Raw genomic sequence first — 224,041 nt, forward strand, 5'->3', positions numbered from 1 at the left:
GTGTGATTCGCCACTGGGCAAGCGCCCGGCCCTGCTCGGCGCCGTGCTGTTCGTGCTGATCATCGCCGCCGCCTATGGCTTCAGCCAGATCTTCAGCGGCCGCGCTGCGTACATCCATGTCGGCGCCATCATCGGCACCATCATGGTCGGCAACGTGTTCTTCACCATCATGCCGGCCCAGCGCGCGCTGGTTAAGGCGATCGAAGACAACACCACGCCCGATCCGACCCTGCCGGCCAAGGGCCTGCTGCGCTCGCGCCACAACAACTACTTCACCCTGCCGGTGCTGTTCATCATGATCAGCAACCACTTCCCGAGCACCTACGGCAGCCAGTACAACTGGCTGATCCTGGCCGGTATCGCGATCCTGGCCGTGCTGGTGCGTCACTACTTCAACACCCGCCACGACAGCAGCAAGTACGTCTGGACCCTGCCGGCCGCGGCACTGGGCATGATCTGCCTGGCCTACGTCACCGCCCCGGTACGTCAGGCGCCGACCGCCGCACCGGTGGCCGTGGTCGAACAGGCCGCCAGCGAAACCCTGGCCAAGGTCGAGGAAGTGAGCGAAGCCGCCCCCGCAGCGCCCGCCGCCAGCGAAAGCGCCGCAGCCGCCGCAACCGCCAGCACTGACAGCGCCGACTTCGCCAAGGTCGAGAGCGTGATCCACGAGCGCTGCACCGTCTGCCACTCGGCCACCCCGAGCAGCCCGATGTTCAGCACCGCGCCGGCCGGCTTCATGCTCGACACCCCCGAGCAGATGAAGGCGCAGGCGGCCAAGATCCATGCGCAGACCGTGGCCACGCAGATCATGCCGCTGGGCAACATCACCCAGATGACCCAGGACGAGCGCGATTTGATCGGCAGCTGGATCGCCCAGGGCGCCCAGACCAACTGATTGCCACACATGCCGCGCCCGTGACTGGGCGCGGCATTTTTTTAGGCGATGTCCCTGTTAGGTGTGGCTAGCCAGGGCAGGCTCGGGGGCCTTGTAGGGCGGGCCGGGCGGCGATCCGCTTTAGCCCACGCTGACCACCGTTGGTGGGCTAAAGCCCACCCTACGCCCCCGCTTCGTGCGGGAGCGACTCAACCGCCAACCCGACACCCCGCCGAACCGCCGGCAGCGCAAGCTGACCGGCGGTTCAGTTTTTGTGCACAATCCATAAATAAATTGTTTTTAACCATGTCCACAAGTTGTATAGTCGGCACATTCTGACCGATTGGACAGCTTTCCTTCGAGCAGAGCAGAGGTGCCGTGAAGCCTCGTGTAAGCCCATGACCATATAAAAACAACTGGCAGGCTATGACATGACCACAGACCGCAACACCCAAGCCCCAGCTGCGCCTTCCGGCAACAGCGACCTGATCTACCAGCTGGACGACACCCCAGCCTTCGCCCCTGCCATCTTCGCGGCGCTGCAGCATGTGCTGGCCAGCTTCGTCGGCATCATCACCCCCACTCTGATCGTCGGCAGCGCCCTCGGCCTCGGTGCCCACGTGCCCTACCTGGTGAGCATGGCGCTGTTCGTCTCCGGCCTCGGCACCTTCGTCCAGGCCAAGCGCATCGGCCCGATCGGCTCCGGCCTGCTGTGCCTGCAGGGCACCAGCTTCGGCTTTCTCAGCGTGGTGCTCAGCGCCGGCTTCATCGTCAAGGGCCGCGGCGCCAGCGAGGAGGAGATACTCGCCACGCTGTTCGGCATCTGCTTCTGCGCCGCCTTCGTCGAGATCGCCTTCAGCCAGTTCATCAACAAGCTGCGCAAGGTGATCACCCCGGTGGTCACCGGCACCATCATCTGCCTGATGGGCCTGTCGCTGATCAAGGTGGGCATGACCGACCTGGCCGGCGGCTACGGCGCGCCGGACCTCGGCGCCCTGCATCACCTGGCCCTCGGCGGCCTGGTGCTGGGTACCATCGTCCTGCTCAACCGCGCCTCCTCGCAGGTGCTGCGCCTGTCGGCGGTGATCATCGGCCTGGCCCTGGGCTTCGCGGTGGCCTGGTTCACCGGCCGGGTGGATTTCGCCAACATGGCCGAGGTGCCGCTGATCAGCGTGCCGCAGCCGTTCAAGTACGGCTTCGGCTTCGACTGGATCGCCTTCGTGCCGATCGCGGTGATCTTCCTGATCACCCCGCTGGAGACCGCCGGCGACCTGACCGCCAACTCGATCATCTCCAAGCAGCCGGTCAAGGGCCCGCTGTACATGCGCCGGATCAAGTCCGGGGTGCTGGCCGACGGCTGCAACTCGGCGGTCGCCGCCATGTTCAACAGCCTGCCGATGACCACCTTCAGCCAGAACAACGGGGTGATCCAGCTCACCGGCGTGGCCAGCCGCCACGTGGGCTTCTACATCGCCGGCATCCTGGTGCTGCTCGGCCTGTTCCCGGTGGTCGGCGCGGTGCTGCAGCTGATGCCCAAGCCGGTGCTCGGTGGCGCCACCCTGATCATGTTCGGCACCGTCGCCGTGGCCGGCATCAAGATCCTCAGCGAAGCCGGCCTGCACCGCCGCAACGTGCTGATCGTGGCCATCTCCCTGGGCCTGGGCCTGGGCGTGGCCGGCGTGCCGGACGTGCTGTCGCACATGCCGGACGTGCTGAAGAACATCTTCGGCTCGCCGATCACCATCGGCGCCTTCAGCGCCATCGTGCTGAACATCTTCCTGCCCGACGAGACCCACGAGGTCGAGGAAGACGACTACGACCCCGAGGCACACCTGCACACCGTGCTGCAGAACCGCCAGGACGACGAGGCCGTCGACGACGGCAGCCTCAAGACCCTCAGCCGCGACCTTACCCCGGACGCGCGACCGAGCTGACCGCCAACCTCGCTTCCCCCTCCCGGCGGCGCGCCGCCGGGAGCTACCTGCTTGCACTCCAACAATAAGGAAAATCCATGAAACTCAAGCATCTGCCCCACTGCCTCGCCCTCTCCGCCGGACTGTTCTCCGGCCAGCAGGCGCTCGCCGGCGACCTGCTCTACTGGCAGGACAACAGCCTGTCCTACCTGTACGGCGAAAATTTCCAGCGCATGAACTTCAATGGCGAGGAGCAGCGCACCCAGACCACCTTCACCTTCGAGCACGCCAGCGGCTGGGCCTGGGGCGACGTGTTCTACTTCCTCGACTACATCCGCGCCGACAACGTGCAGTCGCGCGGCAGCTTCGACAACGGCACCTTCCGCCAGCACGACAAGGATTCCTTCTACTACATGGAGTTCTCCCCGCGCGTCAGCCTGAGCTGGCTGACCGGGCAGAAGCTGGCCGCCGGCCCGATCAAGGACGTCTACGCCGCCTTCACCTACGAGAAAGGCGAAGGCGGCCCCGGCCCGGAGAACTACCTGTACGGCGTCGGCCTGGACTGGGACGTGCCCGGTTTCGCCTTCTTCAAGACCAACCTGTACCGGGTGAAGATCAACAACCACACCTTCTTCGCCGACAGCGACAGCAACGGCTACGCCACCCAGCTGACCGTCTCCGCCGCCTACCCCTTCAGCGTCGGCCAGCAGGACTTTTTGGTCGACGGCTTCGTCGATTGGCGCTCACCATCCAGCGACGCCGGCACCCAGACCTCGGTGGGTTCCTCGATCCAGGTCAAGTGGGACGCCGGCAAGGCCCTGTTCGGCAAGGAGCGCCAGCTCTACGTCGGCACCGAAGTGAACATGTGGCACAACAAGTACGGCGTGAAGCCGGTGGACGGTTCCACCGACGGCTTCGACCAGACCGCCGTGCAGGCACTGGTCAAGTACCACTTCTGACCGCTGCCACACCGCACTTGGCCGACGTCGGGTAGGGACGACGGCCGGGTAAAAAGGGGGATGGGCCTTGCGCCCTTCCCCCTTTTTCTTTGCGCCGAGCGCAAGGGGCGCACGGAGCAGCGCCTTTACCAAACCGGCTTCACCCCCGCACCAACCGAGCGCTCATGAACCAGGCCCAGCACCGCATCGGTGCAGGATCGAGCCGCCCTATCCGGCTTCTCCATCAATGCTTTGCAAGCATACAACTGACCAGAAGGTCAAGTTTTTGCACACAATAAATATGTTTTTTGTGTGCAATTTGTCAGAAAGCCATATTCAGGGGCGCGTTTTATGTGTACAAGGCAATCAGGTTCCTACCGAAATTCTGCCGAAACGGCTGTATACACAAGATCGGCCGAACGGCGTCTACAAAAACGGAACGGAACCTGCAGACAAATCTCCTCATACGCCGCCAAGGCGCAAGAACAAAACTGGGAGCTGTCCATGTCCAACGCCGAAGAATTCCGCATCAAGCACATCGATACCTCGCTGCACAACGAGGACCTCGCCCCGCTCGCCCCGGAGAAACGCAAATGGGGCTGGTTCGAGATCTTCAACGTCTGGTCCAACGACATCCAGAGCCTGTTCGGCTACACCCTGGCCGCCACCCTGTTCATCTCCTACGGGCTCAACGGCTGGGCGGTGCTGGCCGGCATCGTCCTCGCCGGTTTCATCGTCATGGGCCTGGTGCAGCTGACCGGCAAGCCGAGCGTGAAGTACGGCATTCCCTTCCCGGTGTTCGCCCGTGCCAGCATGGGCGTGCGCGGCGCCAACTTCCCGGCCCTGGTCCGCGGCATAGTCGCGATCTTCTGGTACGGCGTGCAGACCTACTTCGCCTCCACCGCGGTGGCGCTGCTGCTCAACTCGCTGCTGCAGCCCGAGGCGCCGGCCACCTTCCTCGGCATGACCGCCATCGGCTGGCTGTCCTACCTGATCGTCTGCGTGTTCCAGGTGGCGCTGTTCATCCGCGGCATCGACTGGATCACCAAGTTCCTCAACTGGGCCGGGCCGCTGGTCTACGTGGTGATGATCGCGCTGATGGCGATGATCTGGTACCAGGCCGGCCCCAGCCTGCTCGGCGAGCTGGGCAATATCTTCGACGGCAGCGGCGAGTATGCTGCCGGCCCGGTAGCCGCCTTCTTCGCCGTGGTCGGCACCATGGTCGCCTACTTCGCCGCGGTGGTGATCAACTACGGCGACTTCGCCCGCTTCGTCAAAAGCGAAAAGCAGATGACCGTCGGCAACTTCCTCGGCCTGCCAGTGAGCCTGGCGTTCTTCTCGCTGATCGCCCTGGTGATCACCGCCGGCACCGTGGTGGTGTTCGGCGAGACGCTGACCAACCCCACCGACATCGTCGCGCGGGTGGACAACCTGAGCCTGACCATCATCGCCGCGCTGACCTTCTTCGCCGCGACCGTGGGCATCAACCTGGTGGCCAACTTCATCCCGCCGGCCTACGACCTAGCCAACCTGGCGCCGGCGCATATCAGCGCGCGCACCGGCGGCTTCATCACCGCGGCCATCGCCTTCTTCATCGGCGCGCTGTGGGTGGCCTTCATCAGCAACGTCGGCATCGCCGCCTTCGTCGACACCTTGGGCGCGGTGCTGGCGCCGCTGTACGGCATCATCGTCGCCGACTACTACCTGGTGCGCCGCGGCAAGCTCGACCTGCAGCAGCTGTTCAGCGCCGAGGTCGGCTCGGCCTACTACTTCGACGGCGGCTGGAACCGCAAGGCGCTGATCGCCTTCGCCGTCGCCTCGGTGTTCTCCGTCGCCTCGGTGTGGACCCCGGGCCTGAGCCAGCTGTCGGGCTACGCCTGGATCTTCGGCGCGCTGCTCGGTGCAGCCCTGCACTACGGGCTGATGCGTGGCCAGGCCCAGGCGGTGAAGCGCGCCAGCGCTGTCGTCTGAAGCCTCACGGGGTGGACGAAGCCGGCGCCCGTGCGCCGGCTTTGGCTTTCTGGCGTTCGAGAAAGTCCACCTTCCACTGCTCCAGGCCGATGTACTCGCTGTCCAGATTGGCCTCGACCCGGTGCTTGTCCTTCAGCGCCGCGACCTGCGCCGCGCGCTCGCCGAGAAAACGGTCGAAGCGCGCGATCAGCTCGGGCTGGCGAGCGCTCGACAGATGGAAGCTGCCGCGGGTGTGCGGCAGCTTGGGGTCGAACACCAGGGCGCCGGGGCGGGCGCGGATGTTATCGAGGTAATGGGTCGCCACCACCACGTTGAAGTAGGCGCCGTCGGTATCCTGCTTCAGCGCCTGGCGAATCATCTGGCGCAGGTCGTCGCTGTAGCTCAGGCGAATCTGCCCGCTGTCGATGCGCTGCTCGTAACCGCGCGGCGTCCAGCCCTGCACCATAGCCAGGCGAGCGATGCCCTCCAGCGCCTGGCCCTGGCGCTGCGGCGCCACCAGCACGCCGTCGACGTAATCGACCACCGCCTGGCTGTAGTGCAGGGTCATGCCGGCCTTCTGCGTCTGCGCCCAGTGCGGGCTGTCCGGGTACTTGAAATCGATCTCGCCGCGCTGCAGCGCCGGCAACAGCTGCTCCACCGGCAGCGCCTTGTAACTCAGGCTGATACCGCTGTCGGCGGCGAAGGCATCCAGCACCTCGCGGGCGAAACCGCGGTAGTCGCCCTGGGCGTCGAGGCTGTAGTGCGGGGCGAACGGCAGATCCTCGACGCCGACCACATAGCTTTGCGCCAGGGCAGTGGGCGTCAGCAGAACGGCAGACAGCAGACACAGTGATACGGGCTTCATTGCAAGCCTCCTTATTGTTGTTCTGGGAATCCGGTCAGGCGGCTCAGCCGCCGGTCATGCTCATAAAGCGCACCACCTGCACCTGCTCGTCGCTGGCGAAGTGGTGCCGCTCGGGTTTCAGGCGCAGCGCCTCGATCAGTGCCTGGCGCAGGCGCGCGCCGTCGCCGGGGTGGGCGCGCAGCAGGCGCTTGAGGTCCAGCGCGTTGTCGTGGCCGAGGCAGAGCACCAGCTTGCCTTCGGCGGTGACCCGCACGCGGTTGCAGTCGCCGCAGAAGTTGTGGCTGTGCGGGGAGATAAAACCGACCCGCGTCTCGCTGCCGACCACCTGCCAGTAGCGCGACGGCCCGCCGGTGACCTGGCTGCTGCGCACCAGCGCATGGCGCTGCTCGATGCGCGCGCGCACCTCGTCGCTGGAGCAGAAGGTCTGCTCGCGGCTGTGACTGACCACGCTGCCCAGCGGCATTTCCTCGATAAAGCTGATGTCCAGGCCGCGGGCGATGGCGAACTCGACCAGATCGAGTACCTCGTCGTCGTTGCGCCCGCGCTGCACCACGCTGTTGAGCTTGATCCGCTCGAAACCGGCGGCGCGCGCCGCGTCGATGCCGGCCAGTACCTGGTCGAGCTTGTCGCGCCGGGTGAAGGCGGCGAAACGCTCGCGCTTGAGCGAATCCAGGCTGACGTTCAGGCGGCGCACGCCGGCCGCGCGCAGCTGCGGCGCCAGCTCGGCCAGCTGCGTGCCGTTGGTGGTGATCGCCAGGTCGTCCAGCTCCGCGCGCGCGCCCAGGCGCTGCAGCAGGCTCAGCAGGTTCTTGCGCACCAGCGGTTCGCCGCCGGTGATGCGCACGCGCCGCACCCCGAGACCGATAAAGACGTCGGCCACGGCGTAGAGTTCTTCCAGGCTGAGAATCTGCTGGCGCGGGGCGAAGACCATGTCCTCGCTCATGCAGTAGGTGCAGCGAAAGTCGCAGCGGTCGGTGACCGACAGCCGCAGGTAGGTGATGCGCCGCCCGAAGGGATCGACGAGCTGATGGGTATTCACGGTGGGTCTCCTGCAGCGTCGCGCGCCGAGACTTTTTGTTATGGATATCGCTGACAGGGATAGAAACAGAAAAGCGATTTTTTGTATACAGGAATTTGACCCAAGGGTCAGATAGCCGCTGTGCGGCCCGTGGCCGCTGGCTTGAGCCCCGCGCAAGGCCGGTGCTACCATGCCCGACCGCCGCCCGGCGGCTGAGCAGATCACAGGGCCTTATGACCAGCATTCGCGAACGAAACAAAGAGCTGATCCTGCGCGCGGCCAGCGAAGAGTTCGCCGACAAGGGCTTCGCCGCCACCAAGACCAGCGACATTGCGGCCAAGGCAGGCCTGCCCAAGCCCAACGTCTACTACTACTTCAAGTCCAAGGAAAACCTCTACCGCGAGGTGCTGGAAAGCATTATCGAGCCGCTGCTGGCCGCCTCCGCGCCGTTCAACCAGGCGGGCCACCCGAGCGAGGTGCTGACCGCCTACATCCGCTCGAAGATCCGCATCTCCCGCGAGCTGCCTTACGCCTCCAAGGTATTCGCCAGCGAGATCATGCACGGCGCGCCGCACCTGTCGCCGGAGCAGACCGAGCAGCTCAATGCCCAGGCCAAGCACAACATCGCCTGCATCCAGCGCTGGGTCGACCAGGGCCTGATGGCGCAGGTCGACCCGCACCACCTGCTGTTCAGCATCTGGGCCGCGACCCAGACCTATGCCGACTTCGACTGGCAGATCTCCACCGTCACCGGCAAGGCCAGCCTGGACGACGCCGACTACGAAGCCGCGGCGCAGACCATCATCCGCCTGGTGCTCAAGGGGTGCGAAGTGGCACCGGCGCCGTCCACGGCTTCCGAGCTGGTGAGCAGCGTCTAAGCGGCTGACCGCAGCAGGGTGCGCCGTGCGTACCGAGTTAAAGAGATGTTCGGCAGTCTGCAGGACGGATCGCGCCTTACCGATCCACCGCTCCGGTGGATGTAAAAAGCGACATCCACCCTACGCAACGTGGGCGACGCTTTAGCGGCGACGCCTCCAAGCCGCAGTCGCGGCCAATCCCCCCACAGTCGTAGCCCGAATTCAATCCGGGCGTAACGCGCACCGGCGGTAAAGCCGGTGCGCCCGGCTCACCCTACGCCCCGGCATCCGCCTTCAGCCCCAGCGACTCCAGCGCGCTGACCGCACACTGCTCGTCGATATCCGAGGTGTCGCCGGTGATGCCGACGGCGCCGATCACTTCGCCGCGCTCGTCGCGGATCAGCACGCCGCCCGGCGCCGGCACCAGGCTACCCTGGGCCAGGTTGTTCACCGCCCCGATAAAGGCCGGGCGCTGCTGCGCGTCGGCGGCGATCAGGCGCGAGCCCTTGCCCAGGGCCAGCGCGCCCCAGGCCTTGCCGATAGCGATCTGCGGGCGCAGCAGGCTGGCGCCGTCCTCGCGCTGCAGGCAGATCAGATGCCCGCCGGCATCCAGTACGGCGACGGTCAGCGGCGCCGCCTTTATCTCGCGGCCCACGGCCAGCGCGCGGTTACCGATGGCGTTGGCGGTTTGCAGGTTCAAGTTGCTCATGCGGATGACTCCTGAAGTGACGAAGGGAACGAAACGCCCGGAGCGAGGCCGGCACTGCGCATGCCGACGGCCCCAGGCAATCCAAAGCTCGCCCTCACTATCCCACCAGAAACAAAAAATTCAACCACTACATACAATATTATTTTTTATTGTATACAGTTAGCGCGACACACCTCTTCGCCTGCACTGCCAACCCCGTCAAACGGGCGTTTCAAAAGAATTTGGCCAGGCGACAGGCTGCACCGGAAAAATTGTTGACCGCGAAGTCATGGCCTGCATAGAATCCGAGCCAGGTGTTTTGTATACAATCTGATAACAAAAGAGGCACAAGATTATGGCCAGAATGAGAGCAATCGAGGCAGCCGTACTGGTGATGCGCCGCGAAGGCGTCGATACCGCGTTCGGCGTCCCCGGCGCTGCCATCAACCCCCTGTATGCCGCACTGAAGAAACTCGGTGGCATCGATCACGTCCTGGCCCGTCACGTCGAAGGCGCTTCGCACATGGCCGAGGGTTACACCCGCACCAATGCCGGCAACATCGGCGTGTGCATCGGCACCTCCGGCCCGGCCGGCACCGACATGGTCACCGGCCTGTACTCGGCGTCGGCCGACTCCATCCCGATTCTGTGCATCACCGGCCAGGCGCCGCGTGCGCGCATGCACAAGGAAGATTTCCAGGCGGTCGACATCACCAGCATCGTCGGCCCAGTAACCAAGTGGGCGACCACCGTGATGGAGCCCGGCCAGGTGCCGCGCGCCTTCCAGCGCGCCTTCCAGGAAATGCGCAGCGGCCGTCCCGGCCCGGTGCTGATCGACCTGCCGTTCGACGTGCAGATGGCCGAGATCGAATTCGACATCGACGCCTACGAGCCGCTGCCGGTGGCCAAGCCGACCACCAGCCGCATCCAGGCCGAGAAAGCCATCGCCCTGCTCAACGAGGCCGAGCGCCCGCTGCTGGTCGCCGGTGGCGGCATCTTCAATGCCGACGCGGCGGACAAGCTGGTGGAATTTGCCGAGCTGACCGGCGTACCGGTGGTGCCGACCCTGATGGGCTGGGGCGCAATCCCCGACGACCACAAGCTGATGGTCGGCATGGTCGGCCTGCAGACTTCGCACCGCTACGGCAACGCCACCCTGCTCGCCTCCGACCTGGTGTTCGGCATCGGCAACCGCTGGGCCAACCGTCACACCGGCTCGGTGGAGGTCTACACCGAGGGCCGCAAGTTCATCCACGTCGACATCGAACCGACCCAGATCGGCCGCGTGTTCAACCCGGATCTGGGCATCGTCTCCGACGCCGGCGCCGCGCTGGACGCCTTCCTCGAAGTGGCCCGCGAGTGGCAGGCCGCCGGCAAGCTGAAGGACCGCAGCGCCTGGGTCGAAGCCTGCCGCGAGCGCAAGCGCACCCTGCAGCGCAAGACCCACTTCGACAACGTGCCGGCCAAGCCGCAGCGCGTCTACGAAGAGATGAACGAAGCCTTCGGCAAGGACACCTGCTACGTCAGCACCATCGGTCTGTCGCAGATCGCCGGCGCGCAGTTCCTCCACGTGTACAAGCCGCGCCACTGGATCAACTGCGGTCAGGCCGGCCCGCTGGGCTGGACCATTCCGGCGGCCCTCGGCGTGGTCAAGGCCGACCCGAACCGCAACGTGGTGGCGCTGTCCGGCGACTACGACTTCCAGTTCATGATCGAGGAGCTGGCCGTCGGCGCGCAGTTCAACCTGCCGTACATCCACGTGCTGGTGAACAACTCCTACCTGGGCCTGATCCGTCAGGCGCAGCGCGGCTTCGACATCGACTACTGCGTGCAGCTGGCGTTCGAGAACATCAACGCGCCGGAGCTCAACGGTTACGGCGTCGACCACGTCGCCGTGGTCGAGGGCCTGGGCTGCAAGGCGATCCGCGTGTTCGATCCGAACGAGCTGCAGAACGCCTTCGCCGAAGCCAAGCGCCTAATGGCCGAGCACCGCGTGCCGGTGGTGGTGGAGATCATCCTGGAGCGCGTCACCAACATCTCCATGGGCACCGAGATCAACGCCATCAACGAGTTCGAGGAACTGGCCGAGCGCGGCGTCGACGCGCCGACCGCCATCTCGCTGCTGGATTGATCCGTACGCCGGGTGTGCCACGCGCACCCGGCCACCACGACGTAGCCCGGATGCAATCCGGGAAGACCGCAACACCGCCCCGGATTGCATCCGGGCTACGACAAGGAGCACACCATGCCCCGTTTTGCTGCCAACCTGTCCATGCTGTTCACCGAAGTGGACTTCCTGGACCGTTTCGCCGCCGCCGCCGAAGCCGGTTTCAGCGGCGTGGAATACCTCTTCCCCTATGACTTCCCGGTGGAAGAGATCAAGGCCCGCCTGGACGCCAACCAGCTCGAGCAGGTGCTGTTCAACCTGCCGGCCGGCGACTGGGGCAAGGGCGAGCGCGGCATCGCCTGCCACCCGGATCGCGTCGAGGAGTTCCGCGCCGGCGTCGACCAGGCCATCGCCTACGCCAAGGTGCTGGGCAACAAGCAGATCAACTGCCTGGCCGGCATCCGCCCGCAGGGCCTGGACTGCGCGACCGTGGAAAAGACTTTCGTCGACAACCTGCGCTACGCGGCCGACAAGCTGGCCGGCGCCGGTATCCGCCTGGTCATGGAAGCCATCAACACCCGCGACATCCCCGGCTTCTACCTGAACAACACCAAGCAGGCGCTGGACATCCGCGACAAGGTCGGCAGCACCAACCTGTACCTGCAGTACGACATCTACCACATGCAGATCATGGAAGGTGACCTGGCCCGCACGGTTGAGAGCAACCTGGCCGCCATCAACCACGTGCAGCTGGCCGACAACCCGGGCCGCAACGAGCCGGGCACCGGCGAGATCAACTACCGCTTCCTCTTCGAGCACCTGGACCGCATCGGCTACCAGGGCTGGATCGGCTGTGAATACAAGCCGGCAACCACCACCGCTGCCGGCCTCGGCTGGATGAAAGCGCACAACGCAATCTGAGGAGACTCTACGCATGGCTAAAATCGGATTTATCGGCACCGGCATCATGGGCAAGCCCATGGCGCAGAACCTGCAGAAGGCCGGCCACACCCTGTTCTTCTCCGAGCACTTCGACAAGGCGCCGGCCGACCTGCTGGGCGACAACGGCATCGCCCTGGCCAACCCGAAGGAAGTGGCCCAGGAAGCCGAATTCATCATCGTCATGGTCCCGGACACCCCGCAGGTCGAAGACGTGCTGTTCCGCGACAACGGCATCGCCCAGGGCGTCGGCGCCGGCAAGGTGGTGATCGACATGAGCTCGATCTCCCCCACCGCCACCAAGGCCTTCGCCGAGAAGATCAAGGCCACCGGCGCCGCCTACCTGGACGCCCCGGTGTCCGGCGGCGAAGTCGGCGCCAAGGCCGCCACCCTGTCGATCATGGTCGGTGGCTGCCCGAACGCCTTCGAACGCGCCCTGCCGCTGTTCCAGGCCATGGGCAAGAACATCACCCGCGTCGGCGGCAATGGCGACGGCCAGACCGCCAAGGTGGCCAACCAGATCATCGTCGCGCTGAACATCCAGGCAGTCGCCGAAGCCCTGCTGTTCGCCGCTAAGAACGGCGCCGACCCGGCCAAGGTGCGTGAAGCGCTGATGGGCGGCTTCGCCGGCTCGAAGATCCTCGAAGTGCACGGCGAGCGCATGATCAAGGGCACCTTCGATCCGGGCTTCCGCATCAGCCTGCACCAGAAGGACCTCAACCTGGCGCTGTCCGGCGCCCGCGAGCTGGGCCTGAACCTGCCCAACACCGCCAACGCCCAGCAGGTGTTCAGCACCTGCGCGGCCCTCGGCGGCAGCGGCTGGGACCACTCCGCTCTGATCAAGGGTCTGGAGCATATGGCCAACTTCAATATCCGCGGCGAGTAAATCGCCGCACACGGCGCACGGTAGGGTGCGCCGTGCGCACCGATTGGCCGGGCGAGCCCCGGCACCCTTTCGACCTTCCTGGCAGGAGGTGTCACGGCCCGATTGCCAGGTCGGTCGATTCCACTCCCCAGGCGCTGCCATGCGGCGCCTGCGGACTGGAATCGATCCAGCGTCACCCCAGAACAAGAGAAAGCCGCCATGACCTTCGATCCGCAACGCCTGCTGCGCGACCTGTTCGCCACCGCCATCGCTGCCGCGCATCCGCGCCAGGTGCTGGCCGACCACCTGCCCGCCGACCGCAGCGGCCGCGTCATCGTCATCGGCGCAGGCAAGGCCGCCGCGGCCATGGCCGAGGTGATCGAGCAGGAGTGGCAAGGCGAGGTCAGCGGCCTGGTGGTGACCCGCTACGAGCACGGCGCCGACTGCAAGAAGATCGAGGTGGTGGAAGCCGCTCACCCGGTACCGGACGACGCCGGCGAGCGCGTCGCCCGCCGTGTACTGGAGCTGGTGTCGAACCTTGGCGAAGACGACCGGGTGATCTTCCTCCTCTCCGGCGGCGGCTCCTCGCTGCTGGCGCTGCCGGCAGAGGGCATTAGCCTTAAGGACAAGCAGGCGATCAACAAGGCGCTGCTCAAATCCGGCGCCACCATCGGCGAGATGAACTGCGTGCGCAAGCACCTCTCGGCGATCAAGGGCGGCCGCCTGGCCAAGGCCTGCTGGCCGGCCACCGTCTACACCTACGCCATCTCCGACGTACCCGGCGACGAGGCCACGGTGATCGCCTCCGGCCCCACCGTAGGCGACCCCACCACCTCGGCCGAAGCCCTGGCGATTCTCGCCCGCTACGCCATCGACATCCCGGCCAACGTACGCGCCTGGCTGCAGGACCCGCGCTCGGAAACGGTCAAGCCGGGCGACCCGGTGCTCGCCCGCAGCCACTTCCAGCTGATCGCCACGCCGCAGCAATCGCTCGACGCCGCTGCTGCCAAGGCCCAGGAGGCCGGGCTGCCGGTGCTGATTCTCGGCGACCTGGAAGGCGAGTCGCGCGACGTGGCCAAGGTGCACGCCGGCATCGCCCGTCAGGTGCAGCTGCATGGCCAGCCGATCAAACCGCCGTGCGTGATTCTTTCCGGCGGCGAAACCACCGTCACCGTACGCGGCAACGGCCGCGGCGGGCGCAACGCCGAATTCCTCCTCAGCCTCACCGACAGCCTCAAGGGCCTGCCCGGCGTCTACGCGCTGGCCGGCGACACCGACGGCATCGACGGCTCCGAAGACAACGCCGGCGCCATCATGACGCCCTACAGCCATGCCCGTGCCGGCATCAAGGGCCTGAGCGCCCGCGACGAACTGGACAACAACAACGGCTATGGCTACTTCGCCGCCCTCGACGAGCTGATCGTCACCGGGCCGACCCGTACCAACGTCAACGATTTCCGCGCCATTCTGATCCTTGAGAGCCCTGCCCAATGAACGCCGACAAGAAAGTGAAGATCCTCGCCACCCTCGGGCCGGCGATCCGCGACGCCGCGCATATCCGCCAGCTGGTGGAAGCCGGGGTCAACCTGTTCCGCCTCAACTTCAGCCACGGCGAGCACGCCGATCACGCCCAGCGCTACCAGTGGGTGCGCCAGGTGGAGCACGAGCTGGGCCAGCCCATCGGCATCCTCATGGACCTGCAGGGGCCGAAGCTGCGTGTCGGCCGCTTTGCCGACGGCAAGGTGCAACTGGTCAACGGCCAGAGCCTGCGCCTGGACCTGGACGCCACGCCCGGCGACGCCAGCCGGGTCAATCTGCCCCACCCGGAAATCATCGAAGCCCTGCAGCCGGGCATGAGCCTGCTGCTGGACGACGGCCGCCTGCGCCTGAAAGTGACCGCCAAGCATAATGACGCCGTGATCACCGAGGTGATCGCCGGTGGCGAGCTGTCCGACCGCAAGGGCGTCAACGTGCCCGAGGCCGTGCTGCAACTGTCGCCGCTGACCGAGAAGGATCGCCGCGACCTGGCCTTCGGCCTGGAGCTGGGCGTGGACTGGGTGGCGCTGTCGTTCGTGCAGCGCCCCGAGGACATAGTCGAGGCCCGTGAACTGATCCAGGGCAAGGCCTTCCTCATGGCCAAGATCGAGAAGCCCTCGGCGGTGCAGCATCTCGAAGAAATCGCCAAGCTGTGCGACGCCATCATGGTGGCGCGCGGTGACCTGGGCGTGGAAGTGCCGGCCGAGAACGTGCCGCGCATTCAGAAGGACATCGTGCGCACCTGCCGCCAACTGGGCCGCCCGGTGGTCGTCGCCACGCAGATGCTCGAATCCATGCGCTTCTCCCCGGCACCGACCCGCGCCGAAGTCACCGACGTGGCCAACGCCGTCGCCGAAGGCGCCGATGCAGTGATGCTGTCGGCCGAGACCGCCTCCGGCGACTACCCGCTGGAAACCGTACAGATGATGAGCAAGATCATCCGCCAGGTGGAGAACGGCCCGGACTACCAGAGCCAGCTCGACGTCGGCCGCCCGCAGGCCGAGGCCACCGCCAGCGACGCCATCAGCTGCGCCATTCGCCGTATCAGCTCGATCCTGCCGGTGGCGGCATTGGTCAACTACACCGAATCCGGCAGCTCCAGCCTGCGCGCCTCGCGCGAGCGGCCCAAGGCGCCGATCCTCAGCCTGACCCCGAGCCTGACCACCGCGCGCCGCCTGACCGTGGCCTGGGGCATCTACTCGGTAGTCAACGAGCGCCTGCACAAGGTCGAGGAGGTCACCAGCACTGCACTGGAGATCGCCCAGGCCCAGGGCATGGCCCAGCGCGGCGACACCGTGGTGATCACCGCCGGCGAACCCTTCGGCCAGCCCGGCAGCACCAACAGCCTGAGGATCGAAACCCTGCACTGAGCCGGCGGCGCTCAACGCAATACAGCACCGTAGCCCGGATGAAATCCGGGGAAATCCCCTGCTTCCCCGGCTTCATCCGCACTACACGCGGCCTTGTGGGAGCGGCTTCAGCCGCGAATGAATCCAGGAAGAACGCGCTCCCCAAGCCCCGCGCGGGCATAACCAGTTTGCAGGCGCCCATCGGGCGCCTCTTTTTGTTTCGAGTCCAGCATGTCGCCTCTCTCTTCCCAGCACGCCCTGCAAGGCCTGCGCGCCCTGCTTTGCGGCTTCGCCCAGATCTTCCTGCAGCAGCACCCCGGTTGCGGCCTGCTGGTGCTGCTGGCGATTGTGCTCGGCGCACCCGACCTGCTCGGCGGCGCGCTGCTCGGCGGCCTGGCCTCGATGCTGGTGGCGCAGCGCCGCGGCTACCCGCAGGCGGACATCGCCATCGGCCTGTACGGCTACAACGGCATCCTGCTCGGCCTGCTGCTCAGCCTGAAACTGGCCTGGACACCGCTGCTGCCGCTGCTGATCGTCGCCAGCGCCGGGCTCTCCAGCCTGCTGCTGGCCCCCTGGATGCGGCGCATGCGCCAGCATGGCTGGCTGCCGGCTTTCACCTTCCCGTTCGTCATGCTGGGCTGGGCGCTGCTGGCCCTGGCCGCCCCGCTGGGCCTGCCGCCGGCAGCGCCAGCGCCGGCGCCCGCCACGCCCGAGCTGGCCGGCGTGGAGCTGCTGCTGGCGGTGCTGCGCGGCCTGGGCCAGGTGATCTTCCTCGACGCGCCGCTGGCCGGCCTCGCCCTGCTGCTCGGCCTGCTGCTGGCCGACCGCCGCGCCGCGCTGTGGGCCGTGCTGGGCTCGAGCGCCGGCTTCGCCCTCGCCCTGCTGCAGGGCTGGCCCAGCGACGGCGCCCTGGCCGGACTCTACGGCTACAACGCCAGCCTCGCCGCCATCGCCTTGGCCCAGGTGCAGCGCAACCCCATCGCGCCGCTGTGCGGCCTGCTGCTGGCCCTACTGCTGCAACCGGGTTTCGCCGCTCTCGAAATACCGGCGCTGACCATGCCCTTTATCCTCGCCTGCTGGCTGGTCAAGGCTAGCGCGCAACGCTGGCGTCAGGCGGTGAAGGACAGTGCGCCGCGGCGCCAACCCTGAACAGTCTCGACCGGGCCGATCCCCAGTACGCAAAACGGCGCCCTGGGGCGCCGTGTGTCGAGCGGACAGACTTCAGCGACTCTGATAATGCCGGTAGAGCCCCGGCGGGATGCCGCTGCTGTCGGTGGCGCGCCAGGGCCCGCCGGGCTGCGGCGACCAGCTCCAGCCGCTGGCCCAGCGATAGAAGATGCGCTCGCGGTAGTAGAGGTCGCGCGCGCCCTCGACCACGTAGACGCCCAGCGCCGGGTTCCAGTGGCTGGCCACGCCCGGCGGCGGCGCGTAGCGCGGGTGCGACGGCTGCTGCACCGGCGGCAGCGAGCCGAGCGGCGCACTGGGCTGCACGGCGCAACCGACCAGGCTCAGGCTGAGCGCGCCGAGCAGCGCCAGGCGCTTCATTGCGCCTGACCGTCGCGGCTGTCAATCAGCAGCGCCTGGGTGTCGCGCGCGGTGTTCGACACCGGCCCGCGCTGGCCGATCCACTCGCCGCGGGTGGCATTGCCCTCGCGCGATACCCGCGCCACCAGCTGCACCTGGGCAAAGCCGGACAGCTTGAGCTCGGGCATCATCGCATCGACATCCGACAGGCTGACCTGCGCCGGCAGGTCGGAAACCTTCAGGCGCTTGACCGCCAGCGGCATGGGCGGGCCGCTCAAGGCGCGGGCGAAGACGAACACGCTGTCGTCCGGCTGTACCTGCGCCTGCACCTCGGGCGACAGCGCCACGCTGACTTCCAGGGCATGCACCTTGGCGCCCGGCGCGGCAGCGGCCGGCGGCTGCTCGCCTTCGCCGATCTGCTGACGGGCGCGCTCGATGCCGCCGGCAATCGCCGCGCGCGACGGGTCCTGTTCCGGCAGCACCGCCACCAGACGCTCCCAGTAGCGCACCGCATCGGCGTAACGCTGGCTCTCGTAGGCGGCGATGCCGAGCAGGCCGAGGCTGGTCACCTCTTGCGGGTCGGTCTTCAGCGCTTCGTCGGTCAGCGCCTGCAGCTCGTCGCTCCACTGCTTGCCGCCGGCGAAGTACAGCGCCTGCGCCCACTGGCCGAGCAACTCCGGCGCGCGGCCGGCCCGCTTCACCGCCTGCTCGAAGGCCTTGGCCGCATCACCGGCGCGCTCCTGGGCCATATAGGTGCGACCGAGGAAGTACCAGGCCTCGGCCGACTCCGGGTTGTCCTTGAGCGACTGTTCCAGGCGCGCGGTCATCTCTTCGATGCTCTGCGGCTGCTGCGCGGCCAGCTGGCGGGTCTGCTCGACCTGAGCCAGGGCGCCCCAGTGCAGGTACAGGCCGACGCCCAGCAGCGGCACCAGGATGGCGGCGAGCAGCGGGATCTTGCCGCCGAGCACGCCGCTGCGGCGCTGCACGCCTTCGGTATCGGCCAGCAGTTCGCGCGCGGCCTCGGCGCGGCCGGCCTCGAGCTGGGCGTCGTCGAGCACGCCGGCCTGGCGCTGGGTTTCCAGCTCCTGCAGGCGCTCCTGGTAGAGGGTGACGTTGAGGGCGGTGCGGTCTTCCTCGGCCTGCAGCTTGCGAATGCGCAGCACCGGGATCAGCAGAAACGCCAGGGCGGTCAGCAGCAGCAACCCGGCGGGCAACCAGAAATCGATCATTGGTCTTTCTTGTCCTGAGAGTTTTGCTCGAGCAGCGCGGCGAGGCGCTGCTGCTCATCGGCGGAGAGGCCGGCGGCCGGGCGCGTCTTCTGCTGCTTGCGGCGGCGCAGGACGATGGTCCCGAGCACGCCGAAGCCGATCAGCAGCAGGCCGGCCGGGCCGTACCAGAGCAGCAGGGTGCGCCCGGTGACGGGCGGGTTGTAGAGCACGAAGTCGCCGTAGCGCGAGACCAGGAAGTCGATGATCTGCTCGTTGCTCTTGCCCTCCTCCAGCATGCGGAAGATCTCGCTGCGCAGGTCCATGGCGATCGGCGCGTCGGAGTCGGCGATGTTCTGGTTCTGGCACTTGGGGCAGCGCAGTTCTTCGATCAGGTTGCGGTAGCGCTGGCGCTCCGCCTCGCTGGCGAACTCGAAGGTGTCGATGGCGGCCTGGGCGCCGGCCAGCAGGCCCAGGCTGAGGCCGCAACTGAGCAGCAGGCGCTTCATGGCTGCACCTCGTCGGCCAGTTGCTGGTAGATCGGCGCCAGCTTCTCGCGCCAGACGCGCTCGTCGATGGTGCCGACGAACTTGTGGCGGATGATGCCCTGGGCATCGACGAAGAAGGTTTCCGGCGCGCCGTACACGCCCAGGTCCAGGCCGAGGCTGCCCTTGGCGTCCTCGATGTTGAGCTGGTAGGGGTTGTGCAGGTCGCGCAGCCATTGCTGCGCCGGCGCGCGTTCATCCTTGTAGTTGACCCCGTGGATCACCACGCCGGCCTCGGCCAGCTTGTTCAGCACCGGGTGCTCGTGACGGCAGGCCGGGCACCAGGTGGCCCAGACGTTGACCAGCGCCGGTTTGCCCTTGAGGTCCTCCTGAGTCAGGGTGCGCGCCGGATCGTCCAGCGACGGCAGGCTGAAGGCCGGGAAGGGCTTGCCGATCAGCGCCGAGGGCAGCTCCGAGGGGTCGAGGAACAGCCCGCGGTAGAGAAACACGGTGATGCCGAGAAAGGCCAGCAGCGGCAGCAGCAGCAACAGTCGTTTCATGCCTTGGCCTCCGCCATGCCGAGGGCCTCGCGCACGCGGGTGCGCACCTTGATCCGGTAACGCGAATCGCTGGCGGCGAGGAAACCGCCGAGGCCCATCAGCAGTGCGCCCAGCCAGATCCAGCGGACGAACGGCTTGATGTGCACGCGCACCGCCCAGGCGCCCTGCTCCAGCGGCTCGCCGAGGGCGACGAAGAGGTCGCGGGTGAAGCCGGCGTCGATGCCCGCCTCGGTCATCGTTGCCTGCTGCACGGTGTACAGACGCTTCTCCGGGTGCAGCACCTTGATCTGCCGCTCGCCGTCGAACACCCGCACCGTGCCCTTGTCGGAGATGAAGTTGGGCCCCTCATGGTGCACCGCGCCGTCGAACTGGAAGCGATAACCGCCGAGTTCCACCGAATCGCCCGGCGCCATGCGCAGGTCGCGCTCGTAGCTGCCCAGGCTGGTCAGCACCACGCCGAGGGCGCATACCGCGAAACCGAAATGTGCCATCTGCATGCCCCAGTAGCTGCGACCGAGGCTCGGCAGGCCCTTGAGCAGGCCCTTGTGACGGGTCTTGTCGAGGATGTCGCGGGCACCGGCCAGCACCACCCAGGCCGCCAGCAGGCACACGGCGAGCACCGCCCAGTGGAAGTCGCCGTGGACGAAGGTGGCGACCAGCGCCAGCACCACGCTGGCCACCAACACCGGCGCCAGCATGCGCCCGAGCCAGTGCAGCGGGGTGTCCTTCCAGCGCACCAGCACGCCGACGCTGATCACTGCCATCAGCAGCGCCATCAGCGGCACGAACAGCGCGTTGAAGTAAGGCGGGCCGACCGACAGCTTGGCCCCGGTCAGGGCGTCGAGCACCAGCGGGTAGAGGGTGCCGAGCAGGATCATCGCCGCGGCCACCACCAGCACGATGTTGTTGACCAGCAGCAGGGTCTCGCGCGACCACAGGCCGAAGCCGACCTGGCTGCGCACCACCGGCGCGCGCAGGGCGAACAGCGCCAGCGAGCCGCCCACCACCAGCAGCAGGAAGGCGAGGATGAACACGCCGCGCTCGGGGTCGGTGGCGAAGGCATGCACCGAGGTCAGCACCCCGGAACGCACCAGGAAGGTACCGAGCAGGCTGAGGGAGAAGGCGGCGATGGCCAGCAGCACGGTCCAGCTCTTGAACACCCCGCGCTTCTCGGTGACCGCCAGCGAGTGAATCAAAGCCGTCCCCACCAGCCAGGGCATAAAGGAGGCGTTCTCCACCGGGTCCCAGAACCACCAGCCGCCCCAGCCCAGCTCGTAGTAGGCCCACCAGGAGCCCAGGGCGATGCCGATGCCGAGGAAGGCCCAGGCGACTATGGTCCAGGGCCGCGACCAGCGCGCCCAGGCGGCGTCCAGCTTGCCGCCGAGCAGCGCGGCGATGGCGAAGGCGAAGGCCACCGAGAAGCCGACGTAGCCCATGTACAGCATCGGCGGGTGGACGATCAGGCCGAAGTCCTGCAGCAGCGGGTTGAGGTCGCGGCCGTCCATCGGCGCATTCGGCAGCAGGCGCTCGAAGGGGTTGGAGGTGACGATCAGAAACAGCAGGAAGCCGATGCTGATCATGCCCATCACCGCCAGCACGCGGGCCAGCATCTCTTCCGGCAGGTGGCGGGAGAAGATCGCCACGGCGAAGGTCCAGCCGGCCAGGATCAGCGCCCACAGCAGCAGCGAGCCCTCGTGGGCGCCCCATACGGCGCTGAACTTGTAGTACCAAGGCAGCGCGCTGTTGGAGTTGTTGGCCACGTAGGCGACGGAGAAGTCGTCGACCATGAAGGCGTAGGTCAGGCAGAGGAAGGAAAACAGCAGGAAGGCGAACTGGCCCCAGGCGGCCGGCTGCGCCAGGCTCATCCACTGGTGGTCGCCGCGCCAGGCGCCGATCAGCGGCAGCGTGGCCTGCACCAGGCACAGGCACAGCGCCAGGATCATCGCCAGATGGCCGAGTTCGGGAATCATTGCGCACTCTCCTGCTGGTAGGCCTGTTTGCCGGCAGTGGCGGCGTCGTGCTGCTGCTTCATGCCGCTCTTTTCCAGCGCCTGCATCACTTCCGGCGGCATGTAGTTCTCGTCGTGCTTGGCCAGCACTTCGTCGGCCACCAGCACGCCCTGCTCGTTGACCTTGCCCAGGGCGACGATGCCCTGACCCTCGCGGAACAGGTCGGGGAGGATGCCCTGGTAGCGGATGGTGATGCCCTTGGCGCCGTCGGTGACCACGAAGTCCACCTCCAGGCTGTCCGGCGAGCGCTTCACCGAGCCCTCCTCCACCAGCCCGCCGGCGCGGATGCGGGTATCGAGCGGCGCCTCGCCGTCGGCGATCTGGGTCGGGGTGTAGAACAGGTTGATGTTTTCCTGCAGCGCGGTCAGCGCCAGGGCCACGGCGATGCTGACGCCGCAGAGGATGGCTAGAACGATGTACAGACGTTTCTTGCGGACCGGATTCACTTCGACTTCTCCCGGCGCAAACGGCGCGCCTCGTCTTGCAGGTAACGGCGGCGCGCCAGGATCGGCCACGCCACATTCAACGCCAGCACCGCCAGGCTGATGCCGTAGGCGCTCCACACGTAGGCGCCATGGCTGCCCATGGCGAGAAACTCGGCGAAGGAGGAAAAACTCATGCCTTGCCCTCCACCAGGGATTCGACCTCGGCTTTCACCCAACTGCTGCGTGCCTCGCGCTTGAGCACCTCGGTGCGCATGCGGTAGAGCAGCACGGCGCCGAAGAAGCAGTAGAAGCCGAGCACGGCGAGCAGCAGCGGCAGCCACATTTCCACCGGCATGGCCGGCTTCTCGGTGATCTTGAAGGTGGCGGTCTGGTGCAGCGAGTTCCACCACTCCACCGAGTACTTGATGATCGGGATATTGACCACCCCGACTATGGCCAGCACCGCGCAGGCCTTGGCCGCGCTGTCGCGGTTGCTGATGGCGTTGCCCAGGGCGATCACGCCGAAGTAGAGGAACAGCAGGATCAGCATCGAGGTCAGGCGCGCGTCCCACACCCAATAGGTGCCCCAGGTCGGCTTGCCCCAGATGGCGCCGGTGAGCAGGGCGATGGCGGTCATCCAGGCGCCGATGGGCGCGGCCTGCTGCAGGGCGACGTCGGCCAGCTTCATCTTCCACACCAGACCGACCAGGCCGGCGACCGCCAGCATCACGTAGATCGACTGGGCGAGGAAGGCCGCCGGCACGTGGATGTAGATGATCCGGAAGCTGTTGCCCTGCTGGTAGTCCGGCGGCGCGAAGGCCAGGCCCCAGACCAGCCCGGCGGCGATCAGCAGCCCGGCGGCGATGCTCAGCCAGGGCAGCCAGCGGCCGCTGATCTCATAGAACCACTTGGGCGAACCCCACTTGTGAAACCACGTCCAGTTCATCGCTCGACTCATCACTCAAACGTGGCCCGGATGCAATCCGGGGAAGCGCGGGCCACGGTTCACGGTTCGTTATTATTCGCCGACGCTGATGGTCAGGCCGGCGGCAATTGCAAAAGGTGTCAGGGTCACCGCCAGGGCGGTGAGGCTGGCCAGCCACAACAGGTGGCCGGTCGCCGGCAATCCTTGCAGGGCCGCCTGCAGCGCCCCGCTGCCGAGAATCAGCACCGGGATGTACAGCGGCAGAATCAGCAGCGCCAGCAGCAGGCCGCCGCGCTTGAGACCGACGGTGAGCGCCGCGCCCACCGCGCCGAGCAGGCTCAGCACCGGGGTGCCGAGCAGCAGCGACAGCAGCAGCACCGGCAGGCAGCGCCCGGGCAGGCCGAGCATCAGCGCCAGCAGGGGCGCCAGCAGCACCAGCGCCAGACCGCTGAACAGCCAGTGTGCCAGCACCTTGGCCAACACCAGAAGAGGCAGGGGGTGCGACGAAAGGACCCACTGTTCCAGCGAGCCGTCCTCGAAATCGCTGCGGAAAAGCCCGTCCAGCGAGAGCAGCACGGCCAGTAGCGCCGCCACCCACACCAGTCCCGGCGAAAGGGTTTGCAACAATTGCGTCTCCGGCCCCACCGCCAGCGGGAACAGCGCGACCACTATGGCGAAGAACACCAGCGGGTTGGCCAGTTCGGCCGGACGCCGCGCCAGCAAGCGCATTTCACGGGCGAGCAGCAGGCTGAAGACGTTGCTCATGCGGCGTGCTGCCCCAGGTCCAGTTCGCGGTAGGTGGCCGGCTTGTGCTGCAGGCTGTGGTGGGTGGTCAGCACCACCACCCCGCCGCGCTCGCAGTGCGCCGCCAGGTGCTGCTCCAGCTGCGCCACCCCTTGTTTGTCCAGCGCGGTGAAAGGCTCGTCGAGCACCCACAGCGGCGGCGCATCGGCCAGGTACAGGCGCGCCAGGGCGACGCGGCGCTGCTGGCCGGCGGACAGAGTGTGGCTGGGCACGTCCTCGAAGCCGCGCAGGCCGACGGCGGCCAGCGCCTGCCAGATCGCCTCGCGGCCGACCGGGGTGTGCAGCGCGCAGAGCCAGGCCAGGTTTTCCTCGGCGCTCAGCAGGCCCTTGATGCCGGCGGCGTGGCCGATCCACAAGAGATTGCGCGCCAGTTCGCCGCGCTGTTCGGCCAGCGGCCTACCCTGCAGGCGGATGCTGCCGGCGGTGGGCTGCATCAGCCCGGCCAGCAGGCGCAGCAGGCTGGTCTTGCCGCTGCCGTTGGGGCCGCTGATCTGCAGCATGTCGCCGGCCTGCAGATGAAAATGCAGGTGTTCGAAAAGCATGCGCCAATCCCGCTCACAGCTGAGCGCCACGGCTTCGAGAAGGGGGGCGGGAGGTGTCATCGCTACCTGGCAGGGTTAAAGTCGGCGGTGCCCCGGCCGCTATACTGACGCGAGCCGGAAGTGCGGTGCGGAACGGGGCGGCATTATACATGTCGCATCACTGTCCCCGCAGTCAGCATTTTCGACAGGGTGTTAATAGACTTTCGGCCTACCGAGCGCTCATGAGCGAAATCAGCAGTCCCCGTCCGCTTCCCGCCACGCCGCCGGCGGTGCGCCCCGCCGTCAGCGCCGCCGACCTGGCCGTGCGCCTGCTGCAGCCGCTGGACGGCCTGCTGGCGGCCGGCGAAAGCGCCAAGGCCGAGGTGATCGCCCTCAAGGAACAGGCGCAGAGTTTCCAACTGCTGCTCAAGCTGACCCTGGCGGGCGGACGCCAGGCCACCCTGCAGGCCGAGAGCCCGCGCCCGCTGGCCCAGGGCAGCGCGCTGCTGGTCACCGCGCTGTCCGACACCCGCCTGGCCCTGGCGCTGCAGGCCGGCGGCGACAAGCCGCTGACCAGCCTCGACCTGCAACAACTGCCGCCCGGCACCCTGGTGCAGGGCAAGGTGACCAGCCGCGAACCGTTGCCGCCGCAGGGTGCGCAGGCGGTCTACCGGCTGCTGGTCAACCTGCTCAACACCCCGCTGGCCGGCCGCCAGCTGGCCCTCGACAGCCCGCTGGCGCTGCCTCTGGGCAGCCTGCTCAGCGCCCAAGTACAGGGCAGCCAGAGCCTGAATTTCCTGCCGCTCAGCGGCCGCCTCGATCAACTGGTGCTGGGCCAGCAACTGGCCGCCCAGCACAATCGCCAGGCCTCGCTGGAGGGCCTGCTCAAGGGGCTGCAGGGCCTGGCCGGCAAGGCCGAACTGAGCGGCGAGCTGCGCAGCGGCATCGAGCGCCTGCTCGGTGCTCTGCCCGACAGCACCCAACTGAGCACGGCCAAGGGCCTGGCCCAGGCCCTGGAAGGCAGCGGCGTGCTGCTGGAAGCCAAGCTGCTGCAGGGCCAGACCGCCGCCCTGCCCCAGGACCTGAAAGCCAACCTGCTGCGCCTGATCGCCCAGTTGTTGCCACAACTGCCCGGCGGCGCCGCCACCCTCGCCGGCCTGCAGGGCGCCATGGGCCAGGCGCTGCCGGCGCTGGCCCGGCAGATGCTCGGCGGTCTCAGCCCCGCCGGCGCCGCGCGCCAACAGGCCCTGGGCTTTCCCCTGCCGTCGCGGCTGCTGCAGAACCTGGATGGCGAGGCCGACCTGGAAACCCTGCTCAAACTCGCCGCCGCGGCCGTCTCGCGCCTGCAGACCCACCAGCTGTCGAGCCTGGCGCAGACCCAGGTAGATGCCAACGGCAACCTGCTGACCACCTGGCAGCTGGAGCTGCCCATGCGCCACCAGCAGGAGCTGATCCCGCTGCAGATCAAGCTGCAGCGCGAGGACAGCGGCAAGGCGGACAAGCCGGAGCATAAGGAAACCCTCTGGCGCGTCGAGCTGGCCTTCGACCTCGACCACCTCGGCCCGCTGCAGGTGCGCGCCCAGCTGCTGCGCGGCAGCCTGTCCAGCCAGCTGTGGGCCGAGCGCGCCGATACCGCCAATCTGATCGGCGCCGAACTCGGCAACCTGCGCGAACGCCTGCAGGCCGCCGGCCTCGAGGTCGGCGAACTGGCCTGCAGCCAGGGCCTGCCGCCGCAGGGGCCGAAAACCACGCTGGAACAACGCTGGGTGGACGAAACCGCATGAGCCGCAAGAGCAAGGCCGAGCCGCGCCAGGCCATCGCCCTCAACTACGACGGGCACAACGCCCCCGTGCTCAGCGCCAAGGGCGACGACGAGCTGGCCGAGGCCATCCTCGCCATCGCCCGCGAATACGAGGTGCCGATCTACGAGAATGCCGAACTGGTGCGCCTGCTGGCCCGCCTGGAGCTGGGCGACGCCATCCCCGAGGCGCTGTACCGCTGCATCGCCGAGATCATCGCCTTCGCCTGGTACCTGCAGGGCAAGACCCCGCCCGGCTTCGCGGCCGACGCCGAGCGCGACGTCAGCCCGCCGCTGCCGCGGCTCATGGGACCGGCAGGCTGACCGCCAGCGCCTCGCCGGCCGCGCCCTTGCCGCTGGGGAAGTCGAACAGCTGCCAGGCGAAGTAGCCGCCGCGGAAATAGAACACCCGACTGAAGCCCCAGGCCACCGCCTGCTGCACCGCCTGCGCGCTTTGCGGGCAGACCTCGCTGTCGCAGTAGATCACCAGCGGCAGCTCGCGCGGCCAGTGCCCCTGCTGCAGCCCGGCGAAGCGCCCGGCCAGGTCCATATGCAGGGCACCGTGGACATGGCCCCAGCCCCATTCGCGCGACGGACGCACGTCGATGAACAGCGCGCCGTGGTCGTAGAGGTGCTTGGCCTGCAGCACGTTGACCGTGATCGCGCCGCGTACCTCCAGCGGCGCGTCCTGGGCGGCGAGCGGCAGGCACAGCAGCCAGCCGACCAACAGCAGAATCAGGCGATGCATGACGAACACCCCGCAGCGATGCCTACAGCATCAGCTTAGGCGTGGCCAGGGGGCGTACTAGGATTGATTGGCGAAGATCGGACGAGCTTTTAAGAACGCCGACGACTATGCGTCGATTATTGCGCCTTGGACTGGTGCAGGCGGCTGATCAATTCGGCCTCGGCCTGGCTCAGGCCGCAGGACTGGGTCAGATCCTCGACGCTGGCGCCCATGCCGACCAGGCGCGCGGCCTGGGTGAAGGACAGGCTGCTGGGGTCGCGCTGCTCGATCTGGCTGAGTTTGTCCGGCAGCGGCGCCACCACCCGGCGCAGCTCGTGCAACTCCTCGCCCATGCGGATGCTGCCGGTCAGGTAGGCATCCAGGCGTTTGCCCAGTTCCTTGATCCGCGCGTCGCGCACGGCATCGCACTTGGCCTGCTCCGCCAGCATGCGCTGCTGGTTGCGATACAGGCCATGGCAGGCGATGCCCAGCGCCACGCAGAGCAGCGCCAGGGCGATCAGGGCGGCTTCGAGCACTAGATACTCTCCAGCTCCGACCACTCTTCCTCGGTCATCATCTTGTCCAGCTCGACCAGGATCAGCAGTTCGCCGTTCTTGTTGCACACGCCCTGGATGAACTTGGCCGACTCGTCGTTGCCCACGTTCGGCGCGGTCTCGATCTCCGACTGGCGCAGGTAGACCACCTCGGCCACGCTGTCGACCAGGATGCCCACCACCTGCTTGTCCGCCTCGATGATGACGATGCGGGTGTTGTCGGTGACCGGCGCCGAGCCCAGGCCGAAGCGCTGGCGGGTGTCGATCACGGTGACCACATTGCCGCGCAGGTTGATGATGCCCAGCACGTAGCTCGGCGCCCCCGGCACCGGGGCGATCTCGGTGTAGCGCAGCACTTCCTGCACCTGCATCACGTTGATGCCATAGGTCTCGTTGTCCAGGCGAAAGGTCACCCACTGCAGAATCGGATCTTCGGCACCCTGTGCAGAACTTTTCTTCATGTCCCTAGCCTCGTCAAAAACCGCTCGCTGCGGCATGCGCGGGTCGACCCGCTTGTCATCAACTTTAGAGCCCGGCGCATGCGCGGGCCCGCCAATTCTCAGTGCAGCTTGCCGGCGGCGAGGCGCTTGGCGCCGCCGCTGGCGATCAATTCGGCGAGTGCCGCCACGTCGAGCAACGCGCACATGTGCTCGATCACCGTACCGGCCAGCCAGGGCCGCTGGGTGCGCTGGCTGCGCCACTTGACCTCGGCCGGGTCGAGACGGATCGAGCGGCTGACCTGATGCACCGCCAGCCCCCATTCATAGCCCTGCACCGAGATCACGTACTGCAGGCCCTCGCGGAAATCCTCGCGGTAGCGATCGGGCATCACCCAGCGTGCGGTGTCCAGCACCTTGAGGTTGCCCGCCTGGCTCGGCAGGATGCCGAGAAACCAGTCCGGCTGGCCGAACAGCGGCGTCAGCTCCTGGCCCTCCAGCGGATAGATCGAGCCCAGGCAGATCAGCGGCACGGCCAGGGTCAGGCCGGCGACATCGAACAGCAGGCACTCGAACGGCTCCTCGGCCCAGCTCGGCCGCCCCTCCAGCTGCAGCGCGGCCGGCTGCGCCGGCGGCGTTTCGAGCGGCGCGGCAAGCGGCGGCGCCTGCACCTGCACCTCCACCTCCGGCGCGACCACCAGGGCCACCGGCGCGCGCGGCGCGACGACAGGTGCGGGAGCGACCGGCGCAGGCGCCGTCAGACGCGCATCGCGCACCTGCTCCTCGAGCACCGCGCTCTCGAATTCCTCGAGGCTGACGGACATCTCCAGCTCGGCCGCGGCCTCCTGCAACAGACCGTCGAGGTAGGACTGCAGGGCCAGCTGGGAACGCGTGGCGGTGGCGAGGGTACGACTCATGACTGAAACCCGTGATGGAGACCTGTACAGCCTATCGGCCGCAGCCCGGCCCGACTTGAGTGCGCCAGTTCAACACAGACGGGCATGTCAGGCCACCTGCGCTGCCGGTTGATGGCTCAGCAGGTGCTTGAGCAACGCCCGATAGGCGATCACCCCGCGACTGCCGGCATCGAACTGCGAGGGCGTGCGCCCGGCCCGGCTGGCATCGCGCAGACGGGTATCGACCGGGATATAGGCCTGCCAGAGGTGCTCGGGATAGCTGTTGCGCAGCACCCGCAGGGTGCTCATCGAGGCCTGGGTACGGCGGTCGAACAGGGTCGGCACTATGGTGTAGGGCAGCGCCTGCTTGCGCGAGCGGTTGATCATGGCCAGGGTGCTGACCATGCGCTCCAGGCCCTTGACCGCGAGAAACTCGGTCTGCACCGGGATCACCAGCTGCTGGCTGGCGGCCAGGGCATTGACCATCAGCACGCCGAGCAGCGGCGGGCTGTCGATGATGGCGTGGTCGAAATCCTCCCACAGCTGCGCCAGGCTCTTGGCGATCACCAGGCCCAGGCCGCTCTGCCCCGGCGACTGGCGCTCCAGGGTGGCCAGCGCGGTGCTCGACGGCAGCAGGGAGATGCGTTCGTGGCTGGTGCCGTGCAGCAGCTGCCTGGGCAGGCCCTGGGGCACGCCGCCCTGGTGCAGGAACAGGTCGAAGCAGCTGTGCTCCAGCGCATCGGGATCATGGCCGAAATAACTGGTCATCGACCCGTGCGGGTCGAGGTCGACCACCACCACCCGCTTGCCGGCATCGGCCAGCAGGCCGGCCAGGGCGATGGAGGTGGTGGTCTTGCCGACACCACCCTTCTGATTGGCTACTGCCCAGACTTTCATCTTCTTTCATCCTCCCGGCATGAGGCGTTCAGGCCGAGAATGGCTGTCGCCGGCACGCAGCAGGCGACTGGGATTTGACGGCTCACGATTGCGGAACCTCCGACACAGGCGCCGGTGCAGGTTGCGTGCCAGCGCCGGACTGCTGCGCCGCGGTGCTGCCGGCGCTGCGCCGGGTGTCGAGGTTGCGCGAAATCACCAGCACCACGCGGCGGTTGCGCCCCCGCCCTTCGGCCGTGGCGTTGTCCGCCACCGGCTGGAACTCGCCGTAGCCGACCGCCGCCAACCGCGCCGGATCGACGCCGTCCATGGCCAGCATACGCACGATGCTCGCCGCCCGCGCCGAAGACAGCTCCCAGTTGGTCGGAAACTGGCTGGTCTGGATCGGCAGGTTGTCGGTGAAACCTTCCACCTTCACCGGATTCTGATAAGGCGCCAGAATCTTGGCGACCTTCTCGATGATGTCGAACGCCTGGTTGTTCGGCAGCGCGTCGCCGCTGGGGAACAGCAGGCTGGAACTCAGCTCGATCTCGATCCACATCTCGTTGCCGCGCACGGTCAGCTGCTCGTTCTGGATCAGCTCGCCGAAAGCCTGGCGCACGCTGGCGGCGATGTCCTGCAGGGAGTCGTCCGGGGTCTCGCTGTTGGCCTCGTCCAGCGAGGCGCGCTCGGGCTCGCCGGTGCGCGGCCGCTCCTCGCCCACCGGGATCGGCTTGATCGAGCGATCCGGCTGGTTGAACACGCCGGTCAGGGTCTCGGAGAGAATCTTGTACTTGCCCTCGTTGAGCGAGGAGATCGAGTACATCACCACGAAGAAGGCGAACAGCAGGGTGATGAAGTCCGCGTAGGACACCAGCCAGCGCTCGTGATTCTCGTGTTCTTCATGCTGCCGCCGACGCGCCATGACAGCCCTCCATCAGTCCATGAAGCCTTGCAGCTTCAGCTCGATGGACCGCGGGTTCTCACCCTCGGCGATGGACAGGATGCCCTCCAGCAGCATCTCGCGGTAACGCGACTGGCGCATGGCGATGGCCTTGAGCTTGTTGCCGGCCGGCAGCAGCAGCAGGTTGGCGAAGCCGACGCCGTAGATGGTGGCGACGAAGGCCACGGCGATGCCGCTGCCGAGCATGCTCGGGTCGGCCAGGTTGCCCATCACATGGATCAGGCCCATCACCGCGCCGATGATGCCGATGGTCGGCGCGTAGCCGCCCATGCTCTCGAACACCTTGGCCGCCTGGATATCGCGCGCCTCCTGGGTGTACAGATCGACCTCGAGGATGCTGCGGATGGATTCCGGTTCGGCGCCGTCGACCAGCAGCTGCAGGCCCTTGCGCGCATAGGGGTCGGGCTCGGCGTCGGCCACCGCCTCGAGACCGAGCAGGCCTTCCTTGCGCGCCACCATGCTCCAGCCGACCACGCGGTTGATACCGCCGATCAGGTCGATGCGCGGTGGGAAGAAGATCCAGCGCTGGATGGCCATGGCGCGCTTGAACACGCTGACCGGCGCCTGCAGGAAGGCCGCGCCGAGGGTGCCGCCGATCACAATCAGCGCCGCCGGGCCGTTGAGCAGCGCGCCGGCGTGGCCGCCCTCCAGGTAGTTGCCGCCGAGAATCGCGACGAACGCCAGAATGACGCCGATCAGGCTCAGTACATCCATGCGCACGCGCCCGTGTGAGGGTTCATTACAGGCAGGCCTCGGTCAGGTGCCGGCCGATCTCGTCGAGGCCGTAGACCGCGTCGGCCAGGTTGGCCTTGACCACCGCCATGGGCATGCCGTAGATCACGCAGCTGGCCTCGTCCTGCGCCCATACCTGGCTGCCGCCCTGCTTGAGCAGGCGCGCGCCTTCGCGACCGTCGGCGCCCATGCCGGTGAGCACCACGGCCAGCACCTTGTCGCCATAGGACTTGGCCGCCGAGCCGAAGGTGATATCGACGCAGGGCTTGTAGTTCAGGCGCTCGTCGCCGGGCAGGATCTTCACCGCGCCACGGGCGTCGACCATCATCTGCTTGCCGCCGGGGGCCAGCAGGGCCAGGCCGGGGCGCAGCAGGTCGCCGTCCTCGGCTTCCTTGACCTGGATGCGGCAGAGCTTGTCCAGACGCTCGGCGAACGCCTTGGTGAAGGCTGCCGGCATGTGCTGGACGAGCACCAGCGGCGCCGGGAAATTGGCCGGCAGCTGGGTCAGCACCCGCTGCAGGGCCACCGGGCCGCCGGTGGAGGTACCGATGGCCACCAGCTTGTAGGCCTTGCGCTTGGGCGCCGCGGAACTGGCACCGACTGCGCCGCCAGGCGCCGCAGCCGGGCTCGCCGGGCGCGGCTGCAGGCCGGCCGGGCGGGCCGTGGTTGCCGCCGGCCGGCTGCCCGGCGCGGACACAGGGCTGGCCGTAGCCGGCGCCGGAGCGACCGCGGCCGAACTAAAACGGCGGTTGCTGCGCGCGATGCTGTGCACCTTCTCGCACAGCAGCTGCTTGACCTTCTCCGGGTTGCGCGAGATGTCCTCGAAATTCTTCGGCAAAAAATCCACCGCGCCGGCGTCCAGAGCGTCGAGGGTGACGCGAGCGCCTTCGTGGGTCAGCGAGGAAAACATCAGCACCGGCGTCGGACAGCGCTGCATGATGTTCCGCACCGCGGTGATGCCGTCCATCATCGGCATCTCGTAGTCCATGGTGATCACGTCAGGCTTGAGTGACTGCGCCTGCTCGATGGCCTCTCGGCCGTTGGTGGCAGTGCCGATGACCTGGATATCCGGGTCGGCTGAGAGAATTTCCGAAACACGCCGGCGAAAGAAGCCGGAGTCGTCCACCACCAAAACCTTAACAGCCATAAACACTCCTAAACGGCACGCATGCAGACCGTGCCGCTGATCAATCAGATACGCCGGGCGTAGCGCTTGAGCATGCTGGGCACGTCAAGAATCAGGGCAATGCGACCGTCGCCGGTAATAGTGGCCCCGGACATGCCCGGGGTGCCCTGCAGCATTTTGCCCAGTGGCTTAATTACCACTTCTTCCTGCCCGACCAATTGATCGACGACAAAGCCAATGCGCTGGCTGCCCACGGTGAGGATCACCACATGGCCCTCGCGCTGGCCCTCGTGGAAGGCCTGCGGCACCAGCCAGCGCTTGAGGTAGAACAGCGGCAGCGCCTTGTCGCGGACGATCACCACCTCCTGGCCGTCGACCACGTTGGTGCGCGACAGGTCGAGGTGGAAGATCTCGTTGACGTTGACCAGCGGGAAGGCGAAGGCCTGGTTTTCCAGCATCACCATCAAGGTCGGCATGATCGCCAGGGTCAGCGGCACCTTGATGATGATCTTCGAGCCCGCCCCCTTCTGCGAGAACACGTTGACCGTGCCGTTGAGCTGGGAAATCTTGGTCTTGACCACGTCCATGCCGACGCCGCGGCCGGACACGTCGGAAATCTCGGTCTTGGTCGAGAAACCCGGGGCGAAGATCAGGTTGTAGCACTCGAACTCGTTCAGGCGGTCGGCTGCATCCTTGTCCAGCAGGCCCTTCTCCACCGCCTTGGCGCGCAGCACGTCGGCGTCCATGCCCTTGCCGTCGTCGGTGATCGACAAGAGGATGTGGTCGCCCTCCTGCTCGGCGGACAGCACCACCCGCCCGCCGCGCGGCTTGCCGGCCTTCTCGCGTTCTTCCGGGGTCTCCACGCCGTGATCGACGGCGTTGCGCACCAGGTGCACCAGCGGGTCGGCCAGGGCCTCGACCAGGTTCTTGTCGAGGTCGGTTTCCTCGCCCACCAGCTCGAGGTTGATTTCCTTCTTCAGGTTGCGCGCCAGGTCGCGTACCAGGCGCGGGAAGCGACCGAAGACCTTCTTGATCGGCTGCATGCGGGTCTTCATCACCGCGGTCTGCAGGTCGGCGGTGACCACGTCGAGGTTGGACACCGCCTTGGACATGGCCTCGTCGCCGCTGTTGAGGCCCAGGCGCACCAGGCGGTTACGCACCAGCACCAGCTCGCCAACCATGTTCATGATCTCGTCCAGGCGCGCGGTATCGACCCGCACCGTGGTTTCCGCCTCGCTGGCCGCCGGCGCCTTGTCCGCCGCAGGCGCCGGAGCTGCAGGCGGGCGGGGTGCAGCCGGTTCGGCCTTGGCCGCCGGTTTCGCCGCAGTCGGCTTGGTTGGGGCAACCGGGGCAGCCGGCTTGGCCACCGGCGCGGCCGGCGCTTCGCTGGGCGGGACGAACTTGCCCTTGCCGTGCAACTGGTCGAGCAGGGATTCGAATTCGTCGTCGGTGATCTCGTCGCTGCTCGCCGCCGCCACCGGGGCGGCCGGCGCTGGCGCTTCGACCGCGCCGGCGAACTGGCCCTTGCCGTGCAACTGGTCGAGCAGCGCCTCGAATTCGTCGTCGGTGATTTCGTCGCCGGCCGGCGCCGCGACGGCGGCGACCGCCACGGCCGCGCCGCCGGAGCTCTCAGCGGCCGCGGAGAACTGGCCCTTGCCGTGCAGCTGGTCGAGCAGGGATTCGAATTCGTCGTCGGTGATCTCGTCGCTGGCCGCCACGCTGTCGCCGGCCGGCGCTTCACCGAGGGCATCGAGCAGCTGCTCGAACTCGCTGTCGGTGATGTCGCCGGAGGCGACGGCTTCGGGCTCGGACTTCGGCGCGGCAGCCGGCGCCACGGCGGCGGGCTCGGCACCAGCCGGCTCGGCCAGCCGCGACAGCGCCGCCAGCAGCTCGGCCGACGCCGGGGTCGGCTCGCTGCGCTCGCGCACCTGGCCGAACATGCCGTTGACCGCATCCAGGGCTTCGAGCACCACGTCCATCAGCTCGGCGTCGACGCGTCGCTCACCCTTGCGCAGGATGTCGAAGACGTTCTCGGCGATATGACAGCACTCCACCAGCTCGTTGAGCTGGAGGAATCCCGCCCCGCCCTTGACGGTATGGAAACCGCGGAAAATGGCGTTGAGCAGGTTCATGTCGTCCGGGCGGCTTTCCAGCTCGACCAACTGTTCGGACAACTGTTCGAGGATCTCGCCGGCCTCTACCAGGAAGTCCTGGAGGATTTCTTCATCGGCGCCGAAGCTCATAGGGGGGAACTCCTTAGAATCCTAGACTGGACAGCAGGTCATCGACATCGTCCTGGCTGGCAGCGACGTCATCACGCTTATCGGCATGAATCTGCGGACCTTCACCCCGAGATGGCTCTTTTAATTTTTCCTGTTCGGCGCGCAGCTGCTCATGGTCGTGCTGAATGCCGGCAAAACGGTCGACCTGGCTGGCCATCAGCACCAGTTTGAGCAGGTTGCTTTCCACCTCGGTGACCAGCTGGGTGACGCGCTTGATCACCTGCCCGGTGAGGTCCTGGTAGTCCTGCGCCAGCAGAATGTCGTTGAGGTGGCCGGACAGTTTGCTGCTGTCGCGCTCGCTGCGGGCGAGGAACAACTCGATACGCTTGGCCAGCTCACGAAAGCCCTCGGCACCCATCTCGCGGCGCATGAAGCGGCCCCATTCGGCGCTCAGGCTCTGCGCTTCGTCGCTGAGGTCGTTGACCAGCGGTGCGCTCTGCTCGACCAGGTCCATGGTGCGATTGGCCGCCTTCTCGGTCATGGTGACCACGTAATTCAGGCGTTCGGTGGCATCGGCGATCTGCGACAGCTCCTGGGCATGCGGCATGCGCGGATCGAGCTGGAAGTTGACGATGGCGTTGTGCAGCTCGCGGGTCAGCTTGCCGACCTCGTGGTACAGGCCGCGGTCGCGGACCTTGTTGAGCTCGTTGATCAGTTGTACCGCGGCGCCGAAGTTGCCTTTTTCCAGGCTGTCGACCAACTCGCGGGCGTTGCTTTTCAGGGTCGACTCGAGGTCGCCCAAGATGGAGTCATCGTGTTCCATAGCACCCTCGCGGCCGACATCAGCCGTTGACCCGCTCGAAGATCTTCTCGATCTTTTCCTTCAGCACCTGGGCGGTGAAGGGTTTGACCACATAGCCGTTCACGCCGGCCTGGGCCGCTTCGATGATCTGATCGCGCTTGGCCTCGGCGGTGACCATCAGCACCGGCAGGTGCTTGAGGCGCTCGTCGGCGCGCACCGCACGCAGCAGGTCGATGCCGGTCATGCCGGGCATGTTCCAGTCGGTCACCAGGAAGTCGAAACTGCCGCTCTGCAGCATGGGCAGCGCCGAGGTGCCATCGTCGGCCTCTGCGGTGTTGGTGAAACCCAAATCACGCAAGAGGTTCTTGATGATCCGTCGCATCGTCGAGAAATCGTCAACGATGAGGATTTTCATGTTCTTGTCCAAGTCGACCTCCGTACAGTCCCAAACGTATTGCACACGCAATGACGTCCTTTAATCGTGAAACCGACTCAGCTGGCGCGCCACTCGCCCAGGCGCGCACGCAGACGCGCGGCGCACTGGCTGTGCAACTGGCTGACGCGCGACTCGCTGACCCCCAGCACTTCGCCGATTTCCTTCAAGTTCAGTTCTTCATCGTAATACAGCGCCAGCACCAGGCGTTCGCGCTCCGGCAGACCGGCGATGGCCTCGGCCAATGCCGCCTGGAAGCGTTCGTCTTCGAGGTCCCGCGAAGGTTCGAGGTGGGTGTGCCCGGCGTCCTCGTGCAGCCCGCCGTGCTCGCCGTCCTGCAACAGGTCGTCGAAACTGAACAGGCGGCTGCCCAAAGTGTCGCCAAGGATGCCGTAGTAATCTTCCAGACTCAATTGGAGTTCGGCCGCAACCTCCTGATCTTTAGCGTCGCGCCCGGTTCTCGCTTCCACGACGCGGATCGCGTCGCTGACCATGCGGCTGTTGCGGTGCACCGAACGCGGCGCCCAGTCGCCCTTGCGCACTTCGTCGAGCATGGCGCCGCGGATGCGGATGCCGGCGAAGGTTTCGAAGCTGGCACCCTTGCTGGAGTCGTATTTACGCGAGGCCTCGAGCAGGCCGATCATGCCGGCCTGGATCAGGTCGTCGACCTGCACGCTGGCCGGCAGACGGGCCAGCAGGTGATAGGCGATACGTTTGACCAGAGGCGCATAGCGCTCGATCAACTGGTGCTGCGAATCCTGCGCCTGCGCCTTGTTGTACATACGAAGTCCAGAAGCTGCTGTCATACGGCGCTGTCTGCCGTCGGTTGCTGCACCAGACGTTCGACGAAAAACTCCAGATGGCCGCGGGGGTTGGCCGGCAGCGGCCAGGTATCGACCTTCTGGGCTATCGCCTTGAACGCCAGGGCGCACTTGGATCGTGGGAAGGCTTCGTAGACGGCGCGCTGCTTCTGCACGGCCTTGCGCACGCACTCGTCGTAGGGCACGGCGCCGACGTACTGCAGGGCGACGTCGAGGAAGCGATCGGTCACCTTGGTCAGCTTAGCAAAGAGGTTGCGCCCCTCCTGCGGGCTGTGCGCCATGTTGGCCAGCACGCGGAAGCGGCTGATGCCGTGGTCGCGGTTGAGCAGCTTGATCAGCGCGTAGGCATCGGTGATCGAGGTCGGCTCGTCGCACACCACCACCAGGATCTCCTGGGCGGCGCGGACGAAGCTGACCACCGCATCGCCGATGCCGGCGGCGGTGTCGATCACCAGCACGTCGAGATTCTCGCTGATCTCGCTGAACGCCTGGATCAGCCCGGCGTGCTGCATCGGCGAGAGGTTGACCATGCTCTGCGTGCCGGACGCCGCCGGCACGATGCGGATGCCGCCCGGCCCCTGCAGCAGCACGTCGCGCAGGTCGCACTCGCCGCTGATCACATCGGCCAGGGTGCGCTTGGGCGCCAGCCCCAGCAGAACGTCGACGTTGGCCAGGCCGAGGTCGGCGTCCATCAGCATCACCCGCCGACCGAGATCGGCCAGGGCCATGGACAGATTCACCGACACATTGGTCTTGCCGACGCCACCCTTGCCGCCGGTCACCGCGATCACCTGTACGGGATGCATACCCATGTTTTCTACACACCTTGTCTAACTTCGACTTGGCCATCCGGCCGTTCACTCCGGCGACGGCGTCGCCCGAGGGTGCAACATTCTCTTCTCGCTGCCTCAGCCGGCGCGTCGCGCCGGGCTCTGGTAGAGCCCGGCGAACAGCTGCGCCATGGCGTCCTCGCTCGGCTCCTCGGCGGCCTGCAGGCCCACCGCGCGGCTGACCAGTTGGTGGCTGCGCGGCACCTGCAGATCGTCCGGAATCCGCGGGCCGTCGGCGACATAGGCTACCGGCAGATGCTGGCTTATAGCCAGACCTAAAGCCTCGCCCAGGCTGGCGGCTTCGTCCAGCTTGGTCAGTATGCAGCCTGCCAGGCCGCAGCGCTTGTAACTATGGTAGGCGGCCTTGAGCACTTGGCTCTGGCTGGTGGCCGCCAGGACCAGGTAATTCTTCGCCTGCAGGCCGCGCGCCGCCAGGCTCTCCAGCTGCAGGCGCAGCGCCGGGTCGTTGCCTGGCAGACCTGCGGTGTCGATCAGTACCACGCGTTTCTTCGCCAGCGGCGCCAAGGCTTGCAGCAGCGACTGGCCGGGGTCGACCTGGGTCACCGACACGCCGAGGATGCGGCCCAGGGTCTTGAGCTGCTCCTGCGCGCCGATGCGATAGCTGTCCATGCTGACCAGGGCGACCTGCTGCGCGCCGTGCTTAAGCACGTAACGGGCCGCCAGCTTGGCCAGGGTGGTGGTCTTGCCCATGCCGGCGGGGCCGACCAGGGCGATCACCCCACCCTCTTCCAGCGGCTCGATTTTCGGCGTCTTGATCGCGTGAGCCAGGTAGGCCAGCAGCATGCGCCAAGCCTGGCGCGGCTCGGCGACGTCGGCGACCTTGTTCAGCAGCGCCTGCGACAGCTCGGCAGACAGGCCCATGCGCTGCAGCCGGCGCCAGAGGTTGGCCTGTTGCGGGCGGCGGGTCTGCAGCTGGCCCCAGGCGATGGAGCCGAGCTGCATTTCGATCAGTTCGCGCAGGCCGTGCAGTTCGAAGCGCATGGCGTCCAGCGCGCGCGGATCGACCGCAGGCTGCACCGGTGCAGGCTCGGCCGGGCGCTGCGGCTTGACTGGGGTGGCCGGCAATTCCGGCGCCACCAGCGACTCGTTGGCGAACAGCTGGCGATCCTTGCCGGCGTCCTGCTCGGCACGGGTGGCCAGTTCGGCCTGGGCGCTGGCGATGCGCGCCTGGGTCTTGCGCAGCTCGGCTTCCAGGGCCGGGTTCGGCCGTACCGGCGACGGCGTCACCTGGTAATCCAGCGCGGCGGTCAGCTCGACGCCGCCGGCCACCCGGCGATTGCCGATGATCGCGGCATCGGCGCCCAGCTCGTCTCGCACCAGTTTCATGGCGGCCCGCATATCGGCGGCGAAGAAGCGTTTGACCTGCATGACCCTTTACCTCAGTTCTGGCCCACAGTGGCGACTATGGTGACCTGCTTGTTGTCCGGAATTTCCTGGTAGGCCAGCACGTGCATGCTGGAGACCGCCAACCGCGCGAAGCGCGACAACATCGCCCGAATCGGCCCGGCCACCAGCAGGATCACCGGCTTGCCGAGCATTTCCTGGCGCTGCGCTGCTTCCACCAGGGAACGCTGCAGCTTCTCGGCCATGCCCGGTTCGAGGAGGATGCCATCCTCGCTGCCCTGACCGGCCTTCTGCAGGCTATTGAGCAATATCTGTTCCAACCTGGGCTCGAGGGTGATCACAGGCAGCTCCGGCTCTAGTCCCACGATGCTTTGCACGATGGCGCGGGCCAGCGACACACGAACGGCGGCGACCATCGCGGCGGGATCTTGACTCTTCGGCGCGACGTTGGCGATCGCCTCGGCGATGGTGCGGATGTCGCGCACCGGCACCTGCTCCTGCAGCAGCGCCTGCAGCACCTTGAGCAGGGTCGACAGCGACACCAGCCCCGGCACCAGTTCCTCGGCCAGCTTCGGCGAGCTCTTGGCCAGCAGCTGCATGAGCTGCTGCACTTCCTCGTGCCCCAGCAGCTCGTGGGCGTGCTTGTGCAGGATCTGGTTGAGGTGGGTGGCGACCACGGTGCTGGCGTCGACCACGGTATAGCCCAGCGACTGCGCCTGGTCGCGCTGGCTGGGGTCGATCCACACCGCCTCCAGGCCGAACGCCGGATCCTTGGCGGCGATGCCGTTGAGCGGGCCGAACACCTGGCCGGGGTTGATCGCCAGCTCGCGGTCCGGGTAGACCTCGGCCTCGGCCACGCTGACGCCCATCAGGGTCAAGCGGTAGGCGTTGGGCGCCAGGTCGAGGTTGTCGCGGATATGCACCGAGGGCATGAGAAAGCCCATCTCCTGCGACAGCTTCTTGCGCACCCCCTTGATCCGCGCCAGCAGCTGCCCCCCCTGGTTGCGATCGACCAGCGGAATCAGCCGGTAACCCACCTCCAGGCCGACCATGTCCACCGGGGTGACGTCGTCCCAGCCCAGTTCCTTGACCTCCTGCGCCTTCTGCGCCGGCAGCAGCTCCTGCTGGCGCTGCACTTCCCTGACTTCCTCTTCCTTGGTCTTGCGCTGCTTGTTGGCGATCCAGTAGGCGGCGCCGGCGGCCACCAGGCCCAGGCTGATAAAGGAGAAATGCGGCATGCCGGGCACCAGGCCCATGGTGATCATGATCGCCGCCGCCACCGCCAGCGCGCGCGGCGAAGCGAACATCTGCCGGTTGACCTGGGCGCCCATGTCCTCGGAGGTGGACACCCGGGTCACCATCACCGCGGCGGCGGTGGACAGCAGCAGGGAGGGAATCTGCGCCACCAGGCCGTCGCCGATGGTCAGCAGGGTGTAGACCTTGCCCGCCTCGGCGAACGGCAGGCCGTGCTGCAGCACGCCGATGGCGATACCGCCGATCAGGTTGATGAACAGAATCAGCAGGCCGGCGATGGCGTCGCCGCGGACGAACTTGCTGGCACCGTCCATCGAGCCGTAGAAATCGGCCTCCTGGGCCACCTCGCTGCGGCGCTTCTTGGCCTCGGCCTGATCGATCAGGCCGGCGTTGAGGTCGGCGTCGATGGCCATCTGCTTGCCGGGCATGGCGTCCAGGGTGAAACGCGCGCTGACCTCGGAGATGCGCCCGGCGCCCTTGGTGACCACCACGAAGTTGATGATCATAAGGATGGCGAACACCACGATACCGACCACGTAGTTGCCGCCGATCACCACCTCGCCGAAGGCCTGGATCACCTGCCCCGCCGCGCCGTGGCCCTCGTGGCCGTTGAGCAGCACCACGCGGGTCGAGGCGACGTTCAGCGCCAGACGCAGCAGGGTGGCCGCCAGCAGGATGGTGGGGAAGACGGCGAAATCCAGCGGCCGCAGGGCGTAGATGCTGACCAGCAAGACGACGATGGACAGGGCGATGCTGAAGGTGAACAAGACGTCGAGCAGAAAGGGCGGGATCGGCAGCATGACCATGCCGAGCATGACCAGCAGCAGCAGCGGGATACCCAGGTTGCCGTGGCGCAGACCCGCCAGGTTGCTGCGTACCTCTCCAATGATTTGTGCGCGATCTACTGCCACGTCCCTACCCCAGCCGATTCAATCTTTTGACGCGAAACTGCGCCCTGCTGGGGTAATGGCAAGAAGCGTTCCAGAAAGGTAGCGGCAAGCTACAAGCACGTAACACGTAGGTTGGGTTGAGGAGCGTAGCGACGAAGCCCAACGCGCCCCGACCGCCAACTCCGCTCCGGTTGGGCTTCGCTGCGCTCGGCCCAACCAGGGTTCCACCCGCTTTATTCGTCGCGGCGCAGGTCCGGCGGGATCGGCAGGTCGGGCAACGGCCCCGGGCGCTTGCCCTTGCCGGCCTGGTACTGGCGCAGCTGGTAGACGTAGGCCAGCACCTGAGCCACCGCCAGGTACAGGCCGGCGGGAATTTCCTGCTCCAGCTCGGTGGAGTAGTACACCGCCCGCGCCAGCGCCGGCGACTCCAGCACCATCACCCGATGCTCCTGGGCGATCTCGCGGATCTTCAGCGCCAGGAAGTCGCCGCCCTTGGCCAGCAGCACCGGCGCGCCACCCTTGTCCGGGTCGTATTTCAGCGCCACGGCGAAGTGGGTCGGGTTGGTGATCACCACGTCGGCCTGCGGCACCGCCTGCATCATGCGCCGCTCGGCCATCTCGCGCTGCAGCTGGCGGATGCGCCCCTTGACCTCGGGCTTGCCCTCGGTGTCCTTGTACTCGTCGCGCACCTCCTGCTTGGTCATCTTCAGCTTCTGCTTGTGACTCCACAGCTGGAACGGCACATCCACCGCGGCGATCAGGATCAGCCCGCAGGACAGCCACAGCGCGCTCCAGCCGACGACCTTGAGGCTGTGCAGGATGGCCGGCTCGAGCGGCTCGTTGGCGATGGCCAGCAGGTCGTCCTGATCCACCGCCAGCACCACCAGCGCCACCGCCAGGATCACCAGGAACTTGGCCAGCGCCTTGACCAGCTCCACCAGCGCCTGCACCGAGAACATCCGCTTGAGCCCGGCCAGCGGGTTCATCCGGCTGGCCTTGGGCTGCAACGCCTCGGCGGAGAACAGCCAGCCGCCGAGGGCGATGGGGCCGATCACCGAGGCGATCAGCAGGGCGATGAAGAACGGCTGCAAGGCCAGCAGCGCATGCTTGCCGGAGGCCAGCAGGTACTGCGCCATGCTGCCTTCGCTCATCAGCACCTCGCGCGGCAGGCTGAAGTTGCCGCGCATCAGGTCGAGCATCACGTTGCCCATGTAGGCGCCGAAGACGATCAGCGCCACGGTGCCGGTGAGGGTCACCGCCAGGGTGTTGAGCTCCTTGGAGCGGGCGATCTGGCCCTTCTTGCGCGACTCTTCGAGCCGCTTACTGGTGGGTTCCTCGCTTTTGTCGGCGCCGCTTTCGCTCTCGGCCATGGCCTCTCCTCAACGCACCTGGGCGAATTCGCCCAGCTGCTGCAGGGCCTCGCTGGCCAGCGCCTGGAACAGGCTGCCGAAATCGGACAGGCCGACCCAGAAGATCACCAGGCCCAGGGCCAGGGTCAGCGGAAAGCCGATGGAAAAGATGTTCAGCTGCGGCGCGGCGCGGGTCATCACGCCGAAGGCCAGGTTGATGATCAACAGCGCGGTGACCACCGGCAGGGTCAGCAGCAGGCCGGCGCCGATCACCCAGCCCAGCTTGCCGGCCAGCTCCCAGTAGTGATTGACCATCAAGCCCTGCCCCGACGGCAGGGTGACGAAACTTTCCGCCAGGATCTCCAGCACCACCAGGTGGCCGTTGATCGCCAGAAACAGCAGGGTCACCAGCATCAGCATGAACTGGCCGAGCACCGGCACCGAGACGCCGTTGGTCGGGTCGACCATGGAGGCGAAGCCCAGGCCCATCTGCATGGCGATGATCTGCCCGGCTACGGCGAACAGGTGGAAGAACAGCTGCAGGACGAAGCCAAACATGGCGCCGATCAGCACCTGCTCGGCGATCAGCAGCAGGCTGCGCAGGCTCAGCGCATCGACCTGCGGCAGCGGCGGCAGGGTCGGCACCAGCAGCACGCTGACCGCCAGGGCCAGGTACAGGCGCACGCGCATCGGCACCAGCTGGGTACCGATGATCGGCATGACCATGAACATGGCGGCGATGCGAAACAGCGGCAGGAGGAACTGGCCGACCCAGCCGCCGATCTGTTCGTTGCTCAGCTCCAGCATTCGCGCCTCAGAGCTCGTGCAGAAAACGTCGCGAGCGAAGGCAGGTCGCGTTTCGCCTGCGCGCAGCAAGCGCAGTGTATTGAAATACATGAGCATTGCGAGCACAGCCGAAGCGCGAGATGCCGAGCGCAGTAGATTTACTCATGAGCTCTCAACCGATCAGGTAGGGAATGTTCTGAATCAGGGTCTGGGTGTACTCCATCAGCTGGCGTACCAGCCAGGGCCCGGCCCAGATCAGGGTCAGCAGCATCACGATCAGACGCGGCAGGAAGCTCAGGGTCTGTTCGTTGATCTGCGTGGCGGCCTGGAACATCGCCACGATCAGGCCGACCACCAGGCTCGGCACCACCGCCAGGCCGACGATCAGCACGATCAGCCAGAGCGCTTCGCGAAACAGGTCTACCGCGATCTCGGGAGTCATCGGAGCCTCGCTACAGGGTGCCGAAACTGGCCGCCAGGGTGCCCATGATCAGTGCCCAGCCGTCGACCAGGACGAACAGCATGATCTTGAACGGCAGCGAGATGATCAAAGGCGACAGCATCATCATGCCCATGGCCATGAGGATACTGGCCACCACCATGTCGATGATCAAAAACGGGATGAAGATCATGAAGCCGATCTGGAATGCGGTCTTCAGCTCGGAAGTGACGAAGGCCGGCACCAGGATGGTCAGCGGCACGTCCTCGACGCCATTGAGGTCGGTACGCTTGGACAGGCGCACGAACAGCTCCAGGTCGCTCTCGCGGGTCTGCGCCAGCATGAAGTCGCGGATCGGCCCCTCGGCCCGGGTCAGCGCCTCCTGGGCGACGATCTCCTCGTTGAGGTAGGGCTGCAGCGCGTCGCGGTTAATCCGATCGAATACCGGCGCCATGATGAACAGGGTGAGAAACAGCGCCAGGCCGACCAGGATCTGGTTCGACGGCGTCTGCTGCAGACCCAGCGCCTGGCGCAGGATGGAGAACACGATGATGATGCGGGTGAAGCTGGTCATCAGCATGACGAACGCCGGGATGAAGCTCAGCGCGGTCATGATCAGCAGGATCTGCAGGCTGACCGAATACTCCTGCTGGCCCTCGGCGTCGGTGGACAGGGTGATGGCCGGGATCGACAGCGGGTTGCCGCCCTGCTGGATCAGCGAACTGCCGAGCGGCGGATCTTCGGCGTAGGCCAACGAGGCGCCCAGGCTCAGCAGCAGCACCAGCAACAAACGCAACATCAGGATTTGTCCTTCTGATCCTTGCCCAGCAGCTCCATCAGGCGCTGGGCGAACTCCGGCGTGGCCGGCTCGGCGTCGGCCAGGTGCACCGGCTCCTTGAGCACGTGCAACGGGGTGATGCGCCCGGCGGACAGGCCGAGCAGGATCTGCTCGTTGCCCACCTGCACCAGCACCAGGCGGTCGCGCGGACCGAGCGACTGGCTGGCCAGCAGCTTGATCACCTGGCCGCCGCGCGGCGCCAGTTGCTGCACCCGGCGCAGCAGCCAGGCGAGCAGGAAGATCAGGCCGATCACCAGCAGCAGGCCGAGCAGCAACTGGCCGAGCTGGCCGGCCATATCGCTGCCGGCCAGCGGCGTCGTCGCCTGGCCGGCGGGCTCGGCGGCCAGGGCAGCCATGGGCAGGGCCAACGGCAGGACGAGGAATCGATTCATGGTCAGCGCAGCTTCTTGATGCGTTCGCTGGGGCTGATCACGTCGGTCAGGCGGATGCCGAACTTCTCGTTGACCACCACCACCTCGCCATGGGCGATCAGGGTGCCGTTGACCAGCACGTCGAGCGGCTCGCCGGCCAGGCGGTCGAGTTCGATCACCGAGCCCTGATTGAGCTGCAGCAGATTGCGGATGGTGATGTCGGTATTGCCCACTTCCATGGAGATCGACACCGGAATATCCAGGATCACGTCCAGGTTGGGCCCTTCCAGACCGACCGGCAGATTGCTGGAGGGCGGCGCGCTGCCGAACTCCTCCATCGGCGCGCGCGGCGCCGCAGGCTGGGCGGCGCCCTGCGCCGCCAGCATGGCGTCGATGTCGTCCTGACCGGCATCGCCGGCCTCGGCCAGCGCCGCGGCCCACTCGTCGGCCAGCGCCTGCTCCTCGGGGCTGGTGTTCTCTTCAGTTGCCATCGTCTTTCCTCGCCTGGCTCAATGGGGTTGCCAGCGCCGTCAGCGCTGACGCTCGATCGGCTCGAGCACCTGCAGGGCCAGATTGCCCTTGTGTGCGCCGAGCTTGACCTTGAAAGTCGGCACGCCGTTGGCGCGCATGATCACGTTGTCCGGCAGCTCCACCGGGATCACGTCGCCCGGCTGCATGTGCAGGATGTCGCGCAGCTTGAGCTGGCGCCGCGCCACGGTGGCGGCCAGCGGCACGCTGACGTCGAGGATGTCCTCGCGCAGGGCCTTGATCCAGCGCTCGTCCTGGTCGTCGACGTCGGACTGGAAGCCGGCGTCGAGCATCTCGCGGATCGGCTCGATCATCGAATAGGGCATGGTGATGTGCAGGTCGCCGCCGCCGCCGTCCAGCTCGATATGGAAGGTGGACACCACGATGACTTCACTCGGGCTGACGATATTGGCCAGCGCCGGGTTGACCTCCGAGTTGACGTACTCGAAGTTGATGTCCATCACCGCGTGCCAGGCCTCGCGCAGGTCGACGAAGGCCTGGTCGAGCACCATGCGCACCACACGCAGCTCGGTGGGGGTGAACTCGCGGCCCTCGATCTTGGCGTGACGGCCGTCGCCGCCGAAGAAGTTGTCCACCAGTTTGAACACCAGCTTGGCGTCGAGGATGAACAGGCCGGTGCCGCGCAGTGGCTTCATCTTCACCAGGTTGAGGCTGGTGGGCACGTACAGCGAATGCACGTACTCGCCGAACTTCATCACCTGCACGCCACCGACCGCCACGTCCGCCGAGCGGCGCAGCAGGTTGAACATGCTGATGCGGGTGTAGCGGGCGAAGCGTTCGTTGATCATCTCCAGGGTCGGCATGCGTCCGCGGACGATGCGATCCTGGCTGGTCAGGTCGTATTGCTTGACGCTGCCCGGTTCGGCGGCGTCCTCGGTATCGACCAGGCCGTCGTCGACGCCGTGCAGCAGCGCGTCGATCTCGTCCTGGGACAGCAAGTCTTGCACGGCCATGTTCGCTCCCGGCTACTGCAATACGAAGTTGGTGAACAGCACCTGCTCGACCACGGTGCCGCCGGTTTCCTGCTGGGCCAGTTCCTGCACGCTGGCCAGCGCCTGCTGCAACAACATCTCCTTGCCCAGTGCGCTCTGCAGGGCGGCGAAATCCTGGCCGGCGAGCAGCATCACCAGGCGGTTGCGCAGCACCGGCATGTGCACCTTGAGCTTGTCCAGGCCGGCGGCGTCGCGGCTCATCAGGGCCATGCTGACCTGCAGGTAGCGGGTACGTCCCTGGTAGTTGAAATTGACCACGAAGGCCGGCATCAGCTCCTGGTACAGCGCCGCCTGGCGCACCGGCGCCGCGCTGGCGGACGCCGCCGCGGGTTCGGCATCCGCGGCCTTGTCGCCCTTGCTGAGGACGAACCAGGTGCCGCCGATGGACAGGCCAACGGCCAGCAACAGGGCCAGCACTATCAATACGATGAGCTTCAGCTTGCCCTTGCCGGCCCCCTGGTCGTCGCCGGTCGCCGTGTCTTTCTTAGCCATGCCAATAATCCGTCACTGTCGGAGTTCTTTCCGCTTTCAGGGGGTTGAGAGCAAGTGTTATGCCAGCCTAGCGGCTCGCTTGTCTAACTCTGGGCTGCGGATTTAACAGCGGTGCGCGCCGGCTGTCATCCAAAATGCATTCGCCCGGGAGGCCGGCAGGCCGCCCGGGCGAATGCGAGGCTGGCGAAACAGGCCCGGCGACCGGGCTCAGGCGTAGTAATCCACCAGGCCCAGGCCTGCGCTCGAACGCTCGCTGCGCAGCTCCTGCGCAGCGCTCGGCAACGACTCGTCCGAGGCCAGCCGGCCATCGCCGCCGCTGGCGCCGCCACGCCCGCCCTCACCCTGACCCTGCCAGCCGCGGCTGAGCGACTGATCGGAGACGTTGGCATCGGCCAGGTTCATGCCCTGCTGGGCGAACAGTTCACGCAGGCGCTGCATCTGCCCTTCCAGGGCTTCGCGCACCCCGGCGTTAGGGCTGGCGAAAGTCACCTGCGCCTGGTCCTGGGACAGGTTCACCCGCACCTCCAGACGGCCCAGTTCGGCCGGATCGAGCTGGATCTCGGCCGACTTGAGGTTCTGGCTGGACAGCCACATGACCCGATCCACCACCGCCTCGCTCCAGCCGCCCTGCTGCATCGCCACCGGCTGCCCGGGCACCAGCGGCAGACGCGGCGCCGCCCCGGTCTGCTGGTTGAGCGCCTGGGTCAGGGCGTTGAGCTTGCTGACGAACTGATCCGGGCGGTTGGGCTGCACGCTGTCCTTGAGGCTGTCCAGGGCATCCTTGGCGAGATCGTCCAGCGGCAGCTCCAACCCCGCCTCCTCGCCGGGCTTGGCCTTCTCCTCGCCCTTGCCCATCGCCGCCATGGCCGCGGCGAAATCGCTGCCGGTGGCGAGTCGCGTGCCCTTGCCCGCCGCCTCCTTGCCCAGCTCGACCTGGCCCTCCTCCTCCGGCGCCTGCTGCAGCAGGGCCAGCGGATCGAGCGCCTCCGTCTCCAGCGCCGGCTCGCCGCCCTCGCCATCGGCCTGGGCGTCGGCCATGCCGGCAACCGCCAGGGCGGATGCCGGCAGCGCCTCGCCCGTCGGCGCAGCCTGCGCGGCCTGCGCCTGGATGCCGCCCAGGGCCATGGCCAGCAGCGGATCGAGTTCCGCGGGCGTCTCGCCCTCGGCCGGCAAGGAATTGCCGTCCGCGGCAACGTCCGGCTGCTCGGCGGCAGCCTCGGCGCTGGCCGCCGGCTCGCCGCTGGCGCCGGCCGGGCGCTCCTCGCCAGGCGTGGCCGCGCCGCCGGCACGCTCGCCGGGCTTGGCCTGGCGCTCCTTGGCGTACACCTCGGCGAAGCTGGAGGCCTCGTTCTTGCTGGGCTCCGGCGCTTTCGCCGGCGGCTTCGCTTTGCTCTTTACCTCAGGCGTGGCCTGCAGGCGTAGATCGGGCATCGCGGACATGGACGCTCTCCGTCTGATGGGTCGTGACGGTGTCAGAGCAAAGGCTGGGCCAAGTCGGGGAAAAATCTGCAGATGCAGGGCGGTCGCGCGCGACTCAGACGCGATAACGCTGGCGCTCGGACTTGAACAGGATGCGCACTATGGCGAACTCGCGCTCGATCTGCTCGATCAGCGCCGGCGCCAGCTCCAGCGCCTCGCGGCGACCGGCGTCCTCGAGCTGCTTGCACAGCCCGGCCAGCAGCACCGCCCCCATGTTGCTGCAGCTGCCCTTGAAGCTGTGCGCGGCCAGGCGCAGCCCCTGGGCATCGGCCTCGCGCTCGGCCTGGCGCAGCAGGCGCAGGCGCTCCTCGGAGTCGGCGACAAAGGTATCGAGCAGAATCGGGTACTCGTCTTCCATGACGTCCTGCAGGGCAGCCAGGACGGCATCGTCGAGGTGGATATCGGACACCGGGTCACTCCCTGAACAACAAGGCTGGGATTATGCCCCAGCGGACCAGCAAAACTCCACGCTGACGCCCTGGCCGTCGGCGCTGCAGACAAAGCCATCGCTCAACTCGCGCACCAGCGCCAGACCGCGCCCGCACAGGGCCTCGTCCTGCAGCGCGGCCACGGCGGCCGGATCGAAGCCCGGCCCGCTGTCCTCGACCCGCACGATCAGCCGCCCGCCGCCGGCCTGCGGCAGCAACTGCAGGTGAAAGCGCACGTAGCCGTCGCTCAGTGCCGCCAGGCGCAGGCGCCGCTGCCGGTAGTACTCGGCGAAGCCGCGGGCATCCTGCTTGAGCGCCGAGTCCAGGCCCATCACACCGTGTTCCAGGGCGTTGGAATAGAGCTCGGCGAGCACGGTGTACAGCTCGCCGCCGCGCGGCCGCAGCGCCTGCACGTCGAGCAGCAGCTGCAGCAGGAAGGGCAAGGGATTGAAGTGGCGCAGGCTCTGCGCGCGAAACTCGAAGCTGGCCGACCAGTCCAGCGGGCTGCTCTGCCCGCTGTCGGCGAAGGCCAGCGGGCGTGGCCGGGCGGCGTCCTCGGCGAGGCCGACCTGGAGCATGCTGACGTCGTCCTGGACCTCGCCGCGGAATTCCAGCAGCGCCTGCTGGATTTCCTCGAACAGTGCCTGCGGCTGGCGGTTGGCGTCGAGCAGCGCCAGCAGACGCGCCTCGCCGAACAGCTGACCCTGCTGGTCGCAGGCCTCCAGCACGCCGTCGGTGAGCAGGAAGATGCGGTCGCCCGGGGCCAGCGGGTAGACCTCGCAGCGGTCGCTGAAGGCCGCCGGTTCGAGAATGCCCAGCGGCAGATGACGCGATACCAGGGGCTGGCGCGAGCGGCCATCGCCGTGCAGCAGATGGCCGTCCGGCAGGCCGCCGTTCCACACCTCGAGCAGGCCGCGCTGGCTGCTGATGTTGAGCAGGGTGGCGCAGCAGAACACGCCCACCGGCAGGATGCGTTTTAGCTTGGCGTTGATCTCGCGGAGGATCTCGGCCAGGGCATGGCCCTTGGCGGTCATGCCGTAGAACACCTCGGCCAGCGGCATGGCGCCGATGGCCGCCGGCAGGCCGTGGCCGGTGAAGTCGCCGAGCATCACGTGCATGCCGCCGGAGGGCTTGTAGGCCGCCAGCAGCAGGTCGCCGTTGAACAGCGCGTAGGGCGACTGCAGGTAGCGGATGTTCGGCGCATCCAGGCAGCCGGAGTGCGCCACCTTGTCGAACACCGCCTTGGCCACCCGCTGCTCGCGCAGCAGGTGCTCGTTGTGCCGGGCGATCAGGTCGCGCTGCTGCAGCACGGTGTCCTGCAGGCGGCGCAGGCGATCCATGGCGCCGATCTTGGCCGCGAGTATCACCCGGTTGTAGGGCTTGGCGAGAAAGTCGTCGCCGCCGGCCTCCAGGCAGCGCACCAGCGCTTCGCCTTCGGTCAGCGAGGTGAGGAAGATGATCGGCACCAGCGCCTCGCCGGCCTGCTGCTTGATCCGCCGCGCCGCCTCGAAACCGTCCATCACCGGCATCAGCGCATCCATCAGCACCAGCTGCGGGCGCTCCTGCTCGAACAGCGCGACCGCCTCCAGGCCGTTGCTGGCGGTGAGCACCCGGTGGCCCTGGCGACTGACGATGGTCGACAGCAGCATGCGATCGGCCGCGTTGTCCTCGGCGATCAGGATCGACAGGCGCTCGGCCATGGTCAGTTGATCTGAAACAGCTGCTCGAAGTTGGAGATCGCCAGGATCTTGCGCACATCGCTGCTGCAGTTGAGCAGGCGGATCTGCGCTGTGTCGCCGCCGGCGTGATCGCGCAGCAGCAGGAGCATGCCCAGCGCCGAGCTGTCCAGGTAGCTGGTGCCCTGCAAGTCGACCAGGTAGCGCCTGGGGGTGATGTTGACGCGCTCGTAGGCGTCGCGAAATTCCTGGTGGGAGGCGAAGTCGAAACGTCCTCGAATCGCGATGGTCAGCTCTTGCCCGTCGGCCGACGGCTGCGAGGTGATGGCCATGTCCTGCTCCTTTGTCGAGACCTTGCCTGATTGGCGGCATACGCACCCAAGGTGTAGCACCTGCCCTGCCCCACGACAACCCGTCTTCAGGGCTCGCCGCGGTCGATCAGGCGCTGCGCCAGCTCGTCGAGCAGCTTCTGCTCGCGCTTGTCCTCGGCCAGCCGCGCCTCGTCGATATAGCGCTGCACCAGCTTGCGCAGCCCCTCCAGGCGCGCGTAGCGTTGCTGCCAGACGGCGCGCACCTTCTCCAGGTTGGCGCGGTGCCAGTCGAGGCTCTGGTGCTGCTGGCCGATGGCCGTTTCCAGTTGTGAAAGAAAGCGCTGGTAGTTCATCAGCCATTGCCCGGAGACGCCCTTGCTGCCCTCGCTGATCCACTGCTGCTGGTAGTCGCCGCGAAAGCGCTCCAGCTCGCCCAGCTTGGCCTCGGCCTGGCTCACCAGCCCCTGGCAATGGCCGAGCTGGCGCGCCGCCTCGCGCTCGGCCTTCTCGGCCATGTCCACCACCGGCGCCAGGCGCGCCGCTCGACTCGCCGCCATGGCTTAGGCCTTGTTCGCCGCCGGGTTGAAGATGGCCGCCAGCTGCCGGCTGCTGCCCTCCAGCGGTTCGCTGTCGTGCAGGCCCTGGCGCAGGTACTGGGCCATCTGCGGCTGGCGGGCGATGGCCAGGTCGGTGTCGGCGTCGCCGCCCGGCACGTAGGCGCCGACGCTGATCAGGTCGCGGCTCTGCTGGTAGCGCGACCACAGCTGCTTGAAGCGCTGCGCCTGCTTGAGATGCTCGGGCGACACCACCTGCGGCATCACCCGGCTGATCGAGGCTTCGATGTCGATGGCCGGATAATGGCCCTCCTCGGCCAGCCGTCGCGACAGCACCAAATGGCCGTCGAGCACGCCGCGGGCGGCGTCGGCGATCGGGTCCTGCTGGTCGTCGCCCTCGGAGAGCACGGTGTAGAAGGCGGTGATCGAACCGCCGCCGGCCTCGGCGTTGCCGGCACGCTCCACCAGCTTGGGCAGCTTGGCGAACACCGACGGCGGGTAGCCCTTGGTCGCCGGCGGCTCGCCTATGGCCAGGGCGATCTCGCGCTGGGCCTGGGCGAAACGGGTCAGCGAATCCATCAGCAGCAGGACGTTCTTGCCCTTGTCGCGGAAGTATTCGGCGATGCGCGTGCAGTACATGGCCGCGCGCAGGCGCATCAGCGGCGCGTCGTCGGCCGGCGAGGCGACCACCACCGAGCGCTTGAGGCCCTCCTCGCCGAGGATCTCGTCGATGAACTCCTTGACCTCGCGACCGCGCTCGCCGATCAGCCCGACCACGATGATCTCCGCCTCGGTGAAGCGGGTCATCATGCCCAGCAGCACCGACTTGCCGACGCCGGTGCCGGCGAACAGGCCCAGGCGCTGGCCGCGGCCGACGGTGAGCAGGCCGTTGATCGAGCGGATGCCGACGTCCAGCGGCTCGCTGATCGGGTGACGCTTGAGCGGGTTGATGGTCGGCCCGTCCAGCGGCACCCAGTCCTCGGCCTTCATCCCGCCCTTGCCGTCCAGGGCGCGACCGGCGCCGTCGAGCACCCGGCCGAGCATGGAACGGCCCATGGGCAGACGCCCGGCGTCGGGCAGCGGCACCACCCGCGCGCCGGGGGCGATGCCGGCCAGGCTGCCGACCGGCATCAGGTAGATCTTGTTGCCGGAAAAGCCCATCACCTCGGCCTCGACCTGCACCGGGTGATAGCTGTCGCCGTTGACCACCAGGCAGCGGCTGCCAATGGCGGCGCGCAGGCCCTCGGCCTCCAGGGTCAGGCCGACCATGCGCAGCAGACGGCCTTCGAGTATGGGTTGGCTGGGCAGGTGGATGGCCTCGGCGTAGCCGCCCAGGCGCCTGGCGAAACTCACCCGATCAAGGCGCATCGCCGCCATCCAGATCCAGGCTGATATCCGCTTCCGGCGGTTGGGTGATCTGCGCGCGCTGCTGCTCGAACAGCTGCTTGAGCGCCTGGGCCAGGCGGGTCTCGACGCTGGCGTCGATCTGACTGTGCTCCGACTCGATGCGGCAACCGCCGGGCAGCAGGCTGTCGTCCTCGAGGATGCGCCAGCTTTCCTCGTGACGCTCGCGCAGCGCCTTGATGGTCTCGAAATCCTGCGGGTTGACCTGGATGCGCACGTTGTCGGCGCCCATCGGCAGCAATTTGAGCGCCTCGCGCAGCACCTGACGGATCTGGCTGGAGTCGCTGGCCAGCTCGCGCTGGATCACCTCGCGCACCATATGGCTGACCAGGCGCACCAGGGCCACTTCCAGCTGCTGGTCCTGCTCGGCAATGGGCTCGAACAACTGCGCCATCACCTGCTCCAGGCGGCCCAGCTTGAGCGCCAGGGCGGCCTCGGCCTCCTGCTTGGCCTTGAGCTGGCCGGCGTGGAAGCCGTCCTTCTCCCCGGTGGCGAAGCCCTCGTTGTAGGCGTCCTGGCGGATGGCCTCGAGCTCGTCGAGGGTCAGCGGCTTGACGTCCTCTAGCGCCACCTCCTCACTCTGCCCGACGTCCTGCGCCTCGACTTCGGCCTCTGCCGCCACGTCCACCGCCGGTTCGACTTCGGTCGGCGCCTCGCCTGGCGCGTCGAAGCTGGGCAGCGCCCAGCGGTCGAAGGCGCCCAGGTCCTTGGCGCGAATCAGCTCGCTTTCCGACTCCTTGCCCGCCGCCATGACTTAGACCATCTCCTCGCCGCCCTTGCCGCCGAGCACGATCTCGCCGGCCTCGGCCATGCGCCGGGCGATGGTGAGGATTTCCTTCTGCGCCGCCTCGACGTCGCTGACGCGCACCGGGCCCTTGGCTTCCAGGTCGTCACGCAGCAACTCGGCGGCACGTTTGGACATGTTCTTGAACACCTTGTCCTTGATCGCCTCGTCGGCGCCCTTGAGCGCCAGCACCAGCACCTCGGAGGACACCTCGCGCAGCAGCGCCTGGATGCCGCGGTCGTCGACGTCGGCGAGGTTGTCGAAGACGAACATCAGGTCCTCGATCTGCGTCGACAGGTCTTCGTCCACCTCGCGGATCGAGTCCATCAGCTGACCTTCCACCGAGCTGTCGAGGAAGTTCATGATGTCCGCCGCGCGCTTGACCCCGCCCATGGTGGCGCGGGTGGTGTTGGCGCTGCCGGAGAACTGCTTCTCGAGGATCTGGTTGAGTTCCTTGAGCGCCGAGGGCTGCACGGTATTGAGCGAGGACACGCGCAGAATGATGTCCAGGCGCACCTTGTGGTCGAAGTGGCTGAGCACCTCGCCGGCCTGGTCCGGGTCGAGGTAGGCGACAACTATGGCCTGGATCTGCGGGTGTTCGTAGCGGATCACGTCGGCCACCGCGCGCGGTTCCATCCATTTGAGGCTGTCCAGGCCGCTGGTGCTGCCGCCGAGCAGGATGCGGTCGATCAGGTTGCCGGCCTTGTCCTCGCCGAGGGCCGCGGTGAGCATCTTGCGGATGTAGCCGTCGGCACCGACGCCCAGGCTGGTCTGGTCGCCGACTATCTCGACGAACTCGCCCATCACCTGCTCGACCTGCTCGCGATGGATATTGCGCATGCCGGCCATGGCCACGCCGACCCGCTGCACTTCCTTCGGCCCGAGGTGCCGCAGCACCTGGGCGGCGTCGGTCTCGCCGAGCGACAGCAGGAGAATGGCGGCCTTGTCGACCTTGCTCAGCTTGGCGGGGGTACGGTTGTCACTCATCGGCGTTGATCCACTCTTTCACGACCTGGGCGACGCGGCCAGGGTCTTCCGCCACCAGGCTCTTGATCGCGTTCAGTTGCGCATCATACCCCTCGCTGGGACTGGGCAGCAGTATGCTCTGCGGCCCGCCGAGGCTGACCCGATCGTCTGCCAGCTCGCCATCGAGGCCGGCCATCTCGCCCAGTTCGACGTCGCCGCCGGCCAGCGCCTTGCCCTTGCCGCCACCGGTGATGTTGTTGAGCACCGGACGCAGCACCCCGAACACCAGGAGCAGGATGAACAACACGCCGAGCACCTGCTTGACGATGTCCCAGAACCAGGGCTGGGTGTAGAACGGAATGTCCGGAATTTCCTCGCCCAGCGAGGTGGTGAAGGCGGTGTTGATCACGCTGACGCTGTCGCCGCGGCTGGCGTCGAAGCCCACCGAGTCCTGCACCAGGCGGGTGAAGCGCGCCAGATCGTCGGCACTCCAGGGTACCCGGCTGGTTTCGCCGGTGGCCGGGTCGACGCGCACCTGATCGTCCACCACCACCGCCACCGACAGGCGGCGCAGGCGGCCCTGCTGCTGCTTGGTGTAGCTGATCGAGCGGTCCAGTTCGAAGTTGCGGGTGGACTGCTCGCGCTTGTCCGCCGGGTACGGCGCCAGCATCGGCTGACCGGTGGCCGGGTCCATGATCTGCTGGCCGTTGGCATCCACCAGCGGCTGGCCGGCCGCCACCGGACCGGCGGGCGCCGCGGCGGCGGTCGCCTGCTCGGGAGCCGCGGCCGGGCCGGGCGGCTGATTGGACAGCGCGCCGGGCACGCCCTGCGGCGGCAGGCTGCTCTGCCGCTGTTCGTTGACCTGCTGCTCGCTGCGCAGCGCCGGCTGGTCCGGGTTGAACATCTCGGAGGTGGACTCCACCGCGCTGAAATCGACGTCGGCGGCCACCTCGGCCTTGTAGCGGCCGGTGCCCAGCACCGGCTGCAGGATGTTGTGCACGCGCTGGGTCAGCAGGCTTTCCATGCGCCGGCTGTAGTCGAACTGCTTGCCGGCCATGGTCAGCTCGGACAGCTCCTGCTGATCGGAGAGCAGGTTGCCCTTCTGGTCGACGACGGTGACCTGGCCCTTGTCCAGTTCCGGCACGCTGGTGGCGACCAGGTTGACGATGGCCATCACCTGGCTCGGCTCCAGGGCGCGGCCCGGATACAGTTCCACCAGCACCGAGGCCGACGGCTTGCGCTCGTCGCGGACGAACACCGAGGCCTTGGGCATGGCCAGGTGCACGCGCGCCGCCTTGACGTTGTTGAGGCTGGAGACCGTGCGCGCCAGCTCGCCTTCCAGGCCGCGGCGGTAGCGGGTGGCTTCCATGAACTGGCTGGTGCCCAGGCCCTGCTCGCGGTCGAGAATCTCGAAGCCGACGCTGTTGTCGGTCGGTGCCACGCCGGCGGCGGCCAGGCGCATGCGCGCCCGTGCCAGGTCGTCGGCCTTGACCAGCAGCGCGCCGGAGGTGGGCTCCACGGTGTAATCGATGCCCGAGGCGCTGAGGGTTTCCACCACCTGGGTCGCGTCCATGCCGTTGAGGCTGCCGTAGAGCGGACGGTAATCCGGCTGCTGCGACCAGAGCACCACGGCGAAGCCGATGGCCACGCTGGCAGCCAGGCCGACCAGCAGGCCGAGCTGGCGCAGCACCGACATGTCCGCGAGGTTTTCCAGGAAGCTAAGACCCAGCAGCGGGCCCTTGACCTGCGCCGCGTCCGCCTTGGCCGGTACGTTTGCTACTGCTGCTTCAGCCATCAATCAACCCTCAAACCGGCATCTGCATGATGTCTTGATAAGCCTGGACCAGCTTGTTGCGCACCTGGGTCATGGCCTGGAAGGACACGCTGGCCTTCTGCGAGGCGATCATCACGTCGGTGAGGTCCACCCCGCTCTGCCCCATCTCGAAGGCGGTAGCCAGCTTGTTGGAGGCCTGCTGGGTCTCGTTGACCTTGGTCACCGCCTGGCCGAGCATCTCCGAGAAACTCGGCGCGCCCTGCACCGGCTCGCTGACGGCCGGCTTCTGCCGCGCCATCGCCTCGGACTGCATGGCGCGCATTTCCAGCATCAAGCGATTGAATTCAACACCCTGGCTCATGACTTCCTCCACTGCCCGCTTTTTGACACTTGCGGTGCGTTGCAGGGGTAACTGCAACAAGGGTGCCAAAGGAGCCAGCTACAGGCTGCAAGCCTTAAGCCGCGAGAAGAAGCCCACTCCGGACAGAGCGTAGGGTGGGTTAGCCGCATGCGCTGATTACCAGACATCACGCCACAAGGGCAGCGGCGTAACCCACCATCGGCGCAACGCGGTCGATCGCTTGGTGGGTTACGCGCCGCGCCACTATCGCATCCGGTTTATCGACCGGTGTACCGCGCCGCTAACCCAACCTACGAAGCTGTTACTTGCCGCTTGTAGCTTACGGCTTGCAACTTTCAGCGCTAGCTGGCGTAGAGATAAGCCTCGACGTCCATACCGGCATCGCGCATCTGCGCCAGCTTGTAACGCAGGGTGCGCGGGCTGATGCCCAGGCGTTCGGCGGCCTCCTTGCGGCGGCCGCGCTCGGCACGCAGGGTATCGATGATCACCTGGAACTCGCGGCGGCGCAGGTCCTCGCCCAACGCGCCGGCATCCACCGCACCCGGCGCCTCGACCGCCTGCGGCGAGGCCGCCGGCGCACTGGGCACCACCGCCAGACGCGGCGCCGGGGCCTGCACCGCCTGGCCGATGGGCGCATGCAGGCACAGGTCCTGCGGCTGGATCACGCCGCCCTGCTGGAGGATCAAGGCGCGCTGGATGGCGTTGTCCAGCTCGCGCACGTTGCCCGGCCACTGGTGATGCAGCAGGCTCTGCGCGGCGGCCTCGGACAGGCGTACGGGGGACTGATTCATTTTTTTGACGTGCTTGGCCAGCAATCGCTCGGCCAACGGCAGGATATCGGCGGGCCGCTCGCGCAGCGGTCGCCAGGCCAGGGGGAATACCGACAGGCGATAGTAGAGGTCCTCGCGGAAGCGCCCGGCCGCGACCTCGCCGGCCAGGTCGCGGTTGCTGGTGGCCAGCACGCGAATATCCAGGCTGATCGGTTTACGCGCGCCGACCCGCTCCACTTCACGTTCCTGCAACACGCGCAGCAGCTTGGCCTGCAGGCCCAGGGGCATCTCGGAAATCTCGTCGAGCAGGATGGTGCCGCCGTCGGCCAGCTCGAACTTGCCCGGCTGCGCCGTCACCGCGCCGGTGAAGGCGCCCTTCTCGTGACCAAAGAGCGTGGCCTCGAGCATGTTGTCGGGAATCGCCGCGCAGTTGATGGCGATGAACGGGCCACCGGCACGCGGCGACTGCTGGTGGATATAGCGCGCCAGCACCTCCTTGCCGGTGCCGGACTCGCCGGTGATCATCACCGTCGAATCGCTCTGCGCCACCCGCGCAGCCAGCTCCAGCAGCTGCAGACTGGCCGGCTCCAGCGCCACCGGGCCGTCGCGGTCGCCCGCGCTCAAGCAGCCCAGGGCGTGACGCGCCACCAGCTCCAGCAGGGTACGCGGCTCGAACGGCTTGACCAGGTAATCGGCGGCGCCCTGGCGGATCGCATCCACCGCCCGCTCCACCGCGCCGAAGGCGGTCATCAGCAGCACCGGCAACTGCGGGTAGCGGCCGCGGATCTGCGCCAGCAACTGGTGACCGTCCATGCCCGGCATATTGACGTCGCTGACCACCAGGCCGAACGGCTCCTCGCCCAGGGCGACCAGCGCCGCCTCGGCGCAATCCACCGCGCGGTAGTCATGCCCCCCGAGACACAGGGTATCGGCCAGGGCTTCGCGCAGGGCGCGGTCGTCTTCGACCAACAGAACTTTGGCAGCCATGGGGATCACTCCTGATTCATTCTGGGCGCCACATCGAGCAGCGGCAGGGAAAGGATGGCGCAGGTGCCGCGAGCGACCCGCGATTGCAGCAGCAGCTGACCCTGGTGGGCGCGCGCCACGGCCTTGACCACCGCCAGGCCGAGGCCGGTGCCGGTGGTCTTGGTGGTAAAGAAGGGTTCGCCCAGGCGCGCCAGGGTGGCGGCATCCATGCCCGGGCCGTTGTCGCTGATGCACAGGCGCAGCTGATTGTCGCGGCGATACAGGTGGACCTTCAGCCGCGCCTCGCGCCCGCCCGCCTGGATGGCGTTGTCGATCAGGTTGAGCAGGGTGCCGACCAGAGTGTCGCGGTTGCACAGCAGCTCGCCGGCGCGAACGTCGCACTGCCAACGCACCGTCATGCCGGTCACATGGGGTTCGGCGGCGGCACGCAGGGCGGCGAACAGCGCCTGCGGGCCGAGGCGATCCGGCAACGGTAGCTCGCCACGGGCGAAGATCAGCATGTCGCGCACCTGGTTCTCCAGCTCGTGCAGGCGCTCCTTGAGACGCCCGGCGAAGCGCTGCTGCTGCTCGGCCGGCAGCACCTGCTCGTTGAGGTGGCTGGCGTAGAGCAAAGCGGCGGACAGCGGCGTGCGAATCTGATGGGCCAGGGAAGCGACCATGCGCCCCAGGGCGGAGAGGCGTTCGTGGCGCGACAGCTGATCCTGCAGGCGACGGGTTTCCGTCAGGTCGGTGAGCAGCACCAGCTGCCCCGGCTCGCCATGCAGCGAGCGGGTGGCAATGGACAGGCGACGGCCGTCCTTCATGGAGATCTCATGGCCGTCGTCCTCGCGCGGGGCGAAGTTGCGCGCGATCACCTGGCGCCAGAGCATGCCGACCAGGGGCTGGCCGAGCAACGCGCGCGCCACCGGATTGGCCTCGCGCACCACACCCTGGCCGTCGATCACTATGACGCCGCCCGGCAGCAGGTCCAGCAGGCTCTGCAGGCGATGGGCCAGACGCTCCTTCTCCGCCAGCTCCTGCATGCGCTGGGCGCTGACCAGCGCCAACTGCCCCTTCAGTTCACTGACGCGAGCCTCGAGCAGGCTGTAGGACTCGCTGAGCTGATTGGACATCTGGTTGAACAGGGCGAAAGCCTGCTCCAGACCGGCACGACTGGCTTGCTCGAGCGGCGCCGAAGGGCTCGGCTCGACTGGCTCGGAGGGGCGAACGCTTGCTTTCATCTTCTTCTCTCGCACAACGCACCGTCAGAAGACGGTCAGGTGAGAGAGGTTTAGCAATCCCCGTGCCTACTTTTTTAGCTTTATTTTTCAATCACTTGAAAAATAAAGCCGGAGGCTGCGTCAAAGCTCCGGCTTTATCGATCGAGTATCCGCCAGTGGCGGACGGATCAGTGGCGAGTCAATCCTCGTCCTGACCCTCCTCTTCACGACGGCTCATGCCGTACTTGCGCATCTTCTCCACCAGGGTGGTGCGGCGGATACGCAGACGCTCGGCAGCACGCGCCACCACGCCGCCGGCGTCGTCCAGCGCCTGCTGGATCAGGCCCTGCTCCAGATTGCCCAGGTAGTCCTTCAGGTCCAGGCCCTCGGGCGGCAGCATGGCCGGGGTGTCCAGGCCCGGCAGACCGGCCATGATCGCCGCACGCTCCTCCAACTCGTCGCGCAGGCTGGCGGCCAGCTGCTCGTCCTCGTCGTCGACGTGACGGAACTTCTTCGGCAGCTCGCCGACGCCGATCACCCCGTAGGGATGCATGATCGCCATGCGCTCGACCAGGTTGGCCAGCTCGCGTACGTTGCCCGCCCAGTCGTGGCGGCACAGCGACATGATGGCCGCCGAGTTGAAACGGATCGAGCCACGTTTCTCGTGCTCCATGCGCGAGATCAGCTCGTTCATCAACAGCGGGATGTCCTCGATACGCTCGCGCAGCGGCGCCATCTCGATGGGGAAAACGTTGAGGCGGTAGTACAGATCCTCGCGGAAGCTGCCGTCCTCGATCATCTTCTCCAGGTTCTTGTGGGTGGCGGCGATGATGCGCACGTCGGCGGTCTGCGTCTTGTTGCTGCCGACCCGCTCGAAGGTGCGTTCCTGCAGTACGCGCAGCAGCTTGACCTGCATCGGCAGCGGCATGTCGCCGATCTCGTCGAGGAACAGGGTGCCGCCATTGGCCAGCTCGAAGCGCCCTGCCCGGCTGGTGATGGCGCCGGTGAAGGCACCCTTCTCGTGACCGAACAGCTCGCTCTCCAGCAACTCGGCGGGAATCGCACCGCAGTTGACCGGCACGAAGGGCGCTTCGCGGCGCTTGGAGTGATAGTGCAGGTTGCGCGCCACCACCTCCTTGCCGGTGCCGGACTCGCCGAGGATCAGCACGCTGGCCTCGGTGTCGGCCACCTGTTGCATCATCTGCCGCACCTGCTGAATCGCGCGACTGGTGCCGACCAGGCTGCGGAACAGGTTGGGCTCGCGCTGCCGACCGCGGTCGCGGGCCTGGTCGTACATTTCGCGATAGACTTGGGCGCGGTGCAGCGAATCGAGCAGCTTGTTGTAGCTCAGCGGGGTTTCCAGGCTGGCCAGCACGCGCCGACGAAGGTCCTCCGGCCAGTCGCCAGCCGCGGTCTCACCGATCGTCAGCAGCGGCAGGAACTCGTCCCACCCGACTATCTGCTTGGTCAGCTCGAGCGCACCGCCCTTGGACTCGACCTCGCCCAGCAACACGCTGAGCACGTCGCGACTGGAGCTCAGCTCGGCGACCGCGTCCTGCCAGTTCTGACTGCTACAGGCGAGGTGCTCTTCCCCGAGGAAATTCAGAATGATCGCCAGCTCGTGGCGGCGCGCGGCATTGTCGTCAATCAGCAGGATTTTGGTTTCACGCCACATCTTGTGTTTATCTGACTCGAGGAGTGAAGGAAATTGCGCGCCAGATCCTCGGCGCACACCGGCAATTGGCCACTAGTAAAGTCAATATTTTGGATACAGTCAATTTTATGGCGTAATTTTTTTGCTCGCCTATGACCATAGCTAAGCAGCTGTTCGCACAGTCGGGTAGTGGCAACCGATAAAAAGAAGCAGAAAGGAGAAAACTGAAAGAGGGAAACCGAGCCAAACCTGGCGGCTAAGCTCGGGAAAATGCGGCCAAATCAGCCGAACAGCTGGTAAACCTTGGCGCCCTGGCGAGACTGATTGAGCTGCACCAACTCGCCGGCCAAGCGCTGCTGCTCGGCCTGACAAACGGTCACCAGCTCACGGTAGAGCGCCAGCAGGTTCTCCATGCTGCCGCGCAGCTGCTCTTCATCGCGACTCTCGACCATGGCCGCATCGACCGCCATACGGCATTGCAGGTCCAGCTCGCCGATGGCCGCCCAGTCCTGCTTGGTCAGGGCGTCGCGCAAGGCCATGCCGGTTTCCTGCAAATGCTGGACAGTATTGATCATAGGCCCCCCCCTCTAACTCAAGCCGCTTAGGGCGCAATTCCATCCCAGCCAGACTTGATAGTACGCATCAGCCCAGAAATTTCGTCGATGATGGTTACATCAGCCTTGGAGTTGGCTTCAACCAAACGATTCCCCATGTACTCATAAAGTCGATCCAGATTGATGGCAACTTCACCGCCGCGCTCCATATCGAGCGCCCCACGCAGCCCCCCAATAATGGATATTGCTTTGCCTAACAGCTCCCCTTTAACGGCCAGTTGACCGTGTTCAAGCGCCCCTCGCGCCTGCGCTAAACGGGAAAGTTCACCATCCATCAACATCTGGATCAACCGATGTGGGCTGGCATCGGACACCAAAATATCCGTTTTTACAGCTTGGTACTGACGAAGAGCGGAAGCGGCGTTCATCATTTTGACTCTCGGAGGTGGCTATCTACCTATTAAGATAATCGACCGGAAAACCAAGATCTTTAGTCCCTAGCAGGAATTTCTACAGCGCTTCGCCAGATCACGATTTAGATCGCGCCGAAAGCGCCTCCAGGCTAGCCAACAGCGAGTTTCCAGTGCTAGTGAGTTGCCCCACAAGATTGTCCATCGCGTTGTATTGCGCATAGAGACGAGCCTCTAGCGCCGTCATGGCACGAGTATGGGCATCACGCTGTTTGCTGACGCTTGTGAGGGTACCTTGCAGCGAGTCGGAGCGTTCTTTCAGAATCCCTCCTGTCTGGGTATAAACCTTGATCTGATCGTCCAGCCGCTTGAACAAACCATCCGCGCCCGCGAAGAAGGTGCCAATGGTCTCGGGACTGTCCTGAATCACCTTATCCAGCTTAGTCTGATCTATAGTCAGAGTGCCGTCCTGCTGACTCTTGATCCCCAAGTCGGCCAGAATCTTGATGGAGTCATTACCCGTATCACTAGCGGTGGTGAGTTCCTTGCGCATCAAGCCCATCAATTGACGGACGGTAGAGTCGCCCACAAGTGCACCGCTCGTGGTGGTCGTGCCATCGCTCCCCTGGGTCACCTTGGTAAGGGAGCTAGTCACCTTGACGACCTGATTGTAGGCATCGACAAACTTTTGAACCGACTCCTTGAGACCGCTTTTGTTCGGTCCTACCGTCAAGATAGTGGTTTTACCCACACTGTCAGCCAGCAACTCAAAGGTCATACCACTAACTGCACCTTCGACCTTGTTGGTCGCGCTGGACAGCACAAGTCCATCGACCTCGAACTCAGCGTTCTGCGCCTTGGTGATGTGTCCCGCTGCGCCATTTGCCTGCTGCTGAGTGCCGTCCACGGCAAGGAGGGACAGGGATGCATTGGAGCCACTAACGGAAATATCCTTGCCCATACCGGTGGTGGTGGAACTCAGGATCAGACGGGCCCCTGCCTCGGTATTGGCCGGGTCGCTAACCACGTTGGCGGTAATTCCACTGTCCTTGAGCTTGGCGTTGATCGCATCGCGAACCTCCACTAGAGAGGCGCCCTCAGCAACATCCACGGTAAACGGCTCATCGGTCCCAAGGCTTATGCTGAGCGAGCCTGCCGAGAAGACTGTGTCGGAAACGACATTAGCGGTCACAACCTTGGAGGATGTAGCCAGCTGGTTGACTTTCACCTGATAACTACCGGCAACGGCACTGCCGGAAGCGCTGACCGTAATTTGCTCGGCATTCGAAGAAGAAGCAGCCAAAGCGGAAAAGGCGCTACCAGAGCTCAAGTCCTTCATCGCCTTCTGGAAGGCCTCCAAAGCACTCTTGAATTGCCCTACAGCAGAAATCTTGGCGTCGGCCTGACTCTTGAGACGATCGAGCTGGGCAGTTTTAGGGGCAGCCTGGGCATCAACAAGCGACTTTACAATCGAATTGATGTCAAGCCCGGAGCCAAGGCCGGTGCCAGTAATAGTTGCCATGCTTCACCTCTCGACAGTCTTCTGACGCCAACCACGTCACTGCAAAACCTGCAGGATCTAGGCCAGGACGCTCATGCTGTTGTATTGACCATCAGGCTCCGAGCCTCCTCCAGATGCTTCAACAGCTGCAGAGCCTCTTCAGACGGAATCTGCCGGATGACCTCTCCTGATGACTGATCCCGAACCTCGACCACAACCCGCCCGCTGGAATCATCCACTCGAAAGGAAAGATCGCGCTGGATGGATTGTGCAAACTCTTGGAGAGAGACCACCGCATCATTGATAACTCCAATGACTCCGGCGCCATCCGCGAGAGAAGTTGCATTGATGTTCCTGACGGAGACAGACTCCCGCTCATCGAAATCAGCACCTGCCAGATCGGGACGCTGCGTCTTCCGCTCTGCGGCCGGCTTAATATCAACTGCGCCAGCACTCCTGACGCCTTGAACATTGATATCCATAACCGCCTCCTCGAAAAGGCAAAAACAGGGGTAGGCGTCCTGCGACCCCTCCCCTGTTTATCAGGTTCGACCTTACTGCAGCAGACTGAGCACAGCGGAGGGGAGCTGATTAGCCTGTGCCAGGATAGCGGTACTGGCCTGCTGCAGCACCTGATTCTTGGTCAGGTTAGCAGTTTCAGCCGCGAAGTCGGTGTCCTTGATACGGCCACGGGACGCGGATACGTTTTCAGCGATGTTCTGCAGGTTGGCGATAGTGTTGGTAAAGCGGTTCTGCACAGCACCCAACTCGGCGCGACGACTGTCGATCGTCGCCATCGCTGCGTCAATGGCAGAAACAGCAGCTTGAGCGCCAGAAGCAGTGGTGATATCCACATCGCCAGACGCCACGCCCAAACCGGAAGCATTGAAGGCTGCAGAACCCATGGTCACGTTGATAGTTTCATTCGCATCGGCACCAACCTGGAACGCCACATCACCGGAGAAGGCACTGCCGTCCAAAAGGTAAAGTTTGTTAGAGCCACTACCAAAGCTTGTGGTGTCGGAAATACGATCCAACTCGCTCTGCAGCGCAACCACTTCCTGATTCAACGATTCGCGATCGACGCTGCTGTTGCTGCCGTTGGCTGCCTGCAGAGCCAGCTCGCGCATGCGCTGCAGGATGTCGGTGGACTGCTGCAGAGCGCCTTCCGCAACCTGAGCAATGGAGATACCGTCGTTGGCATTGCGAATTGCCACGTTCAGACCATTGATCTGGCTGGTCAGGCGGTTGGAAATCTGCAAACCGGCGGCATCGTCCTTGGCACTGTTGATACGCGAGCCAGTCGAGAGGCGCTGCATCGACACGCTCAGCGAGTCGGATGCCTTGTTCAGGTTGCGCTGAGTGTTGAGAGAAGCAACGTTGGTGTTTACGGTCAATGCCATGATTTTGTCCTCCGAAGGACTGGGCCTATTTGCCTGAGCTTGCGACTCCGAGCCAGCTCATGCGGCCGTTGAGTTCGCGTTCACTTAGCGTATCGTCGCCTGAAAAAAAACCTTTAGCCCCAATACGCGTTTTTTTTACCTAACTCGAGCAACCTGGGGAAAGCACGCCGCTCAAGCCTTATCCCATTCATCGGCGAGGCGACGGAAAGCTTTAGGGGAGCGCTCGAAAAACTGGGGCATGCCCGGTCGAATGCCTACGTGGATGTGTATAGGCTCAATCAGGCAGCCATGCCTTGCGCCATTCCAACAGTGCCTCGCCTTGTAGCATCCAGTCCCGGTGTATCGCCGCACGCAGGGCATCGCCCTTCCTGGCAGTCTCGTCAAGGTCAGCAAGATGCACACGAATCGCCTCGATCCAGTCTTCGGTGCGATTTTCCACCAGGGTGACCGGCAAGCCGCAACGGTAGGTCACGATGTCCGTGCAGATCACCGGGAAACCGCAAGCGCCGTACTCCAAAAGGCGCAGGTTACTCTTGCACTCGTTGAATAGATTCATTTCCAGCGGCGCCAAAGCAAGATCCAGGTTCAGTGATGCCAGGCGCTCTGGATACCTCTCGATCGAAATCCCAGTGTAGAACTCATGGATATATGGTCTAAGCATTTCAGGGCACATTCCGAAGAAAACCCACTCGACCTCGTTCGCCAAGGCTCGCACCACGTCGAATATCAGCTCCAAATCCCCGGTGTGACTGGTGCCTCCAGCCCAACCGACGCGAGGTTTACGGCCGACTCGTCGCTGACTCCGAAGCCCCCCCCACCACTCCACCGGCAGGCGGTTCTGCACAACCCGGATGTCGGGGTGGAGCCCTCTGAAGGCCTCTGCCAGCGGCTCGGTGGAAACTACAAAGCGATCCACTAGGCTCAGCGACTTGTTGATGTATGCCATTACGTTCTTAGGAATTTGGTTGTAATGAATGCTTTTTTCCGGCACTCCGGGGATGAAATCGTCCATATCCATCACGCGGAAGACCCCCTTGTAGATGCTCGATTCCTCTCGCAAAAGCAGGCTATGAGGCGTGAACTGGCGTTGATAAATGATGCTATTTGGAGCAAACCGTTCAAGTTCCACCGGCGCCAATAACGACCCACTGGAAATCCCTTCGATAAGTGCCTCTCGCTCCATGGCTATGAACGGCTGGTAAATTCGATAATGCCCGCATCCGCCACCATCCGATGGATGGCACAAGATGCGAGGAAGCAGGGGCTGCCCGATCGGCTGCCATTCCCGAGTCTTGGAATAATCGGGAGTAAAACCCAGACCACTAATGGTCAGGTTCTGGTTGTAGGCCGGATCCCGGGCAAGCACGGGTAACCATCTGTCGTACATAGCGATCCGGGCCTTTTGCTGCTCTTGCGACTCGAAAGACGCCTCTACGCCCTCCACCGGCGACTCACCGGCCTGACGAACCACGGCATTAGCGGCCCATAGAATCAAATAGCCGGCCTGGCCGAGCCTCAGGCAGAAGTCGACGTCGGCATATTCTTCGCGAATATCATCACAGCCCATACCACCCACTTCATCGAAAGCTGACTTACGTACCAGCATGCAGGCACGACTCACGGCGCTATAGCTCTGATCGACCAGCAAACGACTCATGTAACCAGGGGCATTTCCCGCCTCACCAATGAATGCACCACCTGCAGGCCCACGCAGCCCAAGGATGATCCCGGCGTGTTTGACCGGACCGAAACGATAGAGAACCTTGGCCCCCACAACGGCCACTTCCGGACGAAGAGCGTGATTCAGCATTTCCTCCAACCATTCCGGCTGGCTCTGCCATGTGTTGCTGGCAAGCAGAAGCAGGTATTCGCCGCACGCGGCAGTTGCTCCCAGATTGCACATCGCGGACAGGTCGAAACGACCATCGTAGTGCGCAACCCTGATTCGTCCGGCCCCCATCCCTGCAAGCGTGTCCAGCCATTCGCGCACGGGCGACGAGTCGTCCATGCTGCCGACCAGCACCACCTCATAGTTCTGGTAGCGTGTAACTTCCAGGATGCTTTCGACGCACCGCTCAAGTTTTGCTAGATCGTCTTCGATTGGGATGATGATGCTAACCAGAGGCTGGTCTTTGTGCGCGTAACGTATGCGATAGCGTCCTGGCAACACGGGCACAACCGAGGCCCCCTCATAGCCACGTACCCTCAGGTGCCGACTAATCGCACGGAGCTCATCCGCCTTGTCCGCAGGCGCTTTTCTCGCGACGACCACTAGGGGTTCATCGACATGAGCAAGCCCCGAGAAACCACCGTGCTCTACCATCCGCAGGATGAAGTCCAACTCAAACGCATCGGTGAACTCGGGATTGAAGCCATCGAGGGCAATTAAGGTTTGCTTGTGGAACAACCAGTGAGAAGCCATCGCACCGGGAAATGCAAGCAAGTAATCAAGATTGAACCCAGACCTCAACAACGGCGCGCGGGTGCCCTCATCGTCGACCTCCAACTCGTCCCCGTAGACCGCTCGGCACCCCGGCGCCGCCAGCAACTCGATCGCCAAGGTCTGCAATCCGGCGGCAGTGAACTCGGTCCCTGCCTCCACCAGCATCAGCCATTCGAAGTCGATTCCGACGGCGACCTGATTCAGCGTATCCACCAGATTCTGCTTGGTGATTCGGACAAAACGGAGTCCTTCCGACGAATTCTCCCTGGGGATATCGAGCGACGTAAGCACCGTGATTTTCACATTTCTGTAAAAGCAGCGATCGTTGTCCAAGCTCTTGATGGTCGCAATTACCCGCTGCAGGTCACCGACTAGATCCTTGATCACCACATTCACTAGCGGCGCGACCGGATTACTTTCAAGGCTGGAATTAATCAATCGCACATGGGTTTCCGCCGGCACTCTGGCATTCATCCAACGATCCAGCCAGAAGCGTTGGCTGGCAGCTTCTCTGCTCGCCTGCGCCTGCGTCTTCCGGGTAAACACGACCAGCTGCTCCCAGAAGCACTCCTCCAACTCACTGTGCCAGGAGCGAATTTCCGGCAGGCTCTCCACCGCATCGCGCAAGGCCCGCTCCGAATCGTCCGACGCCACACCGCTATGACGGTAAAAACGGAACGTCTCCTCAGTGAACGCCAAATGCTCATAGCCAGCGGCCTGCAGGGCAACGACCGGACATCCGCAAAGCATGGCTTTTGTGCAGGTGGATGACGTCTCGAATGAATAGAGCACAGCGGCGGACTTGAACTTCTCCGCCAGTTGGGCGAGGGGCAACGGATCTGCCATCGACAGGACTTCTAGATCTGGGGGCAGGGTGGAGAAATCCACCGCGTCCCGCGGCACCCGATTCAAATAGAGGAGGCTTCCCGCACGCTGGCGCGAAGGATCGGGGGCAAACATCTCCATATCCGTGCCGGGCAGTGTGAGCAAATCGACTACTCTCCCCGACTCTACGAACTCCTCGCGAAAATAGAAAAAAAGGTCCGTATCGCTGGCGCCAAGCTGGTTGCCGCGAATCAGTCCTTCCTTGTTGAGAATGTAGCGAACTACCACCGGCGCCATCATCGGATTGCCAGAAGCGGTTTCCGGATAGACCGCAATAGGTACTTTTTTAGCCTGCTGGTGATTTCTCTTGATCGTATCGGTCAGCAACGGTGTCTTGAGGTCCGGATTGACCCGCTTGGCGCCCACTATATAGGCTTCTAACCCCTCCAGATTTAAGGCATGACACAGGTAATGGAGTACACATATGCCAGAGGACGACTCGCGGTAATCAGGAGCAGCGATGTAGTACGGATGTCCAGGTTTGAAGTGCAGCCTGCTTTTCATGCGAACTCCTTATTCCATGGCACCGAGAGAACTCATGATGAAAATCGGGCGGTTGAGGAACTCGCCTAGAGAGTCGTCCCGTTGAATGCTTCGCTCGTTTACGTCTCGATAGGAAATTTCGTCTCCCTGGCGTACCGCGACACCTATAGCGTCGATATTCCAGTAGCCCGAGGTTCCTTCACGGATGAAGTCGATCATTTCGGCCTTGGTGCCGTGGAGGAATAGGCAGTGATCCGGATCACCACGCCAGTTGAATCCCAACTGGAACACCAATCGGCCGGAGATCCGGCTCATTCGATTGAGTTGCCGGAGGATGGTGGCCCTGGCTTGGTCTATACCTATGGCAGGATCGCCATAGTCATCGCCGACGTGATGCAGAACGTTCAACAGCAGTGCGACGTCGAACCGCCCAGGCATTGATTCAAAATCGAAGTAATGCGGCCGAACTTCCAAGACATTTTCCATGTTTAGTAACGAAGCGGCTTCCTGGACGAAGGCTGCATGCTCGACACTGCCCTCATAGCCCATGGCCCGGGTGGCACCTGCCCGCAGCGATTCGAACAGGAAGAACCCGGTGTTGCAGCCGATATCAAGTACTTTGCAGTTGAAAAACCCTACCTTCGCCTTTATATAGGCCAGGCGCTCAACTTCGTTCTTATGGCGTATTTCCACATCGACGTCGCCCAACAGTTCCGCTACTGGCTCCGACAACAATTGATAAGCGGAATGTTTGCGTGTGCGAGCAGTATTGGCGAATAGGCGTTTGAGCTCTTCAAGCTTTTCGGCTGATACGGGCATCTGGCCCCCCTCAAGAATGAATGATTTTCAGGCGAACATTTGTTCCCTTCGATATACGGAAAAGCTCGCAACTATTCTCTGACGCAAGAGTCTGAATCGAGCTTGTCATCTGAAGTACGCCGGCTTGAGGACATGACTGAACGTGAAGCCCTGTCCATTTCCCCGAGTTGGAAATGAACTCTCGCTCTTGCAAGATGATGCTCACAGGTTCGTCTCCGACAGTCTGCTCCTGACCTGATGGATCGTCAGGCCTAGTGCGCTTTTCAACTCGTGCCCTAGCAAACGCAACGTATCCATTCGTAGATAGATATCCGCGCCGAGCAGAGCGGAGGGACGAGATACCAGCTTGCGCAGGTACTGCGGGTAGCGACGAGGCCGTCCGCCCGCGAACAGAGAGAGGGCCAAGCCACTCGTCCATAAATAGAGCGCACGCTTGCTGCCGCGCTCATGGCCCGCTGCCCCTGCGATGGCCTCCGGTCGGAGGCCTGCCTTGATGGCCAACTCGAACGGTCCCCACAACCTGGGATTGGCTTCGATAAGATGGAAAACGCCGTTCGCCTCGATCAGCTCAACCATGACGAAACCGAAGAATCCCACCGACTGGAAACCGCGAATCAGGCACTGCTCGCTCCAGGGATCCGGACACTCGCACAGGCGGGCCGCCAGCATCGATTTGCCGTTGGGCTGCTGCAACAGGTTCTCCTGATAACGCACCGTCGGCTCGCCGGAGCGTGGGAAGAAGGCCAGAAAGTAGTAACTGCGCCCGTCCAGGTAACGCTGGAAGAAATAGTCCTCGCCTCCCCTCCCGGCGAGAAAGGCCTCAAGCGCCTGTTCGGTGAAGATAAGCTCCGGATAGAGCTTGCGGCCGCTACGCGGCGACACTTCATGGAAGGGCTTGGCGACCATCGGAAGATCGCTGGCGACCACCCTGTCGATGCGCGGCGGAAGGCTCATGCCGACCCCGGCCATGAGTTCCAGAAAGCTGGCCTTATCAGAAACCCTCTCGTAGAGCGACTTGTCCACCAGGGGTACTTCCAGCCCGGCCGCCTCGAACGCCTCACGCTTATCAAGCACAAGTCGAATGATCGACTCCGCGGTGGGTAAGAAGATCAGCCGCTCTCCTGCATGACGTGCCTTGATCTGCGTAAATGCCGCCAACATATCGTCGGCTTCTAGCCGATCCACGCCACGGACCGCTTCGATCCAACCGACGAAGCTGGTCTTGCGCAAAGGATCCTGTCCTGGTCTGGCGATTAGGGAACAGGCGATCCCGCTCCGGCGGAAGTGACGGCATATAGCAACCACGGCGCGCTCGTTGGCGCCGGTAAAAATAACGTAGCGAACGCAATCGACCACCGACTCAGACGAGCGCGGTATCGAGGATGATTGCGATGACCTCATCCTGCTCCTGCTCCTGCATATGTGGGAAAATCGGCAGGCAAATCACCTGGCGGGATATGCCGAAAGCGTTGCCGAGCCGCTGGGGCTGAGCGCTGTCGAGCCCACGGTACATGGGAAACTCCGAAATCAGCGGATAGAAGTAACGGCGGGCAAGAATTTCCGCGTCGCGCAAGCGCCGAAACAGAACATCGCGGGAAACCGAAAAGTGCTGATCGTCCACGAACAGGGGGCAATAGGAATAGTTCCAGTCCAGCCCCGGCGAGGGCGAAACCAGACGCAACCCCGGAACATCTCGGAAAGCTTCGCGATAACGCTCAAACAACTGCCGGCGAGCCGTTAGCGCGCCGTCCAGATGCTTGAGCTGGAGAAGCCCAAAGGCTGCCTGCACCTCATTCATCTTGCCGTTGATGCCTGGAGCGACCACCGTCACCTCGTCAGCGAAGCCGAAGTTCTTCAGGTAATCGATACGCTTCTTGATTTTTGCATCCGGACAGATGATGGCGCCGCCCTCGAAAGTATTGAACACTTTCGTCGCGTGAAAGCTCAGGACCGACAAATCCCCGCTTCGCAGGATGCTGACACCATCCTGACGCACACCGAATGCGTGGGCCGAGTCGTAGATGACCTTGAGACCGTAAGTGTCGGCCACTCGCTGAATCCCATCCACATCGCAGGGAATTCCGTAGCAGTGCACCGGCATGATCGCGGAGGTGGCCGGCGTGATGGCCTCCTCGACTCGTGCGGGGTCCAGATTGCAAGTAACCGGATCGACGTCGACAAACACGGGCTTGAGGCCGTTCCACACCACCGAATGCGCGGTCGCAACGAAGGAATACGGGGTGGTGATTACCTCGCCGGAGATCCGCAGCGCTTGGAGGGCCGCCACCAAGGCGAGCGTACCGTTGGCGAACAAGCAGATGTGCTCGACCCCCAGATAATCGGCCAGTTGCTGCTCGAGACGCTCATGCATGGGACCGCCGTTCGTCAAACGACGGCTTTCCCACACCTCTTCCAGATATGGCAGAAATTCTTCGAGGGGCGGCAGCAACGGGCTGGTGACTGGGATTGGTTTGGTCATATTCGCACCGTATATCGGATGAATCCGCATCCTACGTCTACCGTTTCCTGCCTCGCAGGGTGTCAGTTTTGCGACGTAAAGTTTTTATGATTAAAACGAATGCAAGAAATCCGCCAAGCAAGACCATGCCAAAGAAACGTAATTATTACGAACGCCACTCATAACTTGCTGAAAAGATTCAATTGCGTAATCGCGACATAGCTCTTCTGCGACGCATCCAGGATCAACTGCTGAAATGACAAGCGCGATAGCGCTTCCGCATAGTCCAATTCTCGCAATTCAGCCTGCACCGCCTTATTGACCAAGGTGACATCCTCATTGTCGGTCTGACTGGAATCCACGACATTCAGCCGGGCCCCTATTTGGCCCTGCGCCATGTCCACAGCGGCCATACCGCTGGAAATGTTGGAGAGCCCCAGAGCAACGGCATCACGTACTTCTCGACCATCGGTACTGGTTTCAAGGACCTGGCGCAGCTGCGAAATAGCATCAAGGATCCCCGTTTTGATCGACGGATCGGTACCTACTGCGGAGGCTGCCGGCCCGGGCCCCTCCAGCGCGAAGCTGGAGGACGGCGGCGGCGTGCCGTTGACATAAAAGCTAATGCCGCCGTAAGCGACTAACGTGTCGCCCATATCGGAAAGGCGACCAGTCGTCGCCGTGCCCGAGGGTAACGGGGTAATGGTGTAGTTTTTTGGATCGACGGCATCAAAGTCGATTTGCACACCGCCAGTTGGAAAGTTAGCAAACGCCACCTCATCCGTCACCAGCGCGCCACTGATCATGCCAGCGGGCGCCGCTGGACTGGAATTGTCGGTAACCGTTAGCCGGCCCGCATTGAGGGCGCTCTGAAAAACCTGCTTGCCATTGTCGCTAATGGGTACTTCCAAGGAGCTGGCGATCTGCAGCTTACGCTGCCCTTCGTCCCCCATGTACAGATAGCTGCCATCAGCCTGACGGACGAACGGCTGCGATTTACCCTGGAACCCGGAGAAAAGATATTCGCCACGGGCATTACGGGTATTCATCAGCGCCAACAGTTCGTCTTCGCGCTCGGCGAGTTCTGCCGCGATAGATTTACGATCATCCAACCCTAGGGCGCCATTGCCAGCCTGTACGACTAGCTCTCGAACCCGCTGAAGAACAGTCGTCACCGACTGAAGCGTAACCTCCTCCTGAGTCAGGCTGTTCTTCGCCGCCGTCAGGTTGGACTGGTACTGGCCCAGCACCGACTGCTGCTGCTCCAGCTGCAGCAGGCGCACCGAAGCCACCGGGTCGTCCGCCGGGGTGAGAATGCGGTTGCCGGTACTGATCTGCTCCTGGGTACGGATGGCATTGGCGTAGTTGCGCTGCAGGCCGGAAACCCCATTGTTGAATGCCTGGATGGTAGAGATGCGCATGCTTGAGCCTCTTGATGCGACCGTCGAGCATTGACGGAGTCGTAGGGTGCGCCTTGCGCACCTACGGATTATCTAAATGAACTGATCAGGGTATCGAACAAAGAGCGGGCAACTTGAATGATTTGCGCCGAGGCGTTGTAGTACTGCTCGAACTTGATCAGGTTGGCCGCTTCTTCGTCCAGGTTGACCCCCGACAGCGAATCGCGGTTGTCGGTGGCCTGCTTGAGAATCGCCGTGGTCGCCTCGCCATCCAGACGCGCCTGAGCGGTCAGGGTGCCAACCCGTTCGACCAGATCGCCGTAGCCATCGGCGAAACTCACACCGGTACTTCCTGGCGCGGCGGGGTCGACGCCGATGGTCGCCTTCGATTGCAGATCGGCCAGTTTCAGCGCGTTGCGGTTGTCGGATACGCCATTGGCATTGAAGGCAACGGCGAAGGTGTCGCCCTGCTGCGGCCGGCCGCTGAGGGTCAGGCGCAGGGTGCTGCCATCGGCCAGCTGCAGTTCGTAGCTATTGGTCTGCCCGGGCTGAAAGGTGGCCGGTGCGGCCGGCGTACCATCGGCGTTGATACGGGTCAGGGTGGCGCCAGCCGGCACGGTGAAATCACCGGCGGCCTCGTCGTAGGTCAGGGTTACCGGCAGAGCGCCGGTCAGGCTGCCCAGATTCAGCACGGACTGCAGGTCAGGCTGGCTAATGGCGCCGGTGCCGCGGTTTTGCAGGTTGGACTCGGCCCGCACCGGCGCGGCAAAGGCCAACTGGTCGGGCTGATCGAGCACGACAGCAATGTCGCCGGCGCCGCGACGGGTCGGCTGCAGCAGGAAGATGTCACCTGCCACCGGCGCCGGCGTGCCGACGTCGATGGTGAAGCCCTGGTCGCGACCATTGCTGTCGCTGAAGCTGAGCGTGCCGGGAGGATTCTCGGTCACGCTCATCATCGCGTTATCGCTAAGGCGGCGCGCCGTGTAGTTGGTGCCGTCGAACTCCAGGCGGTAGTCGCTGGCAGTCAGCAGGCTGGTGTCGCCTATGTTGAGCAAGGGCTGGGCATTGCTGCTGTTGCTACTGAAAACGCGTACGCGCAGTGCTGCCAACGCCGGATCGTTGAAGTCGCCGAACAGCGCGCTCCCCACCTGCCCCTTGAGGTCGAGGCCCTGGCCAAGCTGACTGTTGACCTGATCGCTGACGGCCAGGGCCAGACGGCCGAGACTGTTGAAGGTGGAGTCCAGTACCTCCTGGCGATAGCGGATCAAGCCGCCCAGCTCGCCGCCGCTGAGCTGGGTGGTAATGGTCTGGCGCGAGTTGCCGCTGACGAACTGAACCTCGAAGCGCGTGGGATCGCCCTTCCCCGGCCCGACCTCCAGGCGGCTGGCGGTGGCGCCCACCACCAGCGGCTGGCCGCTGCCGATAAACAGGTTGTAGCTGCTGTCGTCCTGCGGCACCACGGTGACGCCGACGTAGGTGGACAGCTGGCGCACCGCCTCGTCGCGGGCATCGAGCAGGTCGTTGGGCTGCTGGCCGTTGGCCGCCGCGACGGCGATGGCGTTGTTCAGGCTGGCGACGCTGGTGGCCAGGCGGTTGACCTGATCGCTGACCGCCACCATCTGCTTGTTGAGAAAGTTGTTCTGCTCATTGAGCCGTTCGTAAACGGTATTGAAGCGCCGCGAGAGGCCCTCGGCCTCGGACAGCACCAGTTGCCGCGCCGGGATATTGGCCGGATCTTCCGCCGCGGTCTGCAACGCGGCGAAGAAGGATTGCAGCGAGGGGGTGATGCCGGTGGTGGAGCCGGCCAGCAAGGAGTCGAGCTGATCGATTTGGCTCTTGTAGGCCGCCACGTCGCTGGCCAGCGCCGTGCTGGAGCGCAACTGGCTGGTAAGAAACTCGCTGTAGCTGCGGCGGATGTCCACCAGGCTGGTACCCGAGCCGATATAGCCGGCGCCGCTGAACTGCGGAATGCGCGTGGCCTGCACCGCATCCTGACGGGTATAGCCCGGTGTATTGATATTGGTGATGTTATGACCGGTGACGCTGAGCTGGGTCTTGCTGGCGGCAAGCCCGGACAGGCCAATACTGAGTAGGTCAGCCATGGTTCAGCCTCAAGTCCTTGTGGTGGCGCTATCGGCAGCCGCCACGGCCTGGTAGGTCTGCATCTTGCGGGCGATCTGGGCGATCTTGCGCGCATAGTTGGGGTCGGTGGCGTAGCCGGCCTGCTGCAGTTCCTTGACGAAACGCTCCGGATTCTCGGTGGCGTTCAGCGCTTTTTCGTAGCGCCCGTTGCTCTGCAGGAAGCTGACGTAGTCGTCGAAGCTCTGCGCGTAGGAGTCGTAGGCGCGGAAGCTGGCCGCTTCCCTGACCGCCTTGCCGCCCTTGTACTCGGTGGTCAGCACCCGCGCCGACTCGCCGTCCCAGCTGTTGTGGCTCTTGATGCCGAACAGGTTGTGGCTGCTCTCGCCGTCGCGGGTGCGAATGATCGACTTGCCCCAGCCGGTCTCCAGCGCGGCCTGGGCCACCAGGTAGCGCGGGTCGACGCCGATCTTCTCGGCCGCCGCCTCGGCCATCGGCAGCATGGTGGCGACGAACTCCTGCGGCGAGGCGAACGCGGCCTTGCCCGGCGCCAGCGGCGGCTGGGCGATGCGCCGGCCGCTGATGGCATCGCTGTTGTTCAGGCTCAGGCCATCGGCCTTGGGCGCGGCGAAGCTTTGTGCGGGAATCCAGTCGCCACCGGCCAGGGCCTTGCCCTCGCCTTCCCCGGCAGACGGCACGATACCGGCCAGCAGGCGATCGGCCAGTTTGCCCGGCACCGCCAGACGGCGGCGGTTGAGCAGCGCCACCTCGTCGCGGAAGCCTTCGCTGCTGGCCACTTTTTCGCTCTCGGCTGCGCTCGCCTTGCTCAGCGGTTGCTCGATCTGGGCGAAGGGATTGGGCCGGCTGGAGGGCTGCTTGAGCTTGGACATCTGCCGCACCAGCACATCGGCCAGGCCGATGCCGCGCCCTTCCTTGGCCAGGGTCACCGACAGCTGCTGGTCGTGCATGTCCTGGTAGGTCTTGCTCTCGTTGCTGTTGAGGAAATTGCCCTCGCCGAACGCCTCGCCGGCCGAACGCATGGCCTTGAGCATCTCGTTCATGAACAGCGACTCGAATTCCTGGGCGACCTTGCGGATGTTCTGTTCGCTGTCGCCGCCCACCTTGAACTGGTTGAGGCGGTTCAGGTCGGTGAAGGCGCCGCTGTCGGTGGGGCTCTTACCGTTGCCGAGCAGGCCTGCAGAGAGTCTGGAATCCATGGCGCTGTCCTCAGATCACGATCAGGTCGGCCTGGAGAGCGCCGGCTTGCTTGAGCGCCTCGAGGATGGCCATCAGGTCGGAGGGCGCCGCGCCCACCTGGTTCACCGCACGCACGATCTCGTCGAGGCTGGTGCCGGGGCCGAACTTGAACATTGGCTTGGCCTCCTGCTCGGCGTCCACCCGCGAACGCGGCACCACGGCGGTCTGGCCGCCGGAGAAGGCCTCGGGCTGGCTGACGATGGGGTCCTCGGTGATGGTCACGGTCAGGCTGCCGTGGGTCACCGCCGCCGGCTGCACGCGCACGTTCTGGCCGATGACGATGGTGCCGGTGCGCGAGTTGATGATGACCTTGGCCACCGCCTGGCCGGCCTGCACTTCGAGGTTCTCCAGGATCGACAGGTAGTCGACGCGCTGGTTGGGGTCGAGCGGCGCGCTGACGCGGATCGAGCCGCCGTCGATGGCCTGAGCCACGCCCGGGCCGAGCAGGTCATTGATCTGGTCGACGATGTTCTTCGCCGTGGTGAAGTCCGGGCGGTTGAGATTGAGGGTCAGGCTGTTGCCCTGATCGAAACCGCTGGGCACCGGCCGCTCCACCGTGGCGCCGCCGGGAATGCGCCCGGCCGAAGGCACGTTGACGGTGATCCGTGAACCGTCGCCGCCCTCGGCGTCGAAGCCGCCGACCACCAGGTTGCCCTGGGCGATGGCGTAGACGTTGCCGTCGATGCCCTTGAGCGGGGTCATCAGCAGGCTGCCGCCGCGCAGGCTCTTGGCGTTGCCGATGGAGGAAATGGTGATGTCGATGGTCTGCCCCGGCTTGGCGAACGCCGGCAAATCGGCATGCACCGACACCGCGGCGACGTTCTTCAGCTGCACGTTGCCGCCCGGCGGCACCTTGATGCCGAACTGCGCCAGCATGTTGTTGAAGGTCTGCACGGTGAAGGGGGTCTGGGTGGTCTGGTCGCCGCTGCCGTTGAGACCCACCACCAGGCCGTAGCCGATCAGCTGGTTGCTGCGCACGCCCTGGATCGAGGCCAGGTCCTTGAGCCGTTCGGCCTGGGTCGGCAGGCTCAGCAGCAGGCACGCCAGCATGGTCGCCAGCAGCAGCCAGTCGTTGGCGCCACGGCGGCGATAGCCGCGATGGGCGGCGGCGAATTGCCGGCGGCAGGAGCTTGCCTGCAGCGGCCGCGCCTGGGTCGCGGGAAGCAGAGCGCGCAGCGGCGAGCTCGACTCGCGCGCCGGAGCGACGTTGAACGCCTGACGAGCGGAGCTCGCGGCTAGGGGGTTCAGCCAGGATTTCATGGATACAGCCTCGCTCAGAACGGCCACATCGGGCTGAGGAAGAAGCGGCTCAACCAGCCCGGCTGGCTGGCGTCGGCGAAGGCGCCGGTGCCGGAATAGGTGATACGCGCATCGGCCACCCGGGTCGAAGCCACGGTGTTGTCGGTGGCGATGTCGTCGGCGCGGACCAGCCCGGAGATGCGCACCAGCTCGTCGCCGGTATTGAGGGTCATCCACTTCTCGCCACGCACGGCGAGGATGCCATTGGGCAGTACCTCGGCGACGGTGACGGTGATCGAGCCGGACAGGCTATTGCTCTGCCCCGCCTGACTGGCCCCACTGGCGTCACGCGAACCGGAGAACTCGGTGTCCAGGGTCATGCGGCCACCGGTGAGCGGGTTGGTCGCCGACACGCCACCGCCGAACAGGGCGCCCATGCTCATGTTGGCGCTGCTGTCCTTCTCTATGTCGCTGTTGGCGTTCTTGCTGGCCTGGGTACGCTCGTTGAGGGTGATGGTGATGATGTCGCCAACGCGGAACGCCTTGCGGTCGTCGTACAGGCCGTTCTCGAAGCCGGCCTGGTAGATCGAGCCGTTGTTCTGCGCCGCCGGCAGCGGCGTGCGCGGCAACACCGGGGCGTAATAGGGATCGTCCGGCTTGGCTGTCGGCGCCACGCAGCCGCTGCCGAGCAGCAGGCCAGCCAACAGGGGGAAACAGAGTATTTGCCGGTTCATAACCACTACCTCGCGGCGTTCACAACTAAATCAAGAAAGGATCAGAGGTTCTGCGTCACGAAGGACAGCATCTGATCGGCGGTGGAAATCACCTTGGAGTTCATTTCGTAGGCGCGCTGGGTGGTGATCATGTTCACCAGCTCCTCCACCACGCTGACGTTGGAGTTCTCCAGGGTGTTCTGCAGGGTGGTGCCGAGGCCGTTGAGGCCCGGGTTGCCGACCTGCGGCGCGCCGCTGGAGCCGGTCTCCAGGAACAGGTTGTTGCCAATGGCTTCGAGGCCGGCCGGGTTGACGAAGTCGGCCAGCTGGATGTTGCCGATGATCTGCGGCTGGGCGTTGCCGGCGGTGGTCACCGACACGGTGCCGTCCTCGCCGACGGTGAAGGTGCGCACCTCGCCCGGCAGGACGATGGCCGGCTCCAGGGCGAAGCCGCTGGAGGTGACGATCTGGCCGTCGGAATCGAGGTGGAAGCTGCCGTCGCGGGTGTAGGAGACGGTGCCGTCGGGCTGCAGGACCTGGAAGAAGCCGCGGCCGTTGATCGCCAGGTCCAGCGGCTGCTCGGTGGTCTGCAGGCTGCCGGCGGTGAAGATCTTCTGCGTGCCGACCACGCGCACCCCGGTGCCCAGCTGCAGGCCGGAGGGCAGTTCGCTGTCCTGGCTGGACTGGCCGCCCGGCTGGCGACGGATCTGGTACAGCAAGTCCTCGAACTCGGCGCGATCGCGCTTGAAGCCGGTGGTGGAGACGTTGGCCAGGTTGTTGGAAATGGTGGTCAGGTTCATGTCCTGGGCGGACAAACCGGTCTTGCTGACCCACAGTGCCGGAAGCATATCGACTCTCCTCGGACGCCAGATTCATGGCGCCGCGTGCTGATAATTAGCTAATTTGCAAAACCCGCGCCATGGACGAGGCGTTGTCCTCGGCGGTGCGCATCATCTTCACTTGCAGCTCGAACTGGCGTGACAGCGAGAGGATCGCGGTCATCTCCTCGACGGCGTTGACGTTGCTCGACTCGAGAAAGCCGGAGGTCACCTGCACCAGGGCATCGGCCGGCGCCGCGGCCTGGCCCTTGACCCGGATCAGGCCGTCGCTGCCCTTCTCCAGCGACTTGGGATCGGGGTTGACCAGCTTGATGCGGTCGACCTCGGCCAGCACATTGGGGTCCTCGCCGAGGGCGCGAATGCTGATGGTGCCGTCCTGGCCGATCTCCACCTTCTGCTCCGGCGGCACGGCAATCGGCCCGGCATTGCCGATCACCGGCAAACCGTTGCCGGTGCGCAGCATGCCGAGGGCGTCGATGTTCAGGCTGGCGGTGCGCACGTAGGCCTCGCTGCCGTCGGGCGCCTGCACGGCGATCCAGCCCTTACCGCCGACCGCCACGTCCAGGTCGCGGCCGGTTTCCTGCAGCGAGCCGGGACGAAAGTCGGTGGCCGGGCGCTCGCTCATGGCGTAGACGCGCGCCGGGTAGCTGTCGCCGAACAGCGGCATGGAGCGCGCCTGCTCGAAGTCGCGACGGAAACCCGAAGTGGAGACGTTGGCCAGGTTGTTGGCGTGCGCGCGCTGCGCCAGGGTGTTGTTGTGCGCGCCGGTCATGGAGACGTACAGCAGCTTGTCCATGGTGATTCTCCGAGAGGGCCTGTTGCCCGTGGCTCTTTGCAAGCTATTCAGCAAGCGCCGTGCCAGATTCGAAAAGATCACTCAAGCAGCTGATTTAAAAGGCTTTATCAAAACAGAACGGCAATCCGGAGAACGCCGGCGGCGAGAGTTTGCCGGCGCCGGAACGGCAAAGCGGCAAGCCAGGCTTGCCGCTTTGCCGGAGCAGGTTTCATCAACGCAGGTTGATGATGGTCTGGGTGATGGCGCTTTCGGTCTCGATGGTCTTGGCGTTGGCCTGGTAGTTGCGCTGGGCGACGATCAGGTTGACCAGCTGATCGGACAGCTCGACGTTGGAGTCCTCCAGGGCGCCGGACTGCAGCGCGCCCAGAGTGCCGGCGCGCGGCGTACCGACCACCGGCTCGCCGGACTCGAAGGACTGCACCCAGGCGGTCTTGCCCACCGGCGTCAGGCCCTGCACGTTGGCGAAGTTGGCCAGTACCACCTGTCCCTGCACCTTGGACTGGCCGTTGGTGTAACGGGCGAAAATCACCCCGGTGTCGTCGATTTCCAGGCCGGCCAGCTGGCCGGTGGTATAGCCGTCCTGGCTGACGCTGTTGACCGCGAAGGAACTGGCGAACTGGGTCGCCTGGCGCAGATCGATATTGACCCCCGTCGCGTTGGCCGTCGCCCCGTTCGGCCCCCACACCGGCGGCACCGAGTTGTCCGGCGCGGCCGGCACCCAGCTGGTCAGGTCGATGGTGCCGTCGGCGGCCACGGTGAAGCCGGTCGGCGTCGAGGCGATCAGCGTGGCCACGTCGAGCTGGCCGGCGGTGGTGAACTGCAGATCGACGCTGGACGGCGTGGTCAGGGTCGGATCGTCCGGATTGCGCCCGTCGATCAGCACGTTCATGGTCCAGCTGTTGGCTCCGGTCTTGACGAAGTACTGGGTGAAGACGTGGGCGTTGCCCTGGGTATCGTAGATGTTGGTCGAGGTGGACGAGTTGTAGCTGGTCGGATCGGTCGGGTCGAACGGCACGGTGCTCGGCACGGTGTTGTTCGAGTTGAGGTTGAAGGTCTGATCCAGGTTGGCGGTGGCGCGCGGCTCCTGGTTGGCGGTCTGGATCTGGATATCGTTGACGATGCCGTTTTGCAGGTTGCCGTTGGCATCGACCGAGTAGCCCTGCAGGCGATAGCCGAAGTTGTTCACCATGAAACCGTCGCGGTCGGTGCCGAAGTAACCGGCGCGGGTGTAGCTGATCTCGCCGTTGTTGCTGGTGACGAAGAAGCCGTTGCCGTTGATCGCCAGGTCCAGGGCGTTCTGCGTGTAATTGATGTTGCCCTGGTTGAACTGCTGCGAGATGTCGCCGAGCAGCACCCCGCTGCCCTGCGGGTTGGAGCCGGACCCCAGCACCGAGGCGGCATAGACATCGGCGAATTCGGCGCGCGACTGCTTGAAGCCGGCGGTGCCTGCGTTGGCGATGTTATTGCCGGTGACATTGAGATCCTTGGTCGCGGCGCGCAGGCCGCTGAGACCAATATTGAACGACATGGAGGACTCCTTTGCCGGAACTGCCGGCGGCAATAGTTATTGGCCGATGACTTGCACTTGGGAAATCGGAACGCTGCCGAGGCCGGCGAGGTTGAGCATCAGCTCGCTGCCGCCCAGGGTGACGCTGTCGACGTTGGCCGGCAGCAGGGTGTACAGGCCCTTGGTCTCGTCGCCGTAGGTGGCCTGCGCCTCGAACTTGTAGGTGCCGGGCGGCATCAGCTTGCCGCTGGAATCCTTGCCGTCCCAGATGAAGCTGACGTTGCCGGCAGCCTGCTCGCCCAGGTTGATGCGCGCGACCACCGAGCCGGCGCTGTCGTAGACGTTGACGTAGACGTTGCTGCTGCTGACCGGCAGCACCGTGCTGGCCTTGAAGCTCTCGCTGGTGTCGACCACCGCCTTCTCGCTCGGCACTATGACCTTGCGCCCGACCAGCGACGAGGCCTGCAGCGCCTGCGACGATTGATAGCCGGAGAGCAGCGACTCCATGCTGGTATTGAGCTTCTCGATGCCCTCGACCTGGCTGAACTGCGCCAGCTGGGCGATGAACTCGCCGTTGCCTTGCGGCTCCAGCGGATTCTGGTTGTTCAACTGGGCCACCAGCAGGTTGAGGAACTCGTTCTTGCCGAGTTCCTTGTTCTGCGTGGTGTCCTGCTTGATCTGGTACTGATCCAGTACCGAACTGGTGCCGCTGACTGTGCTCATGCCTGACTCCCTTTCGCTGACTTACTGACCCAGGGTCAGCACGCGCTGCAGCATCTGTTTGGCGGTATTCATCATTTCCACGTTGGTCTGGAAGGCGCGACTGGCGGAAATCATGTCGGCCATCTCCTCGACCACGTTGACGTTGGGGTAGTACACGTAGCCGCCGGCGTCCGCCGCCGGATGATCCGGCTCGTAGCGTGGCATCAGGCTGCTCTGGTCCTCGACCACGCCGAGCACCTGCACGCCACGGCCGGCCTCGTCCTGCTCGGCGAACAGCGAACCCCGGTCGCCGCCCTGCGCCTGCTGGAACACGGTGGCGAACACCGGATGGCGGGCGCGGTAGGTCTGGTCGATGCTTGAGGACACCGTTTCGGCGTTGGCGATGTTGCTGGAGATGGTATTGAGGCGCGTGCTCTGCGCGCTCATGCCGGTTCCGGCGATATTGAAGACACTGGCAAGGGACATGGTCGCGCTCCTTATTCGCCGCGCAGGGCGCTGGTCAGCCCTTTGAACTTGCTGTTGAGGAAGGTGAAGCTGGCCTGAAAATGCACCGAGTTCTCGGCGTAGTTCGACTGCTCCATCTGCAGGTCGACGGTGTTCTGGTCCAGCGAGGCATGCAGCGGCGTGCGATAGGCCAGCTCGGCCTGGCCGGTGGCGATGCCCTCGGCGCCGATATGGCGGCCGTCGGTGCGCGCCAGGGCGACGTTGCCGCGCTGCTGCTTGGCGCTCTGCGCGGCCAGCACGCTGGCGAAGTCGAGGTCGCGCGCCTTGTAGTTGGGGGTATCGGCGTTGGCGATGTTGTTGGCCAACACCTCGGCACGCTGGGCGCGGAAGCCGAGTGCCTGTTCGTGGATACCGAGGGCCTTGCCGAAATTGATGCTCATGCTCTGCAACCTTTGCCGCTGGGGCAGTCTGGTCTTTCCTGCCAGACATTCAGCAAAGCTTGTGCCAACTAATAAATCACTTATAAATCAGTTACTTAAACAAATAACGAGACGACGCAAGCGGCAAAGCGGCAAGCCCTTACCGCCCGTAGGCAAGCGAGCGGCAAAGGCCGTTCGACTGTTTGCCGCCCGGCGGTGATGCCGGGGAGCGGCCTCGATCACCAATGGACAGATCGAATGGCGCCCGCGAAAACTGAGTAGCCCGGATGCGATTGCCGGCCAGGGAAGCCCCACCGGGTTGCCTTCGGGCCACGGAAGGTTCAGGAGAGTGGAAGTCGCCGCTGACGCGCCTCCCACGGGGTGCCGCCTCGGCGCAACGGGGTCCGGACAGCGGGCAGGCGAGATCCCCAGGCCAGGAAACGCAAACGGGAGGCCTAGGCCTCCCGTTCTGCTCCACTGAGGGCGATCGCGCCACTACTTGGCCTTATAGATGATGCCCGGACTGCACTGCACCATCTGGTACTTCTCGGGCAGGCCGTTGAGCGCCTCGGACGCGCCGAGGAACAGGTAGCCGCCCGGCTTGAGGGTGGCATGGATGCGCGTGAGGATGTCCTTCTTCACCTCGGCGGAGAAGTAGATCAGCACGTTGCGACAGAACACGATGTCGAACTTGCCCAGCGCCGCGTAGCTGTCCAGCAGGTTGAGCGGGCGAAACTCGACGCGGTTCTTGATCGGCGCCTTGACCTGCCAGCGGCCCGGCCCCTTGGGGTCGAAATAACGCTGCAGGCGCTCCTGGGCCAGGCCGCGGCCCATGGCCAGGCTGTCGTACTCGCCGGACTTGCAGTTGGCCAGCATCGACGGCGACAGGTCAGTGGCGACGATCTGCACCCCGCCCTTGAGCTGGCCGATATTGGTCCGCTCGAACTCGTCGATCGACATCGACAGCGAATAGGGCTCCTGCCCGGACGAACAGGCCGCCGACCAGATGCGCAGGCGCTGCGCCGGATAGGCCTTGATCAACTCCGGCAGCACCCGATTCTTCAGCACCTCGAAGGGGTAGGTGTCGCGAAACCACAGGGTTTCGTTGGTGGTCATGGCATCAACCACCTGCTCGCGCAGGCCGCTGCGCGGCTGGTTCTGCATGCGCTGCACCAGCTCGCCCAGGGTCTTGATGCCGTTCTGTTCCATCAGCTTGTTCAGACGGCTGGAGACCAGGTACTGCTTGTTGCTGCCCAGCAGAATACCGCAGGCCTTTTCCAGGAAAGTCCGGAACTGCTCGAAATCCAAATTACCTGAAGACACTAGTGCCGCCTCACCGACCATAACATTCGCCGAAGGTCACCCCTCAGCCCCCATCCGCCACGCGAATCCGCTCGACCACCCTAGAGGCCAGGTCGTCCGGCTTGAACTTGGCGAGGAAATCGTCCGCGCCGACCTTCTTCACCATCGCCTGGTTGAATACCCCGGACAGCGAAGTATGCAGGAGGATATGCAGCTTCTGCATGCGCGGATCGCTGCGAATCTCGGTGGTCAGGGTATAGCCGTCCATCTCCGGCATCTCGATGTCGGAAATCAGCATCAGCAACTCCTCGTCGGGGCGCTGGCCCTCGTCAGCCATCTGCTTGAGGTAATTGAGCGCCTCGCGGCCGTCGTTCAGCGCGGTGACCTCCACGCCCACGGTCTGCAGGCAGCGCGACACCTGTTTGCGCGCCACCGAGGAGTCGTCGACGATCAGCACGTGCTTGGTTACCGCACTGCTCTGCACCTGCTCGTCGATCACCCCGGCGGAGATTACCTCGGAGGTGGGCGCCACCTCGGCGAGAATCTTCTCCACGTCGATGATCTCCACCAGCTGCTGGTCGAGGCGGGTCACCGCGGTCAGGTAGTGGTCGCGCCCGGCGCCCTTGGGTGGCGGATGGATCTCCTCCCAGTTCATGTTGACGATGCGTTCCACCGAGCGCACCAGGAAGCCCTGCACCTTGGTGTTGTACTCGGTGATGATCACGAAGCTGGTCTTGAGGTCTTCAAGGGCCGCCCGCCCGGTGGCGATGGACAGGTCGAGAATCGGGATGGTGCCGCCGCGGATATTGGCCACCCCGCGCACCACCGGGCTGGACTTGGGCATGATGGTGAGGTTGGGGCACTGCAGCACCTCCTTAACCTTGAACACGTTGATGCCATACAACTGCGGGCCCTCCAGGCGGAACAGCAGCAACTCCAAGCGGTTCTGCCCTACCAGTTGGGTGCGCTGGTTAACCGAATCCATCAACCCGGCCATGCCCGGACTCCTTCTCGTCTAGTAACGCCAACCCCTTGCAGCCTAGCAGGCGGCACGGGGCTTGCTTTGCATTGGTCATGAAGCCAAGAACGTCATCATTCCGTCAGCTGCTGGCAAAGTGCCTGGACGCCCTGCCCGTTTTACTCGCTTTGCCAGTGATCGGCTACAGCGGCAGCGCTGCGGCGGCCTTCACCAGTACCGACCAGCTTATCGGCGCCACCGAGGCCTTTCTTGAGCAGGCCGTGGTCGACCATTTACAGCGTAGCGAAATCCAGGGCCGCCATGAGATCCAGGTCAGTAGACTCGACCCGCGGCTGCGCCTGCCTCTGTGCGACCAGCCTTTGACTACGCAGCTCGAAAGCCCGGCACAACCCATTGGGCGCGTCACCACGCGGGTACGCTGCGAAGGCAGCGCGCCCTGGACTGTGTTCGTGCCGGCCGAGGTGCGCCTGTTTCGCCAGGTGGCGGTGCTGACCCGCCCGCTCAAACGCATGAGCGTGGTCGGCGCCGCCGACCTGAGCATGGTCGAGCGCGACGTCGGCCAGCTCCGTCAGGGCTACCTGACCGATCCGGCCCAGGCGATCGGCAAGAAATTGACGCGCCAGCTGGGCAGCAACCAGGTCCTGGCGCCGAACCACCTGCAGGTGGCCGAGGCGATCCGTCGCGGCGACCAGGTGGTGATCAGCGCCAGCAGCGGCACGATCAACGTACGCATGCCCGGCGAAGCGCTCAGCGACGGCGCTCCCGGCCAGCAGATCAACGTGCGCAACCTGCGTTCGCAACGGGTGGTGCGCGCCCGCGTGATCGGGCCCGGACAAGTGCAAGTGGCCATGTAGGCATGTTTCTTGTAGCGCAACAGCCAGGCGATTTCCTACACTGTTTAACGACGCAGCGAAAATAGCCCTAAAGTTTTACCGGCAGCGGCCGAAAGCTTGGCAAGCGTCCACCATATCGTCCGAGGTTCTGCATCATGGTCATCGACTTCAACCGGCTGAACAATGCCAATACGCCCGCCAACGCGGGGCGTACCGGCGCGACTCAGGCTGGCAATCGCAACGAGCCGGCAACGCCGACTCAGGCGCCGGTCGCCGGCGGCGATGAGCAGAACACCGCCAAGACCGGCGAGCCGGTACAGCTGAGCCGCGAGGCGCAGCAGCTGCAGAAGATCGGCGAGAAGCTGCGCGATCAGCCGATCGTCAACAAGGAGCGCGTGGCCCAGCTGAAACAGGCGATTGCCGACGGCAGCTACCAGGTCGACAGTCAGCGCGTCGCCGAAAAACTGCTCAACTTCGAATCCCAGCGCTAGTCCCAGGGCTGCGCTGGGGGTGTTGGACGCCCGACCCCCAAGAGCCCGCCATGCACGACACTGCCCTGCTTGACCTGTTCACCACCGATATCGGCACCGCCGAGCAACTGCTTGAGCTGATCGATGCCGAATTCCAGGCCCTGACCGAGCGCGACCTGCCGCGCCTGGACAGCCTGCTCAGCGACAAACAACCCCTGCTCGCCCTGCTCCAGCAGCACGGCGGCGAGCGCAGTCGCCTGCTGCTGGCCGCCGGCCTGAGCGCCGACCGCGACGGCCTCGGCGCACTGGCGGCAGGCTCCGCGCTGGGCGAACAGTTGCTGGCACGCAGCGAAGCGCTGTCCGCCCTGCTGCAACGGTGCCAGGAGGCCAACCTGCGCAACGGCCGACTGATCCGCGCCAACCAGGCCTCGGTCGGCAGCATCCTCGGCATCCTCCGCGGCGGTGAGACGCCGGGGCTCTATGACAGCCGTGGCAGTGCGGCTAGAATCGCCCAGCAAAGGCCACTCAGCCAGGCCTGAGCCACCACAAGAAAAAGCACAGGGACACGCAGGCACTCTGCCAGTATTCTAGTGCCGTTGTAGTCGATGACTCGGAGAGTTCCGAACTGTGTCCAGCGCGTTCAACGAGGAAAATGGTCCTCAGCCACCCAAGGTGCTCAAGGCACCCGTGGAAATCATTGCCACCCTGCGCCAACTGCAACAGAACCACGACCCGCTGGTGATCCAGTTCAAGGATCGCAGCCAGCGATTCCAGAGCTACCTGGTGGAAATCGACCGCGAGCGCAACCGCGTGGCGCTGGACGAAATCATTCCCAACGATGGCGAGCGCTTCCTCAAGCAGGGCGAAGCCTTCAGCGTCGAGGCCTACCGTGAGGGCGTGCGCGTGGCCTGGAGCTGCGAGCACGACGTGCAACTGGGCGAGTTCGAGGGGGCGCCCTGCTACTGGGCGCCGCTGCCGCAGGAGGTGATCTATCACCAGCGCCGCAGCGCCTACCGCGCGCCGCTCAAGCAGAGCGACCTGATCAAGGTGGTGCTGGCCGGCGACAAGCTGCGCGAACCGCTCCCCGGCCAGTTGCTGGACATCTCCGCCACCGGCTGCAAACTGCGCTTTGCCGGCGACCTCAGCCAGCAATTGCACAACGGCCAGGTGCACGAGCGCCTCACCGCCCAACTGCCGTTCGGCGCCATGACCTGTGCGGTGGAGCTGCGCCACGTGCAGTACGAGGAGAAGGTCGACATGACCTTCGTCGGCACCCGCTTCTACCGCATGAGCGGTCTGGAGCAGCGCCAGGTCGAGCGCTTCGTCTACCAGCTGCAGCGCGAAGCGCGGCGCAGCGAGAGCGACGGCCTGTTCTAAGGTCAGTGCACCAGGTTGCGCCAGCGCTGATCCAGCTCCGCCAGGCGCGCCAGATCCTGCGGCCGGTCCACATCCCATAGCGTCGGCAACAACAGATGCGGCCAGGCCAGGCGCTGCAGGCACTCGCGGGTGCGCGCCAGCACCTGCTCGCCGCCCCAGGGCATGTTCTCGAACAGGCTGTGATCGAGGCTGCGCAGGCCCAGCAGCACGTAGCCGCCGTCCTCCGCCGGGCCGAGCACCGCACGGTGCTCGTCCAGTGCCGCACAGGCCTGCTGCAGGTAGGCGCCGTCGAGCGCCGGACAATCGTTGCCGATCAGCACCACGCCGTCGTGCTCGGCCAGGCCGAGCGCCGCGATACGCCGCATGCGCTCGCCGAGGTCGCCGGCCGGCTGCTCCACCAGCACCCAGTCCTGGCGCTCGGCCAACTGCTGCAAGGGGCGGTCGGCATCGCCATCCAGCCACAGGAAACGCTGCTCGAAGGCCAGCGGCGGCAGGGCCAGGGTCTGTTCCAGCAGCGCCCGCTGCAGGCGGCTGGCGCCCTCCTCGCCCAATGTCGGAATCAGGCGCGTCTTCACCCGTCCGGGGACGGGTGCGCGCGCCAGCAGGTGGAGTGACAGCGTGGTCATCGTCGTGCTCCTCCTCGGTAACGGCCAGCCAGCAGCTCCGGGCTGACCCCGCGGTAGTAGGCCAGGCGCAGACGCCACATCAACCAGACCGTGCGCCAGGTTCCATGTTGCTCCCAACGCCGGCTCGACGTCGAGAGCGGCGGGCGCAGACAACGTGGCCGGGCCACGCGCCTGAGCCGCCGGCACAGCTCGAGGTCTTCCATCAGCGGGATGTCGGCATAGCCGCCGAGCGACTCGAACAGCTCGCGGCGCACGAAGATGCCCTGATCGCCGCTGGCGATGCCGGTCAGGCGCGAACGCAGGTTGATCATCTGGCCGATCAACCATAGCGATGGGCCAGCGCCCGACAGGCGTAGATCGAAACGCCCCCAGCCCGGCTCATCGACCAGCGCCTGCTGCAGCGCGGCCAGGCAAGCCGGGCTCAGCCGGGTGTCGGCATGCAGGAACCACAGGTAGTCGCCGCCGGCCTGCGCCGCGCCGGCGTTCATCTGCCGCGCCCGACCGGGCGGGCTGTGCAGCAGGCGGTCGACCCGCGCGGCCGCCAATTGTGGCGTGCCGTCGCGGCTGCCGCCGTCGACCAGGATCAATTCGGCGCCGGCACTGCGCAGCGTGCGCAGATCTTCGAGCAACGCCGGCAGCGCCGCGGCCTCGTCCAGCGCCGGGATGACGACGCTGAGGCGGCTCATGGCGTCGCCCGTGGCGCCTCCGCCGGCTCCTCTGGCGCCGCGACGGGGTCCTGCATCTGCTCCTGCACGGTCTGCTCGTCGACCCGCGGATCGAGCGCTGCCATCAGTGGCGAGCCGGCCACATTGGCCGGGCTGCCCAGGTGATGCAACGGCGCGTCCTCGACCTGATGCAGGTGGGTGACCGACTCGGGACGGATGCGCCAGACCAGGATCAGCGTGCAGCAGCAGACGAACACGTAGAGCATGTGGGCGCCATAGAGGCGCATCAGCACCCCCGCCAACAGCGGGCCGATACAGGCGCCGACACCGAAGGTCACCAGCAGCATGGCGGTCAGCGACACCCGCCGCTCCGGCTCGACGTGGTCGTTGGCCAGCGCCACCCCCAGCGGGTAAAGACTGAACAGCATCAGGCTGACCACGAAGCCGATACCGATCAGCGGCAGCAGCGTCACCTGCTGCAGCAGCGCCAGCGGCAACGCGGCGAGCAGCAGCAATGCGGCGCAACCGCGGATCAGCAGTACCCGGTCGCGTCGGTCCGACAGCCAGCCCAGCGGCCACTGCACCAGCAGGCCGGCGAGGATGCAGCTGCCCATGAACAGGCCGACCTGCTCGGTGCTCAGGCCCATGCGCGTGGCATAGAGCGGCGCCAGGCCATAGAAGGCCCCGATCAGCAGCCCGGCCACGGCCACGGTGGTCAGCGACAGCGGCACCCGGCTGAGGAAGAAGCGCAGCTCCAGCGGCGCCGGGTGCAGCGGCGCCGGGTGCAGGCGCCGGGTCAGCGCCACCGGCACCAGACACAGGGCGAAGCACAGGGCCACCAGCATCAGCAGTTCCGGGCCCAGGGTCGGGTGCACCACCAGCACCAGCTGGCCGAGGATCAGCCCCAGGTAGCAGGCCGCCATGTAGCCGCTGAACACCAGGCCGCGCTGGCTGGCCTCGGCCTGCTCGTTGAGCCAGCTCTCGATCACCATGTACTGGCACATCATGCCCAGGCCCACCAGCATGCGCAGCAGCAGCCAGAACGGCAGCCACTCCACCAGGCCATGGCCGAGCACCGCGGCGGTGACCACCCCGGCGCAGGCGACGTAGGCGCGGATATGCCCGACCCGGGCGATCAGCCGATGGCCCTGCTTGCCGCCGAGCACCAGGCCGAAATAGTTGGCCGCCATCAGCGCGCCGACCCACAGGCCGTCCACCGTGTCGGCCAGGCGCAGGGCCAGGTAGGTGCTGAGCAGGCCGGAGCCGAGCAGCATCAGCAAGGTGGCGAAGTACAGCGAACGGAAGGACTTCCAGATCGGGCGCATGAACGGCTACGGCTCCTTGTGCGGGGCGCGCCCGGCAGGGCGCGCGGTACTGCGCGAATACATAGGGAGCGGCGGCCGGTCAGGCCTGCGCGGCCAGCACGCGGCGCTCCCAGGGGGTGATTTCATCGTAGAAGCTGGTCAGCTCCAGGGTCTTGCTGGCGATGTAACCTTCGATGAATTCCGCACCGAACAGTTCGACCGCCAACTCGCTGCGTTTCAGACGCTCGATGGCGGCGTGCATGGTACAGGGTAGCGCCAATTCGTCGGGCACCTCGAACTCGCCCTGGATCGGCGCACTCGGCTGCAGCTCGCGCTCCAGACCGTGCAACCCGGCGGCCAGGCTGGCGGCCAGGGCCAGATAGGGGTTGGCATCGGCGCCCGGCAGGCGGTTCTCCACCCGCCGCGCCACCGGCGCACTGGCCGGGATGCGCAGGCCGGCGGCGCGGTTGTCCGCCGACCAGCAGGCATTGTTCGGCGAGGCATAGGGATGGCACAGGCGCTGATAGGAATTCACATGGGGGGCGAACAGCAGGGTGAAATCGGCCAGCGCTGCCTGCTGACCGCCGATGAAGTGATAAAAGGCCGCCGTCGCCTCGCCGTCGTCGGCGCTGAGGATATTGCGCCCGCTGCCCCGCTCCACCACGCTCTGGTGGATATGCATGGAACTGCCCGGGGTATGCGCCAGCGGCTTGGCCATGCACACCACGCTGAGACCGTGCTTGAGCCCGACCTCCTTGAGCAGGTGCTTGAACAGCAGGGTCTGGTCGGCCAGTTGCAACGCATCGCCGTGCAGCAGGTTGATCTCGAACTGGCTGACGCCCATCTCGTGCATGGAGGTGTCGCGCGGCAGGCCGAGCGCCGCCATGCAGCGGTAGACCTCGGCGAAGAAGGGGCGCAGGCCGTTGCCGGAGCTGACGCTGAACGCCGCACCGCCATCCTCGCGGCGGCCGTCCAGACCGACCGGCGGCTGGAACGGCTGCAGCGGATCGGCATTCGCCGCGAACACGAAAAACTCCAGCTCGGTGGCCACCACCGGCTGCCAGCCATGCTCGGCGTAACGCGCCAGCACGCGCTTGAGCAGGCCGCGGGTGGACAGGCCACTGCTGCGCCCGTCCAGCTCGTCGGCGTCGCAGATGGCCAGCGCGCGCTGCGGCTCGCTCCAGGGCAGGCGGTGGATCTGCGTCGGCACGGCGTTGAGCGCCAGGTCGCCGTCGTCGCCGCCGTAGAAACGCGCCGGCGGGTAGCCGCCCATGATGCACTGCAGCAGCACGCCGCGGGCCAGTTGCAGCCGCCGCCCTTCGAGGAAGCCGGCGGCGGTCATCACCTTGCCGCGCGGCACGCCGTTGAGGTCCGGGGTCACGCACTCGATTTCGTCGATGCCGCGCAGGAGGGTTTCCAGTGCAGGGCGGCTGGCAGTGCTCATCTGTGGTTGTCCTTGTGTGCTCGAATACCGTCGGCCGACGGCGAGATGGACAAAATACGCAGCGGATGTTCGATATTTCAAGCACTCGCCGCTTGCCGAGATGCGACACCGGCTTGCACCCTGTCGCCCTGATCGCCCCGGCGCGGTCGACGCCCGCCGCGACTGTGCTAGAGTCGCGCGCTATTTTTTCCGCCGAGCCTCTCGCGCCCGGCCGGAAGCCCTGTCGCCCGGGGCCCAACGCCACTTGTGCGCGCGGCCCAGCAACCAGAGACTCCCGCGATGTCCGAAGCCATTCACCCTGCCCTGCAGCTGCTCAACCGCACCAGCCTGGTGATGCAGATTTTCATCGGCCTGCTGGCCGGTATCGTCCTCGCCCTGATCGCCCCGCAGGCGGCGCTGTCCGTCGGCTTCGTCGGCAACGTGTTCGTCTCGGCGCTGAAAGCGGTGGCGCCGGTACTGGTGTTCATTCTGGTGATGTCGTCCATCGCCAACCACCAGCACGGCCAGCAGACCCATATCCGCCCGATCCTGCTGATGTACCTGATCGGCACCTTCAGCGCCGCGCTGGTGGCGGTGGTGGCCAGCTTCGCCTTCCCCTCGGCGCTGGTGCTGAGCAGCCAGGCCGCCGAACTGACGCCCCCCGGCGGCATCGGCGAGGTGCTCAAGACCCTGCTGCTGAATATCGTCGACAATCCGGTGAATGCGGTGCTCAAAGGCAACTTCATCGGCATCCTGGCCTGGGCCATCGGTCTGGGCTTCGCCTTCCGCCATGCCAGCACCGGCAGCAAGCAGCTGCTGGGCGATCTCTCCGATGGTGTCACCGCCATCGTCAAGCTGGTGATCCGCCTGGCGCCGCTGGGCATCTTCGGCCTGGTCGCCGCGACCCTGGCCGAATCCGGCTTCGATGCCCTGCTCGGCTACCTGCACCTGCTGGTGGTGCTGGTCGGCTGCATGCTGCTGGTGGCGCTGCTGGTCAACCCGGCGCTGGTGTACTGGAAGATCCGCCGCAACCCCTACCCGCTGGTGTTCACCTGCCTGCGCGAGAGCGGCCTGACCGCCTTCTTCACCCGCAGCTCGGCGGCCAACATTCCGGTCAACCTGCAGCTGAGCCAGCGCCTGGGCCTGCACGAGGAAACCTACTCGGTGTCGATCCCGCTGGGCGCCACCATCAACATGGCCGGCGCGGCGATTACCATCACCATCCTGACCATGGCCGCGGTGCATACCCTGGGCATCGCCGTCGACCTGCCGACCGCCCTGCTGCTCAGCGTGCTGGCCTCGATCAGCGCCTGCGGCGCCTCGGGCGTGGCCGGCGGCTCGCTGCTGCTGATCCCGCTGGCCTGCAGCCTGTTCGGCATCCCCAACGAGGTGGCGATGCAGGTGGTAGCCATCGGCTTCATCATCGGCATCGTCCAGGACTCGGCGGAAACCGCGCTGAACTCCTCCACCGACGTGCTGTTCACCGCCGCCGCATGCATGGCGCAGGAGCGCAGCGACGGCTGATCGCCGACGCGTATCACGGCAAGAGGCCACCCAGCGTGGGCCTCTTGCTTACCAATGAAACACATTCCTAATTGCTAATTTGTATCATTAGCAATGTCCTGCTAGATTCCCTGCCATCGCCCCGAACCATTCGCGAAGCTGCAGGGTTTCACCTTCATGTCCGATGCCTCTGGCGACCTCGCCGCGCTGCTTACCACCCTGCGCGCCACTGTCCCTGCCCTGCACGGCCGTATCGGCACGCCAAGCCCCGATCAGCTGCAGTGCGCCAGCCCAGGCAACCCGCAACGGATCGCCGCGTTGCACGCGCACTGGCAACGCGCCCACCCCGGCGCCGGCCACCACTACTGGACCACCCGCAGTTGGGCCCTGCTGATCTGGCAACCGATCTACCTCAGCCTGCTGGCCGTGCACCTGCAGCACCGCGCACCCTGCCTGGGACAATTGGGGCAATCGGTCTGCGACGGCTTCGTCGGTGGCTTCAGCCTGCCGTCGCATAGCCCGCAGCGCGGCGAGCAGCAAGAGTTGATCGCCCTCGCCGCCGGGCAGATTGGCGATTTCGTCGAACGGCAACTGGACGAGTTCGACCGCGTCGCCAGCATCCCTCCCAAGCTCGCCAGACTGTTCGCCGTCGATTGCACGCGAGCCGCGCTGCTACTGGTGCAGCGCCGGCTGGGCCTGCCCAACTCGGCGTTGCGCGAACTGGAGGCCTGCTGGCTGCGAGCGCTAGCCATGCCGCGCAGCAGCGCACTGCTCGAGGTTCGCCTGGACGACGGCCGCGAGTGCCTGGCGCTGGGCCGCAACGCCTGCTGCCAGCATTTTCGCCGCGAGGACGGCGAATTCTGCAGCACCTGCCCGAAGCTCAAGCCGGCGGAACGCCAGCGCCGTCTGCGCGAGGAACTGGCAAAGGTGGACTGAAGCAGCCGCCGGCCAGGCGCCGGCGGCGCTGCACAGCCTTGCTCAGTACGTCCAGCTCAGACTCAGGGTCGCATTGCGCGACGGCGCGTAATAGGACTGCGCCCAGTACAGGCTGGTCAGGTTCTTGCGGTCGAACAGGTTGTTGACGTTGAGCGAGACATTGAAGTGCGGGTCGAGGTCGTAGCGGGCCAGCGCATTGACCACGGCGTAGGAGCCCCGACCGCTGACGATGGTCGCGCTGCTAGTGGACGTGCCCTGCTCGCGGAAGATCTCACTCTGCCAGTTGACGCTGCCGCCCAGCTTCAGGCCCTGCACCTGCGGCACCCGATAGGTGGTGGCGAGATACAGGCTGTTCTGCGGAATGAAGGTGCGCGTGCGGCTGCCATTGCCATCGCGAATCGAGAACAGACGAGTCAGGCCACCACTGGCCAGGCCTGTGGCGCCAGACACAGGGCCATGGCCAGTATGCCGGGGCTGCAGCTGGCGCGCAGGTGCGCCGGGTGTCGTGAGTGATACATCGCGTTTATGGGGGCAGACACTTTTTCTTGGTTGAGTGGGATAAGGCGTTGGCACAGCGCAAGGGGACTTCAGTTCATCGCGGCAACCTCCATGTCGGGCCGATACCCGCGCCTCAGCGGCGCTCGGCTGCCAGGGCCTGGCCCATCACCTGGCGATACCAGCCGTGGAAATGCTGCATGCCCTCCTCCAGCGGTATCTGGTACGGGCCGCTGTCATCGATGCCGCGCTGGTAGAGCGCACGCCGGCCGGCATCGGTTCGCTCAGCGATCTCGTCGTCCTCAATGGCGGTTTCCATGTAGGCGGCGCGGTGCGCCTCGACCAGCTCGCGGTTGCCCTCGCATAGCGCCTGCGGGTAGTAGAACTCGACGACGTTGAGGCACTCGTGCACGCCCTTGGGATACACGGTGGAAAGCACCAGGGCGTGGGGGAACACCTCGATCATGTGAGTCGGGTAGTAGCTGGCCCAGATGGCGCCGAAATCCGGCGCGGCATCGCCATGCACGGCCATCAGGCCTTCATGCCAGGCGCGGTAGGTATCGGTGCCGGCACGCGCCAGGTTGGGGTTCACGTTGATGCGCTGCAGGCTGTACCAGTCGCCGTAGTCCCACTGCAGCCCCTCGCTGCGCACGTAGCGGCGCAGGCCGGGATGGAAGGAGGCGATGTGGTAGTCGTCGTTGTAGATCTCGATGAAGGTTTTCCAGTTGCACTTGCACGGGTGCATCTCGACGTGGTCGAGCTGGTAGTCGGAGAAATCCATGTCCGGGCGGCGGAACAGCGCGCCGATGTCGGCGACTGGATCGCGCGGTCCCTCGAAGAGAAAGCCGGCGACGTTGTGCAGGGGGTAACGCGGCAGGTTGCGGCAGGGCTTCTGCGCAAACTTCGGCGCACCGACGATCAGCCCGCTGCTGTCGTAGGTCCAGGCGTGCAGCGGGCACAGGATGCGGTTGCCGGTGGCGCGCAGATTGCCGCGGCGCACCGCACTGGCATCGCTGCCCGGGCTGAAATCGCCGAGCATCAGCGCCTGACGGTGACGGCAGACGTTGGACAGCAGCTCCACGCCATGCTCGTTGCGCACCAGGATGCGGCTGTGCTCCTCATGCGGCAGCGCGTACCAGTCGCCCAGCTCGGGCACCATCTTCTCGTGGCCGATGTAGTTGGCGCAGTGGCGGAAGATCAGCTCCTGCTCGCATTCGTAGATCGCCGGGTCGCAGTAACTGCGAATCGGCAACTGCGGCTCGGTGGGGCGAAAATCGTAGGGCGTGGCGGCAAACTGAGCGGTGCGACTGGGGTTGTACATGCTTGGCTCCTTGCAGCGAGTGCGAGGCGGACGGGCACCGGCCAGCGGAAATCGGCCTGCACCGATCCCGCCCGCGTCGGCGCAGCAACGCCTCAGGCTCTGGGCTATGACCCAATCCGGGCCATGGAAGTCGTTGCCCCGCCAGGCGCCGCCTGACGGGGCGGGCAGCTAGCGCTGCAGCTCGGCGCTACGCCGTGGCACCGGCTCGTGCTCGCTGCGCGGCGCGAACGGGGCGACCGGGTTGGCCAGCGGCTCGGCCATGATCAGGCTGCCCGCCGGGTTGGCCAGGTCGACCATCTGCAGGTTGTTCTTCAGCTGCAGGCGGTTCAGGCACGAATGCAGGAAGCTCGGCGCGAAGAAGTCGTAGCGCGCGAAGCGCTCGGCCAGCTCCGGGTGCGCGCGCTGATAGTCGATCACCGACTCGGCGACACCACGCCAGAACTCGGCCTCGCTCATGCACTGGTTCTCTTCGAGGATCTGGCTCATATGGCGGAACACGCCGTCGAACACGTCGATGAAGATGCCGAGAATCTTGTAGTCCTCCGGCACGTCCACGGCCAACCGCTCCAGCCCCGGCGGCATCTGCGCGTCCTTGTCGAGAATCGCCGACTCCTCGGCGATGTCCTTCATGATCGCGCGCACCGGTACATGGCCGTCGAGCACCAGAATCAGGTTCTCGCCATGCGGCATGAACACCAGGTGGTGCGCATAGAAGCAGTGCATCAGTGGTCGCAGGAAGGCATCCAGGTAACGGCGCATCCAGGCCCGCGGGGTCAGCCCGGAGCGGCGGATCAGCTCGGGCAGCAGCGCCTGGCCCTGTGGGTCGACGTGCAACAGCGCGGCCATGGTCATCAGCCGTTCGCCGCTTTTCAGGCGGCTACCGGGGCTCTCCCGCCACAGCGCTGACAGCATCTTCTTGTACGGGCTGTCGGTCTCCAGCGCCGCCTCGTAGTAGCGGTTGCGATAACCCACCGAGGCGACTTCGCGCAGGATGCTGAAACCGTATTCACGCAGCACCGGGTCGCTGCCGATCAACTGGTCGAGGTAGGCGTTGATCGCCGGCGTACCGGCCATGTAGTAAGGCGACAGGCCGCGCATGAAGCCCATGTTGAGGATCGACAGCGAGGTCTTCACGTAGCAGCGTTGCGGCTGCGACAGGTTGTAGTAGGTGCGCAGCGACTGCTGGGCCACATACTCGTCGCTGCTGCGCCCCAGCGGCACGATTTTGCGCTGGGCGATGTCGGCGGCGAACATCAGGCTCAGCTTGCTGAACCACTGCCAGGGATGGGTCGGCATCAGCAGGTAGTCATCGGCATTCAGCCCCTGCTCCTGCAATTGCTGGCGGTAGGCCTGCAGTTGCGCCTCGCCCAGTTCCTCACGCAGCAGTTGCTCGTGGTCCAGCCCGGGCACGGCGGCGAAGTGCGCGTTGTCGCGGTGCACAGCAAGCCAAATGATAGCGAAGCGCGAGCCGGTTTCCGGTGCGTAGGCGTGGTAGTCGAAAGCGTTGAAGCCCAGGCGGCCGTTGTTGGCGACGAAGCCTGGGTGGCCCTCGATCATCGCCGCCTCGATGGTCTGGTAGTCGGCGTCGGCCAGCTCGGCGCTGCTCAGCGCGCGCTCGCCGTGCTTGAAGGCGGCGCCGTAGAGCGTGCTGCTGATTTCATCCAGGTACACCGGCAGCTTGTCCGCCGGAATACCCAGCGTACGCTTGAGGTCGATGACGAAGGTCAGCGCATCGAGCGCCTGCGGCTGGCCATCGAGCAGGCGTTCGATGCTGGCCGGCTCGATATGCCAATGACGCAAGGCCATGGTGCGCGCTTCGAAGCGGTACACGCAGCCCTCGGTGTCGGCTGCCAGCTCGTAGCGCTGCCAGCCTGCGCGCTCGGCCGCGCCCAGCGGCTGCGGGTCGAACAGCTGCTCGTGGGCGTATTCGGCGATGGCCTTGCGCACCAGCAAGCGATTGACCTTGCGCCACAGCTCCGGGGTGAGGTGGGCGACGGCAGCGACAGGATGATCCAGACGAGGAGAAGTCATAGCGGGCTTGATCCTTCAAGTGATTGGAAAAAATCGGCGGGCGTGCAGAACGCCAGCAGTGCAGTCTTGGCAGGCAGCTCCACGGGCCCTTGCTCGACGAAACCGACCAGGCGGTTGAGGCGGTGTACCTTGTGATTGCGAATGTCCGGCTCCACCACCACCCGGCGGGCAGCGAGTTCGTCGAAGAGAAAGGCCATCACCGCGCGCAGCACGTCACGGGTGAAGTGGCGAATCGGCTGGGTGCTCGGGCCGACGAAAAAGTGCATGCCGAGATCGCCGGGCCGCACCGCATAGAGCTTGCCCAGCGGGTCGTGCCGGGGGTCGTAGCACTCCATGACGAAGGCCGGCGCGCCACGGTAGAAACCCATGAACGCGCGCATATGGCCACTGCCCATGGCGTCGGCGTAGAAGTCGCGGGTCGCCTCCAGGGTCATGTCTTGCATGTTCCAGTAGTGGGCGTAATCCATCTGGTACCAGGGGTGGATCACCGCGACATCCTCGTCGAGGCGCAGCGGCCGCAAGGTGAAATGCGGATCGAGCAACGCCCGCGGACGGCTCAGCGCAATGGCTTCAGTTGGCATGGCAGAGTTCTCCCGGAGCGGCATGCCGGCGGTCGACGCCGAACCAGCCGCGGTCGATGATCGCCGTCAGCAGCAGGCCTGCCGCAGCGATGACGAAGGTCAGCGGAATACCGACCAGGTTGACCAGGAACCCGGCGCCGAACGAAGACAGCAGCACGCCGAGATTCTGGAAGAAGTTGGTCACGCCGAAGTCGCGGGCATAGGCATCCGGCGTGCTGACCTTGAACAGGGTGACCTCGAGCTTGACGATCACCTGATACAGCGCCCATCCATACAGGCAGCGGCCGACGATGATCAGCTCCAGCGAGTCGCTGGCCTGCAGCGCCAGGCCCAGCGCACCGAGCAACAGGTTGAACAGGGTGTGATCGACCCAGCGCGGTTGCTGCGCGACCAGGTGCTTGAACAGCAATGCGAGCAAGGCGACGATGCCGGGGATGGCGAACACCAGCCCCGTCAGCAGCGGCTCGTGCAGCCCCGTGCGCGCCTCCCAGTACAGGGTGAAGAACGGCCGCACCAGGTAGGCGCTGAAGTCGAAGAGAAACATCAGCAGGCACAGCTTGAGCAGCGCCGACAGCGCCTGCGGGCTGCGCCGCGGTACCGGCGCCTGGCCGCTCTGCTCCTCGCGGCTGAGTACCTTGACCACCCGTCCCGTGCGGATCAGGTAGAGACACAGTGCCATCTGCGCCAGATCCCCGGCGGCCATCAGGGCAATGCAGAAACTCGGCCCGTGATGCTCCAGCGCCATGCCACCGACGGCAGCGCCGAAGATCGCGCCGATATGGATGACCACCGACAGCAGGCCGATCACCAGGCTGTGGTTCTGCGGCTCCTCCAGGCGCATCAGGTAGGGGAACATCAGCAGGTAGCTGGCCTTGGTCATGAACATCATCAGGCTCAGCCCCCAGTAGCTCTCGACGCTCGGCGCCCAGATCGAGGCCAGGCAGAACAGCGCTGCCGCCCCCTGGGTGTAGAGCAGCAGGTGCATGGTCTCGATGCGCCTGGCGACCCGTGCCCAGACCGGCAGCATGCACATCACCGCAATCGAGATGGCGGCGATATAGGCCCCCACGTGCACCGGGCTGGTCACGCCGTAACGGGTTTCGAAGAACTGCGGGTAGAAGGCGATCAGAATCGAATCGCTGATCACGCCGAAGCCCGACATGATCAGAATGGTGGTGCGCAGGTTCATGCAGAAACGCCCCCCTGCCCGAGCGCGACGAAGCCGCTGTCGGCCGGCGGCTGGAAGTCCTGGTAGGCGGTGCGCGCCTCGCAAGGGTAGGCATCGTGCCCGGTCAGCTGGTTGAGCAGGCGCCCGTTGCGCCAGCAGGCCAGGCCGAGATCGGGGTTGGTCAGGCCATGGCTGTGCAAGCCGACGTTCTGCACGAAGATCTCGCGGTCCCGATGATCCACCGCCCAGTTCGGCGAGGGTGCGTAACGCCCCTGGGCATCCCAGCGAATCCGCTCGCGAATGCCTTCGATGAAGCTCGGCAGCTGGTAGCGATAGCCGGTGGCGAACACCAGGCCGTCGGTGGCGTGGCCATAGCGCGCGCCCGTCTGGGCGTGCTGAAACTCCAGCTGCCACTGCCCGCTGGCAGCGTCCCGCCGGCATTGCTGCAACGCCAGGTTGGGCAGCAGCCGGACACCGGCAAGGCCCTGCTGCTGACGCTCGTCGAGGGTCTGGTAGATGCGCTCGATCAGCGCTTGATTGATGCCGTTGTAGATACTGCGCTGGTCATCGAGTATCTGCTGCTTGACCCCGTCGGCGAGGCCGTAGAAATAGCGGCCGTAGTCGGGGGTGATCAACTCGAGGGTGAGCTTGGCGTTCTCCATCTGGAAGAAGCGCGGCGCACGGGTCACCCAGTTCAGCTGGTAGCCATGCTGCGGCGCCTGCTCCAGCAGGTCCTGAAAGACCTCGGCGCCACTCTGCCCGCTGCCGATCACGGTGATGCTGCGGCACCGCTGCAGCGCCTGCCTGCTCCCCAGGTAAGCCGAGGTATGCAGCGCCTGGCGGACGTCGCCTGGGCTGCAGCAGGCGGGAACGTGCGGCACGCCGCCGATGCCGATCACCAGCTTGCGGCAGCTGTACTGAAAGCCTTCGCCGGTATCGCCACGCACCCCTGCCAGGACATAACCGGGCAGCGCGGCGTCGTACCAGATCTCCTGCACCTCATGCTGGTAACGCAGGTTGTCCAGCTGCGCCGCCGCCCACTTGCAATAGCGGTCGAACTCCTGGCGCGACAGGTACCAGTTTTCACGGATGTAGTAGTTGTACAAGCGGCCCTGCTGCTTGCAGTAGTTGAGGTAGCTGAAACGGCTGGTGGGATCGGCCATCGAGACCAGATCGGCAAGGAAGGGATTCTGTAGCGTGGTGCCGTCCAGCAGCATGCCGGGGTGCCAGCTGAATTCGGCCTTTCGGTCGAGAAACAGGCTGCGGGTCCCCAGAGGCTCCGCCAGGCATGCCAGCCCGAGATTGAAAGGCCCCAGGCCTATGGCTATGAAGTCGTAGGGCAATTCCGTGGTCATGTCGCGCCTCATCAGTCCGGATGAAAGTGGGCGGATACTAGACCTTGTTGATAATGATTTGCAACAGCATATAAGAATAAATGCTGATATAGAGACGTACGTCTTAGCACGGCCTTTCAAAGGCGAGTCGGGACGGAGACCAGGGGAACAGAAGCCGCGGTTTAGAGGTCCCGCGGGCTTTCAAAGGGGGTCAAGCGAGGCATTCACAAGCGCCATGTCAGGCACCTGAAACGCGGCCGATAGCGGAGAGCGGTCGTTCTGAATCAGAGGAAAGTGCGGAGAACCGCGGCGGATCGGAGAGGATGAAGGTGGCGTCCCCTGCTGGAATCGAACCAGCATCTAGCCCTTAGGAGGGGCTTATTCTATCCGTTGAACTAAGGGGACAAGGCCGCGCGCAAGGGATCGCGAAGGCCGGGCGGCATCTTAGCGGCGTCGCACGGATTTGTCATGCCACCGCCACGCACAGCGCGCCATACTCCTTCGACCCACCGCCCGGGAGCCACGCCATGCCGAGCCTCACCGATACCCTGCCCGACTCGCCCTTCGCCGCTTACGTCATCCGCGCCGCCTGCAGCGCCGACGCCAAGCCGCTGGCCGCCCTGCTGCAGCAACTGGGCGAAGACGAACCGCCGCCCGACGCCGCCCTGCTCGCCCTGCGCCTCGCCGAGCCGGCGAAGGATCGCCTGGTGCTGGTGGCCGAACGCGACGGCAAACTGCTCGGCACCTGCACCCTGATCCTGATCGAACACCTGGCGCACAACTTCGCCCGCTCGGCGATCCTCGAAGACGTGGTGGTCGACGGCGAGGCGCGCGGCCTGGGTATCGGCCAGGCGCTGATGCAGCGCGCAGCGGAGCAGGCCCGCGCCTGGGGCTGCTACAAGCTGGCGCTGTCGAGCAGCCAGAGCCGCGAGGCCGCGCACCGTTTCTATGAGGGCTTGGGCTTCCGGCCCCATGGCGTCAGCTTGGCATTGGCGCTGGATTGAGGCCTTTGGTGGATAAGCTGCGCGTTATCCACCCTACCCGACCTAGGGTGGATGACGCCTTATCCATCCGCCTTCCAGCGGTTGTCAGAACAACCCGAGGCTATGCAGGAACACCACTAGGATGCCCAGCGGGGTGACCACCCGCAGCACCTGCCACCACAGCGCGAATAGACCGGGCTGCTCGATGCCGATGGCCTCCTGCACGGTCTTGCGGCTCAGCGCCCAGCCGGCGAACAGCACGGTGGCCAGACCGCCCAGCGGCATCAGCAGGTTGGTGGTCAGGTAATCCAGGCTGTCGAAGAAGGTCTTGCCCAGCAGGGTCACCTCGCTCCAGGCATTGAACGACAGCACAGTGCCCAGACTCAGCAGCCACAGGGCGATACCGCTGAGCGCTACCGCCCTGAAGCGGCTGATGCCGAACTTCTCGGTCAGCCAGGCGATGGTCGGCTCGCTCAGGGAGATCGCCGAGGTCAGCGCGGCGATCGCCAGCATGATGAAGAACAGCCCGCCGACCAGCTGGCCCAGGGGCATCTGGCCGAAGGCGATCGGCAGGGTGACGAAGATCAGCCCCGGCCCCGCGCCCGGCTCCAGGCCGTTGGCGAACACCAGCGGGAAGATCGCCAGGCCGGCCAGCAGCGCCACCCCGGTATCGGCCAGGGCCACCATCAGCGCGGTCTTGGCGATCGAGGTGCCGGCCGGCAGGTAGGAGCCGTAGGCCATCATCGCGCCGCTGGCCAGGCTGAGGGTGAAGAAGGCATGCCCCAGCGCCACCAGCACGCCCTGGGCGCTGAGCTTGCTGAAGTCGGCGTCGAAGAGAAAATGCACCGCCTGCATGAAATGCCCAGTGGTGGCGGCATAGCCCACCAGCACCAGCAGCAGGATGAACAGCCCCGGCATGAGGAAACGCAGCGAGCGCTCCAGGCCGCCGCGCACGCCGAAGGCGACGATGCCCAGGGTCAGCGCCAGCACCAGGGTGCCGTAGCCGGCCAGCTGCCAAGGGTCGGCCAACATGGCGCCGAACAACGCGCCGCTGCTCTCACCGTTCAACCCGGCGAAGCTGCCGCTCATGGCCGCCGGGGTGTAGGCCACGGCCCAGCCGGCGATCACCGTGTAGAAGCTGAGAATGAGAAAGCCGGTCAGCACCGCCAGGGTACCCAGCCAGCGCCAGTGCCGACTGGCCCGCGCCTCCTTGGCCAGGGCGGCGAAGGCGCCTTCGGGGTTGGCGCGGCCGCGGCGGCCGATCATCACCTCGGCCATCAGCAGCGGGATGCCGATGGCCAGGATGCACGCCAGGTAGACCAGGACGAAGGCGCCGCCGCCGTTCTGCCCGGTGATATAGGGGAACTTCCAGATATTGCCCAGGCCCACGGCCGAGCCGGTGGCGGCGAGGAAGAACACCCAGCGCGACGACCACAGGCCTCGGCCGGCGCTGCTGGAGGCACCGGCGAAGGCGCCGGCGGCGATGCTGTCTTGACTCATTGGGACTTGCCCTCTTGTTGTTGTGAAAGTCAGGAGCCTGGGGTGGTCGAGCCACCCCGGGTTCGGTGCGCGCGGCTCAGAGGCCGCCCTGCAGGCGCTCGCGGGCCATGCGGTCGGCGATCGCGGTGGTGGTCGCGCCCTCGCGCTCGGCGCGCTGGAAGATCTCCGTCAGGGTCGGGCCGATGCCTTCGATATGCGCCCTGAGCTGAGCGGCGCTGCCGCCGGTGCGCTCGTAGCAGACATCGATGATGCCGCCGGCGTTGATCGCGTAATCCGGCGCGTACAGGCATTCGCGACGACGCAGGGTCTCGGCCAGGCTGGCGTCGGCCAGCTGGTTGTTGGCGGCGCCGGCGATGATCGGCGCGCGCAGCGCCTCCAGGGTCTGCGGATTGACGATGGCGCCGAGGGCGCAGGGGGCGAAGACGTCCACATCGAGGCCGTAGATATCGTGCTGGCCGACCGCGGTGGCGCCGAGCTGGGCGACCGCGCGCTGTACGTTGGCGGCCTGGATATCGGTCACCCACAGCTGGGCGCCGGCGTCCTTGAGCAGCTTGGCCAGGCCGAAGCCGACCTGGCCGACGCCCTGGATGGCCACGCGGATGCCGGAAAGATCCTGGCGACCGAGACGATGGGCTACCGCCGCCTGGATGCCGATGAACACGCCGTAGGCGGTGGACGGCGACGGATCGCCATCGCGGCTGCCGCCACCGAAGGCTTCGCGCTGGCCGGCGCCAGCCACGTGGCGGGTGCGTTCGGCCATGATCTGCATCTCGGCCACGCCGGTGCCGGAGTCCGCCGCGGTGATGTAGCGCCCGCCGAGGCTGTCGACGAAATCGCCCATGGCCTGGAACAGCGCCGCGCTCTTGCCGGTGTGCGGATCGCCGATGATCACCGCCTTGCCGCCACCCAGCGGCAGGCGCGCCAGGGCCGACTTGTAGGTCATGCCGCGCGACAGGCGCAGCACGTCGCGCAGCGCCTCCTCGTCCGAGGCGTAGTTCCACATGCGGCAGCCGCCCAGGGCCGGGCCGAGGGTGCTGTCGTGGATGGCGATGATGGCTTTCAGGCCGCTGGCCTTGTCGTGGCCGTAGACCACCTGTTCGTGCTGATCGAAGTCGACGTGGGTGAAGACGGACATCGGGTTACCTCGGGTATCGGATTGTAAAAGGCCGCCCCGCTCCCAGACGGGAGGGGGTGGCAAGGGGTGACGGGGGAAGGATCAGGCGGCCGGTTCGAACAGCTGCACCGCGGCGATCTCGCTGACGGCCATGCGCGCCTTGAGCTGCGCGGCCTGCTCACGTGCCTTGGCCAGCGCCGCTTCCTTGACGTGGCCGTAGCCGCGGATCTGCTCGGGAATCTCGGCCAGGGCCACCGCCGTGCGGTAGTTGCCGGCATCGAGCTCGGCGAGCAGATAGGCGACGGTCGCCTCGTACTCTTCGATCAGCTCGCGTTCGAGTTTGCGCTCGGCACTGTGGCCAAACGGATCGAGCACCGTGCCGCGCAGGAACTTGAAGCGCGCCAGCACGCCGAAGGCCTTGAGCATCCAGGGACCGAAGGCGCGCTTGCGCGGCTGACCGGTGACCGGATCGGGCTTGCTCAGCCAGCTCGGCGCCAGGTGGAACTGCAGCTGGTAGTCGCCCTCGAACTGGGCCTCGAGCTGCTTGCGGAAGGCGGCGTCGCTGTAAAGGCGCGCCACCTCGTACTCGTCCTTGTAGGCCAGGAGCTTGAAGTAATAGCGTGCCACCGCCTTGCTCAGGCGCTGCTCGGCGTCAGTGTCGGCCTGGCGCACGCGCTCGACCAGCTCGCGGTAGCGCGCGGCGTAGGCGGCGTTCTGGTAAGCACTCAGACGCTGCGCACGATCCTCGACGATCTCCTCCAGACTCTGGCAACGCGGCGCCTCGACCACCTTGGGCGCGGCCAGCTTCTCCACCGCGGCGAGGTCGTGGGCGGCGCGACGGCCCCAGAGGAAGGCCTGCTGATTGAGCTGCACGGCCACGCCGTTGAGTTCGATGGCCTTGTTGATGGCTTCGGCCGATACCGGCACCAGACCCTTCTGATAGGCGTAGCCGAGCATGAACAGGTTGGTGGCGATGCTGTCGCCAAGCAGGCGGGTAGCCAGACGGGTGGCATCGACGAACTGGGTCTTGGCCGCGCCGACCGCCTCGACGATGGCCTCGCGCATGGCGGCGCCGGGCACCTGGGCATCGGGGTTGCGGGTGAACTCGGCGGTGGCCGCCTCGTGGCTGTTGACCAGCGCATGGGCGATCTTGTCGTTGAGCTTGGCCAGGGCCTCTTCGCTGGCGGAAACCACCAGGTCGCAACCGAGCAGCAGATCGGTCTCGCCGGCGGCGATGCGCACCGCGTAGATAGCCTCCTGTTTGGCGGCGATGCGGATATGGGTGACCACCGGGCCGAACTTCTGCGCCAGGCCGGCCTGATCCAGCACCGTGCAGCCCTTGCCTTCGAGATGCGCGGCCATGCCCAGCAGCGCGCCGACCGTGGTCACGCCGCTGCCGCCGACGCCGGGCAGGAGGATGTTCCACGGACGCTCCAGCGCAGGCTGGCGCGGCTCCGGCAGGGCGATGAAGAGCGCGCCCAGGCCAACCGCCTCGGGCTTGCGCAGACTACCGCCATGCACGGTGACGAAGCTCGGACAGAAGCCTTCCAGGCAGCTGAAATCCTTGTTGCAGGCGTTCTGGTCGATCTCGCGCTTGCGCCCCAGCTCGGTCTCCAGCGGCAGCACCGACAGGCAGTTGGACTTGACGCTGCAGTCGCCGCAGCCCTCGCACACCGCCGGGTTGATAAAGGCGCGTTTCTGCGGATCCACAAGCTTGCCGCGCTTGCGCCGGCGGCGCTTCTCGGTGGCGCAGGTCTGATCGTAGAGGATCACCGACACGCCCTTGAACTCGCGCAGCTCACGCTGCACGGCGTCCAGCTCGCGGCGATGGTGGAAGGTGACGATTGGCGCGAAGGTGGCGCGGGTCGGGTACTTGTCCGGCTCGTCGCTGACCAGGGCGATGCGCTTGACCCCCTCGGCATAGACCTGCTGGCTGAGCTGGTCGATGCGCAGCTCGCCGTCGATGGGCTGGCCGCCGGTCATGGCTACCGCGTCGTTGTAGAGAATCTTGTAGGTGATATTGACCCCGGCGGCGACCGAGGCGCGCAGGGCCAGCTGGCCGGAATGGAAGTAGGTGCCGTCGCCGAGGTTCTGGAACACGTGCGGGGTGTCGGTGAACGGCGCCTGGCCGATCCAGGTGGCGCCCTCGCCGCCCATCTGGGTGAAGGTGTCGGTGTTGCGGTCCATCCACTGGGTCATGTAGTGGCAACCGATGCCGCCCAGGGCGCGGCTGCCTTCCGGCAGCTTGGTCGAGCTGTTGTGCGGGCAGCCGGAGCAGAAATGCGGGGTGCGCGCGGTGTGGTGCTTGGGCGCAGCCAGCGCCGCCTCCTTGGCGGCGAGGAAGGCCAGGCGTTCCTCGATCACCGGGCTGGAATAGATCGGTGCCAGGCGCTTGGCGATCACCCGGGCGATCATCGCCGGGGTCAGCTCGGAGAGGTTCGGCAGCAGCGAATTGCCGTCCTCATCGAACTCACCGACCACTCGCGGGCGCTTGCCCACCGGCCAGTTGTAGAGCTGACCGGTCAGCTGGTCCTCGATGATGCTGCGCTTTTCCTCCACCACCAGAATCTCGTCCAGGCCCTCGGCGAACTCGTGCACCGACACCGGCTCCAGCGGCCAGCTCATGCCGACCTTGAGCACGCGCAGGCCGACCTGGGCGCAGAGCGCCTCGTCCAGACCGAGGTCGTTGAGCGCCTGGCGCACGTCCAAATAGGATTTTCCCGTGGTGATAATGCCCAGGCGCGGGTTGGGCGAATCGAGCTTGATCTGATTGAGGTTGTTGGCCAGGGCGAAGGCACGCGCAGCGTAGATCTTGTAGGTGTTGAGGCGCTTTTCCTGGACCAGGGGCGGGTCCGGCCAGCGGATATGCACACCGTCTTCCGGCAGCTTGAAGTCGGTGGGAATCTTCACCTCGACCCGCAGCGGATCGACATCCACCACGGCCGAGGAATCGACGTTCTCGGCGATGGTCTTCAGCGCCACCCAGCAACCGCTGTAGCGCGACAGTTCCCAGCCGATGATGCCGTAGTCGAGGATTTCCTGAACGTTGGCCGGGTTCAACACCGGAATCGAGGCGGCGATAAAGGCGTGCTCGCTCTGGTGGGCGATGCTCGAAGACTTGCAGCCATGGTCGTCGCCTGCCAGCAGCAGCACGCCGCCATGGGGGGAGACGCCGGCCGAGTTGCCGTGCTTGAACACGTCGCCGCAGCGATCCACACCCGGGCCCTTGCCGTACCACATGGCGAACACGCCGTCGTAGCGCGCGCCGGGGAACAGGCTGGTCTGCTGGCTGCCCCAGCAGGCGGTGGCGGCCAGCTCTTCGTTGACCCCGGGCTGGAAGTGGATGTGGTTGTCCTTGAGGTACTGCTTGGCGTCCCACAGGCTCTTGTCCAGGTTGCCCAGGGGCGAGCCGCGGTAACCGGAAATGAAGCAGGCGGTGTTCAGACCATGGGCGGCGTCACGCTGCTTCTGCAGCATGGGCAGGCGGGTCAGCGCCTGGGTGCCGGTCAGGTAGAGGTGACCGGTGGCGAGACGGTACTTGTCATCCAGGCGGATCTCGGCCAGTGACATGGGGTGCTCCTCTTATTCTTATGGAGAGCGGGGATGGCAACGGTAGGTGCCACCCTGTTCTGCCCCGCCAGGATCGCTGTACGGGACGACTGGCAAAGATCATGACCGAGGAGTTCCGCTTTTTTCTTTCTATTTGCAGGCCGAATTGCTGATACTGCGCATGATCCTTCCAACAATCACAAGAAAATGGAAACAGTCATGCAGGACAAGCTGAGCCCCATCGACCGCAAGATTCTTCGCCTACTGCAGCACGACGCCGACCTGTCCGCCGCCGAGGTGGCGGAAAAGGTCGAGCTGTCGCAATCGCCGTGCTGGCGGCGGATTCACCGCATGCAGGAGGAAGGCCTGATCGAACGCAAGGTCGCCCTGCTCAACCCCAAGCAGCTGGGCCTGGGCATGACGGTGTTCGTCGACATCAAGCTGTCGGCCCACGGTCGCGGCAATCTGGAAGAGTTCGAGCAGGCGGTGGTGGGCTACCCGCAGGTGCTGGAGTGCTACACCATGGCCGGCGGCTCGGACTACCTGCTCAAGGTGGTGGCGCGCGACATCGCCGACTACGAGCGCTTTCTGCGCGACCACCTGCTGCAGCGCCCGCACGTGCAGGAGGCGCACTCGCATATCGCCATGAGCGAGGTCAAACGCACCACCGAGCTGCCGTTGGATTAGGGCCGCCGCGGGCCGTGCGCACCCTGTATCAGTCCGGCGAGCGCAAGCCGAGGCCTAAGGCAGCCGTTGGCCCCCAGGCTGCGCCGTGCGTACCAAAGTCGCCTCTGCCCCGGAATCCCCAGGGGCCGCCCCCGCCCAGCGCAAGGCCAGCGGCCCGAGCAACAGCAGCAGCCCCATCAGGGCGAAGGCCGCCCACCAGCCGAGCAACCGGTCGTCGCCCAGAGCGTCGAGGCACATGCCGAACAGCAGCGGGCCGAGGAAGGCGCCGGTAAAGCCGGTGCAGGAATACAGCGCCATGGCCGCGCCGCGGTGGCTGGCCGGCGCGGCGCCGATCAGCCCGGCAGTGAGCGAGGCGGAGTCGGCGGTGACGGTCACCGCGTAGAGCAGGATCAACAGCAGCAACGCCCAGAAAGGCAGCGCCGCGCCCAGGCCGATCAGCCCGGCCAGCAGCGCCGACATCAGCATCACCGCGATCAGCCAGCGCTCACGGCCGACCCGCAGCGCCAGCTCGTTGCCGAGGATGCTCGCCGGCATGCCGATCAGGGTCGCCAGCATCGCCACCCAGGTGGCGGACAGCCAGGGCTCGACGCCCTGCAAGCGCCCGGCGAACACCACGAAGGCCACCAGCCAGGCACGCAGGGCGAACAGCTCCAGGTTGTGCACCGCATAGGCCAGGCAGTAGGCCAGCACCGCGCGGCTTTTCAGCGGCGCCAGGTCCAGCAGCCGGCGTGGCTCATGGGCCACCACCGGTTTGGGCGCCAGCCCCCACTGCACCATGGCCCAGGCCAGCAAGGCGCAGGCGCCGCTGAGCAGCGCCGGCAATTGCCAGCCGCCGAGTTTGGCCAGCTCGCCGGCGAGAATGAAGGACAGCGCCGTGCCCAGGCCGAAGCTGGCGGTGTAGAAGGCGATGGCGCGTGACTGCGCGGCGCCGTCGATACGCTCGGAGAGCGCCTTGAGTCCTGGCATATAGGTGCCGGCCAGGCCGATACCGGCCAGCACCCGCCAGGCCAAGGCCGACCAGAAGCCTTCGGCGAAGACGAAACCGGCACTGGCCAGCGCCGTCAGCAGCATGGCCGCCAGGTAGATCAGTCGCGCGTCGTGACGGTCAGTCAGGCCGGTGAGCACCGGCACGGCGAGCATGTAGCCGAGAAAGAAGCCGCCGCCGATCCAGCCCGCCTCGGTGTTGGAGAGCCCCCACAGCTGCTGGAACTCCGGCAGCAGCGCGGCGAACAGGGCGAAGCCGGCCATGCCCAGGGTCTCGGCCGTGCACAGCAGCAACGTCAGGCGACGGGCGTTGTTCACAGCACGCGCCCGTCGCTGGCCAGCGTCACCCCCGGCGGCAGCGCGTCGGGATGATCCAGCAACCAGGCGTCGAAGCTATGGCCGATATGGGTCAGCACCGCTTGCTTCGGCTGCAAACGTTCGATGACCTCCAGCGCGCGGGTCAGGTCGTTGTGGTTGCGCGGCGCCAGCGGCTGCGGCGCGGTGGAGCAATCGAGCACCAAGAGATCCAGCGGCGCGCGATCCAGCTCGGCGCAGCTGGCCTCGGGTACGCCGACCGTGTCGGTAAGGTAGGCGATGCGCCGGCCCTGCCCTTCGAGCCCTTGCCCTTCGAACAGGTAACCGAAGGTCGGCTTGGAATGCGTCAGCGGCAACGCGGTGACCCGTAACTCACCCAATGCGCGGCGCTCGAAGGCGGCGAACGGCTGGCTGAAGTCGAGAATGCCGGGGTGCTTGTACAGATCGGCCAGGCCCTCCGGGTCATCCGGACCATGTACCGGAATCACCAGTCCCTGGCCCCAGCGCAGGTGCAACAGGCCCTGGGCGTGGTCGGCGTGGTAGTGGGTCTGCAGAATGCCGCTGAGACTGTGCGGCGCGAAGCGCTCGGTGAGATCGGTCAGGCCGCTGTCGATCAGCCAGCGCTGCGCGCCGCATTCGATCAGCGCGCAACAGGGGCCACGGCGCCGCGCCGGATACACGCGCGCCGCATCGCAGGCCGGGCAACTGCAGTTGTACACGGGCACCTGACGGGCATCGCCGGTGCCAAGCAGGGTCAGGCGCATTGGCGGGTCTCATCGAGCAGATGCAGCAGGCGGCTGACGGTTTGTTGCAGGGGGCCGGAGTTGTCGAGGATGACAGTGCGTTCCCTATCCTCCTGCTGCAACTTGCGACTGCGCGCCAGGCGCTGCTCGATCTGCTCCGGCGTTTCCCGGCCACGGGCTAGCAAGCGCTGGCGCAGCACCGCTTCGTCGACCTGCAGCAATATCGCCAGCAGCTGCGGATAGCGCTGACGAGCCGCCTCGAGATGACCGCGCGAGCCATTGATCAGCACGTCCTGGCCGGCGCTCAGCCAGTCGTCGATCTCGCGCGGGATGCCGTAGGCCAGGCCATTGGCACGCCAACTCAGGGCGAAGGCACCCTCGCCTTCCAGGCGCTCGAACTCTGCCGGGGTGACGCCCAGCGCGTCCTCGCCGACGGACTCGGCGCTGCGGGTGATCACCCGCCGGGCGAAACGGCAGCCGTGCGCCTCCAGCGGCGCACGCGCGGCCTGCAACAGGCTGTCCTTGCCCGAGCCCGAAGGCCCCATCAGATAGATCAACCTGCCCTGCATCAGAATACCCTTCGTGCTTGGCGCCACACCTGCTGGATCACCGGTTGCTGGCCATGCGCCCTGGCCTGTACCAGGTCGGCGCGCAGACCGACGCGGATCTCGCCGCGATCATCCAGTCCGGCCGCCCTGGCCGGCGCGCGGCTTACGGTGGCGATGGCCGCAGGCAAATCATAGTCGTTGTCCTGCCCGGCGAGCAGCCAGGCCGCATGCAGCAGGCTGGCCGGGTAGTAGTCGCTGGAGAGGATATCCAGTACGCCGTGACGCGCCAGTTCCGCGGCGGCGATATTGCCCGAGTGCGAGCCGCCGCGCACCAGGTTCGGCGCGCCCATCAGCACCTTCAGCCCCAGCTCGTGGCTGGCCTTGGCCGCTTCCAGGGTGGTGGGGAACTCGGCGATAGCCATGCGGAAGCCGGCCGACTCTTGCACATGGGCCAGGGTTGCATCGTCGTGGCTGGCCACCGAGATACCCCGGCTGTCGCAGTCCTCGACGATGGCGCGACGCTGGCGGTCGCTGTACTGGCGCGAGTTGGCGATCTGCTCCTGAAGGAAATCCTCCATCTCCGCCGGGCTCAGGTGGTACTTGCCCATGTAGTACTCGCGATACTTCTCCACCTTGGCGAACTGGCGCTGGCCGGGTGAGTGGTCCATCACCGACACCAGCGCCACCAACGGGTGCTCCACCAGGTCGCGGTAGATGGTCAGAGCATCGGGGTGGCACAGCTCGCAGCGCAGGTGCAGGCGGTGCTCGGCGCGGGTCTGCCCGGCCGCCTCGGCGGCGGCAATGGCCTCGATCATCGCGGGTAATTGCTGCATGCGCCGGCCACGCGGGTTGATGTCGCCGATGGACAGCGCATCGAATACCGTGGTGATGCCAGCGGCGACGATCTGCGCATCGTGGGTCAGCACCGCCGAAGCCGAGGGCCAGTCCACACCAGGGCGCGGGGTCATGTGCTTTTCCAGGTTGTCGGTGTGCAACTCCACCAACCCCGGCAGCAGGTAGTCGCCGCCCAGGTCCTGGGCCTGCGGCAGGCGGCTGGTGCCCTCATCCACCGCGGCGATCAGCCCGTCACGCAGCAGCAGCGAGCCGAGGAACTCGCGTTCGGCAGTAACGATACGGGCGTTGCTGAGAATCTGCTCAGACGACATAGACGTACTCCGGTTGCGCCGCGGCGGCGCTCATGTCGAGGTAACGGTCGGCCACCGCCTCGCGGGCGATGCGGTCGTGGAAGATGCCGATCAGCGCGCTGCCCGCGGCCTTGGCCTCATTGATCAGCTCAAGCACCACCTGGCGGTTGGCGTCGTCCAGCGAGGCGGTGGGTTCGTCCAGCAGCAGCACCGGCCACTCGACCATGAAGCCGCGGGCGATGTTGACGCGCTGCTGCTCACCGCCGGAGAAGGTGCCCGGCGCCAGTTGCCACAGCGCCTCGGGGATATTCAGCCGACTCAGCAGGCTCTTGGCCCGCGCCTCGGCGTCGCTGCGCGTCCAGCCGCGTGACAGCGCCGGCTCCATCACCACGTCCAGGGTCGAGACGCGCGGGATGACCCGCAGGAACTGGCTGACGTAGCCCAGGCTGTGCCGACGCACCGCCAGCACCTGGCGTGGTTCGGCGCCGACCAGCTCCACCGGCTCGCCCTGGTGACGGATGCGAATGCTGCCGCCGGCCGCCAGATAGTTGCCGTACAGGGTGCGCAGCAGGGTCGACTTGCCGGCGCCGGACTGGCCGTGCAGCACCAGACACTCGCCACCGCGCACGGCGAAATTCAGATCACGCAGCACCTGCAGGACGACGCCGTTCTGCTGGTGCAGGGTGAAGGTCTTGCTGAGGCCGCTGACCTCGATCAGGTTGTTCATACACACCTCGATTGCTGTCGTAGCCCGGATGCAATCCGGGGGTGGCGGGCACGGGCTTCCCGGATTTCATCCGGGCTACGGGTTGACGGTTGCAGGCCGTAGGGCGGGTGTAACCCGCCATTGCCGTGGCGGGTTACACCCGCCCTACATCCCGCGTAATGCGCAAGCGGGCAGCTCTCAGTCATGGCTGCAACACCGACGACACCAGCAGCTGCGAATAGGGATGCTGCGGGTCGTCGAGAATCTGGTCGGTCAGCCCCGCCTCCACCACGCGCGAGCGGCGCATCACCATCAGGCGGTCGGCCAGCAGGCGCGCCACCGCCAGGTCGTGGGTGACGATCACCACCGCCAGGTCCAGTTCGCGCACCAGGCCGCGCAGCAGGTCGAGCAGGCGCGCCTGCACTGATACGTCCAGCCCACCGGTGGGCTCGTCCATGAACACCAGGCGCGGCGCGGAGACCAGGTTGCGGGCGATCTGCAGGCGCTGCTGCATGCCACCGGAGAAGGTGCGCGGCAGGTCATCGATGCGCGCCGGGTCGATCTCCACCTGGCTCAGCCAGTCGAGCCCGGCGGCGCGCAGCTCTCCGTAGTGGCGCACGCCCTGAGCCATCAGCCGCTCGCCGATGTTGGCGCCGGCCGACACCGCCATGCGCAGGCCGTCACGCGGGTTCTGCTCGACGAAGCCCCACTCGGTGCGCAGCAGCGTGCGCCGCTCGGCCTCGCTGGCGCTGTACAGGTCGAGCCACTGACCACTGCGCGCGCGATAACTCACGCTGCCGCGATCCGGTCGGCAACGGCCGGAGAGCAGGCTGAGCAAGGTGGACTTGCCCGATCCCGACTCGCCGACGATGCCCAGCACCTCGCCGGGATAGAGGTCGAAACTCACGCCCTGGCAACCCTTTTCCGGGCCGTACAGGCGGGTCAGGTCGCGCGCCGAGAACAGCGGCTCGGCCGCTGCCACGGCAGGTTGCAGACGTTCGGCGGCGCTCATTGCAGGTTCTCCTCGGTACGCTGGCGGCAGTAGTCGGTGTCGGAGCAGACGTAGCGCTTGCTGCCGGCGTCGTCGACGATCAACTCGTCGAGGTAGGACTCGCTGCTGCCACAGAAGGCGCAGCACTCGTCCCACTGCTGGACCGCGAAGGGGTGATCCTCGAAGTCCAGGCTAACCACCCGGGTAAAGGGCGGCACTGCGTACAGGCGCTTTTCACGACCGGCGCCGAACAGCATCAGCGCGGGGCTCATGTCCAGCTTGGGGTTGTCGAATTTCGGGATCGGCGAGGGGTCCATCACGTAGCGCTCGTCCACCGTCACCGGATAGGCGTAGGCGGTGGCGATATGGCCGAAGGTGGCGATGTCCTCGTACAGCTTCACATGCATCACGCCGTAATCCTCCAGCGCATGCATGGTCCGCGTCTCCTGCTCGCTCGGCTCGATAAAGCGCAGCGGCTCGGGAATCGGCACCTGGTAGACCATGATCTGCCCGGCCGACAGCGGCATTTCCGGGATGCGGTGGCGGGTCTGGATCACGCTGGCCTCCATCGTGCGTTCGGTGGTGGCGACACCTGCTGTACGGGCAAAGAAGCGGCGGATCGACACCGCGTTGGTAGTGTCGTCAGCGCCCTGATCGATGACCTTGAGCACATCGTTCGCCCCGAGAATGGCGGCGGTCAGCTGCATGCCGCCGGTGCCCCAGCCATAGGGCAGAGGCATCTCGCGGCCACCGAAAGGCACCTGGTAACCGGGGATCGCCACCGCCTTGAGCAGACCGCGGCGGATCATGCGCTTGGTCTGCTCATCCAGATAGGCGAAGTTGTAGGCCGACGCCTCGTGGGCGCCGCTTGCGATGGAAAGGTTCATCAGCGGTTCTCCTCTGCCGGCGCCTGACGGCGCAGCTTGCGGATCAGTTCCAGTTCGGCCTGGAAGTCGACGTAGTGCGGCAATTTGAGGTGCGAGACGAAGCCGGCAGCCTCGACGTTGTCGCAGTGCATCAGCACGAATTCCTCTTCCTGCGCCGGGCCCTGCACCTCTTCGCCGTACTCGCCGGCACGCAGCGCGCGGTCGACCAGGGCCATGCCCATGGCCTTGCGCTCGGCGTAGCCGAAGGCCAGGCCGTAGCCGCGGGTGAACTGCGCCTGCTCGGCGCTTTCCCCGACGAACTGGTTGACCATCTCGCATTCGGTGATTTCGATGTCGCCCAGCGGCACGGCGAAGCCCAGTTCGGCGGGCGTCATCCACACCTCGACATCGCCGATGCGGATCTCCCCAGCGAAGGGGTGATTGCGCCCGTAGCCGCGCTGGGTGGAATACCCCAGCGCCAGGAGGAAGCCCTCGTCGCCACGGGCCAGCGCCTGCAGACGCTCGGCGCGGCTGGCGGGAAAGGCCAGCGGCTCGCGGGTGATATCGGGCACCGGCGCGCCGTCGTCCGTCTCACGGGCCATCAGCCCTTCGTCAGCGAGAAAGTCCAGCACTCGCGGACAGGGCTTGGGCTCATCGGTAGCGACTGCTTCCGGCGCCGGATACTCGCCCTCGGCCAGCAGAGCGAAGTCCAACAAGCGGTGGGTGTAATCGAAAGTCGGGCCGAGCAGCTGACCGCCGGGCAGGTCCTTGAAGGTCGCGGAAATGCGCCGCACCAGCTGCATCTGCGTGGTATCCAGCGGCTCGCTGGCACCGAAGCGCGGCAGCGTGGTGCGGTAGGCGCGCAAGAGGAAGATGGCCTCCATCAGGTCACCGGCTGCCTGCTTGATCGCCAGCGCGGCCAGTTCCTCGTCGTACAGCGAGCCTTCGCTCATGACGCGGGCCACGGCCAGCGGCAGTTGCTGGCGCACCTGCTGCACGCTCAGTTCGGCGATGGAAGTATCGCCACGGCGACGATTGGCCAGCAGCTGATGAGCATTGTCGATGGCGCGTTCGCCACCCTTGACGGCGACATACATCAGGCGGCCTCCTCGTTCTCGATCAGCACGCGGGTGCTGCGCGGCAGGCCGATGACCTCGCCGCCAGCGGCGAAGAAGCAATCCAGGCCACGGGGAAAGGCACTGCGCGCCTGGCGTTGCTGCCAGAACGTGGCCGGCAGCGGCAGGCTGACGCTGCGCACATCCTTGATGCCCGGACCGCGCCAGCGCAGGGCCGGGCCGGCGTGCAGATCGTCGAGCTGGATCAGCAGCGTGCAGGACTGATCCGGGTAGCGCTCGCTGCCGTTGTCGAAATCCGACAAATCATCCAGTTCGCTCTCATCGAGCAGGGCGAACAGGGCGATCTCGCGCTCGGCAACGATCGGGCAACCGCAGTGGAAGGCCAGGTTGGCGCGAATCAACGGTGTATCGAAGCGCGGCGCCAGCCATAGCGGCGTGTCGCTGTCGAGAAAGGCCAGGCACAGGCCATAAGTGGCCGGCGTCAGACCACCCAGCGCGTGGGCACGGTCCATGGCCCGTGGCATACCCGGTTCGGCCAGGGCAGCGAGGGCGGCGCGGAAGCTGAGCTGGGCGTCCAGCACCGGGTCGTCGAAAGCCGGTTGCAGCCAGTGCGAGCTGTGCGGCGTAGTCATCAATCCTCTCCTCTGACCAGGGTGAAGAACTCCACCTGGGTGGTGGCAGTCTGTGCGGCCCGGGCCAGTCGCTGTTCGCGCTGCTGGCGGGCCAGGGGTTCGATCAGGTCAACGAGCCAGCGCGCCTGGTCACCGCCCTGCAGGTGGGCGTCGGCCAGGGCGGCCAGTTCGGCGCGGCGCTTGTCGCGACCAGCCAGGTAGCTGTAGCCGGTACGGCCGTCGGCCAGGCGCACCACGCAGCGGGTCACGGTCATCTCACCGAGGTTGAAGGCGCTGCCGGTGCCACCCATGCGCCCGCGCACCAGGGTCATGCCTACCTCGGGGGCGCGGATCAGCTGATAGGCGCTGTCTTTCAGCGCCGCCTCGTGGGCATCGAGGGCGTCACCGGCGCGGGCCAGCACGCCCATCCAGCGCTGGCGCGCGGCGATGTTCGGATCAAGGTCGTTCATGCGGGTCTCCATCAGGTCGCTACCTGGTACTGGAAGCGGTCGGCGCGGCTACTGGACTGCGCCAGCTCCACCGCCCGGCCAGCGGGGTCGCGGGACAGGGTGAGTACGCTGAGCAGCGGCGCATGGCGCGGCATCAGCAGGTGCGCGGCTTCTTCGCGGCTGGGCAGACGCGCACCAATTAGGCTGAAAGTGCGCGCCAGCGGCAGGTCGCGCTCGGCCAGGTACTGGCGCAGCGAACCGCCCTGGTAGTCGGCCAACAGTGGCGCCAGGCTGGCGCAGAAACGGTGGCGGATCAGGCTCAGCGGCTGGCCTTCGAGCAGGCGCAGGGTGGTCAGCTCGATCAATTCGCTGCCGTCGGGCAGTTGCAAATGCTGGCATTCCTCACTGCTGCCAGTGCGGCTCAGGCGCTCGATCAGTCTGGCCTCGACGCGGTGGCCGAGCGCCGACAGCGACTGGCTGAAGGCGCTGCCCGCTTCCACCGGATACACCAGCGGCTTGGCCAGCACCTGGGTGCCCTTGCCCTGGCGGCGCAGCAGGCGGCCTTCGAGCACCAGCTCGTCCACCGCGCGGCGCAGGGTGTGGCGGTTGACGGCAAAGCGCGCAGCCAGTTGCAGCTCACCCGGCAGGTAGTCGCCCGGGCTCATGCGCTGCAGCTCCTCGCGCAGCACGGCGGCCAGCTCGCGGTACAGCGGTTCGATTCGTCTAGACAAGTGCATGGCTTAAGAAAGGCGCTCGCAGGCGCCCATCTCCTTTAGATGAAGAGTTTGCGCAGGCGCTGGGAGAGGATGTCGATGGCGCTCACCACCAGAATGATCACGATCAGCAGGGCGCAGGTCTGGGCGAACTGGAAGCCGCGAATGGCCTCCCAGAGGATCACCCCGATGCCGCCGGCGCCGACCATGCCAACCACGGTGGCCGAGCGCACGTTGGACTCGAAGCGGTACAGCGAGTAAGAAATCCACAGCGGCAGCACCTGCGGGATGACGCCGAAGATCACCTCCTGCAGGGCACTGGCACCGGTGGCACGCACGCCTTCGACCGGGCCCGGATCGATGGCCTCGACCGCCTCGGCGAACAGCTTGGCCAGCACCCCCGTGGTGCTGATGAACAGCGCCAGCACGCCGGCGAAGGGACCGAGGCCGACCGCGACGACGAAGAGCATGGCGAAGACCATTTCATTGATCGAACGGCAGGCATCCATCACCCGGCGTACCGGCTGGTAGACCCACCAGGGCACGATGTTCTCGGAACAGAGGATGCCCAGCGGAATGGCGCAGACGATGGCCAGCACCGTGCCCCACAGGGCGATCTGTACGGTGACGACCATTTCCTTGAGGTAGTGCTGCCAGTTGCTGAAATCCGGCGGGAAGAAGTCGGCGGCGAAGGTGGCCATGTTGCCGGCATCGCGCACCAGCGCCAGCGGGTTCATTTCCGCGCCCTGCCAGGACCAGGCGAGCACGGCGCAGAACAGGCCCCAGCCGATCAACTGCAACCAGCTGCGTTTGCTATCGACGGTCGGGGTATGGGTGGTCAAAGTGGTCATCGAGGCATCTCGGGGAAAACGACTGCAGTCAGCCCCTCGGTCGATGCCGAGGGGCTGCCAGGATCAACCGGCGCTGGCGCCGCCCTGCTTCTCAAGCTCGGCCATGCGCTGCTCGAGCTTGGCCAGTTCGGCGTCCAGTTCCTTGAGCTGAGCCTGCTTGTCGGCATCCTTGAGCTTGTCGTTGTTGGCCACTTCGGTGCGTTTCTTGAACAGCTCGAGCTGACGAATCGGCAGCAACTGATCGTTATCGGAAGCCTTGAACTGACCCCACTGCAGGCCCTCGAGCACCTTCTTCTCCTCCGCCTTGGCACCGTAGGTCATGAAGAAGTCGCGCAGCTTGTCGCGGGTTTCCTGCGGCAGGTTCTTGCGCCAGACGATGGGATCGGACGGAATCAGCGGCGAGGTCCAGATCACCTTGAGCTGCGCGGCCTTGTCCGGCGCGGTGATTTCCAGACGTTCCATGCCCTCGCTGTTGAAGGTGCCGACATCGACCTGCTTGTTGGCCACCGACAGTGCGTTGACCTCGTGGCTGCCGTTGAGCGAGCGTTTGAAGATCTTGCCGGCGTCGGCGTTGTTCTGGGCGAACACGTAGTAACCGGGCACCAGGTAACCGGAGGTGGAGTTCGGGTCGCCGTTGGCGAAGGTCAGGCTCTTGGCATTCTTGAGCATGTCCTCGACCGAGTCGATCGGGCTGTCCTTGTGCGCTACCAGCAGGCTGTAGTAACCCTGCGCGCCGTTGGCCGCCACGGTCTGGGCGAAGATCTCGCCGCCGGCGCGGTCCACCGCTTCCATCGCCGACTTGTTGCCGTACCAGGCCACGTCGACCTTGTCGAAGCGCATGCCCTGGATGATCCCGGCATAGTCCGGAGCGAAGAAGGCGTTGATCTTCACCCCGGTCTGCTTGCTCATGTCAGCCAGGAAGGGATCCCACATGGCCTTGAGGTTCTGCGAGGACTCGGTGGAGATGATGCCGAAGTTGAGTTCCTCGGCGGCCTGGACCGAGCCCAGCAGGGAACCGGTGATGAGCGCGGAAGCAGCCAGCACCTGGCCGATGCGTTTGAACATGGAGCACACTCCTGTTGCTAGTTGGCGTTGGTTTTTCGAATGAGGAAAGTGACGTCAGGCCTTGGCCAGCGTCAGCGGACGTTCCACGGCGCGTGGGCGCTGCCCTTGCGGCAGCAGCAGGCTGATATCGAGATCGCCGCCGTAGAGGTCATTGAGGAAGTCGGGGTTGAAGCTTGCGGTGGGTCCGTCGAAATGAATGCGCCCGCCCTTGAGCGCCACGGCGCGCTGGCAGTAGCGCACCGCGTAGTCGACCTGATGCAGGGTCACCACCACCGTCTTGCCGTCGCGGCGGTTGATGTCGGCGAGAATTTCCATCACCTTGCGCGCCGACTCGGGATCGAGCGAGGCGATCGGCTCGTCGGCGAGGATCACCTCGGCCTGCTGACACAGGGCGCGGGCAATGGCCACGCGCTGCTGTTGGCCGCCGGATAGCGTGGAAGCGCGCTGGGCAGCGAAATCGGCCAGCCCGACCCGTTCGAGGGCGTCCATGGCGCGCTGCTTCTCCTCGGCGCTGAACAGGCTGAGGCTGCCACGCCAGCGCGGCATGCGGCCCAGGCCGCCGAGCAACACGTTCTGCAGCACGCTGAGGCGGCCGACCAGATTGAACTGCTGGAAGATGTAGCCGATGTCGGCACGCAGGCGACGCACCTCGCCGTTCAAGCGGCCTTCGGCCTGCACCTGGCGACCAAGCACCTCGATGCTGCCGCCGCCGGTGCGGTCGCAGCAGGCCAGGCCGGCCAAATGCCGCAGCAGGGTCGACTTGCCCGAGCCGGAGGCACCGATCAGCGCCACCATCTCGCCCGGCTGCACCGACAGCGCCAGGTCGAGCAACGCCTGTTTGCGGCCGAAGCTCTTGTTCAGACGGTCGACTCGAATCACTGCGCGCATGGGCTGGCCCTCTACTATCATTGGCGATAAGAAGGCGGCGCCTGGCCGCCACCTGGTGTAGACCAAGGTAGGCACAAGCTGTGTCAGAGCCGTGAAACTGGGATGACGATCGAGTGACCGGAGCTTGAATTTTTTATGCCCGAGCACAGCCCGAGCACGACTTCTGCCGAGTACTGCGCATTTCTGACAGCCGGTGCTGGCATATCGCCTTTACCTGGCCCAAAATTCGACACGTAATTGGCGTCAAGGAACTGTTCAGATGACCCTTAGGTCATAACGACGCATAACGCGATACTGGTTGAACGGCTAGTGCTAAAGATGGTCAAACCGGTGACAATCTTGAAACTGACTACCAGTCTCGCTCTCCTGAACTAACCGGTTTAATGTATGCGCCCTATGAAACAGGCTACCTATTCCAGCCGCACGGCTGACAAATTCGTCGTTCGCTTGCCCGATGGCATGCGTGAGCGTATCGCTGACGTAGCACGCAACCATCATCGCAGCATGAACTCGGAAATCATCGCCCGCCTGGAGCAGAGCATGCTGCAGGAAGGCGCCCTGGGCGACGAGCTCAACCTGCGTCTCGACAGCCCCGAGCTGAGCCTGCACGAGCGCGAACTGCTGCAGCGTTTCCGTCAGCTGTCGCGCCGCCAGCAGAACGCCCTGGTCGCCCTGATCGCCCACGACGTGGAAATGGCCGCCGAAGAAGCCTGAGGCGAGCCCCCACAAAAAAACCGGCCTTGAGCCGGTTTTTTTGTGGGGGTATTAAAGGCGCGGAGCGAACTCCGCGCCTTCTTCAGCCGACGAAGCTGAGCAGCACCCCCGCCGCCACTGCCGAGCCGATCACCCCGGCCACGTTCGGCCCCATGGCGTGCATCAGCAGGAAGTTCTGCGGATTGGCTTCCAGCCCCACCTTGTTCGACACCCTGGCAGCCATAGGCACCGCCGAGACGCCGGCCGAGCCGATCAGCGGGTTGACCTTGTGGGTGCTGAACACATTCATCAGCTTGGCCATCAGCACGCCGGCGGCGGTGCCGGCGCAGAAGGCGACCATGCCCAGCAGCAGGATGCCCAGGGTCTTCAGTTGCAGGAAGGCCTCGGCCGACAGCTTGGAACCCACGGTCAGACCGAGGAAGATGGTGACGATGTTGATCAGCGCGTTGCGCGAGGTATCGGCCAGGCGCTCGACCACGCCACATTCGCGCAGCAGGTTGCCGAGGGCGAACATGCCGATCAGCGGCGCGGCGTCCGGCAGCAGCATGCCGATCAGCAGGCACAGCACGATGGGGAAGATGATCTTCTCGGTCTGCCCCACCGGACGCAGCTGCTGCATGACGATGGCGCGCTCCTCCTTGGTGGTCAGCGCGCGCATGATCGGCGGCTGCAGCAGCGGCACCAGGGCCATGTAGGCATAGGCCGCCACGGCGATGGGGCCGAGCAAGTGCGGCGCCAGCTTGGAGGTGACGAAGATCGAGGTCGGCCCGTCCGCCCCGCCGATGATGGCGATGGATGCCGCCTCCTTGAGGCTGAACTCCATCCCCGGAATGCCGATGGCGGTGATCGCCAGGGCGCCGAGCAGGGTGCCGAAGATGCCGAACTGCGCGGCGGCGCCGAGCAGCAGGGTCTTGGGGTTGGCCAGCATCGGTCCGAAGTCGGTCATGGCGCCGACGCCGAGGAAGATCAGCAGCGGGAAGATGCTGGTGGGCAGACCCACCTCATAGATCAGATGGAGGAAACCGGCGCCCTCGGCCATATTGGCCACCGGGATATTCGACAGCAGGCCGCCGAAACCGATGGGCACCAGCAACAGGGGCTCGAAGCCCTTCTTGATCGCCAGATAGATCAGCAGCATGCACACCGCGATCATGAACGCCTGACCGGGCTCCAGGTGGTACAGGCCGGTGCTCTGCCAGAGCTTGAGCAGCTTTTCCATGGTGCGCTCCTCAGCCGATGGTCAGCAGGCTGTCGCCCACCGCCACCGCATCGCCGACCTTGACGTTGACCGCCCCGACGCTGCCGGCCTTGAAGGCGCGGATCTCGGTTTCCATCTTCATCGCCTCGAGGATGATCACCAGCTGGCCCTCCTCCACGGCCTGGCCGGGTTGCACCAGCACCTTGAAGATATTGCCGGCCAGCGGTGCCGCCTGCGGCTCGCCACCCCCCACGGCAACGGGCGCGGCAGGTGCAGCCGCGGCGCTGCCAGCGAGCGGCTTGATGCCCTCGATATCGCCGCCCTCGCCCACCTGCACGACGAACGACTTGCCATTGACTTCGACGGTGTAGACCTCGGGTTTGCCGGCCTCGCGTGCAGGGGTTTCCTTGCCGGTCGGCGCCGGCTCGAAGGCCGCCGGGTTGCCGCGGTTCTCCAGAAACTTCAGGCCGATCTGCGGAAACAGCGCGTAGGTCAGCACGTCGTCGATCTCGTCGACGGCCAGCTTGATGCCCTTCTCCCGGGCGAGACCTTTGAGTTCGGCGGTCAGCTTGTCCATTTCGGCGTCCAGCAGGTCGGCCGGGCGGCAGGTGATCGCCTCGGCGCCATCGAGCACGCGCGCCTGCAGCTCGGCGTTGAACGGCGCGGGCGCGGCGCCGTACTCGCCCTTGAGCACGCCGGCGGTTTCCTTGGTAATGGACTTGTAGCGCTCGCCGGTGAGCACGTTGATCACCGCCTGGGTGCCGACGATCTGCGAAGTGGGCGTCACCAGCGGGATGAAACCAAGGTCTTCGCGCACGCGGGGGATCTCGGCCAGCACCTGGTCGAATTTATCCTGGGCGCCCTGCTCCTTGAGCTGGCTTTCCATGTTGGTGAGCATGCCACCCGGCACCTGGGCGACCAGGATGCGCGAGTCGACGCCCTTGAGGTTGCCCTCGAACTTCGCGTACTTCTTGCGTACTTCGCGGAAGTACGCAGCGATTTCCTCCAGCAGCTCCAGATTCAGCCCGGTGTCGCGCTCGGTGCCCTGGAACATGGCCACCACCGATTCGGTCGGCGAATGGCCGTAGGTCATCGACAGCGAGGAAATCGCGGTGTCGACGTTATCGATACCGGCCTCCACCGCCTTGAGGATGGCCACCGAAGACAGCCCCGCGGTGGCGTGGCACTGCATATGGATCGGGATGGCCAGGCTGGCTTTGAGTCGCGACACCAGCTCGAAGGCGGTGTAGGGCGTGAGGATGCCGGCCATGTCCTTGATGGCGATGGAGTCGGCGCCCATGTCCTCGATCTGCTTGGCCAGATCGACCCACATCTGCAGGGTGTGCACCGGACTGGTGGTGTAGGAGATGGTGCCCTGGGCATGCTTGCCCTGGCGCTTGACCGCCTGCAGGGCGGTCTGCAGGTTGCGCGGATCGTTCATCGCGTCGAACACGCGAAACACGTCGACGCCGTTGACGGCGGCGCGTTCGACGAATTTTTCCACCACGTCGTCGGCGTAGTGACGGTAGCCCAGCAGGTTCTGGCCGCGCAGGAGCATCTGCTGGCGGGTATTGGGCATCGCCTGCTTCAGCGCGCGGATGCGCTCCCAGGGATCTTCGCCCAGGTAGCGGATGCAGGCATCGAAGGTCGCACCGCCCCAGGACTCCACCGACCAGAAGCCGACCTGATCGAGCTTGGGCGCGATCGGCAGCATGTCCTCCAGGCGCACGCGGGTGGCCAGGATGGATTGGTGGGCGTCGCGCAGCACCACATCGGTGATCCCGAGTGCTTGTTTAACGGCAGTCATACAGGTGCTCCCTCTAGAACCGGATCAACCGCGGCGGGCGCGGTGCTGATGAATGGCGGATTGAATGGCGGCCAGCAATTCGGCATCCGGCTCCTGGCTGGCCGGTTTGCCGCTGGGTACTGCGGAAGAGGCGACGGGGGCAGGCGTGTGCGGGGCGAAGACTTCGATCAGACGCGACATCACGCGGATCGCCAGCACCAGCAGCACCAGAAAGACAAACACGAAACCCATGCCGAACAGCATGAGCTCGACACCCTCGAGCAGGAGTTCACTGGGGGTCATCTTGGCTCCTTTTGCCAGCAGCTCGCGGGCTGCATTCATTATTGATTAGGAGCGCCCGGGATCGGCCCCGGGCAAAGCTGGCGAACCTTAGCCTGAAACAAGCGTTTCAAGCAAACCTCAAACGGACCAGGCGGGCATTTTATGTAGTAGGCAACGCACTGCCACTACCAAAGACGAGGGCGCTCGCGCGAGGCCCGCTAGGAAGCCACGCCAGACCGGGAGACGACGGCGGGCGCCAGCGCCAGCAGCGCCTTGAAATGGCGGCATTCAGCGCCCGGGGTGCGCCCGAACAGGCGCTTGAACTCGCGACTGAACTGCGAAGGACTTTCGTAACCGACCCGCTGCGCCGCGTCGGCCGCGCTCATGCCGCTGCGAATCATCAGCAGGCGCGCCTGGTGCAGGCGGATGGCCTTGAGATACTGCAACGGCGAGCGACTGGTCACGGCCTTGAAGTGCACATGGAAGGCCGGCACGCTCATATTGGCCATCGCGGCCAGGGTCGCGACGTCGAGCGCCTGGGGATAATCGCTGTGGATGCGCCGCAGCACCCTGGCGATGCGGCCGAAATGGCTGCCCTGCGCCAGGGTCGCGCGCAGGCCGCCGCCCTGCTCGCCCTGCAACACGCGGAAGACGATCTCGCGCAGAATCGACGGCCCCAGCAAACGCGCCTCGTCCGGCTCGGCCAACGCCTCCAGCAGGCGCAACGTCGCCTCGCTCAACCTGGCATCCAGCGGGCTCGAACAGAGGGTGGCGGGCGCCGGGGGCGACGCCTCGTCCAGGCCGATGGCCAACTCCGCGACCAGTAACGGGTCGATGCGCAACGCCAGCCCCAGCAACGGCTCGGCCGCGCTGGCCTCGGTCTCGATGGAAAACGGCAGAGGCAGCGCCAGCACCAGGTAGTGCTGGGCGTCGTAGACATACAGCCTGCCGTCGTGCAACCCGCGCTTGCGCCCCTGGATGACGATGACGATGCTCGGTTCGTACAGCGCCGGCGTGCTGGGCAGCGGGCGATTGGCGCGCATGAAGGTCACGCCGTCGAGTAACGACTCGGTGTAGCCCTCTTCGGGGGCCAGGCGCAGCATCAGTTCCACCATGCGTTGGCGCCTATCGGATATCGCGATCATGGCTCTGGAGACTCGGCAGTTTCCGCGGGCCACATTCTATGGCCCTTGCAATAGAAACAGGCAAGATCGAAAGAGTAACCGGACTTAGCAGCCCGCCTCGCCCCGCCTAGCATGAGGCCTGCGCCCTGCACGCCGCAGGCGCTAGCCGCCAATAGGAGAATCGATCCATGAACCCGTTAGGACACCTCGGCGCCCTACTGCTCGGCGTACTGCTGAGCCTGCCGAGCTGGGCCGCCGGCGCCACGCAGGACAATCGCGCCCTGATCCAGCAGGCCTTCGACGACTGGCGCAACGGCCAGGGCAGCGTCTTCGACCTGCTCGCCGAAGACGCCGTGTGGATAGTCGCCGGAAACAGCCCGGTATCAGCTACCTACCCCACACGCCAGGCGTTTCTCGAAGAGGCGGTCAAACCTATCACCGCCAAACTGGCGACGCCGATTACCCCCACGGTTCGCCAGCTGGTAGCGCAGGGGCCCTATGTGGTCGCGATCTGGGATGGCCAGGCGACCGCCCATGATGGCAGCCGCTATGAGAACAGCTACGCCTGGCACATGCAGCTCGAAGACGGCCGCATCACTCACGTCACGGCCTTCCTCGATACCTGGCGGCTGGTGCAACTGATGGAGCGGCCTACAGAAGGAAGATCGACGCCAGCCCCAGGAAAATGAAGAACCCGCCGCTGTCGGTCATCGCCGTGATCATCACGCTGGCACCCATGGCCGGGTCGCGCCCCAGGCGTGCCAGGGTCATGGGAATCAGCACGCCCATCAGCGCCGCCAGCAGCAGGTTGAGGGTCATCGCCGCGGTCATCACCACGCCCAGCGACCAGCTGTCGTAGAGCAGATAGGCCACCACGCCGATCACCCCGCCCCAGAGCAGGCCGTTGATCAGGGAAACGCCCAGCTCCTTGCGCAGCAGGCGCGAGGTATTGCCGGTGCCGACCTGGTCCAGCGCCATGGCGCGGACGATCATGGTGATGGTCTGGTTGCCGGAGTTGCCGCCGATGCCAGCGACTATGGGCATCAGCGCGGCCAGAGCCACCAGCTTCTCGATCGAGCCCTCGAACAGGCCGATCACCCGCGAGGCGAGAAAGGCGGTGACCAGGTTGATCGCCAGCCAGGCCCAGCGGTTGCGCACCGACTTCCACACCGAGGCGAAGATGTCCTCCTCCTCGCGCAGACCGGCCATGTTGAGGACTTCGCTTTCGCTCTCCTCACGGATCAGGTCGACCATCTCGTCGATGGTCAGACGACCGATCAGCTTGCCGTTCTTGTCCACCACCGGGGCGGAAATCAGGTCGTAGCGCTCGAAGGCCTGAGCGGCGTCGTAGGCGTCCTCGTCCGGGTGGAAAGTCACCGGGTCGTCGGCCATCACCTCGCCGACCTGCTTGTCCGGGTCGTTGACCAGCAGGCGCTTGATCGGCAGCACACCCTTGAGCACGCCGTCGTAATCGACCACGAACAGCTTGTCGGTGTGGCCCGGCAGCTCCTTGAGGCGACGCAGGTAACGCAGCACCACCTCCAGGCTGACGTCTTCGCGGATGGTGACCATCTCGAAGTCCATCAGCGCGCCGACCTGGTCCTCCTCGTAGGACAGTGCCGAACGCACGCGCTCGCGCTGCTGCGCATCCAGCGACTCCATCAGTTCGTGGACTACGTCGCGCGGCAACTCCGGCGCCAGGTCGGCCAGTTCGTCGGCGTCCATGTCCTTGGCCGCGGCGAGGATCTCGTGATCGTCCATGTCGGCGATCAGGGTCTCACGCACCGCGTCGGACACCTCAAGCAGGATGTCGCCGTCGCGCTCGGCCTTGACCAGTTGCCAGACGGTCAGACGGTCGTCGAGCGGCAGGGCTTCGAGGATGTGGGCGATATCCGCGGGGTGCAGGTCGTCGAGCTTGCGCTGCAGCTCGGCGAGGTTCTGCCGGTGCACCAGGTTCTCGACCAGGTCGTGATGCTGGCCTTCCTGACGATGGGTCAGGTCTTCCACCAGCTTGTGCCGATGCAGCAGTTCGACCACCTGGGCCAGGCGATCCTGCAGGCTCTCTTGCGGCTTCTTGGCTTCTACTTCAGTCATAGCGCGCTCCACCCCCAGTTGGCGGGCACGCCAAAGGGGATCAATCAGGTTTTACGCGATCGTCAAATCGGGTCTGGTAACTACTGGGTAAGTCCATGGTGGTATTCCACAAGCCCCGGCGGGGCTGACGCGGCAAATGATAACACCGCAATACGGCTTTGCACGCGAGAAAAGCCAGGCAAGAACAATTGCTTGCATCACAAACTTCAATCCGCGCTGAAATCCTGTTGCTGCGACGCCGGCCACGTTCGGCAGGACACCCTGGCACGCTCGGAACAACGGGCTAAGCTGACCCAGGCACCCGTCAAGGAGGACGCCCCATGCAAGGACTGCTGCGCGCCGCATTCTGCGCCGCCCTGCTCTACCCCACCCAGGCCAGCCTGGCCGCCACCGTGTTTCGTTGTGAAGACGCCAACGGCCATATCACCTTCACCCGCCACGGCTGCCCGACAGAGCAGCAGCAGCGAACCCAGAACGCCCGCAACCAGACGCCGAGCAGCGGTAAGGCCGTACCACTGGCCAAACCCGAACGCAGCACGCGAACAAAGGGGGCCAGTGAACTGGTGGTGGTCGGTCAACAGGACGACGGCTGCGGTAACCGGATTACCGGCAGCGCGCGGCGGGCCGCGATCGTCAAGCAGGAGATTCGCAGCGGCATGACTCGCAGCGACGTGGAAAGCAGCCTGGGCAAGCCACAGAAGATCAGCCGGCAGAACGGCCTGCAGCGCTACCACTACCGCGACAACAGCGGCAACACGCGCCAGGTGAGCTTCGACGAAGCGGGCTGCGTGAAGGGGAAATAAAAAAGGGCCTGCATCGCTGCAGGCCCTTCGGGTATGGCGGACTCAGGAGGATTCGAACCTCCGACCGCTCGGTTCGTAGCCGAGTACTCTATCCAGCTGAGCTATGAGTCCGTTTGGCGCTTTTAGACCAGATCACCGCTGGTTGAAACAGGCTGGTGCATTGCTGCAGCGCCATTCGATATGGCGGACTCAGGAGGATTCGAACCTCCGACCGCTCGGTTCGTAGCCGAGTACTCTATCCAGCTGAGCTATGAGTCCGTTTAGCGCTTTTAGACCAGATCGCTGCTGGTTGAAGCAAAATGGCTTGCACTGCTGCAAGCCATCCAAGATGGCGGACTCAGGAGGATTCGAACCTCCGACCGCTCGGTTCGTAGCCGAGTACTCTATCCAGCTGAGCTATGAGTCCGTGTCGCTGTTGCCGACCAGGTGTGCTGCCTGCCTGATTGACTAAATATGGCGGAGAAGGGGGGATTCGAACCCCCGACACCCTTTTGAGGTGTACTCCCTTAGCAGGGGAGCGCCTTCGGCCACTCGGCCACCTCTCCGCAACACGGGGCGCATGATAAACATGTTTTCCCCGTTTGCAAACAAAAATTTGTAGAAAAATTAGTGGCTTGGTTCGTCACCCTTCTCTTTCTGGATGCGCTGGTAGATTTCTTCACGGTGCACGGCAACCTCTTTGGGCGCGTTGACGCCAATGCGCACCTGATTACCTTTCACACCCAACACGGTGACAGTCACATCGTCACCGACCATCAGGGTCTCTCCGACCCGGCGAGTCAGAATCAGCATTCCTTTCTCCTCACGGATTTCATTTTCAGGACAACAGTCTGCAAAAAAGAAAATGGTGGCAGCCCCCAACGAACTCAAGCCCGGGAACCTTCACCCAAGTATTGACCAGAGCGCGCAGAAAGAAAGTTCCGACGCACCAGTCAAAAAGACGAAAGGCGCGGAACCAGCCGCGCCTTTCGGATCATGCGTTACTCGCCCTGTCGTGCCGGGGCGTCGAGCTCGAAGGCAGTGTGCAGTGCGCGCACGGCCAGTTCCAGATATTTCTCCTCGATCACCACGGAGACCTTGATTTCCGAGGTGGAGATCATCTGGATATTGATGCTTTCCTTGGCCAGCGCCTCGAACATGCGGCTGGCGACGCCGGCGTGGGAGCGCATGCCGACGCCGACGATGGAGACCTTGGCGATGTTGGTGTCGCCGACCACTTCGCGGGCGCCCAGCTCGTCGGCGGTCTTCTGCAGCACGGTCAGGGCGTTGTTGTAGTCGTTGCGGTGCACGGTGAAGGTGAAATCGGTGGTGTTATCGTGCGAGACGTTCTGCACGATCATGTCCACTTCGATATTGGCGGCGCTGACCGGGCCGAGAATCTTGAAGGCGATGCCAGGGATATCCGGCACCCCACGGATGGTCAGCTTGGCTTCGTCGCGGTTGAAGGCGATGCCGGAAATGATCGGCTGTTCCATGGATTCCTCTTCATCAAGGGTAATGAGGGTGCCCGGGCCCTCCTGGAAGCTGTGCAGGACGCGCAGCGGGACGTTGTACTTGCCGGCGAACTCCACCGAACGGATCTGCAGCACCTTGGAACCGAGGCTGGCCATTTCCAGCATTTCCTCGAAGGTGATCTTCTCCAGGCGCTGGGCCTGCGGCACCACGCGCGGGTCGGTGGTGTAGACGCCATCGACGTCGGTGTAGATCTGGCACTCGTCGGCCTTCAGCGCCGCGGCCAGGGCCACGCCGGTGGTGTCGGAGCCGCCGCGACCGAGGGTGGTGATGCTGCCGTGCTCGTCGACACCCTGGAAACCGGCGACAACGACGACGCGGCCAGCCTTGAGGTCGGCACGAATCTTCTGGTCGTCGATCTGCAGAATGCGCGCCTTGTTGTGCGCGCTGTCGGTGAGGATGCGCACCTGGTTGCCGGTGTAGGACACCGCCGGCACGCCGCGCTTGATCAGCGCCATGGCCAGCAGGGCGATGGTCACCTGCTCGCCGGTGGACACCATCACGTCCAGTTCGCGCGGCACCGGGTCACCGTCGCTGACCTGTTTGGCCAGGTCGATCAGGCGGTTGGTCTCGCCGCTCATGGCGGAGACCACGACGACGATGTCGTCGCCCTTCTCGCGGAACTTCTTCACCTTCTCGGCCACCTGCTGGATACGCTCGACGGTGCCGACTGAGGTGCCTCCAAACTTCTGTACGATCAAAGCCATTTCAAAAAGCCGCCTGATTCCTCGAAGGGCGCCCATTAAACCCGCATCGGGTCACACTGCCAAGGCCCGCCGGACGCACTGCGGGCCCCGCTTTCACACCTGTTACAGGCCCTGCTCGACGAAAGTAGCAGCCATTGCCAATGCCTCGTCCAGCTTGCCGGCGTCGACGCCGCCGCCCTGGGCCATGTCCGGGCGACCGCCACCCTTGCCGCCCACGGCCGCCGCGGCCTGACGCATCAGGTCGCCGGCCTTGAGCTTGGTGGTCAGGTCCTGGGTCACGCCGGCGACCAGCACCACCTTCTCCTCGAACACGCCGCCAAGCAGGATCACCGCGCTGCCGAGCTTGTTCTTCAGCTGGTCGACCAGCGCCAGCAGCGCCTTGCCGTCCAGCCCGTCGAGCCGCGCGGCCAGGACCTTGGCGCCCTTGACCTCGACGGCTGCGCCGGCCAGGTCGTTGCCGGCGGCGCTGGCGGCCTTGGCCTTGAGCTGCTCCAGTTCCTTCTCCAGCTGGCGGTTGCGCTCGAGCACGCCGGCCAGCTTGTCCAGCAGGTTGTCGCGGCTGCCCTTGACCAGCACCGCGGCTTCCTTGAGCTGCTCCTCGGCCGCGTTCAGGTAACCCAGCGCCGCGGCGCCGGTAACCGCCTCGATGCGGCGCACACCGGCGGCCACGCCGCCTTCGCTGGTGATCTTGAACAGGCCGATATCGCCGGTACGGGAAACGTGGGTACCGCCGCACAGCTCGACGGAGAAGTCGCCGCCCATGCTCAGTACGCGCACCTGATCGCCGTACTTCTCACCGAACAGGGCCATGGCGCCCTTGGCCTTGGCGGTGTCGATATCGGTTTCCTCGGTTTCCACCTCGGAGTTCTTGCGGATCTCGGCGTTGACTATGTCTTCCAGCGCCTTGAGCTGCTCGGGCTTGATCGCCTCGAAGTGGCTGAAGTCGAAACGCAGGCGCTGGCTGTCGACCAGCGAGCCCTTCTGCTGCACGTGCTCGCCGAGCACCTGGCGCAGCGCGGCGTGCAGCAGGTGGGTGGCCGAGTGGTTCAGCGCGGTGGCCTGACGCACGCTGGCGTCGACCTCGGCCTTGAGCGAGGCGCCGACGCTGAGGCTGCCCTTGGCGACTACGCCATGGTGCAGGAAGGCCCCGCCGGCCTTGGTGGTGTCGCGCACCTCGAAGCTGACGCCGGCACCCTCCAGGTAGCCGCAGTCGCCGACCTGGCCGCCGGATTCGGCGTAGAACGGGGTCTGATCCAGCACCACCACGCCCTCCTCGCCTTCCTGCAAGCTGTCGACGGCCTGGCCGTCGGCGAACAGGGCAATAATGGTGCCGCTGCCGCGGGTGCCTTCGTAGCCGAGGAAACGGGTGTCGGCGTCGACCTTGACCAGGGCGTTGTAGTCCATGCCGAAGGCGCTGGCGGAACGGGCGCGCTCGCGCTGGGCGGCCATCTCGCGCTCGAAGCCGCTCTCGTCGAGGCTCAGGCCACGCTCGCGGGCGATGTCGCCGGTCAGGTCGTAGGGGAAGCCATAGGTGTCGTACAGCTTGAACACGGTTTCGCCGGGGATGACCTTGCCCTTGAGGCCGACCAGATCCTGCTCGAGGATCTTCAGGCCCTGCTCCAGGGTCTTGGCGAACTGCTCTTCCTCGGTCTTCAGCACGCGCTCGATATGCGCCTGCTGTTGCTTGAGCTCGGGGAAGGCCTCGCCCATCTCGGCCACCAGGGCGGCGACGATCTGGTAGAAGAAGCTGCCCTTGGCGCCGAGCTTGTTGCCGTGGCGGCAGGCGCGGCGAATGATGCGGCGCAGCACGTAGCCGCGGCCCTCGTTGGACGGGGTGACGCCGTCGGCGATGAGGAAGCCGCAGGAGCGGATATGGTCGGCCACCACCTTCAGCGAAGCCTGGCCGTCGTTGCTGCAGCCGATGGCCTTGGCCGCGGCGCTCAGCAGGTTCTGGAACAGGTCGATCTCGTAGTTGGAGTTGACGTGCTGCAGCACGGCGCTGATGCGCTCCAGGCCCATGCCGGTATCCACGCTCGGCGCCGGCAGCGGGTGCAGCACACCGTCGGCGGTACGATTGAACTGCATGAACACGTTGTTCCAGATCTCGATGTAGCGGTCGCCGTCCTCTTCCGGGCTGCCGGGCGGGCCGCCCCAGATGTGCTCGCCGTGGTCGAAGAAGATCTCGGTGCAGGGGCCGCACGGGCCGGTGTCGCCCATGGCCCAGAAGTTGTCGGACGCATAGGGCGCGCCCTTGTTGTCGCCGATGCGGATCATGCGCTCGGCCGGGATACCGACTTCCTGGGTCCAGATGTCGTAGGCCTCGTCGTCGGTGGCGTAGACGGTGACCCAGAGCTTCTCCTTGGGCAACTTCAGCCACTTGTCGGAGGTGAGGAATTCCCAGGCGTAATGGATGGCATCGCGCTTGAAGTAGTCGCCGAAGCTGAAATTGCCCAGCATTTCGAAGAAGGTGTGGTGGCGCGCGGTGTAGCCGACGTTTTCCAGGTCGTTGTGCTTGCCGCCAGCGCGTACGCACTTCTGGCTGGTGGTGGCGCGGGTGTAGGCGCGCTTTTCCAGACCGAGGAAGCAGTCCTTGAACTGGTTCATCCCCGCGTTGGTGAACAGCAGGGTCGGGTCGTTCGCCGGGATCAGCGAGCTGGAAGCGACACGGGTGTGCCCTTTTTCTTCGAAGAAGCTCAGGAAGGCTTCACGGATTTCTGCGCTTTTCATAGGGGTCTTCCACGGAAACAGGCGGCCACGGCAAAAGCCGGCAAAGGGCCGCATTATATCGGGCCCACCGCGCGCGGCTAGTGCCTTGTTGATCGCTGGCGCCGCTGCGGCGCTGCGCTTGCGACTCAGAACGAGCGAAAAGCGACGAAAGCCTCGATCACCTGCTCGATTTGCTCAGCGTTGACGTCCAGATGGGTGACCAGGCGCAGGCGCGGCGCAGCGCTCACGGCAATGCCGCGCTCGGCCATAAAGGCCTTTACCGTGCTGGCACGCTCGCCGAGCTGCACATAGACCATGTTGGTCTGCACCGGCTCGACGCTGTAGCCCAGCTCGAGCAAAGCTTCACCCAGGCGCGCGGCGTTGGCGTGATCCGCGGCCAGACGCTCGACCTGGTGCTGCAGCGCATACAGCCCCGCCGCCGCCAGTACGCCGGCCTGGCGCATGCCGCCGCCGACCATCTTGCGCAGACGCCGCGCCTTGCCGATCAACGCCGTGCTGCCGCACAGCACCGAACCGACCGGCGCGCCGAGGCCCTTGGACAGGCACACCGAGACCGAATCGAAATGCCGGGTGATCTCCCGCGCCGGCACGCCCAGCTTGACCGCGGCGTTGTACAGCCGCGCGCCGTCCAGGTGCAGGGCCAGGCCGCGGCGACGGGTCAGCTCGCGGGCGGCGGCCAGATAGGCCAGCGGCAGCACCTTGCCCTGCATGGTGTTTTCCAGGGCCAGCAGGCGGGTGCGGGCGAAGTGGAAGTCGTCCTGCTTGATCGCCGCCTCGACCCTGGCCAGGTCCAGCGAGCCGTCGGCCTCGCCGTCGAGCGGTTGCGGCTGGATCGAGCCGAGCACCGCGGCGCCGCCGCCCTCGTATTTGTAGGTGTGCGCCTGCTGGCCGACTATGTACTCGTCGCCGCGCTCGCAATGGGCCATCAGGCCGAGCAGGTTGCTCATGGTGCCGGTGGGCACGAACAGCGCCGCCGCGAAGCCCAGCTCCGCGGCCAGCCAGGCCTCCAGGCGATTGACCGTGGGATCCTCGCCGTAGACATCGTCGCCCAGCTCGGCGGCGAGCATAGCCGCGCGCATGCCGGCGGTGGGCTGGGTGACGGTATCGCTGCGCAGGTCGATCAGGGGCATGGCGGACATCCTTGAGTGGCATGGAAAAGGCCATGCTACGAGGCCGCCTCGCGCCGTCACAAGATACAGTTGGCTGCAAAATCGGCCGGAAAGCGCCCCCCATGCGGGAGCGGCTTCAGCCGCGAAGCGATCAGCCAGGGTTCGCGGCTGAAGCCGCTCCTACAGCTGTCACCCGGCTACGCCAGGTTGGAACCGTCGTCCGGCACGATCAGGATGCCGGCGCGCAGGCCGTTCTTCACCTTGGGATTGGGGAAGATGATGCGTGCGCCCTGCTCTTCCACCACCCAGCGGGTGTCGGCGATGTCTTCGGCGAGCAGGTAGCCAGGCTCCAGTTCGCTAAAGTTCTCGATATCGGCCGGCAGGTGCAGCTGGAAGCTGTCGCTGTGCTTGATGATCTCGCGCGCCACGGCGAACAGTTGCAGGCCGTCCAGGCCCTGGGCCTGCGGCGCCGGTTCGCGCCCTTCGATCAGTTCGACGAGGGCGTTCTCCAGCAGGTCGAGGTTGACCAACTGGTTCTGGCCGAAGGCGCGCGCCTTGCCCAGCTCCAGGGTGAAGGCCTCGGCGCCGAGCTGGGCATAGGTGTAGGAACTGAAGGTGATCGAGCCCTTGTTCTGCAGCAGCACCGCCTCGATGCCGGCGGCGCGCAGGCGCTCGAGTTCGCGGCGCGAGTGGGCGCGGCCCTGGTGCCAGGGGTAGAGGGCGAACTGCTCGATCTTCGAGCCGCGAATGGCGGTGTGCAGGTCGTAATGCAGGCGGGTGCGGCCGTCCTTGCTGAAGAAGGTCGCCGCCAGGTGTTCCAGGTCGCAGGCGCGGATCGCCTCGAAGCCGCTGGACTGCTCGTGGCGCCCATTGAACAGGCGGTTGATGTCCTGCTCCACGTAACGCTCGCCGCGGCGCATGGCCTCGGGGTTGCCGAACAGGAAGAGCATGCGCGCCGCCGGGTGCAGCTCGTTGCGCGCGATGCCGCGCAGCAGGCGGTCGAGCAGCTCGATCGGGGCGGTTTCGTTACCGTGGATGCCGGCCGACAGCAACAGATCCAGGCCGCTGTCGCGCGCCGCCGGCGGGGTCACCTCCAGCGCGCCCTCGGCCAGCCAGCGCAAACGCGTGCCCTCGGGGGTCAACTGGATCTTCGCCGACGGCTCATGGCCGGCCAGGGTCAGTTCAAGCAGTTTGCCGAGGGCAAGCATCAGACACTCCTCAGGGCTTAGTGATTGCAGTCCGGGCCGTGAACATGATCATCCTCGTCGGCGATCGCCGGCTCCATCTCCAGCTGCAGGCTGACCAGGTTGGTGGCCTGAGGGCGCAGCAGCAGGTTGGCGTACTCGCTGTCGCCCTCCTCCACGTCGACGCCGATCAGCAACTGGTCGCCAACGGCCTGGACCCACAGCTCCTTGCCCTGCCAGACCACGGCAAAGCGGCTGCAGGAGGTTTCCAGTTGGGTGCCGTCGTTATCTTCGAGAATCAGTTGCAGGGCGTCGCTCATAAAATCTCCGAGGTTGGGGCGAGGTTCAGGTCATCTGGAAAGGATAGACCGAGCCCAGTTTAAGGATCTGCGTCAGTTCATCCAATGCCGTGCGGCATTCGATCAGCAATTGCGGATCGGCCAGGTCGGCTTCGCTGAGGCGGTCGCGGTAGTGCTTGTCGACCCAGGCCACCAGGATGTCGTGCAGCTCGGGACTCATCACCACGCCCGGATTGACCGCGGCCAGCTCCTGCTCCTTGAGCGCCACGCGCAGGCGCAGGCAGGCCGGGCCACCGCCGTTCTGCATACTCTGCTTGAGGTCGAACACCTTGACCTCGCGGATCGGCCCGTTGCTGGCGGTCAGCTGCTCCAGGTAGCGCCAGACGCTGGCGTTGTTGCGGCACTCCTCCGGCACCACCAGCAGCATCGAGCCGTCTTCGCGGGTCAGCAGCTGGCTGTTGAACAGGTAGGACTTGACCGCATCCTCCACGCTCACGGTGCCGGCCGGCACGCACACCGCCTGGAAATTGCCGCCGCGGCGGGCGAGCTTGTCGCCCAGCACGGCGAGCACCTTGTCGGTCTCGAGGAAGGCGTGCTGGTGATAGAACAGTACCTCGCCGTTGCCCACCGCGATCACGTCGTTGTGGAACACGCCCTGGTCGATCACCTCCGGATTCTGCTGGGCGAACACCACCCCGGCCTTGCCCAGACCATGCAGGCGGGCCACCGCCTGCGAGGCTTCCAGGGTCTGCCGCGCCGGGTAGCGCTGCGGGGCCGGATAGCGGCTATCGAAGGCGCTGCGGCCGTAGACGAAGAACTCCACGCCCGGTTCGCCATAGCCCTTGCAGAAACGCGTGTGGTTGGCCGCGCCCTCGTCGCCGAACTGGCTGACCGCCGGCAGCGCCGGGTGATGGGCGAAGTGCTTCTCGCTGGCGAACATCGCCTGCAGCACGCGGCTGGTGGTGGGGTGCTCGATGCTGCGGTGGAACTTGCAGTTGAGGTTGGCGGCGGTGAAGTGCACGCGACCGTCGGCGGTGTCGGCGCTGGGGCTGACGGTGCAGGCGTTGGCCGTCCACATGCTGGAGGCCGAGCAGCTTGCAACCAGCAGCGGCATGGCGCCCTTGGCGGCCTTGGCGATCACCTGCGCATCGCTGCCGGTAAAGCCCAGGCTGCGCAGCACGGCGACGTCCGGACGCTCCTGCGGGGCCAGCACGCCCTGCTTGAAGCCCATCTCCATCAGCGCCTTCATCTTCGCCAGGCCCTGCTTGGCGGCATCCTTCGGGCTGGAGACCGCCTGGCTGTTGTTCTGCGACGCGACGTTGCCGTAGGACAGCCCGCCGTAGTTATGGGTCGGCCCCACCAGGCCGTCGAAGTTCATCTCATAGGCAGTCATTACAGAGTCACTCCCGGAGTCAGGGTGGTGGGCAGGGCCAGGGTGTCGCTTTCCAGCGAGGCCACCGGGTAGGCGCAGTAGTCCGCGGCGTAGTAGGCGCTGGCGCGGTGGTTGCCGGAGGCACCGACGCCGCCGAAGGGCGCAGTGCTGGCGGCGCCGGTCAGTTGCTTGTTCCAGTTGACGATACCGGCACGGCTGTGCAGCCAGAACTGCTCGTAGCGCGCCTTGGAGTCCGACAGCAAGCCGGCGGCCAGACCGTAGACGGTGGCGTTGGCCTCGGCGATGGCGGCGTCGAAGTCGGCGTAACGAATCACCTGCAGCAGCGGGCCGAAGAACTCCTCGTCCGGGCGCTCGGCCACCGCGGTGACGTCGAGGATGCCCGGGGTCAGCAGCGCGGCGCCGGCCTGCGGCTGGGTCATGGCCAGCAGCGCGGTGGCGCCCTTGGCCAGCAGATCGGCCTGAGCCTGCAGCAACTGCGCGGCGGCCTGCAGGGAGATCACCGAGCCCATGAAGGGCGCCGGCTGTGCGTCGAAACGACCGACCTTGAGCCCGGCCGCGACCTGCACCAGGCGCGCCAGCAACGCATCGCCCCACTGCCCTTGCGGCACCAGCAGGCGGCGCGCGCAGGTGCAGCGCTGCCCGGCGCTGATAAAGGCCGACTGGACGATGGTGTAGACCGCCGCATCGATATCGGCCACCTGGTCGACGATCAGCGGGTTGTTGCCGCCCATCTCCAGCGCCAGGATCTTGTCCGGGCGGCCGGCGAACTGGGCGTGCAGCAGGTTGCCGGTGCGGCTGGAGCCGGTGAAGAACAGGCCGTCGATGCCGGGATGGCCGGCCAGCGCCACGCCGGTCTCGCGGCCGCCCTGCAGCAGGTTGAGCACGCCGGCCGGCAGGCCGGCTTCGGCCCAGCACTTGACGGTCAGCTCGGCGACCTTGGGGGTCAGCTCGCTGGGTTTGAACAGCACGCAGTTGCCCGCCAGCAGCGCGGGGACTATGTGGCCGTTGGGCAGGTGGCCGGGGAAGTTGTAGGGGCCGAACACCGCCACCACGCCATGCGGCTTGTGCCGCAGCACGGCGGTGGCGTCGGCCAGTGGCCCGCTCTTCTCGCCGGTGCGCTCTCGGTAGCTCTGGATGGAGATGGCGACCTTGTTGACCATGCTGGTCACCTCGGTGGCGGCCTCCCACAGCGGCTTGCCGGTTTCCTCGCCGATGGCGCGCGCCAGCTCGTCGGCATGGGTCTTCAGGCAAGCGGCGAAGCGCTCCAGCACGGCGATACGGCCATCCAGCGAATGCGCGGCCCACAGCGAGAAGGCGGCGCGCGCGGCCTGCACGGCCTGGTCGACCTGCGCCGCGCTGGCGCCGCGGCCCTGCCAGATCACCGCCTGGCTGACCGGGTCGAGCGACTGCAGCGGCTCGCCCCCGCCCGCGTACCAGTGGCCTGCGATGTAATGAGTGCTCATCTTGTTCTATCACTCCCAGCGTTCATCGGCAGGCGCGGGGCCTGCGCAAAAAGAAATCGTCTCAGCCGCGCGCCGACAGCGGCACCGCGCGCACCTGGTCGCCCGCCGACAGCTGCAGGCGCTTGGCGGTCTGCGGGTCGACCACCAGGGTGCCGGCGGCCAGTCGCGCCGGGGCGGCGGTGATGCGGCAGTCCTCGCGCTTGCGGTTGTGCATCAAAAACGGCGCGGCGTCGTCGCCCGGGGTGCCGATCGCCAGCACCAGGTTCTGGCTGTCACGCACGGCGCGGATCTTCGCGGTTTCCGCCTCGATGGCCGGGCCGGCGTCGAAGATGTCGACATAGCCCTGGTAGCTGAACCCCTCGGCCTTGAGCATGGCCAGCGCCGGCTCGGTGTCGGGGTGGACGCGCCCGATCACCGCGCGCGCATCCTCGGAGAGGAAGCAGGTATAGAGCGGGAACTTGGGCATCAGCTCGGCGATGAAGGCCTTGTTGCCGACCCCGGTGAGGTAGTCCGCCTGGCTGAACTCCATCTTGAAGAAGTGCCGCCCCAGGCTCTCCCAGAACGGCGAACGACCCTCGGCGTCGGACATGCCGCGCATCTCGGCGATCACCTTGTCGCCGAACAGTTCGCGGAACTCGGCGATGAACAAGAAGCGCGCCTTCGACAGCAGGCGGCCGTTGAGGCCGGTGCGGTGCTCGGCATGCAGGAACAGCGAGCACAGCTCGGAGTTGCCGGTCAGGTCGTTGGCCAGAAACAGCGTCGGCACCTGACGGTGGATGTGCAGCTCCTGCGAGGCGCTGACGGTCAGGCCGACCCGGTAGTTGTACCAGGGCTCGCGCAGGCCGACGGCGCCGGCCACGGCGGAGATGCCGACGACGCGACCTGCGTCGTCCTCGAGCACGAACAGGTAGTCGGCGTCAGCGCGCTCGGCCTGGCCGCGGAAGGTCTTCTCGGCCCAGCCGACCCGGTGCGCCAGGCGCTCCTCGTTGGCCGGCAGGGTGGTCAGGCCGGCGCCGGTACTGCGTGCCAGGTCGATCAGCGCCGGCAAATCGGCGCTGCGCACGGGACGAACGATCATGGATCCTCCGGATCAGCTAAGAGCTTCAAGCGGCAAGCTACAAGTTAGAAGACAGGCTGGCTTGCCGCTCGTGGCTTGCAGCTTGCCGCTTCGGTTTAAACCGCCACCAGCCGGACGCTGGCGCCTTCGCCGACGCCCAGGGCCTCGGCGGCCTCCAGGCTGAGGCATACGGGCTTGCCCGGCACCCAGTCGAGGTCGGCGACTATGGCGCGGAAATCCTGCAACTGGCCGTTGCTCACCAGGTACTGGCGCCCGCCCTTCTCGGCCTCGCCGAGCTTCACCGGCACCAGGCGGCTCTGGGCGATGCTGCGGATGCCCGAGGTACGCGCATGCAGGGTCGGCCCGCCGTCGAAGATGTCGATGTAGTGGTCGGTCTCGAAGCCTTCGCGCATCAGGATGTCGAAGGTGATCTGCGCCCGCGGGTGCACCTGGCCCATGGCCTCCTGCGCCTCGTCCGGCAGCAGCGGCACGTAGATGGGGTAATGCGGCATCAGCTCGGCGAGGAAGGTGCGGCTCTTCAGCCCGCACAGGCGCTCGGCCTCGGTGTAGTTCATGTCGAAGAAGTTGCGCCCCACCGCATTCCAGAACGGCGAGTCGCCGTGCTCGTCGCTGTGGCCGACGATCTCCACCACCACCGCATCGGCGAAGCGCTCGGGGTGGCCGGCCATGAACAGCAGACGGCCGCGCGAGTTGAGCTCGGCGAACACGCTGCTGACCAGCGGCCGCTCGACGTAGAAGCTGGTGAGCAGGCTGTTGCCGGTCAGGTCGTGACACAGCGACAGCACGTGAATCTTGTTGTGGATCTTCAGCTCGCGCGAGTTGTGCACGAAGGTCTCGTTGCGAAAGCTGTAGAAGGGTTCGGAGTAGCCGGCCGAGGCGACGATCGCCGAGCAGCCGACCAGGCGTCCGCTGGCGCTGTCCTCGAGGACGAAGAAGTAGCTTTCCTCGCCGTTGAAGCTGACTTCGGCGGCGAACGACGCCTCCGAGGCGGCGATCTTGTCGCGCAGCCGCTCGGCATCGTCCGGCAGCGAAGTGACACCCACCGGGCTATCCGCGGCGAGCCGCTGCACATCCGCCAGGTCCGCCATTTGCGCAGGGCGCATTACCAGCATGGGGTCACTCCTTTTCAAGAAAAGCCCCGGATGCCACGCACGGGCAGCCGGAGAACGCCGGGGTCATCAACCCCGGCACACACAGGATCGTCATCCGTGAGGGAAACCCGGCGCCTACCTGCGCCGGGCACTCGCTCAGGCGTTGGCCAGCTTGTTCAGGGCGCGCTCGAAGCGGGCCAGGCCCTCGTCGATGTCGGCGTCTTCCACCACCAGGCTGGGGGCGAAGCGCACCACGTCGGGGCCTGCCTGCAGCACCATCAAACCTTCGCCGGCGGCGGCATCGAGAATCGCCTTGGCCTTGCCCTTCCAGGCGTCGCTGAGCACGCAGCCGAGCAGCAGGCCCAGGCCACGCACCTGGGTGAACATGCCGAAGCGCTCGCCGAGCTCGCTCAGCTTGGCAGCGAAACGCTGGTGCTTGGCCTTGACCCCAGCCAGCACCTCGGGGGTATTGATCACGTCGACCACCGCCTCGGCCACCGCACAGGCCAGCGGGTTGCCGCCGTAGGTGGTGCCGTGGGTGCCGACCGTCAGGTGCTTGGCCAGCTCGCTGGTGGTGAGCATGGCGCCGATGGGGAAGCCGCCGCCCAGGCTCTTGGCGCTGGAGAGGATGTCCGGGGTGACACCGTAGTGCATGTAGGCGAACAGCTCGCCGCTGCGGCCCATGCCGCTCTGCACTTCGTCGAACACCAGCAGCGCGTTGTGCGCGTCGCACAGGGCGCGGGCGCCCTCCAGGTAGGCCTGGTCGGCCGGCAGCACGCCGCCCTCGCCCTGAATCGGCTCCAGCACCACTGCGCAGGTCTTGTCGGAAATGGCCGCCTTCAGCGCCTCCAGATCGTTGTACGGGACATGGGTGATGCCCTGGATCTTCGGCCCGAAGCCGTCGGAGTACTTGGGCTGGCCGCCGACGCTGACGGTGAACAGGGTACGACCGTGGAAGCTGTTGGTGGCGGCGATGATCTCGTGCTTGTCCGCGCCGAAACGGTCGTGGGCCACGCGCCGGGCCAGCTTGAACGCGGCCTCGTTGGCCTCGGCGCCGGAGTTGCAGAAGAACACGCGCTCGGCGAAGGTGGCCTCGACCAGCTTCTTGGCCAGGCGCAGCGCCGGCTCGTTGGTGAACACGTTGGACACGTGCCAGAGGGTGTTGGCCTGCTCGGTCAGCGCGCCGACCAGCGCCGGATGGCAGTGGCCGAGCACGTTGACGGCGATGCCGCCGGCGAAGTCGATCAGCTCTCGACCGCTCTGATCCCAGACTCGCGAGCCCTGGCCGCGCACGGGTACGAAGGCTGCGGGAGCATAGTTGGGAACCATAAACTGGTCGAAATCGGTGCGTTGCACCGCATCGTGCTGAACGGACATCGAAACTCTCCTGATAAGGAAAACCGGCCTGCAGCAAGCCACGCGGGCGGCCCATTGCGGCGGGGAATGCAAGGATTGTAGGGACTGATTCGGGGCCGGCATTGCCGCCATGCGACAACTTCTTATAGCGCCAACCCAGGTTTTCCGGGGGCTTTCGTCAAAGCGACAGAAAGCGTCGGAAAGGCGCAGTTTAAACGCAGTTCGCCGCCAGGGCGCACGGCGGCGGAAAAAATCTCCGCAGGTTGACCGGTCGGTATCGACCGAGCCAGTTGCACAGGGCGAACAGGCTGCGTGGCCCGGATGCGCCCCGGGAAACCGGCGCCAATACCCCCACGAACCGACGCCCTCCCCCGCCCCTATCCCGTAAACGGGCAGGGGTGACCAACCGGGACAATGGCGCCAGGCGCAGAATCGCCCCGGATTGCATCCGGGCTGTGCGCCGAACTGCCGGGCTCGAATGAGTCAGTGGTGCAGAGCCTAGGGGGATCAGGCTTTACCGATCCACCCTGGCGGTCGGCTACGGCGGATGAAACAAGCGTCATCCACCCTAGGCAGCGGCAGCTATAAGCCGCGGGAGGACGTCAACCGCGCTCGACCGGAGTGGAGGTGAGTTCGAAAGGGCTGTTGCTGCGCCGCTGGTTGCGGTCGTCGCGCGGGGTGGCGCCGAAAAAGTTGCGGTAGGCGCTGGAGAAATGCGGCCCGGAGGAGAAGCCACAGGACAGACCGATCTGGATGATCGACTTGCTGGTCTGCATCAACAGCTGGCGCGCCTTGTTCAGGCGCAGCTCCAGGTAGTACTGGCTGGGCACGCGGTTGAGGTACTGCTTGAAGATCCGCTCCAGCTGGCGCCGCGAGACGCACACGTGCTGGGCGATCTCGTCGGTGGTCAGCGGCTCCTCGATATTGGCCTCCATCAGCAGCACCGCCTGGGTCAGCTTGGGGTGGCTGGAGCCGAGGCGGTTCTGCAGCGGGATCCGCTGGCGCTCGCCGCCCTCGCGGATGCGCTCGACCACCAGCTCCTCACTGACCGCACCGGCCAGCTCGGCGCCATGGTCGCGCGCCAGCACCGCCAGCAGCAGATCGAGCACCGCCAAACCGCCGCAGGCGCTGAGGCGGTCGCGGTCCCAGTCGAACAGGTGACTGGTGGCGATGACCTTGGGGAAACGCTCGGCGAAGTCGTCCTGCCAGCGCCAGTGCACCGCCGCGCGGTAGCCGTCGAGCAGGCCGAGCTGGGCCAGCGGATAGACCCCGGCGGACAGCCCGCCGATCACGCAACCGCTGCGCACCTGCTGCTTGAGCGCGGCAGCCAGGCCGGCGGAAACCGTCGCCGGCGGCACGTCGGCGAGCAGGAATAGCTTGTCGCAACCGTCCAGATGACCGGCCCAGGGCTCGCCGGGCAGGCGCCAGTCACCGGCGGCCAGCGGCTCGGCCTGGAGGAACACCAACTCGTACACCACTTCCGGATGCACACGCTGCGCCACGCGCAACGCCTCCTCGGCCAGCGACAGGGTCAGGGCCTTGGTGCCGGGCCAGTAGAGGAAGCCGATTCGATGGGGGGTCATGAGAGCCTGTTCAAAGTCTGCTGCGCGTCGGCCTGCTGCGGTGAGAGCAGGCCCTGGGCGAAGTTTAGCCGCTTCTTAGAACCCGTTTACGATCTAGCGAGCTAGAGATAAACGGCGGCGAAAACGGCCGAGGAAGCGGAGTTTACAAGTGTAAATGAGCATTCCGAGGTTGTTTTCAACGCCGTTTAGCCGACGCGCAGCAGATCGTAGGTGGGTTCTTACTTGAGGCTGCCGGAAAGGAACTGTTGCAGCCGCTCGGACTGCGGATTGACCAGCACTTCGCGCGGGTTGCCGCGCTCCTCGACCACGCCCTTGTGCAGGAACACCAGCTGGTTGGACACCTCGCGGGCGAAGCCCATCTCGTGGGTCACCACCACCATGGTGCGCCCCTCCTGAGCCAGGTCCTGCATCACCTTGAGCACCTCGCCGACCAGCTCCGGGTCCAGGGCCGAGGTCGGCTCGTCGAACAGCATCACCTCCGGCTCCATGGCCAGGGCGCGGGCGATGGCCACGCGCTGCTGCTCGCCACCGCTCATGTGCGCGGGATAGGCCTCCTTGCGATGGGCCACGCCGACCTTGGCCAGGTAGTGTTCGGCCTTGTCGCGCGCCTCGGCCTTGTCCACGCCGAGCACGTGCACCGGCGCCTCCATAACGTTATCCAGGGCGCTCATGTGCGACCACAGATTGAAGTGCTGGAACACCATCGACAGGCGCGAGCGCATGCGCTGCAGCTGCTTGGCGTCGGCGGCCTTGAGCGCACCCTCCTTGTTCGGCACCAGCTTGAGTTCCTCGCCGTTGAGCAGGATCTTGCCGCCGTGCGGCTGCTCCAGCAGGTTGATGCAGCGCAGGAAGGTACTCTTGCCCGAGCCGCTCGAGCCGATGATGCTGATCACGTCGCCGGCCTTGGCCGCCAGGGAGACGCCCTTGAGCACCTCATGGCTGCCGTAGCGCTTGTGCAGGTCCTGAACTTCGAGTTTGTACATGGTTTCCACTCTCTTGAATCAGCCGCCGAACCGGCGACCCAGGGAAATTGACGACCGCCGTTCAGGCCTTGCGCGGCGCCAGGTAGGCCAGCCAGCGCAACTCGGCGCGCTTGAACAGGCGCACCAGGATGAAGGTCAGCACCAGGTAGAACAGGCCGGCGGTGATGAACGCCTCGAACGGCATGTAGTACTGCGAGCTAACCGTGCGCGCCGCGCCGGTGATGTCGATCAGGGTGACGATGGACGCCAGCGAGGTGGTGTGCAGCATCATGATCACTTCGTTGCTGTATTGCGGCAGCGCGCGGCGCAGGGCCGAGGGCAGCAGGATGCGCCGGTACAGCTTGGCACGCGACATGCCCATGGCCTTGGCCGCCTCGATCTCGCCGTGCGGCGTGGCCTTGAGGCTGCCGGCGAGGATTTCCGCGGTGTAGGCGCTGGTGTTGATGGCGAAGGCCAGGCAGGCGCAGAAGGTGGCGCTGGAGAAATACGGCCACATGAAGCTGTCACGGATGAACTCGAACTGGGCCAGACCGTAGTAGATCAGAAACAGCTGCACCAGCATCGGCGTGCCACGGATCACGTAGGTGTAGAGCCAGGCCGGAAAATTCACCAGCGGCGACTTGGACACCCGCATCAGCGCCAGCGGCAGCGCCAGGCTGAGGCCCAGGGCCAGGGAGATCAGGAGGATTTTCAGGGTCACCAGCACGCCGCTGAAGTACAGCGGCAGGTTCTCCCAGATCATGTTGTAGTCGAAGATCATGGCACGGCTCCTACAGCTCGGCGGCCTTGGTGCCGACCGAATAGCGTTTCTCGAGGAAACGCAGGGCCAGCAGGGAAACACTGGTCAGCACCAGGTACAGCGCCGCCACCGCCAGGTAGAAGGTGAACGGCTCGCGGGTCGCGTCGGCGGCGCTCTTGGCCTTGAACATCATGTCCTGCAGGCCGACCACCGAGATCAGTGCGGTGGCCTTGGTCAGCACCAGCCAGTTGTTGGTGAAGCCGGGAATGGCGAAGCGGATCATCTGCGGCACCAGGATGCGGAAGAACACCTGCACCCCGCTCATGCCGTAGGCCGCGCCGGCTTCCGCCTGGCCTTTAGGGATGGCCATAAAGGCGCCGCGGAAGGTCTCCGACAGGTAGGCACCGAAGATGAAGCCCATGGTGAACACGCCGGCGACGAAGGGATTGATGTCGATGTAGTCGTCGTAGCCGAGCAGCGGCGCGACGCGGTTCACCAGATCCTGGCCGCCGTAGAAGATCAGCAGGATCAGCACCAGGTCGGGAATGCCGCGAATCACCGTGGCGTAGGTCTCGCCGAGCATGGCCAGCCAGCGAATCGGCGACAGGCGAAAAGCCGCACCGAGCAGGCCGAGAAAAATCGCCACCGCCATCGATGTCAGGGCCAGAAGCAGGGTGAGCCAGGCACCGTCGAGAATGGTCGAGCCGTAGCCTTGAAGCATGCGCTAGTACCTCATGCGGGCGCCGCGAACGGCGCCAGGTAGCACAACAGAAACTGCCGGGAGCCAGGCTCCGCGACGGCCCAGAGGGCGGCCGCCAGGACCGGCGGCCAGAAAGAAGCGGCACAAACCGCGAGTGAAGCCTGTGCCACTTGCCGTGCGTTGCGCTTACTCGCCGTAGACGTCGAAGGCGAAGTACTTGTCCTGCACCTCCTTGTACTTGCCGTTGGCGCGGATGGCCAGGATGGCAGCGCTGATCTTGTCGGCCAGGGCCTTGTCGCCCTTGCGCACGGCAATGCCCTGGCCTTCGCCGAAGTACTTGACGTCGGTGAAATCCGGGCCGACGAAGGCGAAGCCCTTGCCGGCATCGGTCTTGAGGAAGCCGTCGTCGATGTTCACCGAGTCGGCCAGGGTGGCGTCCAGGCGGCCGGACTGCATATCCAGGAAAATCTCGTTCTGCGAGCTGTAGCGCACCACCTCGACGCCGGCCGGGGCGAAGACGTCGGTGGCGTAGCGGTCGTAGACCGAGGAACGCTGCACGCCGACCTTCTTGCCCTTGAGGTCGACCAGCGGGTCCTTCAGCTCGGTGCCGGCCTTCATCGCCAGCTTGGCCGGGGTGGCGTAGTACTTGCCGGTGAAGTCGACGGATTTCTTGCGGTCTTCGGTGATCGACATGGACGACAGCACGGCGTCGAACTTGCGCACCTTGAGCGCCGGGATCAGGCCGTCGAACTCCTGCTCGATCCACTGGCACTTGACCTGCATCTCTTCGCACAGGGCCTGGCCGATGTCGTAGTCGAAGCCTGCGATCTGGCCGTCCGGGGTCTTGAAGGCGAAGGGCGGGTACGCCGCCTCGATGCCGATGCGCAGCGGTTTGGCATCATCGGCCATGGCCAGCGGCGACAACAGGGACAGCGCCAGCGCGCCGAGAAGTGCGATCTTCTTCATTTTTTTGCTCCTTCGAATGGGAATGGCATCGATGGCAGTGGGGTTGGCCCTGGCCTTTGAATGAATTGTAGAAAGACTGCTGGTCTTTGCCGCGCAAGCGAGCGGGCAAAGGGCCTTGGCTGGGTGAGCGGCATTCTAGCGACAGGGGCTGAGGCGATATTTCCTCAATGCGACAACTAATTACAGAAGCCCTGGAGGCGCCGGGCAGGCGTATTGACAGGCACACCTAAACGTGCAAAACGAAAAGAATCGCAAACGGAATACTTAAGCAATAATCGCGCCTTATCCCATGAAATCCCCGATTCACCGGGCCTGCAGCGCCCAGGCAATGGCGCAGCGGCGGCCCGTGCGGCACCGCAACGGGGCCCGAACGTTCCCTAACGTCCCATCCCGACGCGCCCTGTTACCGCAACGCGTAGGGTGCGCCATACGCACCACCCACCTGGCGCCCTCTCAGGGGCCAACCCGCAAACCCAACCGCGCCGCCACCCGCCCCTCGTCGTGACGCTCCATGCCGGCCTCCTCGATGCGCACACCCTGCCCTTCCAGCGCCTGCAGCCAGCGCAGCAACTGCTCGAACGGCGCCGGCTGCAGGCTGACCTGCACCGCGCCCTGGCCCTCGGCATCCAGGCGTTCGATGGCCAGGCCCTGCTCCGCCGCCGAGGCGGTGACCAGCCCCTGCAGGCGCGCCGGGTCGAGGCTGACGCGCGGCTGCAGCTGGCGTCCGCGCAGCTCCGGCGCACGGCTCTGCATGTAGGCATGCAGGCTGCGCTGCTCCTCGAAGGCGCTGCGCGCCGCCTGGGCGTCGCGCGCCACCGGCTGCCACAGCAGCAGGTAGCCCAGCACCAGCGCCAGGAAGGCACCCAGCGCCAGCAACGCCTGGCGGTCGCGCGGCCCCAGCGCCTGCCAGCGCAGCGCCAGACTGGAACGCTGCCACTGCAGCTGCAACCCCTGATTGAACTGACGCCAACTGGCCATGCTCATCCTCCTATCACCAGACGCGCGCTGACGCCGTCCGCCTCGCGGCTGGCCGAGCCCATCTGCACCTCGAGCCCGGCCTGTTCCAGGCGTTCGCGCAGGCTTTCCAGCTCGGCGAAATCCGGCGCCTGCAGCTGCAGGGCGAGATCGGCGCGACTGGCGCTGTAATCGAGCTGATTGACCTGTACCCGCGCCGCGCCGCCTGCCGGCAGTGCTCGCGCCACCTCGCCGAGCAGGCCGAGCAGCGGGCTGTCGCCGCTGCCGGCGGCATCGGCCAGGTGCTGATCCAGCTGCGCGCGCAGGTTGACCAGCTTGCGATCCTCGGGAAACAGCTCGCGGTACAGCGCCTCGCTGGCCAGCGCGTACTGGTCGGCCTGGCGCTGCAGGTACCAGCCCTGGACCAGGTTGAAGCCCCATTGCAGCAGCAGGCAGAGCGCCAGCACTCCGGCCAGCGGGCGCCAGCGCCGCCAGCCGTCGCCCGCCTGGTACAAGGCGAACTCGCCCTGGGCGAGGTCGGCGCCCGCGCCCTGGCGCACCAGCCACTGTTGCGGCTGCTGCAGCAGGTGCACCTCGTCGACCGGCTCGGGCAGCGCCTGCTCGGCCGGCGCGCTGGCGATATGCGGCGCCGGGCAACGCGGCGCCAGCGCAGGCCAGCTCTCGGCCTGCAGCGCCAGGCGCAGCGGCGCCTCGCCGCCGAGCAGCCAGCGCGACTCCAGCCAGAGCAGCTGACTGCCCTGGCGCGGCAGCAGGTCGGCATCGACGCGGATCGCCTGCGGCGGCTGCGCCGCGCACAGCGCCAGGCACTGGCGCAGCCAGTCGGCGCGCAGCGCATAGACCCGGTGGCGACCGTCGGCCAGTTGCTCGCCCAGGGCCAGGTGCATCTGCTCGACATCCTCGGCAAGCAGTTCCTCCACCGCGAACGGCAGCGCCTGGCGCAGCCAGCGCGCCTTCTGCGTCGGCAACTGCACGGCGCAGGCGGTCACCGCCTCCACCGGCAGCACCAGTTCCCAGGCCGTCGGCAGCTCGCGCAGCGCCTCGCCCAGGCTCAGCGTGCGACATTCGGTGAAGCTCACCCACTGCACCGGCAGCTCCGCCGACAGGCCCTGACAGGCCTCCGGCGGCAGGAAGATCCATAGCTGATTCATCGTTGTGCTTCCTCGACGGGCAACGGCGGCGTACCGCCCTGCCCCAGATCACGCGCCAGGACACTGACCTGGCCATCATTGCCGCGCTGCAACAGGCTGCGCAACACCACGCGGCGCTCGCCGAGGCTCACCTCGCTGAACACCTCGAAGAACTGGCTGCCCACCGCCAGGCCCTGCAGCGCCTGCTCGCCGAGGCCGGCCAGGGCCGGCTGGGCGGCGAAGGCCGCCGGGCTGGCAAAAGCTTCACGGCCGCGCGCCGCCACCAGCGCCAGCGCGGCATCCGGGCTGAGGCCGTCGGCCAGGCTGGACAGCACCACGGCGCTGGCGCTGTTGACGTTGAGCAGCGCCTCGCCCGGCAGGGCGCTGACGAAGGGCAGCAGGCGGCGGTAGTCGGCCTCGCCCATCTCCAGCAGCAGGCGCAGCTCGGAGACGTCGGCGAGCTGGCGGTTGGCCGCGCGATAAGGCGGCGTGGCCAGCAGGTACTGGCCGTCCTCCGCGCCCTGAGCGCCGCTAGGCTCGCCGTCGCCATCGAGCCAGTCGAGCAAGCGTTCGGCGTAGGGCTTGGCGATCTCCAGGCGCAACAGCAGGCGGCGCAGGCGCAGCAGCGCCAGCTCGTCGGGCTGGCCCTGGCGCACCAGGCTGTTGAGGTTGAAGCGGCCGCTGGGATCGACGATGCGCACGCGCAGCTCGCCGCCCTCGTCCAGCGCGAAGGGTGTCAGCGGCTGCGCCCAGGGTTCGCCCAGGTGATCGACCGGCTGGCGCGGATCGCCCTGGCGCAAGTCGCGCTGGAGGATGGCCTTGGCCAGCGTCTCGCCGCCCAGGGCGTAGTGCCAGGCCTGGCGCACGTGCAACTGGTTGGCGCTGCTGCGGATCGACAGCTGCTGGCGGGCGATCAGCCCGGCGCAGACCACGGTGACCAGCGCCACCACCAGCAGCACGGTGATCAGTGCCACGCCGCGTTGAGGTTTCATGGCTGCGGCTCCTCGGGCTCAGCGGGGTCGCCCTCACCCTCGCCGGGGGCAGGCACGACGCTCTGCGGCGGCGCGTCCGGCAGGCGCAGTAGGCGGCGCAGCTCGCCATGGCGACGATGCTCCAGGCGCAGTTCGAGGGCGCGCGGCAGGCCGGTGAGCAGGCTGTCGCCAGCGGCATTGGGCGGCGGCCAATCGGCGTGCCACTGGCCCTCGTCGTCGAGGTAGCGCAGGCTCAGCGCCTGCACCCCGTCGAGCGCCTGCTGCACCTGCGGCTGGCTGTCCTGGGCCTGGTCCAGCACGCGCCAGTAACGGCGCTGCCACTGCTCGCCGCTGAGCTGCCAGCGCACCCGCTGCAGCTCGGCGCGCGGCTGACCGAGCGGATTGCGCCAGCCGGCGCGGGTCAACTCCAGCGCAGAGGCATCGCTCGGCTCGCTGCGCAGCGCCGGCTGCGGGTCGCCGAAGCCATCGCGGATCGGCCGCACCGCCACCTGCAGCACGTCGCGCTCGAAGGCGGCCATCGCCCGCACCAGCTCGCGCAGTTGCTGCTCGTGGTTGCGGGTGGCGGCGTCGGCGCTGAGCACGCTGTCGAGCATGCGGTAGGTGGCCAACCCGAGAATGGCGAAGATGGCGATGGCGATCAGCAATTCGAGCAGGGTAAAGCCGCGCTGCGGTCGAGCTGTAGGAGCGAGCTCTGCTCGCGCATCCAGATTGAGGCCATTTCGCGAGCAGAGCTCGCTCCTACGGGCCATACGCTTCATCACGGCGCCCCCAGAAAGCCGCTGAGGCTGACCAGCGCGCGCTCGCGCAGATCGCCCGAGGCGCCACGCTGCTCGGCGGCGACCCACAGGGTCACCCGGCGCATGCTCGGCTCGCTGGTGGCCTGAATCTCGCTCTGCCACAGCCAGCGACGCGCGGCAAACTCCACCTGGCCCTGGTCACGACCGTCGGCCGGCGGCGCCTCGGCCAGCTGCAGCTCGGTAAGGCGGTTGTCGGCCACCCACATGGCCAGGGTCTTGGCTTCCAGCTGCGCGGCGGTCTGCACGCTGCGCGCGCTGGCAGTCAGCACGCTGGCGGCGACCAGGGCGAAGATGGCCAGCGCCACCAGCACTTCGAGCAGGGTGAAACCGCGCGCGCGCTTCATCCGGCGCGCCCTGCCGCCAGCTCCTCGATACGCGGCAGGCCGAAGCCGTCGCTGGACAGCTGCAGCTGCAGGCCGTCGCGGCGGCGCTCGGCCAGGCGCAGGCGAAAAGCCGTGAGCTCGCCGCTGGAGAGAATCAGCAGTTGCGGCGCCAGGGCACTGGCCGCGCCGGGCAGGCGCAAGGCCTCGCCCTCCCCCTCGCCCTCCACCTCAAGAGTCAGCTCGGCCCAGTCCGGCAGGCGATGCGCCTGGCGATCCAGCGCCTGCCACTCGCCGCGCCGCGAATCGTAGCGCAGCACCCGGTAGCCCTCGCGGGTAAAACTCAGGCCGTACTCGCGGTTATCCAGCACCGCCTCGTCGGCCAGCACGCCGATCAGGCCGGCCAGGCGCTCGGCCTCGCCGCGCAGTTCGCGGCTCGGCCCGGCCAGCCCGGTGCCGAGCACCGCCAGGCCGATCAGGCTGCCGAGGATGACCAGCACCACCAGCAGCTCGATCAGGGTGAAGCCCCTCGCCCGCCTGGCCGAGCCCGCAGGTACGCGCTGCATGGCGATCAGAGATCCCAGTTGCCGATGTCCGCGTCCAGGTCGCTGCCGCCCTGCTTGCCGTCGGCGCCGAACGAATAGAGGTCGAAGGCGCCCTTGGTGCCCGGCGCCAGGTACTGGTAGGGATTGCCCCAGGGGTCGACCGGCAGGCGCTTGAGGTAGCCCTCCTTGTTCCAGTTCTTCGCCGGCGGGTTGCCGCCGGGCTTGCTCACCAGCGCCTCGATGCCCTGCTGGGTGCTGGGGTAGCTGTGGTTGTCCAGCTTGTACATGTCCAGCGCCGCGCCGATGGCGCGGATGTCGTTCTGCGCCGCGGTGACCTTGGCCTGATCGGGCCTGCTCATCACCTGCGGCACCACCAGCGCCGCGAGGATGCCGAGAATGACCACCACCACCATGATCTCGATCAGGGTGAAACCCGCCTGTTTTCTACTCACCTGCTAACCCACCATTTGGTTCAACGAAAGAATCGGCAGCAGGATGGCCAGGACTATGACCAACACCACCGCCCCCATGAATACCAGCATGAACGGTTCGAACAAACCCACCAGCAGGGCGATCTGCGCGCCGAGGTCGTTCTCCTGATTCTTCGCCGTGCGCGCCAGCATCTGATCCAGCTCGCCGGAGCGTTCGCCGCTGGCGATCATGTGCAGCATCATCGGCGGAAACTGCCCGGTGGCCTCCAGCGAACGGGTCAGGCTGCCGCCCTCGCGCACCTTCTGCGCCGCCACCAGCACCTCGCCACGGATCACCCGGTTGCCGATCACCTCGCCGGCAATCGCCAGCGCCTCCACCAGCGGCACGCCACTCTGGGTGAGAATCGCCAGGGTGGAGGCGAAACGCGCGCAGTCGGTGGCGCGTCCCAGCCGGCCCAGCAGCGGCACGCGCAGCAGAAACGCGTGCCAGCGCAGCTTGAACGCCTCGTCGCGCAGCGCCCAACGCAGGGCGACGATCGCCAGCGCCAGCAGCACCAGCGTCGCCGCGCCCCAGGCCTTGACCCAGTCGCTCAGGGCGATCAGCCCGCGGGTCAGCGCCGGCAGGGTCTGCCCGGAATCGACGAAGACCTTGACCACGTCCGGCACCACGTAGCCGAGCAGGAAACCGACGATGAGCAAGGACGCACACATCAGGATCAGCGGGTAGAGCAGCGCCAGCTGAATCTTTTGCCGCGACTGCTGGCGCTGCTCGGTGTAGTCGGCCAGCTGTTCCAGCACCGGGCCGAGGTGCCCGGCGTGCTCGCCGGCGGCCACGGTGGCGCGGTACAGCTCGGGAAAGGCGGCGGGAAATTCCTTCAGGCTGGCGGCCAGGCTGTGGCCTTCCAGCACCCGCGCGCGCACCGCCAGCAGCATGGCCTGGATGCGTGCACTGGTGGCTTGCGCGGCGGCCGCACGCAGCGCCTCCTCGATCGGCAGCGCCGCCTGCACCAGGGTCGCCAGCTGCCGGGTGACCAGCGCCAGGTCGCGCGCCGACAGGCCGCGGGCGAAGCCCAGGCGAGCGCCGCCGCTGACCTGCTCGCGGTTGCGCGTGGCCTTGACCTCTAGCGGTGCCAGCTGGCGTTCGCGCAACAGCTGGCGCACCTGGCGCGCGCTGTCGGCCTCCAGCACGCCTTTCTGCTGGCGGCCGCGCCCGTCCAGGGCGATATATTCGAAGGCGGCCACTTACTCCTCCCGGGTCACGCGCAGCACTTCCTCGACCGTGGTCACCCCTTCCAGCACCTTGCGCCGCCCGTCGTCGCGGATGCTCGGGCCCAGGCGGCGGGCGTGGCGGGTCATGTCCTGCTCGGAGGCGCGGCTGTGGATCAGCGTGCGCATGGTTTCGTCGAACACCACCAGCTCGTAGATGCCGGTACGCCCGCGGTAGCCCTGCTGGTGGCACTCGGCGCAGCCGCGCGCGTGGTACAGGGTCGGCGCCGATGCGGCCGGCACGCCGAGCAGCGCGCATTCGGCCGCATCGGCGGCATAAGGTTCCTTGCACGCCGGGCACAGCACCCGCACCAGGCGCTGGGCCAGCACGCCGAGCAGGGAGGACGACAGCAGAAAGGGCTCCACGCCCATGTCCACCAGACGGGTGATGGCGCCGATGGCGCTGTTGGTGTGCAGGGTGGAAAGCACCAGGTGGCCGGTCAGCGAGGCCTGCACGGCGATCTCGGCAGTTTCCTTGTCGCGGATCTCGCCGACCATCACCACGTCCGGGTCCTGGCGCAGGATGGCGCGCAGGCCGCGGGCGAAGGTCATGTCCACCTTGGTGTTGACCTGGGTCTGGCCGATGCCTTCGAGGTGGTATTCGATGGGGTCCTCGACGGTGAGGATGTTGCGCGTGTGGTCGTTGAGGCTGACCAGGCTGGCGTACAGCGTGGTGGTCTTGCCCGAGCCGGTGGGGCCGGTGACCAGCAGGATGCCGTGCGGCTTGCGCACCGTCTCCTCCATCAGCGCGCGGTCCTCGGCGCGCATGCCCAGGTGCTGCAGCGACAGACGCCCGGCCTGTTTGTCGAGCAGACGCAGCACCACCCGCTCACCGTTGGCCGAGGGCAATGTGGACACACGAATGTCCACCTCGCGCCCGCCGACCTTGAGCGAGATGCGCCCGTCCTGCGGCACGCGCTTCTCGGCGATGTCCAGGCGCGCCATGACCTTGACCCGCGACACCAGCAGCGCCGCCAGCTCGCGCTTGGGTTCGAGCACTTCGCGCAGGATGCCGTCGACGCGAAAGCGCACCACCAGGCGCTTCTCGAAGGTTTCCAGGTGGATGTCGGAGGCGTTTTCCTTGATCGCCTCGCCGAGGATGGCGTTGATCAGGCGGATGATCGGCGCGTCGTCTTCCTGCTCCAGCAGGTCTTCGGTCTCCGGCACCTGCTCGGCCAGCGAGGCCAGGTCGAGGCTGCCGCCGATGTCCTCGGCCAGCTGCATGGACGCCGAGTCGTGCTGGTAGGCCGCGCCCAGGGCCAGGGCGAACTCGCCGGCGGCGAGCGGGCGCAGCGGCAGGCTGCGTCCGGCGAAACGCTGCGCCTCGGCCAGCGCCACCGGTTCGCAGTCGGCCCGATAGGCCAGGCAGGCGCGCCCCTCGTGCAGCACGAACACCACGCCGTGACGTTTGGCGAAACTGAAGGGCAGACGGCGCAGGGGAGTCTCGAGCAGCGAAGCGTTCATGCGATGAACCTTAAAAACAGAACCTTACCTTGAGTATTACAGCCCAATCTGACTGTTTGCCCCTCTACGGCGGTCTTTTTTGTAATGGTTATTGGGCTATCTTTAACACATCGCCCAATACAGCACACCCACCCCATATAGGGGATGTCAACGCCGCGCAGGCTGTTATGATCGGCCCGCGACGCATAGCACATAAAAAGAATTAGAACGTCGTTTCCGGAGTAATGCATTTGGCCCTCCCCCAGCGCCTCAAGGACAACGCCCCGAGCGTGCTCGGCATGCTCGTGCTGATCGCCCTCAGCGTCAGCCTGGCCTGGCAAAGCGCCGAGCTGCTGCGCCTGGTGCGCGGCCCCGCGCTGAACCCACCGAGCCAGGCCGCCAGCCCCCTGGAACAACCCAGCCAGGCGCCCCTCGCCCAGCTGTTCGGCAGCGCCAAACAGGCCGACAGCGGCCCACCACCGGCCACCAACCTGCAGCTGACCCTGCTCGGCAGCTTCGTCCACAGCGACCCGCAACGTTCCAGCGCGCTGATCCAGCGCCAGGGCCACAGCGCCCAGCGCTACGCCGTGGGCATGGAGGTGGACAACGGCGTGCGCCTGGATGCGGTCTACGCCGACCGCGTCGAGCTGCTGCGCAACGGCCGCCGCGAGAGCCTCGCCTTCCCCCGCCAGCAGAGCGGCCAGTATGTCTACACGCCGCCGGCCGAAACGGCCGACGCCGCGCTCGATCAACTCGACCAGCTGGAGCAGGACAACCTCGAACAACTGCGCCAGCGCATGCAGGCGCTGCGCGAGCAGATGGAAGCCGCCGGTACCCTGCCCGAAGAAACGCCCTCCGATCAGCCCATGGAAAGCGAATGAACCGATGCATGCCATCCGCAGCCGACTGACCCTCGCCCTACTCGCCGCCGGCCTGGCCGTCGCCCCCCTGCCCCTGCTGGCGCAGATCGAACAGGTGCCGGCCAGCGCCAACCAGCAGGACGAAAGCTGGACCATCAACCTCAAGGGCGCCGACATCCGCGAATTCATCGATCAGGTCGCCGCCATCACCGGGCAGACCTTCGTCGTCGACCCACGGGTCAAGGGCCAGGTCAACGTGGTGTCCAACACCCCGCTCAATCTGACCGAGGTCTACCAGCTGTTCCTCTCGGTGATGGCCACCCACGGCTTCAGCGTGCTGACCCAGGGCGACCAGGCGCGCATCGTGCCCAACGCCGAGGCCAAGGCCGAAGCCGGCGAAGGCCGCCCGGCACCCGATCGCCTGGAAACCCGCCTGATCCAGGTGCAGCACGCACCGGTGGCCGAGCTGATCCCGCTGATCCGCCCGCTGGTGCCGCAGTACGGCCACCTGGCCGCCGTGACCTCCTCCAATGCGCTGATCATCAGCGACCGCAGCGCCAACATCGCGCGCATCCAGGACCTGATGCGCCAGCTCGACCAGACCGGAGCCCGCGACTACAGCGTGATCAACCTGCAGCACGCCTGGGTGATGGACGCCGCCGAAGTGCTCAACACCGCCATCGCCCGCGGCCAGGCCAAGGGCGCCAGCGCCACCCAGGTGGTGGCCGACGCGCGCACCAACCGCCTGATCCTGCTCGGCCCGCCGGACGCCCGCGCCAAGCTGGCCAACCTGGCCCAGTCACTGGACACCCCCACCAGCCGCTCGGCCAACACCCGGGTGATCCGCCTGCGCCACAACGACGCCAAATCGCTGGCCGAGACCCTCGGGGAAATCTCCGAAGGGCTGAAGAACCAGCAGGATGGCGAGACCGCCGGCAAGCCGTCGAACATCCTCATCCGCGCCGACGAGAGCCTCAATGCCCTGGTGCTGCTGGCCGAACCCGATCTGGTCGCCACCCTCGAAGACATCGTGCGCCAGCTCGACATCCCGCGCGCCCAGGTGATGGTCGAGGCGGCCATCGTCGAAGTCTCCGGCGACATCACCGACGCCCTCGGCGTGCAGTGGGCGGTGGATGCGCGCAGTGGCAGCGGCGGCACCGGCGGCCTGGGTGGGGTCAACTTCTCCGGCACCGGGCTGTCGGTGGGCACCGTGCTGCAGATCCTGCAGAGCGGCGAGGTGCCGGAAAACACCACCCTGCCCGACGGCGCCATCATCGGCATCGGCAGCGACAACTTCGGCGCGCTGGTCACCGCGCTGTCGGCCAACAGCAAGAGCAACCTGCTGTCCACCCCCAGCCTGCTGACCCTGGACAACCAGAAGGCGGAAATCCTGGTCGGGCAGAACGTGCCGTTCCAGACCGGCTCCTACACCACCGATGCGGCCGGGGCCAACAACCCCTTCACCACCATCGAGCGCAAGGACATCGGCGTCACCCTCAAGGTCACCCCGCACATCAACGAAGGCGCCACCCTGCGCCTGGAGATCGAGCAGGAAATCTCCTCCATCGCCCCCAGCACCGGGCTCAACGCCCAGGCCGTGGACCTGGTGACCAACAAGCGCTCGATCAAGAGCACCATCCTCGCCGACGACGGCCAGGTCATAGTGCTCGGCGGGCTGATCCAGGACGACGTCACCGAATCGGTGTCCAAGGTGCCGCTGCTCGGCGACATCCCCCTGCTCGGCGGGCTGTTCCGCTCTACCCGCGAATCCCACATCAAACGCAACCTGATGGTCTTTCTGCGGCCCACCGTGGTGCGCGACGGCGCCGGCCTGGCCGCGCTGTCGGGCAAGAAATACAGCGACATCCGCATCCTCGGCAGCGCCGACGAAGGCCGCCCGAGCATCCTGCCGCGCAACCCGGCGCAGCTGTTCGACGGCCAGGGCGCGCCGGCGGTGGATCTGCGCCAGTAAGCGAGTTGGTTGCGGGATAAAACCCTGGGAGGCGCTTTACGGCAAAGCCCTCCCAGCCCCCCACTCACCCCAGCGGCGGCGTGCGCGGCGGGATCAGGCGTTTGCTGCCGGTGGCCTCATAGGCCGCGGCCAGGCGCAGCAACTCCGAGTCGTCGTAGGCGCGGCCGGCGAAGGTCAGCCCCACCGGCATGCCGATATCGGCCATCACCCCCATCGGCACGGTGACCGTCGGCACGCCCAGGTGGCGGATGGCGAGGTTGCCGTTGGCCACCCACACGCCATTGCTCCAGGCGATATCGGCGGAGACGGGATTCACATCGGCATCGGCCGGGCCGACGTCGGCCACGGTGGGGAACAGCACCGCGTCGAGCTTGAGGCCGTCCATCCAGTCCTCCAGATCAAGCTTGCGAGTCTGCTCCAGGCCGCGCAGGCCATCCGGCACGGTGGGAATCTGGTCCCAAGAGCGGATGCCGCGCTTGGCCATATTGACGTACTCGTCCATGCCGGCGGCCAGGTCGCCCTCGCGGTTGGGCAGCGTGCCCGGGTCGTGCGGGAAGATCTGCGGGCCGTCGACGTCCGCCAGGCGGTTGAGCTTGGGGTCGCCGTTGGCGCGCAGGAAATCGTCGAAGGCCCAACCCGACAGCTCCCACAGCTCGTCGTGGAGGAATTCCGGGGTGACGATGCCGCGATTGAATACGGTCGGCGCACCGGGGCGGTCGCCTTCGCAGTTGGAGACCAGCGGGAAGTCCACTTCCACCACCTCGGCGCCGGCCGCTTCCAGCGCCTGGCGCGCCTGCTCCCATAGCGCGATCACCGAGGCACGGGTGTGGATGCGCTGGCCGGTCGGGCCACCGATACCGGGGTTGTCGCTGGTGCCGGCGGCTTCGTCCTTATTGATAAACATGCGCGGCACGCCCAGGCGCTTGCCCTTGAGCGCACCGGGCTGGGCGGCGAGCGCCAGGTAGGACGCCGGGCGTACCTCGGAGGGCTTGGGAATCGGCACCCAGGGCTGCAGGCGCCAGAGATCGCCGCGGGTGTCTGGATCGTCGGCCACCACCACGTCGAGCACCTCAAGCAGGTCGGCCATGGTCCGCGCATAGGGCACCACCACGTCCATGGTCGGCGTCAGCGGCCAGTTGCCGCGCACCGAGATCACCCCGCGCGACGGCGTGTAGGCGCACAGGCCGTTGTTCGACGCCGGGCCGCGGCCGCTCGACCAGGTTTCCTCGGCCAGGCCAAAGGCGGCGAAACTGGCGGCGGTGGCGGTGCCGGCGCCGTTGGACGAACCCGAGGCGAACGGCGCGGTGAGGTAGGCGGCGTTGTACGGGCTCTCGGCGCGGCCGTAGACGCCGCGCTGCATGCCGCCGTTGGCCATCGGCGGCATATTGGTCTTGCCCAGGCAGATGGCGCCGGCGGCGCGCAGGCGCTCGATGGTGAAGGCGTCGCGCTGGGCCACCAGGTCCTTGAACGCCGGGCTGCCGGAGGCGGCGGTCAGGCCCTTGACCAGGTAGCTGTCCTTGGCGGTGTAGGGAATGCCGTCCAGCGGGCCGAGGCTCTCGCCACGGGCGCGGCGCGCATCGGAGGCCTCGGCTTCCTTCAAGGCATCGGGGTTGCGCACCACCACCGCGTTGAGCTTGGTCGGCGTATTCGGGCCGTCGTAGGCCTCGATCCGCGCCAGGTAGGACTGGACCAGCTCGACCGCCGTGGTGCGGCCGGCCTCCAGCGCGGCGCGCAGCTCGGCAATGGAAACTTCGGTTACCTCGATCATGGTGTCGTCACTCACTGATGGCGGGGCCGGCCGGCTGCGGCCAGCCCCGGATACGGAAAGCCCTGGTCCAGCGGCCGCAACGCCCCGGTGGGAGCAGCTTCGGCCACGAACATCTGCCTGAATGATACATGCCGCCGAGCGCCCACAGGAGGCCGAGACTAGGCCCCTGCCGCTCGCAACCACTGCAGCAGTTCGGCCTGCAGGCTCCCGGCTCCGCCGGCTAGGGCGCCAGCAGGCAATAGCGCGAGCCGTCCGCGACGAACCCCAATGGCGCCACTCGCCTGCTATGGTCTTGGGCACTGCCTGCTGCAACCAGAGGAACCCGAAATGGAGCAATTCACCGGCGGTTGTCTGTGCGGCAACCTGCGCATCGTCGCCACGGGCCGGCCCTACCGAGTTGGCGTGTGCCACTGCCTGGACTGCCGCAAACACCACGGCGCCCTATTCCATACCTCGGCGATCTTCCCCGAGCGCGCGGTGCAAATAGAGGGCGAAACCGCCCACTACGCCGGCCGCCACTTCTGCCCGCGCTGCGGCTCGCCGGTGTTCTCGCGCACGGCCGATGAAATCGAAGTGAACCTCGGCTCGCTGGACGCCCCCAACCAGCTGACGCCTACCTACGAACTCTGGACCATCAGGCGCGAGGCCTGGCTGCCGGCATTTCCGTTCGACAGGCGCTACGAGCGGGATCGGGAGAACAAGGGGCGGTTCGAGGGGGGAGAGTCGAGTGGATGAAATCGGCCGAAGCTGCCGGTTGTGACGGGCAACAACCGGCCAAGAGCTGCCTGTTCGAGTCAGCTACTTCCGCTTGAAGGCCTCCCGGCGCGACTCGCGTTCACCAAGGAAACGATTGCTGATCACCGCTTCCAGGTCCTTGCGCTCCACAGAGTCGCCGCAGTGAGGGCAAACGCTGGCCACGCCAACGTCATGGCCACACGCGCGATGCACGAAATGCACGGCCAAGCCCTCATCCGGGTTCTTGCACCACCTCTCGCCCCAGGCGCGCAGCGCGTAGACCACTGGATAGAAGTCCCATCCCTTGTCGGTCAGGTGGTATTCGTAGCGCAGCGGCTTTGCGCTGTAGGGCCGGCGTTCGACCAGGCCGTTGGCCTCCAGCGCTTTCAGACGCGAGGTCAGCATCTGAGGCGTAGCTCCGGTCTGGATCTGGATTTCCTCGAAGCGTGTCGCGCCCATGTACAGCTCACGCAGAACCAGGATGGTCCACTTGTCGCCCACCAAGTCCACCGAGCGCGCCACCGGGCACACCGTATCGCTTGTCTCGTCCTGCATTGGCATCACGCTGTCTGCTCCGCTGAAACTATTGTTTTCATAGTAACACGACCGGGTGGCCATGCCCCGACGCGTCCCTCTCGAGGCCCCGCGCCTATTGACACTATGATTATCATAGTTACTATGAGATTTACCGAGGCCTAGCGCCATCGCATGGGCAATCGAAGCAGATACCCGTGCAGCAGAAGCCCCGGAATCCCTCTCTTGCAACTGGAGCACCGTCATGCCCATCCTGTGTATTCCCCGGAGCGGACCGGCCTGCTGCTGGTCGACCCCTACAACGACTTCCTGTCCGATGGCGGCAAGCTGTTTCCCATGCTCAGAAGCGTCGCCGACGAGGTTCGTCTGCTCGACAACCTGCGCACGACCGTTGCTGCCGCGCGAGCGCAGGCCATCCAGGTGTACTACGTACCGCATCGTCGCTGGCAGCCCGGCGACTACGACCACTGGGATCACCCCAACCCGACCCAACGCCTGATCCAGCAGCGCCACACCTTTGCCAAGGGCTCCTGGGGCGGCGAATGGCATCCCGACTTCGTGCCACAGGAGGGCGACATCATCATCCAGGAACACTGGGGGCAAAGCGGGTTCGCCAATACCGACCTCGACTTCCAGCTCAAGCAGCGAGGCATCACCCATGTGATCGTCGTTGGTCTGCTGGCGAACACCTGTATCGAATCGACCGCACGCTTCGCCATGGAACTGGGTTATCACGTCACGCTGGTACGCGATGCGACAGCCGCCTTCAGCAAGGAAATGATGCACGCGGCGCACGAACTGAACGGACCGACGTTTGCGCACAGCATCCTCGACACCCGCGGGCTCGTGCAGGCCCTGCAGCAGCAGTGACGGGGCGGCGCCATGTCAGCCTTTCCCGCGGCTCCGATGGAAGTTTCCAATCGCCTCGTCACCCTCATGGCCCTGTGCTGCGCACTGGCCGTATCGACCATCTACTACCACCAGCCGCTTTTGCCACAGATGGCCGCCTCGTTCGGCCTGGCGCCGACGCAGGCCGGCCTGATCGCCACACTGACGCAGCTTGGCTATGCGGCAGGCCTGCTGTTCATCGTGCCGCTCGCCGATTGCCGACAGCCACGCCAGCTCGCGCTGCTGGCCATCGCGGCCAATGCCGTCGCCTTGATCCTCTGCGCCGCGGCGCCGAACTTCGCAGTGCTGTGCGTGAGCAGCCTCCTGGTCGGCGTGACGGCGATCACTGCGCAGATCATCATCCCCGCCCTGTCGGGGCTGGCCACTCCGGCTGAGCGCGGTCGCATCGTCGGCAGCCTGCTCAGCGGCCTCTCGGCAGGCCTCTTGCTGGCGCGAATGGTCGGGGGGTTCGCCGGTACGCACGCGGGGTGGCGAGCCGTCTTCATACTGGCCTCGCTCGGCGATCTCTTGCTGCTGGTCATCGTCGCCAAGAGCCTGCCGGTCACCACGAGCCTGACGACCATCAGCTATGACCGGCTCCTGCGTTCGCTGGGCAGCCTGGTCCGGGAGGAAGGCGTGCTGCGTTACTGTGCGGCGAGCGGCCTGCTGATGTTCGCTGCGTTCAGTGCGCTGTGGGCCTCGCTGGCCGCGCTGCTGGCACAACCACCCTACGGGTTCGATTCCGCCACCATCGGCCTGTTTGGCCTGGTCGCCCTGTTGGGCATCGTCGCGTCACCACATATCGGCGCACTGAGCGATCGTCTGGGCGTACGCACCATGGTCCTCGTCGGCGCGATGGCCCTCGCCGCGGGTTTCGTCTGCATCGCTGCGGGCGGGCAAAGTCTTGGCTGGCTGATCCTCGGCATGGTGCTGCTCGACTTGGGCAATCGTGCCGGACTGGTTGCCAACCAGGCACGCGTATTCACCCTGCGTCCCGAGGCCCGCAGCCGGCTCAATACCGTATTCATGGGATCGTATTTCCTGGGTGGAGCGATAGGCGCCGCATTGGGAAACTATGGCGTGCACCGGGCAGGCTGGCTCGGCCTTGCCGCTGTTGGCATCCTGCTGTCCTGCGCGGCCGCGTTGATCAATGCTCTTTCTCCCCGTGAGTCGAGCTCGACGACGGGCGAGGTTCGCCCATGAGCCATTCATAGGCGACGCTACGGCGCACCTCAGCCTTGAGTTCCTGAAAGAAAAAGCCTCTCGCGCTGCAGCTGACCTCGAAAGCTGGCGATGCTCGCTCCGGGCTTGTTCGCCTTCTGCAATGTCCACTTGTGGCCGGTTTCCGTAACTGCAGATTGCTCCCGGTTGAAAGCCTCCCTGCTCAACACCGCAACAGGACAACGGAGGGTCCGCGAACTATTCCTCCCGGCCAGATAGCTGACCATCGCGGGGCCCGTCAGAGCCCCGCGCTATCCCGGTCCTCCCCGTCCGCTCAACCCGCCGCGTCCTCCGGCAGCTTGGCGATCACCTTGATCTCGAACTGGAAGCCGGCCAGCCAGGTCACGCCGATGGCGGTCACTGTCGGGTAAGGCGCCTGGCCCCAGAACTCGGCCGCCACCTCCCAGATGGTCTCGAACTTCGCGTCGGGGTCGAGCATGAAGATGGTGGTGTCGACCACGTCGGCGAAGCTGCATCCCGCCTCGGCCAGGATCGCATTGAGGTTGGCGAAGGTGAGGCGCACCTGGGCTTCGAGGTCGGGCTCGGGCGAGCCGTCCTGGCGGCTGCCGACCTGGCCGGAGACGAACAGGAAGCCGTTGGAACGGATCGCCGGCGAATAGCGGTGGAGCTCGTACAGGGCATGGCGGTCGGGCGGAAATACCACATCGCGTTTGCTGGTCATTGCGGGTCTCCATGGGCCGCTGCGGCCCGTTGCTTGAGATGGAGCCACTGTAAGAAGCGCGCCGGGCTGGATAAACCGGCAACTCTGGTCATGACTGTTTGTAGAATCCAAACAATCCCCCATGAGTGAGAAGAGCAATGGACCGTTTCGATGCGATGCAGGCGTTCGTGCGCGTGGTGGAGGCCGGCAGCTTCACCAAGGCGGCGACGACGCTGCACATGAGCAAGACCAGCGTGACGCAGCTGGTGCAGCAGCTGGAGGCACGGCTGCGCGTGCGCCTGCTCAACCGCACCACGCGCCGGGTCGCGGTTACCGCCGACGGCGCCGCCTACTACGAGCGCGCGGTGCGCCTGCTGGCCGATATGGACGACGCCGAGACCAGCCTCTCCAGCGCCGCCGCCCTGCCCAGGGGGCGCCTGCGGGTGGACGTGCCCAGCCCGCTGGCGCGGATGATTCTGGTGCCGGCCCTGCCGGACTTTCACGCGAAGTACCCCGACATCCAGCTGGACATGGGGGTGAGCGACCGCGTGGTAGACCTGATCGGCGACAAGGTGGACTGCGTGGTGCGCGGCGGCGAGATCGCCGATCAGTCGCTGATCGCGCGGCACGTGGGCGACCTGCAGCTGGGCGTGTACGCTGCGCCGAGCTACCTGCAGCGCGCCGGCACGCCCAGCCACCCGCGCGAGCTGGAGGACAGCCATCACCGCATCGTCGGTTTCCTCTGGGCGCGCGCCGGCAAGCCGCTGCCCTACGCCATGCAGTGCGGCGACGAGAGCCTCAAGGTGCAGGGCCGTTACGTGCTGGCGGTGGACGACGGCAACGCCTACCTCGCCGCCGGCCTGGCCGGCCTGGGCATCCTCTGGCTGCCGGACTACATGGCCAAGGCGCACCGCCGGCGCGGCGAGCTGGTGCCGCTGCTGGAGCACTGGCGGCTCGAACCGATGCCGCTGTACCTGGCCTTCCCGCCCAACCGCCACGTCAGCGCCAAGCTGCGGGTATTTATCGACTGGGTCGTCGAGCTGATGGCGCAGCACGCACCGGTGCTGGGTCGCCGCTAGCCCAACAGGCCGCAGGCGCCTAGCGCGAGAAGCGCCGCCGATAGTCCCGCGGGGAAATGGCCAGGTGGCGCTGGAAGGTGGCGCGCATCCGCTCCTCGTCGCGGAAGCCGCACTGCCGGGCAATCTGGTCGATATTGCGGCTGGAGTCTTCCAGCAGGCGCCGCGCCGCTTCCAGGCGGAAGATCTCCACCGCCTTGGCCGGGGTGCGCCCGGTCTTCTGCTTGTACAGCCGGGAGAAATGCCGCGGGCTCATGTGGCAGCGCTCGGCCATGGCTTCGACGCCGAGTGCCGGACTGTCCAGGTTGTCGCCGAGCCAGCGGTGCAGTTCGTCGAAGGTCGCGGTATCGCGGGCCTGGGCCTGCAGCAGCTCGCTGAACTGGGCCTGGCCGCCGGGGCGCTTGAGGAACACCACCAGCTCCCGCGCCACCTGCATTGCCACCTCGCGGCCGCAGTCGGCCTCCACCAGCGCCAGAGCGAGGTCGATGCCGGCGCTGACGCCGGCTGAGGTCCACAGCGCGCCCTGCTCGACGAAGATCGCATCGCTGTCCACCTCGATGCCCGGAAAGCGCGCCTTGAGCATGTCGCACATGGCCCAGTGGGTCGCCGCGCGCTTGCCTTCCAGCAACCCGGCTTCGGCCAGCAGGAAGGTGCCGCTGCACACCGAGGCGGTGCGCCGTACCCGCCGTGCGTTGGCGCCGATCCAGGCGATCAGCTCGGCGGACTCGGCCACCGCCCGTTCGATTTCCGGTGCGCCCGGCACGATCAGGGTGTCGACCTGCGCCAGCGGCACCTCGGCCAGCGCCTGGGTCTGCACCACCAGGCCCTCGGCGCTGCCGATCAGCCCGCCCGGCAGGCTGGCGGTCAGGCGCTGGTAGCCGGGCAGGCCGCGCGCGTGCATGGCCTTGGTGGCGGCCCAGAACACGGTCTGCGCGCCGGTGAGGTCGAGCAGCCCGACTTGCGGGTAGGCGAGAAAAAGGATGGTACGCGGACGGTTTGGCATGATTTCCGGGGTATCTGTCATTTCTGCCGAAATGCTCCTCTCCTAGCATGGGCCCGTCAAACACCAAGAGCCCAAGCCAGGAGTACCAGATGAAACAACGCATTCTGATTGTCGGTGGCGGTTTCGCCGGGGTATGGAGCGCGCTGAGCGCCATGCGCCTGCTGGACCGGCACGGGCGCACGGATATCGCCGTGACCCTGCTCGCGCCGCAGCCGCAGCTGCGCATCCGCCCGCGCTTCTACGAGCCCGAGGTGCATACCATGCAGGCGCCGCTGACAGCGCTGCTGGCAGCGGTGGGCGTCGAGTTCGTCCAGGGCAGCGCCGAGGGCATCGATCCGCAGCGCCAGCAGGTCAGCTACCGCAACGCGGCCGGCCGCGTCGCCGAGCTGGGCTACCAGCGCCTGGTGCTGGCCTCCGGCAGCCGCCTGCTGCGCCCGACGCAGGCGGGGATGGACGCGCACCTGTTCGACGTGGACGAGATCGAGCAGGCGGCGCGCCTGGAGCAGCACCTGCTGGGCCTGGCGCAGCACCCGCAAACGGCGGCGCGCAATACCGTGGTGGTGGCCGGCGGCGGCTTTACCGGCATCGAGACGGCCACGGAAATGCCCGCGCGGCTGCGCGCCGTGCTGGGCGAGGACGCGGCGATCCGCGTGGTGGTGGTCGACCGCGGCGAGCGGATCGGCGCAGCGCTGGGCGACGGCATTCGTCCGGCGATCGAGGCGGCGTCGCGCGAGCTGGGCATCGAGTGGTGCCTGGGCCGCTCGGTGGCCTCGGTCGATGCCGACGGCGTGAGCCTGGACGACGGCCAGCGCATCGCCGCGAATACGGTGATCTGGACCGTGGGCTTTCGCGCCAGCGAGCTGACCGCGCAGATTCCCGCGCCGCGCGACGCCCAGGGCCGGCTGCAGGTGGATGCCTGGCTCAAGGTCGAGGGCCAGGCGGCGATCTTCGCCGCCGGCGATACCGCGCGGGCGGCCACCGACGAGCTCGGCAACTTCACGGTGATGTCCTGCCAGCACGCCATCGCCCTGGGCCGCCACGCCGGCAACAACGCGGCCGCCGAGCTGATCGGCGTGGCCCCGACGCGCTACAGCCAGCCCAAGTACGTCACCTGCCTCGACCTCGGCGCCTGGGGCGCGGTGTTCAGCGAAGGCTGGGAGCGTCAGGTGAAGCTGGTGGGCAGCGAGGCCAAGGCGCTCAAGCAGCAGATCAACAGCCAGTGGATCTACCCGCCGGCGGCCGACCGCGCCCTCGCCCTGGCCGCCGCCGACCCGGCGATCCCGGTGGCCTGAGCCGCAGCGCGCCGCGGCTCAGTGGCACTCGATGCGGTTGCGTCCGCCGCGCTTGGCGCAGTACAGGGCGATATCGCTGCGCGACAGGGCAGCCTCGGCGCTGGCATCGGCGGCGCGCAGCGCTGAGATGCCGACGCTGACGGCGAGGAAGATCTGCTCGCCACCATGCAGGATCGGCGTCTTGGCCAGTTCGCCCTGGATGCGCTGGGCGAAGTGCCTGGCCTGGTGCAGATCGGCGTCGCTGAGCACCGCGGCGAACTCTTCGCCGCCCATGCGCCCGGCGGCATCGGTCTTGCGCAGCTGGGCGCAGAGGATGGCCGCGAAATGCCGCAGGGCCTGGTCGCCGACGCTATGGCCCCAGCGGTCGTTGATGGCCTTGAAGTGATCCAGGTCGAACATCAGGATGGTCGCGCACTGCCCCGGGCTGCGCTGCAGCCGGGCCAGCTCGGCTTCGAGCAGCTGCATGAAGTGCCGGCGGTTGGCCAGCTGGGTCAGGAAGTCCGTGGTGGCGAAGGCTTGCAGCTCGGCCTCGATCTGCTTGCGCTCGGTGACATCGGTGATGAAGCCGTGCCACAGCACGCTGCCGTCCTCCAGGCGGCGCGGGCAGGCCTCGCCCTGACGCCAGGCGAGCGCCTGCCCCGGCAGCTGCAGGCGAAATTCCAGGCGCCAGGGCGTCAGTTGCCTGGCGGAGGCCTCGAAGGACGCCAGGTAGGCCGCCCGATCGTCCGGGTGCAGCAGCGCCGGCAACGCCTGCGCGTCGCGCAGCAGCTGCTCCGCGCTGAGTCCGCAGATGACCTCGGCTCCGGCGCTGACGTAGGAAAAGGCCGACGCGCCGTCCGGCTGGCGTCGGTACTGGAAGACCATGCCGGGAATCTCGTTGGTCAGGTCGGTCATCAGCGCGGCGCTCTGCTGCAGCCGCTCGGCCAGCGTGCGCATGGCGGTGATGTCGGTGGTGGTGCCGATCATCCGTAGCGGCTTGCCGGCACCATCGCGTTCGACCACCTTGCCGCGGCTGCACACCCACTTGTAGCGGCCATCGCGGCAGCGCAGGCGGTGCTCCACCTCGTAGGCGGCGGTGCGCTGCTCCAAGTGCGCGGCAATGGTCGCCTTGACGTAGTCCAGGTCCGCCGGGTGCACCCGCGTGTAGCTCTCCTCGATGCGATTGCCGACTTCATGGTCGGCGTAGCCGAGCAGCGCCTTCCAGCCGCTCGAGTAGTGGATTTCGCCGGTGGCGACGTTGCGATCCCAGATGCCGGTGCCGCTGCCGGCGATGGCCAGGGCCATGCGCCGCTCGCTGTCGCGCAGGGCGGCGATCTCCTGGCGCTGCTGGGCGTCCGCCTCGTCGCGCCCGAGCAGCTCCAGCGCCAGACCGGCGAACTCGCGCAGCGCCTGCTGCTGCGCGGCGTCCAGCTCGCGGGGGCGGTCGTCGAACAGGTAGAGCATGCCGAGCACGTCGCCGCCCGGCGCCCGCATCGGACAGGCGGCGAGGAAGCGCAGATGGGGAGCGGCCACCACCAGGTCGTGATCGCGCAGGCTGGCGTCGCGCTGCGCGTCGGCCACCAGGTACAGCCCGTCGGCACACGCCCAGTTGCCCAGCGGACCGACCCGGGCGAGCTGAACGGCGCTGAGGCCGGCGCAGGCACGCACCTGCCGTCGCCCTTCGCCACCGGTCAGCAGCAGCGCGGCCATGACGTCGAAATGCCGCCGGGCCAGGCGCAGCAGGCCATCGAATCGCTCGTCATTGGCGCTCGCCGGCGCATCGTTCGAATACAGGGACTGCATAGGGGCTCTGCTTCGCTAGAACTGTGGACGCCGCCTGCTATTGATAGGCCATATCCAGATCGCCGTCTAATCCTGATGGCCATATGACGCCATCGGCAGGGGTTCGCTGAGCCTAAAGGATTCGCCGCGCCGTTGACACTGGGCATTGCCCGTCGGTTCTCAGCGCAGGTAGCGTCCAACCCGGCTGTGCAGCAAGGCCTGCAGCTCCGCCTGCATAAAGGCGTAGTCGTCGGCAATGTCCAGGCAGATCACCCGCTTGCCGGCCAGGACGCGCCGGTACTGGCGCTGCAGCTTGCTGCGCTGGGCCTTTTCCATCACGAAGATCAGCGTCGCCCAGTCGATGTGCTCGGCCGACAGGCGTACCTCGGCATCCGCCGCCAGCCCGGCGGAGTCGGTTTGCACGCCGGGCCAGGCGCCGAACAGCTGTTCGGCGGTCGGGCTGCGCAGGCGGTTGCGGCTGCAGATAAACAGCGCGCGGATCAAGCGTCACCGACTCGCTCGTACAGCTCCACCGGCTCCAGCGCGCCCTGGCAGCCGCACTGGCTGTGGCCTAGACCCAGGTGGCGGAAGCCGGCCTTGAACAGCACCCGCCCGGACTGCGGGTTGCGCGCCAGGTGGCTGGCGTGCAGGCGGCGCAGGTGCAGGCGGGCGAAGGCGAATTCGACCAGCGCCTGGCAGGCCTCGCTGGCGTAGCCGCGGCTCCAGTAGGGCACGCCGACCCAGTAGCCGACCTCGGCCTCGCCGCGGGCGATGTCCTTGAGGGCGATGCTGCCGATCAGCTCGCCGCTGGCACGCTCGACCATGGCGAAACAGGCCGCGCGACCGGCGGCCCAGTCCTGCGCGCACTGCGCGATCCAGCGCTGCGCCAGCTCTGGCGGATAGGGATGGGGAATGCTGCGGGTCACGTCGGCGATGCGAAAATCACCGGCCAGACGCGCCACCTGCGCGGCATCCTCGCCACGCAGCGGGCGCAGCAGCAGGCGTGCGGTTTCCAGCAGGGCTTCGTCCATGGTGATCCCTCGAGGTGCTCAGGCCGGCTGCGGCCCGATGGGATAGAACTGCCCGCCGCTCCACACGCCGAGCCAGGGCTGGCCGTCGATCTCGCGCTCCACCGCCAGCTCCACCAGTTGGTAGAACACGTTGCGATGGATCAGCGCCTCGAGGTTGCGCCGCACCAGCAGGTAGGGCGCAGGCTCGAGCGTCGCCGGGTCGATCTCGACGCGGATCGGGTGTTCGGCGCCGGCCGTCACCTCGTCCTCGACGTTGGTGGTAAAGCGCAGCAGCTGAGCCTCGCCCTCACCGATGACCTGCAGGGTCACGGCGACGAAGGGGGCGTCGTCGACGCGAATGCCAACCTTCTCCACCGGAGTGATCAGGAAGTAGTCGTCGCCGTCGCGGCGGATGATGGTGGAGAACAGCCGCACCATGGGTTTGCGGCCGATCGGCGTGCCCAGGTAATACCAGGTGCCGTCACGGGCGATGCGCATGTCGATATCGCCGCAGAAGTCGGGGTTCCACAGGTGCACCGGCGGCAGGCCCTTGCCCTCGCCCTTGGGAATCTGCGCCAGCAGGTCGCCGGCCTTGCCTGGATCGCTCATGGTTTTGCTCGTCCACATTGCTGCGAACCGAAGAGGATACACCGTGGGAGGGGCTTTAGCCGCGACAACAAGCGGCGGATACCCGTCGCGGCTAAAGCCCCTCCCACAGAGCGCCAGCGACGCTCTGTCAGCGCGCCACGCCCAGCAGGCTGCGCGCGTAGTCGTGCAGCGGCGGGCCGATCAGGTCCTGCGGCTGGGCGTCGTAGAAGGTCAGAAAGCCACCGCGGCTGCGGATGCGTGCGGTGTCCACCAGGTAGCGGGTGTTGGTTTCGATCAGCATCAGCTGGATGGTCGCGCGGTCGGTGCCGAGACGGTCCAGCGCTTCCTGATCCTCCCACTCCTCGACGGTGCCGATGCGGTCGTCGCTGTAGGCGAAGCGGCTGTACAGCAGGTAGTGGGCGCCGGCGGCACGCGCCTCGACCATGGCCTCCTCCAGCCCGCGCGGCTCGCGCGCGCGGCGGACCAGCGGGAAGTATTCGACGAAGCCGTTGAAGGCCTCCTCGGCCACCACGTTGGGCCGCGGGTAACCGTGGCCCGGCGGCACGAAATGGCCCTGGGCGATATAGATGAAGGAATCCTGCTGCAGGCGCCGCGAGGCCATGCGCTCGGTGCGGCCATGGTCGAGGAAACCGGCGTCGCGCAGGTGATAGCCGGCGCCGCTGGCCAGGTCGCTGACCTTCATGCAGCCGGCCAGAGCCAGCAGCGCCCCCAGTAGAAGCAGGTTACGCATCAATCGTTCCTCCTCGTGCCGGCGACGGAAAACCGGCGGATAAGGCAGGGATGCAGATTCTGCGCCAGGCTCGCCACCAAGGGCTGCCCCCAGCATCGCGACAACGTCGCATTGCCGGTTGATCACAGCCTTATCCATGTGCCGCGATCCCCTGTAGGCTGGGTTAGGCGCATGACAAAACCCTAATGACCCCGCAAGTTCTGGTGCGCCGTAACCCACCATTGGCGCAGCGCGGAGAGACCGCCTGGTGGGTTACGCGGCGCGCCACTCTGGGAGTGTCCGAGGGTTCGAAGGTTGGCGCCGCTAACCCACCCTACAGCCCGCGCTGCCACTCCTGACGCAGGCCGGCCTGCTGCGGCCGCTCGATGGCCTCGCGCACCTGCGCCAGCAGGCGCGCCTTGTCGCGGCCGAGATTGCCCTTGAGCACCAGGTAGTTGGAGGCGTGGTCGCTGCGAAATACCGTCTGCTGCAGCTCCAGGCCCTGCAGTAGGCGCTCGACTTCGCCGAACAACTGCAGCTGGGTCAGCGGCTGGTAATCGGCGAACTGCTCACGAAACCGCGCCTCGCCCAGGGGGAAGCTGACCACCAGGGTGGAGAGGTATTCCGGCTGCGCGGCATTCATCAGCCGCGCCGAGTTGTCCGCATGCTGGGCGCTGAGGGTCTGGCCGCCGAGGCCGTTCAAGATCATCACCGAACGGGTGATGCCGGCCTGGCCAAGCTTGTCCAGGGCGCTGAGGCTGGACTCGAAGGTCTCGCCCTTGTTGACCCGCGCCAGCACTTCGTCGTCGCCGGACTCGCAACCGACGTAGGCCATCTTCAGCCCGGCGTCGGCCAGCTCCTTGAGTTCGGCCACCGACTTCTTGCGCAGGTTGCGCGGCAGGCAGTAGCTGGATACCCGGCGCACTTCGGGCATATGGCTGCGGATCGCTTCGAGAATATTGAGCAGGCGCCGCGTCGGCAGCACCAGGGCATCGCCGTCGGCGAGGAACACCCGGTTGACGATCAGCTGCGCGCCGGCGCGGCGAATCTCCTCGAGCACCTCGGCCTCGTTGCGGGCACGGAATTTCTTCTGCGGCGCCGTGTACATCTCGCAGAAGCTGCACTGGTTCCAGGAGCAGCCGTTGGTCACCGGCAGAATCAGCGACTGGGCCTCGCTGGGCGGGCGGAACACCGGCTCGATATAGGCGATGGGGAAACTAGCGGACATATTCGACCGTGCTTGGTTGACTGAGGCTGGGCCAGTGTAACCAGTGCTGTCGTGACTGCCGAGCCACTCCCCCTCCTGAATCGGAGGCAGAAGGTCGACACGCTGAGGAAGCGCCCATGCGACGCCCTGGTCAAGGTGGGCTGAAGCGGATCGCAGCCCGGCCCACCCTACAATGCGACGGGTGTCAGTCGAATGCTCAATTGAAATGCGGGCCCTACTGGTAGGGTGGGCTTCAGCCCACCAGCGATGCCAGCCCCGGGCCAAAGCGCAGCGCCGCCCAGGCCGGCCTGCCAAGCCGCGAGGGTCAGCCGCCGATGATCTTCATCACCGTCACGCCGCCGGAGAAGGCCAGCTCCTGCTTGTCGCCGAGGGCCTTGACCAGCAGCCGCTGCAGCGCCGGCAGGGCCTGGTGGCGCGGCTTGTCCAGCAGGTCGCCGACGTAGTGGCGGTTGCTCGACGACAGGCAGCCGTGCAGCCAGCCGGTCGACGACAGGCGCAGGCGCGAGCAAGTGCGGCAGAACGGCACGCTCTCGTTGGCGATCACGCCGAAATGGCCGGCACCGGGGATGGCGTAGCGCAGCGCGGTGGCATCGACCGGGGCGTCGGCCTGGACGTAATCGTGACGGCTGCCGATCAGCTCCAGCAGCTCGGGCAGGCCGACGAACTGCTGGTTGAAGGCATTGGGGTCGCGGGCCAGGTGGCCCATGCGCATCAGCTCGATGAAACGCAGCTCGAAGCCGCGCTCCAGGCAGTAATCCAGCAGCGGCAGCACCTGGTCGAGGTTCTGCCCGCGCAGCGGCACCATGTTGAGCTTGATCTTCATCCCGGCGGCGCGCGCCGCCTCCAGGCCGGCCAGCACGGTGGCCAGGTCGCCGCCACGGGCGATGCGGGCGAAGGCCTCGGCGTCGAGGGTGTCCAGGGAAATGTTCAGGCGGCGGATGCCGCATTCCAGCAGCAGCGGCAGCTTGCGCTCGAGCAGCTGGCCGTTGCTGGTCAGGCTGATGTCGTCGAGGCCGAGCTGGCTGACCTGGCGCAGGAAGGGTTCCAGGCGCGGGCTGACCAGCGGCTCGCCGCCGGTGATGCGCAGGCGTTCGATGCCGGCGGCTTCGATCAGGTAGGCGACGCCGCGGGCCATGGCGTCGGCGGAGAGTTCATCCTGCGCCGCCACCAGGCGCTTGCCGTCCGGCACGCAGTAGGTGCAGGCGTAGTTGCAGGCGGCGGTCAAGCTGATGCGCAGGTTGCGAAAGCGCCTGCCCTGACGGTCAACGATCATGGCGGACTCCGAGGGGGGATGAACCGGAGTATATCGCCGTAACCGGCCGCGGCACATGGTTCATCCAGCGGCTGAATGAGCCGAGTCGCGTTCACTATGGACAGTGGTCGCCCCGGGCATCGGCCGCGACCGGGGTCGCGGCGGGGAAGGGTTAGTCGCGCTTGCGCTTGTTGCCCATGCGCACGCCGATATCCATGAGGAACTGGAAGAAGCCTTCCTGATCCTCCAGCACATTGCTCCAGAACGGCGAGTGGTACAGCGCCACGGCGCCGTGCACCAGCGCCCAGGCGGCGCAGTAGTGGAAGTACGGCGGCACGTCTTCCAGCTTGCCTTCGGCGATGCGGCCCTTGATCAGCTGGGTCAGGCGTTCGAAGTTGGAGGCGCGGATCTTGTGCAGCTGCTCGACCATCTCCGGCACCTGGTTGCCCTTGACCACCTTCTCTTCCAGGCGGTCGAACAGGCGATAGCGCTGCGGGTCGCGCATGCGGAACTCGAAGTAGGCACGCGACAGCGCTTCCTTGTCGCGATCCACGTCGGCCGAATGCAGCAGGGCGTTGAGATCGCGCTCGTAGTCGAGCATCAGGCGCAGATAGATCTCCGCCTTGGACTTGAAGTGCTTGTAAATGGTGCCTTTGCCGATACCGACCGCATCGGCGATCATCTCGACGGTGACGCTGTCTTCGCCCTGTTCGAGGAAGAGTTTCAGCGCTGTGTCGAGAATCTCCTGCTCGCGGCGACGGAATTCGCGGACCTTACGGGGTTCTTTCTGCATAAAGGGACTGTGGGGTCAAAAATCGAAGCCGCGTATTATGCCTAAATGTGGCCAAATTGCACGGATCATCCGACCATGTACGTGTTTCACGATGAGTTTCCCCAAGAAAGTGGACTGCGTTATCTGAACCACGCGGCGGTGGCGCCCTGGCCGAAACGCAGTGCCGAAGCGGTTCGGCGCTTCGCCGAAGCGAACGTGAGCAGCGGCGCGCGTGATTATCCGGACTGGCTGAAACTAGAGCGTAGCCTACGCGAACGATCGGTGCGCCTGCTGAACGCACCGAGCACCGGCGATATCGCACTGGTCAAGAACACCTCCGAGGCCCTGTCCTTCGTCGCCTTCGGCCTCGACTGGCGCCCGGGCGACCAAGTGATCATCAGCGACGAGGAGTTCCCTTCCAACCGCGTGGTCTGGCTGGCCCTGGCGCCGCTGGGAGTGGAGGTGATCGAGGTCAGCCTGCGCGGCGTCGATGCCGAGGCCGCCCTGCTCCAGGCCATCGGGCCGCGAACCCGACTGCTGTCGATCAGCGCGGTGCAGTATGCCAGCGGCCTGCGCCTGGACCTGCCGCGCCTCGGCCAGGGCTGTCGCGCGCGCGGCGTGCTGTTTTGCGTGGACGCCATCCAGCAACTCGGCGCCCTGCCCTTCGACGTGCAGGCCTGCGCCTGCGACTTCGCCATGGCCGACGGCCACAAGTGGCTGCTGGGGCCGGAGGGCCTGGGGCTGTTCTATTGCCGCAGCGAGCTGCGCGATCAACTCAAGCTGCACGAATACGGCTGGCACATGCTGGAACACGCCGGCGACTACAACCGCCAGGACTGGCAGCCGGCGCGCAGCGCGCGGCGCTTCGAGTGCGGCAGCCCGAACATGCTCGGCGCCTTCGCCCTGGAGGCCAGCCTGTCGCTGCTGGAGGAGGTCGGCATGCAGCGGGTCGGCGCACTGCTCGCCGAACGCGTGCAATGGCTGCTCGACGGCATCCAGGCCCTGCCCGGCGCGACGCTGCATAGCCCGGTCGATGTCGAGCGGCGCGCCGGCATCCTCACCTTCAGCCTGGCCGGACACGACAACCAGGCGCTGCACCAGCGCCTGCGCGACGCCGGGGTGATCTGCGCACAACGCGGGCCAGGCGTGCGCTTTTCGCCGCATTTCTACACCAGCACCCAGGTGATCGAGGAAACCCTGGGGCTGCTAGGCCAGCTGGCAAGAGGCTGAGAACTCAGCAGCCGCCGCGGTATTCCAAATCTGTTTAAAAAACGCACGATTTCGCCTGGACGCGCGGCAATCCTGGCCAATACTGGAGATTACTGGTGCGCGGCATCTCCCCCCAAGTGCCCCGCCAGCCAAGGTACCGTGGACCGCGTACCTTGATTTACTCCTAATGGTCTTGACCCGGATTCATCCCCCAGAACCCGGGTTTTTTTTGGCCGATGAAAATTCACCCTGATTCATAAGCGTGGCAGCGGCTTCAGCCGCGAAGCCGTTATCGGCCTTCGCGGTTGACGCGCTACGCCGCCCGGCGGCTCTGCGCAAGCCTGGTCCGGGTGCAACCCGGGAATCTTGCAGCCGCGGATTGCCTCCGGGTTACACGCCGGCCAGCGGGAACAGGCGCTTGAAGTTGGCCGAGGTCTGCTCGGCCAGGACCTCGAAGCTCACGCCGCGCAGCACGGCCAGGTATTCAGCCACCTCGCGCACGTATTGCGGCAGGTTGGGCTTGCCGCGATGCGGCACCGGCGCCAGGTAGGGCGAGTCGGTCTCCACCAGCAGGCGGTCGGCCGGCACCTGGCGCGCCACCTCGCGCAGCGCCTCGGCATTGCGGAAGGTGACGATGCCGGACAGCGAGATATAGAAGCCAATATCCAGCGCCGCCTTGGCCATCTCCCAGTCCTCGGTGAAGCAGTGCAGCACCCCGGCCTGCGGCAGCGCCGCCTCGCGCAGCAGCGTCAGGGTGTCGGCGCGGGCTTCGCGGGTATGTACGATCACCGGCTTGCCGGTGATGCGCGCCGCCTCCAGGTGCAGGCGGAAGGAGGCCTGCTGCAGCGCGGCGGATTCGGGTTCGTAGTGGTAGTCCAGGCCGGTTTCGCCGATGGCCACCACCTTGGGATGGGTCAGCTCGGCCAGCAGCCAGTCCAGTGCCGGCGCGGCGCCCGGCTCCAGATCCAGCGGATGCACGCCCACCGAGCAATCGACATCGGCATAGCGCTCGGCCAGCCCCTTGACCGTGGCGGCGTTGTCGGCACTGACACCGATGCACAGGAAATGCCCGACGCCCGCCGCGCGTGCCGCATCCAGGGCAGCATCCAGCGAACCGCCGTGGGCGGTAAGGTCGAGACGGTCGAGGTGGCAGTGGGAATCGATCAGCACAGCGGGAAACTCGGGCAAGGGAAAGGCCCGAATTGTAATCGAAAGCGGCGGGAGGCTGGGCGCGTGGGAGAGGCTTTGGGGCGTGGGATGGGTTGAGCAGCGTAGCGCCGATACCCCGCATCCAGACATCGACGGGTGCGCGGCGCTCAGCCCATAATGCGGCTGCCGTTACATGGTATGGGTCGGACGATCAGACTTCAGCGCGCCGGCCAGATAGGTCTCGATCTTGTTGCGGGCGGTGTTGTCGCCATCGTTGAACTGCACGCCGACGCCGGCGGCGCGGTTGCCCTGGGCGCCCTTGGGAGTGATCCACACCACCTTGCCGGCCACCGGGATCTTCTCCGGCTCGTCCATCAGGTTGAGCAGCATGAACACTTCGTCGCCGAGCTTGTAGCTCTTGTTGGTGGGGATGAAGAGTCCGCCGTTCTTGATGAAAGGCATGTAGGCCGCGTAGAGCACGGACTTGTCCTTGATGGTCAGGGACAAAATGCCGTTACGGGGGCCCAGATTGGGTGGCAAGCTCATCAGGTATTCCTGGCGTCTATTGCGTAATGCCCGATTCTAGCCCGGTCCGGGCAAGCTTGCCCACTGCACCAGCAGGGCTTCGAGAAGCAAGACACGGTTGAGGTTGGCCTTGCCGATCACCTTCTGCCGCTGCGCCAGCAGCCATTCCTGGATCGCCAGCACCTTGGCCTGGGGGGTTTTCTCGGCCAGGTACTGCACCACCTTGCGCATGTCGGCCTGGCCCAGGCCGGCCTCGTCGCGGGTCAGCTGGTAGCGCAGCATCAGCTGCGCCCAGTCGCAGAACCAGTCGAACAGCAGGTTCAGCGGCAGCGCATTCCAGCTTTCCGCCAGCTGGCTGGGGGCGATCTGCTGCTTGAGCAGCTTCTTCACCCCTTCCACCGCCTGCGCGCGCTGTTCGCGCACGCCCTGCCCCTGCAGACGCAGCGCCGCCAGCGGCGAACCGGCGGCCAGGGTCAGCAGCTCGGCGCGCTCCTCCTCGCTCGACTCGGGCAGCGCCTGGGCCAGCCAGGCCAGGCTCAGCGCCTCGCTGGGCAGCGGGCAAGCCTGCTGCACGCAGCGGCTCTTGATGGTCGGCAACAGACGGCTGGGCTGGTGGCTGATCAGCAGCAGCACGGTGGCGCCGGAGGGCTCCTCCAGGCTTTTCAGCAGGGCATTGGCGGCGTTGAGGTTCATCGCTTCGGCCGGCTCCAGCAGCACCACCTTGCGCCCGCCGAGCTGGGCGGTCTGCACCACGAAGTCGACCAGCTCGCGCACCTGATCGACCTTGATCGGCTTGTCCGCCTCTTCCGGCTCCAGCACGTAGTTGTCCGGGTGGGTGCCGGCCGCCAGCAGGTGGCAGGACTTGCACTGGCCGCAGGCGTCCAGGCCGTTCGGGCTCTGGCACAGCAGTCGCGCCATCAGGCGTTCGGCCAGGGCGCGCTTGCCGATCCCGGCAGGGCCGTGCAGCAGGTAGGCGTGGGCATGCTGGCTGCGGCCGGCGAGGTGCTGCCAGAGGCTTTGCTGCCAGGGATAGGCGTCAGCCACGGCAGATCTCCAGCAGGCTCGGCAGCAGGGCGTCGAGATCGGCCTGCACCTGGGCCAGGGTCTGTCCGGCATCCAGCACGCGGTAGCGCTGTGGGGCCTGCGCCGCGCGCTGCAGATAGGCCTGGCGCACCGCCTCGAAGAAGCCGCGGCCTTCCTGCTCGAAACGATCCAGCCGGCCACGGGCAGCGGCGCGGGCCAGGCCCACCTCCACCGGCAGGTCGAAGATCAGGGTCAGATCGGGGCGCAGCTCGCCCTGGACGAAGTTCTCCAGCAGGGCGATGCGCTCGCCGGACAAGCCGCGGCCGCCGCCCTGGTAGGCGTAGGTGGCATCGGTGAAACGGTCGCACAGCACCACGGCGCCGCGCGCCAGCGCCGGGCGGATGACCTGCTGCAGGTGCTGGGCGCGCGCGGCGAACACCAGCAGCAGCTCGGTATCGCTGGCCATGGGCTCGTCGCTGGATGCCAGCAGCAGTTCGCGGATGCGCTCGGCCAGCGGCGTGCCGCCCGGCTCGCGGGTCAGCAGCACGTCGACGCCACGCTCGCGCAGACGCTCGGCGAGGTAGTCACGGTTGGTGCTCTTGCCGGCGCCTTCCGGGCCTTCCAGGGTGATAAACAGACCGGTCACGGGTTGCCCTTATTGAGTGTCGGCCGCACGCGGTGCGGGGCTGGAGCGGTAGTCGGCACGGCGCTTGAGCTGGTACTCGCGCACCGCGCGGTTGTGCTCGGCCAGGGTATTGGAGAACACGTGGCTGCCGTCGCCCTTGGCCACGAAGTACAGCGACTTGCCATCGAGCGGATTGAGCGCGGCATGGATGGCTTCGCGGCCGACCATGGCAATCGGCGTCGGCGGCATGCCGTCGATGGTGTAGGTGTTGTAGGGCGTCGGCGTGCGCAGGTCGGCACGGGTGATGCGGCCGTTGTAGCGCTCGCCCATGCCGTAGATCACGGTCGGGTCGGTCTGCAGGCGCATGCCGATACGCAGGCGGCGGACGAAGACGCCGGCAATCTCGCCGCGCTCTTCCGGCACGCCGGTTTCCTTCTCGATCAGCGAGGCCATGATCAGCGCGTCGTAGGGCTCGCGATAGGGCAGGCCCTCGGCGCGCTTGTCCCACTCCTCGGCCAGCACCGCCTCGAGGCGGGCATTGGCCTGCTTGAGCAGGTCCTCGTCGCTCATGCCGCGCACGTAGCGGTAGGTATCGGGAAAGAAGCGCCCTTCCGGGTTCTGCCCGGCCAGCCCCAGGCGCGCCATCAGCTCGGCGTCGCTAAGCTCGGCCAGGCGTTGCTCGAGACGCTCCTGGCGCGCCAGGGCGGTGCGCACCTGGCGGAAATTCCAGCCCTCGACCAGGGTCAGGCTGTACTGCATCACCTCGCCGCGCTGCCACAGGCCGAGCATGTCCTTGGCGCTCTGCCCGGGCAGCAGGCGATATTCGCCGCTGTGCAGGGCCGGAGCGCGCAGGTTGAAACGCCAGTACAGGCGCAGCCAGAAGGCGTCGTCGATCACGCCCTCGCTTTGCAGACGATTGAGCAGGCCACTGGGAGTGGCGCCGGACGGCACCTCCAGCAGCATTTCCTCGCTCAGTTGCAGGGGCTGCTCCAGCGCCTTCTGCTGTTGCCAGGCGGCCCCGATCACCAGCAGCGCAGCCAGCAGCACGCCGCACTCGAGCAGCACCAAGATCTTGCGTAGCACTAATCAGATATCCAGTAAGTCGCGGACGATGGTCTGCAGTTTACGGGTGAGCGGCCCGACCGGCCAGTGCTGCGCCTGCAGGGCCCGTACCGGCCAGACGCCGTAGAGGCTGTTGCAGAGAAAGACTTCGTCCGCCGCCAGCAGTTCGTCATGGCCGATGTCGCGTACTTCCACCGGCACCCCGAGTGCCCTCGCCTGCTCCAGCAATTCGGCGCGCATCACCCCGGCGACGCCGCAGCGCGACAGCTCGGCGGTCAGCAGAGCACCGCCGCGCACCAGGAACAGGTTGCTGTAGACCCCTTCGATCACCCGCCCGCTGGCATCGCACATCAAGCCCTCGGCGTGCTCGGCATCCTGCCATTCGGCGCGAGCCAACACCTGTTCCAGGCGATTGAGGTGCTTGAGCCCGGCCAGCAGCGGCTGCTCGGCCAGACGGGTGACGCAGGGAAACAGGCGCACGCCCTGCTCGCCATGCGCGGCGGGATACTGCGGCAGCGGCGCCGCCTGCAGGATACGCAGCGGCTGACAGGGCTGCGGTGGCGCATAGCCGCGCTGACCCTCGCCGCGGGTGACGATCAGCTTGGCCACGCCCTCGCCGAGCTGCCCGGCGAAGGCCTGCAGCTCGCTTTCCATCAGCGCGAGGTCGAGGGGAATGGCCAGGCGCCGACAGCCCTCGGCCAGGCGCGCCAGGTGCCGCGCCAGCAACGGGATGCGCCCGCCACGCACGGCGATGGTCTCGAACAGACCATCGCCGTAAGCCAGGCCACGGTCACGCACCGACAACTGTTCGCCGGGCGCGCCGTTGACCCAGCCCGGCATCAGCCGTGGTACCGACGGAACAGCAGCGAACCGTTGGTGCCGCCGAAACCGAAGGAGTTGGACAGCGCCACCTCGATCGGCATGGCCTTGGCCTGGTGCGCGACGAAGTCCAGGTCGCAACCTTCGTCCGGCTCGTCCAGGTTGATGGTCGGCGGCGCCACCTGGTCGCGGATCGCCAGCACGCTGAAGATCGCCTCCACCGCACCGGCCGCGCCGAGCAGGTGGCCGGTCATCGACTTGGTCGAGCTGACCGACAGCTTATAGGCGTGCTCGCCGAACACGCTCTTCACCGCCGCGGCTTCGGCGATGTCACCGGCCGGAGTCGAAGTGCCGTGCGCGTTGATGTACTGCACCTGGTCGGCGTTGATGCCGGCATCGCGCAGGGCGGCGGCCATGCAACGCGCGGCACCGGCGCCATCCTCGGGCGGCGAGGTCATGTGGAAGGCGTCGCCGCTCATGCCGAAGCCGATCAGCTCGGCGTAGATGGTGGCGCCACGCGCCTTGGCGTGTTCCAGCTCTTCCAGCACCAGGGCGCCGGCGCCGTCGGACAGTACGAAACCGTCGCGGCCCTTGTCCCACGGCCGGCTGGCCTTGGTCGGCTCGTCGTTGCGGGTGGACAGCGCCCGGGCCGCGCCGAAGCCGCCCATGCCCAGGCCGCAGGCGGCCATCTCGGCGCCGCCGGCGACCATCACGTCGGCCTCGCCATAGGCGATGTTGCGCGCGGCCATGCCGATGCAGTGGGTGCCGGTGGTGCATGCCGTGGCGATGGCGTAGTTGGGGCCCTGCAGACCCAGGTGGATCGACAGGAAGCCGGAAATCATGTTGATGATCGAGCCGGGCACGAAGAACGGCGAAATGCGCCGCGGCCCCTGCTCGTGTAGCGACCTGCAGTTGTTCTCGATATTGGTCAGGCCGCCGATGCCGGAGCCCATGACCACGCCGATGCGCTCACGGTTGGCGTCGGTGACTTCCAGACCGGCATCGCGCATCGCCTGGAAGCTGGCGGCGAGGCCGTACTGAATGAACAGGTCGAGCTTGCGCGCCTCCTTGGCGGAGAGGTACTCCTCGACGTTGAAACCCTTGACCGACCCACCGAAACGGGTGGAGTAGGCGGACAGGTCCATGTGCTCGATCAGGCCGATGCCACTGCGCCCGGCCAAAATGCCCTGCCAGCTGCTCGGCACATCGTTACCCAGCGGCGACAACATGCCCATACCGGTAACCACGACGCGTCTACGCGACACAGCAATCTCCTCTTGTTCTGCCTGATAGCGCCGGAATGCGCCTTGCACGTAAAGAAAAACCGCACGCCTGATGAGGGCAGTGCGGCTTTTCCGTGTCGGGAAGCGACGGTGACTTATTGCGCGTGCGCGGTCACGTAGTCGATGGCTTCCTGAACGGTGGTGATCTTCTCAGCTTGCTCGTCCGGGATCTCGGTCTCGAATTCCTCTTCGAGAGCCATCACCAGCTCGACGGTGTCAAGGGAGTCGGCACCCAGGTCTTCGACGAAGGAAGCGCTGTTGGTGACTTCCTCTTCCTTCACGCCCAGTTGCTCGGCAACGATTTTCTTGACGCGTTCTTCGATGGTGCTCATACCTTGTTTTCACTCCTATTGGACAAATCCAGGCAGCTAGCTGGTAGCGGCCAAGTGTATAGAAAGGGTTTTTAGCATTTCAAGCTGAATGCCGGGGAGCCCCCAGGAACACTTCAACGATCTGTCTATAAACCTGTTGCAGCTTTATAACGGATTTTAGACAGCCACTATGACAGTTTTCTGAAGGCGCTCGTCACATTCAGCTCATATACATTCCGCCGTTCACGGGGATAGTAGCCCCAGTGACGTAGGCTGCGCCATCGGAGGCGAGGAAGGCCACCACCTTGGCGATCTCCTCGGCCTGGCCCAGACGGCCCAGCGGAATCTGGGTCAGCAGCGCGTCGCGCTGGGCTTCCGGCAGTTCGCGGGTCATGTCGGTGTCGATGAAACCGGGGGCCACCGAGTTGACGGTGATCGCCCGCGAACCCACTTCACGCGCCAGGGCACGACTGAAACCTTCCAGGCCGGCCTTGGCCGCGGCGTAGTTGACCTGCCCGGCATTGCCCATGGCGCCGACGACGGAGCCAATGTTGATGATGCGGCCGAAACGCGCCTTGGTCATCCCGCGCAGCACCGCCTTGGATAGGCGATACAGGCTGTTGAGGTTGGTGTTGATCACGTCGTACCACTCGTCGTCCTTCATCCGCAGCATCAGGTTGTCACGGGTGATGCCGGCGTTGTTGACCAGGATCAACGGCTGACCAAGATGTTGCTGGATGTGTTCCAGGGTGCTGGCGACCGACTCATCGTTGCTCACGTCGAGCACCAGGCCGGCGCCTTCGACGCCGTTGGCCTTGAGGGTTTCGGCGATGCGCTCGGCGCCCGAGGCGCTGGTGGCGGTGCCGATGACGATGGCGCCCTGACGGCCCAGCTCCAGGGCAATCGCCTGGCCGATACCGCGGCTGGCGCCGGTGACCAGCGCGACCTTACCTTGCAGACTCATGTTCGTTCTCCTTGCTCAGGCCAGAGCCGCGCGGGCGGCGGCAAAGGCATCCGGGGTATCCAGGTTGTGGGTGTTGACGCCCTTGACGCAGCGTTTGTTGAGGCCGCCCAGCACATTGCCGGGACCGCACTCGACTAGGTCGGTGACACCCTGCTCGGACAGACGCACCATCGACTCGACCCAGCGCACCGGGCTGTAGAGCTGCGCCAGCAGGTCGGCCTTGAGGGTGGCCAGGTCGGACACCACGGCGGCGCTGACGTTCTGCACCAGCGGAATCTGCGGTGCCTGCCAGGCGATGGCCTCGACCGACTCGGCGAAACGCTCGGCAGCCGGCTTCATCAGCGCACAGTGCGACGGCACGCTGACCGGTAGCGCCATGGCACGCTTGGCGCCACGCGCCTTGCACGCCTCGATGGCACGCTCGACGGCAGCCGCGCTGCCGGCGATCACCACCTGGCCCGGGGCGTTGAAGTTCACCGCGCTGACCACATCGCCCTGCGCCGCTTCGGCGCAGGCTGCCAGCACGTCGGCATCGTCCAGGCCGAGGATCGCGGCCATGCCGCCCTGCCCGGCCGGCACGGCCTGCTGCATCAGTTTGCCGCGGCGCTCCACCAGCTTCACCGCATCGGCGAAGCCCAGGCTGCCGGCGGCGACCAGCGCGGAATACTCGCCCAGGCTGTGGCCGGCGACGAACGCAGGCCGCGCGCCGCCCTCGGCCTGCCACAGACGCCACAGGGCGATGGAGGCGGCGAGGATGGCCGGCTGGGTCTTGTCGGTCTGGTTCAGTTGCTCTTCCGGGCCCTGCTGGGTCAGCGCCCAGAGGTCGTAGCCGAGCACTTCGGAGGCTTCGCCGAAGGTGTCGATCACCAGCTGCTGCTGGACACCGTGCTCGGCGAGCATGGCCAGGGCTTGCGAACCCTGACCGGGGAAGACGAATGCGAGGGATGCAGACATGGATAAGTCCCTTGAGTCGGAAAACCAGCGCCAGGGCAAGCCTGGCGCAGCGAACTGACAGTTGGATGACAGGCCGTCGGCCGTGGTCACATCCTACAGCAACAGATCCTCGAGGCGACCGTGCAGGCGCTGCGGCAGATTCTCCTGCACCTCGCGCAGCGCGCAGCGAATCGCGCTCTGGAAACCCTCCTGCCCCGCTGCGCCATGGCTCTTGACCACGATGCCCTGCAGGCCGAGAAAGCTCGCGCCATTGTGCTGCGCCGGCGCCAGGTCGGCCTTCAGGCGGCGCAGCAACGGCATGGCCAACGCCCCCACGGCCTGGGCGAACAGGCCCTGGCGGAACAGCGCCTCGACCCGCCCAGCGATCATCTGCGCCAGGCCCTCGCTGGACTTGAGCAGGATATTGCCGACGAAACCGTCGCACACCACCACATCGGCCTCGCCGCGGTACAGGCCGTCGCCCTCGATATAGCCGACGAAGTTCAGCCCACGCGCCTGCTGCAGCAGACTGGCCGCCAGCTTGACCTGCTGGTTGCCCTTGATGTCCTCGGTGCCGACGTTGAGCAGCGCCACCCGCGGCCGACTGACGCCTAGGGTCTCGGCCGCCACCGCGCCCATGATGGCGAACTGGTAGAGATGCTCGGCACTGCAATCGACATTGGCCCCCAGATCCAGCAGGTAGCAGTGGCCGCGCTCGGTGGGCACCGGACTGACCATGGCCGGCCGGTCGATGCCCGGCAGGGTCTTGAGCACATAGCGCGACAGCGCCATCAGCGCCCCGGTATTGCCGGCACTGACGCAGGCATGGGCCTGGCGCTGACGCACCAGCTCCAGCGCCACGCGCATCGAGGCATCGGGCTTGCCACGCAAGGCCTGCGCCGGACGCTCGTCCATGGCGATCACTTCGCCGGCGTGATGAACCTGCAGGCGTGCGCGATCGACGCCGGGCTGGCGGGCGAGCTGTTCTTCGATAAGGGGGGCTTGACCGACGAGGGTCAGGTGCAGCGAGGGGAATTCGGCCAGCGCGGCAATGCAGGCCGGAACAATGCAGTGGGGACCGAAGTCCCCACCCATTGCATCAATCGCGATGATCGAGGCGGACAAGGATTACTCGTCGGCGCCCTTGTCGATCACCTTGCGACCGCGGTACACGCCTTCCGGAGAAACGTGGTGGCGCAGGTGAACTTCACCGGTGCTCTTCTCTACGGACAGGGTGCTGGCCTCGAGGGCGTCGTGCGAACGACGCATGTCGCGGGCGGAACGGGATTTTTTGTTCTGCTGAACAGCCATAACTGATTAACTCCTAAACGTTTGGGTCACGCTTTAACTGCGCCAATACACTGAACGGGTTGGACCGCGATACCTCGTCCTCGCCCGGTTCGATCTCGTCGAGACCGTCCGGCTGCTGGCAATCACCTGGGGCGTGAGCAGGAACGATGGGCAGGGCGAGGAGCAATTCATCCTCGACCAGGCCCAGCATTTCAAGCGGCTCTTCGCCCACTTCCAGCACGTCGTAGCCCTTCGGCAAGGACTGAGTGTTCGCTCCAACCCGAACCACGGCGTATTCACATTCGCTGCGGATGGGTAGCGCGACCAGCTCCAGACAACGCTGGCAGACCATTTTGACCTCAACCTCGAGCTCGCTGCGGATGACCACAGTTTTCTGCTCGTCACGCGCGAAGTGAAACTTCGCCTGAACCACGCCAGCCGTACCGGCAAGCGGGTCGCAGAGACGCGGCAGGCTGGCCAGTTCGAGTTGCCCTTCTAGGGTAACTTCGCGGTCGGCGAGCTTGCGCGGATCAACGTGAGGTGGAATCGGCCCATTCAACATAGGCGCAGCATTCTAGGGATGCACCCTGCCCCTGTCAAAGGAAATTCGGCCTGTCGCGGCACCTGGCGGCTCTTTAGAATGGCCTCCTTATATATAGGAGCTTCATATGCCGCTGCTACTCGCCTCCAGCTCGCCCTATCGCCGCGAACTGCTCGCCCGCCTGCAACTGCCCTTCAGCTGGCAGTCGCCAAGTATCGACGAGACGCACCGCCCCGACGAGACCGCCACAGAGCTGGTCAAACGCCTGGCCGAGGAGAAGGCCCGCGTCCTGGCCACCAGCCACCCGAATCACCTGATCATCGGCTCGGATCAGGTCGCTGCGCTGGACGATGGCCAGATTCTCGGCAAACCGCACGACCTGGAGCGCGCCCAGGCGCAACTGCGCGCCGCCAGCGGCAGCAGCGTCACCTTTCTCACCGGCCTGGCGCTGCTCGACAGCGCCAGCGGCCGCTGCCAGGTGGACTGCGTGCCCTTCACCGTGCACTTTCGCCAGCTCGACGAGGCGCAGATCCTGCGCTACCTGCAGCGCGAGCAACCCTTCGACTGCGCCGGCAGCTTCAAGTCCGAAGGCCTGGGCATCAGCCTGTTTCGCAGTACCGAAGGCGAAGACGCCACCAGCCTGATCGGCCTGCCACTGATTCGCCTGGTCGATATGCTGCTCAACGAGGGCATCGAGATTCCCTGACAGCCACGAAAAAGGCCTGACAAGCAGGCCTTTTCGCACACGGCAGAGAAATCAGCGCAGCGTCGGCCCCTGAAAGCCCATCCACAGCGCGATACGATCGGCCACGCTGGTGCCCAGGCGTTTGGCGAAGCGATCGAACGGCGTGTCGCGCACGGTGAAATCGACGATCTCCTTCGCCCCCACCACCTCGCGCGCCACATAGCTGGCACTGCCCAGGGCGTCGATCAGCCCCAACTGCAACGCCTGCTCGCCCGACCACACCAGCCCGGAGAACAACTCGGGATTCTCCTCGACCTTGAGCCGCTCGCCACGCCCCTGCTTGACGCTGTCGATGAACTGGCGATGAGTGGTTTCCAGCACGCTCTTCCAGAACTGGGTTTCCTCTTCCTTCGGCGGCTGGAAGGGATCGAGGAAGGCCTTGTGCTCGCCCGAGGTGTAGACCCGACGATCCACGCCCAGCTTCTCCATCACCCCGACAAAACCGAACCCCGCCGCCGTGACGCCGATGGAGCCGACCAGACTGGCCTTGTCGGCGTAGATTTCATCCGCCGCACTGGCGATGTAGTAGGCGCCGGACGCCCCCAGGTCGCTGATCACCGCATAGACTTTGGTCTGCGGGTATTCGCCGCGCAGGCGGCGGATCTCGTCATAGATGTAGCCGGACTGCACCGGACTGCCGCCCGGGCTATTGATGCGCAGAATCACACCCTTGGTATTGGCATCCTCGAAGGCGGCGCGCAGGCTGCCGACCACCTTGTCGGCACTGGCCGCTTCCTGATCGGCGATCATCCCGCGGATCTCGATCAGCGCGGTATGCGCCCCGGCCGTCGAGGCCTTCTTCAGATCCAGCATCGGCACGAACAAGGCCAGCGCCACGAACAGGTAAACGAAGGTCAGCAACTTGAAGAAGATGCCCCAGCGCCTCGAGCGACGCTGCTCCTGCACGCTGGACAGCAGCGCCTTCTCCAGCAATTTCCAGCTCTTGGCATCCTCGGCCTCGGGCGACGCCGATGACTTCCACTCATCCGACATATTCATTCACCTCTATCGAGCGCTTCGCCGCCTGACCATCCAGCCAGGTGCGCAGCTCATTGAATTGGTTGATCGCCAGCCGCGGCGCACATTCGCGCAGCACCGACAATGGTTGAGCCCCGAAACCGACCGCCACCGCATCCATCCCGGCATTGCGCGCCATCAGCAGATCGAAGGTCGAGTCGCCCACCATCAGCGCCTGCGCCGGCTCCATCCGACAATGTCGCAGAATCTCATGCAGCATGCGCGGGTCGGGCTTGCTCGCGGTCTCGTCGGCGCAACGGGTGACGTCGAAGTAATCCAGCCAGCCCTTGTCCGCCAGCACCCGCTGCAGGCCATGGCGCCCCTTGCCGGTGGCCACCGCCAATCGATACCCCTGCTCACGAAAGGCTTCGAGCGACTCGCTCACGCCATCGAACAGCGGCGAAGGCTCGGTTTCCAGCGCCAGGTACTGCTCGCTATAGCAGCGGCGAAAGGCTTCGATGCACGCCGGATCGCGGAGTTCCGGATAGAGCGTCTGGATCGCCCGCCCCAGCTCCAGGCCGATGATGCCGCGCACCTCGACGTCGCTGCGGCGCGGCACGCCGCCGACATCGGCGGCGCGATGCATGGCCTCGACGATGCGCCCGATGGAATCCACCAGGGTGCCGTCCCAATCGAAGATCAGCAGCCGATAGTCAGGCACTCAGACGCTCCAGGGTACGCGCCCACATCTCGTCCACCGGCGCCTCCAGGCGCAGCTCGCCGCCATCGGGCAGCGGCACGACCAGCTCATAGGCATGCAGGAACAGGCGCTTGCCGCCCAGCTCGCGGATCTCGCGGGTGAACTCGTCATCACCGTACTTGGAATCACCGGCGATCGAGTGCCCGGCATGCTTGGCATGCACGCGGATCTGATGGGTACGGCCGGTCACCGGCTTGGCCTCGACCAGGGTGGCGAACTCGCCGAAGCGGCGCAGCACGCGGAACAGCGTCAGCGCCTCCTTGCCCTCGCCATCGACCTCGACCATGCGCTCGCCAGAACGCAGGTTGCTCTTCTGCAACGGCGCATTGACCTGCTTCTTGGCGGTCGCCCAGTGGCCGCGCACCAGCGCCATATAGCGCTTGTCGACGCCGTCGCCGCGCAGCGCCTCGTGCAGGTGGCGCAGCATGCTGCGCTTCTTGGCGATCATCAAAAGGCCGGAGGTGTCGCGATCCAGGCGATGCACCAGCTCCAGATCCTTGGCCTCGGGACGCAACTGGCGGAAGGCCTCGATCACGCCGTAGTTGAGACCGCTGCCACCATGCACGGCGATGCCGGCCGGCTTGTTCAGCACGATCAGCGCCTTGTCCTCGTAGACGATGGCCGCCTCCAGGCGCTCGAGCAGGCCCTGCGCCAGCGGCTCGGGCTCGTCGCGTTCGGCCAGGCGCAGCGGCGGCACGCGCACGATGTCGCCAGCCTGCAGCTTGTACTCGGGCTTGATCCGACCCTTGTTCACCCGCACCTCACCTTTGCGCAAGATGCGGTAAATCAGGGTCTTGGGCACGCCCTTGAGCTGTGTCCGGAGGAAATTGTCGATGCGTTGGCCGGCGAGTTCCGGTGCAACCTCGATCAGCTGAACGCCGGAGGTTGGAGAGGCGGGAGTAGTCATCGCGCAATCATAACAATTTTTTATGGAATTGAAGCACTTAATCATTGCTGCTATAGTCGCGAACGCCGCCAAAAGCGGCCTGGCTTGCGGATGATCGCCAAACTTGCCATCCCCTGCCCGCGCAACCCATTGAGGACGTGAGGCCGTCCGACGGATTCTTCGGCTTAGAAAGGCCGCAAAAGGCCGCGAAGAGTTCGGAAATAAAGCCTTGAGTATGATGCGCGATTCGCCCGGTCGGGCGGTCGCGGTAACTGACAACCGCTGCGGAATCCGCGCGCGGCACCCGATTTTCAGCGATACGTGTAGGGTGGAGATGTACAACTGTCGGACTGCGTAGCACATCGCTTGATCAAAGACGCCTCATCTCGTCCGCTACCGCCAGTTGATTCCTCCTCCTGACTGAGTGCTTCTGTCACCACAGCAAGCAGGAGACGTCCGTCGCGACCGCAGCCCGATAGTGGCTGGCCGTCGCTAGACAGTGGAACGATTTACGACCGTTTCTGACGCGCCTGACACCGACCCTGAGAGTCGTGTGTGCCTGACGTGGCTTCCGGCAGCCCCGGAACCCATTGGTACCACATGAAAAGAATGCTTATTAACGCGACTCAGCCCGAAGAGTTGCGTGTTGCCCTGGTAGACGGCCAAAAACTCTACGACCTGGACATCGAGTCCGGCGCCCGCGAACAGAAGAAGGCCAACATCTATAAAGGCCGCATCACCCGCGTCGAACCCAGCCTTGAAGCCGCCTTCGTCGATTTCGGCTCCGAACGCCACGGCTTCCTCCCCCTCAAAGAAATCTCCCGCGAATACTTCTCCAAGGCCCCTGAAGGCGGCCGCGTCAATATCAAGGACGTGCTCAAGGAAGGCCAGGAAGTCATAGTCCAGGTCGAGAAGGAAGAACGCGGCAACAAGGGCGCGGCCCTGACCACCTTCATCAGCCTGGCCGGTCGTTACTTGGTGCTGATGCCGAACAACCCGCGTGCCGGTGGCATCAGCCGCCGCATCGAAGGCGAAGAGCGCAACGAACTGCGCGAAGCGCTGAACGGCCTCAACGCCCCGGCCGACATGGGCCTGATCGTGCGCACCGCCGGCCTGGGCCGCTCCAGCGAAGAAATGCAGTGGGACCTCGACTACCTGCTGCAGCTGTGGAGCGCCATCAAGGAAGCCTCCACCAGCCGCCCCGCCCCGTTCCTGATCTACCAGGAATCCAACGTCATCATCCGCGCCATCCGCGACTACCTGCGCCAGGACATCGGCGAAGTGCTGGTCGACAGCGTCGAAGCCCAGGAAGAAGCGCTCTCCTTCATCCAGCAGGTGATGCCGCAGTACGCCAGCAAGATCAAGCTGTACGAAGACAGCGTGCCGCTGTTCAACCGCTTCCAGATCGAAAGCCAGATCGAAACCGCCTTCCAGCGTGAAGTGAAGCTGCCGTCCGGTGGCTCCATCGTCATCGACCCGACCGAAGCCCTGGTCTCCATCGACATCAACTCGGCGCGCGCCACCAAGGGCAGCGACATCGAGGAGACCGCGCTGCAGACCAACCTGGAAGCGGCCGAGGAAATCGCCCGCCAGCTGCGCCTGCGCGACATCGGCGGCCTGATCGTCATCGACTTCATCGACATGACCCCGGCGAAGAACCAGCGCGCCGTCGAGGAGAAGGTGCGCGAAGCCCTGGAGGCCGACCGCGCCCGCGTTCAGGTCGGCCGCATCTCGCGCTTCGGCCTGCTGGAAATGTCCCGCCAACGCCTGCGTCCGTCCCTGGGCGAGACCAGCGGCATCGTCTGCCCACGCTGCAACGGTCAAGGCATCATCCGCGACGTCGAATCGCTGTCGCTGGCCATCCTGCGCCTGATCGAAGAAGAAGCGCTGAAGGATCGCACCGCCGAAGTCCGCGCCCAGGTGCCGATCCCGGTCGCGGCCTTCCTGCTCAACGAGAAGCGCAACTCGATCACCAAGATCGAACTGCGCACCCGCGCGCGCATCGTGATCCTGCCCAACGATCACCTGGAAACCCCGCACTTCGAAGTGCAGCGCCTGCGCGACGACAGCCCGGAAGCCCTGAGCGGCCAGTCCAGCTACGAAATCACCGCCACCGCCGAGAGCGAAGAAGCCCAGCCGGCTGCCGCTACTCGCACCCTGGTACGCCAGGAAGCCGCGATCAAGGCCGCCCCGCGCAGCAGCGCACCGGCTGCCGCCGAGCCGGCCGCCGCACCGCTGGCCCCGGCCCCCACGCCGGAGCCGAGCCTGTTCAAGGGCCTGGTCAAGTCGCTGGTCAGCCTGTTCGCCGGCAAGGAAGAAGAAGCCAAGCCGGCCGTGGTGGAGAAGAAGAGCAGCGAGCGTCCGCCGCGCGAAGAGCGCCGCAACGGTCGTCAGCAGAGCCGCAATCGCGGCGGTCGTCGCGACGAAGAGCGCAAGCCGCGCGAAGAGCGCGCCCCGCGTGAAGAGCGTCAGGCCCGCGAGCCGCGCGAAGAGCGTCAACCGCGTGAGGAGCGTGCTCCGCGCGAGGAGCGTGCTCCGCGCGAAGGCCAGGAAAACCGCCGCGAGCGCAAGCCGCGCGAAGAGCGTGCCCCGCGCGAGGAACGCGTGCGCGAACTGCGCGAGCCGCTCGACGGCAATGCCGTAGAAGCCCGCAGCGAAGAGCCGCGCGCCGAGCGCCCGCCGCGCGCCGAGCGTCAGGAGCGTCAACGTCCGCCGCGTGAGGAGCGTCAGCCGCGCGCCGAACAGGCCGAGGCCCTGCAGGATGAAGCCCTGCAAGACGAAGCCCTGCCGAACGAGGAGCAACTGCAGGACGACGAGCAGGACAGCAACGAGGGCGAGCGCCCGCGTCGCCGTTCGCGCGGCCAGCGTCGTCGCAGCAATCGCCGCGAGCGTCAGCGCGATGCCGACGGCAACCTGATCGATGGCGCCGAAGAAACCGCTGAAGGCGACGCGCAGAGCGCCCAGGTCGCCGTAGCCGCCGCCACGGCAGCCGCGGTAGTGGCCGCCAGCAGCGACGAACAGCCCGCGGTCGAAGTGCAGGCCGTCGAGCCGGTTGCAGCGCCCGCCGCGCAAGTAGCCAGCGAAGAACCCACCGCGCCGGTAGAGGTCGCTGTCGCCGCTGAACCGAGTGAGCCTGCGGTGGTAGCCGAGCAGGTCGCCGAAGTCGTGGTCGAGGCTGCTCCGGCTGCCGAAGTCCAGGTCGTCGAAGCGCCGGCAGCCGAACCAGCGGCTGCGCCAGCCGCTGTGCAGGAAGAAGCCCCGGCAGCCGTGCCAGAAGCTCCGGTTGCCGCGGCGCAAGAGCCGGTTGCCGCGGCTCCGCTCAGCAGCGGCGGTCGCGCGCCGAACGATCCGCGCGAAGTGCGCCGTCGTCAGCGCGAAGCCGAGCGCCTGGCCCGCGAAGCCGCCGAGGCCGCCGCCGCTGCTCCGGCCGAGCAAAGCGTTGCCGCCGAAGCCGAGGCCGCTCCGGTCGAAGCTCAGCCGGCCGTTGCGACCGAGCAAAGCGTCGAAAGCGCCCCGGTTGCCAGCGAGCAGGTAGTGGTCGAGCCGAGCGAAGCCGTTCAACAGCCGAGCGAAGCAACCGACGAACAGCCGAACGCCGAGAGCGAAGTGGAAAGCGAGAAGGAAGAGGTCAAGCCGCAGGTTTGATGCTCGGCTCGCAATGAAAAAGGGGATGCCTAGGCATCCCCTTTTTTATGTCTGGGCGAAAAGCGCCTTGGACTTTGCACGTTCGCGGCTGAAGCCGCTCCTACGAGAGCGGTGCAGTTCCTGTGGGGGCGGCTTTCGGCTCTGGCATCCTGCTTCGCCCTACCTCCTGCATCCATGCAGTGGTATCCGCGAATGGGCTCGAACCTGGCGCTCAGAGCACGTTGGGTTCGATTTCCAGCTCGACGCCGAAGCGCGCCTGAATATCCGCCTGGATACGCCGCGCCAGGGCCAGCAGTTGCTCGCCGCTGGCCTGGCCATAGTTGACCAGGACCAGCGCCTGCAGGCGGTGCACCCCGGCATCGCCGTCGCGAAAGCCCTTCCACCCTGCCCGCTCGATCAGCCAGCCGGCGGCCAGCTTCAGCAGCCCCTCGCCCGCCGGATAGCCGACCAGATCGGCATGCTCGGCGCGAATGCGCTCGGCGACCGCGTTCGACACCAGCGGGTTCTTGAAGAAGCTGCCGGCATTGCCCAGCTCGGCCGGATCCGGCAGCTTCTCGCTGCGGATGGCGCAGATCGCCCGGCTCACATCGCTGGCGGTCGGCGCCTCGATGCCCATCGCGGCCAGGCGCTGGCGCACCGGGCCATAATCCAGGCGCAGCGCCGCCACACGGCTCAGTTGCAAGCGCACGCGCAGGATCAGCCAGCGCCCCGCCTCGCGCTTGAACAGGCTGTCGCGGTAGGCGAAGGCGCATTCGTCCAGGCTGAAGTCGCGCAGCTCGCCGCTCTGCCGATCCAGCGCGGTAAGGCCGACGAACAGGTCCTTGAGCTCGACGCCATAGGCGCCGATGTTCTGCATCGGCGCGGCGCCGACGGTGCCGGGGATCAGACTGAGGTTCTCCAGACCGTTGAGCCCCTGTTCCAGGCTCCACAGCACGAAGGGATGCCAGGGTTCGCCGGCCTCGGCCTCCACCAGCACCCGTTCGCCGTCGTCTTCGAGGATGCGAATGCCGCGACTGGCCATGCGCAGCACCAGCGCCTCGACATCGCGGGTCAGCAGCAGGTTGCTGCCGCCACCGATCACCAGCAGCGGCAGATCATGTGACTCAGCCAGGCGCAGCGCTTCGCGCACTTCGTCGTCGTTATGGGCTTGGGCAAACAGTCGGGCGCCTACCTCGACGCCGAAGCTGTTGAAGGCCTTGAGCGAAACCTCGCTCTGCAGAAGCAGGTTCACAGGCGCCCCCTGATCTCGGCCAGCAATGCCTCGCTGGCCTGCTCGATCAGATCCAGCACCTGCTCGAAGCCGTCTTCGCCGCCGTAATAAGGATCAGGCACATCGTCCAGGGCCAGCTCATAGCGACGCAGATAGAGGTCCAGATCCGCCTGGGCACCTGCCGGACGCAGCGCCTGCAGATTGCGCAGATTGCTCTGGTCCATGGCCAGGATCAGGTCGAAGCGCTGAAAATCGGCCGCCTCGACCTGCCGCGCGCGCAGCGCCGACAGGTCATAGCCGCGGCGCTGCGCGGCGATGCGGGTGCGGCTGTCGGGCGCCTTGCCGACATGCCAGTCGCCGGTACCGGCGGAATCCACCTGCACCCGATCCTCCAGGCCGGCGGCGCGCAGCTTGTGGCGCAAGACGCCTTCGGCCGTGGGCGAACGGCAGATATTGCCCAGGCAGACGAACAGGACTTTCATCAGGCCCCCAGCAGGCGGCGCACCCGCTCCAGGTCTTCGGCAGTATCCACGCCGGCGGCCGGCGCCTCGAGGGCATCGGCGACATGGATGCGCACGCCGTGGTACAGCGCGCGCAGCTGCTCCAGGCACTCGGTGTCTTCCAGCCAGCACGGGCCCCAGGCGACGAAGTCGTGGAGGAAACCGGCGCGGTAGGCGTAGATGCCGATATGACGACGATAGGGCACGCCGGCCGGCAGTACGTCGCGACTCTGGGCGAAGGCGTCGCGCGCCCAGGCCAGCGGCGCGCGGCTGAAGGTCAGGGCCAGGCCATTCTTGTCGGCGACCACCTTGACCACACTGGGGTTGAACAACGCCTGGACGTCCTCGATGGGCTCGGCCAGGGTGGCGATAGCGGCCTGCGGATTGGCCGCCAGGTTGGCCGCCACCTGGTCGATGATCGCCGGCGGGATCAGCGGCTCGTCGCCCTGCACGTTGACCACAATGGCATCGTCGGCCAGGCGGAGCTGGCTGGCGACCTCGGCCAGGCGGTCGGTGCCGGAGTTGTGATCCTCGCGGGTCAGCAGCACCTCGGCGCCGAAGGCCTGGCAGGCCTCGACGATGCGCGCATCGTCGGTGGCCACCACCACACGGGCGGCGGAACTCTTCTTCGCCTGCTCCCAGACGCGCTGCACCATGGGCTTGCCGGCGATGTCCTGCAGCGGCTTGCCGGGCAGGCGGGTGGAGGCGTAACGGGCGGGAATGACGACGGTAAAGGCTGCGCTCATTTACTTGTCCAGGCGCTCGTCGGTGCTGAGGGTGCGCGCCTCGCTTTCCAGCATCACCGGGATGCCGTCGCGAATCGGGTAGGCCACGCCGGCGCCCTTGCTGATCAGTTCGGTCTTGTCTTCGGAGAGCTGCAGCGGGCCCTTGCAGATCGGGCAGGCGAGGATATCGAGCAGTTTAGGGTCCATGGCGGAGTCCTTGATGGGGTCACGAAGACCCCGGTATGAGGCGGGCCAACTCCTTGTCCAACCAAGCGACGAAGGCCGGCGTGGGCACGGCATCGACGGCCAGGTACCACCAGTCGGCGGCGGCGAAGGCCCGGCATTTCACCGCATCCTTCTCGGTCATCAGCATGGGCAGCGGCGGCTCGAAACGGAGCTGCGCGGCGTCGTACTGGGCATGGTCGGCGAAAGGGTGCGGAACCGGTCGCCAGTTTAGCGCTTCGAGGCTGGCGAAGAAACGCTGCGGGTTGCCGATGCCGGCTACCGCATGCACGGCCTGGCCGGCGGGGAAATGATCCAGGGGCACGCGCTCGCCGCTGGCCAGGTTGACCAGGGCGGTGGGCTGCAGGCGGAAGGCGTAGCCGTCGGCGCGATCGGCCTCGGCGCCGTTGAACAGCACGGCGTCCACCTCATCGAGGCGTTCGGCCGGCTCGCGCAGCGGTCCGGCCGGCAGGCAGCGGCGGTTGCCCAGGCCGCGGGCGGCGTCGATCAGCACCAGTTCCAGGTCGCGCGCCAGGCGGTAGTGCTGCAGGCCGTCGTCGCAGAGGATCAGATCCAGCGGCTCCTCGGCCAGCAGCGCACGCACCGCACGGCCGCGATCCGGGTCGATCATCAGCGGCACAGCGGTGCGCTGGACGATCAACAGCGGCTCGTCGCCGGCCTGCGCCGCCGGCTGCTCGGCGCGCACCCGCCAGGGCAGGCTCGGCGGCGTGGCGCCATAGCCGCGACTGACCACGCCAACCTTGAGGCCGCGGGCACGGCAGTGCTGGATCAGAAAGAGGATCAACGGAGTCTTGCCGGTGCCGCCGACGGTGATGTTGCCCACCACCAGCACCGGCACCGGCGCGCGGTAGATCTCGCCCGCGCCAGCGAGAAAGCGCGCGCGCTTGCCCTGCACCACGCGGCGGTACAGCCACTCCAGCGGGCGCAGCAGTACCAGCGCCGGATGGCCGCGGTACCAGGCGTCGAGCAGACGGTCGGCAGCGCTCACTTAAGGGCTTTCCTGTGCTTCCACCGTGGTGATGCGCAGGTGTGCGAAGCCCAGCTTGCCGGCCGCGTCCATAGCGGTGATCACCGCCTGGTGCGGGGTCTTGCCGTCGGCGCTGATGATCAGCGGCAGGCTGTTGTCGCCGTCGGACTCCTTCTGCAGCGCCGCCATCAGGTTGCTCAGGTTGCTTTCCAGCAGCGCCTTGCCGTTCACCGAGAAGGCGCCATCGGTGCCGATCAGGATCTCCAGCTGTTTCAGCTCGGTCTGCTCCGGCGGCGTGCCGCTGACGGCCTCGGGCAGGTCGACCTTGAGCTGGGTTTCGCGGGTGAAGGTGGTGGTGACCACGAAGAACAGCAGCAGGATGAATACCACGTCGATCAGCGAAGCCAGGTTGATCTCGACGCTCTCCCGCGGTTTGCGCCGGAATTTCACGCCTTGCCCTCGCCCAGGTCGACGTCGCGGTCGCCCTGCACCATTTCCACCAGCTTGATCGCCTCCTGCTCCATGCCCACCACCAGCTCGTCGACGCGACGCTGCAGGTAGCGATGGAAGAACAGCGCCGGAATCGCCACCATCAGGCCGGCGGCGGTGGTGATCAACGCCTTAGAGATACCGCCGGCGAGCATCGGCGCATTGGCCATGCCCGAGCCCATGAAGGAGCTGAAGATTTCGATCATGCCCAGCACGGTGCCGAGCAGGCCGAGCAGCGGGGCGATGCCGGCGATGGTGCCGAGGGCGTTGAGGTAGCGCTCCAGCTCATGGATGACGCGGGCGGCGGCCTCCTCGATGCATTCCTTCATGATCTCGCGACCATGCTTGGAGTTGGCCAGGCCGGCGGCGAGGATCTGCCCCAGCGGCGAATGCTCGCGCAGTTCCTTGAGCTTCTGGTTGTTGAGCTTCTTGTCCTTGATCCAGCGCCAGACCTGGGCCAGCAGGTTGGCCGGGGTGACGCGGGCGGGCCGCAGGGTCCACAGGCGCTCGGCGACGATGCCGGCCGCGGCGATGGAGCAGAGAATGATCGGCAGCATCATCCAGCCGCCAGCTTTGACCAGTTCCCACACGGTAGAGAATCCCCCTCGAAAAAGTGGCGCCACTCTAGCATAGGGTGCCGCCCTCGCCGACCGCCGCCGTTCTCATTTTTCCCGCCAGAAACGTGCCTGGCGTCGCAACGCCTGCGCCTCGCCCTGCTCGCCCAGCAGCAGGCGCAGGGCGCCGCTGGTGGCGCTGTCGTGCAGCCGGGCGCCGGCCTCGCGGTAACGCGCCAACACCTGCGGATGGGGATGGCCGAAGTTGTTGTGACGGCCGCGGGCGATCAGCACATGGCGCGGCGCCACCGCGTCGACGAAGGCCCGGCTGGAGGAGCTGCGGCTGCCATGGTGCGGCGCCAGCAGCCAGTGCGCCGCCAGGGGAAAGTCATCCTGCAGCAACGCTTGCTCGGCGCGCGCATCGATATCGCCGGTCAGCAGCAGGCGCTCGCCGCCCGCCTCCACCAGCAGCACGCAGGAGCTCTGGTTGCCAGGCGCCGCCTGCACCCAGCGCCACAGGCGAAAGCTGACGCCATCCCACTGCCACTGCCGGCCCGACTCGCAGGGCTCGGCCGCAAGCCGCGCCCCCAGGCGTTCGGGCTCGCCGCTGAGCAGGCGCGCCACCGGCAGGCCGGCGACGATCGCGGCGGCGCCGCCGGCGTGGTCGTTGTCGGCATGGCTGAGCAACAGAAGATCGAGGTGCTGCAGGTTCAGCGCGCGCAACGACGGCAGGACGATACGCTCGCCGCTGTCGAAATCGCCGAAACGCGGCCCGGCGTCGTACAGCAGACTGCGCGCGCGGGTGCGCACCAGCACCGATAACCCCTGCCCCACGTCCAGCAGCCAGACCTCGGCGCGCCCCTCCGGCAACGCCGGCGGCGGCAGAAACAGCGCCGGCAAGAGCAGGGCCAGGCCGGGCAGGCGTAGCGGCACCCCGCCCGGCAGCAACAACAGCAGCGCCCCGCCCAGGGCCAGCAGCCAGGCCCACAGCGGCAGATTGCTCGGCAACCAGGCCGGCAGCCAGCCAGCGATATGGCCGAGCAACAGGAATAACAGCTGCAAGGCGCCGCCGGCCAGCCACAGCAGACCCTCGCCCAAGCCCGGCACGGGCAGCAACAGGGTGCCGAGCAAGGCCAGCGGCACCACCAGCAGACCGACCCAGGGCACGGCGATCAGGTTGGCCAACGGCCCGCTGCTGCTGACCGGCAAGCCGAGGATCAGCATCAGCGGCAGCAGGCCGATGGCCATGGTCCACTGCGCGCGGGTCAGCCCGCGCCACCAGCCCCACACGCCCAGGCGGTCGCCGAACACCAGAATCAGGATCGCCACCGCGGCGAAGGACAACCAGAAGCCCGGCTGCAGCGAGGCCAGCGGTTCCAGCAGCAACACCGCGAGCAAGGCCAGCAGCAGCGGCCACCAGGCGCCGAGATTACGAAAGCGCAGGCGCCACAGCAGCACCAGCGCCACCATCACGCAGGCCCGCCGCACCGGCACCTCGAAACCGGCGAGCAGGCCGTAACCCAGGGCGCCGACCAAGGCCAGGACGCAGGCGGCCGGCAGCCAGGGCCAGCGCCGTGGCCAGGCCCCCACACGTGCCAGGAAGGCCACCAGGCCATAGAGAAACCCCGCCAGCAGGGCGATGTGCTGACCGGAGATGACCATCAGGTGCACCGTGCCGGTGTGCTGCAGCAGGCGCCAGTCGGCGGTCGTCAGCCCCGAGCCGTCGCCCAGCACCAGGGCGGCGATACCGCCCTCGCGGCCGAAGGCCGGAGCCGCCAGCAAACGCTGGCGCAAGCCATCGCGCCAGCTGCCCAGGCCACTGGCCGGCGCCAGCCGCTGGCCGGCCTTGATCGTACCGGTGGCGCCAATGCGCTGCGCCAGCAGCCAGGCCTCGTAATCGAAGCTGTGCGGATTGACCAGACCATGCGGGCGCTTGAGGTTGACCGCCAGGCGCCAGCGCTCGCCGCCGCGAATATCCGGCCCGCCATACCAGGCCAGGCGCAGCCGCCGCGGCAACTCGGCGCGGCGCGAATGGGCGCCCTCCAGCTGGAAACGCACCACGCCCTCGCCGACCTCCGGCAGGCCGACCACCCGCCCCTCCAACCACAGGGTGCGGCCGTCCAGCGCCGGCGCCAGGCGATCGCCCAGGGCCCACTGCGCCGAACAGCAGGCCCAGGCCAGACCGAGCAGAAAGCAGCCGATGAAATAGAGCCGCGAGAGCAACAACAGCAGCCCGGCGCCGGCCAGCAGCGCCAGCAGCCATCCCGGCGGCAACTGCGGCAGAAATCGCAGCGACAGCAAGCCCGCGGCCAGCGCCAACATCCCTGTGCGCATCCTCATTCCCTCGTCCGAAAGCGCCTGGCAAACCCTTGCAGCGCTCACCCGCTGTCACAATCTTAAGAAAGCGAACGGTCATGAATCTGTGCATAATACCGGCGCTTCAGCCTGCCCAGAGACTCTTCATGCCGCGTCGTTTATTTAAGCGCTACATGCCCCATCCCGACAGCATCAAGGGCAACAAATCCCTGCGCTTTCTCGGCAGCCTGATCCACGACCCCAACCTCTGGCACCTCAACCGCCATTCGGTGGCCCGCGCCATGGCCATCGGCCTGTTCTGGGCGATGATCCCCATGCCCATGCAGATGCTCGCCGCTGCCGCCGTGGCCATTCCGCTGCGGGCCAACCTGCCGATCTCCATCGGCCTGGTGTGGCTGACCAACCCGATCACCATGCCGCCGGTGTTCTACTGCACCTACAAGCTCGGCGCCTGGATCACCCAGACCCCGGCGATGAAGATGCCCAGCCACCTGAGCCTGGAGTGGATCACCGCCGAACTGGCCATCCTGTGGAAGCCGCTGCTGATCGGCTCGTTCGTCTCCGGCCTGGTGCTCGCCGTTCTGGGCTATGTGCTGACCATGCTCTACTGGCGCTGGTGGGTGCAGCACAGCTGGCGCAAGCGCCAGGAAAATCGACGCCAGCGCGAGCAGCGTTGAGCTAGAAAAAAAGCCGTCGGATTCGACGGCTTTTTTGCTTTCACTCGTAGCGTAGCGCCTCGGCTGGCTGCACCTGCGCCGCCCGCCAGGAGGGATAGAGGGTGGCGAGAAAGCTGAGGATCAGCGCTGCCGAGCAGATCAGCGCCACGTCGAGCCACTGCAGGTCCGACGGCAGGCTGCTGATGAAGTAGACGTCCGAGCTCAGCACCTGCTGGCCGGCGAAGGATTCCAGCCAGGCCACCAGGGCGCTGACGTTGAGCGCGGCGAGCACGCCGAGCAGGGTGCCGACCAGGGTGCCGACCACGCCGATCACCGTGCCCTGGACCATGAACACCGCCATGATCTGCCGCGGCGTGGCGCCCAGGGTGCGCAGGATGGCGATGTCGCCGCCCTTGTCGGCCACCACCATGATCAGCGTGGCGATGATGTTGAACGCCGCCACCGCGACGATCAGCAGCAGCAGCAGGCCGATCATGGTCTTCTCCATCTTCATCGCGCTGAACAGGCTGCCCTGGGTATGGGTCCAGTCGTCGGCGCGGTAGCCCTCGCCCAGTTGCGCGGCCAGCGCTGTGGATACCTGCGGCGCCTGGTACAGGTCCTGGAGCGCCAGGCGCACGCCCGGCACGCTGCCCTCCGGCAGGCGCTGCAGCGCGGCGGCGTCGGCGACGTGGATCAGCGCCAGCGAGCTGTCCAGTTCGGCGCCGACCTTGAACACCGCCGCCACGTTCAACCGCTGCATGCGCGGGGTGACGCCGCCGGGAGCACTGCTCAGCTCGGGAATGATCAGGGTCAGCTTGTCGCCCACCTGCAGGCCGAAACGCCGTGCGGTGATGTCGCCGATGACCACGCCGTATTCGCCCGGCTGCAGGTTGTCCAGGCTGCCCTGGCGGATATGCCCGGGCAGGATCGACACCTGGGCCTCTTCGGCCGGGTCGATGCCGTGGATCTGGATCGGCTGCATCACCCCGCGGTGCGAGAGCATGCCCTCCAGCTCGGCGAACGGCGCCGCCGCGAGCACCTGGGGATTGGCCAGGGCCTTGCCGGCCAGGGCGCGCCAGTCGGCGACCGGCTCGGCGCCGTAGAGCGTGGCGTGCGGCACCATGCCGAGGATGCGCGAGCTCATTTCCTTCTGGAAGCCGTTCATCACCGACAGCACCACGATCATCGCCAGCACGCCCAGGCCCAGGCCGATCATCGAGGTCAGCGAGATAAAGGAAATGAAGTGATTGCGGCGCTTGGCCCGGGTGTAGCGAGCGCCGATGAAGAGACTCAGCGGGCGGAACATCAGAGGGCCACCAGCTTGCCGTCCTGCAGGCTCAGCACACGATCCATCTGCCGCGCCAGCTGCATGTCGTGGGTCACCACCAGAAACGCGGTGTTGGAATCGCGGCTGAGCTCGCGCATCAGCTGCTGGATGCCTTCGGCGGTGTGGTGGTCGAGGTTGCCGGTGGGCTCGTCGAGCAGCACCAGCCCCGGGCGGTTGACCAGGGCACGGGCGATGGCCACGCGCTGGCGCTCGCCGCCGGAGAGTTCGGCCGGCTTGTGATTGAGACGATGGCCCAGACCGACCCGCTCCAGCAGGGCGGTGGCGCGCTGGCGCGCCTCGGCGATCGGCGTCTTGCCGATCAGCAGCGGCATGCAGGCGTTTTCCAGTGCGGTGAATTCGGCCAGCAGGTGATGGAACTGGTAGACGAAGCCCAGCGCGCGGTTGCGCAGCAGGCCGCGGGCCGTTTCGCTCAGCGCCGACAGCTGCTCGCCGGCCAGCCAGACACTGCCCGCGCTGGGCGTATCCAGGCCGCCGAGCATGTTCAGCAGGGTGCTCTTGCCCGAGCCGGAGCTGCCGACGATGGCCACCCGCTCGCCGGCCAGCAGTTCCAGCTCCAGGCCGTCGAGCACCACCACCGACTCGGGGCCCTCGTCATAACGCTTGCCCAGGTTGCGGCAGCTGAGCACGGCGGTCTGCTGTTGCATGGCGTTTTCGTTGGTCAGGTCATTCATAACGCAGGGCCTCGGCCGGCTGGGTACGCGCGGCGCGCCAGGCCGGGTACAGGGTGGCGAAGAAACTCAGGAACAACGCCGCGGTGCAGACCATGACCACGTCGGCCGTCTGCAGCTGCGACGGCAGGTAGTCGATGAAGTACACGTCGGCGTTGAGGAACTTGATCCCCAGCAGCCTTTCCAGGCCGGCGATCAGGCTGCTGACATTAAGCGCGGCGAGAATGCCCAGCGCGGCGCCGATCAGGGTGCCGACCACGCCGATCACCGTGCCCTGGACCATGAAGATGGCCATGATCTGCCGCGGCGTGGCGCCCAGGGTGCGCAGAATGGCGATGTCGGCCTTCTTGTCGGTGACCACCATCACCAGGGTGGAAATGATATTGAACGCGGCCACCGCGACGATCAGCAGCAGCAGCAGGCCGATCATGGTCTTCTCCATGCGGATGGCCTGGTACAGATTGCCGTGGCTGCGCGTCCAGTCGCGGGCATAGAAGTCGCCATCCAGGGTCTGGGCGATTTCCCAGGCGCTGCGCGGCGCCTGGAACAGGTCGTCGAACTTCAGGCGCAGGCCCTGCACCTGATCCGGGCGCCAGCGCTGCAGGCGCGCCAGGTCACTGATGTTGGCCAGGGCCAGGGCGCCGTCGATCTCGCCGGCGCCGACATGGAAGATGCCGGTGACGGTGAAGCGCTTCAGGCGCGGGAACATGCCGGCCGGGGTGACGGTGACCTCGGGGGCGACGAAGGTGACCTTGTCCCCCAGTTGCAGCCCGAGCTTGGCCGCCGCCTTGTCACCGATGACCATGGCGAATTCGCCCGGCTGCAGGCTGTCGAGGCTGCCTTGCTGGAAGAAGTCGTCGATGATCGACACCTTGCGCTCCTGCTCGGGATCGACGGCATTGATCAGCACCTTCTGCACCTTGCCCTGGTGGGTCAGCAGGCCCTGCATCTGGGTGAAGGGCGCCAGCGCCTCGACCCGCGGGTGGCGCTCGACCTGGCGCGCCAAGGCCGGCCAGTCGCTCACCGGGGTGGCCGACTCGACCGTGGCATGGGGAATCATGCCCAGCACCCGGGTACGCATCTCATGGTCGAAACCGTTCATCACCGACAGCACCAGAATCATCACCATCACCCCGAGGGTGAGGCCGAGCATGGAAGTCAGGGAAATGAAGGAGACGAAGTGGTTGCGGCGCTTGGCCCGCGTGTAGCGCGTACCGATGAATACGAACAGAGGTCTGAACATGTCGGGGAGATTCGGGGGAAAGAAAGACGTCCTTGTGGCGAGGCCCGGCGAGCAGCTTTACACTCAGACCACCACTGCTGCCATGGGTTCGCCATGTCGACACACGATGAAGATGATCGCCGCGAATACTATCGTATCGACGACACGATAGCACTGGAATTCAGCCTGTTGTCGGGCGCCGAAGCCCAGGCCAGCGACGCGCTTCACGATGCCTCGCCGCTGTTCAACCTGCTCAGCGACCTGCACCTGATGGACTTCGAGTCGCAGCACCTGCTGCGCCATATCAGCGAACGCGACCGCACCCTGGCCAACTACCTCAAGGTGATCAACAAGCGCATCGACCTGCTCGGCCAGGCCGTGGCGCAGAGCCTGCTGCGCGATATCGGCGTGCCGCGCCAGGTGTCGCTGTCCGAAGGCGGCATCAGCTTCAACCATGGCCAGGCCGTGGCGCCCGGCAGCCACCTGGCGATCAAGATGGTGCTGATGCCGCAGGCCCTCGGCCTGCTGCTGCGCGCCCAGGTCGTGCATTGCAGTCCGCGTGCGAACGGCCAGTACGAGATCGGCACCGAGTTCGAAGCGTTGACCGACGCACAGCGCCAGTTGCTGGCCCGGCATATCCTGCAGAAGCAGGCCCTGGAACGTCGCCAGGCCCGCGAATGACCGCCGCCAAGGAACCCTCATGTATCGCTTCGTGCTACTGCTCGCCCTGCTCACCCCTACCATCCTGCTCGCCGACACCCTGACCATTCCATTGGGCAGCCAGGGCGCCGATCTCGATGCGCGCAACCTGCCGCAAAAAGGCGAGTCCAAAGGCTCGGTGCTGGAGCGCTTCGGCCTGGCCGACGAGGAACACCGGCCGGTCGGTCAGCCGCCGATCACCCGCTGGGACTACCGCGAGTTCAGCGTCTACTTCGAATACGACCACGTGATCAACAGCGTGCGCCACCACCGGCCGCGCCATCTGGACCCCGCCAAGGAGCAACAGTGACCCTTATCTACGGCCATCGCGGCGCCAAGGGCGAAGCCCCGGAAAACACCCTGGCCAGCTTCCAGCGTTGCCTGGAACACGGCGTCGAGCGCTGCGAGCTGGACCTGCACCTGTCGCGCGACGGCGAGCTGATGGTGATTCACGACCCGACCCTCAAGCGCACCACCGGCCTGCGCGGCAAGGTGGTCGAGCACGACGCCGCCGAACTGGCGACATACGACGCGCGCAAGGGCGGCCCCGGCTGGGTGCGCCCCTGCCCGATCCCACGCCTGGAGCAACTGTTCGAGCAGTGCCGCTTCGCCCACTGGCAGCTGGAAGTGAAGAGCGCCTCCAAGGTGCGCGCCGCGCGCACCGTGCTGGCCATCGCCGAACTGGCCGAGCGCTTCGGCCTGCGCGAGCAGGTGACCATCACCTCCAGCTCGCGCGAGGTGCTCAAGGCTGCCCGCGAGCTGACCCCGCAGCTGCAGCTGGGCCTGGTGGCCGAATACGCCTGGCTCGACCCGCTCAAGGTGGCCGCCCATTACGGCTGTCACCTGCTCGCGCTGAACTGGACGCTGTGCACCCCGGAACGCCTGCTCAAGGCGCAGAAACAGGGGCTGCACGTGTCGGTGTGGACGGTCAACGACGCCGCGCTGATGCGCCGCCTCGCCGACTTCGGCGCCGACAGCATCATCACCGACTTCCCCGGCCTGGCGGTGCAGACGCTGCGCGGCTGAGGATCGGCGGCTTTACCCCGCGTAGCCCGGATGCAACCCGGGGATGCCCTCGCGCCAGGCCCCGTACAAGCAACGCCCGAGAACGAAAAAACCGGCCAATGGCCGGTTTTTTCGTCTTGCCGCCTGGTGCGCTAGAAGCTCTCCCGATTCGGCCAGCGCCACTCGGAAGCATCCTCCCAGCCCGTCTCCCCGACCGGCTCAGGCCACCGGCCGGAGCCGCTCAAAAAAGCCGGTTGAGGCCGTCGAACGCCGCCACCCGATAGGCCTCGGCCATGGTCGGGTAGTTGAAGGTGGTGTTGACGAAGTACTTGATGCTGTTCGCCTCGCCCTTCTGGTTCATGATCGCCTGGCCGATATGCACGATCTCCGAGGCCTGGTAGCCGAAGCAGTGCACGCCCAGCACTTCCAGCGTCTCGCGGTGGAACAGGATCTTCAGCATGCCCACCGGCTCCACCGCGATCTGCGCCCGCGCCATGCCCTTGAAGAAGGCCTTGCCCACTTCGTAGGGCACCTTGGCCTGGGTCAGTTCGCGCTCGTTCTTGCCGATCGAGCTGATCTCCGGAATGGTGTAGATCCCGGTCGGCACATCGTCGACGAAACGCCAGCTGCCGTTGTCGACGATGCTGCCGGCCGCCGAACGGCCCTGGTCGGAGGCGGCGCTGGCCAGGCTCGGCCAGCCGATCACGTCGCCGGCGGCGTAGATGTTGCTGACCTCGGTGCGGTAGTGCTCGTCGACCTGGATCTGCCCGCGGCTGTTGACCTTGATGCCGATGTTCTCCAGGCCCAGCTGGTCGGTGTTGCCGGTACGACCGTTGCACCAGAGCAGCGCGTCGGCCTTGATCTTCTTGCCGGACTTGAGGTGCAGGATCACCCCGTTCTCCAGGCCCTCGATGCGCTCGTACTCCTCGTTGTGGCGGATCAGCACGTTGTTGTTGCGCAGGTGGTAGGAGAGTGCGTCGGAGATCTCGTCGTCGAGGAAGCTGAGCAGCTGATCGCGGTTGTCGATCAGGTCCACCAGCACGCCCAGGCCGCTGAAGATCGAGGCGTATTCGCAGCCGATCACCCCGGCGCCGTAGATGATCAGCCGGCGCGGGGTGTGACCGAGGCTGAGGATGGTGTCGCTGTCGTAGATGCGCGGGTGACGGAAGTCGACGTCGGCCGGGCGGTAGGGGCGCGAACCGGTGGCGACGACCACCTGCTTGGCCACCAGCTTTTCCACCACGCCGTTGAGGCAGACCACTTCCACGGTCTGCTCGTCGGCGAAGCTGGCGGTGCCGAAGTAGGTGTCGATGCGGTTGCGCGCGTAGTAGCCGGTGCGCGAGGTGACCTGCTTGGCGATCACCTTCTCCGCGCTCTTGAGCACGTCGGGGAAGGAGAACCAGCGCGGCTCGCCGATCTGGCGGAACATCGGGTTGGTGTTGAACTGCATGATCTGCCGCACCGAGTGGCGCAGCGCCTTGGACGGGATAGTGCCGAGGTGGGTGCAGTTGCCGCCGACCAACGGACGGTTGTCCACCACTGCCACCTTGCGCCCGGCCTTGGCCGCGTTCATCGCCGCGCCCTCGCCCGCTGGCCCGGAGCCCAGCACCACCACATCGTAGTTGTAGACCGCCATGTTTACTCCTTCGCATCAGACCGCGGCGCGCGTGGCGCAGCCGCGGCAGGGCCGGCACCGCACGGGCGGCGCCGGCAATCAATCAAACGGGGATCAGCGCTTGCTCGCGTCGTAGGCCAGATCGGTGCGCGGCGCCTCGGCCGGGTCGCGGTTGACCTCTTCGCACTTCTCGCGGCTACCGCCGCAGATCGAGCATTCCTTCTCGATGCCCAGGTTGGCGATGCCGCCGCAGGAACCGGCGATCGGCTTACGGCCCATGATCACGCCCACGGCCATCATGCCGACGACCAGCAGCATGGCCAGGAAAACTACCAAGAAAGTCATTGTTCCTCTCCTGCAGCGAATAGCTGCTCGAATGCGGCGCTGCTGCGTGTGACGAAGCCCTCGCCCTCACGCGTCACGAAAAACGCCGCGATACCGTTGCGCTCGGCGAAGGCCAGACCGGCCTCGGGACCGAGCACCATCAATAGGGTAGACAAGCCATCGGCACGCAAGGTCGATGGATCGGCCACGGTGACCGCCGCCAGCCGGTGATTGACCGGCATACCGGTCAGCGGATCGAGGGTGTGCGAGTAGCGCTGGCCGTTTTCCTCGAAGTAGTTGCGGTAATCGCCGGAGGTGGAGATGCCGTAACCGTCGAGCTGGAGGATGCGCTGGGCCACCCGCTGGTCGTCGCGCGGTGCCTCCAGGCCGATGCGCCAATGGCTGCCGTCGGGCTTGAGGCCGGCCGCCTTGAGCTCGCCGGTGGCTTCCACCAGGTAGCTGGTGACGCCCAGTTCGGCCAGGCGGGCGACGATGCGGTCGACCGCATAGCCGGCGGCGATGCTGTTGAAGTCGACCTGTACGTCGACCGCCTTGCACAGCCGCTCGCCGTCGATGCGCAGGTGCTGCTGACCGACCCGCTGGCGCACCGCGGCCAGCTGCGCGGCACTCGGCACCGCCTCGCCCTGCCCCTTGGGACCGAAGCCCCAGAGGTCGAGCAGCGGCTCCAGCGTCAGGTCGAACGAGCCCTGGCTCTCTGCATGCAGGCGATTGCCGGCGCGCACCAGCTCCAGCACCCCCGGCGGCATGGCCTGGCAGGTGCCGGCCGGCGCGCGGTTGAACTGCTCGATCAGCGAGTCGGCGCGGTAGGTGGACATCTGCTGGTCGATTTCGGCGAGGATCGCCTCGGTCGCCGCCTTGAGTTCGGCCTGCGCCGCCACGCCGTCGCTGCGCACGTACTTGACCGAATAGGTGCTGCCCATGGTCGGGCCGCCGAACTCTTCGATCCGTTTAGAATGCAAGCAGCCCGTTAGGGCTGCCGCCAGGGCGACAGCGATAACGGGCTGGAGTACCGCAAAGTTCATGCTTAGCCGCCGAAGTCGTCGAGGAGAATGTTCTCCGGCTCGACGCCCAGGTCGGTCAGCATCTTGATCACCGCGGCGTTCATCATGGGTGGGCCGCACATGTAGAACTCGCAATCCTCTGGAGCCGGGTGGTCCTTCAGGTAGTTCTCGTACAGCACGTTGTGGATGAAGCCTTTCAGGCCGGTCCAGTTGTCTTCAGGCAGCGGGTCGGACAGCGCCAGGTGCCACTTGAAGTTGTCGTTCTCGGCCTGCAGCTGGTCATACTCTTCGACGTAGAAGGCCTCGCGCATGGAGCGCGCGCCGTACCAGAAGCTGATCTTGCGCTTGGATTTGAGGCGCTTGAGCTGGTCGAAGATGTGCGAACGCATCGGCGCCATGCCGGCACCACCACCGATGAAGACCATCTCGGCGTCGGTGTCCTTGGCGAAGAACTCGCCGAAGGGTCCGTACACGGTGATCTTGTCGCCCGGCTTGAGGCTGAACACGTAGGAACTCATCTTGCCCGGCGGCAGATCGTCCTTGCCGGGGGGCGGCGAGGCGATACGGATGTTGAACTTCACCAGCCCGCGCTCTTCCGGGTAGTTGGCCATGGAATAGGCACGGATCACGGTCTCGTCGACCTTGGACACGTACTTCCACTGGTTGAACTTGTCCCAGTCGCCGCGGTACTCCTCCTGGATGTCGAAGTCCTTGTAGTACACGGTGTGCGGCGGGCATTCCAGCTGCACGTAACCGCCGGCGCGGAAGTCGACGTTCTCGCCTTCCGGCAGCTTGAGCGTCAGCTCCTTGATGAAGGTGGCCACGTTCGGGTTGGACTCGACGGTGCACTCCCACTTCTTTACGCCGAAGACTTCTTCCGGCACCTCGATCTTCATGTCCTGCTTGACCGGGGTCTGGCAGGACAGGCGCCAGCCCTCGCGGGCCTCGCGCTTGGTGAAGTGCGACTCTTCGGTGGACAGCATCTCGCCGCCGCCGGATTCGACGATGCACTTGCACTGGGCGCAGGTGCCGCCGCCGCCGCAGGCGGAAGACAGGAACACGTTGTTGTCGGCCAGGGTCTGCAGCAGCTTGCCGCCGGCCGGCACCACGATGGTTTTTTCGCCGTTGATCTCGATGCTCACGTCGCCGCTGGACACCAGCTTGGCGCGCGCGGCGAGAATGATCAGCACCAGCGCCAGAACGATGGCGGTGAACATGCCGATGGCGAGGAAGATTTCGTAATTGATCATCTGCTCATCCTTTCCTTACAGCTGCACGCCGGAGAAGGACATGAAGCCCAGCGACATCAGACCGATGGTGATGAAGGTGATGCCCAGACCCTGCAGGCCAGCCGGCACGTCGCTGTACTTGAGCTTCTCGCGAATGCCCGCCAGCGCAGCGATGGCCAGTGCCCAGGAGACGCCGGCACCGACGCCGTAGACGGTGCTCTCGGCCAGGTTGTAGTCGCGCTCGACCATGAACAGCGAGCCACCCATGATGGCGCAGTTCACGGTGATCAGCGGCAGGAACACACCGAGGGCGTTGTACAGCGAGGGCACGTACTTATCCAGGGTCATTTCCAGGATCTGCACGATGGCCGCGATCACGCCGATGAAGGTCAGCAGGCCGAGGAAGGACAGGTCCACCTCAGGCAGGCCGGCCCAGGCCAGGGCACCATCCTTGAGGATGTTGGTGTAGATCAGGTTGTTCACCGGCATGGTGATACCCAGCACCACCACCACGGCGATACCGAGACCGATGGCGGTTTCCACCTTCTTGGAGATGGCGATAAAGGTGCACATGCCGAGGAAGAACGCCAGCGCCATGTTCTCGACGAACACCGCACGGACGAACAGGCTGATGTAATGCTCCATTAGTAGGCCTCCTTGTTGGATACCTGAGGCGCCATCTTGTAGGCGTTCTTCTCAACCTGGTCTTTCTTCCAGGCGCGGATGCCCCAGATGAACAGACCGATCAGGAAGAAGGCCGAAGGTGGCAGCAGCAGCATGCCGTTGGGCTGGTACCAGCCGCCGTCGTTGACCACCGAGAAGATCTCGTAGCCCATCAGCTTGCCCGCGCCGAACAGCTCGCGGATCACGCCCAGGGCGATCAGCATGGCGCTGTAGCCGAGACCGTTGCCGATCCCGTCGAAGAAAGACAGTACCGGCGGGTTCTGCATGGCGAAGGCCTCGGCGCGGCCCATCACGATGCAGTTGGTGATGATCAGACCGACGAACACCGAGAGCTGCTTGGACAGGCTGAAGGCGTAGGCCTTGAGCACCTGATCCACCACGATCACCAGCGAGGCGATGATCACCATCTGCACGATCATGCGGATCGAGCTGGGGATCTGGCTGCGGATCAGCGAGATGAACAGGTTGGAGAAACCGGTCACCAGGGTCAGCGCGGCGGACATCACCAGCGCAGTCTGCAGGTTCGAGGTCACCGCCAGGGCCGAGCAGATCCCGAGGATCTGCAGGCCGATGGGGTTGTTGTTGAAGATCGGATTGAGCAGGACTTCTTTAATAGTCGGCTGCGACATGATCAGGCCTCCCCTGCACGCAGGTTAGCGATAAACGGACCGAAGCCGTTCTGGCCGAGCCAGAACTTCAGCAGGTTGTCGACACCTTTGCCGGTGAGGGTGGCGCCGGCCAGGCCGTCGACCTGGTGCGCGGCCTTCGGACCCTGCGGATCGACGCTGCCCTTGACGACTTCCACGGCCAACTCGCCGTTGTCGTCGAACAGGGTCTTGCCCGGCCACTGGCCCTTCCACTTCGGGTTGTCCACCTCGCCGCCGAGACCGGGGGTCTCGCCGTGCTGGTAGAAGCCCATGCCCACCACGGTGTTCAGATCCCCTTTCACCGCGATAAAGCCGTGCAGGGTCGACCACAGGCCGTAGCCGCGCACCGGCAGGATCAGGGTTTCCACCTGGCCGTCCTTCTCCACCATGTACACGGTGCTGAAACGCTCCTGGCGCTTGATCCCGGCGATGTCGTCGCTGCCTTTCAGCACGCTGGACAGGCTCGGGTCCTTGGACGCCTTGAGCGGATCGAAGGTGATCGGGTTGTGCGCATCGGAGAACTTGCCGCTCTCCAGGTCCACCAGCTTGGCGGTGATGGTGCTGTTGAACAGCTCCTTGACCTTGGCCGCTGACATGCCCGCCTCGCCCAGACCGGCGATGGCCAGGATGCTGCGCTGCTTGTCGAGCAGGCGGTTTTCCACCTGGGTCGGCTTCAGGGCGATGGCGGCGCCGGCGACGAACACCGAGCACACCAGGCACACCAGCAGGGCCACCGTCAGGGTGCGGACGGTGGATTCTTTTTGACTAGACATTGCGTGCCAGCCTCCGCTTGATATTGGCTTGAACGACGAAGTGGTCGATCAGCGGTGCAAACAGGTTGGCGAACAGGATCGCCAGCATCATGCCCTCGGGGAAGGCCGGGTTGACCACGCGGATCAACACCACCATCACGCCGATCAGGGCGCCGAAAATCCACTTGCCGGTGTTGGTCATGGAGGCCGACACCGGGTCGGTGGCCATGAAGAACATGCCGAAGGCGAAACCGCCCACCACCAGGTGCCAGTACCAGGGCATGGCGAACATCGGGTTGGTGGTCGAGCCGATGGCGTTGAGCAGCAGAGACAGGCCGATCATGCCCAGCATCACGCCGGCGACGATGCGCCAGGCGGCGATCTTGGTGATCAAGAGCACCAGGCCGCCGATGGCGATGGCCAGGGTGCTGGTCTCGCCCAGCGAGCCGTGAATGGTGCCGACGAAGGCGTCCATCCAGGTGATGCCGTGGTTGATCACGTTCTCCACGCCGCCGGAAGCCGCCAGGCTCAGCGAGGTGGCGCCGGCGAAGCCGTCCACCGCGGTCCACACCGCATCGCCCGACATCTGCGCCGGGTAGGCGAAGAACAGGAAGGCACGGCCGGTCAGCGCCGGGTTGAGGAAGTTCTTGCCGGTACCGCCGAACACTTCCTTGCCGATCACCACGCCGAAGCTGATGCCCAGGGCCACCTGCCACAGCGGAATGCTCGGCGGCAGGATCAGGGCGAACAGCACGGAGGTGACGAAGAAGCCCTCGTTGACCTCATGCTTGCGGATCGAGGCGAACAGCACTTCCCAGAAGCCGCCGACGATGAAGGTCACTGCGTAGACGGGCAGGAACCAGGCAGCGCCCTGGACGAAGTTGTCCCACAGGCTGCTGGGATCGAAGCCGGCCAGCGAACCGATCAGGGCGAAGCGCCAGCCTTCCTGGCTCGCCAGCAGCTCGGGGCTCTGGGCGAAGATCAGGTTGGCCTGGTAGCCGGTGTTCCACATGCCGAAGAACATCGCCGGGAAGGTGCACAGCCACACGGTGATCATCATGCGCTTGAGGTCGATGCCGTCACGCACGTGGGCGGTGGTCTTGGTCACGCTGCCGGGGCGATAGAAGAAGGTGTCGATGGCCTCGTAGAGGGCGTACCACTTCTCGTACTTGCCGCCCTTCTCGAAGTTGTGCTCGATCTTGTCGAGGAATGCACGAATGCCCATGGCTTAACCCTCCTTCTCGATGCGGCTGAGGTTATCCCGCAGGATCGGGCCGTATTCGTACTTGCCGGCACAGACGTAGGTGCACAGCGCTAGGTCTTCTTCGTCGAGTTCCAGGCAACCCAGTTTCTGGGCCATCTCGGTGTCGCCGACGATCAGGTAGCGCAGCAGTTGGGTCGGCAGGATGTCCAGCGGCATCACCGCTTCGTAGTTGCCTACCGGCACCATGGCGCGCGGGCTGCCGTTGGTGGTGGTGGTGAAGTTGAACAGCTTGGCGCCGGCCAGCTTGGAGACGAAGATGTTCAGCACCGAGTGCTTGTTAACCCCGGCACGCAGGTAGTGCATCATCTCGCGGTCGTTGCCCTCGCCCAGGCACGACACCTGGTTGTGGTAGCGGCCGAGGAAGGCGAAGGCGCCCTGAGCGGTACGCCCGCCGAACACCGAGCCGGAAATCACCCGATTGAAGCCGGGCTTGAGTTCGCCGGCGGTGAGCTCTTCCAGGTTGGCGCCCAGACGGGTGCGCAGCAGACGCGGCTGCTCGGCGACCGGACCGCCCAGCGCGACCACGCGCTCGACGAACAGCTGACCGGTGGTGAACAGCTTGCCCACGGCGATCACGTCCTGGTAGCCGATCTGCCACACGCTCTTGCTGGCGCCGACCGGGTCGAGGAAATGAATGTGGGTACCCGGCAGGCCGGCCGGATGCGGGCCGGCGAAGGCCTCGCTCTGCACCTTGGCCAGCGTCTCGCCGGGCAGGTTGGCGCCATCGGCCTTACACAGGAAGACCTTGGCCAGGTTGCCCAGCACTTTCAGGCCATTTTCGAAATCGGCGGCATGCTCGGCGATCACCACGGCCGGATCGGCGGCCAGCGGATGGGTGTCGACGGCGGTGACGAAGATCGAACTGGGCACGGCATCGATGGCCGGCACCTTGCTGAACGGACGCGTGCGCAGCGCGGTCCACAGGCCGGACTGCAGCAGGTTCTCGCGCACCTGGGCGTCGCTCAGCGCATCGAGCTGAGCGGCCGGGTACTGGGCGAAGGTTTCCTGCTCGTCGCCGTCGATATCGATCACCAGCGACTGCAGCACGCGCTTCTCGCCGCGATGAATGGCGCTGACCACGCCGGCAGCCGGTGCGGTGTAACGCACGCCGGGGGTCTTCTTGTCGGTGAAAAGCAGTTGACCGAGCTTGACCCGATCACCGACCTGCACTTCCATCGTCGGCTTCATCCCGTGATAGTCGAAGCCGATGACGGCGACACTGCGCACGGGCCTGGCGGCCTCGATACGCTGTGCCGGCGCACCCGTTATGGGCAAATCGAGCCCATGCTTTAGTTTGATCATAGGTTTGCCTAACCACTGATTTAGAAAGCTTTTTATAGGACAGGGGCAGCAGCCGAAGGTCTAATAGACTCAACCACGCCGATGCATTATTGGCGTGGATGATGATGCCGAACCTGGGTAAAAAATCCGCTTGATTATAAAGACGCCCCCCGAGGCTGGCCACCCAAGCGCTTGCTTTTTTTGACTTTTCGGTAACAGCGCGCAACAGATCGCGACTTGACCCGGATCAGCCTTCGGCGCAATTAAATAGAGCCTTTTCAGCCTGGGGATAGCCGCCATGCCGCGCGCTCTGCTCGCTCTCCTCCTGACCCTCGCCAGCCCGCTGCTGCTGGCCAACAGCGACCTGCGCCTGCGCGAAGCGGCCTTCGCCCCGCAGGTGGCGCAGCTCGAACGCAAGAACCAGGCGGTGCTCACCTACCTGTGGGCCGACGTCTACGCCGCCGCGCTCTACACCCCCAACGGCATCAGCCCGCGCGAGGCACTGAACGGCCCGCACGCCAAACGCCTGGAGCTCTACTACTTCCGCAACATCGCGCGCAGCGATGTGATCAAGGCCGCCTGGCTCACCCTCGAACGCCAGCTCGACGCCCAACGCCTGGCCGCCCTGCGCGACGAACTGGACGCCCTGCACGCGACCTTCAAGGACATTCGCCCCGGCGACCGCTACGCCCTCGACTACGACCGCGAGCAGGGCCTGCGCCTGCTGCGCAATGGCGAAACCGCCTTTCGCAGCGCCAACCCCGAGCTGGCCGACGCCTACCTGGGCATCTGGCTGGCGCCCGACGGTCTGTCCGACAAACTGCGCGACCAGCTGCTGGCCGGCCAATAAAAAACGGGAGCCGAAGCTCCCGTTCTTTATTGCCCCTGGCGCTTAGCGCGGGAAGGCCGGCGGGTTGACCCCGGCCATGTCTTCCATCACGCGCACCACCTGGCAGCTGTAGCCGAACTCGTTGTCGTACCAAACATAGAGCACGACGCGGTTGTCGTTGCAGATGGTGGCTTCGGCATCGACCACACCGGCATGGCGCGAGCCGACGAAGTCGGTGGACACCACTTCCTGCGAGCTGACGAAGTCGATCTGCTTCTGCAGATCCGAGTGCATGGCCATCTGGCGCAGGTACTCGTTGATTTCCTCGCGCGTGGTGGCCTTCTCCAGGTTCAGGTTGAGGATGGCCATCGACACGTTCGGCGTCGGCACGCGAATGGCGTTGCCCGTCAGCTTGCCCTTGAGCACCGGCAACGCTTTGGCGGCGGCGGTGGCGGCACCGGTCTCGGTGATCACCATGTTCAGCGCGGCGCTACGGCCACGGCGGCTGCCCTTGTGGAAGTTGTCGATCAGGTTCTGGTCGTTGGTGTACGAGTGCACGGTTTCGACGTGGCCGTTGACGATGCCGAACCTGTCGTTGACTGCCTTGAGCACCGGCACGATGGCGTTGGTGGTGCAGGAGGCCGCGGAGATGATCTTGTCGTCCGGGGTGATCTCGCCATGGTTGATGCCGTGCACGATGTTCTTCAGCGCGCCCTTGCCCGGCGCGGTCAGCACCACGCGGTCGACGCCCGGGCACTTGAGGTGCTGGCCGAGGCCGTCGGCGTCGCGCCATACGCCGGTGTTGTCCACCAGCAGGGCGTTCTTGATGCCGTACTGGGTGTAATCCACCTCGGCCGGCGACTTGGCGTAGATCACCTGGATCAGGTTGCCGTTGGCGGTGAGGGTGTTGTGCTCCTCGTCGATGGTGATGGTGCCATCGAACTTGCCGTGTACCGAGTCGCGACGCAGCAGGCTGGCGCGCTTGACCAGGTCGTTGTCGGCGCCCTTGCGCACGACTATGGCGCGCAGGCGCAGGCCGTCGCCGCCACCGGTCTTCTCGATCAGGATACGTGCCAGCAGGCGACCGATGCGGCCGAAGCCGTACAGCACCACGTCGGTGCCTTCGCGACCGGCGCCGTTCTGCTTGCCAACCACCTCGGCCAGCTCGTCCTTGACGAACTGCTCGACGCCGCGCCCGGCGCCCTCGGCCTTGTACTTGGCGACCAGCTTGCCCAGGTCCACCGAGGCGGCGCCCAGCTTGAGCTCGCTCATGGCCTTGAGCATGGGGAAGGTGTCATGAACCGACAGTTCAGCTTCGCCTTCCAGACGGTGGCGGGCGAAACGGTGGGCCTTGAGGATGTCGATCACCGAGCGGTTGATCAGACCGCGGCCATAGATCGAGGTCACCACATTGTTGTTGCGGTAGAGCTGACCAATCAGCGGAATCATCGCTTCCGCGAGGGCTTCACGATCGATCCATTCACCGAGACACTGGTCGGGCTTCTGAGTCACGGGCAGTACCTTCCACATGTAGGGGCTGAAAAAAGGGGCTACATTATGACGGCGCGCGCGGGCATGAGCAATGCGCGCCTGTCGCGACTGACATTGACCACCAAGCCCCGCTACAATTCCCGGCCTTTTGTCACGACCGTGAGCCGCCCGTGTCCGCAACGACCGCGTCCGTACTGCGTCTTCCGTCCCTGCCCGCCAGCGCCGGCAAACAGCAATGGGGCAACCTGCCCGGCGCCGCCCTGCCGCTGGCCATCGCCGAGGCCGCCAGCGCCGCCGGGCGCCTCACCCTGGTTCTCACCGAGGGCAGCCAGAGCGCCGAGCGCCTGCAGGAAGAACTGGCGTTCTTCGCCCCCGATCTTCCGGTGCTGCATTTCCCCGACTGGGAAACCCTGCCCTACGACGTCTTCTCGCCGCACCAGGACATCATCTCGCAGCGCATCGCCGCACTCTATCGCCTGCCGCAGCTGACCCGCGGCATTCTGGTAGTACCGATCACCACCGCCCTACACCGTCTGGCGCCGAAGCGCTTTCTGCTCGGCAGCAGCCTGGTGCTGGACGTCGGCCAGAAGCTCGACGCCCCGCAGATGCGCACGCGCCTGGAGGCGGCCGGCTACCGCTGCGTCGACACCGTCTACGAGCACGGCGAGTTCGCCGTGCGCGGCGCGCTGATCGACCTCTTCCCCATGGGCAGCGACACGCCCTACCGCATCGACCTGTTCGACGACGAGATCGAGACCCTGCGCACGTTCGACCCGGAGACCCAGCGCTCGGTGGACAAGGTCGAGTCGATCCGCCTGCTGCCGGCGCGCGAGTTTCCGCTGGAGAAGAAGGCCGTCAGCGATTTCCGCGGACGCTTTCGCGAGCGCTTCGACGTGGATTTCCGCCGCTGCCCGATCTATCAGGATCTTTCCAGCGGCATCACCCCGGCCGGCATCGAGTACTACCTGCCGCTGTTCTTCGAAGAAACCGACACCCTGTTCGACTACCTGCCGGGCGACACCCAGGTGTTCTCCCTGCCCGGCATCGAAAAAGCCGCCGAGCACTTCTGGACCGACGCGCGCAGCCGCTATGAGGATCGCCGCGTCGACCCGGAACGCCCGCTGCTGCCGCCGGCCGACATCTTCCTGCCGGTGGAGGACTGCTTCGCCCGCCTGAAGAGCTGGCCGCGCATCGTCGTCAACCCCGAGGATATCGAACCCGGCGTCGGCCAGACGCGCTTCGACGCCAAAGCGCTGCCGGATCTGGCGATTCAGGCCAAGGCCGGCGAGCCGCTGGCGGCGCTGCGCCGCTTCATCGAGGAATACCCGGGCCGCGTGCTGTTCTGCGCCGAATCGGCCGGGCGCCGCGAGGTGCTGCTGGAACTGCTCGCCCGGCTCAAGCTCAAACCGAAGGAAGTCGAGGGCTGGCCGACCTTCGTCGCAAGCCACGAGCGTTTGGGGATCTGCATCGCCCCGCTGGACGAGGGCCTGCTGCTCGACGACCTGGCGCTGATCGCCGAAAGCCCGCTGTTCGGCCAGCGCGTGATGCAGCGCCGTCGCCGCGAGAAGGGTCGCGACGGCGGCGACAACGTGATCAAGAACCTCACCGAGCTGCGCGAAGGCGCGCCGGTGGTGCATATCGACCACGGCGTCGGCCGCTACCTGGGCCTGGTGACCATGGAGTTCGACGGCCAGGCCGCCGAGTTCCTCGCCCTGATGTACGCCGAGGAAGCCAAGCTCTACGTGCCGGTGGCCAGCCTGCACCTGATCGCCCGCTACACCGGCAGCGACGACGCCCTGGCGCCGCTGCACCGCCTCGGTTCGGAGACCTGGCAGAAGGCCAAGCGCAAGGCCGCCGAGCAGGTGCGCGACGTCGCCGCCGAACTGCTGGATATCTACGCCCGCCGCGCCGCCCGCGAAGGTTTCGCCTTCCAGGACCCGGCGCTGGACTACGCCAGCTTCAGCGCCGGCTTCCCCTTCGAGGAAACCCCGGACCAGCAGGCCGCCATCGACGCGGTGCGCGGCGACATGCTCGCCGGCAAGCCGATGGATCGTCTGGTCTGCGGCGACGTCGGCTTCGGCAAGACCGAGGTGGCCATGCGCGCGGCCTTTATCGCCGTGCACAGCGGCAAGCAGGTGGCCGTGCTGGTGCCCACCACATTGCTCGCCCAGCAGCACTACAACAGCTTCCGCGACCGTTTCGCCGACTGGCCGGTGAAGGTCGAGGTGATGAGCCGCTTCAAGAGCACCAAGGAAGTCGAAGGCGCGGTGCAACAGCTGGCCGAAGGCAAGGTGGATATCGTTATCGGTACCCACAAGCTGCTGCAGGACGACGTCAAGTTCCACAACCTGGGCCTGGTGATCATCGACGAGGAACACCGCTTCGGCGTACGCCAGAAGGAACAGCTCAAGGCCCTGCGCAGCGAGGTGGATATCCTCACCCTCACCGCCACGCCGATTCCGCGCACCCTGAACATGGCCGTAGCCGGCATGCGCGACCTGTCGATCATCGCCACCCCGCCGGCGCGCCGCCTGTCGGTGCGCACCTTCGTCATGGAAAGCAACCTGCCGACCATCAAGGAAGCGCTGCTGCGCGAACTGCTGCGCGGCGGCCAGGTGTACTACCTGCACAACGACGTGAAGACCATCGACAAGTGCGCCGCCGACCTCGCCAAGCTGGTGCCGGAAGCGCGCATCGGCATCGGCCACGGGCAGATGCGCGAGCGCGAGCTGGAACAGGTGATGAGCGACTTCTACCACAAGCGCTTCAACGTGCTGGTGGCCTCGACCATCATCGAGACCGGCATCGACGTGCCCAGCGCCAACACCATCATCATCGACCGCGCCGACAAGTTCGGCCTGGCCCAGTTGCACCAGTTGCGTGGCCGCGTCGGCCGTAGCCACCACCAGGCCTATGCCTACCTGCTCACGCCGCCACGCAAGCAGATGACCGACGACGCGCAGAAGCGCCTGGAGGCCATCAGCAATGCCCAGGACCTCGGTGCCGGCTTCGTCCTGGCCACCCACGACCTGGAGATCCGCGGCGCCGGCGAGCTGCTCGGCGACGGCCAGAGCGGACAGATCCAGGCGGTCGGCTTCACCCTCTACATGGAAATGCTCGAACGCGCGGTCAAGGCCATCCAGAAAGGCGAGCAGCCAAACCTCGACCAGCCGCTGGGCGGCGGCCCGGAGATCAACCTGCGCGTACCGGCGCTGATCCCCGAGGACTACCTGCCCGACGTGCACAGCCGCCTGATCCTCTACAAGCGCATCGCCAACGCCACCGACGAAGACGGCCTGAAGGAGCTGCAGGTGGAGATGATCGACCGCTTCGGCCTGCTGCCGGAGCCGACCAAGCACCTGATGCGCCTGACCCTGCTCAAGCTGCAGGCCGACAAGCTGGGCATCGTCAAGATCGACGCCGGGCCGCAGGGCGGGCGCATCGAGTTCGCCGCCGAGACCTGCGTCGACCCGCTGACCCTGATCAAGCTGATCCAGGCGCAGCCCAAGCGCTACAAATTCGAAGGTGCCACGGTGTTCAAGATCCAGGTGCCGATGGAGCGCGCCGAAGAGCGCTTCAACACCCTGGAGGCCCTGCTCGAACGCCTGGCCCCACAAGCTTCATCCACCTGAAGGACAAAACGCCCATGCGTCTCTTGCACCTGATCCCCCTGCTGCTCTGCCTGCTGGCCCCAAGCGCCTTCGCCGAACGCCTCTACCAGGTCGAACTGCTGGTGTTCCGCCAGGCCGGCGACCCCGTCGTCGCGCCCAAGATCGCTCCCGACGACTGGGCCGGCACCGCCCTGCCGATCGCCGGCAACGAACGCCCCACGGCGCTGGACAACGAGGCGGCCAAGCTCAACCCCGGCAACGGCTACCAGTTGCTGCTGCACAAGGCCTGGAGCCAGAGCATCGGCAGCAGCCCGAGCCGCGTCGCGGTGAGCAGCGGCGAGGCGCAGTTCGGCCACCATCCGGTCGAGGGCACGCTGAGCTTCACCCAGGAACGCTTCGCCGACCTGGAACTGGAACTGTGGATCAACCAGTTCAGCGCCGACGGCCTGCTCGATGCCAGCGAGCACCTGAAGATCGCCCAGCGCCTGAAGGACAACAGCCTGACCTACCTGGATCACGGCAGCCTGGGCGCGCTGATCCGCATCAGCCCGCTCTGAGCGGAGGCCAGACAGGAGAGCGCCGGGAGCGGTTTGGCGCGCAAGCCCCAGAGGGGTGAAACGCAGGGATGTGCCGAACGATGCAAAAAGGGCCGCTAAGCGGCCCTTTTCGTTATCCGGGGAGCCAGGCTCAGCCCGCCAGCACCCGCGCCAGCACCGACTTGACCGTGCCCATGCCCTGCTCCAGCACCCGCTCGATCTCGGCCATGGTGATCAGCGCGCTGGACTTGCCCGCCGCCGGGTTGACCACCAACGCCAGGCAGGCGTAAGGCAGCGCCAGTTCGCGCGCCAACACCGCCTCAGGCATGCCGGTCATGCCCACCAGGTCGCAGCCGTCGCGCTCCATGCGGGCGATTTCCGCAGCCGTCTCCAGGCGCGGGCCCTGGGTGCAGCCGTAGACCCCGTGATCGCTGAACGCGGCGTGCTCGGCGCGCAGCGCCGCCACCAGTCGCTCACGCAGCTGAGCATCGTAAGGCTGGCTGAAATCGACGTGGGTGACGTGCTCCAACTCGCCCTCGTAGAAGGTATGGGCGCGCCCCGCGGTGTAATCGATGAGCTGGTGTGGCACGCAGAAATGCCCGGTGGCCATGGCCGCATGGATGCCGCCGACCGCGTTGACCGCGAGGATCGCCTTGGCCCCGGCCTGCTTCAGCGCCCAGAGGTTGGCGCGGTAGTTGACCTGATGCGGCGGAATACGGTGCGGCTGGCCATGGCGGGCGAGAAACAGCACCTCGCGCCCGGCGTAGTCGCCGCGCAGCACATCGGCCGACGGCGCGCCGTAGGGCGTATCCAGCGGCAATGCTTCGCGGATGGTCAGGCCTTCGAGCTGGGTCAGGCCGGTGCCGCCGATAATCGCGTAGACAGTCATGGGCGCTCCTCAGTCAAGCAACTGGGCGGCTCGCAGCGCCGCCACGGCAGTCAGCCAGCGTGGCGCCTGGCGGTATTCGGTACTGGCGTGTGCACGGCCGCGCATACGCGCCAGGCGCGCCGGCGGCGTCACCTGCCGGCGTTGCAGGGCCGTCAGCGCCAGCTCGGCGGCGGCGCGGTCGTTGCACACCAGGCCCATGTCGCAACCGGCGCCGAGCGCCGCCTCGATGCGCTGGCCGGCATCGCCGACCACATGGGCACCAGCCATGGACAGGTCGTCGCTGAAGATCACCCCGTCGAAGCCCAGCTCGCCGCGCAGGATGTCCTGCAGCCAGCGCCGCGAGAAGCCGGCCGGCTGCGCGTCGACCTGCGGGTAGATGACGTGCGCCGGCATCACCGCATCCAGCTCGCCGGCCAACAGCTTGAACGGCTGCAGGTCGCAGGCACGAATTTCATCGAGGCTGCGCTCGTCCAGCGGAATCGCCACATGGGAATCGGCCTCGGCCCAGCCGTGGCCGGGAAAATGCTTGCCGGTGGCGGCCATGCCGGCCTCGCGCATGCCGCGGATAAAGGCGCCGGCCAGGCGCGCGGCGCGCTGCGGATCGCCCTCGAAGGCGCGACTGCCGACCACCGCACTACGTTGGTGATCGAGG

General features: G+C 66.2%; 220 protein-coding genes and 5 tRNA genes (2 of these 225 cut by a window edge). 41 read left to right on the forward strand and 184 right to left on the reverse strand.

The window, feature by feature from the left end:
* The 4 genes from ACIGFL_RS12165 to ACIGFL_RS12180 all read left to right on the forward strand — a co-directional run.
* Positions 1-895 carry the 3' portion of a urate hydroxylase PuuD gene (locus ACIGFL_RS12165; protein ID WP_397497357.1) on the forward strand. The gene continues 407 nt to the left of window position 1, outside the view, so the window shows 895 of its 1,302 coding nt (coding positions 408-1,302); its start codon lies off the left edge, out of view; it ends in the stop codon at positions 893-895.
* A 410-nt stretch (positions 896-1,305) separates the two neighbouring features.
* The gene (locus ACIGFL_RS12170; protein ID WP_178082550.1) at positions 1,306-2,808 is read left to right on the forward strand and encodes a nucleobase:cation symporter-2 family protein; all 1,503 of its coding nucleotides are present in this window, start codon (positions 1,306-1,308) and stop codon (positions 2,806-2,808) included.
* A gap of 77 nt (positions 2,809-2,885) precedes the next feature.
* Positions 2,886-3,746 (forward strand): outer membrane protein OmpK, encoded by an 861-nt coding sequence (locus ACIGFL_RS12175; protein WP_021443275.1) that lies wholly within the window; start codon positions 2,886-2,888, stop codon positions 3,744-3,746.
* Between the two features lie 483 nt (positions 3,747-4,229).
* Positions 4,230-5,696, forward strand: a complete 1,467-nt coding sequence (locus ACIGFL_RS12180; RefSeq protein ID WP_122108387.1) for an NCS1 family nucleobase:cation symporter-1 — start codon at positions 4,230-4,232, stop codon at positions 5,694-5,696.
* Positions 5,697-5,700: 4 nt separating this feature from the next.
* Here the strand turns inward: ACIGFL_RS12180 and ACIGFL_RS12185 are convergent, their stop codons facing one another.
* Positions 5,701-6,540 (reverse strand): substrate-binding periplasmic protein, encoded by an 840-nt coding sequence (locus tag ACIGFL_RS12185; protein ID WP_397497358.1) that lies wholly within the window; start codon positions 6,538-6,540, stop codon positions 5,701-5,703.
* A 43-nt stretch (positions 6,541-6,583) separates the two neighbouring features.
* Entirely contained in the window at positions 6,584-7,579 is a 996-nt protein-coding gene (gene moaA / locus ACIGFL_RS12190) for a GTP 3',8-cyclase MoaA (RefSeq protein WP_397497359.1), read from the reverse strand.
* Between the two features lie 212 nt (positions 7,580-7,791).
* On the opposite strand from moaA, the gene ACIGFL_RS12195 reads away from it, so the two are divergent.
* The gene (locus ACIGFL_RS12195; protein WP_021442613.1) at positions 7,792-8,436 is read left to right on the forward strand and encodes a TetR/AcrR family transcriptional regulator; all 645 of its coding nucleotides are present in this window, start codon (positions 7,792-7,794) and stop codon (positions 8,434-8,436) included.
* A gap of 253 nt (positions 8,437-8,689) precedes the next feature.
* Here ACIGFL_RS12195 and ACIGFL_RS12200 read toward each other — a convergent pair whose 3' ends face one another.
* A complete protein-coding gene (locus ACIGFL_RS12200; RefSeq protein WP_021442614.1) occupies positions 8,690-9,124 on the reverse strand; it encodes a heme-binding protein in 435 nt (144 codons plus the stop codon).
* A gap of 334 nt (positions 9,125-9,458) precedes the next feature.
* Here ACIGFL_RS12200 and gcl point away from each other — a divergent pair, with 334 nt between their 5' ends.
* From gcl to ACIGFL_RS12230, 6 genes are all read left to right on the forward strand, one after another.
* On the forward strand, positions 9,459-11,234 hold the full coding sequence (gcl, locus tag ACIGFL_RS12205) for a glyoxylate carboligase (RefSeq protein WP_031302778.1): 1,776 nt from the start codon (positions 9,459-9,461) through the stop codon (positions 11,232-11,234).
* 114 nt (positions 11,235-11,348) lie between these two features.
* Complete coding sequence (gene hyi, locus ACIGFL_RS12210; RefSeq protein WP_397497360.1) at positions 11,349-12,131, forward strand: hydroxypyruvate isomerase; 783 nt, start codon at positions 11,349-11,351, stop codon at positions 12,129-12,131.
* Between the two features lie 13 nt (positions 12,132-12,144).
* Positions 12,145-13,035 carry a 2-hydroxy-3-oxopropionate reductase gene (locus ACIGFL_RS12215; protein WP_017679198.1) on the forward strand — a complete coding sequence of 297 codons (891 nt, stop codon included), beginning with the start codon at positions 12,145-12,147 and terminating at the stop codon, positions 13,033-13,035.
* Positions 13,036-13,233: 198 nt separating this feature from the next.
* Complete coding sequence (locus ACIGFL_RS12220; RefSeq protein ID WP_397497361.1) at positions 13,234-14,508, forward strand: glycerate kinase; 1,275 nt, start codon at positions 13,234-13,236, stop codon at positions 14,506-14,508.
* Positions 14,505-15,920 carry a pyruvate kinase gene (gene pyk / locus ACIGFL_RS12225; RefSeq protein WP_397497362.1) on the forward strand — a complete coding sequence of 472 codons (1,416 nt, stop codon included), beginning with the start codon at positions 14,505-14,507 and terminating at the stop codon, positions 15,918-15,920. Before ACIGFL_RS12220 ends, pyk begins: the two co-directional genes overlap by 4 nt.
* A 210-nt stretch (positions 15,921-16,130) precedes the next feature.
* The gene (locus ACIGFL_RS12230) at positions 16,131-17,048 is read left to right on the forward strand and encodes an urea transporter (RefSeq protein ID WP_397497363.1); all 918 of its coding nucleotides are present in this window, start codon (positions 16,131-16,133) and stop codon (positions 17,046-17,048) included.
* A gap of 72 nt (positions 17,049-17,120) precedes the next feature.
* Here ACIGFL_RS12230 and ACIGFL_RS12235 read toward each other — a convergent pair whose 3' ends face one another.
* The 10 genes from ACIGFL_RS12235 to ccmA all read right to left on the reverse strand — a co-directional run bounded on the left by ACIGFL_RS12235 (position 17,121) and on the right by ccmA (position 24,438).
* Positions 17,121-17,444 carry a hypothetical protein gene (locus tag ACIGFL_RS12235; protein WP_397497364.1) on the reverse strand — a complete coding sequence of 108 codons (324 nt, stop codon included), beginning with the start codon at positions 17,442-17,444 and terminating at the stop codon, positions 17,121-17,123.
* The gene (ccmI, locus tag ACIGFL_RS12240) at positions 17,441-18,652 is read right to left on the reverse strand and encodes a c-type cytochrome biogenesis protein CcmI (RefSeq protein ID WP_397497365.1); all 1,212 of its coding nucleotides are present in this window, start codon (positions 18,650-18,652) and stop codon (positions 17,441-17,443) included. Before ccmI ends, ACIGFL_RS12235 begins: the two co-directional genes overlap by 4 nt.
* Positions 18,649-19,137, reverse strand: coding sequence for a cytochrome c-type biogenesis protein (locus tag ACIGFL_RS12245; RefSeq protein ID WP_122108397.1), 489 nt, complete (start codon positions 19,135-19,137; stop codon positions 18,649-18,651). The genes ccmI and ACIGFL_RS12245 overlap by 4 nt, the downstream gene beginning before the upstream one ends.
* Complete coding sequence (locus tag ACIGFL_RS12250; protein WP_397497366.1) at positions 19,134-19,673, reverse strand: DsbE family thiol:disulfide interchange protein; 540 nt, start codon at positions 19,671-19,673, stop codon at positions 19,134-19,136. Before ACIGFL_RS12250 ends, ACIGFL_RS12245 begins: the two co-directional genes overlap by 4 nt.
* Positions 19,670-21,643, reverse strand: coding sequence for a heme lyase CcmF/NrfE family subunit (locus tag ACIGFL_RS12255; RefSeq protein ID WP_397497367.1), 1,974 nt, complete (start codon positions 21,641-21,643; stop codon positions 19,670-19,672). Before ACIGFL_RS12255 ends, ACIGFL_RS12250 begins: the two co-directional genes overlap by 4 nt.
* Positions 21,640-22,128: a cytochrome c maturation protein CcmE gene (ccmE, locus tag ACIGFL_RS12260; protein WP_021443801.1), complete on the reverse strand. Its 489-nt coding sequence runs from the start codon at positions 22,126-22,128 to the stop codon at positions 21,640-21,642. The genes ACIGFL_RS12255 and ccmE overlap by 4 nt, the downstream gene beginning before the upstream one ends.
* On the reverse strand, positions 22,125-22,301 hold the full coding sequence (ccmD, locus tag ACIGFL_RS12265; protein ID WP_021443802.1) for a heme exporter protein CcmD: 177 nt from the start codon (positions 22,299-22,301) through the stop codon (positions 22,125-22,127). The genes ccmE and ccmD overlap by 4 nt, the downstream gene beginning before the upstream one ends.
* Positions 22,298-23,053 carry a heme ABC transporter permease gene (locus tag ACIGFL_RS12270; RefSeq protein WP_021443803.1) on the reverse strand — a complete coding sequence of 252 codons (756 nt, stop codon included), beginning with the start codon at positions 23,051-23,053 and terminating at the stop codon, positions 22,298-22,300. The genes ccmD and ACIGFL_RS12270 overlap by 4 nt, the downstream gene beginning before the upstream one ends.
* A gap of 72 nt (positions 23,054-23,125) precedes the next feature.
* Positions 23,126-23,797, reverse strand: coding sequence for a heme exporter protein CcmB (gene ccmB / locus ACIGFL_RS12275; RefSeq protein ID WP_122108401.1), 672 nt, complete (start codon positions 23,795-23,797; stop codon positions 23,126-23,128).
* A complete protein-coding gene (gene ccmA, locus ACIGFL_RS12280; protein WP_397497368.1) occupies positions 23,794-24,438 on the reverse strand; it encodes a cytochrome c biogenesis heme-transporting ATPase CcmA in 645 nt (214 codons plus the stop codon). The genes ccmB and ccmA overlap by 4 nt, the downstream gene beginning before the upstream one ends.
* Before the next feature lie 161 nt (positions 24,439-24,599).
* On the opposite strand from ccmA, the gene ACIGFL_RS12285 reads away from it, so the two are divergent.
* Positions 24,600-26,141: a flagellar hook-length control protein FliK gene (locus tag ACIGFL_RS12285; RefSeq protein WP_397497369.1), complete on the forward strand. Its 1,542-nt coding sequence runs from the start codon at positions 24,600-24,602 to the stop codon at positions 26,139-26,141.
* Complete coding sequence (locus ACIGFL_RS12290; RefSeq protein WP_397497370.1) at positions 26,138-26,479, forward strand: EscU/YscU/HrcU family type III secretion system export apparatus switch protein; 342 nt, start codon at positions 26,138-26,140, stop codon at positions 26,477-26,479. Before ACIGFL_RS12285 ends, ACIGFL_RS12290 begins: the two co-directional genes overlap by 4 nt.
* Here ACIGFL_RS12290 and ACIGFL_RS12295 read toward each other — a convergent pair.
* The 58 genes from ACIGFL_RS12295 to ACIGFL_RS12580 form a co-directional block, all read right to left on the reverse strand.
* Positions 26,460-26,903, reverse strand: coding sequence for a rhodanese-like domain-containing protein (locus ACIGFL_RS12295; protein ID WP_031303474.1), 444 nt, complete (start codon positions 26,901-26,903; stop codon positions 26,460-26,462). The genes ACIGFL_RS12290 and ACIGFL_RS12295 overlap by 20 nt on opposite strands.
* A gap of 116 nt (positions 26,904-27,019) precedes the next feature.
* Entirely contained in the window at positions 27,020-27,418 is a 399-nt protein-coding gene (locus ACIGFL_RS12300) for a DUF2802 domain-containing protein (protein ID WP_021445083.1), read from the reverse strand.
* A complete protein-coding gene (locus ACIGFL_RS12305) occupies positions 27,418-27,897 on the reverse strand; it encodes a chemotaxis protein CheW (protein ID WP_021445082.1) in 480 nt (159 codons plus the stop codon). Before ACIGFL_RS12305 ends, ACIGFL_RS12300 begins: the two co-directional genes overlap by 1 nt.
* Positions 27,898-27,995: 98 nt before the next feature.
* Positions 27,996-28,790, reverse strand: a complete 795-nt coding sequence (locus ACIGFL_RS12310) for a CheW domain-containing protein (RefSeq protein WP_397497371.1) — start codon at positions 28,788-28,790, stop codon at positions 27,996-27,998.
* A gap of 87 nt (positions 28,791-28,877) precedes the next feature.
* Positions 28,878-29,666 carry a ParA family protein gene (locus ACIGFL_RS12315; RefSeq protein WP_021444534.1) on the reverse strand — a complete coding sequence of 263 codons (789 nt, stop codon included), beginning with the start codon at positions 29,664-29,666 and terminating at the stop codon, positions 28,878-28,880.
* An 82-nt stretch (positions 29,667-29,748) separates the two neighbouring features.
* Complete coding sequence (gene motD / locus ACIGFL_RS12320; protein ID WP_021444533.1) at positions 29,749-30,567, reverse strand: flagellar motor protein MotD; 819 nt, start codon at positions 30,565-30,567, stop codon at positions 29,749-29,751.
* 12 nt (positions 30,568-30,579) lie between these two features.
* Positions 30,580-31,320, reverse strand: a complete 741-nt coding sequence (locus tag ACIGFL_RS12325) for a flagellar motor protein (RefSeq protein ID WP_021444532.1) — start codon at positions 31,318-31,320, stop codon at positions 30,580-30,582.
* A gap of 25 nt (positions 31,321-31,345) precedes the next feature.
* A complete protein-coding gene (locus ACIGFL_RS12330) occupies positions 31,346-32,485 on the reverse strand; it encodes a chemotaxis response regulator protein-glutamate methylesterase (protein WP_397497372.1) in 1,140 nt (379 codons plus the stop codon).
* A gap of 44 nt (positions 32,486-32,529) precedes the next feature.
* Positions 32,530-34,707: a chemotaxis protein CheA gene (locus ACIGFL_RS12335; protein WP_397497373.1), complete on the reverse strand. Its 2,178-nt coding sequence runs from the start codon at positions 34,705-34,707 to the stop codon at positions 32,530-32,532.
* 13 nt (positions 34,708-34,720) lie between these two features.
* Positions 34,721-35,509 carry a protein phosphatase CheZ gene (locus ACIGFL_RS12340; RefSeq protein ID WP_397497374.1) on the reverse strand — a complete coding sequence of 263 codons (789 nt, stop codon included), beginning with the start codon at positions 35,507-35,509 and terminating at the stop codon, positions 34,721-34,723.
* A 19-nt stretch (positions 35,510-35,528) separates the two neighbouring features.
* A complete protein-coding gene (locus ACIGFL_RS12345) occupies positions 35,529-35,903 on the reverse strand; it encodes a chemotaxis response regulator CheY (protein WP_169968482.1) in 375 nt (124 codons plus the stop codon).
* Positions 35,904-35,980: 77 nt separating this feature from the next.
* Positions 35,981-36,727 (reverse strand): RNA polymerase sigma factor FliA, encoded by a 747-nt coding sequence (gene fliA, locus ACIGFL_RS12350; protein WP_397497375.1) that lies wholly within the window; start codon positions 36,725-36,727, stop codon positions 35,981-35,983.
* A complete protein-coding gene (gene fleN, locus ACIGFL_RS12355) occupies positions 36,724-37,554 on the reverse strand; it encodes a flagellar synthesis regulator FleN (RefSeq protein ID WP_031302501.1) in 831 nt (276 codons plus the stop codon). The genes fliA and fleN overlap by 4 nt, the downstream gene beginning before the upstream one ends.
* 96 nt (positions 37,555-37,650) lie before the next feature.
* The gene (gene flhF / locus ACIGFL_RS12360; protein ID WP_397497376.1) at positions 37,651-38,961 is read right to left on the reverse strand and encodes a flagellar biosynthesis protein FlhF; all 1,311 of its coding nucleotides are present in this window, start codon (positions 38,959-38,961) and stop codon (positions 37,651-37,653) included.
* 11 nt (positions 38,962-38,972) lie between these two features.
* Positions 38,973-41,102, reverse strand: a complete 2,130-nt coding sequence (flhA, locus tag ACIGFL_RS12365) for a flagellar biosynthesis protein FlhA (protein WP_122108413.1) — start codon at positions 41,100-41,102, stop codon at positions 38,973-38,975.
* Positions 41,103-41,314: 212 nt separating this feature from the next.
* Positions 41,315-42,451 (reverse strand): flagellar biosynthesis protein FlhB, encoded by a 1,137-nt coding sequence (gene flhB, locus ACIGFL_RS12370; protein WP_397497377.1) that lies wholly within the window; start codon positions 42,449-42,451, stop codon positions 41,315-41,317.
* A 9-nt stretch (positions 42,452-42,460) separates the two neighbouring features.
* Positions 42,461-43,237 (reverse strand): flagellar biosynthetic protein FliR, encoded by a 777-nt coding sequence (gene fliR, locus ACIGFL_RS12375; protein ID WP_122108415.1) that lies wholly within the window; start codon positions 43,235-43,237, stop codon positions 42,461-42,463.
* Positions 43,238-43,388: 151 nt separating this feature from the next.
* Positions 43,389-43,658 carry a flagellar biosynthesis protein FliQ gene (gene fliQ / locus ACIGFL_RS12380; RefSeq protein WP_021441781.1) on the reverse strand — a complete coding sequence of 90 codons (270 nt, stop codon included), beginning with the start codon at positions 43,656-43,658 and terminating at the stop codon, positions 43,389-43,391.
* 10 nt (positions 43,659-43,668) lie between these two features.
* The gene (gene fliP, locus ACIGFL_RS12385; RefSeq protein ID WP_021441780.1) at positions 43,669-44,454 is read right to left on the reverse strand and encodes a flagellar type III secretion system pore protein FliP; all 786 of its coding nucleotides are present in this window, start codon (positions 44,452-44,454) and stop codon (positions 43,669-43,671) included.
* Positions 44,454-44,885: a flagellar biosynthetic protein FliO gene (fliO, locus tag ACIGFL_RS12390; protein ID WP_021441779.1), complete on the reverse strand. Its 432-nt coding sequence runs from the start codon at positions 44,883-44,885 to the stop codon at positions 44,454-44,456. The genes fliP and fliO overlap by 1 nt, the downstream gene beginning before the upstream one ends.
* A gap of 2 nt (positions 44,886-44,887) precedes the next feature.
* Positions 44,888-45,355 (reverse strand): flagellar motor switch protein FliN, encoded by a 468-nt coding sequence (gene fliN, locus ACIGFL_RS12395; protein WP_021441778.1) that lies wholly within the window; start codon positions 45,353-45,355, stop codon positions 44,888-44,890.
* A 39-nt stretch (positions 45,356-45,394) separates the two neighbouring features.
* Positions 45,395-46,366 carry a flagellar motor switch protein FliM gene (fliM, locus tag ACIGFL_RS12400; protein WP_021441777.1) on the reverse strand — a complete coding sequence of 324 codons (972 nt, stop codon included), beginning with the start codon at positions 46,364-46,366 and terminating at the stop codon, positions 45,395-45,397.
* Positions 46,367-46,378: 12 nt separating this feature from the next.
* A complete protein-coding gene (gene fliL / locus ACIGFL_RS12405; protein WP_122108416.1) occupies positions 46,379-46,897 on the reverse strand; it encodes a flagellar basal body-associated protein FliL in 519 nt (172 codons plus the stop codon).
* A 207-nt stretch (positions 46,898-47,104) separates the two neighbouring features.
* The gene (locus tag ACIGFL_RS12410; RefSeq protein WP_397497378.1) at positions 47,105-48,337 is read right to left on the reverse strand and encodes a flagellar hook-length control protein FliK; all 1,233 of its coding nucleotides are present in this window, start codon (positions 48,335-48,337) and stop codon (positions 47,105-47,107) included.
* A 94-nt stretch (positions 48,338-48,431) separates the two neighbouring features.
* Positions 48,432-48,785 carry an Hpt domain-containing protein gene (locus tag ACIGFL_RS12415; RefSeq protein ID WP_021444189.1) on the reverse strand — a complete coding sequence of 118 codons (354 nt, stop codon included), beginning with the start codon at positions 48,783-48,785 and terminating at the stop codon, positions 48,432-48,434.
* A 30-nt stretch (positions 48,786-48,815) separates the two neighbouring features.
* The gene (locus ACIGFL_RS12420) at positions 48,816-50,504 is read right to left on the reverse strand and encodes a fused response regulator/phosphatase (RefSeq protein ID WP_021444188.1); all 1,689 of its coding nucleotides are present in this window, start codon (positions 50,502-50,504) and stop codon (positions 48,816-48,818) included.
* Positions 50,505-50,506: 2 nt separating this feature from the next.
* Positions 50,507-50,812, reverse strand: a complete 306-nt coding sequence (locus ACIGFL_RS12425) for an STAS domain-containing protein (protein WP_021444187.1) — start codon at positions 50,810-50,812, stop codon at positions 50,507-50,509.
* Between the two features lie 86 nt (positions 50,813-50,898).
* Positions 50,899-51,348: a flagellar export protein FliJ gene (gene fliJ / locus ACIGFL_RS12430; protein ID WP_122108418.1), complete on the reverse strand. Its 450-nt coding sequence runs from the start codon at positions 51,346-51,348 to the stop codon at positions 50,899-50,901.
* A gap of 3 nt (positions 51,349-51,351) precedes the next feature.
* A complete protein-coding gene (gene fliI / locus ACIGFL_RS12435) occupies positions 51,352-52,713 on the reverse strand; it encodes a flagellar protein export ATPase FliI (protein WP_397497379.1) in 1,362 nt (453 codons plus the stop codon).
* Entirely contained in the window at positions 52,703-53,500 is a 798-nt protein-coding gene (gene fliH, locus ACIGFL_RS12440; RefSeq protein WP_397497380.1) for a flagellar assembly protein FliH, read from the reverse strand. Before fliH ends, fliI begins: the two co-directional genes overlap by 11 nt.
* A gap of 3 nt (positions 53,501-53,503) precedes the next feature.
* Complete coding sequence (gene fliG / locus ACIGFL_RS12445) at positions 53,504-54,520, reverse strand: flagellar motor switch protein FliG (RefSeq protein WP_021444795.1); 1,017 nt, start codon at positions 54,518-54,520, stop codon at positions 53,504-53,506.
* Complete coding sequence (gene fliF, locus ACIGFL_RS12450) at positions 54,513-56,294, reverse strand: flagellar basal-body MS-ring/collar protein FliF (RefSeq protein WP_397497381.1); 1,782 nt, start codon at positions 56,292-56,294, stop codon at positions 54,513-54,515. The genes fliG and fliF overlap by 8 nt, the downstream gene beginning before the upstream one ends.
* Before the next feature lie 10 nt (positions 56,295-56,304).
* Complete coding sequence (gene fliE, locus ACIGFL_RS12455; RefSeq protein ID WP_021445177.1) at positions 56,305-56,634, reverse strand: flagellar hook-basal body complex protein FliE; 330 nt, start codon at positions 56,632-56,634, stop codon at positions 56,305-56,307.
* A 341-nt stretch (positions 56,635-56,975) separates the two neighbouring features.
* Positions 56,976-58,391, reverse strand: coding sequence for a sigma-54-dependent response regulator transcription factor FleR (gene fleR, locus ACIGFL_RS12460; protein WP_122108422.1), 1,416 nt, complete (start codon positions 58,389-58,391; stop codon positions 56,976-56,978).
* Between the two features lie 5 nt (positions 58,392-58,396).
* Positions 58,397-59,611, reverse strand: coding sequence for a sensor histidine kinase (locus ACIGFL_RS12465; protein ID WP_397497382.1), 1,215 nt, complete (start codon positions 59,609-59,611; stop codon positions 58,397-58,399).
* A gap of 178 nt (positions 59,612-59,789) precedes the next feature.
* Positions 59,790-61,265, reverse strand: coding sequence for a sigma-54 dependent transcriptional regulator (locus ACIGFL_RS12470; protein ID WP_397497383.1), 1,476 nt, complete (start codon positions 61,263-61,265; stop codon positions 59,790-59,792).
* 260 nt (positions 61,266-61,525) lie between these two features.
* Positions 61,526-61,819: a flagellar protein FliT gene (locus tag ACIGFL_RS12475; protein WP_397497384.1), complete on the reverse strand. Its 294-nt coding sequence runs from the start codon at positions 61,817-61,819 to the stop codon at positions 61,526-61,528.
* Between the two features lie 26 nt (positions 61,820-61,845).
* Positions 61,846-62,226: a flagellar export chaperone FliS gene (gene fliS / locus ACIGFL_RS12480; RefSeq protein ID WP_397497516.1), complete on the reverse strand. Its 381-nt coding sequence runs from the start codon at positions 62,224-62,226 to the stop codon at positions 61,846-61,848.
* A gap of 100 nt (positions 62,227-62,326) precedes the next feature.
* A complete protein-coding gene (fliD, locus tag ACIGFL_RS12485; RefSeq protein WP_397497385.1) occupies positions 62,327-63,730 on the reverse strand; it encodes a flagellar filament capping protein FliD in 1,404 nt (467 codons plus the stop codon).
* Positions 63,731-63,801: 71 nt separating this feature from the next.
* Positions 63,802-64,191, reverse strand: coding sequence for a flagellar protein FlaG (locus ACIGFL_RS12490; protein ID WP_397497386.1), 390 nt, complete (start codon positions 64,189-64,191; stop codon positions 63,802-63,804).
* A gap of 72 nt (positions 64,192-64,263) precedes the next feature.
* Positions 64,264-65,112, reverse strand: coding sequence for a flagellin domain-containing protein (locus ACIGFL_RS12495; protein WP_397497387.1), 849 nt, complete (start codon positions 65,110-65,112; stop codon positions 64,264-64,266).
* A gap of 274 nt (positions 65,113-65,386) precedes the next feature.
* Positions 65,387-68,944: a glycosyltransferase gene (locus tag ACIGFL_RS12500; protein ID WP_397497388.1), complete on the reverse strand. Its 3,558-nt coding sequence runs from the start codon at positions 68,942-68,944 to the stop codon at positions 65,387-65,389.
* Positions 68,945-68,953: 9 nt separating this feature from the next.
* Positions 68,954-69,742, reverse strand: a complete 789-nt coding sequence (locus ACIGFL_RS12505) for a class I SAM-dependent methyltransferase (protein WP_397497389.1) — start codon at positions 69,740-69,742, stop codon at positions 68,954-68,956.
* Positions 69,743-69,943: 201 nt separating this feature from the next.
* Positions 69,944-70,972, reverse strand: coding sequence for a hypothetical protein (locus tag ACIGFL_RS12510; RefSeq protein ID WP_397497390.1), 1,029 nt, complete (start codon positions 70,970-70,972; stop codon positions 69,944-69,946).
* A 130-nt stretch (positions 70,973-71,102) separates the two neighbouring features.
* A complete protein-coding gene (locus ACIGFL_RS12515; protein WP_397497391.1) occupies positions 71,103-72,221 on the reverse strand; it encodes a DegT/DnrJ/EryC1/StrS family aminotransferase in 1,119 nt (372 codons plus the stop codon).
* Between the two features lie 158 nt (positions 72,222-72,379).
* Positions 72,380-73,621, reverse strand: a complete 1,242-nt coding sequence (gene flgL / locus ACIGFL_RS12520; RefSeq protein WP_397497392.1) for a flagellar hook-associated protein FlgL — start codon at positions 73,619-73,621, stop codon at positions 72,380-72,382.
* Between the two features lie 68 nt (positions 73,622-73,689).
* Positions 73,690-75,702 (reverse strand): flagellar hook-associated protein FlgK, encoded by a 2,013-nt coding sequence (flgK, locus tag ACIGFL_RS12525; protein WP_397497393.1) that lies wholly within the window; start codon positions 75,700-75,702, stop codon positions 73,690-73,692.
* Between the two features lie 9 nt (positions 75,703-75,711).
* Positions 75,712-76,896 (reverse strand): flagellar assembly peptidoglycan hydrolase FlgJ, encoded by a 1,185-nt coding sequence (flgJ, locus tag ACIGFL_RS12530; RefSeq protein ID WP_397497394.1) that lies wholly within the window; start codon positions 76,894-76,896, stop codon positions 75,712-75,714.
* A gap of 10 nt (positions 76,897-76,906) precedes the next feature.
* On the reverse strand, positions 76,907-77,986 hold the full coding sequence (locus tag ACIGFL_RS12535) for a flagellar basal body P-ring protein FlgI (protein ID WP_031303109.1): 1,080 nt from the start codon (positions 77,984-77,986) through the stop codon (positions 76,907-76,909).
* A gap of 224 nt (positions 77,987-78,210) precedes the next feature.
* Entirely contained in the window at positions 78,211-78,909 is a 699-nt protein-coding gene (gene flgH / locus ACIGFL_RS12540) for a flagellar basal body L-ring protein FlgH (protein ID WP_021443993.1), read from the reverse strand.
* 41 nt (positions 78,910-78,950) lie between these two features.
* A complete protein-coding gene (gene flgG / locus ACIGFL_RS12545) occupies positions 78,951-79,736 on the reverse strand; it encodes a flagellar basal-body rod protein FlgG (RefSeq protein ID WP_021443992.1) in 786 nt (261 codons plus the stop codon).
* 46 nt (positions 79,737-79,782) lie between these two features.
* Positions 79,783-80,523, reverse strand: a complete 741-nt coding sequence (locus tag ACIGFL_RS12550; protein ID WP_021443991.1) for a flagellar basal body rod protein FlgF — start codon at positions 80,521-80,523, stop codon at positions 79,783-79,785.
* A 211-nt stretch (positions 80,524-80,734) separates the two neighbouring features.
* Positions 80,735-82,051 (reverse strand): flagellar hook protein FlgE, encoded by a 1,317-nt coding sequence (gene flgE / locus ACIGFL_RS12555; protein ID WP_397497395.1) that lies wholly within the window; start codon positions 82,049-82,051, stop codon positions 80,735-80,737.
* A 36-nt stretch (positions 82,052-82,087) separates the two neighbouring features.
* Positions 82,088-82,753 (reverse strand): flagellar hook assembly protein FlgD, encoded by a 666-nt coding sequence (flgD, locus tag ACIGFL_RS12560; protein ID WP_397497396.1) that lies wholly within the window; start codon positions 82,751-82,753, stop codon positions 82,088-82,090.
* A gap of 21 nt (positions 82,754-82,774) precedes the next feature.
* The gene (gene flgC, locus ACIGFL_RS12565; RefSeq protein WP_021443988.1) at positions 82,775-83,218 is read right to left on the reverse strand and encodes a flagellar basal body rod protein FlgC; all 444 of its coding nucleotides are present in this window, start codon (positions 83,216-83,218) and stop codon (positions 82,775-82,777) included.
* Between the two features lie 11 nt (positions 83,219-83,229).
* A complete protein-coding gene (gene flgB / locus ACIGFL_RS12570) occupies positions 83,230-83,637 on the reverse strand; it encodes a flagellar basal body rod protein FlgB (RefSeq protein ID WP_122108429.1) in 408 nt (135 codons plus the stop codon).
* A 474-nt stretch (positions 83,638-84,111) separates the two neighbouring features.
* On the reverse strand, positions 84,112-84,939 hold the full coding sequence (gene cheR, locus ACIGFL_RS12575) for a protein-glutamate O-methyltransferase CheR (RefSeq protein ID WP_122108430.1): 828 nt from the start codon (positions 84,937-84,939) through the stop codon (positions 84,112-84,114).
* Between the two features lie 43 nt (positions 84,940-84,982).
* A complete protein-coding gene (locus ACIGFL_RS12580; RefSeq protein ID WP_122108431.1) occupies positions 84,983-85,915 on the reverse strand; it encodes a chemotaxis protein CheV in 933 nt (310 codons plus the stop codon).
* A 77-nt stretch (positions 85,916-85,992) separates the two neighbouring features.
* Here ACIGFL_RS12580 and flgA point away from each other — a divergent pair, with 77 nt between their 5' ends.
* The 4 genes from flgA (at position 85,993) to ACIGFL_RS12600 (ending at position 88,577) form a co-directional block, all read left to right on the forward strand.
* Positions 85,993-86,751 carry a flagellar basal body P-ring formation chaperone FlgA gene (gene flgA, locus ACIGFL_RS12585; RefSeq protein ID WP_397497397.1) on the forward strand — a complete coding sequence of 253 codons (759 nt, stop codon included), beginning with the start codon at positions 85,993-85,995 and terminating at the stop codon, positions 86,749-86,751.
* A 134-nt stretch (positions 86,752-86,885) separates the two neighbouring features.
* Positions 86,886-87,221, forward strand: a complete 336-nt coding sequence (gene flgM, locus ACIGFL_RS12590; RefSeq protein ID WP_021443983.1) for a flagellar biosynthesis anti-sigma factor FlgM — start codon at positions 86,886-86,888, stop codon at positions 87,219-87,221.
* A 50-nt stretch (positions 87,222-87,271) separates the two neighbouring features.
* Positions 87,272-87,739 carry a flagella synthesis protein FlgN gene (locus ACIGFL_RS12595; RefSeq protein ID WP_397497398.1) on the forward strand — a complete coding sequence of 156 codons (468 nt, stop codon included), beginning with the start codon at positions 87,272-87,274 and terminating at the stop codon, positions 87,737-87,739.
* Between the two features lie 88 nt (positions 87,740-87,827).
* Positions 87,828-88,577 (forward strand): flagellar brake protein, encoded by a 750-nt coding sequence (locus ACIGFL_RS12600; RefSeq protein WP_021445025.1) that lies wholly within the window; start codon positions 87,828-87,830, stop codon positions 88,575-88,577.
* A gap of 2 nt (positions 88,578-88,579) precedes the next feature.
* Here ACIGFL_RS12600 and ACIGFL_RS12605 read toward each other — a convergent pair whose 3' ends face one another.
* The 4 genes from ACIGFL_RS12605 to ACIGFL_RS12620 form a co-directional block, all read right to left on the reverse strand.
* A complete protein-coding gene (locus tag ACIGFL_RS12605) occupies positions 88,580-89,203 on the reverse strand; it encodes a TIGR04282 family arsenosugar biosynthesis glycosyltransferase (RefSeq protein ID WP_397497399.1) in 624 nt (207 codons plus the stop codon).
* On the reverse strand, positions 89,200-89,889 hold the full coding sequence (locus ACIGFL_RS12610) for a TIGR04283 family arsenosugar biosynthesis glycosyltransferase (protein ID WP_122108436.1): 690 nt from the start codon (positions 89,887-89,889) through the stop codon (positions 89,200-89,202). Before ACIGFL_RS12610 ends, ACIGFL_RS12605 begins: the two co-directional genes overlap by 4 nt.
* Complete coding sequence (locus ACIGFL_RS12615; RefSeq protein WP_397497400.1) at positions 89,886-91,193, reverse strand: MFS transporter; 1,308 nt, start codon at positions 91,191-91,193, stop codon at positions 89,886-89,888. The genes ACIGFL_RS12610 and ACIGFL_RS12615 overlap by 4 nt, the downstream gene beginning before the upstream one ends.
* Before the next feature lie 79 nt (positions 91,194-91,272).
* Positions 91,273-92,514 carry a glutamine synthetase family protein gene (locus ACIGFL_RS12620; RefSeq protein ID WP_397497517.1) on the reverse strand — a complete coding sequence of 414 codons (1,242 nt, stop codon included), beginning with the start codon at positions 92,512-92,514 and terminating at the stop codon, positions 91,273-91,275.
* 381 nt (positions 92,515-92,895) lie between these two features.
* Here ACIGFL_RS12620 and sstT point away from each other — a divergent pair, with 381 nt between their 5' ends.
* Complete coding sequence (gene sstT / locus ACIGFL_RS12625) at positions 92,896-94,119, forward strand: serine/threonine transporter SstT (protein WP_397497401.1); 1,224 nt, start codon at positions 92,896-92,898, stop codon at positions 94,117-94,119.
* A 156-nt stretch (positions 94,120-94,275) separates the two neighbouring features.
* Complete coding sequence (locus ACIGFL_RS12630) at positions 94,276-95,034, forward strand: siderophore ferric iron reductase (protein WP_397497402.1); 759 nt, start codon at positions 94,276-94,278, stop codon at positions 95,032-95,034.
* 42 nt (positions 95,035-95,076) lie between these two features.
* Here the strand turns inward: ACIGFL_RS12630 and ACIGFL_RS12635 are convergent, their stop codons facing one another.
* The 7 genes from ACIGFL_RS12635 to ACIGFL_RS12665 all read right to left on the reverse strand — a co-directional run bounded on the left by ACIGFL_RS12635 (position 95,077) and on the right by ACIGFL_RS12665 (position 102,369).
* Positions 95,077-95,484: a TonB-dependent receptor domain-containing protein gene (locus ACIGFL_RS12635; protein WP_397497403.1), complete on the reverse strand. Its 408-nt coding sequence runs from the start codon at positions 95,482-95,484 to the stop codon at positions 95,077-95,079.
* 181 nt (positions 95,485-95,665) lie between these two features.
* Complete coding sequence (locus tag ACIGFL_RS12640; protein ID WP_021443062.1) at positions 95,666-96,850, reverse strand: aromatic ring-hydroxylating dioxygenase subunit alpha; 1,185 nt, start codon at positions 96,848-96,850, stop codon at positions 95,666-95,668.
* A 168-nt stretch (positions 96,851-97,018) separates the two neighbouring features.
* Positions 97,019-98,881 (reverse strand): IucA/IucC family protein, encoded by a 1,863-nt coding sequence (locus tag ACIGFL_RS12645; RefSeq protein ID WP_397497404.1) that lies wholly within the window; start codon positions 98,879-98,881, stop codon positions 97,019-97,021.
* The gene (locus ACIGFL_RS12650) at positions 98,878-99,462 is read right to left on the reverse strand and encodes a GNAT family N-acetyltransferase (RefSeq protein WP_397497405.1); all 585 of its coding nucleotides are present in this window, start codon (positions 99,460-99,462) and stop codon (positions 98,878-98,880) included. The genes ACIGFL_RS12645 and ACIGFL_RS12650 overlap by 4 nt, the downstream gene beginning before the upstream one ends.
* Complete coding sequence (locus ACIGFL_RS12655) at positions 99,452-100,651, reverse strand: MFS transporter (RefSeq protein ID WP_397497406.1); 1,200 nt, start codon at positions 100,649-100,651, stop codon at positions 99,452-99,454. The genes ACIGFL_RS12650 and ACIGFL_RS12655 overlap by 11 nt, the downstream gene beginning before the upstream one ends.
* On the reverse strand, positions 100,648-101,985 hold the full coding sequence (locus tag ACIGFL_RS12660; protein WP_397497407.1) for a lysine N(6)-hydroxylase/L-ornithine N(5)-oxygenase family protein: 1,338 nt from the start codon (positions 101,983-101,985) through the stop codon (positions 100,648-100,650). The genes ACIGFL_RS12655 and ACIGFL_RS12660 overlap by 4 nt, the downstream gene beginning before the upstream one ends.
* A gap of 309 nt (positions 101,986-102,294) precedes the next feature.
* A tRNA-Arg gene (locus ACIGFL_RS12665) sits at positions 102,295-102,369 on the reverse strand.
* A 122-nt stretch (positions 102,370-102,491) separates the two neighbouring features.
* Here ACIGFL_RS12665 and ACIGFL_RS12670 point away from each other — a divergent pair.
* On the forward strand, positions 102,492-102,968 hold the full coding sequence (locus tag ACIGFL_RS12670; protein WP_397497408.1) for a GNAT family N-acetyltransferase: 477 nt from the start codon (positions 102,492-102,494) through the stop codon (positions 102,966-102,968).
* A gap of 84 nt (positions 102,969-103,052) precedes the next feature.
* On the opposite strand, the gene ACIGFL_RS12675 is transcribed toward ACIGFL_RS12670, so the two are convergent.
* The 3 genes from ACIGFL_RS12675 to ACIGFL_RS12685 all read right to left on the reverse strand — a co-directional run bounded on the left by ACIGFL_RS12675 (position 103,053) and on the right by ACIGFL_RS12685 (position 109,131).
* Positions 103,053-104,447 carry a sodium-dependent transporter gene (locus ACIGFL_RS12675; protein WP_122108447.1) on the reverse strand — a complete coding sequence of 465 codons (1,395 nt, stop codon included), beginning with the start codon at positions 104,445-104,447 and terminating at the stop codon, positions 103,053-103,055.
* 76 nt (positions 104,448-104,523) lie between these two features.
* Entirely contained in the window at positions 104,524-105,582 is a 1,059-nt protein-coding gene (locus ACIGFL_RS12680; RefSeq protein ID WP_397497409.1) for a Leu/Phe/Val dehydrogenase, read from the reverse strand.
* Positions 105,583-105,663: 81 nt separating this feature from the next.
* On the reverse strand, positions 105,664-109,131 hold the full coding sequence (locus tag ACIGFL_RS12685) for an indolepyruvate ferredoxin oxidoreductase family protein (protein ID WP_397497410.1): 3,468 nt from the start codon (positions 109,129-109,131) through the stop codon (positions 105,664-105,666).
* Between the two features lie 198 nt (positions 109,132-109,329).
* Between ACIGFL_RS12685 and ACIGFL_RS12690 the strand changes: the two genes are divergently transcribed.
* On the forward strand, positions 109,330-109,797 hold the full coding sequence (locus ACIGFL_RS12690; protein WP_003247035.1) for an Lrp/AsnC family transcriptional regulator: 468 nt from the start codon (positions 109,330-109,332) through the stop codon (positions 109,795-109,797).
* A gap of 54 nt (positions 109,798-109,851) precedes the next feature.
* Here the strand turns inward: ACIGFL_RS12690 and ACIGFL_RS12695 are convergent, their stop codons facing one another.
* The 14 genes from ACIGFL_RS12695 to phnC form a co-directional block, all read right to left on the reverse strand.
* Positions 109,852-111,099 carry a nitrate/nitrite transporter gene (locus ACIGFL_RS12695; protein ID WP_397497411.1) on the reverse strand — a complete coding sequence of 416 codons (1,248 nt, stop codon included), beginning with the start codon at positions 111,097-111,099 and terminating at the stop codon, positions 109,852-109,854.
* On the reverse strand, positions 111,096-111,860 hold the full coding sequence (gene phnP / locus ACIGFL_RS12700) for a phosphonate metabolism protein PhnP (protein WP_397497412.1): 765 nt from the start codon (positions 111,858-111,860) through the stop codon (positions 111,096-111,098). The genes ACIGFL_RS12695 and phnP overlap by 4 nt, the downstream gene beginning before the upstream one ends.
* Positions 111,851-112,408 carry a phosphonate metabolism protein/1,5-bisphosphokinase (PRPP-forming) PhnN gene (gene phnN / locus ACIGFL_RS12705; protein ID WP_397497413.1) on the reverse strand — a complete coding sequence of 186 codons (558 nt, stop codon included), beginning with the start codon at positions 112,406-112,408 and terminating at the stop codon, positions 111,851-111,853. The genes phnP and phnN overlap by 10 nt, the downstream gene beginning before the upstream one ends.
* Positions 112,408-113,553 carry an alpha-D-ribose 1-methylphosphonate 5-triphosphate diphosphatase gene (locus ACIGFL_RS12710; RefSeq protein ID WP_397497414.1) on the reverse strand — a complete coding sequence of 382 codons (1,146 nt, stop codon included), beginning with the start codon at positions 113,551-113,553 and terminating at the stop codon, positions 112,408-112,410. The genes phnN and ACIGFL_RS12710 overlap by 1 nt, the downstream gene beginning before the upstream one ends.
* Positions 113,543-114,259, reverse strand: a complete 717-nt coding sequence (gene phnL, locus ACIGFL_RS12715; RefSeq protein ID WP_397497415.1) for a phosphonate C-P lyase system protein PhnL — start codon at positions 114,257-114,259, stop codon at positions 113,543-113,545. The genes ACIGFL_RS12710 and phnL overlap by 11 nt, the downstream gene beginning before the upstream one ends.
* A 181-nt stretch (positions 114,260-114,440) precedes the next feature.
* Entirely contained in the window at positions 114,441-115,250 is an 810-nt protein-coding gene (gene phnK / locus ACIGFL_RS12720; protein WP_143499372.1) for a phosphonate C-P lyase system protein PhnK, read from the reverse strand.
* Entirely contained in the window at positions 115,247-116,116 is an 870-nt protein-coding gene (locus tag ACIGFL_RS12725; protein WP_397497416.1) for an alpha-D-ribose 1-methylphosphonate 5-phosphate C-P-lyase PhnJ, read from the reverse strand. Before ACIGFL_RS12725 ends, phnK begins: the two co-directional genes overlap by 4 nt.
* A complete protein-coding gene (locus ACIGFL_RS12730) occupies positions 116,116-117,192 on the reverse strand; it encodes a carbon-phosphorus lyase complex subunit PhnI (RefSeq protein ID WP_397497417.1) in 1,077 nt (358 codons plus the stop codon). Before ACIGFL_RS12730 ends, ACIGFL_RS12725 begins: the two co-directional genes overlap by 1 nt.
* Entirely contained in the window at positions 117,192-117,803 is a 612-nt protein-coding gene (gene phnH / locus ACIGFL_RS12735) for a phosphonate C-P lyase system protein PhnH (RefSeq protein ID WP_397497418.1), read from the reverse strand. The genes ACIGFL_RS12730 and phnH overlap by 1 nt, the downstream gene beginning before the upstream one ends.
* Positions 117,803-118,252, reverse strand: coding sequence for a phosphonate C-P lyase system protein PhnG (gene phnG, locus ACIGFL_RS12740; RefSeq protein ID WP_397497419.1), 450 nt, complete (start codon positions 118,250-118,252; stop codon positions 117,803-117,805). The genes phnH and phnG overlap by 1 nt, the downstream gene beginning before the upstream one ends.
* Before the next feature lie 11 nt (positions 118,253-118,263).
* Entirely contained in the window at positions 118,264-118,968 is a 705-nt protein-coding gene (phnF, locus tag ACIGFL_RS12745) for a phosphonate metabolism transcriptional regulator PhnF (protein WP_397497420.1), read from the reverse strand.
* A gap of 35 nt (positions 118,969-119,003) precedes the next feature.
* A complete protein-coding gene (phnE, locus tag ACIGFL_RS12750; RefSeq protein WP_397497421.1) occupies positions 119,004-119,795 on the reverse strand; it encodes a phosphonate ABC transporter, permease protein PhnE in 792 nt (263 codons plus the stop codon).
* A gap of 63 nt (positions 119,796-119,858) precedes the next feature.
* Positions 119,859-120,860, reverse strand: coding sequence for a phosphonate ABC transporter substrate-binding protein (phnD, locus tag ACIGFL_RS12755; protein WP_397497422.1), 1,002 nt, complete (start codon positions 120,858-120,860; stop codon positions 119,859-119,861).
* A gap of 54 nt (positions 120,861-120,914) precedes the next feature.
* Positions 120,915-121,748, reverse strand: coding sequence for a phosphonate ABC transporter ATP-binding protein (gene phnC, locus ACIGFL_RS12760; RefSeq protein WP_397497423.1), 834 nt, complete (start codon positions 121,746-121,748; stop codon positions 120,915-120,917).
* Positions 121,749-122,135: 387 nt separating this feature from the next.
* Between phnC and ACIGFL_RS12765 the strand changes: the two genes are divergently transcribed.
* Positions 122,136-122,462 (forward strand): Arc family DNA-binding protein, encoded by a 327-nt coding sequence (locus ACIGFL_RS12765; RefSeq protein WP_031303295.1) that lies wholly within the window; start codon positions 122,136-122,138, stop codon positions 122,460-122,462.
* Between the two features lie 82 nt (positions 122,463-122,544).
* On the opposite strand, the gene ACIGFL_RS12770 is transcribed toward ACIGFL_RS12765, so the two are convergent.
* From ACIGFL_RS12770 to ACIGFL_RS12785, 4 genes are all read right to left on the reverse strand, one after another.
* The gene (locus tag ACIGFL_RS12770; protein WP_021444685.1) at positions 122,545-123,681 is read right to left on the reverse strand and encodes a sodium ion-translocating decarboxylase subunit beta; all 1,137 of its coding nucleotides are present in this window, start codon (positions 123,679-123,681) and stop codon (positions 122,545-122,547) included.
* A 10-nt stretch (positions 123,682-123,691) separates the two neighbouring features.
* The gene (gene oadA / locus ACIGFL_RS12775) at positions 123,692-125,467 is read right to left on the reverse strand and encodes a sodium-extruding oxaloacetate decarboxylase subunit alpha (protein ID WP_397497424.1); all 1,776 of its coding nucleotides are present in this window, start codon (positions 125,465-125,467) and stop codon (positions 123,692-123,694) included.
* Positions 125,468-125,491: 24 nt separating this feature from the next.
* On the reverse strand, positions 125,492-125,749 hold the full coding sequence (locus ACIGFL_RS12780; RefSeq protein WP_021444687.1) for an OadG family protein: 258 nt from the start codon (positions 125,747-125,749) through the stop codon (positions 125,492-125,494).
* Between the two features lie 197 nt (positions 125,750-125,946).
* Positions 125,947-126,843, reverse strand: coding sequence for an AraC family transcriptional regulator N-terminal domain-containing protein (locus ACIGFL_RS12785; protein WP_397497425.1), 897 nt, complete (start codon positions 126,841-126,843; stop codon positions 125,947-125,949).
* 197 nt (positions 126,844-127,040) lie between these two features.
* Here ACIGFL_RS12785 and ACIGFL_RS12790 point away from each other — a divergent pair, with 197 nt between their 5' ends.
* The gene (locus ACIGFL_RS12790; protein ID WP_397497426.1) at positions 127,041-127,541 is read left to right on the forward strand and encodes a nuclear transport factor 2 family protein; all 501 of its coding nucleotides are present in this window, start codon (positions 127,041-127,043) and stop codon (positions 127,539-127,541) included.
* Here the strand turns inward: ACIGFL_RS12790 and mgtE are convergent.
* Positions 127,504-128,946, reverse strand: a complete 1,443-nt coding sequence (mgtE, locus tag ACIGFL_RS12795; RefSeq protein ID WP_021444690.1) for a magnesium transporter — start codon at positions 128,944-128,946, stop codon at positions 127,504-127,506. The two genes, ACIGFL_RS12790 and mgtE, sit on opposite strands and share 38 nt — an antisense overlap.
* 320 nt (positions 128,947-129,266) lie before the next feature.
* On the opposite strand from mgtE, the gene ACIGFL_RS12800 reads away from it, so the two are divergent.
* Positions 129,267-129,749, forward strand: a complete 483-nt coding sequence (locus ACIGFL_RS12800) for a DUF4124 domain-containing protein (protein ID WP_397497427.1) — start codon at positions 129,267-129,269, stop codon at positions 129,747-129,749.
* A 34-nt stretch (positions 129,750-129,783) separates the two neighbouring features.
* Here the strand turns inward: ACIGFL_RS12800 and ACIGFL_RS12805 are convergent.
* The 29 genes from ACIGFL_RS12805 to gspE all read right to left on the reverse strand — a co-directional run bounded on the left by ACIGFL_RS12805 (position 129,784) and on the right by gspE (position 156,556).
* Positions 129,784-129,860 (reverse strand) — tRNA-Arg (locus ACIGFL_RS12805).
* A gap of 70 nt (positions 129,861-129,930) precedes the next feature.
* Positions 129,931-130,007 (reverse strand) — tRNA-Arg (locus ACIGFL_RS12810).
* Between the two features lie 71 nt (positions 130,008-130,078).
* Positions 130,079-130,155, reverse strand: a tRNA-Arg gene (locus ACIGFL_RS12815).
* Positions 130,156-130,203: 48 nt separating this feature from the next.
* Positions 130,204-130,294 (reverse strand) — tRNA-Ser (locus ACIGFL_RS12820).
* 61 nt (positions 130,295-130,355) lie between these two features.
* Positions 130,356-130,541 (reverse strand): carbon storage regulator CsrA, encoded by a 186-nt coding sequence (gene csrA, locus ACIGFL_RS12825; RefSeq protein ID WP_003244478.1) that lies wholly within the window; start codon positions 130,539-130,541, stop codon positions 130,356-130,358.
* 188 nt (positions 130,542-130,729) lie between these two features.
* Positions 130,730-131,968, reverse strand: a complete 1,239-nt coding sequence (locus tag ACIGFL_RS12830) for an aspartate kinase (protein WP_021443544.1) — start codon at positions 131,966-131,968, stop codon at positions 130,730-130,732.
* A gap of 102 nt (positions 131,969-132,070) precedes the next feature.
* Positions 132,071-134,695: an alanine--tRNA ligase gene (gene alaS / locus ACIGFL_RS12835; protein ID WP_397497428.1), complete on the reverse strand. Its 2,625-nt coding sequence runs from the start codon at positions 134,693-134,695 to the stop codon at positions 132,071-132,073.
* Positions 134,696-134,820: 125 nt separating this feature from the next.
* On the reverse strand, positions 134,821-135,825 hold the full coding sequence (gene ltaE, locus ACIGFL_RS12840; RefSeq protein ID WP_397497429.1) for a low-specificity L-threonine aldolase: 1,005 nt from the start codon (positions 135,823-135,825) through the stop codon (positions 134,821-134,823).
* 176 nt (positions 135,826-136,001) lie between these two features.
* Complete coding sequence (gene astE, locus ACIGFL_RS12845) at positions 136,002-137,012, reverse strand: succinylglutamate desuccinylase (protein WP_122107190.1); 1,011 nt, start codon at positions 137,010-137,012, stop codon at positions 136,002-136,004.
* Positions 137,013-137,029: 17 nt separating this feature from the next.
* Positions 137,030-137,308, reverse strand: a complete 279-nt coding sequence (locus ACIGFL_RS12850) for a hypothetical protein (protein WP_003244469.1) — start codon at positions 137,306-137,308, stop codon at positions 137,030-137,032.
* A gap of 25 nt (positions 137,309-137,333) precedes the next feature.
* Positions 137,334-138,680, reverse strand: coding sequence for an N-succinylarginine dihydrolase (gene astB / locus ACIGFL_RS12855; RefSeq protein ID WP_397497430.1), 1,347 nt, complete (start codon positions 138,678-138,680; stop codon positions 137,334-137,336).
* Positions 138,680-140,143: a succinylglutamate-semialdehyde dehydrogenase gene (gene astD / locus ACIGFL_RS12860; RefSeq protein ID WP_397497431.1), complete on the reverse strand. Its 1,464-nt coding sequence runs from the start codon at positions 140,141-140,143 to the stop codon at positions 138,680-138,682. Before astD ends, astB begins: the two co-directional genes overlap by 1 nt.
* A gap of 61 nt (positions 140,144-140,204) precedes the next feature.
* Entirely contained in the window at positions 140,205-141,221 is a 1,017-nt protein-coding gene (astA, locus tag ACIGFL_RS12865; RefSeq protein WP_021443538.1) for an arginine N-succinyltransferase, read from the reverse strand.
* Positions 141,222-141,316: 95 nt separating this feature from the next.
* Positions 141,317-142,333, reverse strand: a complete 1,017-nt coding sequence (gene aruF, locus ACIGFL_RS12870) for an arginine/ornithine succinyltransferase subunit alpha (protein WP_397497432.1) — start codon at positions 142,331-142,333, stop codon at positions 141,317-141,319.
* A 135-nt stretch (positions 142,334-142,468) separates the two neighbouring features.
* On the reverse strand, positions 142,469-143,689 hold the full coding sequence (locus ACIGFL_RS12875; protein WP_122107194.1) for an aspartate aminotransferase family protein: 1,221 nt from the start codon (positions 143,687-143,689) through the stop codon (positions 142,469-142,471).
* Positions 143,690-144,270: 581 nt separating this feature from the next.
* Positions 144,271-145,251 (reverse strand): transcriptional regulator ArgR, encoded by a 981-nt coding sequence (gene argR, locus ACIGFL_RS12880; protein WP_021443534.1) that lies wholly within the window; start codon positions 145,249-145,251, stop codon positions 144,271-144,273.
* 218 nt (positions 145,252-145,469) lie between these two features.
* Positions 145,470-146,234, reverse strand: coding sequence for an ABC transporter ATP-binding protein (locus ACIGFL_RS12885; protein WP_397497433.1), 765 nt, complete (start codon positions 146,232-146,234; stop codon positions 145,470-145,472).
* Positions 146,235-146,295: 61 nt separating this feature from the next.
* On the reverse strand, positions 146,296-146,994 hold the full coding sequence (locus ACIGFL_RS12890; protein ID WP_021443532.1) for an ABC transporter permease: 699 nt from the start codon (positions 146,992-146,994) through the stop codon (positions 146,296-146,298).
* Positions 146,995-147,004: 10 nt separating this feature from the next.
* Positions 147,005-147,694 (reverse strand): ABC transporter permease, encoded by a 690-nt coding sequence (locus tag ACIGFL_RS12895; protein ID WP_021443531.1) that lies wholly within the window; start codon positions 147,692-147,694, stop codon positions 147,005-147,007.
* Between the two features lie 165 nt (positions 147,695-147,859).
* A complete protein-coding gene (locus tag ACIGFL_RS12900) occupies positions 147,860-148,639 on the reverse strand; it encodes an ABC transporter substrate-binding protein (protein WP_397497434.1) in 780 nt (259 codons plus the stop codon).
* A gap of 453 nt (positions 148,640-149,092) precedes the next feature.
* Positions 149,093-149,617, reverse strand: coding sequence for a type II secretion system protein M (locus tag ACIGFL_RS12905; protein WP_397497435.1), 525 nt, complete (start codon positions 149,615-149,617; stop codon positions 149,093-149,095).
* Positions 149,618-149,619: 2 nt separating this feature from the next.
* A complete protein-coding gene (gene gspL / locus ACIGFL_RS12910) occupies positions 149,620-150,762 on the reverse strand; it encodes a type II secretion system protein GspL (protein ID WP_397497436.1) in 1,143 nt (380 codons plus the stop codon).
* Positions 150,759-151,733 carry a type II secretion system minor pseudopilin GspK gene (gene gspK, locus ACIGFL_RS12915; RefSeq protein ID WP_397497437.1) on the reverse strand — a complete coding sequence of 325 codons (975 nt, stop codon included), beginning with the start codon at positions 151,731-151,733 and terminating at the stop codon, positions 150,759-150,761. The genes gspL and gspK overlap by 4 nt, the downstream gene beginning before the upstream one ends.
* Positions 151,730-152,491, reverse strand: a complete 762-nt coding sequence (gene gspJ / locus ACIGFL_RS12920; RefSeq protein WP_397497438.1) for a type II secretion system minor pseudopilin GspJ — start codon at positions 152,489-152,491, stop codon at positions 151,730-151,732. The genes gspK and gspJ overlap by 4 nt, the downstream gene beginning before the upstream one ends.
* Entirely contained in the window at positions 152,491-152,874 is a 384-nt protein-coding gene (gspI, locus tag ACIGFL_RS12925; protein ID WP_021444653.1) for a type II secretion system minor pseudopilin GspI, read from the reverse strand. Before gspI ends, gspJ begins: the two co-directional genes overlap by 1 nt.
* Entirely contained in the window at positions 152,871-153,416 is a 546-nt protein-coding gene (gene gspH / locus ACIGFL_RS12930) for a type II secretion system minor pseudopilin GspH (protein WP_021444654.1), read from the reverse strand. The genes gspI and gspH overlap by 4 nt, the downstream gene beginning before the upstream one ends.
* Positions 153,417-153,421: 5 nt before the next feature.
* Positions 153,422-153,847, reverse strand: coding sequence for a type II secretion system major pseudopilin GspG (gene gspG, locus ACIGFL_RS12935; RefSeq protein ID WP_031303287.1), 426 nt, complete (start codon positions 153,845-153,847; stop codon positions 153,422-153,424).
* A 3-nt stretch (positions 153,848-153,850) separates the two neighbouring features.
* Positions 153,851-155,068 (reverse strand): GspF family T2SS innner membrane protein variant XcpS, encoded by a 1,218-nt coding sequence (xcpS, locus tag ACIGFL_RS12940; RefSeq protein WP_397497439.1) that lies wholly within the window; start codon positions 155,066-155,068, stop codon positions 153,851-153,853.
* A complete protein-coding gene (gene gspE, locus ACIGFL_RS12945) occupies positions 155,069-156,556 on the reverse strand; it encodes a type II secretion system ATPase GspE (RefSeq protein WP_397497440.1) in 1,488 nt (495 codons plus the stop codon).
* Positions 156,557-156,786: 230 nt separating this feature from the next.
* Between gspE and ACIGFL_RS12950 the strand changes: the two genes are divergently transcribed.
* Both ACIGFL_RS12950 and gspD read left to right on the forward strand, forming a co-directional pair.
* Positions 156,787-157,416 (forward strand): type II secretion system protein N, encoded by a 630-nt coding sequence (locus ACIGFL_RS12950; protein ID WP_397497441.1) that lies wholly within the window; start codon positions 156,787-156,789, stop codon positions 157,414-157,416.
* A gap of 4 nt (positions 157,417-157,420) precedes the next feature.
* Complete coding sequence (gene gspD / locus ACIGFL_RS12955; protein ID WP_397497442.1) at positions 157,421-159,367, forward strand: type II secretion system secretin GspD; 1,947 nt, start codon at positions 157,421-157,423, stop codon at positions 159,365-159,367.
* Positions 159,368-159,431: 64 nt separating this feature from the next.
* On the opposite strand, the gene ACIGFL_RS12960 is transcribed toward gspD, so the two are convergent.
* A complete protein-coding gene (locus tag ACIGFL_RS12960; RefSeq protein WP_397497443.1) occupies positions 159,432-161,135 on the reverse strand; it encodes an amidase in 1,704 nt (567 codons plus the stop codon).
* A 327-nt stretch (positions 161,136-161,462) separates the two neighbouring features.
* Here ACIGFL_RS12960 and ACIGFL_RS12965 point away from each other — a divergent pair, with 327 nt between their 5' ends.
* Positions 161,463-161,870, forward strand: coding sequence for a GFA family protein (locus tag ACIGFL_RS12965; RefSeq protein ID WP_397497444.1), 408 nt, complete (start codon positions 161,463-161,465; stop codon positions 161,868-161,870).
* 63 nt (positions 161,871-161,933) lie between these two features.
* On the opposite strand, the gene ACIGFL_RS12970 is transcribed toward ACIGFL_RS12965, so the two are convergent.
* Positions 161,934-162,431 carry a winged helix-turn-helix transcriptional regulator gene (locus ACIGFL_RS12970; RefSeq protein ID WP_397497518.1) on the reverse strand — a complete coding sequence of 166 codons (498 nt, stop codon included), beginning with the start codon at positions 162,429-162,431 and terminating at the stop codon, positions 161,934-161,936.
* 198 nt (positions 162,432-162,629) lie between these two features.
* Here ACIGFL_RS12970 and ACIGFL_RS12975 point away from each other — a divergent pair, with 198 nt between their 5' ends.
* Positions 162,630-163,274: an isochorismatase family cysteine hydrolase gene (locus tag ACIGFL_RS12975; protein ID WP_397497445.1), complete on the forward strand. Its 645-nt coding sequence runs from the start codon at positions 162,630-162,632 to the stop codon at positions 163,272-163,274.
* 12 nt (positions 163,275-163,286) lie between these two features.
* Positions 163,287-164,495, forward strand: coding sequence for an MFS transporter (locus tag ACIGFL_RS12980; protein WP_397497446.1), 1,209 nt, complete (start codon positions 163,287-163,289; stop codon positions 164,493-164,495).
* 292 nt (positions 164,496-164,787) lie between these two features.
* Here the strand turns inward: ACIGFL_RS12980 and ACIGFL_RS12985 are convergent, their stop codons facing one another.
* Positions 164,788-165,195 (reverse strand): RidA family protein, encoded by a 408-nt coding sequence (locus tag ACIGFL_RS12985; protein ID WP_397497447.1) that lies wholly within the window; start codon positions 165,193-165,195, stop codon positions 164,788-164,790.
* Between the two features lie 137 nt (positions 165,196-165,332).
* Here ACIGFL_RS12985 and ACIGFL_RS12990 point away from each other — a divergent pair, with 137 nt between their 5' ends.
* A complete protein-coding gene (locus ACIGFL_RS12990; protein ID WP_397497448.1) occupies positions 165,333-166,253 on the forward strand; it encodes a LysR substrate-binding domain-containing protein in 921 nt (306 codons plus the stop codon).
* Positions 166,254-166,272: 19 nt separating this feature from the next.
* Here ACIGFL_RS12990 and ACIGFL_RS12995 read toward each other — a convergent pair whose 3' ends face one another.
* Positions 166,273-167,253, reverse strand: a complete 981-nt coding sequence (locus tag ACIGFL_RS12995; protein ID WP_397497449.1) for a GlxA family transcriptional regulator — start codon at positions 167,251-167,253, stop codon at positions 166,273-166,275.
* Between the two features lie 89 nt (positions 167,254-167,342).
* Between ACIGFL_RS12995 and ACIGFL_RS13000 the strand changes: the two genes are divergently transcribed.
* Positions 167,343-168,545: an NAD(P)/FAD-dependent oxidoreductase gene (locus ACIGFL_RS13000; RefSeq protein ID WP_397497450.1), complete on the forward strand. Its 1,203-nt coding sequence runs from the start codon at positions 167,343-167,345 to the stop codon at positions 168,543-168,545.
* A gap of 18 nt (positions 168,546-168,563) precedes the next feature.
* On the opposite strand, the gene ACIGFL_RS13005 is transcribed toward ACIGFL_RS13000, so the two are convergent.
* The 8 genes from ACIGFL_RS13005 to ACIGFL_RS13040 form a co-directional block, all read right to left on the reverse strand.
* Positions 168,564-170,327, reverse strand: a complete 1,764-nt coding sequence (locus tag ACIGFL_RS13005) for a diguanylate cyclase (RefSeq protein WP_397497451.1) — start codon at positions 170,325-170,327, stop codon at positions 168,564-168,566.
* 159 nt (positions 170,328-170,486) lie between these two features.
* A complete protein-coding gene (locus tag ACIGFL_RS13010) occupies positions 170,487-170,810 on the reverse strand; it encodes a low molecular weight protein tyrosine phosphatase family protein (RefSeq protein ID WP_397497452.1) in 324 nt (107 codons plus the stop codon).
* Positions 170,807-171,337 (reverse strand): GNAT family N-acetyltransferase, encoded by a 531-nt coding sequence (locus ACIGFL_RS13015; protein WP_397497453.1) that lies wholly within the window; start codon positions 171,335-171,337, stop codon positions 170,807-170,809. The genes ACIGFL_RS13010 and ACIGFL_RS13015 overlap by 4 nt, the downstream gene beginning before the upstream one ends.
* Before the next feature lie 18 nt (positions 171,338-171,355).
* Entirely contained in the window at positions 171,356-171,925 is a 570-nt protein-coding gene (locus ACIGFL_RS13020) for a DUF1285 domain-containing protein (protein ID WP_397497454.1), read from the reverse strand.
* Positions 171,926-172,052: 127 nt separating this feature from the next.
* On the reverse strand, positions 172,053-172,655 hold the full coding sequence (locus ACIGFL_RS13025; protein WP_397497455.1) for a DUF4823 domain-containing protein: 603 nt from the start codon (positions 172,653-172,655) through the stop codon (positions 172,053-172,055).
* A gap of 313 nt (positions 172,656-172,968) precedes the next feature.
* Positions 172,969-173,862 carry a radical SAM protein gene (locus ACIGFL_RS13030; protein WP_397497456.1) on the reverse strand — a complete coding sequence of 298 codons (894 nt, stop codon included), beginning with the start codon at positions 173,860-173,862 and terminating at the stop codon, positions 172,969-172,971.
* A gap of 304 nt (positions 173,863-174,166) precedes the next feature.
* Positions 174,167-175,135, reverse strand: coding sequence for a GTP 3',8-cyclase MoaA (locus tag ACIGFL_RS13035; RefSeq protein WP_021445428.1), 969 nt, complete (start codon positions 175,133-175,135; stop codon positions 174,167-174,169).
* Between the two features lie 151 nt (positions 175,136-175,286).
* Entirely contained in the window at positions 175,287-175,907 is a 621-nt protein-coding gene (locus ACIGFL_RS13040) for a TetR/AcrR family transcriptional regulator (protein WP_021445429.1), read from the reverse strand.
* Positions 175,908-175,982: 75 nt separating this feature from the next.
* On the opposite strand from ACIGFL_RS13040, the gene ACIGFL_RS13045 reads away from it, so the two are divergent.
* Positions 175,983-177,116 (forward strand): aminotransferase class V-fold PLP-dependent enzyme, encoded by a 1,134-nt coding sequence (locus ACIGFL_RS13045; RefSeq protein WP_397497457.1) that lies wholly within the window; start codon positions 175,983-175,985, stop codon positions 177,114-177,116.
* A gap of 369 nt (positions 177,117-177,485) precedes the next feature.
* Here ACIGFL_RS13045 and ACIGFL_RS13050 read toward each other — a convergent pair whose 3' ends face one another.
* The 13 genes from ACIGFL_RS13050 to ACIGFL_RS13110 all read right to left on the reverse strand — a co-directional run bounded on the left by ACIGFL_RS13050 (position 177,486) and on the right by ACIGFL_RS13110 (position 187,641).
* Positions 177,486-178,265 carry a TatD family hydrolase gene (locus tag ACIGFL_RS13050; RefSeq protein ID WP_397497458.1) on the reverse strand — a complete coding sequence of 260 codons (780 nt, stop codon included), beginning with the start codon at positions 178,263-178,265 and terminating at the stop codon, positions 177,486-177,488.
* A gap of 168 nt (positions 178,266-178,433) precedes the next feature.
* Positions 178,434-178,790 carry a PilZ domain-containing protein gene (locus tag ACIGFL_RS13055; protein ID WP_003245164.1) on the reverse strand — a complete coding sequence of 119 codons (357 nt, stop codon included), beginning with the start codon at positions 178,788-178,790 and terminating at the stop codon, positions 178,434-178,436.
* Positions 178,791-178,826: 36 nt separating this feature from the next.
* A complete protein-coding gene (locus ACIGFL_RS13060; protein WP_021445432.1) occupies positions 178,827-179,813 on the reverse strand; it encodes a DNA polymerase III subunit delta' in 987 nt (328 codons plus the stop codon).
* Complete coding sequence (gene tmk, locus ACIGFL_RS13065; protein WP_397497459.1) at positions 179,806-180,438, reverse strand: dTMP kinase; 633 nt, start codon at positions 180,436-180,438, stop codon at positions 179,806-179,808. Before tmk ends, ACIGFL_RS13060 begins: the two co-directional genes overlap by 8 nt.
* 9 nt (positions 180,439-180,447) lie before the next feature.
* Complete coding sequence (gene mltG, locus ACIGFL_RS13070; protein ID WP_397497460.1) at positions 180,448-181,500, reverse strand: endolytic transglycosylase MltG; 1,053 nt, start codon at positions 181,498-181,500, stop codon at positions 180,448-180,450.
* Positions 181,501-181,503: 3 nt separating this feature from the next.
* Positions 181,504-182,319 carry an aminodeoxychorismate lyase gene (gene pabC, locus ACIGFL_RS13075; protein ID WP_397497461.1) on the reverse strand — a complete coding sequence of 272 codons (816 nt, stop codon included), beginning with the start codon at positions 182,317-182,319 and terminating at the stop codon, positions 181,504-181,506.
* Complete coding sequence (fabF, locus tag ACIGFL_RS13080; protein ID WP_031303625.1) at positions 182,319-183,563, reverse strand: beta-ketoacyl-ACP synthase II; 1,245 nt, start codon at positions 183,561-183,563, stop codon at positions 182,319-182,321. The genes pabC and fabF overlap by 1 nt, the downstream gene beginning before the upstream one ends.
* Before the next feature lie 113 nt (positions 183,564-183,676).
* Positions 183,677-183,913, reverse strand: coding sequence for an acyl carrier protein (gene acpP / locus ACIGFL_RS13085; RefSeq protein ID WP_003245177.1), 237 nt, complete (start codon positions 183,911-183,913; stop codon positions 183,677-183,679).
* Between the two features lie 199 nt (positions 183,914-184,112).
* Positions 184,113-184,856 carry a 3-oxoacyl-ACP reductase FabG gene (gene fabG, locus ACIGFL_RS13090; protein ID WP_021445437.1) on the reverse strand — a complete coding sequence of 248 codons (744 nt, stop codon included), beginning with the start codon at positions 184,854-184,856 and terminating at the stop codon, positions 184,113-184,115.
* A gap of 15 nt (positions 184,857-184,871) precedes the next feature.
* Entirely contained in the window at positions 184,872-185,810 is a 939-nt protein-coding gene (gene fabD, locus ACIGFL_RS13095) for an ACP S-malonyltransferase (RefSeq protein WP_397497462.1), read from the reverse strand.
* Between the two features lie 93 nt (positions 185,811-185,903).
* The gene (gene plsX, locus ACIGFL_RS13100; RefSeq protein ID WP_397497463.1) at positions 185,904-186,914 is read right to left on the reverse strand and encodes a phosphate acyltransferase PlsX; all 1,011 of its coding nucleotides are present in this window, start codon (positions 186,912-186,914) and stop codon (positions 185,904-185,906) included.
* Between the two features lie 3 nt (positions 186,915-186,917).
* A complete protein-coding gene (gene rpmF / locus ACIGFL_RS13105; protein WP_003245185.1) occupies positions 186,918-187,100 on the reverse strand; it encodes a 50S ribosomal protein L32 in 183 nt (60 codons plus the stop codon).
* A 13-nt stretch (positions 187,101-187,113) separates the two neighbouring features.
* A complete protein-coding gene (locus tag ACIGFL_RS13110) occupies positions 187,114-187,641 on the reverse strand; it encodes a YceD family protein (RefSeq protein WP_397497464.1) in 528 nt (175 codons plus the stop codon).
* A 106-nt stretch (positions 187,642-187,747) separates the two neighbouring features.
* Between ACIGFL_RS13110 and ACIGFL_RS13115 the strand changes: the two genes are divergently transcribed.
* On the forward strand, positions 187,748-188,326 hold the full coding sequence (locus ACIGFL_RS13115) for a Maf family protein (protein ID WP_397497465.1): 579 nt from the start codon (positions 187,748-187,750) through the stop codon (positions 188,324-188,326).
* Positions 188,327-188,377: 51 nt separating this feature from the next.
* Here the strand turns inward: ACIGFL_RS13115 and sppA are convergent, their stop codons facing one another.
* The 3 genes from sppA to rluC are packed head-to-tail and all read right to left on the reverse strand — an operon-like array spanning position 188,378 to position 190,989.
* The gene (gene sppA / locus ACIGFL_RS13120; RefSeq protein WP_397497519.1) at positions 188,378-189,358 is read right to left on the reverse strand and encodes a signal peptide peptidase SppA; all 981 of its coding nucleotides are present in this window, start codon (positions 189,356-189,358) and stop codon (positions 188,378-188,380) included.
* Positions 189,348-190,043 (reverse strand): HAD-IA family hydrolase, encoded by a 696-nt coding sequence (locus ACIGFL_RS13125; protein ID WP_397497466.1) that lies wholly within the window; start codon positions 190,041-190,043, stop codon positions 189,348-189,350. Before ACIGFL_RS13125 ends, sppA begins: the two co-directional genes overlap by 11 nt.
* A complete protein-coding gene (rluC, locus tag ACIGFL_RS13130) occupies positions 190,036-190,989 on the reverse strand; it encodes a 23S rRNA pseudouridine(955/2504/2580) synthase RluC (protein WP_397497467.1) in 954 nt (317 codons plus the stop codon). Before rluC ends, ACIGFL_RS13125 begins: the two co-directional genes overlap by 8 nt.
* A 579-nt stretch (positions 190,990-191,568) precedes the next feature.
* On the opposite strand from rluC, the gene rne reads away from it, so the two are divergent.
* Positions 191,569-194,613: a ribonuclease E gene (gene rne / locus ACIGFL_RS13135; RefSeq protein ID WP_397497468.1), complete on the forward strand. Its 3,045-nt coding sequence runs from the start codon at positions 191,569-191,571 to the stop codon at positions 194,611-194,613.
* Between the two features lie 211 nt (positions 194,614-194,824).
* Here the strand turns inward: rne and murB are convergent, their stop codons facing one another.
* From murB to ACIGFL_RS13175, 8 genes are all read right to left on the reverse strand, one after another.
* Positions 194,825-195,844 (reverse strand): UDP-N-acetylmuramate dehydrogenase, encoded by a 1,020-nt coding sequence (gene murB, locus ACIGFL_RS13140; RefSeq protein ID WP_397497469.1) that lies wholly within the window; start codon positions 195,842-195,844, stop codon positions 194,825-194,827.
* Positions 195,841-196,305: a low molecular weight protein-tyrosine-phosphatase gene (locus ACIGFL_RS13145; RefSeq protein ID WP_397497470.1), complete on the reverse strand. Its 465-nt coding sequence runs from the start codon at positions 196,303-196,305 to the stop codon at positions 195,841-195,843. Before ACIGFL_RS13145 ends, murB begins: the two co-directional genes overlap by 4 nt.
* Positions 196,305-197,069, reverse strand: a complete 765-nt coding sequence (kdsB, locus tag ACIGFL_RS13150) for a 3-deoxy-manno-octulosonate cytidylyltransferase (protein WP_397497471.1) — start codon at positions 197,067-197,069, stop codon at positions 196,305-196,307. Before kdsB ends, ACIGFL_RS13145 begins: the two co-directional genes overlap by 1 nt.
* Positions 197,070-197,255, reverse strand: coding sequence for a Trm112 family protein (locus ACIGFL_RS13155; RefSeq protein ID WP_021444518.1), 186 nt, complete (start codon positions 197,253-197,255; stop codon positions 197,070-197,072).
* A 19-nt stretch (positions 197,256-197,274) separates the two neighbouring features.
* The gene (gene lpxK / locus ACIGFL_RS13160) at positions 197,275-198,279 is read right to left on the reverse strand and encodes a tetraacyldisaccharide 4'-kinase (RefSeq protein WP_397497472.1); all 1,005 of its coding nucleotides are present in this window, start codon (positions 198,277-198,279) and stop codon (positions 197,275-197,277) included.
* A complete protein-coding gene (locus tag ACIGFL_RS13165) occupies positions 198,280-198,708 on the reverse strand; it encodes a biopolymer transporter ExbD (RefSeq protein WP_021445184.1) in 429 nt (142 codons plus the stop codon). It abuts the gene before it with no gap.
* Positions 198,705-199,337 carry a MotA/TolQ/ExbB proton channel family protein gene (locus tag ACIGFL_RS13170; protein WP_003245211.1) on the reverse strand — a complete coding sequence of 211 codons (633 nt, stop codon included), beginning with the start codon at positions 199,335-199,337 and terminating at the stop codon, positions 198,705-198,707. Before ACIGFL_RS13170 ends, ACIGFL_RS13165 begins: the two co-directional genes overlap by 4 nt.
* 72 nt (positions 199,338-199,409) lie before the next feature.
* Entirely contained in the window at positions 199,410-201,623 is a 2,214-nt protein-coding gene (locus tag ACIGFL_RS13175) for a DNA internalization-related competence protein ComEC/Rec2 (protein WP_397497473.1), read from the reverse strand.
* Between the two features lie 140 nt (positions 201,624-201,763).
* Here ACIGFL_RS13175 and ACIGFL_RS13180 point away from each other — a divergent pair, with 140 nt between their 5' ends.
* Complete coding sequence (locus ACIGFL_RS13180; protein WP_031303645.1) at positions 201,764-202,294, forward strand: DUF2062 domain-containing protein; 531 nt, start codon at positions 201,764-201,766, stop codon at positions 202,292-202,294.
* 40 nt (positions 202,295-202,334) lie between these two features.
* Here the strand turns inward: ACIGFL_RS13180 and ACIGFL_RS13185 are convergent, their stop codons facing one another.
* Genes ACIGFL_RS13185 through ACIGFL_RS13195 form a run of 3 tightly spaced genes read right to left on the reverse strand, consistent with a single transcriptional unit; the run spans position 202,335 to position 205,532 of the window.
* Entirely contained in the window at positions 202,335-203,579 is a 1,245-nt protein-coding gene (locus ACIGFL_RS13185) for a lipoprotein-releasing ABC transporter permease subunit (protein WP_397497474.1), read from the reverse strand.
* Positions 203,579-204,265: a lipoprotein-releasing ABC transporter ATP-binding protein LolD gene (gene lolD / locus ACIGFL_RS13190; protein ID WP_177342919.1), complete on the reverse strand. Its 687-nt coding sequence runs from the start codon at positions 204,263-204,265 to the stop codon at positions 203,579-203,581. Before lolD ends, ACIGFL_RS13185 begins: the two co-directional genes overlap by 1 nt.
* A gap of 19 nt (positions 204,266-204,284) precedes the next feature.
* Positions 204,285-205,532 carry a lipoprotein-releasing ABC transporter permease subunit gene (locus tag ACIGFL_RS13195; protein ID WP_397497475.1) on the reverse strand — a complete coding sequence of 416 codons (1,248 nt, stop codon included), beginning with the start codon at positions 205,530-205,532 and terminating at the stop codon, positions 204,285-204,287.
* Positions 205,533-205,625: 93 nt separating this feature from the next.
* On the opposite strand from ACIGFL_RS13195, the gene ACIGFL_RS13200 reads away from it, so the two are divergent.
* From ACIGFL_RS13200 to ACIGFL_RS13210, 3 genes are read left to right on the forward strand one after another with little or no spacing between them, the layout of a single operon-like run.
* Positions 205,626-206,192: a PilZ domain-containing protein gene (locus tag ACIGFL_RS13200; protein WP_122107243.1), complete on the forward strand. Its 567-nt coding sequence runs from the start codon at positions 205,626-205,628 to the stop codon at positions 206,190-206,192.
* A 19-nt stretch (positions 206,193-206,211) separates the two neighbouring features.
* The gene (locus tag ACIGFL_RS13205) at positions 206,212-206,520 is read left to right on the forward strand and encodes a phosphodiesterase (RefSeq protein ID WP_397497476.1); all 309 of its coding nucleotides are present in this window, start codon (positions 206,212-206,214) and stop codon (positions 206,518-206,520) included.
* Entirely contained in the window at positions 206,517-207,236 is a 720-nt protein-coding gene (locus ACIGFL_RS13210) for a glycerophosphodiester phosphodiesterase (protein ID WP_122107245.1), read from the forward strand. The genes ACIGFL_RS13205 and ACIGFL_RS13210 overlap by 4 nt, the downstream gene beginning before the upstream one ends.
* A gap of 220 nt (positions 207,237-207,456) precedes the next feature.
* Here ACIGFL_RS13210 and sthA read toward each other — a convergent pair whose 3' ends face one another.
* The 9 genes from sthA to ACIGFL_RS13255 form a co-directional block, all read right to left on the reverse strand.
* Positions 207,457-208,851 (reverse strand): Si-specific NAD(P)(+) transhydrogenase, encoded by a 1,395-nt coding sequence (gene sthA / locus ACIGFL_RS13215; RefSeq protein ID WP_021445503.1) that lies wholly within the window; start codon positions 208,849-208,851, stop codon positions 207,457-207,459.
* 93 nt (positions 208,852-208,944) lie between these two features.
* A complete protein-coding gene (gene nqrM / locus ACIGFL_RS13220) occupies positions 208,945-209,175 on the reverse strand; it encodes a (Na+)-NQR maturation NqrM (protein WP_021445502.1) in 231 nt (76 codons plus the stop codon).
* Positions 209,172-210,197, reverse strand: coding sequence for an FAD:protein FMN transferase (locus ACIGFL_RS13225; protein WP_397497477.1), 1,026 nt, complete (start codon positions 210,195-210,197; stop codon positions 209,172-209,174). The genes nqrM and ACIGFL_RS13225 overlap by 4 nt, the downstream gene beginning before the upstream one ends.
* 2 nt (positions 210,198-210,199) lie before the next feature.
* Positions 210,200-211,426, reverse strand: a complete 1,227-nt coding sequence (gene nqrF / locus ACIGFL_RS13230) for an NADH:ubiquinone reductase (Na(+)-transporting) subunit F (protein WP_021445500.1) — start codon at positions 211,424-211,426, stop codon at positions 210,200-210,202.
* Between the two features lie 15 nt (positions 211,427-211,441).
* On the reverse strand, positions 211,442-212,050 hold the full coding sequence (gene nqrE, locus ACIGFL_RS13235) for an NADH:ubiquinone reductase (Na(+)-transporting) subunit E (RefSeq protein ID WP_021445499.1): 609 nt from the start codon (positions 212,048-212,050) through the stop codon (positions 211,442-211,444).
* Positions 212,050-212,724: an NADH:ubiquinone reductase (Na(+)-transporting) subunit D gene (locus ACIGFL_RS13240; RefSeq protein ID WP_177342921.1), complete on the reverse strand. Its 675-nt coding sequence runs from the start codon at positions 212,722-212,724 to the stop codon at positions 212,050-212,052. The genes nqrE and ACIGFL_RS13240 overlap by 1 nt, the downstream gene beginning before the upstream one ends.
* Positions 212,721-213,509, reverse strand: coding sequence for a Na(+)-translocating NADH-quinone reductase subunit C (locus ACIGFL_RS13245; RefSeq protein WP_031303644.1), 789 nt, complete (start codon positions 213,507-213,509; stop codon positions 212,721-212,723). The genes ACIGFL_RS13240 and ACIGFL_RS13245 overlap by 4 nt, the downstream gene beginning before the upstream one ends.
* Positions 213,502-214,713 (reverse strand): NADH:ubiquinone reductase (Na(+)-transporting) subunit B, encoded by a 1,212-nt coding sequence (locus ACIGFL_RS13250; RefSeq protein WP_122107251.1) that lies wholly within the window; start codon positions 214,711-214,713, stop codon positions 213,502-213,504. Before ACIGFL_RS13250 ends, ACIGFL_RS13245 begins: the two co-directional genes overlap by 8 nt.
* Positions 214,714-214,716: 3 nt before the next feature.
* On the reverse strand, positions 214,717-216,054 hold the full coding sequence (locus tag ACIGFL_RS13255) for a Na(+)-translocating NADH-quinone reductase subunit A (protein ID WP_031303643.1): 1,338 nt from the start codon (positions 216,052-216,054) through the stop codon (positions 214,717-214,719).
* A 277-nt stretch (positions 216,055-216,331) separates the two neighbouring features.
* On the opposite strand from ACIGFL_RS13255, the gene ACIGFL_RS13260 reads away from it, so the two are divergent.
* Positions 216,332-216,883 carry a chalcone isomerase family protein gene (locus ACIGFL_RS13260; RefSeq protein ID WP_021445494.1) on the forward strand — a complete coding sequence of 184 codons (552 nt, stop codon included), beginning with the start codon at positions 216,332-216,334 and terminating at the stop codon, positions 216,881-216,883.
* A gap of 42 nt (positions 216,884-216,925) precedes the next feature.
* On the opposite strand, the gene ACIGFL_RS13265 is transcribed toward ACIGFL_RS13260, so the two are convergent.
* Entirely contained in the window at positions 216,926-218,392 is a 1,467-nt protein-coding gene (locus tag ACIGFL_RS13265) for a glyceraldehyde-3-phosphate dehydrogenase (RefSeq protein ID WP_397497478.1), read from the reverse strand.
* Between the two features lie 131 nt (positions 218,393-218,523).
* Between ACIGFL_RS13265 and mfd the strand changes: the two genes are divergently transcribed.
* Positions 218,524-221,985, forward strand: coding sequence for a transcription-repair coupling factor (gene mfd, locus ACIGFL_RS13270; protein WP_397497479.1), 3,462 nt, complete (start codon positions 218,524-218,526; stop codon positions 221,983-221,985).
* Between the two features lie 14 nt (positions 221,986-221,999).
* Positions 222,000-222,521 (forward strand): CsiV family protein, encoded by a 522-nt coding sequence (locus ACIGFL_RS13275; RefSeq protein WP_122107256.1) that lies wholly within the window; start codon positions 222,000-222,002, stop codon positions 222,519-222,521.
* Positions 222,522-222,651: 130 nt separating this feature from the next.
* Here ACIGFL_RS13275 and ACIGFL_RS13280 read toward each other — a convergent pair whose 3' ends face one another.
* Positions 222,652-223,389 (reverse strand): S-methyl-5'-thioinosine phosphorylase, encoded by a 738-nt coding sequence (locus tag ACIGFL_RS13280; protein WP_021444013.1) that lies wholly within the window; start codon positions 223,387-223,389, stop codon positions 222,652-222,654.
* 9 nt (positions 223,390-223,398) lie between these two features.
* Positions 223,399-224,041 carry the 3' portion of a beta-N-acetylhexosaminidase gene (nagZ, locus tag ACIGFL_RS13285; RefSeq protein WP_122107257.1) on the reverse strand. Its footprint extends 356 nt past the window's final position, so 643 of the gene's 999 nt are visible here — the last part of the coding sequence; its start codon lies off the right edge, out of view; the stop codon is at positions 223,399-223,401.

Origin of the sequence: Pseudomonas sp. NPDC077649 (assembly GCF_044542855.1) — a bacterium.
In the GTDB taxonomy this organism is placed as follows: Bacteria; Pseudomonadota; Gammaproteobacteria; order Pseudomonadales; family Pseudomonadaceae; genus Aquipseudomonas.

Bases quoted from the DNA above. Each gene is read 5' to 3' on its own strand.
- ACIGFL_RS12170 (WP_178082550.1), top strand. From the start codon at position 1,306: ATGACCACAGACCGCAACACCCAAGCCCCAGCTGCGCCTTCCGGCAAC.
- ACIGFL_RS12175 (WP_021443275.1), top strand. From the start codon at position 2,886: ATGAAACTCAAGCATCTGCCCCACTGCCTCGCCCTCTCCGCCGGACTG.
- ACIGFL_RS12180 (WP_122108387.1), top strand. From the start codon at position 4,230: ATGTCCAACGCCGAAGAATTCCGCATCAAGCACATCGATACCTCGCTG.
- ACIGFL_RS12185 (WP_397497358.1), bottom strand. From the start codon at position 6,540: ATGAAGCCCGTATCACTGTGTCTGCTGTCTGCCGTTCTGCTGACGCCC.
- ACIGFL_RS12195 (WP_021442613.1), top strand. From the start codon at position 7,792: ATGACCAGCATTCGCGAACGAAACAAAGAGCTGATCCTGCGCGCGGCC.
- ACIGFL_RS12200 (WP_021442614.1), bottom strand. From the start codon at position 9,124: ATGAGCAACTTGAACCTGCAAACCGCCAACGCCATCGGTAACCGCGCG.
- gcl (WP_031302778.1), top strand. From the start codon at position 9,459: ATGGCCAGAATGAGAGCAATCGAGGCAGCCGTACTGGTGATGCGCCGC.
- hyi (WP_397497360.1), top strand. From the start codon at position 11,349: ATGCCCCGTTTTGCTGCCAACCTGTCCATGCTGTTCACCGAAGTGGAC.
- ACIGFL_RS12215 (WP_017679198.1), top strand. From the start codon at position 12,145: ATGGCTAAAATCGGATTTATCGGCACCGGCATCATGGGCAAGCCCATG.
- ACIGFL_RS12220 (WP_397497361.1), top strand. From the start codon at position 13,234: ATGACCTTCGATCCGCAACGCCTGCTGCGCGACCTGTTCGCCACCGCC.
- pyk (WP_397497362.1), top strand. From the start codon at position 14,505: ATGAACGCCGACAAGAAAGTGAAGATCCTCGCCACCCTCGGGCCGGCG.
- ACIGFL_RS12230 (WP_397497363.1), top strand. From the start codon at position 16,131: ATGTCGCCTCTCTCTTCCCAGCACGCCCTGCAAGGCCTGCGCGCCCTG.
- ACIGFL_RS12235 (WP_397497364.1), bottom strand. From the start codon at position 17,444: ATGAAGCGCCTGGCGCTGCTCGGCGCGCTCAGCCTGAGCCTGGTCGGT.
- ccmI (WP_397497365.1), bottom strand. From the start codon at position 18,652: ATGATCGATTTCTGGTTGCCCGCCGGGTTGCTGCTGCTGACCGCCCTG.
- ACIGFL_RS12245 (WP_122108397.1), bottom strand. From the start codon at position 19,137: ATGAAGCGCCTGCTGCTCAGTTGCGGCCTCAGCCTGGGCCTGCTGGCC.
- ACIGFL_RS12250 (WP_397497366.1), bottom strand. From the start codon at position 19,673: ATGAAACGACTGTTGCTGCTGCTGCCGCTGCTGGCCTTTCTCGGCATC.
- ACIGFL_RS12255 (WP_397497367.1), bottom strand. From the start codon at position 21,643: ATGATTCCCGAACTCGGCCATCTGGCGATGATCCTGGCGCTGTGCCTG.
- ccmD (WP_021443802.1), bottom strand. From the start codon at position 22,301: ATGAGTTTTTCCTCCTTCGCCGAGTTTCTCGCCATGGGCAGCCATGGC.
- ACIGFL_RS12270 (WP_021443803.1), bottom strand. From the start codon at position 23,053: ATGAACTGGACGTGGTTTCACAAGTGGGGTTCGCCCAAGTGGTTCTAT.
- ccmB (WP_122108401.1), bottom strand. From the start codon at position 23,797: ATGAGCAACGTCTTCAGCCTGCTGCTCGCCCGTGAAATGCGCTTGCTG.
- ccmA (WP_397497368.1), bottom strand. From the start codon at position 24,438: ATGACACCTCCCGCCCCCCTTCTCGAAGCCGTGGCGCTCAGCTGTGAG.
- ACIGFL_RS12285 (WP_397497369.1), top strand. From the start codon at position 24,600: ATGAGCGAAATCAGCAGTCCCCGTCCGCTTCCCGCCACGCCGCCGGCG.
- ACIGFL_RS12290 (WP_397497370.1), top strand. From the start codon at position 26,138: ATGAGCCGCAAGAGCAAGGCCGAGCCGCGCCAGGCCATCGCCCTCAAC.
- ACIGFL_RS12295 (WP_031303474.1), bottom strand. From the start codon at position 26,903: ATGCATCGCCTGATTCTGCTGTTGGTCGGCTGGCTGCTGTGCCTGCCG.
- ACIGFL_RS12305 (WP_021445082.1), bottom strand. From the start codon at position 27,897: ATGAAGAAAAGTTCTGCACAGGGTGCCGAAGATCCGATTCTGCAGTGG.
- ACIGFL_RS12310 (WP_397497371.1), bottom strand. From the start codon at position 28,790: ATGAGTCGTACCCTCGCCACCGCCACGCGTTCCCAGCTGGCCCTGCAG.
- ACIGFL_RS12315 (WP_021444534.1), bottom strand. From the start codon at position 29,666: ATGAAAGTCTGGGCAGTAGCCAATCAGAAGGGTGGTGTCGGCAAGACC.
- motD (WP_021444533.1), bottom strand. From the start codon at position 30,567: ATGGCGCGTCGGCGGCAGCATGAAGAACACGAGAATCACGAGCGCTGG.
- ACIGFL_RS12325 (WP_021444532.1), bottom strand. From the start codon at position 31,320: ATGGATGTACTGAGCCTGATCGGCGTCATTCTGGCGTTCGTCGCGATT.
- ACIGFL_RS12330 (WP_397497372.1), bottom strand. From the start codon at position 32,485: ATGGCTGTTAAGGTTTTGGTGGTGGACGACTCCGGCTTCTTTCGCCGG.
- ACIGFL_RS12335 (WP_397497373.1), bottom strand. From the start codon at position 34,707: ATGAGCTTCGGCGCCGATGAAGAAATCCTCCAGGACTTCCTGGTAGAG.
- ACIGFL_RS12340 (WP_397497374.1), bottom strand. From the start codon at position 35,509: ATGGAACACGATGACTCCATCTTGGGCGACCTCGAGTCGACCCTGAAA.
- ACIGFL_RS12345 (WP_169968482.1), bottom strand. From the start codon at position 35,903: ATGAAAATCCTCATCGTTGACGATTTCTCGACGATGCGACGGATCATC.
- fliA (WP_397497375.1), bottom strand. From the start codon at position 36,727: ATGACAGCAGCTTCTGGACTTCGTATGTACAACAAGGCGCAGGCGCAG.
- fleN (WP_031302501.1), bottom strand. From the start codon at position 37,554: ATGGGTATGCATCCCGTACAGGTGATCGCGGTGACCGGCGGCAAGGGT.
- flhF (WP_397497376.1), bottom strand. From the start codon at position 38,961: ATGCAGGTCAAACGCTTCTTCGCCGCCGATATGCGGGCCGCCATGAAA.
- flhB (WP_397497377.1), bottom strand. From the start codon at position 42,451: ATGGCCGAGAGCGAAAGCGGCGCCGACAAAAGCGAGGAACCCACCAGT.
- fliR (WP_122108415.1), bottom strand. From the start codon at position 43,237: ATGCTGGAGCTGAGCAACGAACAGATCGGCGGCTGGGTCGGCCAGTTC.
- fliQ (WP_021441781.1), bottom strand. From the start codon at position 43,658: ATGACTCCCGAGATCGCGGTAGACCTGTTTCGCGAAGCGCTCTGGCTG.
- fliP (WP_021441780.1), bottom strand. From the start codon at position 44,454: ATGTTGCGTTTGTTGCTGGTGCTGCTGCTGAGCCTGGGCGCCTCGTTG.
- fliO (WP_021441779.1), bottom strand. From the start codon at position 44,885: ATGAATCGATTCCTCGTCCTGCCGTTGGCCCTGCCCATGGCTGCCCTG.
- fliN (WP_021441778.1), bottom strand. From the start codon at position 45,355: ATGGCAACTGAAGAGAACACCAGCCCCGAGGAGCAGGCGCTGGCCGAC.
- fliM (WP_021441777.1), bottom strand. From the start codon at position 46,366: ATGGCCGTGCAAGACTTGCTGTCCCAGGACGAGATCGACGCGCTGCTG.
- fliL (WP_122108416.1), bottom strand. From the start codon at position 46,897: ATGGCTAAGAAAGACACGGCGACCGGCGACGACCAGGGGGCCGGCAAG.
- ACIGFL_RS12410 (WP_397497378.1), bottom strand. From the start codon at position 48,337: ATGTCCGCGATGCCCGATCTACGCCTGCAGGCCACGCCTGAGGTAAAG.
- ACIGFL_RS12420 (WP_021444188.1), bottom strand. From the start codon at position 50,504: ATGGCCGAGCGCCTGTCGATCCTGATCGCCGAGGACAACGCGGCCGAT.
- ACIGFL_RS12425 (WP_021444187.1), bottom strand. From the start codon at position 50,812: ATGGCCATCACCTCGCAGCCGTCGGCCGACGGGCAAGAGCTGACCATC.
- fliJ (WP_122108418.1), bottom strand. From the start codon at position 51,348: ATGGCGGCGAGTCGAGCGGCGCGCCTGGCGCCGGTGGTGGACATGGCC.
- fliI (WP_397497379.1), bottom strand. From the start codon at position 52,713: ATGCGCCTTGATCGGGTGAGTTTCGCCAGGCGCCTGGGCGGCTACGCC.
- fliH (WP_397497380.1), bottom strand. From the start codon at position 53,500: ATGGCGGCGGGCAAGGAGTCGGAAAGCGAGCTGATTCGCGCCAAGGAC.
- fliG (WP_021444795.1), bottom strand. From the start codon at position 54,520: ATGAGTGACAACCGTACCCCCGCCAAGCTGAGCAAGGTCGACAAGGCC.
- fliF (WP_397497381.1), bottom strand. From the start codon at position 56,294: ATGGCTGAAGCAGCAGTAGCAAACGTACCGGCCAAGGCGGACGCGGCG.
- fliE (WP_021445177.1), bottom strand. From the start codon at position 56,634: ATGAGCCAGGGTGTTGAATTCAATCGCTTGATGCTGGAAATGCGCGCC.
- fleR (WP_122108422.1), bottom strand. From the start codon at position 58,391: ATGGCTGCCAAAGTTCTGTTGGTCGAAGACGACCGCGCCCTGCGCGAA.
- ACIGFL_RS12465 (WP_397497382.1), bottom strand. From the start codon at position 59,611: ATGAAAGCAAGCGTTCGCCCCTCCGAGCCAGTCGAGCCGAGCCCTTCG.
- ACIGFL_RS12470 (WP_397497383.1), bottom strand. From the start codon at position 61,265: ATGTGGCGTGAAACCAAAATCCTGCTGATTGACGACAATGCCGCGCGC.
- ACIGFL_RS12475 (WP_397497384.1), bottom strand. From the start codon at position 61,819: ATGATCAATACTGTCCAGCATTTGCAGGAAACCGGCATGGCCTTGCGC.
- fliS (WP_397497516.1), bottom strand. From the start codon at position 62,226: ATGAACGCCGCTTCCGCTCTTCGTCAGTACCAAGCTGTAAAAACGGAT.
- fliD (WP_397497385.1), bottom strand. From the start codon at position 63,730: ATGGCAACTATTACTGGCACCGGCCTTGGCTCCGGGCTTGACATCAAT.
- ACIGFL_RS12490 (WP_397497386.1), bottom strand. From the start codon at position 64,191: ATGGATATCAATGTTCAAGGCGTCAGGAGTGCTGGCGCAGTTGATATT.
- ACIGFL_RS12495 (WP_397497387.1), bottom strand. From the start codon at position 65,112: ATGGCATTGACCGTAAACACCAACGTTGCTTCTCTCAACACTCAGCGC.
- ACIGFL_RS12500 (WP_397497388.1), bottom strand. From the start codon at position 68,944: ATGAAAAGCAGGCTGCACTTCAAACCTGGACATCCGTACTACATCGCT.
- ACIGFL_RS12505 (WP_397497389.1), bottom strand. From the start codon at position 69,742: ATGCCCGTATCAGCCGAAAAGCTTGAAGAGCTCAAACGCCTATTCGCC.
- ACIGFL_RS12515 (WP_397497391.1), bottom strand. From the start codon at position 72,221: ATGACCAAACCAATCCCAGTCACCAGCCCGTTGCTGCCGCCCCTCGAA.
- flgL (WP_397497392.1), bottom strand. From the start codon at position 73,621: ATGCGCATCTCTACCATCCAGGCATTCAACAATGGGGTTTCCGGCCTG.
- flgK (WP_397497393.1), bottom strand. From the start codon at position 75,702: ATGGCTGACCTACTCAGTATTGGCCTGTCCGGGCTTGCCGCCAGCAAG.
- flgJ (WP_397497394.1), bottom strand. From the start codon at position 76,896: ATGGATTCCAGACTCTCTGCAGGCCTGCTCGGCAACGGTAAGAGCCCC.
- ACIGFL_RS12535 (WP_031303109.1), bottom strand. From the start codon at position 77,986: ATGCTGGCGTGCCTGCTGCTGAGCCTGCCGACCCAGGCCGAACGGCTC.
- flgH (WP_021443993.1), bottom strand. From the start codon at position 78,909: ATGAACCGGCAAATACTCTGTTTCCCCCTGTTGGCTGGCCTGCTGCTC.
- flgG (WP_021443992.1), bottom strand. From the start codon at position 79,736: ATGCTTCCGGCACTGTGGGTCAGCAAGACCGGTTTGTCCGCCCAGGAC.
- ACIGFL_RS12550 (WP_021443991.1), bottom strand. From the start codon at position 80,523: ATGGACAAGCTGCTGTACGTCTCCATGACCGGCGCGCACAACAACACC.
- flgE (WP_397497395.1), bottom strand. From the start codon at position 82,051: ATGTCGTTCAATATTGGTCTCAGCGGCCTGCGCGCCGCGACCAAGGAT.
- flgD (WP_397497396.1), bottom strand. From the start codon at position 82,753: ATGAGCACAGTCAGCGGCACCAGTTCGGTACTGGATCAGTACCAGATC.
- flgC (WP_021443988.1), bottom strand. From the start codon at position 83,218: ATGTCCCTTGCCAGTGTCTTCAATATCGCCGGAACCGGCATGAGCGCG.
- flgB (WP_122108429.1), bottom strand. From the start codon at position 83,637: ATGAGCATCAATTTCGGCAAGGCCCTCGGTATCCACGAACAGGCACTC.
- ACIGFL_RS12580 (WP_122108431.1), bottom strand. From the start codon at position 85,915: ATGGCCGGGTTGATGGATTCGGTTAACCAGCGCACCCAACTGGTAGGG.
- flgA (WP_397497397.1), top strand. From the start codon at position 85,993: ATGAAGCCAAGAACGTCATCATTCCGTCAGCTGCTGGCAAAGTGCCTG.
- flgM (WP_021443983.1), top strand. From the start codon at position 86,886: ATGGTCATCGACTTCAACCGGCTGAACAATGCCAATACGCCCGCCAAC.
- ACIGFL_RS12595 (WP_397497398.1), top strand. From the start codon at position 87,272: ATGCACGACACTGCCCTGCTTGACCTGTTCACCACCGATATCGGCACC.
- ACIGFL_RS12605 (WP_397497399.1), bottom strand. From the start codon at position 89,203: ATGACCACGCTGTCACTCCACCTGCTGGCGCGCGCACCCGTCCCCGGA.
- ACIGFL_RS12610 (WP_122108436.1), bottom strand. From the start codon at position 89,889: ATGAGCCGCCTCAGCGTCGTCATCCCGGCGCTGGACGAGGCCGCGGCG.
- ACIGFL_RS12615 (WP_397497400.1), bottom strand. From the start codon at position 91,193: ATGCGCCCGATCTGGAAGTCCTTCCGTTCGCTGTACTTCGCCACCTTG.
- ACIGFL_RS12620 (WP_397497517.1), bottom strand. From the start codon at position 92,514: ATGACCGCCGCCGGCTTCCTCGAAGGGCGGCGGCTGCAACTGGCCCGC.
- sstT (WP_397497401.1), top strand. From the start codon at position 92,896: ATGTCCGAAGCCATTCACCCTGCCCTGCAGCTGCTCAACCGCACCAGC.
- ACIGFL_RS12630 (WP_397497402.1), top strand. From the start codon at position 94,276: ATGTCCGATGCCTCTGGCGACCTCGCCGCGCTGCTTACCACCCTGCGC.
- ACIGFL_RS12640 (WP_021443062.1), bottom strand. From the start codon at position 96,850: ATGTACAACCCCAGTCGCACCGCTCAGTTTGCCGCCACGCCCTACGAT.
- ACIGFL_RS12645 (WP_397497404.1), bottom strand. From the start codon at position 98,881: ATGACTTCTCCTCGTCTGGATCATCCTGTCGCTGCCGTCGCCCACCTC.
- ACIGFL_RS12650 (WP_397497405.1), bottom strand. From the start codon at position 99,462: ATGCCAACTGAAGCCATTGCGCTGAGCCGTCCGCGGGCGTTGCTCGAT.
- ACIGFL_RS12655 (WP_397497406.1), bottom strand. From the start codon at position 100,651: ATGAACCTGCGCACCACCATTCTGATCATGTCGGGCTTCGGCGTGATC.
- ACIGFL_RS12660 (WP_397497407.1), bottom strand. From the start codon at position 101,985: ATGACCACGGAATTGCCCTACGACTTCATAGCCATAGGCCTGGGGCCT.
- ACIGFL_RS12670 (WP_397497408.1), top strand. From the start codon at position 102,492: ATGCCGAGCCTCACCGATACCCTGCCCGACTCGCCCTTCGCCGCTTAC.
- ACIGFL_RS12675 (WP_122108447.1), bottom strand. From the start codon at position 104,447: ATGAGTCAAGACAGCATCGCCGCCGGCGCCTTCGCCGGTGCCTCCAGC.
- ACIGFL_RS12680 (WP_397497409.1), bottom strand. From the start codon at position 105,582: ATGTCCGTCTTCACCCACGTCGACTTCGATCAGCACGAACAGGTGGTC.
- ACIGFL_RS12685 (WP_397497410.1), bottom strand. From the start codon at position 109,131: ATGTCACTGGCCGAGATCCGCCTGGATGACAAGTACCGTCTCGCCACC.
- ACIGFL_RS12690 (WP_003247035.1), top strand. From the start codon at position 109,330: ATGCAGGACAAGCTGAGCCCCATCGACCGCAAGATTCTTCGCCTACTG.
- phnP (WP_397497412.1), bottom strand. From the start codon at position 111,860: ATGCGCCTGACCCTGCTTGGCACCGGCGATGCCCGTCAGGTGCCCGTG.
- phnN (WP_397497413.1), bottom strand. From the start codon at position 112,408: ATGCAGGGCAGGTTGATCTATCTGATGGGGCCTTCGGGCTCGGGCAAG.
- ACIGFL_RS12710 (WP_397497414.1), bottom strand. From the start codon at position 113,553: ATGTCGTCTGAGCAGATTCTCAGCAACGCCCGTATCGTTACTGCCGAA.
- phnL (WP_397497415.1), bottom strand. From the start codon at position 114,259: ATGAACAACCTGATCGAGGTCAGCGGCCTCAGCAAGACCTTCACCCTG.
- phnK (WP_143499372.1), bottom strand. From the start codon at position 115,250: ATGAGCGCCGCCGAACGTCTGCAACCTGCCGTGGCAGCGGCCGAGCCG.
- ACIGFL_RS12725 (WP_397497416.1), bottom strand. From the start codon at position 116,116: ATGAACCTTTCCATCGCAAGCGGCGCCCACGAGGCGTCGGCCTACAAC.
- ACIGFL_RS12730 (WP_397497417.1), bottom strand. From the start codon at position 117,192: ATGTATGTCGCCGTCAAGGGTGGCGAACGCGCCATCGACAATGCTCAT.
- phnH (WP_397497418.1), bottom strand. From the start codon at position 117,803: ATGACTACGCCGCACAGCTCGCACTGGCTGCAACCGGCTTTCGACGAC.
- phnG (WP_397497419.1), bottom strand. From the start codon at position 118,252: ATGAACGACCTTGATCCGAACATCGCCGCGCGCCAGCGCTGGATGGGC.
- phnF (WP_397497420.1), bottom strand. From the start codon at position 118,968: ATGCACTTGTCTAGACGAATCGAACCGCTGTACCGCGAGCTGGCCGCC.
- phnE (WP_397497421.1), bottom strand. From the start codon at position 119,795: ATGACCACTTTGACCACCCATACCCCGACCGTCGATAGCAAACGCAGC.
- phnD (WP_397497422.1), bottom strand. From the start codon at position 120,860: ATGTTCAAACGCATCGGCCAGGTGCTGGCTGCTTCCGCGCTCATCACC.
- phnC (WP_397497423.1), bottom strand. From the start codon at position 121,748: ATGCGCGCAGTGATTCGAGTCGACCGTCTGAACAAGAGCTTCGGCCGC.
- ACIGFL_RS12765 (WP_031303295.1), top strand. From the start codon at position 122,136: ATGCGCCCTATGAAACAGGCTACCTATTCCAGCCGCACGGCTGACAAA.
- ACIGFL_RS12770 (WP_021444685.1), bottom strand. From the start codon at position 123,681: ATGGAAAAGCTGCTCAAGCTCTGGCAGAGCACCGGCCTGTACCACCTG.
- oadA (WP_397497424.1), bottom strand. From the start codon at position 125,467: ATGACTGCCGTTAAACAAGCACTCGGGATCACCGATGTGGTGCTGCGC.
- ACIGFL_RS12780 (WP_021444687.1), bottom strand. From the start codon at position 125,749: ATGACCCCCAGTGAACTCCTGCTCGAGGGTGTCGAGCTCATGCTGTTC.
- ACIGFL_RS12785 (WP_397497425.1), bottom strand. From the start codon at position 126,843: ATGGTGGAACTGATGCTGCGCCTGGCCCCCGAAGAGGGCTACACCGAG.
- ACIGFL_RS12790 (WP_397497426.1), top strand. From the start codon at position 127,041: ATGAACCCGTTAGGACACCTCGGCGCCCTACTGCTCGGCGTACTGCTG.
- mgtE (WP_021444690.1), bottom strand. From the start codon at position 128,946: ATGACTGAAGTAGAAGCCAAGAAGCCGCAAGAGAGCCTGCAGGATCGC.
- ACIGFL_RS12800 (WP_397497427.1), top strand. From the start codon at position 129,267: ATGCAAGGACTGCTGCGCGCCGCATTCTGCGCCGCCCTGCTCTACCCC.
- csrA (WP_003244478.1), bottom strand. From the start codon at position 130,541: ATGCTGATTCTGACTCGCCGGGTCGGAGAGACCCTGATGGTCGGTGAC.
- ACIGFL_RS12830 (WP_021443544.1), bottom strand. From the start codon at position 131,968: ATGGCTTTGATCGTACAGAAGTTTGGAGGCACCTCAGTCGGCACCGTC.
- alaS (WP_397497428.1), bottom strand. From the start codon at position 134,695: ATGAAAAGCGCAGAAATCCGTGAAGCCTTCCTGAGCTTCTTCGAAGAA.
- ltaE (WP_397497429.1), bottom strand. From the start codon at position 135,825: ATGCCCCTGATCGACCTGCGCAGCGATACCGTCACCCAGCCCACCGCC.
- astE (WP_122107190.1), bottom strand. From the start codon at position 137,012: ATGCTTGCCCTCGGCAAACTGCTTGAACTGACCCTGGCCGGCCATGAG.
- ACIGFL_RS12850 (WP_003244469.1), bottom strand. From the start codon at position 137,308: ATGAGCGACGCCCTGCAACTGATTCTCGAAGATAACGACGGCACCCAA.
- astB (WP_397497430.1), bottom strand. From the start codon at position 138,680: ATGACTGCCTATGAGATGAACTTCGACGGCCTGGTGGGGCCGACCCAT.
- astD (WP_397497431.1), bottom strand. From the start codon at position 140,143: ATGAGCACTCATTACATCGCAGGCCACTGGTACGCGGGCGGGGGCGAG.
- astA (WP_021443538.1), bottom strand. From the start codon at position 141,221: ATGATCGTTCGTCCCGTGCGCAGCGCCGATTTGCCGGCGCTGATCGAC.
- aruF (WP_397497432.1), bottom strand. From the start codon at position 142,333: ATGCTGGTAATGCGCCCTGCGCAAATGGCGGACCTGGCGGATGTGCAG.
- ACIGFL_RS12875 (WP_122107194.1), bottom strand. From the start codon at position 143,689: ATGTCCGTTCAGCACGATGCGGTGCAACGCACCGATTTCGACCAGTTT.
- argR (WP_021443534.1), bottom strand. From the start codon at position 145,251: ATGACCCCCCATCGAATCGGCTTCCTCTACTGGCCCGGCACCAAGGCC.
- ACIGFL_RS12885 (WP_397497433.1), bottom strand. From the start codon at position 146,234: ATGTACAAACTCGAAGTTCAGGACCTGCACAAGCGCTACGGCAGCCAT.
- ACIGFL_RS12890 (WP_021443532.1), bottom strand. From the start codon at position 146,994: ATGATCTTCGACTACAACATGATCTGGGAGAACCTGCCGCTGTACTTC.
- ACIGFL_RS12895 (WP_021443531.1), bottom strand. From the start codon at position 147,694: ATGCTTCAAGGCTACGGCTCGACCATTCTCGACGGTGCCTGGCTCACC.
- ACIGFL_RS12900 (WP_397497434.1), bottom strand. From the start codon at position 148,639: ATGAAGAAGATCGCACTTCTCGGCGCGCTGGCGCTGTCCCTGTTGTCG.
- ACIGFL_RS12905 (WP_397497435.1), bottom strand. From the start codon at position 149,617: ATGGCCAGTTGGCGTCAGTTCAATCAGGGGTTGCAGCTGCAGTGGCAG.
- gspL (WP_397497436.1), bottom strand. From the start codon at position 150,762: ATGAATCAGCTATGGATCTTCCTGCCGCCGGAGGCCTGTCAGGGCCTG.
- gspK (WP_397497437.1), bottom strand. From the start codon at position 151,733: ATGAAACCTCAACGCGGCGTGGCACTGATCACCGTGCTGCTGGTGGTG.
- gspJ (WP_397497438.1), bottom strand. From the start codon at position 152,491: ATGAAGCGTATGGCCCGTAGGAGCGAGCTCTGCTCGCGAAATGGCCTC.
- gspI (WP_021444653.1), bottom strand. From the start codon at position 152,874: ATGAAGCGCGCGCGCGGTTTCACCCTGCTCGAAGTGCTGGTGGCGCTG.
- gspH (WP_021444654.1), bottom strand. From the start codon at position 153,416: ATGCAGCGCGTACCTGCGGGCTCGGCCAGGCGGGCGAGGGGCTTCACC.
- gspE (WP_397497440.1), bottom strand. From the start codon at position 156,556: ATGAACGCTTCGCTGCTCGAGACTCCCCTGCGCCGTCTGCCCTTCAGT.
- gspD (WP_397497442.1), top strand. From the start codon at position 157,421: ATGCATGCCATCCGCAGCCGACTGACCCTCGCCCTACTCGCCGCCGGC.
- ACIGFL_RS12960 (WP_397497443.1), bottom strand. From the start codon at position 161,135: ATGATCGAGGTAACCGAAGTTTCCATTGCCGAGCTGCGCGCCGCGCTG.
- ACIGFL_RS12965 (WP_397497444.1), top strand. From the start codon at position 161,463: ATGGAGCAATTCACCGGCGGTTGTCTGTGCGGCAACCTGCGCATCGTC.
- ACIGFL_RS12970 (WP_397497518.1), bottom strand. From the start codon at position 162,431: ATGCCAATGCAGGACGAGACAAGCGATACGGTGTGCCCGGTGGCGCGC.
- ACIGFL_RS12980 (WP_397497446.1), top strand. From the start codon at position 163,287: ATGTCAGCCTTTCCCGCGGCTCCGATGGAAGTTTCCAATCGCCTCGTC.
- ACIGFL_RS12985 (WP_397497447.1), bottom strand. From the start codon at position 165,195: ATGACCAGCAAACGCGATGTGGTATTTCCGCCCGACCGCCATGCCCTG.
- ACIGFL_RS12990 (WP_397497448.1), top strand. From the start codon at position 165,333: ATGGACCGTTTCGATGCGATGCAGGCGTTCGTGCGCGTGGTGGAGGCC.
- ACIGFL_RS12995 (WP_397497449.1), bottom strand. From the start codon at position 167,253: ATGCCAAACCGTCCGCGTACCATCCTTTTTCTCGCCTACCCGCAAGTC.
- ACIGFL_RS13000 (WP_397497450.1), top strand. From the start codon at position 167,343: ATGAAACAACGCATTCTGATTGTCGGTGGCGGTTTCGCCGGGGTATGG.
- ACIGFL_RS13005 (WP_397497451.1), bottom strand. From the start codon at position 170,327: ATGCAGTCCCTGTATTCGAACGATGCGCCGGCGAGCGCCAATGACGAG.
- ACIGFL_RS13015 (WP_397497453.1), bottom strand. From the start codon at position 171,337: ATGGACGAAGCCCTGCTGGAAACCGCACGCCTGCTGCTGCGCCCGCTG.
- ACIGFL_RS13020 (WP_397497454.1), bottom strand. From the start codon at position 171,925: ATGAGCGATCCAGGCAAGGCCGGCGACCTGCTGGCGCAGATTCCCAAG.
- ACIGFL_RS13025 (WP_397497455.1), bottom strand. From the start codon at position 172,655: ATGCGTAACCTGCTTCTACTGGGGGCGCTGCTGGCTCTGGCCGGCTGC.
- ACIGFL_RS13030 (WP_397497456.1), bottom strand. From the start codon at position 173,862: ATGTCCGCTAGTTTCCCCATCGCCTATATCGAGCCGGTGTTCCGCCCG.
- ACIGFL_RS13035 (WP_021445428.1), bottom strand. From the start codon at position 175,135: ATGATCGTTGACCGTCAGGGCAGGCGCTTTCGCAACCTGCGCATCAGC.
- ACIGFL_RS13040 (WP_021445429.1), bottom strand. From the start codon at position 175,907: ATGCAGAAAGAACCCCGTAAGGTCCGCGAATTCCGTCGCCGCGAGCAG.
- ACIGFL_RS13045 (WP_397497457.1), top strand. From the start codon at position 175,983: ATGTACGTGTTTCACGATGAGTTTCCCCAAGAAAGTGGACTGCGTTAT.
- ACIGFL_RS13055 (WP_003245164.1), bottom strand. From the start codon at position 178,790: ATGAGCTTGCCACCCAATCTGGGCCCCCGTAACGGCATTTTGTCCCTG.
- pabC (WP_397497461.1), bottom strand. From the start codon at position 182,319: ATGCCGGGCTGGGTCAACGGCGCGCCCGGCGAACAGTTGTCGGTGCGT.
- acpP (WP_003245177.1), bottom strand. From the start codon at position 183,913: ATGAGCACCATCGAAGAACGCGTCAAGAAAATCGTTGCCGAGCAACTG.
- fabG (WP_021445437.1), bottom strand. From the start codon at position 184,856: ATGAGTCTGCAAGGTAAGGTCGCGCTGGTCACCGGCGCCAGCCGCGGT.
- fabD (WP_397497462.1), bottom strand. From the start codon at position 185,810: ATGTCTGCATCCCTCGCATTCGTCTTCCCCGGTCAGGGTTCGCAAGCC.
- rpmF (WP_003245185.1), bottom strand. From the start codon at position 187,100: ATGGCTGTTCAGCAGAACAAAAAATCCCGTTCCGCCCGCGACATGCGT.
- ACIGFL_RS13110 (WP_397497464.1), bottom strand. From the start codon at position 187,641: ATGTTGAATGGGCCGATTCCACCTCACGTTGATCCGCGCAAGCTCGCC.
- ACIGFL_RS13115 (WP_397497465.1), top strand. From the start codon at position 187,748: ATGCCGCTGCTACTCGCCTCCAGCTCGCCCTATCGCCGCGAACTGCTC.
- sppA (WP_397497519.1), bottom strand. From the start codon at position 189,358: ATGTCGGATGAGTGGAAGTCATCGGCGTCGCCCGAGGCCGAGGATGCC.
- rluC (WP_397497467.1), bottom strand. From the start codon at position 190,989: ATGACTACTCCCGCCTCTCCAACCTCCGGCGTTCAGCTGATCGAGGTT.
- rne (WP_397497468.1), top strand. From the start codon at position 191,569: ATGAAAAGAATGCTTATTAACGCGACTCAGCCCGAAGAGTTGCGTGTT.
- ACIGFL_RS13145 (WP_397497470.1), bottom strand. From the start codon at position 196,305: ATGAAAGTCCTGTTCGTCTGCCTGGGCAATATCTGCCGTTCGCCCACG.
- kdsB (WP_397497471.1), bottom strand. From the start codon at position 197,069: ATGAGCGCAGCCTTTACCGTCGTCATTCCCGCCCGTTACGCCTCCACC.
- ACIGFL_RS13155 (WP_021444518.1), bottom strand. From the start codon at position 197,255: ATGGACCCTAAACTGCTCGATATCCTCGCCTGCCCGATCTGCAAGGGC.
- ACIGFL_RS13175 (WP_397497473.1), bottom strand. From the start codon at position 201,623: ATGTTGGCGCTGGCCGCGGGCTTGCTGTCGCTGCGATTTCTGCCGCAG.
- ACIGFL_RS13180 (WP_031303645.1), top strand. From the start codon at position 201,764: ATGCCGCGTCGTTTATTTAAGCGCTACATGCCCCATCCCGACAGCATC.
- ACIGFL_RS13185 (WP_397497474.1), bottom strand. From the start codon at position 203,579: ATGTTCCGCCCGCTGAGTCTCTTCATCGGCGCTCGCTACACCCGGGCC.
- lolD (WP_177342919.1), bottom strand. From the start codon at position 204,265: ATGCAACAGCAGACCGCCGTGCTCAGCTGCCGCAACCTGGGCAAGCGT.
- ACIGFL_RS13195 (WP_397497475.1), bottom strand. From the start codon at position 205,532: ATGTTCAGACCTCTGTTCGTATTCATCGGTACGCGCTACACGCGGGCC.
- ACIGFL_RS13200 (WP_122107243.1), top strand. From the start codon at position 205,626: ATGTCGACACACGATGAAGATGATCGCCGCGAATACTATCGTATCGAC.
- ACIGFL_RS13205 (WP_397497476.1), top strand. From the start codon at position 206,212: ATGTATCGCTTCGTGCTACTGCTCGCCCTGCTCACCCCTACCATCCTG.
- sthA (WP_021445503.1), bottom strand. From the start codon at position 208,851: ATGGCGGTCTACAACTACGATGTGGTGGTGCTGGGCTCCGGGCCAGCG.
- nqrM (WP_021445502.1), bottom strand. From the start codon at position 209,175: ATGACTTTCTTGGTAGTTTTCCTGGCCATGCTGCTGGTCGTCGGCATG.
- ACIGFL_RS13225 (WP_397497477.1), bottom strand. From the start codon at position 210,197: ATGAACTTTGCGGTACTCCAGCCCGTTATCGCTGTCGCCCTGGCGGCA.
- nqrF (WP_021445500.1), bottom strand. From the start codon at position 211,426: ATGATCAATTACGAAATCTTCCTCGCCATCGGCATGTTCACCGCCATC.
- nqrE (WP_021445499.1), bottom strand. From the start codon at position 212,050: ATGGAGCATTACATCAGCCTGTTCGTCCGTGCGGTGTTCGTCGAGAAC.
- ACIGFL_RS13245 (WP_031303644.1), bottom strand. From the start codon at position 213,509: ATGTCTAGTCAAAAAGAATCCACCGTCCGCACCCTGACGGTGGCCCTG.
- ACIGFL_RS13250 (WP_122107251.1), bottom strand. From the start codon at position 214,713: ATGGGCATTCGTGCATTCCTCGACAAGATCGAGCACAACTTCGAGAAG.
- ACIGFL_RS13255 (WP_031303643.1), bottom strand. From the start codon at position 216,054: ATGATCAAACTAAAGCATGGGCTCGATTTGCCCATAACGGGTGCGCCG.
- ACIGFL_RS13260 (WP_021445494.1), top strand. From the start codon at position 216,332: ATGCCGCGCGCTCTGCTCGCTCTCCTCCTGACCCTCGCCAGCCCGCTG.
- ACIGFL_RS13265 (WP_397497478.1), bottom strand. From the start codon at position 218,392: ATGTGGAAGGTACTGCCCGTGACTCAGAAGCCCGACCAGTGTCTCGGT.
- ACIGFL_RS13275 (WP_122107256.1), top strand. From the start codon at position 222,000: ATGCGTCTCTTGCACCTGATCCCCCTGCTGCTCTGCCTGCTGGCCCCA.
- ACIGFL_RS13280 (WP_021444013.1), bottom strand. From the start codon at position 223,389: ATGACTGTCTACGCGATTATCGGCGGCACCGGCCTGACCCAGCTCGAA.